The following is a 228,662-nucleotide window of genomic DNA, read 5'->3' as shown; positions in this document are numbered from 1 at the left end:
GCCCGCGGCCGTGGCGGCGCTCACCAATCCCCCGATCGGCGCCACGGAGGCCAACACCGCCGCGTGGCGGGCCGCCGAGATACCGGCGGCGAACGGACACGGCACCGCGCGGGCGGTGGCCGCGCTGTACGGGATCCTCGCGGGCCTCGGCTCGCACGACGGCCACCGCGTACTGTCCCGGGAAGCCGCCGAGCGGGTGCGTGAGGGACAGGGTGCCTGCCGCGACCTCGTCCTCGGCGCCGGCTTCGCGCACGAGACCGAAGTCGGGCTGGGGCTGTGGCTCAGCGGTCCCAATGGCTCCTACGGTCCCAATCCGCGGGCTTTCGGACACGACGGCTTCGGTGGCTCCTGCGGTCTGGCGGACCCGGACGCCGGGGTCTCGCTGGGCTACGTCATGAACCGCATGGGACCGCGCATCGCCGACGACCCGCGGAAGACGGCACTGGTGGATGCCCTGTACGGCGCCTTGTGAAGGGGTGACGGACGGTCGACGCGCGGGTGAGGTTTCGGCCGAACCGGCGGACAGCTCTTCCCGGTTGGTTTAGACCAATGATAGTTCTGGTGGCGCACCGAGCCCGCATGGCTACCGCACGTCACCAAACAGGAGGCGCGGCATGGTCCGCACCACCCCGCACGACCCCGCGTTCACCGACGCACAGCCCCTCTACCGGCGGGTGGCCGTACAGCTGCTCGGCGAGCTGCGCGACGGGACCGTCCCACCGGGCGCACGACTGCCGGGCGAGCGCCGGCTGGCCGAGCACTTCGAGGTGAGCCGGGAGACCGTGCGGCAGGCCCTGGAGGTGCTGCGCCGGGACGGTCTGCTCGCCACCGACCGGCGGGGCAGCCACGCCGCCCTGCCCGGCCCACCGGCGCAGAGCCCGGCCTCCCTCACCTTCCCGGTCGGCGCCCGCACCGCGGAGCCGTCCACCGGCGACCGGGCGACCGTCGCCTGGGAGGTGCCCTCGCCGGAGCACGCCGCGGCACTGGGGCTGGCGCCGGGCCGGCCGACCCTGGTGCACCGCTACCTGTCCGCGACCGCCGACGGAACCGGCCGGCGGACCGCGGTGACCTCGTTCTCCGCCGTGGCGCTCGCCGAGGTCGAGGAGTTGGCCCGGTACCGCGACCGCGCCGACGGCACCGCGTCGGCGCAACTGCGGCGGGCCTACGACTGGATGCGCCGGGCGGGCCTGACCCTGCATCACCGCGACACGATCAGCCGCCTCGCGGACACGCCGTCGGTGCGGGTCGTGCGGCGGGTGCACGACCAGTACGCACGGCCCCTGGAGATCACGGACCTCCTCGTGGACGCCCGACAGGACGCGCTGGTCTACGAGTTCACCCTGCCGGCGGCCGGCTGACCCCGCCCGCGCCCGCCGTCAGGGCAGGCGCCGGGCCACGACCATCCGGACCCGCGGACTGCCGTCGGGCCGGCGCCCGAACTCCGGCAGGGCGTGCAGGTCCGTCCGGAAACCGGCGCGCGCCAGTTCCCGGCCCACGTCCCCGAGCCGGAACGTCCGGTAGTACATGACGAACGGCGGCCGCCACAGCGCGTTGCGCGCCCGCATCACGGCGTCGAAGCCGAGCAGCGTCCAGTAGCCGCGGGAGCCGGGGCGGGGCGGCGCGACCACGGGGAAGGCGAAGCAGCCGCCCGGGCGCAGTACGGAGCGCACCTGGGTGAACAGGCCCGGCAGTTCACGGGGCAGGAAGTGTCCGAACGCACCGAAACTGACCACGAGGTCGAACTCGGGACCGAACGGCAGGGCGCGGGCGTCCGCGCGCACCCAGGAGACCGCCGGCCCCTCGGGCACGACGCGCCCCCGCGCGACCTCCAGCATGCCCGCGCTGAAGTCGACCCCCGTCACGCGCTCCCGGCACACCCGGGCCAGTACGTCCACTCCCGCACCGGTACCGCAACACAGGTCGAGTCCGGCGCCGAACGGCCCCATCGGCGCCAGTGCCGAGGCCACGGCGTCGAGCACCCGGTCCGGCGTCCGGTACGGAGTGTGCTCGAACTTCGGGGCGAGCAGGTCGTAGCCGCGCTCGACCGACGACAGTGCCTGGACGGCGAGTTCACGCAGGGTGGGGCCTTCGGGGCTGAACATCCGGTCAGCCTAGAGGCTGCCCGGCGGGCCCGGTGGGGGCGCGCCGCTCCCGCAGCACCGTGAGGACGCGCTCGCACCAGCGGGCGTTCTCGCGCTCGAAGGCGATCCCGGCCAGCAGGGTGAGGTAGGGCCCGACGCGGTCGGAGTCGCGCAGGTGCTCCTCCTCCCCGCGGCCGTCCAGGAGGCGCTCACGGACGCGCTCGTAGCGGGCGAGTTTCCCCAGGGCCCAGGACCTGCGCTCCTCCACCAGCTCGCGGACCCGGTCCGGGTCCACGCCGTCCATGGCCTGCATCTTGATCAGGAACTCGTCCCGGATGGCGGTGGGGCGCCGGGTCGGCTCGGCGGCGAAGGCGCTCAGCTGCTCCCGGCCGGCCTCCGTGAGCGAGAACAGCCGCTTGGTGGGCCTGCGTTCCTGCGGCACCGTCCGCGCCTCGATGAGCCCGTCGCCCGCGAGGCGCTCCAGCTCCCGGTAGAGCTGCTGCGGCGTGGCGGGCCAGAAGTTGGCGAGCGAGACGTCGAACACCTTGGACAGCTCGTAGCCCGAGGCCTCGCCCTCCAGCAGGGCGGCCAGGACGGCGTACTTGAGAGACATGTCGACACGCTAGCAAGCGGAGGCTAATCTACTCCGCACCTATTCAAATAGTTCAGTACTTCTCACCGAGGAGATACGATGCAGGCATTCCGCGCGGCGGTCGAGGCCCACGACCTCGACGCCGCCGAGGCACTGCTGGCCGAGGACGTCGTCTTCACCAGCCCCGTCGTGTTCAAGCCCTACCACGGCAAGGCGATCACGGCCGCGATCCTGCGCGGCGTCACCCGCGTCTTCGAGGACTTCCGCTACGAACGCGTCATCGGCGAGGCCGACGGCCCCGACCACGCGCTGGTCTTCACGGCGCGGATCGGCGACCGCGAGATCAGCGGCTGCGACCTCCTGCACCTCGACGAGTCCGGCCGCATCGACGAACTCACGGTGATGGTGCGCCCGCTGTCGGGCGCTCAGGCGCTCCAGGCCGCGATGGGCGCGCAGTTCGACCGGATCGCCCAAGAGGCGCGGGAGGCTCAGGGGCGTTCGGGCGTCTGAGTCCGGCCCGGCACATGCGGAAGACGGAACAGAACACCGCTCCGGCCTCGTTGAACGGGGGTGGGACGCAGGGAACGTCCCACCCCACCGCCGCTCGACCACTTGCCGTGGTAGGCTGCGTTCAGCACTTGTGTACGCCCCTATGGGCGCCAGTGCCAGTTTCCCTTCGGTTCGCCGACCCGCCCGTCCTTGTGCGACCGGCGCGTCCGCTTCTCAGCACAACCTCGTGAGCAGGGCCTTTCCCCGCCGTACCCGAGGTGCTGTTCCCGCCGTCCGGAGGCGTGTCGTCCGACCCCTCGCACGGCTTCTCCCCCTCCCTTCCGCATGACCCATGCCCGTGTCCTCGAAAGGACCGAACACCATGACCACCACACTCGAACGCCCCCCTGTACAGCAGTCCCCGGCCGAGATCGCGAACGGTGTCCTCGACATCGACGCGGGCGGGAAGGGACACCTGCGGGGCAGCGGCCTCCAGCCCGAGCCGTCCGACCTCTCCCTCTCCCCCGCGCTGATCCGCCGCCACGGCCTGCGCAAGGGCGACCTGGTCGAGGGCGTGCACGGCGACCGGCGCACCCTGACCGACGTCGTCCGCGTCAACGGCCGCACGCCCGACCGGCAGGGCGGCCGACGGCACTTCCACGACCTGACACCACTGCACCCGCACCAGCGGCTGCGCCTCGAACACCCGGCGGCCGGCCTGACCGGGCGGGTCGCCGATCTGATCGCCCCGGTCGGCAAGGGCCAGCGCGGCCTGATCGTGGCCCCGCCGAAGACCGGCAAGACCGTCCTCCTCCAGCAGATCGCCGCCGCCGTCGCCGGCAACCACCCCGACTCCCACCTGATGGTGGTGCTGCTCGACGAGCGGCCCGAGGAGGTCACCGACATGCGGCGCTCCGTACAAGGCGAGGTGTACTCCTCGACCTTCGACCGGAGCGCCAAGGAGCACATCGCGCTCGCCGAGCTCGTGATCGAGCGGGCCAAGCGCCTGGTCGAGGCCGGTGAGGACGTCGTCATCCTGCTCGACTCCCTCACCCGGCTGTGCCGCGCGCACAACAACGCCGCCTCCTCCGGCGGCCGCACGCTCAGCGGCGGTGTCGACGCCGGGGCGCTGCTCGGGCCGAAGCGGTTCTTCGGCGCCGCCCGGACGGCCGAGGAGGGTGGTTCGCTCACCATCCTCGCCACCGTCCTGGTGGAGACCGGCTCGCGCGCCGACGACTTCTACTTCGAGGAGCTCAAGAGCACCGGGAACATGGAGCTGCGGCTGAGCCGGGAGCTCGCCTCCCGCCGGGTCTTCCCGGCCGTGGAGATGACCGGCTCCGGCACCCGCCGCGAGGAGCTCCTGCTGTCCGCCGCCGAGTCGACCGCCGTACGCGGGCTGCGGCGGGCCCTGGGGGGCCGGGACGAGCAGTCCGGCCTGGAGACGCTGCTGGAGCGGATGCGCCGGACGCCGGACAACGCCACGTTCCTGCGACGCGTCCAGCCGACGCTGCCCGCGGACTGACGCCGCGCGTGGGCCGGTGGGCCCCGGCCGGCTCACCTCCCTACGGCATCCGGGTGCTTGCGGGCGCGACTCGGCCCGGGCAGCGTGGCGGTCCGGGGGCCCGTTCCTACGTTTGCGGTATGACTATCGGATTCTCATCCCGGGCGGCTCGATCCACCTGCGTGCTCTGTGTGGCAGGACTGCTGACGCTCATGCCCGCCGCCGCGGCCGCCCGTGCGGTGCTGCCGGACCCGGGTCCGCCCGGCGGGCCACGCGCGGCGGCGGCGCAGGCGTCGCCGCTGTACCGCTCCGGGACACAGGTCCGGCCCCGCCCCGGCGCACCCGGGATCCCCGATGTCTCCGCGCTGTCCTGGGTGGTCGCCGACGCCGGCACCGGCGACGTGCTGGCGGCACACGACGCGCATCGCAAGCTGCCGCCGGCCAGCACCCTCAAGGCCCTGTTCGCCCTCACGGTGCTGCCGGTCCTGCCGGGCGGCATCCGCCACGAGGTGAGCGCCGACGAGCTGACCGGCATCGGCCCCGGCAGCAGCCTGGTCGGTGTCGTCGAGGGCCACACGTACCGGGTCTCCGACCTGTGGAACGGCGTCTTCCTCAACTCCGGCAACGACGCAGTCCACGTCCTCGCCTCGCTCACCGGCGGCTGGAGCGCCACGGCCGCCCGGATGCAGGCCGAGGCCCGCGCCCTCGGCGCCCACGACACCCACGTGCGCTCACCCGACGGCTACGACGCGCCGGGCCAGGTGTCGTCGGCGTACGACCTGGCGGTCTTCGGCCGGGCGGGGCTGCGCAACCCGGACTTCGCGCGGTACTGCGCCAAGGTCGACGCGATGTTCCCCGGCCGGAACGGGGACTCGTACGGGATCATCAACACCAACCGGCTGCTCACCGGGACGGACGGCGTGGAGCCGTACCCGGGGCTGATCGGCATCAAGAACGGCTACACCAGCAACGCCGGCAACACACTGATCGCGGCCGCCCGCCGCGACGGGCGGACCCTGGTGGTGACGGTGATGAACCCGCAGGAGGGCGGCGGCCACGCCGTGTACGAGGAGGCCCGCTCGCTGCTCGACTGGGGCTTCGAGGCGGCCGGGCACGTCGACCCGGTGGGATCGCTGGAATCCGGGAGGGCCAGGCCACTGCCGGGCCCGCAGGCCGTACCCGCGGCGGTCGTGGCGGCGCGGCCCTCGCAGGACGATGCGGGCTGGCCGGAGACCGGTGCGATCGTGGGCGTCGCCGGGCTGGGCGCGGGGGCCATGGCACTGGCACTGCGGCTCAAGCTCGTGCGGGTCGAGAAGAGTTGACGGTGCCCGGGCCGTCCGGTCAGAACACCGACAGGCCCGTGAGCGTCGTGAAGCGGTCCAGCGCCGCCACGCCGGCCACCGAGTTGCCCCGCTCGTCCAGGCCGGGGCTCCACACGCACAGCGTGCAGTGGCCCGGCACCACCGCGATGATGCCGCCGCCGACCCCGCTCTTGCCCGGCAGACCCACCCGGTAGGCGAACTCGCCGGCCGCGTCGTACGTCCCGCAGGTCAGCATCACCGCGTTGACCTGCTTGGCCTGACTGCGGCTCAGCAGCCGGGTGCCGTCCGCGCGGATGCCGTGCCGGGCCAGGAACCCGGTCGCCAGGGCGAGGTCCGCGCAGGAGGCGGCGACGGAGCACTGGCGGAAGTACTGCTCCAGCAGGACGGGCACGGGGTTGTCGATGTTGCCGTACGACGCCATGAAGTGGCCGAGGGCGGCGTTCCGGTCGCCGTGCGCGGTCTCGGAGGCGGCGACCTCCTCGTCGTAGGTCAGGTCCGGGTTGCCGCTCTCCGCGCGCAGGAAGGCGAGCAGTTCACCCGCCGCGTCCCCGGTACGGGTGTGCAGGCGGTCGGTGACGACGAGGGCGCCCGCGTTGATGAAGGGGTTGCGCGGGATGCCGTTCTCGTACTCCAGCTGCACCAGGGAGTTGAACGGGTTGCCGGACGGTTCGCGGCCCACGTGTTCCCAGAGCGCGTCGCCCTCGCGGGACAGGTCGAGGGCGAGGGTGAAGACCTTGGTGATGGACTGCGCGGAGAAGGGCTCGCGCCAGTCCCCCACCCCGTACAGCGTGCCGTCCGGCTCGGCGACGGCCATGCCGAAGCGGCGTGGATCGCAGGCGGCGAGCGCCGGGATGTAGTCGGCGGGCCGGCCACTGCCGGGGGTCCGCTCGATCTCCTCGGCGATGCGCTCCAGGACCGGCTGGAAGGTCGTCCGCGTACTCATGCTCGCCATTCTTCCTCCGGGCCGCTCCCGGCGCGCAGTCGGGCGGGAGCGGTGCCGCCGCCCGCCAGGATCTCTGGCCGCGGCAGGGCGGTGCGCCGCTCGGCCGAGTGGCGCCCTATCCGTGCGAGGCGGGCGGAACGGTGTCCAGCGCGGGTACCGGACGTACGCGCCCCACCGGCTCCCCGCCGCCGAGCAGCGGTTCCCCCGCGAACTCCGTGAGCAGCCGCGGGGCGACACCGGCCCGCGCGAGGGCCGCCGCCGCGACCGGGACGCGGGCCCGGTCGGCGCCGTCGGCTATCTTCACGGCGATCGCACTGCCGTCGGGCCGGGCGGCGACCTGGACTCCCTCGAAGCCGTCCTTGGCGAGCAGCCCGGGCACGGCCCGCATCAACGCGGCGACGTCCCGGCCCGACCCGGAGGCCATCTCGGCGTGCTCGCGCATCGCGTCCGCCACGCGGGCCTCGGGGGTGCCTGGGACGGCGGTGGTGATGCGGGCGGCGGCGCGGGCGAGACCGTGCAGGGAGATCGCGAACAGGGGCGCGCCGCAGCCGTCGACGGTCACCCGGGCGACGCGCTGCCCGGTGAGGTCCTCGACGATCTCGGCGATCGCCTGCTGGAGCGGGTGGCCCGGGTCGAGGTAGTCGTCCAGGGACCAGCCGTTGAGCACGCAGGTGTACAGCATGGCGGCGTGCTTGCCGGAGCAGTTCTGGGCGAGCCGGGACGGCAGGCGGCCCTGTCCGACCCAGGAGTCCCGGACGACCGGGTCGAAGGGCAGGTCGGGGACGTTGCGCAGGTCGCGCTCGGTGAGTCCGGCGAGTTCGAGGACGCGCCGGGCGCCGGCGAGGTGGCGTTCCTCGCCGGAGTGGCTGGCGGCGGCGAGCGAGAGCAGTTCGCCGTCCAGCGGAAGGCCGGCGCGGAGCATGGCGACGGCCTGGACCGGCTTGAGCGCGGAGCGCGGGTAGCAGGCGGCCTCGATGTCCCCGAGCTGGAGGCGTATCCCTCCGTCCGGGTCGAGGACGACGACGGAGCCGTGGTGGACGCCCTCGACGACGCCGCCGCGTACCAGGTGGGCGACGGGTGCGTGGCGGGGTTCGCGGATGGGGGGCGGATCCGCGGGGGAATCGCTGTACATCACTGCCTGGGGGTCGGGGGCCGGCGCGGTCGCCTGCGGCTGTCGGTGCTCGCTCACGCCTCGGGTGCGCCTTCCGTGGGGGTGTCCGTGCGGGTGGGGCGCACGATGTCGGTGAGGGTGGTCTCGACGCGGTCGAGATGGTGGGCCATGGCCTCTTCCGCGTCGTGGTCGCTGCCGTCGAGCAGTGCCTCGACGATGGCCCGGTGCTCCCGGTTGGACTGTTCGCGCCGGCCGCCCAGTTCGTTGAGGAAGGCGGACTGGCGGGCCAGCGCGTCGCGGATCTCCTCGATGACCCGGCGGAAGACCGGGTTCTGGGCGGCCTCGGCCACGGTGAGGTGGAAGAGGGTGTCCATCGCGACCCACGCGGTGGTGTCCGTCTCCCGTTCCATGCGGTCCAGGAGGTGGGCGAGGCGGTCGAGGTCGTCCGGGGTGCGGCGGCGGGCCGCGTAGCCGGCCACCGGGATCTCGACGTGGCGGCGCACCTCCAGCAGGTCGCCGGCCGTGTAGTCGCCGAAGGTGGGGTCCTCGACGGTACTGGCGACGACGAAGGTGCCCTTGCCGGTCCTGGAGACGGTCAGCCCCATGGTCTGCAGGGCGCGCAGGGCCTCGCGGAGTACCGGCCGGGAGACCTCCAGGGTGCGGCACAGCTCCGCCTCGGAGGGGAGCTTGTCGCCGATCGCGTACTCGCCGCGCTCGATCTCGCCGCGCAGGTGGCCGAGCACCGCTTCCATGGCACTGACGCGCCGCGGGACCGGAGCGGCTCTCCGGCTGCCCGCTGTCTGGCTGTCTGACAGGTTCACGGAGTGATCCTGCGGGTCAGGCGGGAGGGCTGTCAAGGGAGGACCGCAGGGGCGGGGGTGGTGCTAGCCACCCCCTGCTTCGGGTGGCAGCCGTCATTCTGCCCCCCGAGGAACCGCCCGCATACTGAGGCACATGGCCAACTCAACGGTGCTCATCGAGAGCCTGCCCATCCGCGAACAGGAAAAGCGACGCGAAAAAGGGAGCGACTTTTCCGAACTCTCACGGCGTATAGCCGACGCGGGGCTGCTCCGGCGCCGCCCGCTCTATTACACGGTCCGTTTCGGTGCCGTCGCCCTCGCGCTCGCGGGCGGTGTCGCCGCCTTCGTCACCCTGGGGAACAGCTGGAGCCAGCTGTTCGTCGCGGTGGCGCTGGCCGTCGTCTTCGGCCAGCTCGGGCTCGCCGCCCACGACCTCGCCCACCGGCAGGTCTTCTCGCGCCGGCGCCCCAGCGAGATCGGCGGTCTCCTGGTGGCGAACCTGCTGCTGGGCATGAGCTACGGCTGGTGGATGAACAAGCACACGCGCCACCACGCGAATCCCAACCACGAGGAGAAGGACCCGGACGTCGCCCCCGACATCCTGGTGTGGTCACGGCGCCAGGCGAGCAGGGCCAAGGGCCTTCCCCGCTTCGTCGGGAAACACCAGGCCGCCCTGTTCTTCCCGCTGCTGACGCTGGAAGGTCTCAATCTGAGTTTCAGCAGCTTCAAGGCCCTGCGCAGCCCGTCCATGAAGCGGCCGGTTCTGGAGGGCACGCTCCTCGTCGCCCATTTCGCCCTGTACTTCGGCGGCCTGTTCACGGTCCTCTCCCCCGGCAAGGCGCTCGCGTTCATCGCCGTGCACCAGGGGCTGTTCGGGGTCTACCTCGGATCGGTCTTCGCTCCCAACCACAAGGGCATGCCGATGATCGAGGAGGGCACGCGGCTCGACTTCCTGCGCCGCCAGGTCCTCACCTCCCGCAATGTGCGCGGCGGCGTGCTCGTCGACGCCTTCATGGGCGGCCTCAACTACCAGATCGAACACCACCTCTTCCCCAGCATGCCGACGCCCGCCCTCGGCCGGGCCCAGGACATCACCGAGCGGTACTGCGCCGAACTGGGCGTCCCGTACTACCAGACGGGCCTGCTCGCGTCGCACCGCGAGGCGCTGCGGCATCTGAGGGACGTCGGCGAACCGCTGCGCGACGCCCGCTGAGCAGCGGGGGCGGACCGGGTCCGGATCGCGGTCAGCTGTGCAGCACGCCCGTGCCGAGCAGCCCGAAGAGCAGGACGCCGACCGCGATCCGGTAGATGACGAAGGCGTTGAAGGAGTGCTTGGCGACGAACTTCAGCAGCCAGGCGATCGAGGCGTAGGCGACCACGAAGGAGACGAGGGTGCCGACCGCCAGCGGGGCGGCACCCGCCCCGGCGCCCAGAGCGTCCTTCAGCTCGTACAGTCCGGCGCCGGTCAGGGCCGGGATGCCGAGGAAGAAGGAGAGCCGCGTGGCGGCCACCCGGTCGAGGTCGAGCATCAGGGCGGTGGACATGGTGGCACCGGAGCGGGAGAAGCCCGGGAAGAGCAGGGCGAGGATCTGGGAGCCGCCGACCAGCATCGCGTCCTTGAACGAGGTGTCGTCCTCACCCCGCTTGTGCCGTCCCTTGCGGTCCGCCACCCACATCACGCCGCTGCCGACGATCAGCGAACCGGCGACCACCCACAGCGAGGCGAGCGGCCCCTTGATCAGCGGCTTGGCGGCCAGGCCGACGAGCACGATCGGGATCGTCGCGAAGATGACCCACCAGGCGAACTTGTAGTCGTGGTGGTAGCGCTCCTCCCGGTCGGTCAGCCCGCGCACCCAGGCGGAGAGGATCCGCACGATGTCCTTGAAGAAGTAGACCAGCACCGCGGCGATCGCACCGACCTGGATGACCGCCGAGAACCCGATGACGGCGTCGTCGTCGACGGGGATGCCCATCAGCCCCTCGACGATCTTCAGGTGGCCGGTGGAGGAGACCGGAAGGAACTCGGTGACCCCCTCGACGGCTCCGAGGACGACGGCCTGGCCGATGCTGATGACGCTCATGAAGTCCTGTCCTACTACACGCGGGGCGGTGCCTCGCGTCAGGCCCAGAGCGCGTCGGCCAGTGTCACCCCGGCGCACGCCGCCCCCAGGCCGGCCGCCACACTCGCCGCCACGTTCACGGCGGCCAGGAGGCGTGCGCCCGTCTCGGTCAGCCGGAGCGTCTCGTAGGAGAAGGTCGAGTACGTCGTGAGGGCACCGCACAGCCCGGTCCCGAGCAGGAGCCGCAGGTCGGAGCCCGCGGCTCCCGCTAGTGCCGCGCCGGTCAGCAGGCCCAGCACCAGGCAGCCGACGACGTTCACCGTGAAGGTGCCCCAGGGGAGGACCGAGTCGTGCCGCGCCTGCACCGCGCGGTCGGTGAGGTAGCGGAGCGGGGCACCGACCATGCCGCCCGCGACGACCAGCAGCCAGTTCACGACGATCCCTCACCCTTCGCGTCGGTGTCCCCGCCTCTTCCGGGCGGCGACGCGCGGCGGGTCGCCCAGGTGGCGAGCCCCACCGCCGCGAGCGCCGCGAGCGGGGTGGCGGCGAGGTAGAGGAGACCCGTACGGACCTGGTCGGCGGCGAACAGCTGACGGAGGTCGACGGCGTAGGTGGAGAAGGTGGTGAAGCCGCCGAGGACTCCGGTGCCCAGGAAGGGCCGGACGAGGCGGTGGGCGTCCCGCACCTCGGTGACGACCACCATCAGCACGCCGATCAGGGCGCAGCCGGCGACGTTGACCCAGAAGGTCGTCCAGGGGAAGCCACCGGTCTGCGTCGGCCACCACAGGGAGGCCGCGTAGCGGGCGGCGGCGCCCGTGCCGCCGCCCAGGGAGACGGCCACGACGACCGGCGCCTGGCCGCGCCGGGCGGGCCGGACGGCGGCGCTCTCGGTGTTCGGGGCTGTCATGGTCGTACGTCTCCTACTCGCCGGGCAGGGGGATGCCCCCGTTCGCAAGTAGGGACCGTCGGCGGCAGCGGTGCCGCGGTTCGGGTACGGCGGGCCCCACCGCCGCGCCGCGCGCACCGGGGCCGCGGCTGGGGTCAGCCTAACGCCGGCGCGGCCCCGGGTCACTCGTCGGCGCCGCGCGGCCGCCGGTCTACCAGCCCTTCTCGAACATCCGCGCCACCTCGGCGATCCGCACCTCGTCGCGCCGGTAGTACGTCCGGCCGCGGATTCCGCCGGTGCGGAGCAGACCGATGCCCGCGAGCAGGTCGAGGTGGGTCCCGGCCGCCCGGCGGGACACGCCGAGCTTCGCGGCGACGAGCTCGACGCGGACGCCGTGCGCGACGACGTCCGCGTGGTGCTCGGGCGGGAAGTGGGCGGCCGGATCCTTGAGCCACTCCAGGATGTCGAGACGCGTGCCGTGCACGGGGGTCCTCAGCATCTCGTCCTCCCTCCGTCCGGGCCCGCCCGTACCGTGTCCTTCCACTGTCCCGCAGCCGGGGCCCCGCTGTCCGGGACTCCGGCGCCTTGTCCGGTACCGGGCCGTCCCGTCCGGCACGGGAGGTGTGCCGGACGGTGCGGAAGGTGTCAGCGGTGACGGACCCACGCCATGGCCGGCAGCGCCCTGTCGTCGTAGCCGAACAGGGCCTGGTTCTCCCAGCCGTTGCCGGAGGACGGGTCGGTGGGGTCCCAGCCGTTGCCGTCGACGGCGGTCCAGGTCGCCTCCCAGTAGAAGACGCCGAGGCCGCGGCCGTTCGGGACGGCCGCCACGATGTCCGCCACGGTGTTCATCCACGCCGTCTGCCCGGCCGGGGTCGCCGGGTAGCCGGGAACCAGCTCGCCGGCGACGTCGATGATGTTCTCGTGCGCGTCCTCGCTGTCCAGCCGGAACGGGTAGGCCGTCTCTGCGACGAAGACCGGCTTGCCGTAGCGGGCGGCCGCGTCGTCCAGGGTGGTCTGGAAGTCGGACAGCGGGCCGTGCCAGTAGCCGTAGTACGACAGGCCGATGGCGTCGAACCGGACGCCGTGCGCGACGGCGTTGTCGAACCACCAGCGGGTGCCCGCCAGGTCGCCGCCCTTGGCCAGGTGCAGCGCGACGGGGGTGGCCGCGTCGACGCTCTTGACCGCGTCGTATCCACTGTTGATCAACCCGGCGAGCTGCGTCCAGTTGTCCGTGGAGCCCTCGTTCCACAGCATGCCGCCGTTGATCTCGTTGCCGACCTGCACCATGTCGGCGCCGGTGCCCTGCACCTTGAGTGCGTCGAGTACGTCGTGGGTGTGGTCGTACACGTCCCTTTTCAGCCGGCCGTACGAGTGGCCGGCCCAGGCGGCGGGCTTGCTCTGGGCGCCCGGGTCGGCCCAGGTGTCCGAGTAGTGGAAGTCGACCAGCAGCTTCATGCCCCGGTCCTTGACGCGCTTGGCGGTCGCCAGGACGCGCGCCTTGTCGTTGTAGCCGTCGGCCGGGTTCACCCAGACCTTGAGGCGGGCGTAGTTCATGCCGGCGGACTTCAGGATGCCGAGCGCGTCGCCCGCCGATCCCGAACTCGTCCGGTAGGTCCCGCCCTTGGCCTCGCTCTTGGCGAGGGAGGAGACGTCGGCCCCCTTGACCGGCAGTCCGGAGGTCGTGCCCGGCGTGAAGGTCAGGTCGTCGACATTGATCCAGTTGCCGGCGTTCGCGTCACTATTGATGCTGATGGTGCACTGGTTGGCAGTCACACTGACCGGCACGACGATCCGGATCCACCCAGCGGTGGATACCGGAAGGTCGGTGCGCTGCTCGGCACCGCCGCAGTTCTTCAGGGCTATCCAGGCGGCGTTCTGGCCGCCTCCCGAGCGGACCCAGGCGGTCAGCCGGTAGCTGCCGTCGGCCAGCCCGGAGAGGTACTGGTACGTCTCGACCTTGTACGCGGACGAGGACCAGTGGCTCAGTCGGTTGCCGCCGCCGTGGCCGCCGGCCTCGGTGTACGAGGCGCCGGTCGAGCCGTACTCGGACCAGCCGGCGGGCGTGGCCGCGCCGCCGGCGTCGGTCTCGAAGCCGCCGTTGGTGAGGGTGCTCGCCGCCTGGGCGGTCTGGGCCGGCAGGGCGGTGAGGGCGAGCCCGGCCACGAGGGGCGGCAGCAGGGCCTTGAGAGTGCGTCGGGGCTTGAGAGCGCGTCTGGGATGGAACATCGTCGTCCGTGGTCCCTTCGACTTGGGGATGGGGCGGAAAGCAGCGAGAACCGGGGCTAGGGGGTGTCGAGTCGTACGATCCGCACGGCGCCGGCCGGGACCGCGAGGCGGCCCGCGGCGCGCTCCCCAGTGAGCAGTTCGGTGCCGTGCGCGTCCAGCGGCACCTTGGCGTCCGAGGCGGTGTGGTTGATCGCGAACAGGTAGGTGCCCGACTCGCCGGTGCGGCGCACCACTTCGACGTCTCGGGGCAGGTCGGCGCGGGGGCTGATGCGCGCGTCCTCGGCCGCCCGGCCGAGGACGGCGTCCAGGCCTTCGGGGCCGAGGCGGGTGGAGACGTACCAGGCGGTGCCCTCGCCGAGGCGGTGGCGGGTGACGGCCGGGTGGCCCGCGGTGAGGCCGTCGGTGTACGTCCACACCGGCTCGGCGCCGCGCGGCACGACGAACTCCGTCCACACGTCGCCGCTCCGCCCGGAGCCGTCCGGGCCGGTGAGCCCGACCCGCTCGCCCGCGAGCAGGGGTGAGAACTCCTCCACGGTGAGGCCCAGCACGTCCCTGAGCGCGCCCGGGTAGGGGCCCTCGTGGACGGCGTCGTGCTCGTCGACGATGCCGGAGAAGTACGAGACGACGAGGGTGCCGCCGTTCTCGACGTACTCGCGCAGGTTGTTCCCGGCCGCCTCGGTCGCGAGGTACAGCGCGGGGACGACGACAAGTGGATAGGCCGACAAGTCGGCTTCCGGGTGGGCGAAGTCGACGGTCAGGTGACGGTCGTAGAGGGCTTCGTAGAAGGCGTCGGCGCGTTCGCGGGGGTCGTGGTCCTCGCTGGGACGCCACTGGAGGTTCTGCGCCCACCAGGACTGCCAGTCCCAGACCATGGCCGCGTCGGCTTCGGTGCGGGTGCCGCGGACGGGGGCCAGTGAGTCGATCGAGGCGCCCAGTTCGGTCACCTCGCGCCAGACGCGTGTCCCGGTTCCGCCGTGCGGCAGCATCGCCGAGTGGAACTTCTCGGCGCCGCGCCTCGACTGCCGCCACTGGAAGAACATGGCGCCCTCGGAGCCGCGGGCCACGTGGCCGAGGGAGTTGCGGGCCATCTGGCCGGGGGCCTTGGCGGGGTTGCGGGGCTGCCAGTTGACGCCCGAGGTGGAGTGTTCGAGCAGCAGCCAGGGTGCGCCGCCCGCGACGGAGCGGGTGAGGTCGGCGGCCATGGCGAGGTTGACGTGGGTGCGGCGGCCGTCGGTGATCAGGTAGTGGTCGTTGGTGACGAGGTCGACCTCGCGGCCCCAGGCCCAGTAGTCGACGGAGTCGCACTGGCTGAGCGCGGTCATGAAGTTGGTGGTGACGGGGACGCCGGGTGAGAGGCGGTGCAGGACGTCCCGCTCGGCGCGGAAGTTCTCGCGCATGGTGGCGTCGGCGAAGCGCTTGTAGTCCAGCGCCTGGGCCGGGTTGCCCACCGTCGGGGTCGTGCGCGGCGGGTTGATCTGGTCGAGGCCCGCGTAGCGCTGACCCCAGAAGGCGGTGCCCCAGGCCTCGTTGACGGCGTCGACGGTGCCGTACGTCGTCGCCAGCCAGCGGCGGAAGTGCGCGGCGCAGGAGTCGCAGTAGCAGGCGGAGACGGGGACGCCGTACTCGTTGTGGACGTGCCAGAGCGCGAGGGCCGGGTGGGTGCCGTAGCGCTCGGCAAGCCTGGTGGTGATGTTCGCGGCGGCGGCGCGGTAGTCGGTGTTGCTGTGGCAGATGGCGCCCCGGGAGCCGAACTCGTACCGCACTCCCTCGGCGGTCACGGGCAGCGCCTCGGGGTGGGCCCGGTAGAACCAGGCGGGCGGGGCGACGGTGGGCGTGCCGAGGTCGGCGCGGATGCCGTTGTCGTGCAGCAGGTCGAGGAGGCGGTCCAGCCAGCCGAAGTCGTAGGTGCCGGGGGCGGGTTCCAGCAGCGCCCAGGAGAAGATCCCGGCGCTCACCATCGTCACGCCGGCCTCGCGCATCAGCCGGACGTCCTCCTGCCAGGTCTCCTCCGGCCACTGCTCGGGGTTGTAGTCCCCGCCGAAGGCGAGCCCGGCCAGGCCCCTGGGGGTGGTCTCCGGCATGGATGGTCTCCCGATGTGATCGATCAATTGGGAACGTACACACACGCTGTCGGCGGTGTGAGTCCAACATAACCGCACAGCAACAACCATTGACAAGTGTCCGGGATGTTTCTCTACTGTGAACGCTCACAGAAGCATGGCAGGTCTTCGCAGCAGGCGGAGACCGCAGGTCAGGGGAGAGTTCCATGCCGTACACGAAGCGCCGCCGCCTGGTGACCTCGGCCGTCGCCGTCGCCCTCGGGGCCACCGCCCTCGCCGCCTGCGGCTCGTCCGACGACGACAGCGACGCCCGGTCGGGCCCGGTCTCGCTGACGTACTGGACCTGGACGCCCGGCATGGACAAGGTCGTCGACCTGTGGAACAAGGGGCCGGGCAAGAAGGAGCAGATCACGGTCGCGGTGAAGAAGCAGGCGTCCGGCGACACGCTGGTCACCAAGATCCTCACCGCCCACAAGGCCGGCCAGGGGCCCGACCTGGTGCAGGCCGAGTACCAGGCGCTGCCGACTCTGGTCAGCAACGACGCGCTCGCCGACATATCGGGCGAGGTCGGTGACGTGAAGGGCAAGTTCGCCGAGGGAGTGTGGCAGCAGACCACCCTGGGCACGGACGCCGTCTACGCCGTCCCGCAGGACATCGGGCCGATGATGTTCTACTACCGCGAGGACCTGTTCAAGAAGTACGACCTCAAGGTCCCGGCCACCTGGGACGAGTTCGCCGAGACCGCGCGCGAGCTGAAGAAGGCGGCGCCCGACAAGGACCTCACCACCTTCTCCGCCAACGACTCCGGCCTCTTCGCGGGCCTGGCCCAGCAGGCGGGCGCCCAGTGGTGGACGACCGAGGGCGACAAGTGGAAGGTCGGCATCGACGACGCGGCGACGAAGAAGGTCGCCGACTTCTGGGGCGGCCTCGTCGAGGAGGGCGCCGTCGACAACCAGCCGATGTACACCCCGGCCTGGAACAAGGCGCTCAACACCGGCAAGCAGATCGCCTGGGTCAGCGCCGTGTGGGCGCCCGGCACGCTGACCACGGCCGCGCCCGACACCAAGGGCAAGTGGGCCATGGCCCCGCTCCCCCAGTGGTCCGACAGCGAGAACCGCACCGGCAGCTGGGGCGGCTCCTCCACCGGCGTCACCACCGACTCCGAGCACAAGGACGCCGCCGCCAGGTTCGCCGAGTGGCTGAACACCGACGGCGACGCGCTCAGCGCCCTGGCCACGGAGGGAGGCATCTACCCGGCCTCCACCTCCGCCCAGCTCAGCGGTGCCTTCGCCAACCCGCCGGCGTTCTTCGCCAACCAGCCGGACTTCTACACCAAGGCCGCCGCCATCGCGAAGACGACGGCGCCTTCGGCCTGGGGCCCCAACGTCAACGTCGCCTACACGGCCTTCAAGGACGCGTTCGGCGCCGCCGCGAAGAACAAGTCGGACTTCACCGCCGCCCTGGGCACCATGCAGGAGGAGACGGTCGCCGACCTGAAGAAGCAGGGCTTCGAGGTCGCCCGGTGACCAGTACGACGGCACGCCGGAGGCCGTACGGGGTCAAGGGCGCCCCGTATGCCTTCCTGATCCCCGCGATCGCCCTGTTCCTGCTCTTCTTCGCGCTGCCCATCGGCTACGCCGTCTACCTCAGCTTCCGCAAGGTCGAGGTCTCCGGGCTCGGACTGGGCGCCGGGGCGCGCGAGGAGGTGTGGGCCGGTCTCCAGAACTACACCGACGCCCTCACCGACAGCGAGCTGCTGGACGGGGCGCTGCGCGTCCTCGGCTACGGCTGCGTCGTGGTGCCGGTGATGCTGGGCCTCGCCCTGCTGTTCGCCCTGATGCTCGACTCCGAGAAGGTGCGGTTCACCCCGGTCACCCGGCTCGCGATCTTCCTGCCGTACGCCATTCCCGGCGTGGTGGCGGCGCTGCTGTGGGGCTTCCTTTACCTGCCGGACGTCAGCCCCTTCTACTTCGTGCTCGACCGGCTCGGTCTGCCGCAGCCGGACCTGCTGGACGGCGGTCCGCTCTACCTCGCGCTGGCGAACATCGCGGTCTGGGGCGGCACCGGCTTCAACATGATCGTCATCTACACCTCGCTGCGGGCCATCCCGGCCGAGGTGTACGAGGCGGCGAAGCTGGACGGCGCCTCCCCGCTGCAGATCGCGCTGCGGATCAAGATCCCGATGGTGGCGCCGTCGCTGGTGCTGACGTTCTTCTTCTCGATCATCGCCACGCTCCAGGTGTTCAACGAGCCGACCACCCTCAAGCCGCTCACCAACTCCGTGTCCACCACCTGGAGTCCGCTGATGAAGGTGTACCAGGACGCCTTCGGCAAGGGTGACATCCACGCCGCTGCCGCCCAGGCGGCGATCATCGCGCTCGTCACCCTGGTGCTGTCCTTCGGCTTTCTGCGGGCAGCGAACCGTCGCAACAAGCAGGAGGCAGCACGATGAGTTCTCTTGCCGTACGCAAGGCGCGGCCGGCGGCGGGCACCACGCCCGGCACGGCGCAGGGCCCGCCGCGGCGCCGCCGCATCGCGCCGGTCCCGACGCTCACACTGCTGCTCGGCGCGGTCTACTGCCTGCTGCCGGTGGCCTGGGTGGTCATCGCGGCCACCAAGTCGGGCAGCGAACTGTTCTCCACCTTCACCTTCCTGCCGGGCACGGGCTTCGCCGACAACGTGAGCGACCTGAGCGCCTACCGCGACGGCGTCTACTGGCAGTGGATGGCCAACTCGGCCCTCTACGCCGGTCTCGGCGCCCTGCTGTCCACGGTCGTGTCGGCGTTCAGCGGCTACGCGCTGGCGACGTACCGCTTCCGCGGCCGGGAGACGCTGTTCAACGTGCTGCTGGCGGGGGTGCTGATGCCGCCGGTGATCCTCGCCGTGCCGCAGTACCTGCTGCTGGCCGAGGCGAACCTGACGGACTCGTACCTGGCCGTGCTGCTCCCCCAGATCCTCTCCCCCTACGGCGTCTACCTGGCACGCATCTACGCCGCGGCGGCCGTGCCCGCCGACGTGGTGGAGGCCGGGCGGATGGACGGGGCGAGCGAGTGGCGGATCTTCACCCGGGTCGCGCTGCCGATGATGGTGCCGGGACTGGTGACGGTGTTCCTGTTCCAGTTCGTGGCCGTGTGGAACAACTTCCTGCTGCCCTACATCATGCTCAGCGACGACGAGAAGTTCCCGATCACGCTCGGTCTGTACACGCTGCTGGAGCAGGGCGCGAACACGCCCGCGCTCTACACACTGGTCATCACCGGCGCCTTCCTCGCGGTGCTTCCGCTCGTCGCCCTCTTCCTGGTCGTCCAGCGGTTCTGGAGCCTCGACCTGCTCTCCGGGGCCGTAAAGTCATGACCATGAGCAACACGGGGGGCCGGCGCCGACCGCCCACGATCCACGACGTGGCGCGCGAGGCGGGAGTGTCGCGGGGCACGGTGTCACGGGTGCTCAACGGCGGGCACTACGTCAGCCCGGCCGCGCAGGAGTCCGTCAACGCGGCCATCCGCAAGACCGGTTACGTCGTCAACCGGCACGCCAGGTCGCTGATCACCGGGCGGTCCGACTCGGTGGGCTTCCTGCTCACCGAGCCGCAGGAGCGGTTCTTCGAGGACCCCAACTTCAACGTCCTGCTGCGCGGCTGCACCCAGGCGCTGGCCGCGCACGACGTTCCGCTGCTGCTGATGCTGGCCGGTACGGAGGACGAGCGGCGGCGCATAACGCGGTACATCACGGCGGGGCACGTCGACGGCGTGCTGCTGGTCTCCAGTCGCTCCGGGGACCCGGTCGCCGAGGAGCTGCGCGCGGCGGGTGTGCCGCTGGTGGCGTGCGGCAAGCCGATCGGGCTGGGTTCGAAGGTGAGTTACGTGGCCGCCGACGACCGGGACGGCGCCCGGGACATGGTCCGCCATCTGCTGTCGCTGGGGCGGCGGCGGGTGGGTGTGGTCACCGGCCCGCTCGACACCCCCGGCGGTGTGGAGCGCCTGGCCGGGTACCGGGAGGTGCTCGGCGAGGCGGGTGTCGGCGTCGACGAACGGCTCGTCGTCTCCGGCGACTACAGCCGGGCCAGCGGTGAGGCGGGGGCGGAGCGGCTGCTGGCGCAGGCGCCGGACGTGGACGCCGTGTTCGTGGCGTCCGACCTGATGGCGCAGGGGGTGCTGGCGGCGCTGCAACGGGCGGGGCGGCGGGTGCCCGAGGACGTGGCGGTGGGGGGTTTCGACGACTCCCCCGCGGCGGTCGCCGCCAGTCCCGAACTGACCACCATCCGGCAGCCCTGGGACCGGATCAGCGCGGAGATGGTCCGGGTGCTGCTGGCCCAGATCGGCGGGGACGACCCGGCGGCGGTGATCCTGCCGACGGAGCTGGTGAAGCGCGACTCGGCCTGAACGAGCCCGTTGCCCCTCCGCGCCCCTCGCCGGTCCTTGCACGCACACTAGTTGCACGGACAAGGAACAGTCGCTTCGGTGTTACCGTGCAGGTATGGCAGTCAAGACGGCCGGTGGGCGGCTCGAGGAGCGGTGGCGGGAGATCCTCTCGGTGCACGCGCGCACGATGTGCGAGATCGACCGCGTACTGCACCCGCACGGTCTGGGCGCGAGCGACTTCGAGGTGCTCGACCTCCTGGTGACCGAGGCGCCCGAGGAGGGCGCCCAGTGCCGGGTGCAGAACCTGGTCGGCCGGGTCCACCTGAGCCAGAGCGCGCTGTCCCGGCTCATCGCCCGGCTGGAGAAGGACGGGCTGGTGGAGCGCTCGATGTGCGCGGAGGACCGCCGCGGTGTGTACGTCACTCTGACGCGCCGCGGCCGGGACCTGCACACCGAGGTACTGCCGCTGCAGCGGGCCGCACTGGCCCGCATGCTCGGCGACGTGGAGGACGCCCGCCCCTAGGGACGGGCCGGCCCTCTAAGGACGGGCCAGCAGGGTGCGCACGCCGTCCGACGTGAGCGTGAGGCGGTGCTCCGAGCCCGCGTCGATGGACAGGGACAGGTCGTCGGCCGGCCACTGCGCGGCGAGGGCGCCCAGCGGCACCATGCGGTAGCGGGAGACGTACGGCAGCAGGTCGGCCATCTCCAGCTCCGAGGTGAACACGGGCACCACCTGGCGGCCGCCCTGCTGTTCCAGCACCGGCAGTGCCAGCATCCCGGGGTCGGCGGCGTCCTGGTCGTTCGCGTCGTCGGGTACCGGGACGAGGACGTCGCTGCTCGCGAGCGTGTCGAGCGCCGTCGTGTCCTCGGTGTTCTCGGCAAGTGCGTCCAGCGCCCGCTGGGCGGGCGAGACGGAGTTGTCGTTCGCGGGTGTTTCCATGGCAGATCCCTGGTAGCGACGGTGGTGGACCCGCCCGATGATCGGCACGGGGCGGTCCAGGCTCGCGTACCCGATCGCCCAGGGCGCAATCATGTTCGACGCCGGGCGCCGGGCCGACCGAGTTCGATCGGGCCCGTCGCCCCCTCGTCCCCCGTGGCGTTCCCGACGGCCCCGCCGACAGTGCAACCTTCCGGTCAATTCGCTCGTCCCACCCAATACCGGAACATCCATACCCCGGGGGGACACAATGCGACGAAGCAGATCAGCATGGATGGCGGTCCTGCTCGCGGGCGCCGCCTTGGGAACGGCCACGGTCGCGGCCGACGCGGCCCCGGCCACCGACGCGCGGAGCACCGTACGGCACACCGCGCACACCACGGCGTGCCCCACCGGGTGGGGCAGCCGGGACAAGACCCGCGTCGCGGGCACGACGACGCCCGTGCGGGACGTCAGGACCGGGCGCCACGCGTGCTTCGACCGCATGGTCGTCGACGTGCCCGGGGCGGACGCCGGCCGCCTCGGTTACTTCGTCCGGTACGTCGACCGGCTGCACCAGGACGGTTCGGGCCGCCCGATCGCGGTCGGCGGCGGAGCCGTCCTCGAGGTCCGGGTCGCCGCGCCCGGATACCGCCCCGAGACCGGCGCCCCCACGTATCCGGGGCGGGCCGGCCGGCCCCTGCCGGGTGTCGACCTCACCGGGTACCGCACCTTCAGGGACGCCCGGTTCGCCGGCAGCTTCGAGGGCGAGACACAGATCGGGCTCGGCGTCCGGGCCCGGCTGCCCTTCCGGGTGCTGGCACTGGACGGCCGTGTCGTCGTGGACGTCGCCCACTCCTGGAGCGACGCACGCTGAGGCGGGTCGGGCCGGCGGGCGTTCGGGGTCGGCGCCCGTCGGCCTCCACCGGCACTCATCTGATCGGCAGGGGGCCCACTTGATCGATCAGAAGGGCGGTCGGGTTAGCATATGAGCGCCGCCTAGCTCGAAAGATAGAGACGTGACTGCCAACGACGACTCGTTCACCAACTGGAAGAACCGCGAAGAGATCGCGGAATCGATGATCCCGATGATCGGGAAGCTGCACCGGGAGCAGGACGTCACGATCCTGCTGCACAGCCGTTCCCTGGTGAACAAGTCTGTGGTCAGCATCCTCAAGACCCACCGCTTCGCCCGCCAGATCGCCGGTGCCGAGCTGTCGGTCACCGAGACGATGCCCTTCCTGCGGGCCCTCACCACGCTCGACCTCGGTCCCTCGCAGATCGACATCGGCATGCTCGCCGCCACCTACAAGAGCGACGACCGCGGGCTGACGGTGGAGGAGTTCACCGCCGACGCCGTCGCCGGGGCCACGGGCGCCAACAAGATCGACCGGCGCGAGGGGCGCGACGTCGTCCTGTACGGCTTCGGCCGCATCGGCCGGCTCGTCGCCCGCCTGCTCATCGAGAAGGCCGGCTCGGGCAACGGCCTGCGGCTGCGCGCCATCGTGGTCCGGGGCGGCGGGGAGCAGGATCTCGTCAAGCGCGCCTCGCTGCTGCGCCGCGACTCCGTGCACGGCCAGTTCCAGGGCACGATCACCGTCGACGAGGACAACAGCACGATCCTCGCCAACGGCAACGCCATCAAGGTGATCTACGCCGACGACCCGACGCAGGTCGACTACACGGCGTACGGCATCAAGAACGCCATCCTCATCGACAACACCGGCAAGTGGCGCGACCGCGAGGGCCTGTCGAAGCACCTGCGCCCCGGCATCGACAAGGTCGTCCTGACCGCGCCGGGCAAGGGCGACGTCCCCAACATCGTGCACGGCGTCAACCACGACACCATCAAGCCGGACGAGCGGATCCTGTCCTGCGCGTCCTGCACCACCAACGCGATCGTCCCGCCGCTGAAGGCGATGGCCGACGAGTACGGCGTGCTGCGCGGCCACGTGGAGACGGTCCACTCGTTCACCAACGACCAGAACCTGCTGGACAACTACCACAAGTCGGACCGCCGCGGCCGCAGCGCGCCGCTGAACATGGTCATCACCGAGACGGGTGCCGCCTCCGCCGTGGCGAAGGCCCTCCCGGACCTCAAGGCGAAGATCACCGGCAGCTCGATCCGCGTCCCGGTGCCGGACGTGTCGATCGCGATCCTCAACCTGCAGCTCGCCCGTGAGGCGAGCCGCGAGGAGGTCCTCGACCACCTGCGCGACGTGTCGCTGACCTCGCCGCTCAAGCGCCAGATCGACTTCATCAGCGCCCCCGACGCAGTCTCCAGCGACTTCATCGGCTCGCGCCACGCCTCGATCGTGGACGCCGGCGCGCTGAAGGTCGAGGGCGACAACGCGATCCTCTACCTCTGGTACGACAACGAGTTCGGCTACTCCTGCCAGGTCGTGCGCGTCGTGCAGCACGTCTCCGGGGTGGAGTACCCGACGTACCCGGCGCCGGCGGTCTGATCCTCGGACGCAGGGGTGTGTGTAAGGGGCGGTGGGGCATGGCTCCCACCGCCCCTCGCGCGTGCCGGATCAGGACGCGAGACCGTCCACGAAGAGCTTGGTCAGCGCGGTCGGTGCCGTGATGGCGGTGCCCACGACGACGCTCGACGCGCCCGCGGCCAGCGCCTCGGCGGCCTGGGCCGGGGTCGCGATCCGGCCCTCGGCGATCACCGGAACCCGGACGGCGGCGGCGAGTTCGGCGACGAGCCGCAGGTCGGGCGCGGCCTGCCGCGGGGAGCCCGGGACGTAGCCGGACAGGGTCGTCGACACCAGGTCGGCGCCCTGTGCGGCGGCCTCCCGGCCCTCCTGAAGGGTCGAGACGTCGGCCATGACCTGGGCACCGGCCGCGTGGACCGCCGCGACGAGGTCGGCGAAGGTGCTGCCGTCGGGGCGGGGCCGGGCGGTGGCGTCGGCCGCGACCACGGCGGCGCCCGCCTCCACGAGGGCGAGGGCGTGGCGCACGCTCGGCGTGATGTAGACGCCCGTGTCGCCGTCCTTCCACAGTCCGATCACCGGCAGCTCCACGGCGGCGACGGTGGCCGCGACGACCTCGGGTTCGTTGACGCGGACGGCCGCGGCGCCGCCGGCCCGCGCGGCCCGGGCCATGCGGACCAGTGTGTCGGTGTGGCGCATGGGGTCGCCGGGAGGTGCCTGGCAGGAAACGATCAGGCGGCCTTCGAGTGCGTCGGCCAGGGGCGGGGGCGGGGTCATGACGGTGCTCCGGTGGTGTGGGGCTGGTGCAGGGGCAGGGTGCGGGGCAGCACGGCCGCCCCGAGGACCGCGGCGTCGGCGCCTGAGCGCGGCGACTGCGGGCGCAACGCGCGCAGCGGGGGCATGAGTTCGGCGGCGAAGGCCGTGCACAGCGCGTCCCAGTACAGGGGGCCGATACGGGGCACGCCGCCGGCGACGACGACGCGGTGCGGGCCGAGCGTGTTGGCGAGGCCGCCGAGGGCGCGGCCGGTCGCCCGGGCGCCGAGCGTGATGGCCGAGGTGGCGTGCGGGTCGCCGTGGGCCGCGCGTTCGGCGACGGTTTCCAGGCGGTCGGCCGGCTTCCCGCCGAGCCGTGCGCAGTGGGCGGTGATGGCGGGTCCGGCCGCGATCGCCTCCAGGTGGCCGGTGGCCCCGCAGGTGCAGGGCAGCCCGTCCGCCTCGGGGCTCGGCAGGTGTCCGAGGTGTCCGGCGATTCCGGCGGTGCCGTGCAGCACGCGTCCCGAGGTGGCGACGGCGCCGCCGACGCCGGTGCCGACGGCGGCGTAGATCAGGGTGCCGTCGTCGCCCAGGTCCGCCAGTTCCGTCGCGGCGGCGGCGCGTACGTCGTTGTCGCAGGCCACCGGGTATCCCGTACGGGCGGCGAGGCCGGCGGCCAGGGCGGTGCCGGCCCAGCCGCGGATCGTGTCGGTGGCGCTGGTGACGGTTCCGGCGGCGGGGTCGATCACACCGGCCGCGGCGACGCCGATCGCGGCGACGCCCGGAGCCCGCACCGCGCGGACGCCCTCGGCCAGCGCGTCGAGCACCGCCCGGGCACCGCTCGTTGCCGGGGTGGGCAGGGTGTGCCGGGCCAGGACGGTGCCGTCGGCCCCGACCAGGGCGGCGGCGATCTTCGTACCGCCCAGGTCGAGGCCGATCACCGGCGCGTCGAAGTGCGGTCCGGTCATCGGACCGGCAGCAGCCCGGCACCGCGCAGGTGCCGCTCGACGTGGGCGACCGGGGCGTCGCCCAGCTGGATCTGCGGGGCGGCGGTGGTGCCGTGGGTGATGACTCCGAGCAGCCGCAGCGCGTGCTTGAAGGCGCCGATGGCGGAGGAGTTGCGGCCCATCTCGTCCTCCGGGCCGGCGTCGACCAGGCCGAACAGCTCGACGAGCCGCTCCTGTTCCTTGACGGCGCCGTCCAGGTCGCCGCCGCGTACGGCGTCGTAGAGGCGGACGTAACCGGCGGGGTCCACGTTGCCGAGGCCGGGGACGACGCCGTCGGCGCCGGCCAGCAGGGCGGCGTCCACGGTCAGTTCGGAGCCGGTGAGGACGCTGAAGGAGGGGGCGGGGCCGTCGGCGCGGCCGTGGCGTCCGCCGAGTTCGACGAGGAGCCGGCGCAACCCGCCCTCGTCTCCGCTGCTGTCCTTGAGGCCGGCCAGCGTGCCGTCCTCGGCGAGTTCGCGCACCAGGGCGGCGGAGAGCTTGCTGTGCACGGAGACGGGGAGGTCGTAGGCGTACAGGGGCAGGTCGACGGCGGAGCGGACCGTGCGGAAGTGCCGGGCGATCTCGCGCGGGTGGGTGCGGGCGTAGAAGGGGGCGGTGGCCACCAGGGCGTCGGCGCCCGCCTTCCGGGCGGCCTCGGCGTGGACGAGCGTCCGCGGGGTGGTCATGTCGATGGCGCCGGCGAGCACGGGCGCGCGTCCCGCGGCGGCCTCGACGACCGTCTCCAGGGCCACCGCCCGCTGCCGGTCGGTGAGGAAGGCGACCTCGCTGCTGGAGCCCAGGGCGAACAGCCCGTGCACTCCCCCGCTGACGAGGTGCTCGACGAGCCGGGCGAGCGAGGCGGTGTCGACCTCGCCCGTCGCATCCAGGGGAGTGCAGACGGGCGGCACGACGCCGCTCAGGGGCTGGGACGAGGACATGGTGTCTCCTGGGCTGTGCGAGTGGTGGTACGGGGTGGAACGGGCCGCCCGCCGCCGTGTCGCGGGGCGGGCGTGCGGGCGGCCCGGGCCGGGCTACGGCGCGGTGACGTTGAGCGTCGTGTCGCCGTAGGAGTGCTGGGAGCCGCGGACCCGGTAGGTCGCGGTGCTCGCCACGCCGCCCGCGGTGGCGTTCGCGGGCACGGTGACGGGGATCTGGACGTTGGCGCCCTGGCCGGGCTGGAGCGCCGGCATGGTGACGCTCGGGGCGCTCCAGCCCTGCGGGAGCTTGAGGGAGACCGTGCCGGCGGGCAGACCCACGTCGTTCTGGCTGACGACGCGGACGGCCACGTCGGTGGTCTGCCCGGCGGGCAGGGCGGTGGGCGGGGTGACGGTGACGGGCGCGCAGACTCCGCCGAGCCACTTGAGGTCGAAGGAGGAGTAGGTGATGTGCCGGTAGTCGGCGCGCTCCCACAGCAGGCCCACGCGGGAGTTGGCGCCGGTGCCGTCGTCGAGCGGGGTGAGCGTGGAGTAGGCGGCGGAACCGGCCTCGACGGTCTTGCGGATGGGCCAGTTCTGCCCGTTGTCGCAGGAGAGGCGGACGGTGAGGTTGCTGCGGCTGCCGGTGGTCGCGGTGTTGCTGAACAGCAGCCAGGAGGACCGCGGGTGGGAGGCGGCGACGTCCGGTGCGAAGCGCGCGATGGAGCCGTTGTTGGCGGGGTCCGGCAGTTCCCCGTCCTGCTGGAAGGGGGTGTAGGTGACGCCGCCGTCGGTGGAGTACGCGACCGTGCGGTACGGCTTGGAGCGGTTGTTGAGCATGACGCGGCCGTCGGACAGCTCGACGGTCTTGTTCTCGTCGCCGCCGGGTCCCACCGGGGTGCCCGTCTTCCAGGTGGCGCCGTGGTCGTCGCTGTAGGCGCTGACCGCGTAGTTGGCGCCGTTGTGGCGGATGGCGTACTGCTGGACCAGGCGGCCCTTGTAGGTTCCGTGCCGCAGTTGGATGCCCTCTCCGGAGGCGGCGAACATGCCGGCCCAGGCCGGGTTCTTGATCTCGGCGGTGATCCGCTCGTGTTTCCAGGTCAGGCCGTCGTCGTCGGAGTAGCTGTAGTCGGCCTGGAGGACGTCGGGGTCGCTCTCGTCGTTGCCGGTCGCCGAGCCGAAGAAGCCCTGGTTCACGGAGGCCGCGTAGAAGACGAAGATCCGTCCGGTCTCCCGGTCGACGAGGAGGCTGGGGTCGCCGAAGCCCTTCGGCGCGGCTTCCCTGCGCACCACCTGCTGGGGCTGCCAGGTGGTGCCGCCGTCGGTGCTGCGCCGCAGGACGACGCCGAGGTTGCCCGGCAGGTCGCCGAGGGTGGGGCGGGCGTCGTAGGCGGCGATCAGGGTGCCCTTGGTGGTTCTGGTGAGGGCGGGGATGCGGTAGTAGGGGGAGCCGGTGCCCGCGGTGGCGATGTCCTGCGAGGTGAGGGTGCCGGCGGTGGCGGCGGGCGTCGCCTCGGGGGCGCCGTGCGCGGCGGGGACGGTGGCACCCAGGACGACCAGGGAGACGGTGCCGACGGCCAGGGAGACTCTTCGCTGCATGAACAGGCCTCTTCTCGGGTGAGGGGTCAGGCGAGCCGGGGGTCGTACAGGGCGGAGAGATCGGTGGGAGCCGCGGAGCGGGGCGCGGAGAGCGACTCCCGTACCCAGGCGAGTTGTTCGCGCCGGTGGTGGCCGCCGCCGCCCTCGTGGCCGTTGAACTCGTAGACGCGCAGGTCCTTGCGGCCGCCGTAGCGGTGGTAGGCCGCGAAGCACGTGGAGGGCGGGCAGACCTCGTCCATCATGGCGATGGAGAAGAGGGCCGGAGCAGTGGCCCGGGCGGCCAGCAGGGCCGCGTCGACGTAGGACAGGGTGGTGAAGACGGTCTCGGTGCGATCGCGGTGCAGGCGCAGGTATTCGGCGATCTCCGTGTACGGCGGCCGGGCGGCGATGCTCGCCCCGCGCCGGATGTCGCACAGGAACGGGACGTCGGGCATCACGCCCGCCAGGCCCGGCACGAGTCCGGCGACGGCGAGCGCGACGCCGCCGCCCTGGCTGACGCCGGTGACGACGATCCTGTCCCGATCGACCGCCGGGTGTTCGCGGACGGCCTCCACACAGCGCACGGCGTCGGTGAACAACCGCCGGTAGTAGTGGTCGTGGGGGCTCTCGACGCCGCGGGTCAGGAAGCCGGGCACGGTGCCGTTCAGGGCGGCGGTGTCGGGGGTGTCCCCGCCGGCGGTGGACCAGCCCTGGCCGCGCGTGTCCATGATGAAGTGCGCGTAGCCCGCGTCGGCCCAGAGCACCTGCTCGTGCGGCAGGCCGCGCCCGCGCCCGTAGCCGAGGAACTCCACGACGCAGCCGAGCGGACCGCTCACGCCGGCGGGCAGGTGGAGCCAGCCCCGGACGGGCTCGCCGGCGAACCCGGACACGGTCGCGTCGTAGGTCGTCACCTGGGTCAGGCCCGTCTCCACGGGCGTGAAGACGGGGGCCGTCGCGTGGGAGTCGGCCTCCCGCAGTGTCCGGTCCCAGAAGGCGACGAGGTCGGCGGGCTCGTCGAGGTCGGGCCGCAGTGCGAGGCACTGGGCGAGCGGGAGGTCCGTCAGTGGCATGAAGGGGCCCCGGTCGGTGAGGCGTGCGCGCGGCGCAGCGCGGAGAGGGGGAAGGGAAGCGGACGAGCCGACTCCCGGACGTCAAGAGCAGACGTCTGATGTCTGTTGTCCTGGGACACTAGAGATCCTGACGACGGCCGTCAAGTGGGCGCCCGCGTCACCCCGATGGGGTGCCGGCCTCCCCGCGCGCGACACAGGCGCCCCGCGGTGGAGGCGCCTGTGCGGTCGTCGGGAAGCCGGTCAGCGGCGGGCGCGGGCCTCCGCGATCCGCTGCCGCACCGGTGCGTAGTGCTCGGCCAGTGCCGCCGCGAACTCGACCGGGTCCCGGTCCCGTACGGCGTCCACGATGCGCTGGTGATTGGCGATGGTGGCCGCCTCGTGCTCGTGCGTGAAGACGTCGAGGTGCGGCGCGACGATGACGTAGACGTCCCAGAACGCCGTGGAGAGCTGACCGATGAGGTCGTTGCCGAGCGGGGCGAGGAGCAGGGTGTGGAAGGCGCGGTCGGCCTCGACGAAGCCGTGACCTTCCCCGGCACCGGCTCTGCGCATCTCGTCGACGAGCGCTCCGAGGCGGCCGATCTGCTCCTCGTCGAGGGACGAGACGAGCCGGTCGGCCATGCCGCGCTCGAACAGCTCGCGCACCTCGATGAGGTCGGACAGCACCTGGAAGTCGTCGTCGGGGCTGAGCAGACCGCGGAAGGTCAGGCTCTCCACCAGGGCCGACAGGCTCAGCCGCCCGACATAGGTGCCGTGTCCGTGCCGCACCTCGACGATGTCGAGCGCGGTGAGGATTCTGATCGCCTCCCGCACACTGGAGCGGCTCGCGCCGAGCGCCTCGCACAGGGCGGGCTCGGTCGGCAAGGGGTCTCCAGGGCGCAGTTCGTTGCGCAGGATGTAGGCCTTGATTCCGTCCACGACCTCCTGCCGCAACGGTTGTCGTGCCGCTTTGGGCTCCGGCACCGTATGCCGAACCGCCCTTTGCCCCACCGCCACCTCTTGACCCCTCTCATTTGCCCAGCTACGTTCCCACGTTATCAAGCATCAGACATCAGACGTCTGATGCGCCGTCGGTGAGGCGCCGACCACACTCGCCTCCCCCACCGCTCGACCATCTCATCTCCCGCCTGGAGGACTCCTTGTCCGCGCGCAGTGCAGCCGGCGTCGATCGCCGCACCTTCATGAGATACACCAGTGCCATCGGTGTGGCGACCGCGATCACCGCCGGCCTGTCGGCCTGCGGGGGCCCGGCCTCCAGCGGAGACGGTACCGGCGACTCGGGCAGTGGCGGCGACACCATCGAGGCCGGGCTCTCCTACCCGCTCTCCACGGGCTTCGACCCGATGATCACCTCGGGCGCCACCCCGTACGCGGCGAACATGCACATCTTCGAGGGCTTGGTGGACCTCGACCCGGCCACGCTCGTGGCGCGGCCGACGCTGGCCACCGAGATGCCCAAGAAGATCAACGCGACCACCTACCGGGCCACCCTGCGCGAGGGGGCGACGTTCCACGACGGCTCGGCGGTCACCGCGGACGACGTGGTGTTCAGCTTCGAGCGTGTCCTGGACGAGAAGAACGCCTCGCTGATGGCGCAGTTCGTCCCGTTCATCGACAAGGTCACCGCGGTCGACGCGTCGACCGTCGAGTTCCAGCTGAAGCACGCCTTCGCGCTCTTCCCGTCCCGCATATCGGTGGTACGGATCGTGCCGAAGAAGATCGCCGGCGCCGACGCCAAGGCCTTCGACGCCAAGCCCGTCGGCTCGGGCCCGTACCGGTTCGTGTCGGCGGTCCGCGAGGACAAGATCGTCATGGAGGCGTACGACAAGTACAACGGCCCGCACCCGGCCAAGGCCAGGAAGATGATCTGGCGTCTCATGTCCGACCCGTCCGCGCGGGTCAGCGCGCTCAAGTCCGGCCGGGTCCAGGCCATCGAGGACGTGCCCTACATCGACGTCGAGGGCATCGGCGGCAAGGACAAGGTGGAGTCCGTCCAGTCCTTCGGGCTGCTCTTCCTCATGTTCAACTGCGCCGACAAGCGTTTCGAGGACAAGCGGGTGCGGCAGGCCCTGCGCTACGCGCTCGACACCGAGAAGATCATCTCCACGGCGCTGCTGGGCAACGCCGAGGCCGCCACCGGATACGTGCCGGCCACGCACCCCGACTACCAGAAGGCCGCCACCGTCTACGAGCACGACGTGGCCAAGGCCAGGGAGCTGCTCGCCGAGGCGGGCGCGGGCAAGCTCTCCTTCACGCTGCTGCTCACCGACAACGGCTGGGTCAAGGACATCGCGCCCCTGATCAAGGAGAGCTGGGCGGCGATCGGGGTCGACGCCGAGCTCGACATCGCCCAGTCCCCCGCCCAGTACGCCAAGATCGACGAGGGCCGCTTCGACGCCCTCGTCGCGCCGGGCGACCCGTCCGTCTTCGGCAACGACGCCGACCTGCTGCTGCGCTGGTTCTACTACGGCTTCTGGCCGGAGAACCGCTACGGCTGGAAGGGCTCCGCGGCCTACAAGCAGACCAGGTCGCTGCTCGACAGGGCCGCCGCGGAGGCCGACGCGACGAAGCGCAAGGACCTGTGGAGCCAGGTCACCGACCTCGTCGCCGACGAGGCCGCCCTGTATCCGGTGCTGCACCGCAAGCTGCCCACCGCATGGCGGGACGGGACACTGACGGGCTTCAAGCCGCTGCCCACCACCGGGCTGTCCTTCATCGACGTCGGCCGGGCCTAGGGGGTGTCGTTCGGATCCCGCCGGAGCCGGCCCGGTCCGAACGGCACACCCCGACCCGCACGCCCGGGCCGCCCGTGCCGCCGCCGCGCCACCACGGGCGGCGGCGGCCCCGCCCCAATCTCTAGGAACCTCACGATGGTTGCATTCCTCCGGCTCGCGCTGCGCCGCGTCGCGATGATGCCGGTGATGGTCCTCGGCATCGCGCTGCTGGTCTTCGTCGTCCTGCAGTTCTCGCCGACCGACCCCGCGTACAACGCGCTCGGCGACTCGGCGAGCCCCGAGGCGCGAGCCGCGTTCGCCGAGGCCAACGGGCTCGACGACCCCCTGCCCGTGCGCTACTTCGCCTTCCTGGGCGATCTGCTGCGAGGGGACCTGGGTGTCACGATGTCGCCCAGCCAGCCCGTCACCGACCGGATCGCCACCGCGTTCCCGCTCACGCTGCAGCTGACCCTGCTCGGCCTCGCGCTGGCCGTCGTGCTGGCCCTGCTCTTCGGCGTCCTCAGCGCCGTCTACCGGGACCGCTGGCCGGACCAGATCTTCCGGGTGCTGTCGATGGCCGGGATCGCCCTGCCGTCGTTCTGGGTCGGCGTGCTGCTCATCCAGCAGTTCTCGCTCAACATGCCGCTCTTCCCGACCGGCGGCTACGTCAACCCGGCCGACTCCTTCTCCGGCTGGCTCGAGAGCATGACGCTGCCCGCGCTGTCCCTCGCCCTGCCCGTCGCCTCCTCGCTGGCCCGCCTGATCCGCACCTCGATGGTCACCGAACTCGACCGCGACTACGTGCGCACCGCCCGCGGCAGCGGCCTGCCGCCGTCCCTGATCATCCGGTCGGTGCTGCGCAACGCCCTGGTCACCCCGCTGACCGTGCTCGGCGTCAAGGTCGGCTACATGCTCAGCGGCGCCGTCGTCATCGAGGCGATCTTCGACCTGCCCGGCATGGGCAAGCTGATCCTCGAAGGCGTCAACGGCGGCGACGTCGGGCTCGTCCAGGGCACCGTACTCACCATCGCGATCGCCTTCCTCGTGGTCAACGTCGTCGTCGACCTGCTCTACCTGCTCGTCAACCCGCGCATCAGGACGGTGTGATGTTCGCCCCAAGCTCCCTCGCCGCGCGGCTGTCCCAGCCCGGCGCCCGCCTGCGCCGCCTGCCGGTGCCCTCCCGGATCGCCCTGGGAATCCTGCTGGTGGTCGTGCTGGGCGCGGTGTTCGCCCCGCTGCTCACCCAGGACCCCCTGGCCACCGGCATACCCGCCCAGGCGCCGGGCGCCGACCACTGGTTCGGCACCGACCGGGCCGGCCGCGACGTGTTCGCGCGGGTCGTGCACGGCGCCCGCTACTCCCTGGTCATCGGTCTCGGCGCGACCCTCCTCGCCCTCGTCCTCGGTTCGGCCCTGGGCGCGCTGGCGGCCACCTCGCGCAGGCTCGCCGACGAGTCGGTGATGCGCACGCTCGACATCGTGATGTCGTTCCCGCCGATCGCGCTGGCCGCCGTGCTCGTCGCCGTCTTCGGGCCCAGCGTCCCGGTCATCATCTTCACCATCGCCTTCGTCTACTCGCCCTCGCTCGCCCGGGTCGTACGGGCCAACGTGCTGGAGCAGTACGGCGAGGACTACGTCGCCGCGGAGCGGGTCATCGGCGCCCGCCGCGGTTACATCGTGGCCCGGCACGTCGCCATCAACTGCGCGGCCCCGGTCCTGGTGTTCGCGACCGTCATGGTCGCCGACTCCATCATCTTCGAGGCGAGCCTGTCCTTCATCGGCGCCGGTGTGCAGGACCCCGACCCCAGCTGGGGCAGCGTCCTGGCCTACGGCCGGCAGATCCTGCTCTCGGGCGGCTGGTGGGCGACCCTCTTCCCCGGCCTGTGCGTGCTGATCACGGTGCTCGCGCTGAACGTCCTGTCCGAGGGCATGACGGACGCCGCCGCCTCTCCGGACAGGTCCCGTGCCGGTGGCACCGACTCCGAATCCGACGAGCAGGCCGTCGCCGCACCCGACGCCGACACCGCCGACGTGGACGCCGCGCTCGCCCGGCTCGCCGCACGGCTCGCGGCCACGGAGCCCGCCGTGCCGCCGCTGCGGAAGGACGCCGCCGAACTGCTCGTCGTGCGCGACCTGTCCATCCGGTTCCCCGACCGCTACGGCGACACCCGCGTCGTCGACGGCATCTCCTTCACCGTCCGCGAGGGCGAGACCCTCGGTCTGGTCGGCGAGTCGGGCTGCGGCAAGTCGATCACCAGTCTGGCGGTCATGGGCCTGCTGGCCCGCAACGCCGAGGCCGAGGGCGAGATCCGCTACCGGGGCCGCGACCTCCTGACGATGTCGCCGAAGGAGCGCCGGGCGCTGATGGGCCCGGAGATCGCCATGGTCTACCAGGACGCCATGTCGTCCCTCAACCCGTCCGTGCTGATCGGCACCCAGCTGACCTGGCTCACCTCCCGCGGCGGCACCCGGACCCCCGCCGAACTGCTCGAACTGGTCGGCCTGTCCCCCGAACGCACCCTGCGCAGCTACCCGCACGAGCTGTCCGGCGGCCAGCGCCAGCGGGTGCTGATCGCCATGGCGCTCTCCCGCAGCCCGCGGCTGCTCATCGCCGACGAGCCGACGACGGCGCTCGACGTCACCGTGCAGGCCCAGGTCGTCGAACTACTGGTCCAACTGCGCGACGAACTCGGCTTCGCGATGGTCCTCGTCTCCCACGACCTGGCCCTGGTCGGCGACCTCGCCCACCGGGTCGCGGTGATGTACGCCGGTCAGGTCGCCGAGGCCGGCGCCACCCGCGCGCTGCTGACCGACCCGGCGCACCACTACAGCCGCGGGCTGCTCGGCTCGGTGGTCTCGCTGGAGTCTGGTGCCGAGCGGCTGCACCAGATCCGCGGCGTCGTGCCGGCGCCCAGGGCGTTCGGTCCCGGCTGCCGGTTCGCGTCCCGCTGTGCCGCCGCCACCGAGCTGTGCGCCACGACCCCGCCGCCCGCCACCGACCGCGACGCCGGGCAGGACCACCTCTTCGCCTGCCACCACCCGGCGCCCGAGAAGCGGTCGGCCAAGTCGCTGGAGAGCGCCCGATGACCGCGCAGAAGGACACCGCCATGGACCCCCTCGTCCGGCTCGACCACATCCACGTACGGCACAGGGCCCGCAGCGGCGGGATCCTGCGCCGGGACGCGGTGCACGCCCTCACCGACGCCTCCCTGGAGGTCCGGCGCGGGGAGATCCTCGGCCTGGTCGGTGAGTCGGGCTGCGGCAAGTCGACGCTGGCCCGCGTGGTCACCGGACTCCAGCGCCCCACCGAGGGACAGGTGCGCTTCCGGGGCCGGGACCTGTGGCGGATGAGCGCCGCCGAGCGCCGTACCGAGTTCGGTTCCGCCGTCGGCGTGATCTTCCAGGACGCCTCCACCGCGCTGAACCCCCGGCTGTCCGTCCGCCAGATCCTGCGCGACCCGCTGGACGTGCACCGCCGCGGCACCCGCGCCGAGCGGGAGCGGCGCGTCGAGGAACTCCTCGACCTGGTCGGCCTCCCCGGCCACACCATGGAGGCGCTGCCCGGGCAGTTGTCGGGCGGTCAGCGCCAGCGCGTGGCCATCGCCCGCGCCCTCGCCCTGGAACCGGAGCTGATCGTCGCCGACGAACCGACCAGCGCGCTGGACGTGTCGGTGCGCGCCCAGATCCTCAACCTGCTGGTGGACCTGCGCGCCCGCCTCGGTCTGGGCATGGTGTTCATCTCCCACGACGTGCAGACGGTGCGCTATCTGGCGGACCGTATCGCGGTGCTGTACCTGGGCCGCGTCGTCGAGGAGGGCGGGGCCGCCGAGGTCTCCGGCGCCTCGCGCCACCCGTACACCGAGGCGCTGCTCTCCGCCACGCCGAGCCTGCTGGAACGCCCCGAGCGGATCGTCCTGCACGGGCCGGTGCCGTCGGCCACCAACCCGCCCTCCGGCTGCCCGTTCCGCACCCGCTGCTGGAAGGCGGACGACGCGTGCGCCGCCGCCTTCCCGGCGGCGACGGACGGTCCCGGCGGACATCGCTGGCACTGCGTACACCCCCAGCCGAGCGTCGCCGTGGCGGAAGCCCTGAGCGGGGGCTGACCGGCATCGGCCGACCGGGCCGGGGCATGAGTGTGATGGCGTTCGCCACTCGGACGCCGTGTCGCACGACGGTCGGCCGAAACGAGAATGGGGCCATGAACGCACTGGTTCGGCGCTCGCCCTGGGTCGAGGTGCTGGTCTGGTGCGTCGCGGTGCTGAGCCTGACCGTCCTGGCCGCGGCCGCCGTCGTACGCAGCACCGTGCTCGATCCGAAGTTCTACGGCCAGGTGCTGGAGGACGAGCGGGCCTACCAGCGGTTCTACGACGAGGTGCTGGTCGACCCGGGCAGTACGCCACTGGCCCGGGAACTGCTGGACCGACTGCCCGTTCCGCAGTCGACCATCACCTCGAACCTCAAGGTCGTGATTCCTCCGGAGACCCTTCGGGCCATGGGTGACCGGCAGATCGCCGAGGTGATCCAGTACCTGGAGGGGAACCGCGACCGGCTTCGCGTCACGGTGGACCTGGAGCCCGTCGTCGCGAACGTCGAACGGCTCAGCCGGGCCTACTTCGGTGACGCCGTCGCCGCCCTGCAGCAACGGTCCGAACCGGACTTCCAGGCCTTCGTGCAGCGCCTGTCCGAACTGGCGGCGCAGGTGGTGGCCGGTGAGGCGCCGCTGGAGGGCCTGCCGTCGCTGCCGCTCTCCCACGGCCAGGCGGTCGCGGCCACGGACGCGCTGATGCGACTGGTGCCGTCGGACGCGCGCGCCGTCACCAGACCCACGGTGCAGACGGCACTGGAACGGGGTGACGTGGCGGCGGCACTGGCCGCGGTCGCGCCGGTCGCGCTGACGGACCAGGTCCGGGCAGCCGCCGCGGAGCTGCTGCGGGACGCGGGCAGGGGCGCCTGGGTCATCAGCGTCGACCTCGATCCCTCGCACGAGGCGCTGGCCCCGGTGGACCGCGCACGTTCCATCACCCGTCTCTTCCAGGAGGTGGTGGAACCGGCGGCGGCCGTGCTCTGCGCCGCCGCGCTCACCCTGCTGTGGTTCCTCACGCCGTCCCCCACCAAGCGCCGGCTGATGCCACTCGGCTGGGTGCCGGCCGCCGCCGCCTCAGTGATGGCGCTGTCGGTGCTCCTGCTGCGTCTCACACCGGGGGACGCGCTGTTCGACACGCCCGAGGCGTGGCCCCCGTCGGCTGCGGATCTCCTCGGCGACATCCAGGCCACCGCCGTCGACCAGCTCCTGACCAGCGCGACCGTAGTCGCGGTGATCCTGCTCGCCGCCGGCGCCCTGCTGATCACCGTCGGCTGGGTCTGGCAGACCAGGCCCGGCGTGCCGGTGCTCACCGATCCGCGACACGGCCCCACCCTGACCTTCGCCGTCACGGCGTGCGCGCTCGTGGGCACGATGCTGGCGCCGGTGGCGATCACCGGCTCCTCACCGCGCATCTGCCAGGGCAGCGCCGAGCTGTGCGACGCCCGCTACGACGAGATCGCCCAGCTCGCGTCGCACAACGCGATGGCCACGACGGCGGACCGGTTCATCGGCCCCCTCCAGGACCCGGACATCGTCGGTCAGCTCAACGCCGGGGTACGGGTCCTGCTCCTCGACACCCACCGCTGGGAGCGGCCCGAGGAGGTCGCGGAACGGCTGAGCACCTCGGACTTCTCCCCGGCCCTGCGCCGCCGGCTCACCTCGATCCTGGAGCGGGTGAACCCGCCCCACCCCGGGATGTGGCTGTGCCACTCGGTGTGCGGCGCCGGGGCTCTCGAACTGACACCCACACTGCGCCAGATCGGCGACTGGCTGCGCGCGAACCCCACGGAGGTCGTCACCCTGATCCTCCAGGACGGCGTCGACTCCGTGGCGACCCAGAGCGCCTTCCGGCAGGCCGGCCTGTCCGACCTGCTGTTCGAGCCGGACGCGGACCCGGACCGGCCGTGGCCGAAGCTGGGCGACATGATCGACAGCGGCCGGCGCCTGGTCGTCTTCGCGGAGAAGGCCGACGGGCCCGCGCCGTGGTACCGGAACCTCTACCGGTACGGCATGGAGACGCCGTTCGCGTTCCGCAGCCCGGACGAGATGTCCTGCCTGCCGAACCGGGGCGGCGCCGACAAGCGGCTGTTCCTGCTCAACCACTTCGTCACGGCCGGCGGCGGGCTGCGGCTGGACGCCGGGCTCGTCAACTCCCGGCAGCGGGTGCTGGAGCGGGCGCACACCTGTGAGCGGCAGCGCGGCAGACCGGTCAACTTCATCGCGGTGGACTACGCGACGATCGGCGACGCGCTCGGCGCGGTCGCGGAACTCAACGCCGAACGCCTTGCGGACGATTCGCGCTTCCCCGTCGGACGATCACCGGATAGGCTCCGCGACGCGCAAGGAACGCGCACGTCAGACGGGGGGCAAGGGACATGACGGACGATTCCGCGAGACCCGAGAAGGGCATGAGCGCGGCGGCCCAGGCGATCACCGCGGTGGTACTGGTCGGTGCGCTGGCGGGCGGCATGTGGACCATCGCCCGGGCCGACGCGCAGAGCTCCGGGAAACGGGGGCCGGCCACCTGCTCGGCCACGGACGACGCCCCGCCGTCGAAGCGCGTGTCCGGAATGCGGCTGTGCACGGCGCTGAACCGTCCGGACCTGCCGGCGCTTCTGGGAACGCCCGAGGAGCCGGCGCAGAACGCCTACGGCAACGACGAGCCGACCGAACTCGCCGACGGCAGGAAGATCCCGACACCCGAGGCGACCGTCAGGTTCGAGACCTACACGGTGAAGCTGTCGGCGTCCTACGACGATGTCTCGGTGGCCGGGACGGCCGAACTCCTGGGAGAGACCGCGCAGGCGAAGAAGGTCCTGGGACGCGCGGCGGCCCTCTACTCGAACCGGACCATCCCCATCTCCTTCGGCGGCGACGGGGCGGACGCCGGCCCGGGCGGCATCGCCCGCAGCCTGTTGGTGGCCCGGGACGCGAAGGACAGCGGCGGCTCCTACGAGCTCTCCGTCTGGCGCGAGGACGGCATGCCGCCCGACGACGCGATGGTGCTCCGCGTCGCCGAGCGGGTGCTGCCGACGGTCCCGGGCTGGACCGCCGGCTGATCTCACCGGTTGATCTTGAACTGGGATCCCGGTTCGATCGTCACGTCCTCCTCGGCCGAGTTGGTGATCGTGACGTCGGTCAGGGTGGCGCTGCCTCGGGCGCCGCCCATCGCGAGGATGCCCGATCCGTTGTTGGACTTGTCGATGCGGACGTTCTGGATCTTCACGTCCGGCATCGCACCGCCTCCCGTCTTGAACTGGATGCCGTCATAGGTCGAGTCGAGGATGTCGGTGTCCCGGATGGTCACGCCGGGGATGTCCTGCCCCTGCGCGAAGAGGGTGATGGCCCCGAACTCCTGGTCCTCGTTCCAGAACGCGCCGCCCGTCCGGTGCAGGGCGTTGCCCGCGATGAGGGTCTGCCCGGAGAAGGGCAGGGGGTCGTGGTCGGTGGCGAGCATGATGCCGGGGTAGTTCATCGTGTCGGAGATGACGTTGTTCTCGATGGTGTTGCCGTAACCGCCGTAGACCGCGATGCCGTTGGCCCGCCACGGGAGCTGGATCGTGTTGTTGCGGAAGTGGTTGTCGTGGCCGACGTCCACGGAGGTGTCCTTCACGTACTTGCTGGCCCACACCGCGAGCGAGTCGTCGCCGGTGTTGCGGAAGGAGGAGTTGTAGACCGTGGAGTTGCGGGTGCCGTTGGCGAAGTTGATGCCGTCGGCGTAGGTGTTGCGGATGCGCATGCCGGTGAACTCCAGGCCGTCACCGGGCCCCCACAGCTCGGGGATGTTCGCGTAGTCGCGGCCGGCCCAGACGCCGACGTTGGCGTGCTCGATCCAGACGTTGCTGATCTTGGTGTCCTCGCCGAAGCGGCCGTTGAGGCCGACGCCGCCCTCGTGGTTGCCGTCACCGCCGCGGATGGTGCCGGAGCCGAAGATGGCGATGTCGGAGATCTGGGTGTTGTCGTCGATGTCGAAGCCGAAGTTGCCCTCGTGCGGGTGGTTGATGCCGCCGGCCTCGTGCGGCGGGGTCAGGGTGTGGAGCTGGGAGTGCCACATGCCCGCGCCGCGGATGGTGACGTCGCGGATGCCGACCTGGTTGTGCTGGCCGCGGTTCTGCGGGTCGTCGGTGAGGATCTTCTGCTCCTGGCGCCACTGCCCGGCCGGGATCCACACGCAGGGGATCACGCCCTCCTGGTCGGCGGTGACGGCGCGCTGGATGGCGTCGGTGTCGTCGAGTCCGTCGCCGGGGACGGCCCCGTACTCGGTGATCGAGGTGCAGTTCGCCGGCTTGGGCGCCGGGGGCGCGACCTGCTCCAGGTCGATCAGGTCGATGACGTGGAAGGCGGCCGAGTCGCCGGCGTCGCGCTGGAGGCGGAACTCGGTGCCCTGCGGGAAGGTCCGGTCCAGCAGCGCGTGGGACTCGTCGAACAGCCGCCGCGCGTCGCCGCCGGGCCGGTTGGTGAGGCCCTCGGGGTCGTCGGTGTTGCCGTACAACCAGCTGTGCTTGGACGACAAGGTCAGCTTCTGCACGAAGTCGCCGTCGGCGTAGAGGCTGATCGTGGCCTCCGCTCCCCCGCCGCCGGGGGCGTCGGGGACGGAATTGCGCACCACGATGGAGTTGGTGGGTGTGGTGGAGGTGAACTCGACGTACTCACCGGTCGAGTCGAGCCGGACGGACTTGCGGCCGGACGACTCGGTGCCGAAGTTGGTGTGCCCGAAGGTGCGCTTGGCGTCGGTGGTGAGCAGGGTGCCGTTGTGACGGCCGTCCTCCGCCTCGTACTCGGTGTACGGCACGGCGGCGCCGCGTCCGACGACGAGGGACTTGGCGAGCACGTTGTTGTTCTCGTTGGTCTCGGTGACGACGCCGGTCGCGTCGGCGGTCGCGCTGAGGGTGACGCCACCACTTGCCGCCGTCCAGGTGCCGCTGATCGGCACGTTCACCGTGGCACCGGCGGCCACCTCGCCGGTCGTCCCGTTCAGGGTGGTGGTGCCGGCCTGGAGCCGGGTTACCGAGCCGGCCTCGACGGCGCTCGTGCCGCGGTTGTGCACGGCGACGGTGAAGGAGACCTTCGCGCCCACGGCCGGGTTGGCCGGGTTGGTGGTGATGGAGCGCACCTCCAGGTCGGGTCCGGGGGCGCGGTCGACGACCAGCCGGTCGGAGGCGGTGCGGCTGTTGTTGGAGTCGTCCAGTTCGGCGACCGTGTCGCGCGGGTCGGCCACCGCGGCGACCGCGTAGTCGCCGGCCGCGTGGGTGCCGGTGGCGACGGCGACCTCGGCGGACTCACCGGGGTCGAGCGCGGGTATCTCCGCGCTGCCGGCGGCCGTTCCCTCCACGGTGACGTCCGCGGTCGTCGCGGCCGAACGCGCGGTGCCGGCGTTGCGGACCGTGGCGTTCACGGTGACCTCGTCCCGCTCGGAGGGGTCCGCGGGTGACCAGTCGAGGCCGGTGACGGTCAGGTCGGGCGCGGGCGCGGCGGTGCCGACGACCTGGAACTCGGCGACCTGGCCGCCGGGCGCGCCGGTGTTGGAGAAGAACCTGAGCCGTACGTCGGACACGCGGCCGGTGACCGGGACGGTCACCGTGTTGTCCTTGCCCGGACTGAAGGAGTAGTCGGCGCGGGCGCGCAGCGAGGTGAAGTCGCTCTGGCCCTGCGCACGGCCGAGCACCTGGATGCTCTGGGTCCGGGCGGCCCAGACGGGGTCCGGGTCGAGCTTGGCGACCACGGCGCTGATGTCCGCGTCGGCGCCGAGCCGCACGGTGAGGTCGGCGGGGTGGCCGGCCGCTTCCCAGTAGGTGGAGGTGGAGTCGTCGGTGGCGTTGGCCGCGACGTAGGAGTGCACCGACGAGGTGGCCTCGACCGGCTTGTTGCGGGCCAGGTTGGTGCCGGTGGGGGGCGGCTCGGTGACCACTTCCTCGCCGTACACCTCCAGTTCGGCCAGCTGTGCGGCGTTCCAGCCGGTGTTGCCGGTGACGTGGACGCGGACGTAGCGGGCGTCGGAGGGGGAGGTGAGGTCGACGGCGACGGTGTTGGTCCGGTCCGGGCTGAACGCCCGTGCGGCGGAGCCGGCGAGGGCGCTGAAGGTGGAGCCGTCGGTGCTGCCCTGGAGGGAGAGGGTCTGGCTGCGGCTCTCCCAGCCGGCGGGCAGTTTCAGGACCACCCGTTCGACGTCGCGGGCCTCGCCGAGGTCGACCTGCACCCACTGGGGGAAGGAGCCGGCCGGGCCCTCCCAGTAGGACGCCTGGGTGCCGTCGGTGGTGTTGCCGGCCGGGTACGCGCCGTGCGAGCCGCCCGCCGTGGCCGGACGGCCGAGGGCGAGGTTGACGTCGGCGGCGGCCGTCGCGGCGTGCGCGCCGGCCGCGAAGGGCAGCGGGAGCAGCCCGACCGTCATCAGCCCGGCCACGACGGTGCCCGTCAGCGACCGTCGGCCGAGGGATCTCCATCTCATGGGGGTCCTCTGTTCCGTGGGGAGTCGGGGAGTGCGACAGGTCGACGGGGAGGGGAAGCACCGACCATGCGCGCCAATTGAGCAGGACAGTCGATTCTTTGCGGAAAGTGCGCCATTAGATTTCTATCGCGTCACCTGTTTGTCAACGGTCCTCACTGTGACGTGATTTGGCACGTAAACAGCTTGCGCCGCTTGCAGATCCCTTGCGTTTACCTTGAACTGGGAAGTAGTGGCCGTCGGGGCAAGAAGGGGCCGTTCGAACCTCATCGCGCACGCAAGTCATGCACCGGGACGAGAAACAGAAGGGCCGGCTCGACACCCGTAGGTGTCGAGCCGGCCCTTGCCGGTGAGGGGTCCCCGGGGGGACGGATCAGTCCGTGCCGAACTCCATGGCGGCGCGGTCCAGCAGCTCGTCGTCGCCGGAGACCTCGCCGCGGGAGGCGATGGCCTGCGCGCCGCCCTCCGGCATGGCGCCGATCAGCCCGGTCGAGGCGGCCTGGGCGGCACCGATGGCGGGGTTGGCGGTGCCGATGAGGCCCAGCCCGGCGTACTGCTCCAGCTTGGCGCGGGAGTCGGCGATGTCGAGGTTGCGCATGGTGAGCTGGCCGATCCGGTCCACCGGGCCGAACGCGGAGTCCTCGGTGCGCTCCATCGACAGCTTGTCCGGGTGGTAGCTGAACGCCGGGCCCGTGGTGTCGAGGATCGAGTAGTCCTCACCGCGCCGCAGCCGCAGCGTGACCTCGCCGGTGACGGCCGAGCCGACCCAGCGCTGGAGCGACTCCCGGATCATCAGCGACTGCGGGTCCAGCCAGCGGCCCTCGTACATCAGCCGGCCCAGCCGCCGCCCCTCGGTGTGGTACTGGGCGAGGGTGTCCTCGTTGTGGATCGCGTTGACGAGGCGCTCGTAGGCCGCGTGCAGCAGGGCCATGCCGGGCGCCTCGTAGATGCCGCGGCTCTTGGCCTCGATGATCCGGTTCTCGATCTGGTCGGACATGCCCATGCCGTGGCGGCCGCCGATGGCGTTGGCCTCCATCACCAGGTCGACGGGGGAGGCGAACTCCTTGCCGTTGACCGTCACCGGGCGGCCCTGGTCGAAGCCGATCGTGACGTCCTCGGCGGCGATCTCGACCGACGGGTCCCAGAACCGCACGCCCATGATGGGCTCCACGGTCTCCACGCCGGTGTCGAGGTGCTCCAGCGTCTTGGCCTCGTGGGTGGCGCCCCAGATGTTGGCGTCGGTGGAGTACGCCTTCTCCGTGGAGTCCCGGTAGGGGAGGTCGTGGGCGAGGAGCCACTCCGACATCTCCTTGCGGCCGCCCAGCTCGGTCACGAAGTCGGCGTCCAGCCAGGGCTTGTAGATCCGCAGCTGGGGGTTGGCGAGCAGGCCGTACCGGTAGAACCGCTCGATGTCGTTGCCCTTGAACGTGGAGCCGTCGCCCCAGATCTGGACGTCGTCCTCGAGCATCGCCCGGACGAGGAGCGTGCCGGTGACGGCACGCCCCAGCGGCGTGGTGTTGAAGTAGGCCCGCCCGCCCGAGCGGATGTGGAACGCCCCGCAGGTGAGCGCGGCCAGGCCCTCCTCGACCAGCGCCGCCCGGCAGTCGACCAGGCGCGCGATCTCGGCGCCGTAGGTCTTGGCGCGGTCGGGCACCGAGGCGATGTCGGGCTCGTCGTACTGGCCGATGTCGGCGGTGTACGTGCAGGGGACGGCGCCCTTGTCACGCATCCACGCGACCGCGACCGAGGTGTCGAGGCCGCCCGAGAAGGCGATACCGACGCGCTCGCCGGTGGGAAGGGAGGTGAGGACCTTGGACATAGGAAGAGTATGCATGACAACGCATGGCCATGCAAAGCCCGGATGGTCACCGTGCCGTCGGCATCGCGATGTACTGGTACTCCAGGAACTCCTCGATCCCCACCGTGCCGCCCTCCCGGCCGAGCCCGGACTGCTTGACGCCGCCGAAGGGCGCGGCCGGATTGGAGACGAGCCCGGTATTGAGGCCGACCATGCCGACCTCGAGGCGCTCGCTGACGCGCAGGGCGCGGTCGAGGCCCTCGGTGAAGACGTAGCCGACGAGTCCCCAGGGGGTGTCGTTGGCGCGGCGTACCACCTCGTCCTCGTCGTCGAAGGTGAGGATCGCCGCCACGGGGCCGAAGATCTCCGTACCCATCAGGCGGCTGTCCGGGCTGACGTCGGTGAGCACCGTGGGCGGGTAGAAGCAGCCGGGCCCTTCGGGCGTACGGCCGCCGCAGAGGACCCGCGCGCCGCGCTCCACCGCGTCGGACACCAGGTCCTCGACCTTGGCGCGCCCGGCGGCGTCGATGAGCGGGCCGACGTCGACCCCGTCCCGGGTGCCGGGGCCCACCACCAGCGCCTCCATCCGCCGGGCGAGGCGCCGCGCGAACTCCCCGGCCACCGAGCGGTGGACGAAGAACCGGTTGGCGGCGGTGCACGCCTCGCCCATGTTGCGCATCTTGGCGATCATCGCGCCGTCCACGGCCACGTCCAGGTCGGCGTCGTCGAGGACGATGAAGGGCGCGTTGCCGCCCAGCTCCATCGAGGCCCGTACGACCGTGTCGGCGCACTGGGCGAGCAGGAGCCGGCCGACCTGCGTGGAGCCGGTGAAGGACAGCTTGCGGATCCGCCCGCCGCGCAGAAGCGGTTCGCACACCTCCCCCGCCCGGGAGGTGGTGATCACGTTCAGTACGCCGTCCGGCAGTCCCGCCTCCTTGAGGATGGCGGCCAGGGCCAGACTGGAGAGCGGGGTCTGCGGGGCGGGCTTGAGCACCATCGTGCAGCCGGCCGCGATCGCCGGGCCGATCTTGCGGGTGCCCATGGCCAGCGGGAAGTTCCACGGTGTGATCAGCAGACAGGGCCCGACCGGGCGCCGGGAGAGCAGCATGCGGTTGCGTCCGTCGGGGAGGACGCCGTGGCCGCCGTCGACGCGGACGGCCTCCTCGGAGAACCAGCGGAAGAACTCCGCCGCGTACGCCACCTCTCCCCTGGCCTCGGTCAGCGGCTTGCCCATCTCGGCCGTCATCAGGTGGGCCAGCTCGTCGGTGCGGTCGAGGATGATCTCGTAGGCGCGGCGCAGGATCTCGCTGCGCTCCCGCGGTGCCGTACGGGCCCACTCCTCCTGCGCCTGGAGCGCCGCGTCCTGGGCAAGGCGGGCATCCTTGGGGCCCGCGTCGGCGACCTGGCAGAGGATCTCGCCGGTCGCGGGGTCGTCCACGGGCATGACGGCCCCGTCCGCGGCGTCCGTCCAGGCGCCGCCGACGAACAGCTGGGTCGGTGTGCCGGTCATGGGGTCCTTCCTCGCCGTGTTCATCGGTCCGCCGCTCCCGACGTGCCCGCCTCGACGGCGGCCGTCCACGCCCGGAGCCCCTCGTCGACGTCCGACTCGCCGATCACCAGTGCCGGGATCATCCGGACCACCTGGTTCCAGGCCCCGCAGAGCAGCAACAGCAGACCCTCGTCGACGGCGGCCCGCTGGACCCGGGCGGCGGTCTCGGGGTCCGGGTCGCCGTCCTCGGTGACGAACTCGCTGCCCAGCATCAGCCCCAGCCCGCGCACGTCCCCGACGGCCGGGGTCCGGGCCGCCACCGCCTCCAGCCCGTGGCGCAGCCGCGCCCCCATGGCCTCGGCGTTCTCCACGAGCTTCTCGTCGCGTACGACGTCGAGCGTGGCGCAGGCCGCCGCGCACGCCACCGCGTTGGCACCGTACGTGCCGCCCTGCGAGCCCGCCCACGCCTTGCGCATCAACTCCTCGGACGCGGCGATCCCGGACAGCGGGAATCCGCTGGCCAGGCCCTTGGCGGTGACGAGGATGTCCGGGGTGACACCGAAGTGCTCGTGGCCCCAGAAGCGGCCGGTGCGGCCCACGCCGGTCTGCACCTCGTCCAGGATCAGCAGGAAACCGTGCCGGTCCGCGCGTTCCCGCAGGCCCTCCATGAAGGCGCGGGTCGCGGGGACGTACCCGCCCTCGCCGAGTACCGGCTCGACGATGACGGCGGCGGTGTCGGCCGGCGAGGAGATGGTCTGGAGGGTGTAGTCGAGCTCCCGGAGGGCGAAGCGGGTGGCGGTCTCCTCGTCCCAGCCGTAGCGGTAGGCCGTCGGGAAGGGGGTGACGACCACGCCGCTCATCAGCGGTGAGAAGCCGGACCGGAAGCGGGTGCCGGAGGTGGTCATGGAGGCGGCGGCGACGGTACGGCCGTGGAATCCGCCGTGGCACACCAGGACGTTGGGCCGGCCGGTGGCCTGGCGGGCCAGGCGCAGCGCCGCCTCCACCGCCTCGCTGCCGGAATTGGTGAAGAACAGACTGTCCAGACCGGCCGGCAGCACCTCGCCGAGCTTGTCGACGAGGTGCCGCAGCGGCGGGTGCATGACGGTCGTGTACTGACCGTGGACCAGCGTGGCCACCTGCTCCTGGGCGGCGGCCACGACCCTGGGGTGGCAGTGCCCGGTGCTGGTGACTCCGATGCCGGCGGTGAAGTCCAGATAGCGGCGGCCGTCCTCGCCATGGATGTGGACGCCCTCGCCCCGGACGGCCACCACGGGCGTGGCCTGGCGAAGGTGCGGCGACAGTGCGGTCATGCTCGTCTCCCGGCCTGGTCGTCGGTTGTACTGCGGTTCCCCGAGCATGCCCGCGGTCCACGGCCGGACAACGCGTGATCTGTCCGGCCGGGGCCCGGCATCCGGACGATGTGTCAACCGACGCGGCCCCACCGCGTCCGTCGCCGGTGCCACGGACGCCGGATCGGCGCCCTTGCGCAGGTCAGCACGGCTTGTCAGAGTGGCGGGTGCAGGGAGGCACCGTGAGCGAGAACCAGCGCAGAGCCCCGGTACCGGAAGGCCGTCCGCTCACCGTGGCCGACGTGCTGGCGCTGCCCGTCCTGGCCGGTGGAGATCCGCGGGTGGTCACCGGCCGGGACCACACCGACCGTCCGGTCCGCTGGGTGCACATCACCGAACTGACGGACCCGGCCTCCTTCCTCAAGGGCGGCGAACTCGTCCTCACCACCGGCATGCCGCTGCCCGACGACCCCGCCGGTGTACGCCGCTACGTGGACGAACTGGCCGACGTCGGTGCCGCGGCCCTCGTCATCGAACTCGTCCGCCGCTACCACCGGCCGCCCGACGCCCTGGTCCACGCCTGCCGGTCACGCGGCCTGCCTCTCGTCACCCTCGCCAAGGACGTCAACTTCCTGGAGGTGACCCAGGTCGTCCACACGCTGATCCTCGGCAGCCAGGCGGACGCGATGCGCAGGACCCAGCGCGTCCACGAGGCGTTCACCGCCCTCACCCTGCGCGGCGCCGGCCCCGAAGACGTGCTGCGCGCCGCGGCGGAGATGAGCGGGCACACGGTCGTGCTGGAGAACCTGGTCCACCGGGCGATGGTCTGCGAACCCTCCGGCAGTACGACGGAGGCCGCGCTCACCGACTGGGAACGGCGTTCCCGGGCCACCCCGCCCGCCGACCACACCGCTCTGCGCGGCCCCGAGGGCTGGCTCGTGGCCCCGGTGGAGTACCAGGGCGAGGGCTGGGGGCGGGTGGCCATGCTCCCCGGCCCGTCCGACTCGGCCGCGTCCCCGGTCTTCGGGCCCGAGGACGTCACCGTGCTGGAGCGGACCGCGATGGCCCTCACCATCGCCCGTCTCACCCACCCCACGCCCTGGGAACGCACCGCGCACCGCAACGCCCTGCGCGACCTGGTCGAGCAGCGCCACCGCTCCCCCGCGGACGCGTGCGCCCGGGTCGCGGCGCTGGGGCTGCCCACGGAGCACACCCGCTTCGTCGCCGTACTCGTGGACGTCCCGGCGGCAGCGGACACCGCCAGGATCGAGGTCCACCTCGCCGAGGAACTGAGCGCCACGGGGGCCCCGGCGCTCGTCGGCCTCCTCGGTCCCTCCCGGCTCGGCGTTCTGCTGGCGCTGCGCCCGTCCCGGCCCTGGCGGCAGGCCGTCGAGCGGCTGAGCCGCACCGCACTGGGCCCGGCCCCGGGCGCGACCGTGTGCGCCGGCTCCCCGGCCACGGACCTCGCCGACGTCGCCCGCTCGTTCCGCGAGGCGGCCCGGGTGGCCGAGGCGACCGGGCCGGAACAGCCCCTCCCCCCGGACCGCTCCTTCCACGAACGGTCCGACATCGGTCTGCGCCGCCTGCTGTTCGCGCTCCGCGACGACACCCGGGTGCAGGAGTACGCGGAGCGGCAGCTGGGCCGGCTCCTCGACCACGACGCCCGCCACGGCACCGGCCTCCTGACGACCCTGCGCGGATACCTGGACGCCGCCGGCAACAAGACCGTCGCCGCCCGCGCCATCGGTGTGTCCCGGGAGACCGTCTACCAACGGCTGCGCACGATCGAGCGGTTGCTCGGCCGCGATCTCGAATCCGGCGAGCAGCGCACCGAACTCCACGTGGCGCTGCAGGCACTTGACGCCCTGCGAGGCCGCTGACCCGCTCACCGCGCCCGGCGCGCGTTCACCCAGCCGAGCAGGACCACCGAGCACACCGCCGCGAACGCGCACCAGGTCGAGACGAACTCCGTCCGCCACAGGACCCAGCAGACCAGCGCGCCCGCGCCGGCCAGGATTCCCAGCACGCGCAGGCCCCGGTCGCCGGACAGCAGCAGCGAGCCGACCGTGGCGACGAGGTAGCCCGCGGTCAGCACCGGGGCGTGGGGCAGGTCCACCACGTAACCGACGGTGTGGCCGCGGATCTCCGCCCGCACCGGGCGCGTGGCGAGTACGTACGCGAGCACCGCCGCGGTCGCGACTCCGACGGCGAGCGGCACGGTCAGCCCGCGCCGCGCGGACCGTGGCGCGGCGCACAGCACGCCGGCCGGTACCCAGAGCGCCAGCAGTGGCAGGGCCATGACCGTCCAGGCGAGGGTGGCCGGGCCGCTCCCTCCGTCCGAGGCCCAGACCGCCGCCTCGACCATCTGGTGCACTCCGAGCAGCAGGGGCAGCGCGGCAAGCGGAAGGTCACGGCCCCGTCGTGCCCGCGTCACGCAGGCCGCACCGACGGCGGCGATCCCGACACCCGCGACGAGGTCGGCCTCCGCGCTCCAGCACATGACTGCGTCCTCGGGTCGGCCGACGGGCCCTTCATCCTCACCGATCCGATACGGCACGAGCACGCCGACACGGCCGCCCCGTCGGTGAAGACCGGTGGCGACGACCGGTGGCGAAGACCGGTGGTGCGGGAACGGAAGTACGGGTAGGGACGTCCCAGAGAACGTAGGCGAGGATCTTCGTCGCCGACGCCCGGCCCCACCCGGACACCGGAGGAACGGACACATGGAAGCCCCCACGGAAACCCCCACCACCCTGGGCGAGCAGCTCCTGCTCATCTCGCTGGACGACGAGTCCGGCACCGCCAAGGAGTCGGCCAAGGTGGCCCCGGCGATCGCCGCGGCCTCGCTGGTGGAACTCGCGCTGGCCGGCCGGATCGACGTGACGGACGACAAGGTCACCGTCGTGGACGCCACTCCACTGGGCGAGCCCGCCCTGGACGCCGCGCTCGAAGCGGTCGCCGGCAAGGACCGGCCGGGCAGCACCAAGGACTGGATCAACCGGCTCAAGACCGACGCCGTGGCCCGGGCGAACACGGGCCTGATCGAGAAGGGGCTGGTCCGGGAGGAGAAGAAGAAGGTGCTCGGCCTCTTCCCCGTGCGCCGCTACCCGGAGGCCGACGGCTCGGTGGAGGCGGCGGTGCGGCAGCGCCTTGAGGAGGTCGTCCTGTCGGGCGCGGCACCGGACGAGCGTACGGCGAGCCTGGTCGCCCTCCTGCACGGAGCGAAGCTGCACCGTCTCGCCTTCCCCGGCGCCGACGCGCGCCGGGTCGAGGCGGCCATGGAGTCGGTCTCGCGGGGCCGGTGGTCGGCGACGGCGGTGCGCCACGTCGTGAAGGCCGCGGAGGACGCGCTGACGGCGATCATCGCGGTGACCGTGACGACGACGGTCGTCACGAACGGCTGACTTCAGTCGTCACGAACGGCTGACTTCAGTCGTCACGAACGGCTGACGCCCCACTGAAGGGCGGGGGCGCCGTCCTCGGTGAGCGTCTCCGCCAGCAGGTCGCAGTAGCGGTGCAGGTCCTCGTGCCAGCCGACGAACGAGGCGAAGTCCCGCATGTGGACGGCCAGCCGGAGGGTCGCCGCGCGCGCGGTGCCGGGCGGGAGGGCGGACGCACCGGCGGTGCCGGCACCGTCGGTGTACCCGGCGAGCAGGGCATGGGCCGCGGCCGGGTAGTCGACCGGCGGGCCCTGTCCGGCGGCGCCGAGGCCCCGGGCGGCGGCGGTGCGCAGTTCGTGCAGTTCCCCGAGGATCCAGCCGAGGTCGAGGGCCGGGTCGCCCCCGGTGACCTCCTCGCCGGTGAGCAGGGCGGCGTGGCCGCCGGCCGGCGAGGGGACCAGCCAGCCGGTGCTGGGCGCACCGTGCAGCAGGACCGCGTCTGCCCCGCCGGACGGTTCGTTCGCGGCCGCGGACCAGTCCGTCAGCCGCGCCCACAGCGAGGGACCGAGCCGGGTGCGGGCCTGCGCGCGCAGCCGGGTGGCATCGGGGCCGGTCTCCTCCCCCAGGATCCAGGCACGGAGCCGTCGCATGCCGGGGTGCGGCGGCCGCTCCGGGAACGCCCACGGCTCCCGGTGCAGTCGCCGCAGGGTCCTGCCCGCGTCCGCGAGCGCGCTCACCGAGAGCCGGAAGGCGGTGTCGTCGCCGGAGGGCAGCAGCCGGGCCACCGAGACCGCGCCCGGCACCCGGTACCGCACGCCCGGCCGCGCGGCACGGTCCGGCGCCGGGCCGGCGGCCCACTCCCCCAGAGCGAGCCGGGCACCGCGCCGGCCTTCCACCGTGTCACCGACGGCGGTGTCGACGCGCCGCAGTGCCGCGCCGACCGCCACGGAGGGAAGGCGCTGCGGGCGGGTGTGGGCCGGCCCGGGCGTGCGCAGCCAGCTGAATCCCGCGTCCCCGTGGTAGCGCACGGTGATCCGCAGGTAGCGGGTGCCGTACTCGCGCACGGTCACGGGCTCGGCTTCCGGGGCAACGGACGGCTCAGCCACCGTGCCGCCGCCGGACCGCCTCGATGATCTCCCCGACGTCCCGGAAGGCCGCGTCCCGGCCCTCGGTGAAGAGCACCCCGCCGCAGTTGAGGACCACCTCGTCCACCCCGGCGTCCCGGTACTCGTCGAGCCGGGCGGCGATGTGGTCCGCCGAGCCGAACACGTAGGTGCCGCTGTCCACCAGGGAGACGGCACCGGCCCTCGGGTCGGCGGGATCGGCCGGTACACCGGCCCGGCGCAGCATGTCCGTGTAGTGGTCGGCGGCCAGGTGTCCGGCGGCGGCCGTGTGCGCGAGGACGTACGGGTCCCGCCCGCCGCGTTCCACCGCGACATGGACGACGGTCGCGACGCGGCAGCGGGCGTCCCGGTCCTTGGCGCCTTCCTCCAGGGCGGGCAGCAGGGTGTCGGCGACGTATCCGGGCGGGGTCATCCAGGTGATGGCGACGTCCGCGACGCCGCCCGCGGTCCGGGCCATGTTGGGGCGCAGCACGCCCACGCCGACCTCCACCCCGGGGTGGTCCATGGGGATCAGCCGCCCGCGCAGCGCGTGGTAGTCGCCCGCGTGGTCGACGATCTCCCCGTCGAGCAGGGAGCGGACCGTGCGCAGGTAGTCCGCGGCCATCGTGCGCGGGCTGGCATAGGGGCGTCCGTTGAGGCTGCGTACGAACGCCGGTGCGCCGACCCCGTATCCGGCCACCACCGTCCGGCCGGTCATCAGGGCCAGGGAGCGGGCCTGGAGGGCGGCCTCGTACGGATGGCGCAGCGGCATCAGGGTCACGCCGGTGCCGACGGGGACGCGTATCCCGGCGCCCGCGAGATGGGCGAACGCCTGGTGGGTCTCGACCTTGAGCGACTGGCCCGTCCACAACCGGCGCGCGCCGGTGTCCCGCACCAGTTCGGCGTAGGGCCGCAGGGCGTCCGGGGTGTCGGGCATGTTCGGCACGAGCATGCTCGGGAGCACGGCGGTCACAGGTAAGCACACCCTTCTGTAGCGGTTTCTTGACGACCTGTTGTGTTACTACTACATTTCTCGCATGAGCCCAGTGAGTCATCGCGAGGGAATGCCGATCTACAACCAGCTGAGAGTGCTGCGCGCGGAGCGCGGTCTCAGCAGGGTCGCGCTGGCGGAACTGGTGGAAGTGCATCCGCAGACCATCGGCGCCATCGAGCGGGGCGACTACTTCCCGAGTCTCGATCTGGCGTTCCGCTTCAGCGACGTGTTCGAACTTCCGGTCGAAGCGATCTTCAGTCGTAAGCCCTTCGTCCCGCTCTCCGCCCAGCTGTACAAGAAGGAGGAACGCCCGTGAGTGGGGAAGGTTCTGACGTGACGACGGGCCCGGTCCGCAGCCCCATGCGCCCCGTGGCACTCTCACTGTGCGCGCTGAGCGCCGCCATGGTGGTGCTGTCACTCGTCTCGGACGGCAACGCGTTCTCCGACTCGTGGTGGCTCGTGGGCTTCGTTCTCTGGCTGCTGCTGTGGGGCGTGCTGCGTTCGATGACGCGCGGCGTGGCCGAGCGGCCGGTGGCGGGACTGGACGAACGCGAGCGCGGACTGCGCGACCGGGTCTCCTTCATCGGATACCAGTGCGCGGTCGCCTCCGGCATGGCCGTCGTCCTGCTCATGGTCGTCTTCCAGAACGAGCCCGGGATGATCGAGCGGATGCCCGGGCTGCTGACCACGCTGATGCTGACGTCATCGGCGCTGCCCTCCATCATCCTGGGGTTCTCCGACACCGGCGTCGAGGACGCCGAGGCCGGTGCCGACGAGTGATCCGACCGCCGGAAACCGGCGACCCGCTATCGTGCGACAGGGCGGGTGCCCACCGATTGCGGCGGTGGGCACCCGCCCTGTTCTCAGCGGGTCACGCGGTTCAGCAGGAGTGGTCGAAGGTGTTGTCGATCGACACCGCCGAGACGGCGGACGCGGCGGAGATGCACGCCTGCGACGAGGTGGTGATGGTGATGGTGGCGCCCGGGGCCTCGACCGCCGGAACGATCTCGTCGGCGGCGGCGTAGGTGGAGTAACCGCTGATGAGGGACTGGGTGTTCATGATGACTCCCGTTGGGTGATAGCGGAATCGAATGGCGGCCGGATCGGCGATTTCCGCAATCGCGTTCTCCGGCCGTGGCTGAACCATTTCCCGGCCGGCGCCGCGATGGCAATGGAGTTGGCCGCATGCGGACAGTGGCCGCAATCGGTCAACGTCTCGCGTTGAGTGGGCACTTGACCCGGCCTATGCTCGCCCGGATGATCCGAACTCAGCTGCGCCGCCTGGTATTGGACAATGGTCTGCGGATACTGCTGGCACCGAATCCCGTGGGTGCCTCGGTCGGCGTCGCGGTGCACTACGGCGTCGGTTTCCGGACCGAACCCGAGGGGCGTACGGGCCTCGCGCACCTCTTCGAGCACCTGGTGTTCCAGGGCGGCCGCGATGCCGCACCCGAGGGGTACCTGCCCCGGGTGCAGCGCGCCGGCGGTTTCGGCGACGCCAGAACCCGCCAGGACGTGACCGTCTACTACGCCGCCGCCCCGGCCTCCGCGCTGGAAATGCTGCTCGCGCTCGAAGCGGACCGAATGCGCTCCCCCGGTATTTCCGAGCGAACCCTGCGCACACAGACCGCGGTGATCGACGAGGAGATACGCCTCATGGTCCGCAACCGTCCGTACGGCGCATTCCCCTGGGTGCTGCCGCGCGTCCTGCACTCCCGGGCGGAGAACACCAGGGACGGGTACGGCGAAACCGTCGACCTGGCGGCCTTCGACGTCCCGCTGTGCGAGCGGTTCTTCGCCGACCACTACGGTCCCGGCAATGCCGTGCTGACACTGACCGGCGCGTTCGACCCGGCGGCGGCGGAGCGTCTGGTGCGCGGGCACTTCGAGGCCCTGCCGGCGCGTCCGCCGGTGGCCGCGCCCGACACCCACGAGCCGTTGCCGGACCGGGAGCGGCGGCTGACGGTCACCGACCCGCACGCCGGTCCGCCCGCCGTTGCGGTGGGCTACCGGATGCCGGACCCGGTGACCGAGCGCGCCGATTACCTCGCCCACCTGGTCCTGGCCGCACTGCTCGGGCAGGGCAGGCAGGCACTGCTGCGTCGCGGGCCGGCCGCTGCGGCGGAGGTGTCGAGCCTCTCGGTGGGCTGCGGTCTGTTCGGGCTGCCGCTGGACACGACGGGGCCCGATCTGCTGACCCTGTTCGCGGTGCACGAGAGCCAGCACGGCGCGGAGAACGTCCTGGCCTCGCTGGACGGCACGCTGGAGGCGCTGGCCAGGGACGAGGTCGACGCCGGTCTGCTTCGGGCCACGACCGCCCGCTGGGCCGCCGGGGCACTGCGCGAGCTCGGTGACCCGGGCACCCGGGCCCAGCTGCTCGGCCTGCGCGAAGCGCTGTTCGGCGAGGCCGAGCTGACGCCGGCGCTGCCGGAGCTGGTACGCACCGGGGTGACCGGGGCACAGGTGAGCCGCGCGGCCGCCCGACTCGCCTCCTCGCACCGGGCGGTGGTGCGCTTCGCGCCCGCGGAGGCCGCGCCGCGAGGCACCGCACGTGCCGCGCGCGAGAAGGCGGCGGCATGACCGGGGGCGCGGCGCACAGCCCCCTTCGTGACGCCCCGGACGCGCGGCTGCCGCTGCCCGACGCCGACATCGTCCTCGGCAACGGGCTGCGGGTGGTGGTCTGTTCGGCTCCCGTCGTTCCCCTCGTCGAGGTCCGGCTCACCGTCCCGTACGCCGCGACGGAACCCGGTGAGGTGACCCGGTGCCAACTGCTGGCCGCCGTCCTGCTGCGAGGCACCGCGCACCGGGACGCGGACGGCTACGACGCGGCACTCGCCGCGCACGGCGCCACCCTGAACGCCGCCGCGGACGCGGACAAGCTCACCGTCGCCGGGCACACCATGGCCGACGCCCTGCCCGCCGTACTCGCCCTGCTGGCCGAGACCGTCCGCGAACCGCGGTTGACCCGGGACGTCGTCCTCCCCGAACGCGAGGCGCTGGCACGCCGAGTACGGCTGGCCACCCACCAGCCGGCGGCCCTCGCGCAGCACGCGCTGCTGCGGAGGCGGTACGGCGAGGAGGCCGCCGCCCGCCGGCAGCCGGCGCCCGAACAGGCCGCCGCCTGCACACCGGACGACCTGGCCGAGTTGCACGCGCGGCACCTGGGCGCCCGGGGCGCGGTGCTCGTGCTGGTCGGAGACTTGCGGCCGGAGGAAGCCGTCGCCGCGGTCACCGACACGTTCGGGTCGTGGGCGGCCGGAGCGACCGCCGGGGCGCCCGAGGTGCCGTCGTGGTTTCCCGGCGGGCCGCTGCGCGGGGTGGAGCGTCCGGGCGCCGTCCAGAGCGTGATCCGGCTGGCCGCCCCCGCGCTGCCCCGCACGGACCCGGGTTACCCGGCCCTGCATCTGGCGCAGTTGGTCTTCGGTGGGTCCTTCGCCTCCCGGCTGGTCACGCGCCTGCGGGAGGAGAAGGGGTACGCCTACCAGCTCGGGTCCGGCGTGGAGTCGGTGCCGGGCGCCTCCACGCTGATGGTCGAGGCCGACACGGCCGCCGAGCACACGGTGCCGGCCCTCGCGGTGATCAAGGCCGAGCTGGAGCGCATGGCGGCCGAGCCGCCGTCGGTGCGGGAGGTCGACGCCGCCCGGAGTTACGCGGCCGGCTCCACGGCGACCGCGATGTCGTCCCCGGGCGCGCTGGCGTCCGGCCTGGCGAACCTGCTGCACGCCGGAGTCGGTTCCGACTGGCTGCACGACTGGGGGCCGCTGCTGGCGGGCGTGCCCCACGACGCGGTCGTCGAGGCGGCTCGCCGGTTCTTCCGGCCCGCGCGTTTCACGGGTGTGGTCGTCGCCGACGAAGCGGCGGTGGCGCCGCTGCGCCTGGGCGCCACCGGGGAACTCGCCTTCTGACGGCTGGAGGGGGCGGTGCCGCCGAGTGGTTCGACTCGGCGGCACCGCCCGCTCCGCGTCGTGAGCGGATCGGGCGGGTCAGCCCCGGCTCTTCCTGATCCCCGCGATGACGGCGACCAGAAGGGCGATGCCGATGGCGATCCAGAGGGCGGTGCTCATGAGGGACTCCTCGTTTGTCGGGCGGCCCGGCGGGCCAGGTGGTGGTGTTCCGGACAGGGATGGAGGGCTGGCGGAGGGGGACGGATGACGGGGGACGACTGACAGGGGGCGGCTTCCTAACGCAGCCGCAGCGCTTCGGCGAGCGGAACCCTGGAGCCGCTGCGCAACACGCTGTTGGCGTACATCCGTCCGGCGACCCGGGTCATCCCGGCCAGCGCGGCGACCGCCAGCACCAGGGAAAGGGCGATCTGCCAGACGGCAGCGGTGCCGAGCAGTATGCGGGCCGGCATCAATATCGGGCTGAGCGGCGGCAGCAGCGACAGCCACTCGATCAGCGGGTCGTGGGCGTCCTTGCTCAGCAGGGCTATGCCCAGCACGAACGGCGTGGTGATGAGCAGCATCACCGGTTGGGCCACACCCTGGAGGTCCTCCTGCCGGGAGACCCGCGCGGCCGCCGCGGCCAGCATGGCGGCGAAGAGGAAGAAGCCGAGGAGGAACCAGACGCCCAGCGTCACCAGCGTCCCGCCCACGGCGGTCGGCAGGGTGACGGCGCCGGTGCCCTGGGCGAGCGCCACCGCCGCGCCGCCGAGCAGCACGAGCTGGGTCAGGCCGACCACGGCCACGCCGATCAGTTTCCCGGCGAGGAGTTGCCAGGGGCGGATGGTGGACAGGAGCAGCTCCACGACGCGGCTGGTCTTCTCCTCCACCACGCCCTGCGCCAGCATGATCCCGTAGAAGACGAAGAAGAAGTACAGCAGGCCGGTGGAGGCGAGGATCAGCGCGAACTGCTCGGCGGCGCTGTTCTCCGAGGGCTCCAGCGCGGCCACCCGCACGGTGGACGATGCCACGCGTTCCCGGAACTCGGCGGGATCCAGGCCCGCGCGTTCCAGTTCCCTGGAGGTGCGCTCCTCGGCGGCCGCGGCCCGCACCACGGCGAGCAGCTCCTCGTCCGCCTCGTGCTCCACGGACAGCGTGAGCCGCCCGTCGGCGCTGCCGATCACGGCGGAGAGTTCCCCGTCGCGCAGGAGCCGGTCGGTGCGGTCGCCGTCGACGGTGACGAAGTCGAAGTCGCCCGTCTTCTCGGCCACCGCGGCGAGCGCCGGGCGCAGTGCCGAGGCCTCCCGCTCGACGCCGATCCTGGCCGGGCCGTCCTTGGAGACGATGATGATCAGGGCGTAGGCGCCGAGTCCGAGCAGCAGCCCCAGGGTGCTCAGGACGAACGACTTCGTCCGCATCCTGCTGCTGATCTCCCGCCGGGCGACCAGGCCGACCGCTCGGCGGGCCGACAGCGCGCCGGGGCCGGGCCGCGGTCCCGCGGTGTCCCGGTCGGGGGCGCCGGCCCGTTCGCCGTCCGGTGCGTGCTGGCCGTTGGCCCCGCCCGGCGCTCGTGCCACCGTGCTCATCGCTCTCCGCCCCCGGCCCCGTCGCCCGCCGTCCGTCCGACGGCCGCCGTCGCGCCCGCGCCGGCCGTCCCCTCGGCGTCCTCCTCGGGCTCGCCCGTCCTGGTGACCAGGTCGCGGTACAGCTCGGTCAGCGGCGGGTGCTCGGACACGAAGGCGGAGACCGGCCCGGTGGCCAGCGCGGCGTGCAGCACCCGCTGGTCGTCCGCGCCCTTGGCCAGGCGGAGCCGCGTACGGGTGCCCTCGCGGCTGACGACCTCCACGCCGGCCAGCCCCTCGGTCCAGTTCTCGCCCGCCTGCGGGGCGTCGACCAGCAGCCGTCGGTCGGCGTTCTCGCTCAGCTCCCGGACCGTCCCGCAGGCGATGAGCCGGCCGCCGCCGACGATGCCCACCCGGTCGCAGACGCGCTCGACGAGCGACAGCTGATGGCTGGAGAACATGACGGGCACCCCGTCGGCCGCCCGCTCCGCGAGCACGTCGCGCATGACGTCCACCGCCACCGGATCGAGGCCGGAGAACGGTTCGTCGAGTACCAGCGCCTTCGGCCCGTGGACCAGCGCCGCGGCCAGCTGGACTCGCTGCTGGTTGCCGAGGCTGAGGTTCTGGACCTCCTCCGAGGCGTAGGAGGACAACTCCAGCCGCTCGATCCACCGGCCCGCGGCCGTCCGCGCGGCGCCCGGCGACAGGCCGTGCAGCTCGCCCAGGTACCGCAGTTGTTCAGCGACTTTCATACGCGGATAGAGGCCGCGCTCCTCGGGCATGTAACCGAACCGCCTGCGGTCGGCGAAGCCGACCGGACGGCCGAGCCACCGGACCTCGCCCGCGTCGGGCGTGAGGACTCCGAGGACGATCCGCATCGTGGTGGTCTTCCCGGCCCCGTTGCTGCCCACGAAGCCGAACAACTCACCGGCGCGGATGTCGAAGGTCATGTCGTCCACGGCCCGGCGTCTGCCGTAACTCTTCCGTACGCCATCGACCTCCAGCGCCGGCACGGCCATGTCACACACCTCCCGATGCAATGTGTTAACTGAGTGGAGTATTGCGTTAACACAACAGTCCGTCAAGTTGGTCAGACGGTTTGGCGCTCCACCACATAGACGTGCTTCTCCGCCTGGTCCGTGACGGGGCTGCGGTCCCAGTCGGCCCAGCGGCCGATCACGCGCAGTCCCGCGAGCCGGGCCATCACGTCGAACTCGGCGGGCCAGGCGTACCGGCTGACCTCGGGCACCTTCCGCAGCCGGCCGGAGCCCATGACCGTGTGGACGACCAGTACGGACTGGAGCGCCTGGTTCACCTGGATCGTGTCGAGCAGCAGCGCGTCCGGCGCCAGGTGTCCGACCCTGGTCGTCGCCTCGGTGAGCCGGTGGTAGACCTGCGGGTTGTACGTCTCGAAGACCGCGGCCCCGCCGTCCGCGAGCGCGTCGTGGATGCCGCGCAGGCAGTCGATCTGCTGCTCCTGGGTGGGCAGCATGAAGAAGGTGTTGAGCGCGGTGAGGACGAGGTCGTACCGCTCCTCGACGGCCAGCGCGGCGAAGTCGCCCACGGCGGTGGTGACTTCGCCCGTGGTGTCGTTCTCGTGGAGTTTCGCCAGCATCGCGGGGGACGCGTCCACGCCGTGCACCCGGTAGCCGTGTGCGGCCAGCGGGATCGCCAGCCGGCCGGTGCCGACGCCCAGTTCGAGCAGCGAGGCGGGGGCGGGGCGCAGCTCCTGGAGGAAGGCGACCATGGACTCGACGGCGGGTCCGGAGGTGGGATAGAGCGAGTCGTAGATGTCCGCGAGCGACTCCCCGTAGGCGCTGCTGGCGCTGCTGTCGTCGGAGTGCGGCCGCTGCCGGGTCTGCCGGGGTGTTTCCGTGGTCATGGTTGCCTCCGTGAGGTGTCAGGCGGGTGCGTGTTCCTGGTCGGGCCCGGGGTGGCCGCCGAGGTCGGCCGCCTCCAGTTCCGCCCGCAGGCCGTCGGCCGCGGCCAGCACTTCGGGGAAGGACGCGGGCGCCCACGCCTCGCGCTTCCCACTGGTCGTACTGCGGCCGGGATGCGGTGGTACGACGACCACGTTCCGGCGCGCGCGGAGTCTGGCGGTGTGTTCCGCGTACGCCACGCTCTCCGCGCCACCGGGTGGCAGCGCGGGTGCCAGCGCGATCGCGGCCCGGGTGCACTGGAGTGCGAGGACGGAGGGCGAGTCGCCCAGTCCGGTGGCCAGCCTGGCCAGGTAGTTCAGCGTCGCCGGCAGCACCACGACCGCGTCGGGCCACTGGGCGAGGTCGACGTGCCGGGCCCTGGGCTCCGGCTCGTCGGGCCACCGGTCGGTCAGTACGTCGCAGCCGCCGATGGCGGTCAGCGCCTCCCGGGTGACGAACCTGGTGGCCGCCCCGGTCAGTACGTAGCGGACCTCCGTCCCGGGGTGGCCGGCCTTCAGCCAGCTCGCCCAGAACGGGAGATGCGCGGCGGTCACCGAGCCCGTCCCGATCACCAGCAGGCGGCGCGCGCCCACCGGTTCGACACCGGTCACCGGGCCACCGCCCCGGCCACCGGTGCGGACGCGGCCGGCCCGCCGGACGGAGTGGCGGCGGGACCGGCCGGGCCGGTACCGGCCGCGCGCCGCGCCGGGCCGCGCAGCGACTGTCCGTGCACCAGCTCCTGGTAGAGGGTGGAGCGCGTCAGCAACTCCTCGTGCGTACCCCGGTCGACGATGCGGCCCTCGTCCACGACCACGATCAGATCGGCGTCCTGCACCGTGGAGATGCGGTGCGCGACCACGATCACGGCGCGCTCGGCCGCGAGCGTGCGCATCAGCGCCCGCAGCCTCTCCTCGTTCTCGCTGTCGAGCTGCGAGGTCGGTTCGTCGAAGATGACGATGCGCGTGTCCCGCAGCAGGACGCGGGCGGCCGCGAGCCGCTGCCGCTGGCCTCCCGACAGGTCCTCGGCCCGGCCCAGCTCGGTGTCCAGGCCGTCCGGCAGCGCCTCAACGGCGCCGCGCAGCGCCAGCGCCTCCAGCGCCCGCCACAGCTCCGCGTCCGGGAGGGCACCCCGCTCGTCGTCCCGCCCGAGCTGGAGGTTCTGCCGCACCGTGCCTTCCACCAGGGTGAAGCTCTGGTCGACGTAACTGATCTCGCCGCGCAGCTGGTGCAGGGGCCACTGCTCGACCGGGCGCCCGCAGACGGAGATACGGCCCGACTCCGGCAGGAGGAAGCGCTCGGTGAGTGCGAGCAGCGTCGTCTTGCCCGCCCCGGACGGCCCGACGATGGCGGTGAGCCCCCGTGCGGGGGCCGCGAAGGCCGCCTCGTGGATGATGGTGCGCCCGCCGTCCGTGTAGGTGACCGCGTCGAACTCCACCGCGGGCGCCGTCGGTGACGGCTCGACCGGGGAGGTGGCCCCGGAGCTCTCGGGGGCGACGGTGAGCACGCTGTTGAGCCGGCCGCGCGCGGCCAGGCCGCTCTGCATCCGCGCCACACCCGAGACCAGCATGGTCAACGGCGCGACGAGTTGCAGCAGATAGACGATGAAGGCGGCGAACTCGCCGATGCCCAGGTCCCCGGAGGCGAGCCGGGCTCCGCTGGTGACCATCACCGCGATGATCGAGAGCTGCTGGCCGAACTGCATGGTGGGTCCGACCAGGGCGGTCACCCGCGCGACCGATACGGCGGCCCGGCGCGCGTCCTCGACGCTGTGGCCCAGCGTGGACGCCACCTGGCGTTCGGCGAGGAACGCCTTGACGGTGGGCAGGGACAGCACGGCCGCCGTCATCTGCTGCGACATCGTCCCGATGGCGTTCTGCTGGCGTTCCACACCGCTGCGGATCGACCGCACGCACAGGAAGATGCCGGCACCGGCGAACGTGAAGGTCGCGAGCACGACGAGCAGCAGGACCCAGTCCAGCACGCCCATGGCGATCAGGGTGCCCACCGCCAGGAAGAGCGAGGACGGTATCTGCGCCACGCCGACGTCCACCACGGAACGCAGCTGTGTGCTGTCGGAGTTGGCGCGGGCGACCAGATTGCCGGCCCCCTCGCGCCGCACCCTGCGCAGCGGCAGGGTCAGGATGTGCGAAATGACGCGGAACCGGGCCTCGGAGACCAGGCCCTCACCGGCACGGGCGAGCAGGTAGGAGGAGAGCGCCGACGCCAGCCCCGCGCCCACCGCGAGGCCCGCCATCATGAGCAGCGGGCCGACGGGGCGTTCGTCCTCCGCGAGCGCCATCACCAGGTCGCGGACCTGGAGCGGGAGGACGAGGGTGGCGGCGGCGGACAGCAGACTCAGCACCACCGCGGCGGCGACGGTGGCCTTGCGGCCCTTCAGCAGCTGTGTGAAGACCCGTAGTTCGTCGGTGCCGTCCGGGCTTGGTTCTCTGGCCATGGTGAGGGCCTTCCTGCAGTGTGCGGTCGGGTCGGGCCACCGTCGTTCGCACGGCCGACGGTTCAGGTAGCGGCGCCCTGCGCGGCCGGTGACGCGTCGCCGGGGGCCGGGGCGGGGGTGGCCGGTGCCGGGGTGGCCGGTACGGGGGTGGCCGGGTCGTCGGCCGGCGTGGTCCCGGGGGCCGTGTGCCAGGGCCAGGGGCCCGAGTCGAGGTTCCGGGCGGGGTCGGCGGGGTCGACGTTCGCCGCGACGCACGCCGCCGCCAGTTCGGCGGCCGTCGGACGCTCGCGGTGCTGCCGCGCCGCGGCCACGAAGGCCCGCGCGACGACATGCGCCCGGTGTTCGCCGAAGCTCAGTCCGCGCATGCCCGTACGGTCGTCCTTCGGCTCCCACGCGGCCGTCACACCGGGTGCGACCACGTGGGCGAACGCGGGGGCGGGCCCCTCCGGCAGGCCGGTGGCCAGGGCGCTTTCGGTCACCGCGTCGACGGCGTCCCAGGAGCCGGAGCCCAGGTAGACCACCATGCCGTCGTTGCGCGGCAGGCTCGACGGATTGGAGATGATCTTCGCGCGGTACGTCACGGAGCGGCTCTCCAGGGCGCTCAGTACGCCGTGCCACAGCTCGGGCGCCGCGTCGGCGTCCGCGACCCGCAGATAGAGCCGCAGCAGGTCGCCGCCGCCTCCTGTGCGGCCGGTGCCGCTGTCCACGAGGAAGAAGCCGGGCGAGACGAGCGGACGGGCCGCCGGAAGGTTCATCAGCACGACCGGACGTCCGGCATCGCCCGCCGTGCGCCCGGTCTCCCGGAGCGTCACCGAGTCCGGTACGCCCACGCGCAGGCCGTCGATCTCCACGACCCGCCGGCCGGCGGCCGACCGACGCCCGGTGAGGAGCGCCGCGGCGACCGTCTCCGGATGCGGGGTGGCCTGCGCCAGCCGGGCCTCGTAGTCCGGCGCGCGCAGCGTTCCGGGCGCCTCGCGGTCCTTGACCCCGCGCCCGGTGTGCAGCACTTCGTAGAGGGTGCGGGCGAGCGTGAAGCGCATCGCCGACGCGGATTCGGCGGTCACCTCGTCGCCCCGAACCCAGGCCGTTCTGCCGTCCGGCGCGATCCGCACGTCCGCCAGCGCGAGACGCAGCCCGGCCGCGAGCACGGTCTCTTCGGTACGCGTGGTCATGAAGCCTCCCCGAGTCCGACCGTGGAGACAAAGCTCCGCGGGTCGAGCAGCGCCGTCCTGCCGATGCCCGCCGCCGCCCGGACGATGGCCGACAGCCGGCCGCTCTCCCTGGTCGAGGCGATCAGTCGGTCGATCAGATGCCATCCGGCGTAGGACGTGGCCCGCACCACGAGCCCGTCGTCGTCGGGGCCGCCGCCCTCGCGGTAGCCGCGGTGGAACGCGGAGACCAGCGGCAGCACCCGGGTCAGCTCCTCGCTGCCGCGCGCCACGACCTCCTCATGGGTGAGGACGGCCGAGAACGCGTCGTCCGTCTCCTGCGCGGGAATCCTCAGCACCGCACGGTGCAGCCACTCGCCGACGTAGGCCCCGACGTCGCGGGCCGGGTCGCCGAGCCGGAACTCCTCCCAGTCGTTGACGTAGAACGCGGTGTCCGTGAGCAGGAACTGATCCAGCCGCAGGTCACCGTGGACGGGGACACGGGCGACTTCGGCCTCGGTCGCCCGCAGCCGCTCCAGTCCCTCCAGCAGCGCGGAGTCGCGCTGCAGCAGTCCCCATGCCTGGACGAACGCGCCGGTGGCGTGGACGTACATCTCCAGCGGCAGCGACCGCAGGTCGTCGACCGGCGGGAACGGATGGGGGTCCGGCCCGGGGAAGTCCTCGTCCCGGAAGGGGAGTCGGTGCAGTGCGGCCAGGGTCCGGCCGGCCTGCGCCGACATGGACTCGGTGAACTCCTTCTCCGCGGCGAGTTCGCTGCCGGACCTGATGTCGTCCAGCATCCGGAAAACCAAGAGCCGCCGCTCCTCGTCTCCCCCGAGGAATTCGGGGCGGGGGAAGGGCCGGACGCCGCCCTTCGCGAGGCGCTCGAACGCCACGATCCTCCGGTAACGCTTCAGGGATTCCTCGGGACTCCCTTTGAGCCGTTTCACGAATACCGAATCGCCGGTGTCCGTGATGCCGGACCAGTTCTCGTTCCGACCGGGATAGGAATAGACCTCCGAGGCACTCAGCGAACCCAACCGGAGCTGCCCCAGTAGCTGTTCGACCGATGCACCCACGGGACTGTCGACAGCCGACGCGGAAGGCCGGCCCTGCGGGTATTTGATCTTTTCGCCTGCCACAGACGCTTTGTATCGTGGGGCGACGCCGCCGGACAACGAAGTGACCGGCATCGGCCATCTCCGGCGAGGGCGCGCCGGACGCCGTGCAGGACGACCGCCGAAGGTGCGGCGGGCGGCGGCGTGTGACGGTCTCCTCCGCGAACCGTCACCCGCCGCCTTGTCCGCCCTTTCCGGCGTCCTCGCTCAGATGATTCTTCGGCGCACGGCCCACACCACTGCTTCTATGGGTGTTTCCACGTCCACACGGTCGCATATCGACCGTATTTTGCGCCGCAGCGTGCGGTCGCTCATCTCCATTCTGCGGGCGACCTGCGACATGGTGCAGCCCTGGGAGACGAGTTGCAGGATTCTCAAGTGATCGTTTCCTAGTCTGAGGTGGGGGTCTCTTAAGGAAGTACTACGATTCACCTATCAACCTCATGGTCGTCCGACGGTGGGGCGTCGAATTCCGATGTACCCAAACAGTTGAGGGAAGAGGCTGTTCGCGGCCGATTCAGAGATAATCCGGGTTCCCGACACCGGCCTGGCCGGCGGCGGCAGCAGAGAGAGCCGGAGGGGTCATGACGTTCTGATCCACCCTGCCCAGCATGAACTTCCCCCTTGACTGAGACCTCGTGAACTGCGCGGGGCCCGCGGCGGCCACACCTGGCGGGTGAGCGATGAAGCGGCGGTCAATCCGCGGCACCGGGCGCGCCGTCAGTATATGAACCATCAGATCCGCTTGATCAAGTATTTACCCATGTGATCGGCGTCACATCGCGATTGTTTGGGCGGAATTTGAGGTTCCGAATGTGTCGGCGCCGTTCCCCGAGACCTGCTATTCAGCGCCGCGCTCCTCACCATTAACGAGCGGAACACCCGGCTTTCCCGCCAGCCATTCATCCGCGGAACAAGGCGAATGCCAACCGTAAAGCAGCGAGCGGTGCTCCCGGCACTGTCGCCGGGTGCACCGCTCGTGGTATTGCGGGCGGATCAGGCGTCGGCAGCGTTTTCCTGACCGAATACGGCGTGCAGGCGCCGCGTGTGGTCGACATGGCGTACCGGGCCGGTGAGGGTGACCGTCGCCGTCAGGAGCGGGGTGGTGCTGGACGCCGCGAGCCGCAGTTCCAGGTCGCCCGGCTCGACGAGGCGGCGGCCGTCGCGGCCGGTGAAGGAGGCGAGGTCGGCCGGGACCGTGACGCGTACCCTGCGGGCCTCGCCGGGGGCCAACGGCACCCGTGTGTAGCCGATGAGGCGCTGAACCGGCTGGACCACGGAGGCGACCGGGTCGTGCAGATAGAGCTGGACGACCTCGGTGCCGTGCCGTTCGCCGGTGTTGCGGACGGTGAGCGCCAACGAGAACTCGCCGTCGGTGGCCGCTTCCCCGGTGTACGTCACGAGGTCGCTCCAGGCGAACGTGGTGTACGTGAGGCCGTGCCCGAACCCGAAGGCGGGCGTCGGGTCGATGTTGGACACCTCGCTGGCGTGGGCGAGCCGCGCTCCGAGATAGGTGGTCGGCTGCGCACCCGCTCCGCGCGGCACGCTGACCGGAAGCCTGCCGGAGGGACCGGTCCGTCCGCTGAGCACCCCGGCGATGGCGGCGGTGCCCTCCGCGCCGGGGAAGAACGACTGCACGATGGCGGCGGCCTCCTCCACCGCCCGGCCGAGCGCGTAGGGGCGTCCCGCGAGCAGCACCGTCACGACCGGTGAGCGGGTGTCGATCAGCGCGTCGAGGAGTCGCTGCTGGGCGCCGGGCAGGGCCAGCGACTCGGCGTCGCAGCCCTCCCCGCTGGTGCCGCGGCCGAACAGGCCGGCACGGTCGCCCAGGACGGCGACGACGACATCGGCGTCCCGGGCCGCCCGGACGGCCTCGGGGATCCCGGAGGTGTCGCCGTCGTCGACGCCCGTGCCGCGTACGACCGTGAACTCGGCCTCGGGGAACTCGGCGGCCAGGGTGTCGCGCAGGGTGGGCAGTTCGATGCCGACCGGGGTCTGGGGATGGTGCACGCCGATGTGCTGGGGAAAGGAGTAGCAGCCCAGTACGGCGGTGGCCTCGTCGGCGTTGGGTCCGACCAGGGCGATGCGGCGCGGCCGGTCCAGCGGCAGGGTGCCGTCGTTGCTCAGCAGCACGACCGCTTCCTCGGCCACCGTGCGGGCCAGCTCGCGATTGGCGGGCCCGTCCAGGTCGATCCTGCCGCGCAGGGCCTCCGGGTCGTCCAGGTCGGCGCCGTCGAGCGCGGGCGGCACGGGGTCCCAGTCCGGGTCGAGCAGCCCGAGCATCGCCTTCTGGGTGAGTACCCGGCGCAGGGCGCGGTCGATCACCCTCTCCGGTACACGCCCGGCGGCGACGGCCTCCGCCAGGGGCGCGCCGAACGTCTTGACGGTGGGCAGTTCGACGTCGACGCCCGCCCCCAGCGCGGCGCCGGCGGCACCGGCCCAGTCGGCGGCCACCCCGTGCAGCGTCTTGAGGAAGGCGATGCCGAAGTAGTCGGCGACGACGGTGCCCTCGAAGCCCCACGTGTCGCGCAGCAGCCCGGTCAGCAGGTCCTCGTCGGCCGCGGCGGGCACACCGTCGATGTCCGTGTAGGCGTGCATCACCGACCGCGCGCCGCCCTCGCGGATCGCCATCTCGAAGGGCGGCAGCAGGACGTCGGCGCGTTCCCGCGGGCCCACGGAGGAGGGGGCGAGGTTGCGTCCGGCGCGGGAGGCCGAGTAGCCGACGAAGTGCTTGAGGGTGGCGACGATCCCCGCGCCCTCCAGCCCGCGCACATAGGCGGTGCCGATGGTGCCCACGAGGTACGGGTCCTCGCCGATGGTCTCCTCGACCCGGCCCCAGCGGGCGTCGCGCACCACGTCCAGGACGGGCGCGAGGCCCTGGTGGACACCGACGGACCGCATGTCGCGGCCGATGGCGGCGGCCATACGGTGGATCAGGTCCGGGTCGAAGGTGGCGCCCCAGGACAGCGGGACGGGGTAGGCGGTCGCGCCCCAGGCGGCGAAGCCGGCCAGGCATTCCTCGTGCGCGACGGCGGGAATGCCGAAGCGGTTCCGGGAGGCGATGCGGGCCTGGGTGCGCGACAGGGAGAGCGCACCGAGTGCCGGGTCGACGGGAACGGTGCCGAACGACCGGGTCAGTTGACCCAGTCCGGTGGGCAGGAGTGCGTCGAGGTCGACGGCCTCCTCCATGTCGTGCTGATGGGGGGCCACGTCACCGCCCTCGTCGGACGCGCCGACCCAGACGCCGTACAGCTGGGCGATCTTCTCCTCCAGGGTCATCGCCTTGATCAGCGCGGACACCCTGGTGGTGACGGAGTGGGCGGGGTCGTTCCAGAGGGGGACTTCGGGGGTGGTCTCAACGGCCACGTCGGCGATCACTTTCCTCCGACGCCCATCAGGCCCTGGACCAGGGCGCGACGGGCGAACAGGTAGACGAGCAGGATGGGCACCATGGACAGCACCACGGCTCCCAGCAGACCGGGGATGTCGATGCCGTGCGCGGTCTGGAAGTTGTACAGACCCAGGGTGACCACCTTGGTGGAGTCGGACTGGGTCAGGACGAGCGGGAACAGGAAGCCGTTCCACGCCTGGAGCGCCGAGAACACCACGATCGTGGACACTCCGCCGCGGGACAGCGGCATGACGAGCTGGAAGAACATGCGCCGCGGGCTCGCGCCGTCCATCGCCATGGCCTCGTACAGCTCCGGGGAGATGTCACGCATCGCGCCGCTGAGGATCAGCGCCGACATCGGCAGGCAGAACGCGGCCGTGGGCAGGATGACGCCGAGCAGGTTGTCGTACAGTCCGGCCTCGCTGATCAGGTAGAACATCGGCACGATCACCGCCTGGGCCGGGATGGCGAGGCCGAGCAGGAACAGCCGGAAGATCGCCGACGTGGCTCTGCCGCGGCTGCGGACGATCGCGTAGGCGAGCGGTGGGACGAGCAGCAGCACGATGCCGATCACGCTGGCGGTGACGACCAGTGTGTTGAAGAAGTACTGGCCGAAGCCCGAGTCGAAGGCGCCGGTGTAGTTGTCCAGCGTGAAGCTGTCCGGGATGGAGACCGGGCCGTTCTCGGCGTAGTCCTGACGGGTGCGCAGGGTCGCGGCGAGCATCACGTACAGCGGCAGGCCGACCAGGACCAGCCAGACGAGCGAGCCCGCGCCGGCCACGTAGTTCGGTCGGCGCCTCATGACACACCCTCCGCGGAACTGCGCATCTTGTCGTAGCCGGAGACCCGGACGATGATCAGCGAGATGATCGTGGCCGCGACGACCAGGGCCAGGGCGATCGCGGAGCCGGTGCCGTAGTCGAAGCTCTTGAACGCCTTGTCGTACATGTAGTAGGCGCTGATGGTGGTGTCGGTGCCGGGACCGCCCTGGGTCAGGATGAGGATCGTCTCGAACGTGGTCAGACCACCGACGATCATCAGGATCATCGAGGTGACCATGGAGGTGCGCAGCTGCGGCAGGGTGATGTGGAAGAACTGCCGGTAGCGGCCCGCCCCGTCGATCTCCGCCGCCTGGTACAGCACCTGCGGGACCGCGCGGGCGGCGCCCTGGTAGATCAGCGTGTGGAACGGGGTGAACTGCCAGGTGCTGACGAACGCCAGCACCCCGATGGCGGTGGCCTGTTCACCGAACAGGTTGCCGTCGCCGAACAGCCAGGCGGCGTCGGCGGGGATGCCGAAGTTCGGGTCGAGCAGCGCCCGCCACAACACCGAGACGGCCGTCGCGGACAGCAGCAGCGGGATGAAGTAGATGACCGACAGGACGGCCCGGTTGCGCTGGTGACCGGCGGCCCAGACGCCGAGCAGGATGCTCAGCGGGGTCTGGAGGACCACGCCGAGCGCGGTCAGCAGCAGGGTCAGCCAGATGCTCTTGAGCATGACCGGGTCGTCGATGAGGCGCGACCAGTTGTCCGTGCCGACGAACTCGGGCGGGCTGATCCCGTCCCAGCTCATGAAGGACAGCACCGCCACCATGATCAGCGGGACGATCGCGAAGAGGGCGAAGAACACCGCGGCGGGCAGCGCCCAGGCGAAGCCCGGGCGGCCTACCTTCGTTGCGGACGAGGCGGGCGGCCGCCGCCGGGACTCCTTGCGGGGTCCGGCGGCCGGCCGGGCGCTCGTGATCTGTGTGGTCATGAGCCGTTCGTCACTCGGTCGGGAGGGCCTGCATGGCCTTGATGAAGCCGTCCGTGTCGAGCTGTCCGTTGAAGAACTGCTGGACGGCCTTGTGCATGTCCGAGCTCGCCTTCTGCGGGTACGCCTGGTCCCAGGACAGCTGGAACGACGGGGCGTCGGCGACGAGGTCGTACTGGAAGCGCGAGTACTCGGGGGTGGCCGAGGTCCCGATGAACTCGTCGGTGTTGGTCGTGGTCGGCAGGTTGCCGATGTCCAACTGCGCCTTGACGAAGTCGTCGGAGTACATGAGCTTCAGGAACTCGGCGACGGCCTCCGGGTGCTCGGTCTTCTTCATCACCGAGTAGTAGTTGTTGGTGTTGCCGGCGACGTTGGCCGGGTCGCCCTTGCCTCCCTGGACGGCCGGGAAGGCGGTGTAGCCGAGGTCCTTCTCGGCGAACTCCTGGTGGTCCGTCAGCTGCTGGGAGTAGTACCAGGAGCCCATCAGCTCGAAGCCGGCCTTGCCCGAGGCCACCAGCTGGACCGAACCGCCGTTGGTGTACTTGACGGAGTCGTAGTTCTTGCCGAAAGCGCCGGTGTCGACCAGCTCCTTGATCATGTCCAGGGCCTTCTTGCTGTCCGCGCTCTCCCAGGCGCTCTTGTCGCCCCCGACGGCCTTAGCGAACAGCTCCGGGCCGGCGATGCGGTCGTAGAGGTACTGGAACCACATCTGGGTGGGCCAGACGTCGCCGCCGCCGAGCGCGATCGGCGTGACGCCCTCGTCCTTGAGCTTCTCCACCGCGTCGAGCAGCTCGTCCCAGGTCTTCGGGGGCTCGACGCCCGCCTCGTCGAGGACCTGCTTGTTGTGGAAGAGCAGGACCGGCTGGGTGCCGCGCATCGGGATGCCGTACGGCTTGCCGTCGACGACGGCGCTGTCGAAGACGGACGGCAGGAACTTCTGCTTCAGGTCCGGGTTCTTCTTGATGAAGTCGTCGAGCGGCAGCAGCAGGTCGGCCTTGACGAACGGCTTGATGCTGCCGCCGCCCCAGTTGAAGAAGACGTCCGGAGCCTGGGGGGTGTTGATGATCGTCTGGAGCTTCTTCTGGTAGTCGGCACCGGGGATGGTGTCGAGCACCGCCTTGACGTCGGACGTCTTGTTGAAGGTGTCGACGATCCGCTGTTCGACCTTGTTGGTGGCGTCCCCGTAGACCAGGACATGGATCTTGCCGTCGTCCGACGACGCCCCGCCGTTCCCGTCGCCGCAGGCCGACAGGCTCAGCGCCAGGGCGAGCGTCGCGCCGGTGGCGACCAGTCTGGGCAAGCGCGCACGTGTCTTCATCGTTCGCCTTTCGAAAGTTTCGGCACCATCACCGAAAGTCCATGCTGTCGGACAGTAAAGTCAGTCGGGATTTCCGGTCAATGGCCGTGCGGGTGCCGACTCAAAACGTTATCGATCGCATGACCTACCCTGCCTGTATGCACGGTGGAATTGAGGTGGGCGCCAGGGTGACGCTGGCCGAGGTGGCGAAAGAAGCGGGGGTCTCCCTTCCGACAGTTTCGAAGGTCCTCAACGGTCGTTCGGATGTCTCCAGCCTCACCCGGGCCAGGGTGGAGCGGCTCCTGGAGGTCCACGGCTACCGCCGCCGGACCTCCGGCCCACCGCGCTCCCCGCTCGTCGAACTCGTCTTCCACGAGTTGGACAGCGTCTGGGCGATGGAACTCGTCCGGGGCGTGGAGAACGTCGCCAAGGCCAACCGGGCGACCGTGGTGCTCACCAGGAGCGGCACCCGGCACGCACCCGCCCCCGGCTGGGTCGAGGGCGTGCTCCGACGCAGGCCGCTGGGTGTCGTGCTGGTCTTCTCGTCGCTCCCCGCGGAGGTGAAGCACCGGCTCGGATCGCGGGGCATCCCCTTCGTCATCGTCGACCCGGCCGGCGACCCCGACCCCGACGTACCGTCCGTGGGCTCCGCCAACTGGGCCGGAGGGCTCGCGGCGACGCGCCATCTCACCGACCACGGACACGAGCGCGTCGCGGTCATCACCGGGCCCGAGGACATGCTGTGCTCACTGGCCCGTCTCGACGGGTACCGCTCGGCCATGACCATGGCGGGCCTGGCGGTCGACCCGCGTCTCGTCCGCTGCGGCGACTTCCGGGTGCGGAGCGGCTTCGAGCACGCCATGGACCTGCTGGGCGGCCCCCACCGGCCGACGGCCGTCTTCGCGGGCAGCGACCTCCAGGCGCTCGGTGTCCTGGAGGCGGCCCGGCTCAGGGGGTTGAGCGTGCCGGAGGACCTCTCGGTGGTCGGCTACGACGACGTACCGCCGGCCCAGTGGTCGAGCCCGCCGCTGACCACGGTCCACCAGCCGCTGCGGCACATGGCCGAGGAGGCGACCCGCATGCTCTTCCGCCCGGACGACCCCCGCGGAGCCGCCCAGCGCATGGAACTGGCGACACGTCTCGTCGTACGGCAGAGCACGGCGCGACGGGGGCAGCGCGGGGTCGCGACGGAGACGGTCGGCGCGGACGCGTGAGGGGGCCTGCCGGTCGCGGGCGGTGCCGGCGTGCGGGCGGTGCCGGCGTGTGGGCGGTGCGGGCGGTGCGGGCGGTGCGGGCGGTGCCGGCGTGCCGCCGACGCCGCCTGTGCCGCCTGTGCCGCCTGTGCCGCCTGTGCCGCCTGTGCCGCCTGTGCCGCCTGTGCCACCCCTGCGGCCGGTGCAACCCGATGCGCCACGTGGCGACCCGTGCGGCCGGTGCCGCCGACGCCGCCCGTGCCGCCGATGCGACCCGTGCGACCCGTGCGACCCGTGCGACCCAGTGCGACCTGTGGCGACCCGTGCGGCCGGTGCCGCCGACGCCACCCGTGCCGCCGGTGCGCCGATGCCACCCGTGCGGCCGATGCGACCCGTGGCGACCCGTGGCGACCCGTGGCGACCCGTGCGGCCGGTGCCGCCGACGCCGCCCGTGCCGCCGATGCCACCCGTGCGGCCGATGCGGCCCGTGCCGCCAGTGCGGCCCGTGGCGGCCCGGTGCCGCCGGTGCCGCCGGTGCCGCCGGTGCCGCCGGTGCCGAGACAACGTGCCGCCCGCCCACCGCCGGTGGCGAACCGCAGACATCCGCTACCGTGCGTCGCGCAGCTTGAGCACGTACGCCGCGGTGAGCGCCACGGCACGGTCCTCGTCGTGCGACAGCTCCGCGAGGGCACGTGACGCCGTCGTGCCCGGGATGTCCGCGAGCGCCTGTGTCAGCCGCCGACGTGCGGATGATCCGGCGGTGCCCGGCGTGAGGCGGTCGACGAGCCCGGTGGCGATCCGGTCCGCCAGCGCCGGGTCGAGCGCCAGCGCGCCCAGCGCGTCGGCCGCGTCGACGTCGTTCGCCTCGTCGACGACCATGTCGACGAGCGTCGGCACCGCGTCGGCCACCCCGCGTGCCCCGAGCGCCACGGCCGCGTACCCGCGGACCACGACCTCGGAGTCGGCGAGGGCCTCCTTGAGCAGTGTGGTCGCCGCATCGTCCGGGATCTCGGCGATGGACCGGACGGCACGTTCGCGCACCTCGGCGTCCGGTGCGGCGAGTCCCGACGCCAGCAGCGCGAGTCCCGCACCGCCCGAGCGCGCCAGAGCCCAGCGGAGGGCCCCGGCGACGTTCGGGTCCGTCTCGGTCAGCGCCGCCTCGACCAGTGCCTCCACCGGCACCGGAGCCTCTTCGGCCGAGGACAGGGCCGCGCGCTGGCGCGTCGCGGCGCTCTTCGACCCCAGTGCCTGCAGGAGAGCCACGGTCTGGAGGACGTCCTCCCAGCCGGCGGGTTCCGCGGCTCCGATCCGGTCCAGTCGCGTGAGCAGCTCCGTCTCGGCCGCGATGCGTTCCCGCGTCTGCCGGACGAGGTCGCCGACGAGCTGCGCGGGCGTGAAACCGGGATCGTCCAGCGCGCGCCCGACTTCGCGCAGTGACAGGCCCAGTGACCGCAGGATCTCGACATGGAAGATCCGCCGGATGTCCTCGTCGGAGTAGTCGCGATAGCCGGCGTCGGTACGACCCGTCGGCCGCACCAGGCCGAGCGAGTCGTAATGCCTGAGCATGCGGGCGCTGACCCCGGACCGCCGCGCCACATCACTGATCAACACTGCCTGTCACTCCTGACCTGTCACCCCTGGCTCGTCCTGCCCGAAACCACGATGCGCTTCGCCTCCTCGATCGCGAACTCGAACCCGGCATCCGGGTCGCGCAACAGCCGTTCCGTGGCGATCGCGTGCCGGCGCACCAGGGGGTCGAGATCCGTCGTCGCGGCACGCAGGGGCGGCACGATCACCTCTCCGAGCGCGATCAGCGCCCTGCTGAGGCTCAGCTGCGTCTCCCGTTCGCCGCGCCCGAGCTGTGTGGCCAACACCGCGGCCAGCCCGGGCTCTTCACCCTCGGGCACGAGCACGACCGCTGCCCGCCAGGCGCTCCGCGCCACCTCGTCGTCGGCGTCGGACAGCAGCGCCCGTGTGATCGCCGGCCACGCCTGCCGGTCCCCGATCTTGGACAGCGTGTGCAGGGCCTGGCTTCGTGCCTGCGCGTGCTCCGCGCGGACTTCGTGCAGCAGCGCCGGGAGCGTCACGGAGGACGGGTGCCGCGTGAGTGCCCAGGTGAGCATGTCGCGCACGTAGAACTCCGGCTCGACCGCGCATCGTTCGACGAGCTTGTCGACGAACCGCGGGTCGGGAGCCGTTCCGACTCCCAGCGCTGCCCGCAGCCGCACTGACGGGCTGATGTCCTCCAGCCTCCGAAGGGCCTGCTCGGTATCCCTGTCCTGTTTCGACATGTCGTCGGGACCACCTCCTGGCCACAGTGAAGACCTTGTCACTGTGTGAAGGTCAAACGGCCCCGCCCGCACCGTCACCGCTGCTCCGCGCCTCGGCGATCAGTGTTGGCCAGAGTAAAGGGAAGCGGCAAAGAGGTCTAGACCCCATACGTCTTACCTCCGGCGGCGCTCTTCCTTCATCATCGGTCGAGACAAGGCAAGTTGATGGTCCAGACCAAGCCTGGAGGTCTCATGGGAAGACGCGTGAACGCCATCGCGATGGTCGGCGTGTCCTTCGCACTCGCAAGCACCCTGGCATTCGAGTCTCTGCCGGCCGCCGCCGCGGATGCCGATCCGCACGCCGCGTCCGCCGTTCCGCCCCTCTCGCCGACCCCGCGGTCCCTCACCCGCGCAGGTGACGACGTCGTGGTGACGGGCAGGGTGCTCGTGGTGGCGGACGAGGACACCGACGCGGCCGCCCGCGCCCGCCTCGGCCGGGAGTTGAAGGCGCACGGTGCGAGCCGGGTGGACGTCGTCGCCCCCGGGAACATCCCCAGGGCCGCCGCCGGACTGCTCACCGTACGGCTCGGCCCGGCCGCCCGTCCCGACATCGCGGCGGCGCTCGGCGACACGGCGGTGCCGGACCACGCGGAGGGCTACGCCCTGCGCGTCGCGCGGTCCGGGCAGGGCTCGCGGATCACCCTCGGCGGCAAGGACGGGGCCGGCCAGTTCTACGCCGTGCAGACCCTGCGCCAGTTGTTCGTCCGTGCGGACGGCGAGTCCTGGAAGGTGCCCGGCGTGCGGGTCGGCGACTACCCGTCGATGCCGCTGCGAGGCACCATCGAGGGCTTCTACGGACAGCCGTGGACGCACGCCGAACGCCTCGACCAGATGGACTTCTACGGGGACGTCAAGGCGAACACCTACGTCTACGCGCCCAAGGACGACCCCTATCACCGGGGCAAGTGGCGCGACCCCTACCCGGCGGACAAGCTGGCGGAGCTGGGCGAGCTGGTGGACCGGGCCACGGCGAACCATGTGCGCTTCACCTTCGCCGTCTCCCCCGGGGAGTCGATCTGCTACTCCGACCCCGCCGACCGCAAGGCGCTCAAGGACAAGCTCCAGGCCCTGTACGACCTGGGGACCCGCGCCTTCTCCATCCCGCTCGACGACATCGACTACACCAGCTGGAACTGCGAGGCGGACCGGGCGGCCTACGGCGACCCGAGTGCCGGAGCCGCCGGAAAGGCGCAGGTCGACCTGCTCAACGACGTACAGCGCGACTTCATCGCCACCCACGAGGGCGCGTGGCCGCTGCAGATGGTGCCCACCGAGTACTACAACCACACCGACTCGGCCTACAAGCAGGCCCTGCGGAACACCCTGGACCCCGTGGTCGAGGTGATGTGGACCGGTGTGGGCGTCGTGCCGGCACAGATCACCGACGAGGACGCCGAACAGGCGGCGAAGGTCTTCGGCCGCAAGGTCTTCGTGTGGGACAACTACCCGGTCAACGACTTCGGCAACACCAGCGGGCGGCTGCTGCTCGCGCCGTACGACAAGCGCGAGGCGGGCCTGTCCGAGCACCTGTCCGGCATCGTGGCCAACCCGATGAACCAGCCGTACGCCAGCAAGGTCGCCGTCTTCGGCGCCGCCGACTTCGGCTGGAACGACCGCGCCTACGACGCGAGGAAGAACTGGCGGAACGCGATGTCCTACCTCGCGGGTGGCGATCGCGAGGCCACCGACGCCCTGCTCGTCTTCGGCGACCTGGAACACATGGCCCCGACCTTCGGCACCACGCCCTGGCAGCCGCAGGCGCCCGAACTCGCCCGGCGCACGGCGGAGTTCTGGGAGACGTGGGACGCGGGTGACCGCACCGGGGCCGTCGAAGCCCTGCGCGCGTACGCGACCGCCGTCGAAGAGGCCCCGGCCACGATCCGCGGCGGATCCGTGGACGAGGGATTCACCGTCGACGCGGCGCCCTGGCTGGACGCCACCGAGCTGTGGGGCAGGGCGATGGTGACGATGCTCGACGCGCTCGACGCCCGGCAGGCCGGCGACAAGGAGACCTCGGACCGGCTGCTGGCCGAATCGAACGAGCTGCAGCGGCGGGCTCGCGCCGTGCGGGTCGATCCGCCGCGCAACTCCTGGGGGAAGGTGCAGCCCAAGGTCGGTGACGGAGTACTCGACACCTTCCTGGTCCAGGCCGACGTCCGGCTGCGGCTGTGGGACTCCGCGGGAGGCGGGGAGAACCTCGCCCTGACGGGCACGGCGTCCGCGTCCAGCGTGGAGCAGGACCTCGACCGGCTGGCGCCCAGGTACGTCAACGACGGGCTGATCGGCACCCGTTGGGCCTCCGGTTACTCGGACGACGAGTGGGTGCGGATCGAGCTGGCCGCGCCGACGAAGGTCGCGGCGGTGACCCTCGCCTGGGAGAACGCCTGCGCCACGGAGTACGCCGTCCAGACCTCCCAGGACGGGGCGGAGTGGACGACCGTGTCCACACAGCGCCCCGACGACTGCGGCAACGACGCCGTGCGGTACGTCCGCGTGCAGGGCGTCGAGCGGAAGACCACCTGGGGCTACTCGATCCACGAGATGGGCGTCTACGGGACACCCGCCTCCTGACGTTCGGCGTCCCGCGGGACGGGTGCTGCCCGGCGACACGGCCGGGCAGCATCCGTCGCAGCGGGAAGGATCTGCCGAACGTACTTAATGAAAGCCAAAAGAAAAGCCGTGCGAGGAACCTTGACCGCGACCGGCAGGGCGGGCAAGGTGCCGGAGAGCGCTCTCCCACCCCTCCCGTGTCAAGGAGTCTCTCCATGCCCACTGTCGGCATATCCCCGGCGGTGCCGGTGCCGCGCAGACCCGGTCGCCGCGGTCTCGTCGGCGTCCTGGTCACCGCCCTGGCCGCCACCCTGCTCGCCGTCCTGCCCGCCGCGCAGGCCCAGGCCGCGCCCGTGCTGCTGTCCCAGGGCAAGCCGGTCACCGCCTCCAGCCAGGAGCACTACGGCACCCCGGCGACCGCGGCCGTCGACGGCGACAACGGCACCCGCTGGTCCAGCGCCGCCGCCGACCCGCAGTGGCTCCGCGTCGACCTCGGCACCCCCGCCTCCCTCAGCCGGGTCGAGCTGCGCTGGGAGGCCGCCTACGCCAAGTCGTACCGCATCGAGACCTCCCAGAACGGCACGGACTGGTCGACGGCCTACTCCACCACCACCGGCGCCGGTGGCACGGAGACCGTGAACGTGTCCGGCACGGCCCGGTACGTCCGTATGCTCGGCACCACCCGCGCCACCGGATACGGCTACTCCCTGTGGGAGTTCAAGGTGTTCGGCACCACCGGCGACGACCCGGGCCCGGTCATCCCGGGCGGCGGCGACCTCGGCCCGAACGTGCACGTCTTCGACCCGTCCACGCCCGGCATCCAGGCCAAGCTGGACCAGGTCTTCCAGGAGCAGGAGTCGGCGCAGTTCGGCTCCGGCCGGCACGCCTTCCTCTTCAAGCCGGGCACCTACGAGAACCTCAACGCCCAGATCGGCTTCTACACCCAGGTCCTCGGCCTCGGCCTGCGCCCCGACGACACGACGATCAACGGTGACATCACCGTCGACGCCGGCTGGTTCAACGGCAACGCCACCCAGAACTTCTGGCGCGGCGCGGAGAACCTCGCCGTGAAGCCGGTCAACGGCACCAACCGGTGGGCGGTCTCGCAGGCGGCCTCGTTCCGCCGGATGCACGTCAAGGGCGGCCTCAACCTCGCGCCCAACGGCTACGGCTGGGCCAGCGGCGGCTACATCGCCGACAGCAAGATCGACGGCCAGGTCGGCAACTACTCGCAGCAGCAGTGGTACACCCGCGACAGCTCCATCGGCGGCTGGTCCAACAGCGTCTGGAACCAGGTCTTCTCAGGTGTCGAGGGCGCTCCCGCCAACAGCTTCCCCGAGCCCCGCTACACCACGCTCGACACGACGCCGATCTCCCGCGAGAAGCCCTTCCTCTACCTGGACGGCGACGAGTACAAGGTCTTCGCCCCCGCCAAGCGCACCAACGCCCGCGGCACCACCTGGGCGAGCGGCACCCCGCAGGGCGAGTCGATCCCGCTGGACAGGTTCTACGTCGTCAAGCCCGGCGCCACCGCCGCCACCATCAACGCCGCCCTCGCCCAGGGCCTGCACCTGCTCTTCACCCCCGGCGTCTACCACGTCGACCAGACGATCAACGTCAACCGGGAGAACACCATCGTGCTGGGCCTCGGCCTCGCCACGATCATCCCGGACAACGGGGTGACCGCCATGAAGGTCGCCGACGTGGACGGCGTGAAGCTCGCCGGCTTCCTCATCGACGCCGGGCCGGTCAACTCCCCCACGCTCCTGGAGATCGGCCACCAGGGCGCCACCACCGACCACGCCGCGAACCCGACCACCGTGCAGGACGTCTACATCCGCATCGGCGGCGCGGGCGCGGGCAAGGCGACCACCAGCATGGTGGTCAACAGCCACGACACGATCATCGACCACACCTGGGTGTGGCGGGCCGACCACGGCGAGGGAGTCGGCTGGGAGACCAACCGGGCCGACTACGGCGTCCGCGTCAACGGCGACGACGTACTGGCCACCGGACTGTTCGTCGAGCACTTCAACAAGTACGACGTCGAGTGGTACGGCGAACGCGGCCGGACGATCTTCTACCAGAACGAGAAGGCGTACGACGCCCCCAACCAGGCCGCCATCCAGAACGGTTCGACCCAGGGGTACGCCGCCTACCGGGTCGACGACTCGGTCGACACCCATGAGGCATGGGGTCTGGGCAGCTACTGCAACTACAACGTCGACCCGACCATCCGCCAGGACCGCGGCTTCAAGGCGCCCGTCAAACCGGGGGTGAGGTTCCACAGCCTCCTCGTGGTCTCCCTCGGCGGCATGGGCCACTACAACCACGTCATCAACGACACCGGCGCCTCCACGGTGCCCGCCGGCACCACGACCGTGCCGTCCACCGTCGTGTCCTTCCCTTGACCGGTCCGCCCGCCGGCCACAACTCCCCTCCGGGCCGGGTGACATCCACGCCCCACGCCCCCGGCCCGGAGGGCCGTCAAGCGGTGCTCCCGCATCCCCCGCCCCCTCGGCTCTCCCCAACCCGCCAGGAGCAGATGTGACCCCAGCCCTCTCGTACCGCGGACCGGCCGCCCGCCGCGCCGTCCCCCTGCTCGCCCTCGGCGCACTGGTGGCGTCGTCGCTCGCCCTCACCGCCCCGCCCGCCCAGGCCGCGGAGACCCTGCTCTCCCAGGGAAAACCCGCCACCGCCTCGTCCCAGGAAGGCGACGGATACGCCCCCTCGGCGGCCGTCGACGGCAATCTCACCGGCACCCGCTGGGCCAGCCAGTGGAGCGACTCGCAATGGTTCCAGGTCGACCTCGGACAACGAGCCGACCTCAGCCGGACCGTGCTGACCTGGGAGGGCGCGTACGGCAAGGGCTATCAGATCCAGGCGTCCGACAACGGCACGGACTGGCGGACCCTCAAGACCGTGACCGGCGGTGACGGCGGCACGGACGAGGTCGCCGTCTCCGGCTCCGGCCGTTACGTGCGCATGCTGGGCACCGAGCGGTCCGGCGGCTACGGCTACTCCCTGTGGGAGTTCCAGGTGTACGGCACCACGGACGGCACACCGCCCGCCACCGGAGCGGTCGAGGTCACCGGCTCCCAGGGCGACTGGCAACTGACCGTCGGCGGCCAGCCGTACACGGTCAAGGGCCTGACCTGGGGCCCCGCCATCGCGGACGCCCCGAAGTACATGCCCGACGTGAAGTCCATGGGCGTCAACACGATCCGCACCTGGGGCACCGACGGCGGCACCGAGCCGCTGCTCGACAGCGCCGCCGCCAACGGCATCCGGGTCGTCAACGGCTTCTGGCTGCAACCGGGCGGCGGCCCCGGCTCCGGTGGCTGCGTCGACTACGTCACCGACACCACGTACAAGAACAACATGCTCACCGAGTTCGCCAAGTGGGTGGAGGAATACAAGAGCCATCCGGCGACCCTCATGTGGAACGTCGGCAACGAGTCGGTCCTCGGGCTGCAGAACTGCTACAGCGGGGCGGAGCTGGAGGCGCAGCGCAACGCCTACACCGGCTTCGTCAACGACGTCGCCAAGAAGATCCACAGCATCGACCCCGACCACCCCGTCACCTCCACCGACGCCTGGACCGGGGCCTGGCCGTACTACAAGCGCAACGCGCCCGACCTCGACCTGTACTCGATGAACTCCTACGGCGACATCTGCGGCGTCCAGGAGGACTGGGAGGAGGGCGGCTACACCAAGCCGTACATCATCACCGAGGGCGGCCCGGCCGGTGAGTGGGAAGTGCCCGACGACGCCAACGGCGTCCCCGACGAGCCGACCGACGTGCAGAAGGCCGAGGGGTACACCAAGGCCTGGGACTGCGTCACCGGTCACGAGGGCGTCGCGCTGGGCGCCACCCTCTTCCACTACGGCGTCGAGCACGACTTCGGCGGCATCTGGTTCAACCTCGTGCCCGACGGGCTGAAGCGGCTCTCCTACTACGCCGTCAAGCAGGCGTACAGCGGATCGACCAGCGGTGACAACACGCCACCCGTCATCACGAACATGGCCGTCTCCCCCGCCTCGTCGGCCGCGGCGGGCGAGGAGTTCACCGTCCGCGCGGACGTGCGCGACCCCGACGGCGACCCGATCACGTACAAGGTCTTCCTCAGCGGCAACTACGCGAACGGCGACAAGCGTCTGGTGGAGGCCGAGTGGCGGTCCACCAACAACGGCACCTTCGCCGTGACGGCACCCGAGAAGCTCGGCGTGTGGAAGGTGTACATCCAGGCCGAGGACGGCCGCGGCAACGCCGGCATCGAGACCAAGTCGGTCAAGGTCGTCGCCCCGCCGGCCACCGGCACGAACGTGGCGCTGAACAAGCCCACCACCGCCTCCTCCTTCCAGCCGTCGTACGGCGACTGCCCGTGCGAGCCCACCAAGGCGACGGACGGCAGGGCCGACACGCGCTGGGCCAGTGACTGGAGCGATCCCCAGTGGATCCAGGTCGACCTCGGCGCCGCCACCCCCATCCGCAAGCTCCAGCTCGTCTGGGACCCCGCCTACGCCAAGTCCTACGAGGTCCAGGTCTCGGACAACGGCACCACCTGGCGCACGGTCCACACCACGACCGCCGGCAACGGTGACATCGACACCATCGACGTCGCCGCGACCGCGCGGCACGTGCGACTGCACCTGACGGCGCGTGGCACCGGCTGGGGCTACTCGCTGCACGAGTTCGGCATCTACAGCTGACGGCACACACAGCTGACGGCGGAGGGCGTCCGGCGGCGCCCTCCGCACCACCCCCACTCGGCACATCGGCGGGCAGGAGGCCCCATGAGACCACGTTCGAAACTCCCCGCGCTGTTACTCGGCACCGCACTCATCGCGAGCCTGCTCGGTGTCGGCACCGTCGCCACGGCGGCCGGTCCCGGCGGCGCCCCGACCGCCTCGGCCGGCGCTCACACCGGGCACACCATGGCGGTGTCGACCCGGGCGTCCACCGACGACCCCGACGGCGACGGGTACATACCCGCCGTTCCCCCGGTCACCGGCGTGGTCCCGTCCGAGGCCACCCCGCCGCCGCGCTACCACAAGGAGTTCCAGGCCAACTGCGCCGTCACGCACACCGCGCCGGACGACCCGATCGTGTACCCGGGGCAGCCGGGCAAGTCCCACGACCACACCTTCATGGGCAACACGTCGACGAACGCCGGCAGCACCACGGCGAGCCTCTACGGCGGCGACACCACCTGTCTCGCGCCGGCCGACGCTTCCGCGTACTGGATGCCGTCCCTGTACAAGGGGGACAGGAAGATCCTCCCCGTCGGCCCGCAGGTCATCTACTACAAGGCCGGTGTCACCGACTACACCAGCGTGCGGCCCTTCCCCAAGGGGCTGCGGTACGTCGTCGGCGACCCCATGCAGAGCGCCCAGGAGTTCCGCGGCCACAAGGGCTTCGTCGAGGGCTGGGAATGCGGTGACAGCTTCTTCAACGTCGACTTCCCGGCGAGCTGCCCGAGCCGACCCGACGTCCAGCTCAACCTCCGTATGCAGGCACCCAGTTGCTGGGACGGCAAGTACCTCGACACCCCCGACCACAAGAGCCACATGGCCTACCCGGTCGTCAAGCCCGGCACCAACGACAACATGTGCCCGGCCTCCCACCCGGTCGCCCTGCCGATGATCGAGATCAAGATGGCCTTCCCGGTCAACGGCGACATGAGCGACGTCCGTCTGGCCAGTGGACGTGGCTACTCCTTCCACTACGACTTCTTCAACGCGTGGGAGGAGCGGACCCTCAAGGCGCTGGTCGACCACTGCATCGTGGGCGGTCTCCAGTGCGACACGCGCGGCTACGACCAGAACCACCCGGAACGCGGCGCGGTGCTGAACGCGGATCACCGGCTGCCCTGACGGTCGGTCTCCAGGGGCCCGGTCACCCGCTCGGCGCGGGTGACCGGGCCCTTCGACGGTGAAGGAAATGGGGCGGGAATGAACGACGAGACACTCGATCGACTCATCGGCGAACTGAGCCTGGAGCAGAAGGTGCGCCTGCTCACCGGCTCGACGACCTGGCGCACCGCCGGTGAGCCCGGGATCGGGCTGCGGGAGATGGTGACCTCGGACGGGCCCGCCGGGGTGCGCGGCGAGGCATGGGACGAGCGGCGCACCTCGGTCCTGCTGCCCTCCGCCTCCGCCCTGGGGGCGATGTGGGACGAGGAACTGGTCGAGCGGCTCGGCGGGCTGCTCGCCACCGAGGCCGTCCGCAAGGGCGTCGACGTGGTACTGGCCCCCACGCTCAACCTCCACCGGAGTCCACTGGCCGGCCGGCACTTCGAGTGCTTCTCGGAGGACCCGGCACTGACCGGCCGTACCGGGGCCGCGCTGATCCGGGGCATCCAGGCCCTCGGGGTGGCGGCCACCGCCAAGCACTACGTCGGCAACGACTCCGAGACCGACCGGCTGACCGTCGACGTCCGGGCCTCGGAACGCACTCTGCGAGAGGTGTACCTCGCGCCCTTCGAGGCAGCCGTCGAGGCCGGCGTGTGGCTGGTCATGGCGGGCTACAACGCCGTCGGCGGCACGACCATGACGGCCAGCCCGCTCCTTACGGAACCTCTCAAGGGGGAATGGGGGTTCGACGGGGTCGCCGTCTCCGACTGGGCGGCCGTGCGCTCCACCGAGGAGACGGGCCGCGCCGCCCTCGACCTGGCGATGCCGGGCCCGGACAGTCCCTGGGGCGCGTCCCTGGTACGGGCGGTGAAGGACGGCCGGGTCGACGAGGAGGCGGTCGACGAGAAGGTGCGCCGGCTGCTCCGGCTCGCCGACCGCGTGGGCGCGCTGGAGCCGCGTCGCTCACGCCGGGTACCGGCGACGGCGTCCCGCGACACCCGGGCGTTGCTGCGCCGCGCCGTCAGTGCCGGTTCGGTCCTGCTGCGCAACAACGACGTCCTGCCGCTCGACCCCGCCGGGCTGTCGAGCGTCGCGGTCGTCGGCGGGCACGCCGCGTCCCCGCGCGTCCAGGGCGGCGGCAGCGCGGGGGTCTTCTGCTCCGACGTGGTCACCCCGTTGGCGGGCATCCGAGCCCGGCTGCGGGGCCGGGCCAGGGTCGTGTACGAGCCCGGCCCGGCGTCGGGGGCCCCGCCCGCTCCGCTCGGCACCGATCGGTGCAGCGACCCGCGCTCGGGCGCCCCCGGCGTGCTCCTGCGGGTGCTGGACGCGGCGGGGCGCGAACTGTGCTCGGAGCACCGGCTGTCGGGCCGGCAACTGGAGCCGGACCTGCCCGCGGGCGCCCACACGGTGGAGATCGCCGCCGTGCTGCGCCCCCGTCGGGCGGGAGAGTGGACGTTCGGCGTCGGGGGCTTCGGACGCATGACGCTCACCGTCGACGGCCACCTGCTCCTGGACGGGGAGTTCCCCGGTGACACGGACGACCCGGCCGTCGTCCACGTCAACCCGCCCGTGCACACGGCGCGGACGGTACTGACCGCCGAACGGCCCGTGCACGTGGTGGCACGGCGGGAACTGGTGCCCGGCCGAGGACGCGCCACCGTCGTCACCGCCGCGCCGCCGGAACCGGACCCGGCGACCGCGCTGGAGGACGCGGTGCGGGCGGCCCGCGACGCCGACGCCGTGATCGTGGTCGTCGGCACCACCGAGCACGGCGAGACCGAGGGCTACGACCGCGCCGGGCTGTCGCTCGGCGGGCGCCAGGACGAACTGGTCCGCGCGGTCGCCGCCGCGAATCCGCGCACGGTCGTGGTCGTCAACAGCGGCGGACCGGTCGAGCTGCCCTGGCGCGAAGAGGCGGGCGCCGTACTGCTCACCTGGTTTCCGGGCCAGGAGGCCGGCGCGGGGCTGGCCGACGTCCTGTTCGGCCGCACCGAGCCCGGCGGCCGGCTCCCCACCACCTGGGCAGCGACGTCGGCGGACGCACCTGTCACGCGCACCCGGCCGGTCGAGGGCCGGCTCGACTACGCCGAGGGCCTGCACATCGGCCACCGGGCGTGGCTGCGAGCCGGACGCGAGCCCGCGTACTGGTTCGGCCACGGACTCGGCTACACGACGTGGGCGTACGCGGAAGTGGCGGCCCCCGCGCAGGTCGTGGCGGGCGAGCCGTTCACCGTCCGGGTGACAGTGCGCAACACCGGTGCCCGCGCCGGGCGCGAGGTCGTACAGGTCTACCTGGCCCGCCCCGGTTCGGCGGTGGAGCGTCCCGTCCGCTGGCTCGCCGGCTACGCGGCCGTGCGGGCGGCGGCGGGCCGGACGGCGAGCGCCGAGGTGGTGGTGCGCCCGAGCGCGCTGCGGCACTGGTCGGAGGCGGACCACGGCTGGACCACGGAGCCCGGCCCCTACCGGCTCATGGTGGGCAGGTCGGCGGGGGACCTGCGGTGGGAGGGGACGGTCACGGTCAGTGGCTCGTAACGGGGGCCCGGGCGGCGGCCTGTCGACCGGTCCGGCTGTCCCTGGAGCACGCCGCCGGTAGGCGGCCGGCCGGCGCCGCTCACCGCACCGAGCGCTCCCGCAGGGCCGTCCGCCACGCCGGATCCGGGTCCACCGGTTCGGCCTCCTCCGGCCGGCCGCCGCGAGCGAAGAAGTCGGCGAGCGGCAGGATCGCGGCCCCCACGGTGACGGCGTCCGGTCCCAGCGTGCCGAGGTCGATGCGGACGTGGGCGGCCGGGTAGGTCAGGGCGTAGGAGGTGGCGTGGGCCGTCACCGAGTCCAGGAAGCGCCGGCCGAGCTGCAGTCCGGCCCAGCCGCCGACCAGGATGCGTTCGGGCTGGAAGAGGTTGATCAGGTCGGAGAACCCCGCGCCGAGGTACTCGGCGGTCTCCTCCAGAACGGCCAGCGCCGTGGCGTCGGGTTCCGGACCGGCCCCCGACGCGTCCGGATCGGGGTAGGCGGCCGCGAGCATCGCGGTGAGCGCGGTCTCCTCGTCCGCGCCCTCGGGTGGTCGCCCGCCCGCCTCCGCCCAGCGCTGGAGCAGGGCCTCCGCGCCCGCGTACGCCTCCAGGCAGCCCCGCGCGCCGCAGCGGCACCGGCGCCCGCGCACCCGTACCGTCAGGTGCCCCCACTCCACGGCCCGGCCCGGTCGCATGTCGTCCCCGACGACGCAGGCGCCGACACCGGAGCCGAAGAGCACCACCGCCGCGCTCTGCGCACCCCGGCCGGCGCCGAACCACATCTCCGCCTGGCCCAGCGTCTTGGCCCCGTTGTCGATGTAGTAGGGCACCGTCTCGGGCAGGATCCGGGACTCGCGCAGCAACCGCTCCAGCGGAACGGCGTCCCAGCCGATCGTCTGGCCGTGCACGACCGCGCCGTCCTCGGCGGTCCTGGCGACGATGCCCGGCACGCCGATCCCGACCCCGAGCAGCCGCTCCGCCGCGATGCCGGCCTCGTCCAGCACCTCGGGGATGCCCTCGCGCAGATGCGTCATGACGACTCCGACGTCGTAGCGGTCGACGCGGCGCGGCCCCTCCGTCTCCAGCGGTCTCTCGACCCGGGCCAGCTCGGTGAGGGCGAGGTCGAAGAGTTCGATCCGCACCCGGGTCTCGCCGATGTCGACGCCGATCATGTAAGCGCTCCGCGCGCTGACGCGCAGCAGCGTGCGGGGACGGCCGCCGGCGGAGTCGACGCTTCCGGCCTCCTCCACCAGTCCTTCGGCGACCAGTTCGGAGACCACGTTGCTGACCGAGCCGGAACTCAACCCGGTGACCGGCCCCAGCGAGAACCTGCTGAGCGGCCCGTCGAAATACAACCGTTGCAATACCGCGGTGCGGTTCTGCCGCCGCAGGTCACGCACCGTACGCCCGTTGCGCACCTTCACCCTCGCCCCCTCGTTCCGAAATCCTTACCGCAACTTACATGTGGCCGGGCCCTTGACGCGACCTTCACTTGAGGTTTAACTCACATCCTAAATTAAGCCGTGGGGGGCTTCAGGGAACGCGGGGCGCTGCTCCGCCCCCCTCCGCGGGCGACCCCGTCACTTCCCGGAAGGCCTCTGGAGTCATGCGCAGAATCAGAGCCGCAGCCGTCGGCGCCGTCACCCTCTCCTTCGCCCTCACCGTGGCCGCCTGCGGCGGGGGATCGTCCGGCACGGAGGGCTCCAACGAGCAGCCGAAGACCCTCACCTACTGGGCCTCCAACCAGGGCGCGAACCTGGAGGTCGACAAGAAGGTCCTCCAGCCGGAACTCGACAAGTTCGAGAAGGAGACCGGCATCGAGGTGAAGCTGGAGGTCGTGCCCTGGGCGGACCTCCTCAACCGCATCCTCACCGCCACCACCTCCGGCCAGGGTCCCGACGTCCTGAACATCGGCAACACCTGGAGCGCGTCGCTGCAGTCCAGCGGCGCCCTCCTGCCCTGGGACGCGAAGAACTTCGAGGCCATCGGCGGCAAGGACCGCTTCGTGGAGTCCGCGCTCGGCTCCACCGGCGTACCGGGCCAGGACCCGGCCGCCGTACCGCTGTACTCCATGGCCTACGCGCTCTACTACAACAAGAAGATGTTCGCCGACGCCGGCATCGAGAAGCCGCCGGCGACCTGGGACGAGCTGGCCGAGACCGGCAAGAAGCTCTCCAAGAACGGCAAGTGGGGGCTCGGCGCGGAGGGTTCGAACCTCTCCAACAACATCCACCAGGTCTTCGTCCTCGCCAAGCAGCACGGCGCGGACTTCTTCACCCCCGAGGGCAAGGCCGACTTCACCTCGGACGGCGCCGTCGCGGCGGTGAAGCAGTACGTCGATCTGATGGCCAAGGACAAGATCGTCGCGCCCGGCAACGCCGAGTACGCGCAGAACCAGTCCCTGAGCGACTTCGCCAAGGACAAGACGGCCATGGTGCTGTGGCAGACCGCGTCGGCCACCTTCGAGTCGCAGGGCATGAGCGAGGACGAGTGGGGCGTCGCGCCCGCCCCCGTGCAGTCCGGCGAGCCCGGCCCGGGCAAGGCCACCAACTCCATGGTCGCCGGCATCAACATGGCCGTCTTCAAGAACACCAAGAACATCGACGGCGCCAAGAAGTTCGTGAAGTTCATGACCAGCGACGAGGAGCAGGTCGTCCTCAACAAGGCCTACGGCTCCATCCCGCCGGTCAAGGCCGCCCAGCAGGACCCGGCCTTCAACACCCCGTCCCTCACCGTGCTCCGGGAGACCCTCGCGACCAGTGCCACCGCGCTGCCGCAGGTGCCCGAGGAGTCGCAGTTCGAGACCGTCGTCGGCACCGCCGTCAAGGAACTCTTCGCCGACGCCGCAGCCGGCCGTGCGGTGACCGACGAGTCGGTGCGGGCGGGGCTCGAGAAGGCCCAGCAGCAGATGCCCAACAAGTGAGCACGGACACCGCCATGACTACCACCGCTGCCCTCGACGCAGGCGAGCGGACGGCGCGGAAGAACGACCCCGGAGCGGCGCCGCGCAAGCGTCGCTCCGGGCGGCTGCGCCGCATCGCCCTGCCGTACCTGCTGCTGTTCCCCGCGATCCTCCTCGAACTACTGGTCCACCTGGTGCCGATGGTGATCGGCATCGTCGTCAGCTTCAAGGAGCTGACCCAGTTCTACATCCGCGACTGGGGTACCGCCCCCTGGGCCGGCTTCGACAACTACGCGATGTCGCTCGACTTCGACGCCCCCGTGGGCGAGGCGCTGCTGAAGTCGTTCTTCACCACCTGCCTGTTCACCGTGCTCTCCGTCGGCCTGTGCTGGGTGCTGGGCGTGGCCGCCGCGGTCTTCATGCAGGAGTCGTTCCGCGGCCGGGGCATCCTGCGCACGCTCTTCCTCGTCCCGTACGCACTGCCCGTCTACGCCGCCGTCATCACCTGGTCGTTCATGTTCCAGCGGGACAACGGCCTGGTGAACCACGTGCTGCACGACCAACTGGGCCTCACCGGCAGTCCCCCGTTCTGGCTGATCGGCGACAACAGCTTCATCGCCCTGCTCGTCGTCTCGGTGTGGAAGGGCTGGCCCTTCGCCTTCCTCATCATCATGGCCGGGCTCCAGAACATCCCGAAGGACATCTACGAGGCCGCCGCCCTGGACGGCGCCGGCGTCTGGCAGCAGGTCCGCCGCATCACCCTGCCGGCGCTGCGCCCCGTCAACCAGGTCCTCGTCCTGGTGCTGTTCCTGTGGACGTTCAACGACTTCAACACGCCCTTCGTCCTGTTCGGCAAGGCGGCGCCGGAGGCCGCGGACCTGATCTCCATCCACATCTACCAGTCCTCGTTCCAGACCTGGAACTTCGGGACCGGCTCCGCGATGTCGGTCCTGCTGCTCCTGTTCCTGCTCGTGGTGACGGGCGTCTACCTCTGGCTCACCTCCCGAGGAAGGAAGGCCACCGATGCCTAGCCCAGCCGTCCGGCGACCCCGCTCCCCGATGGCCGCCCCGCGGTCCTTCCTGTGGAGCCGTCGCGTCTTCCTGACCCTCCTCACCGTCTTCGTCCTGCTGCCGGTCTACGTGATGATCTCCAGCTCGCTGAAGCCGCTGGAGGACGTGTCGGGCAAGTTCGAGTGGATCCCCTCGGGTCTCACCGTCCGCCCGTACTTCGACATCTGGGAAACGGTCCCACTCGCCGACTACTTCGTGAACTCGCTGATCGTGGCGGGCGCGGCGACCCTCTGCTCCGTCACCATCGCCGTGTTCGCGGCCTACGCGGTCAGCCGCTACTCCTTCCGCGGCAAGCGCGTCTTCACGGTGACCGTGCTCTCGACCCAGATGTTCCCCGGCATCCTGTTCCTGCTGCCGCTGTTCCTCATCTACGTCAACATCGGCAACGCCACCGGGATCGCCCTGTTCGGCTCCCGCGGCGGCCTGATCCTCACCTACCTCACCTTCTCGCTGCCGTTCTCCATCTGGATGCTGATCGGCTACTTCGACTCCGTGCCCAGGGACCTCGACGAGGCCGCCAAGGTGGACGGCTGCGGACCGCTCGGCGCCCTCTTCCGGGTGATCGTGCCCGCCGCGATCCCCGGCATCGTCGCCGTCGCCGTCTACGCGTTCATGACCGCCTGGGGCGAGGTGCTCTTCGCCTCGGTCATGACCAACGAGACCACCCGCACCCTCGCCGTCGGCCTCCAGGGCTACGCCACCCAGAACGACGTGTACTGGAACCAGGTCATGGCCGCCTCACTCGTCGTCAGCCTCCCCGTCGTCGCCGGCTTCCTGCTGCTCCAGCGCTACCTCGTCACCGGCCTCACCGCCGGCGCCGTCAAGTAGCCGCCCGGGCCCCGGCCCCCGCCCCGCTCCACCCGACCAACCCAGAGAGGCCCTCTGTGTCCGAATCGCTCGACCTCGCCGCCTTCCCCGCCGACTTCACCTGGGGCACGGCCACCTCCGCCTACCAGATCGAGGGCGCCGTCGCCGAGGACGGCCGGGCACCGTCGATCTGGGACACCTTCTCCCACACCCCCGGGAGGATCGACAACGACGACCACGGCGACGTGGCCTGCGACCACTACCACCGGTGGCCCGAGGACATCGCCCTGATGAAGCGGCTCGGCGCCGACGCCTACCGCCTGTCCATCGCCTGGCCCCGTGTCGTGCCCGGCGGCGACGGGCCGGTCAACGCGGCCGGACTCGACTTCTACGACCGGCTCGTCGACGGCCTCCTCGACGCGGGGATCACCCCCAACGTCACCCTCTACCACTGGGACCTTCCCCAGGCGCTCCAGGACCGCGGCGGCTGGACCGTGCGCGAGACCGCGGAGCACCTCGCCGACTACGCCTCGGTCGTGGCCGGCCGCCTCGGCGACCGCGTCACCCAGTGGGCCACCCTGAACGAACCCCTGTGCTCCGGCTGGATCGGCCACCTGGAGGGCCGGATGGCACCCGGCCTGACCGACCTGACCGCCGCCGTACGCGCCTCGTACCACCTTCTCCTCGCGCACGGCCTCGCCACCCGGGCGGTCCGCGCGGCGGTGCCGGGCGCGCAGGTCGGCCTCGTCACCAACCACTCCACCGTCGAGGCCGCCTCGACCCGCCCGGAGGACATCGCGGCGGCCACCCGCATGGACGGCCACACCAACCGCTGGTGGCTCGACCCGGTCTACGGCCGCGGCTTCCCCACCGACATGCGCGAGCTGTACGGCGTGGACCTGCCCGAGCGCCCGGGCGACCTGGACACGATCGCCGCGCCCCTCGACTGGCACGGCCTCAACTACTACTTCCCGGCGACCGTCACCGACGACCCCCGGGGCCCCGTCCCGTACGCCCGTGAGGTCCGGCTGCCCGACGTACCCCGCACCGGCATGGACTGGCAGATCGACGCCGGCGGCCTGGAGGCCCTGCTGCTGCGCCTGACCGACGAGTACGGAGTCCGCAGGCTGTACGTCACCGAGAACGGCTCCGCGTTCGCGGACACGGTCTCGCCCGACGGCGCCGTCCACGACCCCGACCGGGCCCGCTACCTGGCGGAGCACGTGAGCGCCTGCGCCCGGGCGGTCCGCAAGGGCGCACCGCTGGCCGGCTACTACGCCTGGTCCCTGCTCGACAACTTCGAGTGGGCCTACGGCTACGACAAGCGCTTCGGCCTCGTCCACGTCGACTACGCGACGCAGGTCCGGACCGTCAAGACGAGCGGCCTGCGGTACGCGGAGATCATCCGCGCCCACCGGGAGTCCCGTGCCTGATCGCGCCTGACCACGCCTGCTCGCGCCTGACCAGGCCGATGGCCGGCGCCCTGCCCCGTCGCCTGGTCAGGCGGACTCGCGTACGACCAGTTCCGGTTCGAAGACGAGGGTGCGGGGTTCGGTGCGGGTGCCCTGGACCTGCTCGTCCAGCATCCTGGCCATGGCCGCCGCCATCTCCTCCACCGGCTGGCGCACGGTGGTCAGCGGTGGCCGGCACGTCACGGCGATGCTCGAGTCGTCGAACCCGACGACGGCGACGTCCTCCGGGATGCGCCTGCCCAGTTCCCGCACGACTTGGCAGGCGCCCTGGGCCATCAGATCGTTGGCCGCGAACACGCCGTCCACAGCGGGGTGGTCCCGCAGCAGCGCGGCCATGGCCACCGCCCCGCTGTCCAGCGTGAACACGCCCTCGGCCACGGGAGGGCTGTCATGTCCCGCGCGAGCCAGGGCGTCGCGGAATCCGGCGAGGCGTTCCCGGCCGGCCCGCAGATCCGTCGGCGCGCCGATCACCGCGATACGGCGGCAGCCGCGGCCCAGGAGGTGTTCCCCGGCCAGGCGTCCGCCCGCACGGTGGTCCAGATCGACGCAACTGACCGGTGTCTCCCGGGTGGGACGTGCGAACAGCACCGTGGGGACGCGGGCGGTCAGGAGCATGTCCGGCAGAGGGTCGTCCGGTTGCACGGAGACCACCAGCGCGCCGTCCGCACTGCCCTGCCGCAAGTAGTCGACCACCTGCGTCCTGGCCGCCGCCGACTCGGCGAACAGCAGCACCGGTTGCGTCATGCGCGCACGGAGATACCCCACGACGCCGTTGACGACACGGCCGAAGAACGGGTCCGCGAACACGCGGCCCGCGAAGGCGTCGCCCGCGCCGGAGACGATGAGGGCCACCGCCCCGGTACGTCGGGTGACCAACGCCCTCGCTGCGCGGTTCGGCGTGTAGCCCGTCCGCTCGATCGCGCTGCGGACCAGGTCCTGGATGCTGGGATCGACGTTGCGCACGCCGTTCACGACCCGCGACACGGTGGCACGGGAGACCCCCGCCTCCCGCGCGACATCCTCCAGCGTCGGGGCCTGCCTGTTCATGGGGGGAACTCTAACGCCGGGCAGGTCGGCGCCGGCGCGCAGGAGCCGGGACGGTGCGCCCCGCGAACGGCGCGAGCTTGACCGGCGTACGGGAACTCTATTTACTACCCCAGCACATCTGAAGATCACGTGAACATGGGTGGGGAAAGTGCTTATACGCAGGCACAATGCGTTCATCAGGCGAAGACGCCGCGGACCGGGGGGAGCCGCCACGATCACGGCGCTGGCCTTGCTCACCTCGCTGCCCGCATTCGGGGGAACGGCGGCGGCCACGGCTCAGACGGCCCCGCGGTCCGCCCAGGGCCCGGCGATGACGCACGAGGCGGCGACGGCCCGCGCGACGGCGACGGGCGAGCCGGTGGAGGTGACCGGCGAGCGCACCGAGTACTCCACGACCATGGCCAATCCGGACGGGACGTACAGCTTCACGCAGTCCGCGGTGCCTCAGCGTGTCAAGGGGGAGGACGGCAGCTGGCACCCGGTGGACGCTACGCTCGAGAAGCGCGGCGACGGGACGGTCGGCCCCAGGTCGGCCGTGGTCGACCTGTCGTTCTCCGGCGGCGGTGACGGGGCGAGGCTGATCGAACTCGGCAACGAGCAGGGCACCATGCGGCTCGGCTGGCCGGGCAGACTGCCCGAGCCAAGGCTGGACGGCGCGAAAGCGGTCTACCCCGAGGTCTTCGAGGGGGTCGACCTGGAGCTGACGGCGACGGCCGAGGGCTACCGCGAGGTGCTGGTCGTCAAGTCCGGCGAAGCCGCGGCCAATACCGCACTGGAGCGCATCGAGCTCACGGCCTCGTCGACCGGCCTGGAGATCGTGAACGGCGCGGGCGGCGGCCTGCGCGCGGTCGACGAGAACGGCAACACCGTCTTCAAGGGCCCGGCCGGACAGATGTGGGACTCGGCCGGCCAGGCCGCGGCGCCGCAGGCGACAAGCCGTATCGCCCTGACCGCTGTGGAGGAGCCGGACCCGGTCGAGGAGGGCACCCAGCCCCGCGCCGGTGACGCCAGTGCCGTCATGCCGGTGCACGTGGACGGCGACTCCGTTTCCGTGAAACCGGACCTGGAGCTGCTGCGCGGCGACGAGACGGTCTATCCCGTCCGAATCGACCCGTCGGTGGGGCTCGGGGTGTCCGAGCGGACCGTGCTGTCCTCCGACGGCGACAAGTTCTGGCAGTTCAACGGCGATTACGGAGTCGGGCGCTGCAGCGTCTCCGGCCCGTACTACTGCGGCAGCAACTACACCAACCGCATGTACTTCGAGTTCTCGCCGTCGAAGCTCGCCGGCAAGTACGTCCTCGACGCCACCTTCCGCGCGTACAACACCTGGTCGTTCTCGTGCAACGCGAAGTGGGTCGACCTGGAGCGCACCAACAACATCTCCGAGGGCACCCGCTGGCCGGGCCCGACGCAGCTCGACCAGATGGGCGACCGCTACGTCTCCAACGGCCGCGGCACCAACTGCAGCCCCGATCAGCCGGACGCCTGGGTGGAGTTCAACGACAACCCGGAGGAGGGCGACGAGAACCTCGCCTCCACGGTGCGGAAGTTCGCCGACGGCAAGATCTCGCGGCTGACCCTGATGCTGCGCGCCAAGGACGAGAGCGACCCGGAGGCCTGGAAGCGGTTCGACGACAACGCCGAGCTCAAGGTCAACTACGCGTACAAGCCGGGCGTGCCCACCGGCGTGGGCGTGATCCCGGGCGACGGCACCACCGCGTACTGCAACAAGTCGTCCTCGGACCCGTTGATCGTCACCCGGGTGGATCCGATGGTGCAGGCGGCCGTGCAGACCCTGGTGGAGCACCACGCGGGTGACGAAGAGGGTTCGCTCCAGGCCGAGTTCGTCGTGGAGAGGGGTGACGACGCGGCCTGGCACCAGGTGTGGACGGGCTATCGGCCGGGCACCGGCTGGGACCCGGACGGCACCGTCGAGCGGATGCGCACCTCCAACCGTGCGGACGGTGGCCTGTACCGGCTCAAGTCTCGTACGCAGTCGCACTGGTCGTACAGCGGGAAGAGCGGCGATCTGTTCTCGTCGTATTCCTCGTGGTGCTACTTCAAGATCGACTCGACGGCGCCCAAGGCCCCGGTGATCACCACGGGTTCGCCGTACACCCAGTGCACCGCGACGCTGTGTGACGGCAAGGGCGGTCCGGGCGTGCCGGGCAGCTTCACCTTCAAGCCGAACGCGCTCGACAAGGACATCGCCGGCTACCGCTGGCGGCTGCTGACCACCTCGGCCAAGGAGACCAGGACGGTCACGGGATCCACGGTCACGGTGCCGAACGTGACGCCTTCCCTGGCCGGCACACAGGTGCTGTCCGTGGAGGCCAGGGACGTACGCAACCGCTGGGGCACGCCGGCCGAGTTCAGCTTCAAGGTCTCCCCCGCGACCGGCCCCGTCGGGACGTGGCACTTCGACGACGGGACCCCCGGATCGGACGTGACCGTCGCCAAGGACACCGCCACGGAGGGCACCCGTCATGACGCCACGCTTCGGGAGGTGAGTACCCGAGTGGGCTGGTCCACGCTTGCCCGACGCGGTGACGCGGACCACTCCCTGTGGCTCAACGACGGCGCCGACCAGACACGCGTCGGTTACGCCTCCACGGCGTCCCCGGCGGTGAACACCAAGGACTCGTTCACCATCTCGGCCTGGGCCTACCTGACGGACACCTCGTCCACCAAGGTGGTGCTCGCGGCGCCCGGCACCAACGCCTCCGCGTTCACGCTGTACTACTCGGCGTCGTACAAGAAGTGGGTGTTCAACCGCACCGCCACCGACACGAAGACCGGACCGGTGTATCTGCGCTCGCTGTCCGAGACCGGTGAGCCGCCACTGAAGGTGTGGACGCATCTGGCCGGCGTCTTCGACACGAAGGGCGACACGGACAAGACGAACGACACCATCCAGCTGTTCGTCAACGGCCGCCCGCAAGGCCAGCCGGTGGTGCTCAACTCGTTGTCGAGCGCGTACACGCCGTGGGTTTCCTCGGGTGGTCTGCAGTTCGGTCGCTCGCTGGTCGGCGGCGTCTGGGGCGAGAACTTCCGCGGCCGGCTCGACGAGGTCTCCGTCTGGCAGCGCCCCCTGACCCGCGACGAGGTCGCCCAGGAGGCACAGCTGCTGGAGAACAGCGTCCCGGGCAATGAGCTGGTCGCCCACTGGGACGCCGCGTCGTCCACGGGTACGGAACTCAAGGAGCTCTCGTCGTATCCCGCGCCGTCGCTGAAGCTGTCGGCGGCGGGTGCCGTGCTCGACACGCAGAACGGTCTCGTTGTGGACGGCACGGCTGGATACGCCTCCGCGACCGGTCCGGTGACCGACGAGTCGGGCTCGTTCACGGCCACGGCCCGGGTGCAACTGGACTCGGCGAAGCTCGCGGCGAAGCCGGTGGGGTACGAGGCGCAGGTCGCCGGCCAGCAGGCGTCGGCCGGTGAGTCGTCGTGGGCGCTGTCGGTGGTCAAGCCGGCCGACGGCGTCTACCAGTGGAAATTCACCCGCACCGCCGTCGGCGCCGACGGCAAGGTCACGCAGAGCGCCCAGGTGCCCGGCGGCGACATCGCCGAGACCGACACCTGGGTCCAGGTCACCGGCGTCTTCGACGCGCAGGAGGCCTGGGAGTGGTCCGACCCGGACGACCCTGCCAAGTCGGAGACGCGCTACGGCAAACTCCACCTGTACGTGGGCCAGTTCGACCAGCCCGCCGAGGGGGACGCCGGGTTCACCGCCGCCCAGCAGGGGGTCGGTGCGCTGGCCGTGGGCCGCGGTTCCAAGGGCGGCAACACCGCGCGCTATCTGCCCGGCGCCCTGGAAGAGCTGCGGATCTGGACGGGCGCGATGAGCGCCGACCAGATCGCCTCGCAGGTGATCGGCACCGACACCCCCTAGCGACATCGGCGTGCCGGGCCGGGGCAATGACGCCCCGGCCCGGCACGGCGCTCCCCGCACGCGGGCCCCCACGACCAATGCCTGCCGCGGGCCGACCTCCCCCACACCACCTTGACCTCCGCCGTGCACGGCGGGGTCGCAGCATGCCCGGCCGACGGTCCGGGCGCAGAAGGAACACCTTCATGAATCCCTTGGGGAAATACCGGCTGCCCAGAAGCAGCCGGCCCGATGAGCCCGGGAGCGGCCGCTGGGTGCGGCGGATCTCTCTGGGCGTGGGCCTGGCCATGCTCCCGGGCCTGCTGTCACCGACCGCGTTCGCGGCGGACAAGCCCGATCCGCTGGGCCGTCCCGATCTGAAGGACGCACGCTCGGCCGAGGTCTCGCCGCTGACTGCGGAGGCCAACGCGAAGGCCGCGCGCGCCGTGTCGGACGGTGCGAAGGCCGACGCGGCCGCTGCGAAGCGGGCCCGCGCCGATCAGGACCGGTCGGTCACCTGGCCCGACAAGGGCACGGCGAAGCTGAGTCAGGACGATCCCGCTGCCGAGCCCGGCAAGCTGCCGGTCAGACTGGGCCGGCCCGCCGACCGGAAGCGCGCGGCCTCCGAGGTGGAGGTCAACGTCCTCGACCAGAAGGCCGCATCCTCCCTCGGCGTCAAGGGCGTCGCCCTGGCCGTCACCGGACCGAAGGACGGCGGCGCGGCGGAACTCGCCCTGGACTACTCGGCGTTCGCGTCCGCCTACGGCGCCGACTGGGCCGGCCGACTCCAGCTCCAGGAACTGCCGGACTGCGCGCTCGACGACCCGTCGAAGGCCAAGTGCCGTACGCGTACGCCTCTGGAGTCCACGAACAAGCGGGCCGCGAACGAGCTGAGCGCACCGCTCAGCTTCGCGCCGGCCAGGAGCACCAGCGACAGGACCATGGTCCTCGCGCTGGCCGCAGGCTCGCAGTCCGGCGCGGGCGACCTCGGTGCCACGCCCCTCACGGCCTCCTCCACGTGGGAGGCCGGGGGTTCCTCCGGCACTTTCACCTGGACGTATCCGCTGCGTACGCCGCCGGCCGCGGCGGGCCCGCAGCCGGAGCTGGAGATCTCCTACGACTCCGGCAGCGTCGACGGCCGCACCGCGACGACCAACAACCAGGGCACGGCGCTCGGCGAGGGCTTCGACATCACCTCGTCGTACATCGAGCGGCAGTACGGCTCGTGCGACGAGGACGGCCAGGACGAGAAGTACGACCTGTGCTGGAAGTACGAGAACGCCTCCATCGTCCTGAACGGCCAGTCCACCGAGCTGGTCAAGGACGACACCAGCGGCCAGTGGCGCCTGAAGAACGACGACGCCTCCACGGTCGTACGGCACACGGGCGCCGACAACGGTGACGACAACGGAGAGTACTGGACCGTCACCACCGGCGACGGCACCGTCTACACCTTCGGCCTGAACAAGCTCGCCGGGGCGGGCGCCGACGACCGCACCAAGTCGGTGTGGACCGTGCCGGTCTTCGGTGACGACGAGGGGGAGCCGGGCTACGCGGACGGCACCGGCTTCTCGGGCCGCGCCAAGAAGCAGGCCTGGCGCTGGAACCTCGACCTGGTCGAGGACACCCACGGCAACGCGTCCACGTACTGGTACGAGGACGAGGTCAATCACTACGACAAGCTCGGCGACGACAACACCGGCACCGCGTACACGCGCGGCGGCTACCTCGAGGAGATCCGCTACGGCCAGCGCGCCGGCGCCCTGTTCTCCGCCACCCCCGCCGCCTCCGACAAGGTGGTGTTCGCCTACGCCGAGCGCTGTCTGGCCACCGGCACCGGCTGTGACGCGCTGACCGAGGACAAGCGGGACAACTGGCCCGATGTGCCCTACGACGCCCTGTGCAAGGAAGGCGACAAGTGCACCGGCAACGTGGGCCCCTCGTTCTTCACGCGCAAGCGGATGACGGGCGTCACCACATATGCGTGGGACGCGGCGGCCGCCACACCCGCGTACGCGACGATCGACAACTGGTCGTTCAAGCAGCTGTATCTCGACCCGGGCGACACGGGTGACTCCACCGACCAGTCGCTGTGGCTGGATGAGATCAAGCACACCGGCAAGCGCGGCGCCGATCTCTCCATGGATCCGGTGAAGTTCACGCATGTCTTCCTGCCGAACCGGGTCGACGGCGCGTCCGACGACATTCTCTCCTTCGAGCGGCCCCGCCTGAAGACCATCACCTCCGAAGCGGGCGCGCAGACGATCGTCTCCTACCTGGCGGCCGACTGCGTCAGCGGGCAGACCATGCCCAAGGTCGACGAGAACACCAAGCGCTGCTACCCGGTGAAGTGGTCGCCCAACGGCGAGCAGGAGCCGATCCTCGACTGGTTCCAGAAGTACCCGGTCAGCGCGGTCTCCACGACCGACCCGTTCGGCGGCGCCGAGGCCGTCCAGCACAGCTACCAGTACGCGGGCGGCGGCGCCTGGCACTACAACGACGACCCGCTGACCCCGGCCAAGGAGCGCACCTGGTCGCTCTGGCGTGGCTTCGGGAAGGTCACGCACCTGACGGGCGCGAGCAACACCACGCAGAACAAGACCGTCACCGTCTACATGCGCGGTATGAACGGCGACCGCGTCCTGGGCACCGACGGCAAGACGCCCGACCCGGACAAGCGCAAGACCGCCAAGGTGACCGGCATCAAGGCCGGGGAGATCACCGACTCCGACCAGTACGCGGGTTTCGTGCGCGAGACCGTCACGTACAACGGCACGGCGGAGGTATCCGGTTCGATCGCCGACCCGTGGTCGAAGCGGACAGCGACCCAGCACAAGTCGTACGCGGACATCGAGGCGTACTACGTGCGCACCGGTGCCACGCACGAGCGCACCAACGTCACCTCCGGCGGCACGGCCAAGGACCGGGTCCGCACCACCGTCACCACGCACGACGACTTCGGCATGCCCGAGACGGTCGAGGACCGCGGCGACGACGCGGTCGGCGGAGACGAGACCTGCACCCGCACGTGGTACGCGCGCAACGCGGACGAGGGCATCAGCTCCCTCGTCTCGCGCACCCGCAAGGTCGCGAAGCCGTGCTCGGTGGGCGATGCCTCGCTCGTCCTGCCGACGGATTCCACCCGCTCCGGTGATGTCGTCGAGGACACCGCGATCGTCTACGACAACGACGCGGCGACCGGATGGAGCGCGACGCAGAAACCCACGAAGGGCAATCCGTCGTGGACGGGCCGCGCGAAGGCGTACGCCGGTGGCGTTCCGGCCTGGCAGAAGGTCGGCAGCACAACCTTCGACGCACTCGGGCGCGCTCTCACCGTCAAGAACACCAGCGGCACCGTCACCAGCTCCGTGACGTACACCCCGGCGGCGAGCGGCCCCCTGACCGCCACCGCCGCCGAAGACGCCAAGAAGTTCAGGACCACCACGACGGTGGACATCGGAACCGGCTCGGCCGTGAAGGTCACCGACCCCAACGGGAAGGTCACCGAATCCGAGACCGACAGCCTCGGCCGGCTCACGAAGGTGTGGCTGCCCAACCGCTCCAAGGCGCTGGGCAAGACACCCAATCGCACCTACGCGTACAAGGTCACCAACTCGGCGCTGCCCTGGGTGGCCACGAGCACCCTCAAGGGCGACGGCTCCGGCTACAACACCTCGTACGAGATCTACGACTCGCTGCTGCGTCCGCGGCAGACCCAGTCGCCCACGCCGGTGGGCGGACGGTTGATCGGCCAGACCCTGTACGACTCGCGGGGCCTCGCGGTCACCCAGCAGGCGGACATCTGGGACGAGAGCGCCGCTCCTTCCGGGACCGCCGTGCAGATCGACGGCGGGCAGGCACCCAAGCAGATCGACACCGAGTTCGACGGTGCGGGCAGGCCCACCAAGGAGACGACCAAGACCCACGGCACGGTCCGCTGGTCCACGCAGACCACTTACACCGGCGACACGGCAGCCGCCACCGCGCCCAGCGGCGGACAGGCCACGGCCGTGGTGACGGACGCGCTGGGCCGGACGACCGAGCGCCGCGAGTACGGCGGCACGAAGCCGGAGGGCACCGGATTCACCAGCACCCGGTACACGTACACACCGGCCGGCCAGCAGAAGACCATCACCGGGCCGGACCAAGCCAAGTGGTCCTACGAGTACGACCTGTTCGGACGCCTCACCAAGGCCACCGACCCGGACGCAGGCACCACCCTGACCGGGTACGACTCCCTCGACCGGCTGACCAGCTCCACGGACGCCGAGGGCAGGAAGCTGCTCACCGACTACGACGTGCTGGACCGCCGTACCGGCATGTGGAAGACAGACCGGACCGATGCCAACAAGCTGGCCGCCTGGACCTTCGACGCACTCGCCAAGGGCCAGCAGGACACGGCGACCCGCTACGACGGCGGTCTGACCGGCAAGGCGTACACGGCGAAGGTCACCAGGTATTCGGCACAGTACGCGGTCGAGAGCAGCCAGATGCTGCTCCCGGCCGATGACGAGTTGGTGCAGGCGGGCGTCCCCCAGGTACTCTCCTTCACCACCGGCTACCGCCTGGACGGCACCGTCTCGCAGGCCTCTCAGCCCGCGGTCGGCGGCCTCCCGGCCGAGACCGTCTCGTACACCTACAACGCGACCGGACAGCAGCTCACTTCGAAGGGTACGACCGGCTACCTCCAGGGTGCGGCGTTCTCCCCGCAGGGTGATCTTCGCCAGCTCACGCTCGGCACCAACGGTGCGAGTTCCGCGAAGAAGGCGTATCTCAACTACGACTATGAAGCGGGCACCCGGCGCCTGGTGCGCTCCTACGTCACCGACGACGTGCACGGCTATATGCCGCAGGAGCTGAAGTTCACCCAGGACGACGCCGGTAACGTCACGTCGATCTTCGATGGCACCACGCAGGGCGGCACCACCAAGCCCGACTATCAGTGCTTCACCTACGACGGTCACAGCAGGCTGACCGAGGCCTGGACGCCGCGGACGGCGGACTGCTCGGCCGCCGGCCGTACCCAGGCCAACGTCGACGGCGCCGCGCCGTACTGGACCTCGTACACCTACAACGAGGCGGGCCAGCGCAAGACCGAGACCGATCACAAGGCCTCGGGCGCCATCACCACCGACTACTCGTACGGCAACACAACCGGTCAGCCCCATCCGCTGACCAAGACCACCACCGGGAGCGTGAGCAGCAGCTACGAGTACGACAAGACCGGCAACACGACCAGGCGTCCCGGCCCGAAGGCTCAGCAGACCCTGGACTGGAACGCCGAGGGCAAGCTGCTGAAAACGACCGAGGGCACCGCGGAGACAAGCTATCTCTACGACGCCGACGGCGAGCTGCTCATCCGGCGGGCCAAGGGTGACGGCGACACGGTCCTCTACCTCGGCGGCACCGAGGTGCGCCTGACGGTCAAGGGAACGACCAAGACCCTCTCGGGTACGCGCTCCTACACCGCCAACGGCCAGAACATCGCGGTGCGCACCGCGGTGAGCGGCACCTCCGGCAGCAAGCTCAGCTTCCTCGCCGCCGACCACCACGGCACGTCCAGCGTCGCGCTCGACGCCACCACCTATGCGGTCACCAAGCGCTTCACCTCGCCCTTCGGCGAGAGCCGGGGTGCCGCGGTGACATCCTGGCCGGACGACAAGGGCTTCCTCGGCAAACCGGCCGACAAGGACACCGGACTGACCCACGTGGGGGCGCGTGAATACGACCCCGGCATCGGCCAGTTCCTGAGCGTCGACCCGGTCCTCAGCCTGGACGCGCATCAGTCCATGAACGGATACGCCTACGCGGACAACTCGCCCGTCACCTTCAGCGACCCCACGGGCCTCAAGAAGAACGGCGGCCTCGGCGGCCTGCTCGGCCTCATCGGTGCCGCCATCGGCGGTGTGGTGGGGGCCGTGATCGCCACGGTCGGCGCCGTCCTCGGCAGCGGCATCCTGGGCGGCGGTGGAGGCGGCTGGGGCGGCTGGGGCGGCGGTGGCAGCGGCAACAGTGGCGGTGGCGGCACCGTCCAAGCCAGCAGCACCGGCACCACCAAGTGCTACTACGCGATGGGCATGAACCAGTGCACCACCACCGGCGCACCGGCCATGACCGACAACTCGGTGAACACCGGCAACAGCTGCAACGGCACAGGCTCCGGCTACCCCGTCTGCCCGGGCATGATGGGCGAACAGGGCAACCCGGAGCTGATCAAGGAGTTGCTGCTCATCGGCTGCGGCTGGATCCCGATCCTCGGAGCGGGCTGCGACGCGTACGACGTGAAGCGCTCGGCCGACGAGAAGGACGTGGCGGGCGCATCGCTCGGCATGGCGGGTTTCGTCCCGTTCTTCGGCGACCTCGCGAAGTTCCCGAAGCAGCTGGAGCGGCTCGACGACGCCGTCAAGGCGGGCGAGAAGGCCAAGGACGCCTCCAAGATCACCCGTAGTCTGGACGATCCCGAGTCGTTGCGGGGCGCCACGGCGGATGAGCTCGACAAGCTGCTCAAGGGCAAGGACCGCAAGCCCTCGCACTCGGCGACCGGCGGCGGATTCATGATTAGGATCGACGGCGGCGCCATGGTCTTCGAGGCAGGCAACAACGCCAAGAAGGCAGACGGATCCTACGAGATGCACGACCCGCTCCATCGGGGTCCGTATGTCAAGATCCAGCAGGGCAAGAAGAAGCCCATCCGCATTCCGCTGGCCGGCAACCCGACCCTGGACTGAGTGTGGAGGGACCCAACCCATGAAGGACCTGCAAGACGACGAGTACTGCCTCTTCATCAACGGAGGAGAGGGATCCGACCTGTGGGCCCTGCTGGCCGACTGGTCCGACAGTGAGGACGAGGAGGAGTGGAAGAAGCACATCCCGCGCTTCTCCCGCCTCATCCGCTGCTGGCAGCGCCTCGGCTTCATCAAGGTGTTCCAGTCCGACGAATGGCCCGCGCACCTCACCAGCGAAGCGGTGACCGGTCAGGCCCTGGACGACCTCCTCGCCGATCCCGCCAGCTGGGAGTACCAGGATCCCGACCGCTGGACCTGTGTCGGCTCCGGCGACCGGGACATCCACGAGCTGGAGGAAGGTATGTGCGACCAGGAGCGGTGAGCGCCGCGTCCTGAAGCCGCGGGCCCCGGCCGACCTCTGTCGGCCGGGGCCCGCGTCCCTCAGCGGCGATGCACGCTGACCGCGTAGCCGCCGCCGTCGTACGGATCGGCGTCCCACGTGGCGAAGCGATCGGTCAGGGTGAGGCCCGCGGCGCCGCAATACGCGTCGTACTCCCCCAGGGTCAGGCTGGGCGGCACGGGTAGATGCTCCCGGTCCAAGCCGAAGCCCGCGACGAGGAGCCCGCCGGGGCGCAGGGCATGGGCCAGCCGGGCGGCGACGGCGGCCTCGGTTCCCGGGGCGAGGAGGGGGAAGATGTTGCCGGCAGCAACGACGAGGTCGAAGCCGGTGGTGACGCCCGCGGTCGCCGGGTCGAAGTCCGACAGGTCAGCCTGCAGCCAGGTCAGTTCTGGCGCGTTGCGGCGTGCCACGGCCAGCATGGAAGCGTCGCGGTCCACGCCCACGCCGTCGTACCCGAGCTGGGCGAGCCGGATCAGAACCCGACCGGTGCCGCACCCGGCGTCCAGCACCCGCGCCCCGGGGGACACCAGCGTGGCGCACAGTCGCGCCTCGCCGTGTACGTCCTCACCCTGCTCGGCGAGTTGGGCGAACCGAGCCGCGTACTGCTCGCCGGACGCACCACCAGTCAGCTTCTCCCATCGACTCATGGCCGCAAGCATAGGCACTGGGTGAACGCCCGGGTGCAGGCGTCCATCCTGGCCGTGCACCTGGCTCCCGTCATCGGCATGGGGGTCGCACGCACACATCGGCCCAGAACTATGTTGTCCCGCCACATGTGCCCCTGACCTGCGGCTTCCTACCGTGTGCCATCACGTACCCGTCCCCACCGCACACGAGGAAGTGGCGCACATGGCCTCCGCAGCATCCGCTCCCCCGACACCCGGCAAGCTCAAGCGCATCGTCGCCGCGTCCCTCATCGGCACCACCATCGAGTGGTACGACTTCTTCCTCTACGGCTCCGCCGCCGCGCTCGTCTTCAACAAGCTGTTCTTCCCGGACTCCGACCCCCTGGTCGGCACGCTGCTGTCGTTCCTGACGTACGCCGTCGGGTTCGCCGCGCGTCCGCTGGGGGCGCTGGTGTTCGGGCACTACGGTGACCGGCTCGGGCGCAAGAAGCTGCTGGTGCTCAGCCTGCTGCTGATGGGCGGGGCGACCTTCGCGATCGGGCTGCTGCCCACGCACGCGACGATCGGTACGGCCGCTCCCGTGCTGCTGACCGTGCTGCGACTCGTCCAGGGCTTCGCGCTCGGCGGTGAGTGGGGCGGCGCCGTGCTGCTGGTCTCGGAGCACGGGGACGCTCGGCGGCGCGGGTTCTGGGCGTCGTGGCCGCAGACCGGCGCGCCGGCGGGGCAGTTGCTGGCGACCGGCGTGCTGTCGCTGCTGACGGCCGTGCTGTCGGACTCCGCGTTCAACAGCTGGGGCTGGCGGATACCGTTCCTGCTCTCCGGAGTGCTGGTCATGGTCGGTTTGTGGATTCGTCTGTCCGTCGACGAATCACCCGTCTTCAAGCAGGCGTTGGCGCAGGCCGAGACGCGCAAGGTGAAGGCCGAGCCGCTTCCGATCGTCGCCGTGCTGCGGCACCACTGGCGCGACGTGCTGATCGCGATGGGCGCGCGGATGGCGGAGAACATCAGCTACTACGTCATCACGGCCTTCATCCTCGTCTACGCCACCACCGCCGCCGACGTCTCCAAGCAGAGCGCGCTCAACACGGTACTGATCGCCTCGGCCGTGCACTTCGCGGTCATCCCGGCCTGGGGCGCGCTGTCGGACCGGATCGGCCGGCGTCCGGTGTATCTGCTGGGCGCGGCCGGTGTCGGGCTGTGGATGTTCCCCTTCTTCATGCTGATCGACACCGGTGACTTCGGCAGTCTGCTCCTCGCGGTGACCGTCGGCCTGGTGCTGCACGGCGCGATGTACGCGCCCCAGGCGGCGTTCTTCTCCGAGATGTTCGCGACCCGGATGCGCTACTCGGGTGCGTCCATCGGCGCGCAGTTCGCCTCCGTCGCGGCCGGCGCCCCCGCGCCGCTGATCGCCACCGCACTGCTGGACAAGTACGACAGCTCCACCCCGATCTCCCTCTACGTCATCGCCGCGGTCGTCCTGACGCTGATCGCCGTGGGCGTGGCGAAGGAGACCCGCCACCGGGACCTCAACGAGGTCATGTCCTCTCCCGAGGACGCGGACAGGGGCGGGGACATGAAGGAGGCGGAGGGGAGCACCTCCGCGGCGCCGGGAGCGCGCACCCTCTGAGCTGTCCGGTGACCGGCCCCCGTACGCGCCATGCGTACGGGGGTCAGTGCTGTGCCGGTATCGACAGCCGGTGCAGTCTCAGGGCCAGTTGTATCTCCAGCGCGCGGTCGGGGCTCTGCCAGTCGTCGCCCAGGAGGCGGCCGACGCGTTCGAGGCGCTGGGCGACCGTGTTCACGTGGACGTGCAGGGCGTCCTTGGTGCGGGCGGGGCTCATGCCGCAGGCGAAGTACGCGTCGAGCGTGCGCAGGAGTTCGGTGCCGCGCCGCTCGTCGTAGGCCACGACCTGGCCGATGGTGCGCTCGACGAAGCCGGAGACGTTCTGGTCCCCGGCCAGCAGCAGCCCCAGGAACCCGAAGTCCTCGGCGGCCGCGCCGTCCCCGGAGCGGCCCAGCAGGCGCAGGGCGTCGAGACAGCGCCGGGCCTCGGTGTAGGCGGTGGCCACGGCGTCGGGGTGGGCGGCGAGATCCTCCACGGGGGCGGAGGCGCCGACGGTGACGGCCTCGTGGACGGCCGTGCCCAGCTGGCGGGCGGTGCGGCGGGCCAGGTCCGTGGCACCGTCCCCCGCGGTCAGGGGCAGCAGCAGTACGGTGCCGCCGTCACGGGCGGCGGCCAGGCCGTGCCGGGTGGCGGCGAGGTGGGAGGCGGCGGCCCACAGGCGTCTGCGCGCGTCCGCCTCCTGATCGGCGTCGGCTGCGGTGGCGTCGAGGCGGGCGGCGAGTACGACGTGGGTGGCGTCCAGGTCGGCGCGCAGCCGTCGGGCGCGGTCGCCCAGCAGGCGCGGGTCGCGATCGCGGGCGTCGAGCAGGTCGTCCAGCAGCTCGCCGCGCACGCGCTGTTCGGCCTCGGCGGCGGAGCGCCGGGCGAGCAGGAGGAGGGAGGTGACCATCGCGGCGCGTTCCAGGGTGAGCTGGTCGACTGGGTCGAGTCCGGGGTGGCCGCGCAGGACGAGGGCGCCGAGCAGCTCGTCGCCGGCGGCGACGGCGGCGATCCAGTCGTCCTCGTGCCGCACCGCGTGCCCCTCGGCGCGGGATGTCTCCAGGGCGCGGGGTGGCGCCGAGGCGGCCTCGGTGAACTCGACGGTGCCGGCCAGGACCTGGGAGACGGCGGCGGCCACGTCGTGGACACCACCGCCGCGCAGGACGAGCTCGGCGAGCCGGTCGTGGACGTCGGAGGCGCGCTCGATGACGCCGCTGCGGTCCCGGATGATCTCGTTGGCCCGCTCCAGGCCGGCGAGGGCCGAACGGGTCTCGGCGAGCAGGTTCGCGGTGTCGATGGCGGCTGCCGCGAGGGCGGCGAAGGAGCCGAGCAGGGCGATCTGCTCGCGTTCGAAGACGCGGGCGCGCCGGTCCGCGGCGAAGAGCACGCCGATGACGTGGTGGCCGAGCATGAGGGGCACGCCGAGGATGGCGACCAGGCCCTCGTCGCGTACGCCCGCGTCGATGGTGCGGGTGTGCTGGAAGCGGGCGTCCTTGAAGTAGTCGTCGGTGACGTAGGGGCGGGCGGTCTGGGCGACGAGGCCGCCGAGCCCCTCCCCCATGCCGAGCCGCAGCTGCTGGAAGCGGGCCGCGACCGAGCCCTCGGTGACGCGCATGTAGGTGTCGCCGCGGGCCGTGTCGTTGAGGCTGAGGTAGGCCACGTCGGTGCCGAGCAGCGAGCGGGCCCGTTGCACGATCGCGCGCAGGACCGCGTCCAGGTCGCGCAGACCGGCGAGGTCGTGGGCCGTCTCGAACAGTGCGGACAGCTCGGCCTCACGCCTGCGCCGGCCCTCCAGTTCGGAGCGCACGCGCAGGGCGAGGTTCCTCGCCTGTTCGAGCGCGGTGATCCGCTCGGCCGGTCCCCGCTCGGCGCGGGCGAGCAGCACCGGCTGCTCGTAGGCGTCGGCGGACGCGCCCCGGGCCAGCAGCTCCAGGAACGGCGTCTCGACGGCGGCGGCCGGGCTCTCGGCATCGCCGGCGTCGCCGACCGGCGCTCCGGCGTCGTGGGCGGAGCGCTCGGCGGACTGGACGTGATCGCGGGACATGCTCACAGGATTCCCCATCGCACGGTCGTCCCGGCAGCCCTGTGGAAAACCCTGGCCGCCGAGGGCACCACCCGGCTCGGTGGGCGGGTCGGCCGCCACCCTGATCAGTGCGCGGTCCAGCCGCCGTCCAGGACGAGTGAGGTGCCGGTGACGAAGGACGCCTGCGGGCCGCACAGGTAGGCGACGGCGTCGGCGACCTCCTCCGGTTCGATGAGCCGGCGCACGGCGCTGTCCCGCAGCATGACGTCGGTCAGCACCTGCTCCTCGGGGATGCCGTGGGCCCGGGCCTGGTCGGTGATCTGCTTCTCGACGAGCGGGGTGCGTACGTAGGAGGGGTTCACGCAGTTGGAGGTGACGCCGTGGGCGGCGCCTTCCAGGGCGGCGGTCTTGGACAGTCCCTCCAGCCCGTGCTTGGCGGAGACGTAGGCCGCCTTGTAGGCCGAGGCACGCAGGCCGTGGACGGAGGAGATGTTGACGATACGGCCCCAGCCCTGCCCGTACATGTGGGGCAGGGCGCCGCGGATGAGGCGGAAGGGGGCCTCCAGCATCACGGTGAGCACGGTGTGGAAGACGTCCGGCGGGAACTCCTCGATGGGCCGCACCAACTGCAGCCCGGCGTTGTTGACGAGGACGTCGGTGCCGGCGGCGGCGAGCTCGGCGGCGTCCAGGTCGGTCAGGTCCAGGACGTGGGGTTCGACGCTGCCCGCGAGGCCCCCGCAGCTCTCGGCGAGCGCGTCCAGCCCGGCGGCGTCCCGGTCGACCGCTCTGACCTTGGCCCCGGCGGCGGCCAGCCGCTGCGCGCAGGCACGGCCGATGCCGCCGGCGGCGCCGGTGACGAGGGCGGTACGGCCGCCGAGGTCGAGCGGGGAGGCGTGGGGGGCCGGGAGGACACTGGGCGAGGTCATATCTCCGACCCTAGGCAGCGTCCACCGCACCCCCCATGTGGGCACGCCCCATACTTCAGATGCAACCAGTGGGGTCGAACCATGTGGGGGCGTCGGACAGCGCCTGCTTGACCCGGGTCTGCCCGAACTCCTTGAGGTCCGGCAGGGCGTCCACCGCGAACCAGCCCACGTCCAGCGACTCGTCGTCGTTGACCCGGGCGTCGCCCCCGACGGCCCGGCAGCGGAAGGTGATGTCCATGTACTGGCAGACGTCACCGTTGTCGTACGTGACCGGGTTCAGCGCCTGGACGAGGACCACCCGCTCGACGACGCACCGTACGGCCGTCTCCTCCTCGACCTCGCGCACCGCGCAGGCGGCGGGCTGCTCCCCCGGTTCCGGGATGCCGCCGATCAGTGACCAGCGCCGGTTGTCGGCACGCCGGTTCAGCAGCACCCGGCCCTCGTCGTCGAAGACGACGGCGGTGACCCCGGGGAGCCACAGCAGCTGGTGTCCGGCCGAGACGCGCAGGTCGCGGATGAAGTCGGGAGTAGCCATGCGCACGACCCTAACGGGCCGGTCGGACCACTCCGGGCGGGGCCGCGGGGCGTGCGGCGGGCGTACGGCTACACGCCACGGGCGCGTCGCCCGCGCACACCGGCGCCGACGGCCCAGCCGAGCCCGCCGGCCGCGGCCAGCACCAGGGCGATCTCGGGCACCACGCCCAGCCGGGTGGCGGGCGTCTCGGAGGAGCGCAGGGGCACCTCCTGGACCAGGGAGTCCGCCACGAACATGCCGGTCCTCTGCGTGATCCTCCCGTCCGGCATGATGATCGCGCTGACGCCGCTGGTCACCGGCACGGTGACGGTCCGGCTGTGCTCGACCGCGCGGATGCGGGACATGGCGAGCTGCTGGTAGGTCATCTCGCTGCGGTCGAACGTCGCGTTGTTGCTGGGCACGGAGATCATCTGGGCGCCGTCGGTGACCTCGGAGCGCACCGCCCAGTCGAAGGCGGCCTCGTAGCAGGTGACGAGCCCGACCTTGGTGCCGGCCATGGTGAACACGCCCGGTTCGGTGCCCCGGCTGAAGTCCTGGCTGACCATGGAGGTCCAGTCGTCGTTGATCGCCCCGATGAGTGAGCGCAGCGGGAGGTACTCGCCGAAGGGCTGGATCTGCCGCTTGTCGTAGGTGTCGACCGGGCCCTTGTCGGGGTCCCACAGGATCTGTTCGTTCAGCAGCTTGCCGTCGCGTTCCACGACGCCGCCGACCGAGATGGGCGCGCCGATCGCCTTGGCGGCCCGGTCGATGACCAGCCGCGCGTCGGCGTTGGCGAACGGGTCGATGTCCGAGGAGTTCTCCGGCCAGAGCACGAAGTCGGGCCGGTCCACCTTGCCGGCCTCGACCTCGGCGGCAAGGCGTCGCGTCTCGCGCGCGTGGTAGTCGAGTACGGCCCGCCGCTGGGCGTTGAAGTCGAGGCCCGCGCGCGGCACGTTGCCCTGGACCACGGCGACGGTCGCGGTGCCGTCCTCCGCCTTGTCGCTGACCAGCGGCCGGGCGGCCACGGCGCCCACGACGGGTACGGCCACGCCGAGGAGGGCCACCGCCGCCGCGCTCCGCCGTACCTCTCCGGTGCGGCGCGCCAGGGAGGCCAGGCGCACGGCCTCGTAGAGGCCGAAGCCGCACAGGACGACCGCGAACCCGAGTACCGGTGTGCCGCCGACCGCGGCGAGCGGCAGGAACACGCCGTCCGCCTGCCCGAACGCGATCTTGCCCCAGGGGAAGCCCTCGAAGGGCACGCGCGCGCGTGCGGCCTCTCCCGCGACCCACAGCGCCGCCGCCCACATGGGCCAGGCCGGCAGTTTCGACACGGCGGCGACGCCCACGCCGACCAGCGCGACGAAGAGTGCCTCGATCGCGACCAGGGCGAGCCAGGGGCCGGGGCCGACCTCCACGCCGGTCCACACCAGCAGCGGCAGCAGGAAGCCGAGGCCGAAGAGGTAGCCGAGGCCGAGACCCGCCTTCCAGCCGCGGCCGCGCAGCACCCAGCCGAAGACGGCGAAGGCGGGCAGGGCCAGCCACCACAGGGTGCGCGGCGGGAAGCTGACGTAGAGCAGCACTCCGGAGAGCGCGGCGGCGGCGGCCGGGAGGAGGCGCAGGAGCCGCGCGGCGACGCGCGAGGCGCGCGTGGTCTGCGGCTGCGTCCGGTCCGACTCGCCGACGGAGGTTGCGGTGGCTGTCACCCCCCGGAGTGTACGGCGGGTGACCGCGCCGCCGACAGCGCGGTCGGAGGGCGCCGCGGGGGTCCTGGCGGCCGGTGCCGCATCGTTTCGGCACATCCGGGTGCCGAGCTGTCCACAATCCACCGACCAGCCGTTACGGTGTGCCGGAGCCTCAGTCGTCGGCCCGAGCCGGCCGGGTGGCCGGGGCCCGTCAGGTCGGGGGCGACGCGGGCGGGGGACGCGGTGGGTTCGAGGGGGACGACGTCTGCGGCGGGTCCGGACGCGGACGGCGACAGACGAAGCGGTGCGGACACGGCGGGCGTGGTGATCCTCGGGGCCTGCGCCTCCTGGTCGCTGATCACGGCCGCCGCGCGGGACGGGCGCCCGGAGGGCGTGCTGCTCGCGGTGCTGGCCGTGGCCGCCGGTTACGCCGCGGGGCGGGTCTGCGGGGCGCTCCTTCCGGTCGCGGCTCCTGGTGCCGCGGCGCTGGCCGGGGTCGCCCTGACGGTGGCCGTCCCGCACCTCGCGCCCGAGCCCCGGATCACCGCGCCGCTCGGACACGCCGGCGCGACCGCCGCCCTGCTGGCGCTGTCGGCCGGCGCCGCGTGCTGCGGGGCCTGGGCCAGTCCGGTACCGGCCGTGCGGGTCGCGCTGCGGCTGCTGGCCGCCGGCACGGCCGTGACCGCGGCTGTCCTGGGCTCGGCCGTCGGCTGCGCCGTCTGCGCGGTGGTGCTGCTGTGCTCGCTCGCCGCGGGCCGCGTGCGCCGCCGTGGTGCGGGGATCGCGGGGCTGGGTCTGGCCGCGGGCCTGGTGACCGGCCTGACCTGGGCGGTCCTCGGAAGCTTCGTGCCGGTCGGCCTGGCCGCCTCCCTGGAGGGCCAGCTGACCGCTCATCGTGTGCGGCTGTGGGGCGACGCGCTGGACCTGCTGCGCGGGGACCTCGCGCTCGGTGTGGGCCCGGGGCGTTTCGGGTCGCTGAGTCCGACCGCGGCACAGTCCTCGGTGACCGACGGCAGACCCCACTCGGCGGTGTGGCAGCAGGCGGCCGAACAGGGCGTCGTCGGCGTGGTCCTGCTGGGCGCGGCCTTCGGCTGGATGCTGTACGCCCTGTGGCGCTCGTCGCGCCCCACGCCGGTCGTCCTCACCGCGGGCCTGGCCCTCACCGGACTCGCGGCGATCGCCGCCGTCGGCAACGCGCTGAGCTTCACCGCGGTGTCGGTGGGCGCGGGGCTCCTCGCGGGACTTGCCACGGCCCGCCCCGTCGCCGACGATTCGCCGGCGCCGGCGAGCGGCGCACGACCTCGGGGCGACCGGATGTCCCGGTGAGGGCCCGGTGCTTCGGTGCCGGGGAAGCCGGGTACTTCGGTGCCGGTGAAGCCGGCCGGGTGCTTCAGTGCCGGTGAAGCCGGCCGCGTCGATGCCGGTAAGCGGAGAAGCCGGGCCGGCGCGGAGCGCCACCGGGCTGCGCGCGGTGACCGCGTCCGGGCGCGTGCCTTGTGTGGCCTGCCCGGGCATGACGGTCCGGGCGGCCTCGCCGCGCTCAGTGCGCCGCGCCGGGAGCCTTCGGGCGCAGGCGGTCCTTGATGACCTGGACGGCCGCTTCGGCGTCGTCCACGGTGATCGTGAAGGTGTGGCCGTCCCACAGGCGCAGGACCACGCCCTCCCCGCGTCGTACGACGACCGCGGTGCCCTTCTCCGGCCGCCAGCGGTAGCCCCAGCCGCCCCAGTGGCGCGGGGTGACGCACGGGGCGAACTCGGCGCCCGCGACGTGCGAGAGGGGGATGCGGCGACGGGGCACGCCGATGTGGCCGCAGCGTACTTCGAGGCATTCCTCGTCGACTCTCAGGGCGACGTGCACGAACGCCAGCGTGCCGAAGAGGACCAGCAGTCCCGCCGCGATGCAGCCGACGACCGCCATGGCCAGCGGGGCGACGCCGGACTCCCAGGCCGATTCGACGGCCAGCGCGATGCCGAGCGCCATGCAGGCGGCGCCGATGAGCGCCAGGAACCACTGGACCCGGTTGGTGGCACGTCCGGTCCAGACGTCCGGCTGGGGGGCGGTCTCGCCGTGGCGATGCCTCATGGACAAGAGGTTACTGCCGTTTCGCTGTGCGGGTACCTCGTCGCACAGCGTGACTGGGCCGACCGGGCGTGCCCGCCGGTCAGCGCGCGGGTGTGACCGCTCGCAGGAGCCGGCCCTCGTCGTAGGCCAGCGCGGGCGCGGGCAGCGTGCCCTCGCGACCGCTCAGCAGCACGGTGAGGGTGCCCTCGGCCGGGGCCCCGGGGTCGGGGGCGGCGCCGATCCGGCGCAGCGCCTGGGCGGCGACGGCACCGGCGGAGCCGTGCAGGACGAGGCGCGGGGCGCCGGGACGCTGAACGGCGGCGCGGATGCGTTCGGCGACCAGCTCGTAATGGGTACAGCCCAGGACGACGGTCGTTACCGCATCGGGTGTCAGGGCGGCCGCGGCGGCGATCGCCGCGGTGATCGCGGCCTCGTCCGCGTGCTCGACGGCGTCGGCGAGCCCCGGGCACGGCACCTCGGTGACCGTCGCGTCGCCGGCGAACTCCTCGATGAGGCCGCGCTGGTAGGGGCTGCCGGTGGTGGCGGGCGTGGCCCAGATCGCCACGGGGCCGCCGCCGGCCGCGGCGGGCTTGATCGCCGGGACGGTGCCGATGACCGGCAGCGTGGGCTCCAGTCGGGCACGCAGTGCGGGCAGCGCGTGCACGGTGGCGGTGTTGCAGCCCACGATCAGGACGTCGGGACGGTGCGCGGCGGCGGCCTCGGCGACGGCGAGGGCCCGCTCGGTCAGGTCCTCGGTGGTGCGCGGTCCCCACGGCATGCCGTCGGGGTCCAGGGAGAGGATGAGATCGGCGTCCGGTCGCAGGCGCCGTACCGCGGCGGTGGCCGCCAGCAGACCGATTCCGGAGTCCATGAGAGCGATCTTCACCGGGCCACCATAGACGATGGGCCGCTGCGGGCCGCGGCCGTGGGGCAGACTGCGCACGTGAGCGCCGATGCGTGGACTTCCGTCGTGACCGCCGTATCCGCCCTGTCCCTCGCCGCCTGGCTGTGGCTGCTGCTCGCCCGGGGCTTCTTCTGGCGTACGGACGTCAGGCTGCCGGCCCGGGAGGAACCGGACGTCTGGCCCTCCGTGTGCGTCGTCGTCCCGGCGCGCGACGAGGCGGCGGTCCTGCCGGCGAGCCTGCCGTCGCTGCTGGCCCAGGACTATCCGGGGCGGGCGGAGGTCTTCCTGATCGACGACGGCAGCACGGACGGCACGGGTGAGCTGGCCTGCGAGCTGGCCCGGCGGCACGAGGGTCTGCCGCTCACCGTGGCCTCGCCCGGGGAGCCGCCCGCCGGCTGGACGGGCAAGCTGTGGGCGGTGCGGCACGGCGTCGACCTGGCACGCGCGCGTGAGCCCGAGTACCTGCTGCTGACGGACGCCGACATCGCCCACGCGCCGGACAGTCTGCGCCGGCTGGTGGCTGCCGCCCGCACGGGCGGTTTCGACGTCGTCTCGCAGATGGCCCGGTTGCGGGTGGAGAGCGTGTGGGAGCGGCTCGTGGTGCCGGCCTTCGTCTACTTCTTCGCGCAGCTGTACCCGTTCCGGTGGATCGGCGGAGAAGGGGGAACGGCGGCGGCCGCGGGTGGCTGCGTGCTGCTGCGCGCCGAGGCCGCCGAACGGGCGCGGATCCCGGACGCCATCCGGCACGCCGTCATCGACGACGTGGCCCTCGCCCGGGCGGTCAAGGGCGACGGCGGCCGGATCTGGCTGGGCCTGGCCGACCGGGTGGACAGTGTGCGTCCGTATCCGCGGTTGCACGACCTGTGGCGCATGGTCTCGCGCAGCGCGTACGCGCAACTGCGGCACAACCCGCTCGTGCTCGCCGGAACGGTCGCCGGCCTGGCGCTGGTGTACCTGGTGCCGCCGGCGTCGGTGGTCGCGGGCACGGCGACGGGGAGTGCGGCGGCGGCCGTGCTCGGTGCCGCCTCCTGGCTGGTGATGGCGGGGACGTACGTGCCGATGCTGCGGTACTACCGGCAGGGGCTGTGGCTCGCTCCGCTGCTGCCGTTCACCGCGTTCCTGTACCTCCTGATGACGGTCGACTCGGCGGTGCAGCACTACAGGGGGCGCGGTGCGGCCTGGAAGGGCCGCACCTACACCCGTCCGGGCGCCGTGCCCGAGGAGGGCTGAGCGCCCGCCCCGGCCGCGGGGTTCACTTCCGGCCGGGGGTCCAGTTCATGCCCCACCCGTAGGCGTAGTCGACCGTTCGCTGGGGGCTCACGCCGCGCTCGGGCACCAGGTAGCGGGCCTCGCGCTGGACGACCAGGTCGCTGCCGGTGTTGGTGATCAGCGCGAGGGCGCACACCGTGGAGGGAACCGTGCACTCGTCGAGCGAGAAGTCGATCGGGGCGCCGTACTGCGGCTGGAGGGTGACCGTGGCGTGCAGGTCGGCGAAGGAGCGCGCTCCCTCGTAGATGGTGACGAAGACGAGGACGCGCCGGAAGTACTGCTTGTGGTCGAGGTTGACGGTGAGGTTCTCGCCGCTCGTCACGGCGCCGGTGCGGTCGTCGCCGTCGAGGTGGATGAACGGCGGCTGGTGCAGGGATCCGAAGGCGTTGCCGAGGGCCTGGACGACTCCCTTGCTGCCGTCGGTGAGTTCGTACAGGCAGCACAGGTCGAGGTCGAGGTCGTCGTGCATGGCGACCGGGCGGCCGAGCTTGCGGGCCCAGCCCGAGAACTGCTTGCGCACCTGCCAGTTGAGGTTGACGCGCATGGCGCCCGAGGTGCCGCCCTGCTTGGTCAGCGAGACGGAGGGTGCCGCCTTGGTGAGCGTGACCTTGGTCAGGCGGACCGGCTCCGCGGCGGGCGCCGACGGAACGGCGGCCGGCTGTTGCGTCGCGGGAGGCGGGGCGGCGGCCGGTCGCGTCGCGGGAGGGGGCGGCTGCGTCACGGGAGGGGCCGCGGGTGCCGGGGGCGGCGCGGTGACCGCGGGGGCGGGCGGCGCCGGCGGAGCGGCCGGGGCCGCCTGCTGCGGCTCGTCCACCGAGATGCCGTAGTCCGTGGCCAGGCCCTCCAGCCCGCTGTCGTAACCCTGGCCGACGGCACGGAACTTCCAGGCGCCCTGGCGGCGATAGAATTCGCCGAGCACGAAGGCCGTCTCCACGGTCGCGCCCGGGTTGTCGAAACGCGCCGCCACCGTGTTCCGTACGGCGTCGCGGACCTCGATGTACAGATCGGGGACCTTCCCGAACGATCCACCGTCCGAGGAGGCCGCGAGGATGACGGTCTCGATCGCGGGCTCCACGCGCGCGAGGTCGACGAGCAGACTGTCGGTCACCCGGCCGCCGGCCTCCCGCTTGCCCTCGTGGCGGACCGCGCCGGAGGAGTGCGCGGACTGGTTGTAGAAGACGAAGTCCGCGTCGGAACGTACCTTCCCGCCCACCAGGAGCAGGGCCGAGGCGTCCGCGTCGGGCACGCCGGGGCCCGATCGCCAGCCCAGTTCGACCCGCAGCGCCGTCGTCGGCACCGGGGTGTTCGATCCTTTCGACATTGGCATGTCCGCCCCCATCACGTGTCACCGAACCGGGCTGCGTCCCGGCGGTTCGCCAAGTTTCCCGCGCCCAACCTATTCCCCCCGCCGCCCGCTCCCGACGAGGAGTGCGGCAAGACGTCCGGCCAACCGCCGGTAACCCGCCCGGAACTCGGCCTTTACCGCAAAATCACGTCTCGTGATGCCCTATTTTGCCAAGTTCGCTCGCATTGGGGATCCCAGGTCACTGCGGACACGGAAAACAACCCTCTTATCGGTCTCCCCAACCAGCACATCGTGGGCTTAACTTATGTGCCATGACCTCCCCCCGCTCCACTTATGGCGGCGGCTACTACTCCGCCTCCTTCCCGGACACTCCGATCTACGACTCGCTCGTGGCCGAGCGGGGCACCCCGCAGATCGCCCCGATCCGGGTCCCCGCCGCGTACGACGCGCCGGGCAGCCACCTGCCCGCGCTCCCGTCGGCTCTGCCCGCCCTCCCGGCGGGCCCGTCCCAGTCCTCCTACGGCTACCCGCAGCAGGTGCCGCAGCCCGCCCCGCTGCAGCAGGCCCCCGCCGCTTACATCCCGCACCAGGCGACCGCACCGCGCGGTTACCCCGGCCCCCAGCAGCCGCAGCAGCACCGCCCGGCCGCGCCCGGCCCCGCGGGATACGAGGCGATGCGCCCCGCGGCCCCCCGGCCGGCTCCGGCGCCGTATCAGGACCCGTACAACCAGCAGCAGTACCGCGGCTACTGAGCCGCTCCCGGCGTTGTCGGTGCCACCTGGCACGATGACCTCATGGGAACCGCACGGCTGCAGTCGATCCACGTCCATCCGGTCAAGGCGTTTCGGAGCCTGGCGCTCCGGGAGGCCGTCGTGGAGCCCTGGGGGCTGACCGGAGACCGCCGCTGGATGCTGATCGACGACGGGGGAAAGGTCGTCACACAACGCCGGCAGCCGCGCCTCGCCCTGGCCGCCGCCGAGCTTCTGCCCGGCGGCGGTGTCCGGCTGTCCGCGCCCGGCCGGGAGCCGCTCACGGTGCCGGTCCCCCGCGCGGAGGGCACGGTCGTGGTGCAGATCTTCCGCGACAAGGTCGAGGCGCTCCCCGCGGAGGGGGAGGCCGTGCACGCTTGGTGCAGCGCCTTCCTCGGTGCGGACGTACGACTGGTGTACCTGGACGATCCGGCCACGCGCCGGCCCGTGGACCCGAGGTACGCGCTCCCGGGCGAGACCGTCACCTTCGCCGACGGCTTTCCGCTGCTGCTCGCGGCCACGGCCTCCCTCGACGCCCTCAACTCCCTGATCGCCGAGGGCGAGCACGCCGACGAGGGCCCGCTGCCCATGAACCGCTTCCGGCCGAACGTGGTCGTCTCCGGCACCGACGCGTGGGCCGAGGACGGCTGGTCACGCGTCGCCGTCGGCGAGGTCGACTTCCGGGTCGCCAAACCGTGCGGGCGGTGCGTCGTGACGACGACCGACCAGGGCACCGCCGAGCGTGGCCGGGAGCCCCTGCACAGCCTCGGGCGGCACCGCCGCGTCGACGGCAAGCTGGTCTTCGGACAGAACCTGATCCCGGTCGGCCACGGCACGATCCGGGTCGGTGACCCGGTGCGGATCATCGAGTGAGGTGCCGCTTCCCCGGGCGGGGACGGGTTCCGGACACCGGCGGGGGCCCGGGAACCGGGTCCGCGGCCCGCGCGTTGGGCTTCGTGGGACGTTCATGAGAAACCCTGCCGCGAGCCCCGTCGAGAGGGAAGGGGGTGCGGATCGTGCGGGCGATCAGCGGGCTCTGGCGCTGGCGGCACAATCCGCTGTGCCGCGCGACCGACCTGGCCGAGGCGTGGGTGGCGCTGGCGGGACTGCTGCTGATCGTGTCCGTGGCGCCCCTGGTCGGCGCGCGCGTGGGCGGCGCCGCGCAGGACGCCATGCAGCGGTCGGTGCGCGACCAGCACGAGTCCCGGCACCGGGTGACGGCCACCGTCGTCCGCGCGCTGGAGCGTCCACCGGTGGCCGTCGACCCCGACGGCGTGTCCGCCGGGGGGCTGCGCAGCCGTGTCCTCGCCGACTGGACCGCGCCGGACGGCTCAAGACACGAGGCTCCCGTCATGGCGAGCATCGACGACCCGGAGACCGGCGACCGCTTCGCCATCTGGACGGACGGACAGGGCCGGACGGTGGCCCGTCCACTGGACTCCGCGACCGCGACGACGCACGCCGTGCTCGCCGGGTTCGGCGCCGCCGTCGTGGCCGCGGCCCTGATCGAGGCCGGCCGGCGGATCGTCGTGTGGCGCATGGTCCGCCGCCGGTACGCCCGTTGGGAGCGGGAGTGGGACCGGGCGGGCCCGGACTGGGGCAGGACCGGCGCGGGCAGTTGACGGGCTTCCGCCTCCGGTCAACTCACCACCTGTGCGCACGCTACGGTGGACCGGCCGAACCGAATCGGCGACGACCCGCGTACGACGAGGTGGGGGCACAGCAACGCCATGGCACAGGGCACGGTCCAGGTGACGCACACCGGTACCTCGCGGTGGCGGCGCCGCACAGGTGAGTACGCATCGCTCGCCGCCGCCCTGGAGGCCGCGGCCGACGGTGACGTCCTCACCGTCGCCCCCGGGACCTACCGGGAGAACCTCGTCGTCCAGCGGTCGGTGACCCTGCGCGGGCCCGAGGGCGCCCAGGGTTCGGTACGGATCGCGCCGGTCGACGGCGTTCCGCTGACCGTGCGCGCCTCGGCGGTGATCCAGGACCTGCACGTGGAGGGCCAGGACGCGGCGGCGCCCGCGGTGCTCGTGGAGGAGGGCACGCCGGAGCTGCTGGACCTGCGGGTGGTCACGCGTTCCGCGTCCGGGATAGAGGTGCGCGGCAGCGCGCGGCCGACGGTGCGGCGTTGCACCGTCGACAACCCGGCCGGTGTCGGCATCGCCGTTCTCGACGGCGGGGGCGGCGTGTTCGAGGAGTGCGAGGTCGTCTCGGCCGGTCAGGCGGGTGTCGCGGTGCGCTCCGGCGCGCACCCCCGGCTGGAGCGCTGCCAGGTCCACCACGCCGCCGGTTCCGGCCTGACGGCCATGGGTGAGGGGTCCTCGCTGGAGGCCGTGGGCTGCGAGGTCTACGAGGTGCGGGGCAGCGGCGTGCAGGTCACCGGCCGGGCCACCGCGCACCTGACCGACTGCGACGTGCACCGCACCACCGGCGACGGCGTCACGCTCGACACGGACGCGGTGCTCACGCTCGCCGACTGCCGTATCCACGACATCCCGGAGAACGCGGTCGACCTGCGGTCCCGCTCCGTCCTCACCCTGACCCGCACCACCGTGCGGCAGTTCGGCCGCAACGGCCTGTCGGTGTGGGACCCGGGTACGCGGGTGGACGCCAACCAGTGCGAGATCTTCGACAGTACCGGCGACTATCCGGCGGTCTGGATCAGTGACGGCGCCACCGCGGTGCTCGACTCCTGCCGGGTGCACGACGTGCCGGACGCGCTGTTCGTCCTGGACCGCGGTTCGCGCGCGGACGTCGTCGACAGCGACCTGTCCCAGGTGCGCAACACGGCGGTCTCGGTGAGCGACGGTGCCACCGCGCAGCTCGACGACTGCCGCATCCGGGACGCGGCCACGGGCGCCTGGTTCCGCGACCACGGCAGCGGCGGCACCCTGAACAACTGCACCCTGGTCGGCAACCGCACCGGCGTGATCGTCACCAAGGGCGCCGACCCCACCATCGAGCGCTGCACGGTCGACTCCCCCTCGGAGGCGGGCGTCTACGTGTCGGCCGGCGGCCGCGGCAGCTTCCTCGGCTGCCGGGTGACCGGCAGCGCCGGCTACGGCTTCCACGTGATCGACGGCTGCCGTACGACGCTGCGGAAGTGCCGTACGGAGCGGTGCGCGCGCGGCGGGTACGAGTTCGCGGACGGTGGCCCGGACACGGCGTACGACTCCGGTCCGCTCGTCGAGGACTGCACCAGCGACGAGAGCGGCGGTCTGACGCCGCCCTCCGCTCCGGAGCCCGTCGTGCAGACGGTGAGCCAGTCCCCCGGCCTGCTGGGCTCGATCCCCGGGCAGCGCAGCACCGAGCAGGAGCCCCTGATCGCGGGCGCCGCGCCGCAGGAACCGGCCCGCACGTCCAAGGCCGTACTCGGCGAACTCGACGCGCTGGTGGGCCTGGACAGCGTCAAGCGCGAGGTCCGGGCCCTGACCGACATGATCGAGGTGGGCCGGCGCCGGCAGCAGGCGGGCCTGAAGGCCGCGTCGGTCAAACGCCATCTGGTCTTCACCGGCTCCCCCGGCACCGGCAAGACGACGGTCGCCCGGCTGTACGGCGAGATCCTCGCCTCCCTCGGCGTACTGGACAAGGGGCACCTGGTCGAGGTGTCCCGGGTCGACCTGGTCGGCGAGCACATCGGCTCCACGGCGATCCGCACCCAGGAGGCGTTCCAGCGGGCGCACGGCGGCGTGCTGTTCATCGACGAGGCGTACGCGCTCTCCCCCGAGGACGCGGGCCGCGACTTCGGCAAGGAGGCCATCGACACGCTGGTGAAGCTGATGGAGGACCAGCGGGACTCGGTCGTGGTGATCGTCGCGGGGTACACGGCGGAGATGGAGCGCTTCCTGTCCGTCAACCCCGGGGTCGCCTCCCGCTTCTCACGGACCATCACCTTCGGCGACTACGCGCCCGAAGAACTGCTGCGGATCGTGGAGCAGCAGGCCGACGAGCACGAGTACTGGCTCGCGCCGGGCGCGGCCGAGGCGCTGACGAAGTACTTCACGGCGATCCCCAAGGGCCCGGCCTTCGGCAACGGCCGTACCGCCCGTCAGACGTTCGAGGCGATGGTGGAACGGCACGCGAGCCGGGTCGCCCAGGTCTCCGACCCCAGCACGGACGACCTGACCCTGCTGTACGCCGAGGATCTGCCGGAACTGCCGTAGAGGCACCCACCAGGGCTGCGCGGACGCCCCGGCGGGTACGGCCCCGGATCCCCTAGGTCCTGTCGTCAAACTCCCGTCGTCCGCCCGGAGGGCGGGCCTCGCGGCGTCAGGTGCGTGCTCTCGGCGCGCGGGGCCCTGATCCTCGTACTGGATGTACTTGGGTCAGGGCCCCGTGCGGCGAGAGTGCGTGCATGGCGTCGCGAGGCAGACGGGAGTTTGACGACAGGGCCTAGCAGTCCGCGGGTCCGCCGTCCGCCGCCGGGACGGGCGCCGGTGGGACGGGTGCCGGTGGGTCGGTGTGGCGCGGCGCCGGTACCTCCGGGCGCAGCCGGGCCAGCAGACGCTGCCGTTCCTCGGCGAAGGCGGGGTCGGCCTGGTAGTCGGAGTGGCCGAGGAGCGGCGCGGGCAGCGGGTGGAGTTCGGTGCGGCCGTAGGTGAGCGGGTCCTTGAGGGGCGCGCGGTCGACCGCCGGGCCCGAGTCGCCGGGCAGCCGCATCGGACCGCCGATGGGGTCGGTGCGCCGGTAGAGGTTGCGCCAGCAGTCAACCTCCTCGTGCAGCGAGCCGAGCTCGTCCGGTCCGAAGTGGGCCGGGAACCAGCGGCCGTACAGCCGCTCCAGCGGGGAGCCGTAGGTGAGCAGGGCGACCCGTTTGCGGGCCGACGGCTCCAGCTGCCAGGCCGCCGCCGCGGCGAGGACGCTGCCCTGCGAGTGCCCGGAGATGACCAGCCGCCCGCCGGTGGCCCGGGTCCAGGTCGCCATGCGCCAGGTCAGGTCGGGCACCGCGCGCTCGGCGTAGCAGGGCGGTGCGAACGGGTGGGCGGCGCGCGGCCAGAAGGTGCCGACGTCCCACAGGATGCCGATGGTGCGCCGCGCGGAGGCGTCCTTGTAGGCGCGCCTGCCCCAGGTGACGAACAGTATGAAGCCGAGGCCGATGAGCCAGGAACCCAGCGCCTGCGCGGTCTGCGCGGCGCCGTGCACGACGGCGTACGTCCCGCGCGCGGCGTCGCCGGGCACCTGGTCGGTGGTCAGGGCGCCCACCAGGGCTCCGGCGCCCAGCAGGAGGGTGGCGGCGGAGGTGATGGCGACGAGGAGGGGCGCCCGGTCGGTGAGGGTGGCCAGGGCGCGGGTGAGCGCGATGCGCCGGGTGCGTCCCGGGTCCCCGGCCTCCCCGGGGTGGTCGGCCTCCACGGCGTCCCGTTCGGCGCGGGCGAGGCGCCAGGTGTGCCGGGCGAGCGCGGCGCAGAGCAGCAGGACCACGACGAGCAGCGGCGGGATGACGGACGCCTGCCAGGTCAGCAGGACGGGCGGGCCGTCGATGGAGGTGCCGGTGCCGTCCAGCCAGTCCGACACCCGCTGGGAGACACCGCCGGACATGACGCCGCCCAGCGCGCAGGCCAGCATGGCGACGGCGGGACCGCCGAGGCCCCGGATCGCGGCGCGGGCGTCGGGGAGGCCGCGGTGGAGGCTGTGGGCGACCACGGCGAGGGCGATGACCAGCAGGCCCTGGACCAGGGCGATGCCGCCGAAGGTCATGTCTCCCGGCAGCCGGCCGGCCGACGTCCACTGCGGGCGTGCCCAGCCGCCGTACAGCAGGGCGAGGACGAACAGGACGAGGGCGGCGAGCGGCAGGCGACGTACGAGGTGTTCGTCGAGTGTCCGGTCGAGGCGGTTCTCGCTGCGGCCCCGGCGGCAGACCACCGCGACCACGGCGACCGCCCCGGCGACCAGCGCCGCCTCCAGGGCCCAGCCCAGCGCGTCGAGCGGCGCCGGTCCGCCCGGCCTGCGGTCGAAGCGGGCCGCCGGTGCGCCGACCGCCGCGGCGACCGTCAGCAGCGCGGCGGCGGTGTGCGCGGCGCGCAGCCGGGCCACCAGGCGGCGCCCGTACCAGAACCCGGGCCGGCCGAGGGCGGTGCGGGCGGGGTCCTCCTCGGGGTCGGTCTCGCGGTCCATCGGCTGCTGGGACTCGTACGCCCGCCAGGTGCGCAGCGACAGGTACCACAGCAGGCCGGTGAGCGCGGCGGGCACCGCGGCCGCGAGGGCGAGCCTGCGGCCGGGCGTGCTCCACCAGCCGCCGTCCGACATCACCGGCGACAGGAAGCCCAGCCAGGAGTGCCGCTCGGCGCACGCGCGCGTGCCCGCGCACTGCCAGGCGACGAGGTCGAGGGCGACCTCGCAGGCCCCGGCGATCAGCAGCACCGTCAGGGTCAGCCCCGCCAGCCGCACCAGCAGCCCGTACAGGCGGACCGTCCGGGTCCGGCCGTGCGCGGTGGGCCGCATCCAGTGGGCGAGGTTGACCACCATGAACGGCAGGAGCAGCAGCCACAGGGCGCGGGTGCCGTTGCCGGAGGTGAGGTTGCACCAGACGTAGGCCTCGGGCACCGGCCGGCCCCGGTAGTCCTCGGGCCGGGACTCGGCGTCGGCGTCCTCGGTGCGCCGGAAGACGGCCGCGATGTGGTCGCCGGTGATCCGCACGGTCCGCGGGTCGTCCAGCATCTCGGCGGGTGTCGTGCCGCCCACTCCGTGGACCAGGAGTTCCAGAGCGGTGCCGGACCTCCCGTCCGTCCCGTCTGTCGCGTCGCGTGGTCCGGGGGCGTCCTGTCCGCCCCTCCCGGTCCGTTCCTGCGCCTGTTCCACTGTCCCGCACTCCCCCGTGACGCGCCGTCGGCTCTGTCCGTGCGGGCACAAGGATCTCCGCTGAGCGGGCGGCGCACACCCCTCGGCACGGAATCTCCCCGAACCGTGTGACAGGTGACACCGGGACGGGGCGGAAGTGACATGTGCGCGACGGGCGGGCGGTGGCGCGGCCCGCGTCGGGGCGTGCGAGGATGGGACGTCCACGCACCGGAGCGGGAGAACTCCTCGTCGTAGCAGGTGCGCCGGGCGTGTCGGGCGGTTTCGCGGCGAAAGGACCGAAGCGTACGTGAGTGAGAATCCGAACCTCCTCGCGGAGCAGCGGCGCGCCCTGATCCTCGACGAGGTGCGCCGCCGGGGCGGGGTCCGGGTCAACGAGCTGACCCGCAAGCTCGGCGTGTCGGACATGACGGTCCGCCGCGACCTCGACGCGCTGGCCCGGCAGGGCGTGCTGGAGAAGGTGCACGGCGGCGCGGTCCCGGTGGTCGAGGCGAGCACGCACGAGCCGGGGTTCGAGGCGAAGTCGGGGCTGGAGCCGACCGCCAAGGAGGACATCGCACGGGCCGCGGCGGAACTGGTCGCTCCGGGTGCGGCGATCGCCCTGTCGGGCGGTACGACCACGTACGCGCTGGCGCACCGGCTGCTGGACGTGCCGGACCTGACGGTGGTCACCAACTCGGTGCGGGTGGCCGACGTGTTCCATGTGGCGCAGCGAACCTCGGGCGCGCGGCAGGGTGCGGCCACGGTGGTGCTCACGGGTGGTGTGCGCACTCCCTCCGACTCGCTGGTGGGCCCGGTCGCCGACCAGGCGATCGCGACGCTCCACTTCGACGTGCTGTTCCTCGGCGTGCACGGGATATCGGCCGAGGCCGGTCTGTCGACGCCGAACCTCGCGGAGGCCGAGACCAACCGGCGGCTGGTGCAGTCGGCGCGGCGTGTCGTGGTGGTCGCCGACCACACCAAGTGGGGTGTGGTGGGGTTGAGTTCGTTCGCGGCACTGGAACAGGTGGACACGCTGGTGACCGACGCCGGCCTGCCGGCGGACGCCCGAGCGGAGATCTCGGAGCACCTGGGGCTGGTCGTGGCGGGCGAGCCGGAGACGGCCGACTGACCTCGGCGGACGCCGGCGCGCGTCCCCGGCCCCGCTGACACCCGGCGTACCTCCGGCTATCGTGGCGCCTCCTGGCCGATCGTCCGCATCCGCGGCTGCGCCCAAGGGGGTCGCGACCATGGCTCGCCGTCTGCGTCCGGTGGGACTCGACTTCGTCGAGACGGCTCCGGTACGCCTGGTCTTCGCGCGGGAGATCTCCGCCGCCCCGGACGTGGTCTTCCGCGCGCTGGCCGAGGACGTTCCGGGCTGGACCGCTTGGTTCTCCGCGGTGACGTTCGCCCGGCCCATCGGTGCGGGCGCGGGTCGCGAGATCCGGCTCAAGGGCGGTACGCGCTTCGTGGAGACGGTGCTGGCCGCCGAGCCGCCCGAGGTGTACGCCTATCGCGTCGACGTCACCAACGCGCCCGGCGCCCGGGCCATGGTCGAGGAGTGGCGGCTGGCGCCGGCCGGGACGGGCACGCGCGTGCGGTGGACGTTCGCCGCGGACGGTACGGCGCCGTTCCGGTTCGTGCTGAACCGCGCGCGTCCGGGTCTGGGGCGGGCCTTCCGGGACGCGGTCACCTCGCTGGACCGGCGGCTCACCCGCCCGTAGCGCGCGGCCGAACCGCCCACCGCTTCCGGCCGTACCGCCCACGGCGTGCGGCCTGCGCCTCGTCGCCCCTGGTCAGCAGGGCCAGGTGCCCGTGTGCAGCAGGGACTCGATCGCCGCCGTGTACGGGCCGATGTCGAGGCCCTGTTCGGCGAGCCAGGTGTCCGAGTAGTACTTGTCGAGGTACCGGTCCCCCGGGTCGCACAGCAGCGTCACCACGCTGCCCCGGCGTCCCTCGGCCACCATCTCGGCGACGATCTTCAGCGCGCTCCACAGTCCGGTGCCCGTCGAGCCGCCCGCCTTGCGGCCGATGGCGTGTTCCAGGGCGCGGACGGCGGCCACGCTCGCCGCGTCCGGCACCTTCATCATGCGGTCGATGGCGCCGGGCACGAAGCTGGGCTCCATCCGGGGCCTGCCGATGCCCTCGATCCGGGAGCCGCGGTCGCAGGCGACGTCCGGATCGCCGGTGGTCCAGCCCTCGAAGAAGCAGGAGTTCTCCGGGTCGGCGACGCAGACGCGGGTGTCGTGCTGCATGTAGTGGACGTAGCGCGCGAGGGTCGCCGAGGTGCCGCCGGTGCCGGCCGTGGCGACGATCCACGCCGGTTCGGGGAACCGCTCCAGCCGCAGCTGACGGAAGATCGACTCGGCGATGTTGTTGTTGCCGCGCCAGTCCGTGGCACGTTCGGCGTAGGTGAACTGGTCCATGTAGTGGCCGCCGGTCTCGGCCGCGAGGCGTGCGGACTCCTCGTACATCCGGCGGGAGTCGTCCACGAAGTGGCAGCGTCCGCCGTGGAACTCGATCAGGCGGATCTTCTCGGCGCTGGTCGTGCGCGGCATGACGGCGATGAACGGGACGCCGACCAGCTTCGCGAAGTACGCCTCGGACACGGCCGTCGAGCCGCTGGACGCCTCGATCACCGGGCGGTCCGGCCGGATCCAGCCGTTGCACAGGCCGTAGAGGAAGAGCGAGCGGGCGAGGCGGTGTTTGAGGCTGCCGGTGGGGTGGGTGGACTCGTCCTTCAGATACAGGTCGATGCCCCACCGCTCGGGCAGCGGGAAGAGGAGCAGGTGGGTGTCGGCCGAGCGGTTGGCGTCGGCCTGGACCTTGCGCACGGCTTCTTTCAGCCAAGCGCGGTAGGCGGTGTCGCTGTGGTCGACGTCGAGAGTGGCGCCGGTGCGGGTCTGCTGGGGGGTGCTCACGACGGGGCTCCTTAAGGCTGCGCGCCGACGGCGCGTCGCGCGGCCGACGCCTCGATCATAAGCACCTTCCACACGCTTCTCACCTGCATAAACACACCTTTGGTAGGCCCAAAGACTCCCCTGGGGCCTGATCCCCGGCCCGGTGGGGGCGCATTCGCGCGAGTGCTCCGGTCGCCACCGGAAAGGGGTGGTGCGTACTGGTGCTCGGCGCGTGGTGCGGGCAGACTGCCAGCGGGCGGGACCGGGTTCCCGCCGCGGGCGCACACTGGAGCACGACACGAGCCGGCCGGTACCGGGCCCAGCGAGGTGCACGGTCCGGCAACCGACGCGCACGAGGGGGCGACGGCATGGCGGAGCCGGAGTTCAGGGCCACGGGGGTGCGGATCGGCAAGCGGCTGCGGTCACTCACCCGGGCCGGAACGGTCCGGATCAGCGGTGGCCGGGTGGAGTTGCTCACCAGCTACGGCAGTGAGATCGACAGCGCTCCGGTGCAGGCGGTACGCGCCTCCAGGCCCTGGTTCGCCCCGGAGGACCGGGCCCTCGCCGACCTCAACGGCAAGCGGTACCTGCTGACGCTCGGCGAGCGCGACCCCGCGCCGGGCGAGCCGGGTCCGGCCGCGGCTCGCCGTTTCATCGAGGCGGTGCGCAGGGCGGCCGGGCACCCCGGTTGAGATGTCCGTAAGTTGCGGTGCCTCACCCCTTGCGTCACGCTGGTCTCACGTCACTCTGGGTTTACCGGCGATAACGCTGCGAACCAGCCCGCCGGCCATGACAGCAGGCGGCGATGCGCCGCGTGCGCCCTGCTGGATCCGAACTCCGTGTTCTTCCGGACCTCTATGTCGGGGAGTCGCAGCCGTGATCAGTCACCCAAGCAGACACTGCACGGTGGAGCTCCAAGCCCTGCCGTCGCGGATCGGCCAGGTCCGCAGAATCGTATCTGCGCAATTGCGCTACTGGCATATGGATTCCCTGATCGACCGGGCCGCGCTCGGCGTGACGGAGCTGTTGACCAACGTCCACCTGCATGCCCGGCCCGACAAGACGTGCACCGTGGAGATAGAGCTGCTCCTTGACCGGCTCACGGTCTCCGTGCGCGACCACGACCCGCGTCTGCCCGTGGTGGACGACGCCGAGCCGCTCGCGACCTGCGGACGCGGGCTCTCGATGGTGGCCGCGATGAGCGAGAGCTGGGGCGCCCGGCCGGACGGCGAGTCCGGCAAGGTCGTCTGGTTCACGCTCCCGACGGCCGTCACCGCCGCGCCGGTCACCGCGTCACCCGTCTCCGCGCGCCCGCCGCGACGCCTGGTCGAGGAGGTGCCGGCCGCCGCGTTCGCGGAGGTCGAGCACGCGGTCGACCTGGGCAGACCCCAACCCGCTCCCGCCCGGTCGGCCGTTGCCGGCTGACCGGGCGGTGACCCCTCGATGCCGCGGGCCGTGCGGCCGGGTCGATCCCGCGGGCCGTGCGGCCAGTTACCGGCCTCGCCGCCGGCGAGCGGGCCGGCGCCGGTTGCCGGTCGGTGCCGGCCGGGCCCGGCGACGCCTACCGGCCATCCCCTCCCGCCAGTTGGGCGGTTGACGGTCGTCGCCGCCCGACGGACGCGCCCGGCGCCGGGTACGGCTGTCGGCCGGTTTCCGGTCGGCGCCCGCCGGACCTGGCGACGCCTACCGGCCGTCCTCGCTCGCCAATTGGGCGGTCGACGGTTGTCGCCGCCCGACGGACGGGCCCTGCCCGGGTACGGCTGTCGCCATCCGGTCAGCTGACGCGCGGCACCCGGCCGGGGGTCCGCGTCCGTCGCCGGCCGGCCGCCGGCAGACGGCCGGGCGGGGACGCGGCATGGAAAGCGCTGGGCTCTCACTCCGTGGCGACGGCGCGCAGTACGTCCAGGCGGGCCGCGCGCCGGGCCGGGCGGAGGCCCGCGACGGCACCGGCCGTCAGGCCGACCCCGGCGACCACCGCGAGCTGCACGGGCGGCATCGCGAAGGCGAAGGCGCTGTCCGAGGCGCCGTCGGAGGCTGCCACGAGGACCCAGCCGAGGAAGGCGCCGAGGACGAGACCGCCGACCGTGCCGAAGGCGGCAACCAGGACCGACTCCCAGTGGATCATGGCCCGCACCTGGGACCGGGTCTGTCCGACGGCCCGGAGCAGGCCGAGTTCGCGGGTGCGCTCGTGGACCGCCAGGGTGAGGGTGTTGGCGATGCCGAGCAGGGCGATGAGTACCGCGAGGGCGAGCAGCGCGTAGACGAGGGTCAGCATCATGTCGATGCCGCCCGCCGAGGACCGCGCGTACTCGTCGCGGGTCTGCACCTCCGGGTTGCCGTACCGGTCGGCGACCTTCTCGACCGCGGCCGTGCCCGCGTCCGTGCTCACGCCGTCCGCGAAGGCGACGGCGACCAGGGTGTCGGCGTCCTGGGTGCGGTGCGGGGCCCAGGCGGCGCGGGTGATGACGTAGTCGCCGGCGAGTTCGGACCGCCCGTAGACCGCGCGGACCGTGAAGGTCTCGCTGCGGCCGTCGGTGAAGGTGAGGCGGGTCGTGTCGCCGGTGGTCAGCCCCGCCCTCTCCGCCTCGCTCCCGGTGACCGCTATGCCGTCCGTGCCCAGCGCGTCGAGCGAGCCGTGGACGGTGCCCAGGTCGAAGGTGCGCTCCAGCGCGACCGGGTCGGTGACGGTCAACGCCCGTCCCTCGCCGTCGACTTCCGCCACTCCCCGGCCGAGTCCGACGGCGGTCTCCACCTCGGGCAGCCGCTGGACCGCGTCGGCCAGCCGCGGACTGAGCCCGCTGCCGCCCGCGCCGAAGGACGGCGCGCTGACGGCGACGTCGCCCGCGAAGGACCGGGAGACGGTCTGGTCCATGGTCGCCTTGAGGGAGGCGCCGAACACCGTGAACAGCGACACGACCGCCACGCCGATCATCAGCGCTCCGGCCGTGGCGGCGGTGCGCTTGGGGCTGCGCAGGGCGTTGCGCCGGGCGAGGACGCCGGTGACGCCGCGCAGCCGGTCCAGCGGGGCGCCGAGGACGCGTACGGCGGTGGCGGAGGCGACCGGACCGAGTACGACGAAGGCGGCCAGGGCCAGTACGGCGCCCAGTCCCGCCAGCCACACCGACGGGGAGAGCAGCACTCCGGTCAGTGTCACCGCGAGGGCGAGGGCGATGAGCGCCGTGCCGGTGACCGCCCGCGCGCGGGAGGCGCCGGAGGTGTCCACGGCCGTTTCGCGCAGCGCGGCCAGTGGTGCGGTGCGGCCGGCCCGGGCGGCGGGCAGCAGGGCGGAGCCGAGGCAGACGACGACGCCGACGGCGAGCGGGAGCAGCATCGACAGGGCGCTGATCACCAGGGCGCCTTCGGGGAAGGGGAAGCCGATCGCCGGGAACAGCGCCTGGAGTCCGGCCGCGATGCCGACGCCGCCCGCGAGTCCCGCGGCGGAGGCGGTCACGGCCACGACGGCCGCCTCGGCCAGGGTGGCGGCGGTGACCTGGCGGCGGGAGGCGCCGAGCGCCCGCAGCAGGGCGTTCTCGCGGGTGCGCTGGGCGACGACGATGGCGAAGGTGTTGTGGATGGAGAAGGTGGCGACCAGGAGGGCCACGCCGGAGAAGACGAGGAGGAAGGTGGTGAACAGGGTCAGGAACTGGCTGGAGATCATGTCGGTGTTCTCGGCGGCCGACTCCTCGCCGGTGATGGCCTCGACGCCCTTGGGCAGTACGGAGGTCAGCCGGTCGACGAGCTCCTGCTGGCCGACCCCGGGTCCGGCCCGCACCTGGATGCTCGCGGCCTCGCCCGGCCGCGCGGTGAGGTACTTCTCGGCGTCGGCCCGCGTCATGCCGGTGTAGGTCACCTGGGCCATGCCGTCCTCGCCGCCGAAGGTCGCGAGGCCGACGACGGTGACCTCGACCGGGTCGGGGGTGCGCAGAGTGGTCGTGTCACCGATCGTGAGCCCGCCCTGCTCGGCCGCGCCCCGGTTGACGACGACCTCTCCGGACTGCTGCGGGGCGCGGCCCTCGGCGACGCGGTACGGGTTCAGCTCGGGGTCGGTGAGCCAGTTGCCGGCCAGGGTGGGCGGGCCCTGGCCGCCGATCGGGTCGCCGTTCGCGCCGACGAGCTGGCCGGCGCCCTGGATGCTGGGGGCGGCGGCCGCGACGCCCGGCACCCGCTCGACCGTCCGCACCAGGTCGGTGCCGACCGGCTGCCGTACGCCCTGGCTCTCGCCCGGCGTGGTGATGGCGTCGGCGCTGCGCACCACGGCGTCCGTGCCGCTGCCGGCGTTGCCGAACATGGTGTCGAAGCTCGCGCGGAGCGTGTCGCCCATGACCAGGGTGCCGGCCAGGAAGGCGACGCCGAGGACCACGGCGAGGAACGTTCCGGCGAAGCGCCGCTTGTGGGCCCTGAGCGAGGAGACGCTCAGGCGGACGGAGGCGTTCACGACGGCACCTCGAAGGCTTTCATCCGGTCCAGGACCTTGTCGGCGGTCGGGGACTCCATGCGGTCCACGAGGCGTCCGTCCGCGAGGAAGACGGCCTCGTCCGCGTGGGCGGCGGCGACGGGGTCGTGGGTGACCATGACGACCGTGCGGCCCGTCTCCCGCACGGTGCGGCCGAGGAGCCCCAGCACCTCGCCGCCGGAGCGGGAGTCGAGGTTGCCGGTGGGCTCGTCGGCGAAGACGACGTCCGGCCGCCCGGCGAAGGCGCGGGCCACGGCGACACGCTGCTGCTGCCCGCCGGAGAGTTCGGCGGGCCGGTGGTGGAGGCGGTCGCGCAGGCCCACGACGTCGATCAGGGACTCGACCCACTCGGTGTCGCCCCGGCGGCCCGCGAGGTCCAGGGGCAGGGTGATGTTCTCGGCGACGGTCAGCGTCGGCACCAGGTTGAACGCCTGGAACACGAAGCCCACTCGGTCACGGCGCAGCAGGGTGAGGCGGCGGTCGTCGAGAGTGCTCAGGTCGGTGTCGCCGATGCGGGCGGTACCCGAGGTGAGGGTGTCCAGTCCGGCGGCGCAGTGCATCAGGGTGGACTTGCCGGAGCCCGAGGGTCCCATGACGGCGGTGAAGCGGCCGGCCGGGAAGTCCACGCTGACCCCGTCCAGGGCGCGTACGGCGGTGTCGCCACCGCCGTACACCTTGACGGCGTCGACGACCCGAGCGGCAGCGGCCCGGACGGCGGTCGTCGTGGTCATGCCGCACCGCCCTTGCCCGGACGCCCGAACTGCTCGTCCAGCACGGACAGCCGGCGCCAGTACTCGTCCTCGTCGATCTCGCCGGAGGCGAAGCGGTGGCCGAGGACGCTGATGGGTGAGTTGTCGTCGAACGTGGCCGGGCGGCCGGGGCCGCGGCGTCCGCGCCGGACGGTACGGCGCAGCAGGGTGATCCCGCCGGCGATGGCCAGTGCCCAGATCAGCGGGAAGAACAGGATCCACGGGCCGGGCCCGCCGTCGCCGAAGTGTGCCAGGGTCTCCATGTCGTCCAACTCCTCGGTAGCGATGTCCTTGGTGACGTCCTCGGTGACGACCTCGGTGATGTCCTCGGTGACGTCCTGACGTCCTTGTTCGTCGCTTTCGAGCGTCCTCCCCGGGTGGGTCCGGGTCGTCGTACGGCCAGCGGCAGTGTGCGTACCTCGCGGGGAGTACGCGCGCGTTCCGCTCCTGCTTCCGGGGGCCGAGGGCATGGGTAGGCTCGGGGCCATGCTGAGACTCGGTATCCCTGTCATCGGCGTCACGGACGTGCCCCGCGCGGTGGCGTTCTGGACGGCTGCTCTGAACCTGGTCGCCACCGAGGAGTGGAAGAGCGAGACATGGCGCACGCTCGGACACGCCGACGGCTCCGGGCCGGCCCTCGGCCTGTTGCGCAGCGAGTCACCGGCCGAGCCGCGCCCCCGTCTCCACCTCGACCTGTTCACGGACACGGCGGAGGAACAGCGGGCGGAGGTGCGGCGGCTGACCGGTCTCGGCGCGCGGACCGTCGACTGGGACCTCTATCCGCCCGAGCCCGACTTCGTCGTCCTCGCCGACCCGGACGGCAACATCTTCTGCGTCGTCGACCTCAGCCACGCGCCGAGCGGCGGCAACCGGCCGACGTCCTGACCCGGTCGGCCCGGGCCGGGGCCTCACTCAGGCCAACGCCCCCAGCGGGTCGTCCAGGACCGGCTGCCAGGCCAACTCGGCCGCGCCGACCAGGCTGTTGTGGTCCAGGCTGCACGGCAGGATCGGCACGCCTCCGCTCTGGCCCCACAGGCTGCGGTCGGCGACGACCGCGCGCAGGCGCTCGGGGTCGGCGTCCAGGAGCGCGCGGTGGAGTCCGCCGAGGATGATGCGGTCCGGGTTGAGGATGTTGACCAGGCCGGCGAGGCCCAGGCCCAGCCGGTCGATGAGGGTCCGGGTCGCGGCGCGGACGGCCGGGTCGGTGCAGTGGCCGCGGATCAGGTCGATGGACTGCTGGAGCAGGGACACCTCGGGTCCGGGTTCGCGGCCGGCCGCGGTGAGGAAGGCCAGCGGGTCGGTCTCCACGTCCAGGCAGCCGTGGCCGCCGCAGTAGCAGGGGCGGCCCTCGGGGTTGACGGTGAGGTGGCCGACCTCCAGGGCGAGACCCGAACTGCCCATGTGCAGGCGGCCGTCGAGGACCAGGGCGCCGCCGACCCCGCGGTGGCCGGTGGCCACGCACAGCAGGTCGCGGGCTCCGCGCCCGGCCCCGTGGCGGTGTTCGGCGAGGGCGGCGAGGTTGACGTCGTTCGCGGCGAACGCGGGCCCTTCGATACCGGCGGCGCGCACCTGCTCCGCGAAGATCCGCCGCACGGGCGCACCCGCGGGCCAGGCCAGGTGGAGCGGGTTCAGCGCCAGGCCCTCCGGTTCCGCCACGGCGGACGGTACGGCGAGTCCCGCGCCGACGCAGCGGCGCCCGGTCTCCCGGAGGAGTTCCGCGCCCGCCTCGACGACGGAGCCGAGCACCTTCGCCGGGTCGGCGTCGACGACCTCGCAGCCGGGCGCGGTGGCGACGATCCGGCCGCCGAGGCCGACCAGGGCGGCACGGAATCCGTCGGCGTGGACCTGGGCGGCCAGCGCGACGGGCCCGTCCTCGGCGACCGCGAGGCGGTGCGAGGGGCGGCCCTGCGAACCGGCCGCGGCGCCGGGGCGGGCGTCCACCCGGATCAGGCCGAGCGCCTCCAGTTCGGCGGCGACCGCGCCGGCCGTGGCGCGGGTCACGCCGAGTTCCGCGGTGAGGACGGCCCTGGTGGGGGCGCGTCCGGTGTGCACGAGCTCCAACGCGGGGCCGAGCGCACCGCGCCCCCGGTCCAGCCGCGTCCTCGAGGTGGTCCCTTCCCCCGCCGCCCGGGGGTCCGCCTTGCCGCTCATGAGGGGGAGTCTCCCATGATCCGCGGGGCCGGGGGGCCTAGAGGCCGCTGACCCTCAGCGTGATGTTCAGCCGCCCGGTGAGCCCCAACTCGGGCGGTGCGGTGCCCGCGTGCACCCGGGGCACCCCGTGGTAGGAGAGCCGGGACGGCCCGCCGAAGACGAACAGGTCGCCGCTGCGCAGCTCGACGTCGGTGTAGGGACGGGCCCGGGTCCGGGGATTGCCGAAGCGGAAGACGCAGGTGTCGCCGAGGCTCAGGGACACCACGGGCGCGTCGGACTTCTCGTCGGCGTCGCGGTGCATGCCCATCCGGGCGTCGGAGTCGTAGAAGTTGATCAGTGCGATGTCGTACGGCGTCTCCGCCACCGCGTCGGCACCGAGCGCGTCGGTCACCGCCCGGCGGGCCAGGTCGCCGAGCCAGTCCGGGAAGGGCTTCACCGGCGCGCCGTCGCCGTCGACGACGGTGCGGGCGTAGGCGTACGGGTACCAGTGCCACCCGAGGCAGACCTGTCTCGCGGTCATGGTGCCGCCGCCGGGAGTGCGGACCGTGCGCAGTCCGGCCGGTGGGCGGGCCCACTCGCGGCAGGCGTGCAGCAGCTCACGCTGCCGCCCGGTGTCCAGCCAGTCCGGCACGTGGACGGCGCCGGGCGCGATCTCGGTGAGGGCCCTGGGGAACAGCTCGGCGTCCATGTCTCCATCCTGCCCGCAGCCACCCTCACTCCGCCCGGCACGGCCTGAGCTGCGGCTCGGCTAGCCTGGACGCACGATGAACGACCGCAGCGACCGTATGACGACTCCATGGGGCGAGCATGTGCCGGCCCGCTTCCCCGAGGACCCGCGCGACCGGCTCCGGGCCTGGGACGCCTCCGACGAGTATCTGCTCGGGCACCTCGCGGAGCAGGACGTCCCGCTGTCCGGCACGGTCGTCGTCGGCGACCGCTGGGGAGCGCTCGTGACGGCGCTGGCGGCGCACCGGCCGGTGCAGATCACCGACTCGTACCTCACGCGGGAGGCGACGCGCGCCAACCTGGAGCGGTCCGGCGTCGAGCCGGGTTCCGTGCGCCTGCTGACCACGCAGGACCCGCCGCCGGACCGTGTCGACGTGCTGCTGGTGCGGGTGCCGAAGAGCCTGGCGCTGCTGGAGGACCAGTTGCTGCGGCTGGCGCCCGCCCTGCACGAGGGCACGGTCGTCGTCGGCACCGGAATGGTCAAGGAGATCCACACCTCGACGCTGAGGCTGTTCGAGCGCATCGTCGGGCCGACCCGGACCTCGCTGGCCGAGAAGAAGGCACGGCTCGTCTTCGCCACGCCCGACCCCTCGCTGAAGCGGCCCGCCAATCCCTGGCCCCTCACCTACCGGCTCCCCGACGACGTCGGGCCGCTGTCCGGCCGGCCCGTCGTCAACCACGCCGGTGTCTTCTGCGCCGACCGGCTCGACATCGGCACCCGGTTCTTCCTCCAGCACCTGCCGGACGCCGGCGGCGCCCGTCGGGTGGTGGACCTGGGCTGCGGCAACGGTGTGGTCGGCACGGCGGTGGCGCTGGCCGACCCGGCGGCGGAGGTGCTGTTCACCGACGAGTCCTTCCAGGCCGTGGCCTCGGCGGAGGCGACGTACCAGGCGAACGGGGCGGCGGGACAGGCCGAGTTCCGGGTCGGGGACGGGCTGGCCGGGGTGCCGGACGACAGCGTCGACCTGGTGCTCAACAACCCGCCCTTCCACTCCCACCAGGCCACGACCGACGCCACCGCGTGGCGGATGTTCACCGGGGCGCGGCGGGTGCTGCGCCCCGGCGGTGAGTTGTGGGTGGTCGGCAACCGGCACCTGGGCTACCACGTCAAGCTGCGGCGCCTGTTCGGCAACAGCCACCTGGTGGCGAGCGACCGGAAGTTCGTGGTGCTGAAGGCCGTCAGGAAGTAGCCCCGTGACGGTCAGGGAGTAGTCCGGGCGACCACCTGGATGATCGTCGCCACCGTCCGCGCCATGGCTTCCCTTCCCACCGTGAGGTAGCCGCGCGAGTCGACCGCTTCGGGGCGGGCGGCGAGGTACTCCCTGATCGCGCCGGTCATGGCGATGTTGAGCGCGGTGCCGACGTTGACCTTGGCGATGCCGCCCGCGACCGCCGCGGCGAGTTCCCCGTCCGGGACTCCGGAGGAGCCGTGCAGGACGAGCGGCACGTCCAGCGCGCCCGAGAGTTCCTTGAGCAGGTCGTGGTCGAGGGCGGCGGTGCGTGTGGTCATGGCGTGGGAGCTGCCGACGGCGACGGCCAGGGCGTCCACGCCGGAGTCGGCGACGAAGGCGCGTGCCTCGGCGGGGTCGGTGCGGGCGCCGGGCGTGTGGGCGTCGAGCGGCGGTGCGCCGTTCTTGCCGCCGACCTCGCCCAGTTCCGCCTCGATCCAGAGCCCCTGGGCGTGCGCCCAGTCGGCGGCGGCCCGGGTCGCCGCGAGGTTCTCCGCGTACGGCAGCCGGGAGGCGTCGTACATCACCGAACTGAACCCGGCGCCCGGGGCCTGGCGCAGCAGGCTGTCGTTCTGGACGTGGTCGAGGTGCAGGGCGACGGGCACGGCGGCGCCCTCGGCGGCGGCGACGGCCGCGCGGGCCAGCGGCAGCAGGCGGCCGTAGCGGTACTTCACGGCGTTCTCGCTGATCTGGAGGACGACGGGCATGTGCACGGCCTCGGCGCCCGCGACGACTGCCTCGATGTGTTCCAGGGTGATGACGTTGAAGGCGGCGACGGCGGAGCGCGCGGGCGCGGCGCGGCCGACCAGGTCGCCGGTGGTGGCGAGGGGCACGGTCTCTCCCTTCCCGCGCGTCGGAGCGCGGGTGTCGGGGGTCGGTGTCGGAGGTCGGTGTCGGGGCGGGGGTGAGGAGGAGGGCGTCTGGGGGTGGGCGTCAGGGGGGTGGGCGTCAGGGGGCGAGGATCACCGAGCGGGTGAGGTGGCGGGGCCGGTCCGGGTCGAGGCCGCGGGCGGCTGCGACGGCGACGGCGAGTCGCTGGGCGCGGACCAGTTCGGCGAGCGGGTCGAGGTCTCCGGGCACCCACAGGGCACCGGTGTCGCGGACCTGGTCGGCCAGTCCCTCCGGGGCCTCGCCGAACATCCAGGTCGCCGTGGAGGCGGTGCTGATGCTGATGGGGCCGTGTCGGTACTCCATGGCCGGGTATGCCTCGGTCCAGGACAGGGAGGCCTCACGCATCTTCAGGCCCGCCTCGTTGGCCAGTCCGACGGTCCAGCCCCGGCCCAGGAAGGTGAACTGGTTGCACTCGACGAGCCCTTCGGGCAGTTCGGCCGCGAGTGCGGTGCGCGCGTCGGCGACGACCGCGTCCGTGTGCAGGCCCAGGTGGGCGCGGAGCAGGGTGAGGGCGGTCGTCGCGAACCGGGTCTGCACGACCGACCGTTCGTCGGCGAAGTCGAGGACCACCACGTCGTCGGCGGCCGCCATGACCGGTGTCTCCGGGTCGGCGGTGAGCGCGACGGTGCGGGTGCGGCCCTTCAACTCCGTGAGCAGTTCCAGTACTTCGGTGGTGGTGCCGGAACGGGTGAGGGCGACGACACGGTCGTACGCCCGGCCCCGCGGGAACTCGGAGGCGGCGAACGCGTCCGTCTCGCCCTGGCCCGCGCCCTCGCGCAGCGCCGCCGCCGACTGGGCCATGAAGTACGAGGTGCCGCATCCGACGATCGCCACCCGCTCCCCCGGCGCCGGAAGCGCCGCCGTGTGCCGTGCCGCCTGCGCGGCGGCGCGCGTCCAGCACTCGGGCTGGCTGTTGAGCTCGTCCTCGACATACGTCATGCCGCACACTCCCCGATCGCTCCATTACTCCTGCGCTCTGATTGTTCCTGCAAGATATAGCTAGCTTTCGAGCACAATCAAGCAATCTGAGGAAGAGCACGGTGCGCTAGGGTCGGCGGGAGATCGAGGAACGGAGGCGCGGATGTCGCGCGACGCCCGCTGGAAGGCGCTGCTGGAGCTGCTCGTCGAGCGCGGCCGGCTGGACGTCGAGGAGGCGGCGACCGAGCTGGAGGTCTCGGCCGCGACGATCCGCCGTGACTTCGACCGGCTCGCCGAGCAGCAGATGCTGGTGCGCACGCGCGGTGGCGCGGTCGTCCACGGGGTGTCGTACGAACTGCCGTTGCGCTACAAGACGGCCCGCCGGGCCTCGGAGAAGCAGCGCGTCGCGCAGGCGGTCGCCGCCCTGGTGGCACCCGGCGAGGCGGTCGGACTGACCGGGGGCACGACCACCACCGAGGTGGCGCGCGCCCTGGCCGTGCGCGCCGACCTGGCCTCCGGCACCCCCGCGCTGACCGTGGTCACCAACGCGCTCAACATCGCGAACGAGCTGGCCGTCCGGCCGCAGTTCAAGATCGTGGTGACCGGCGGCGTGGCCCGGGCGCAGTCGTACGAGCTGATCGGTCCCCTCGCGGACGGGGTGCTGGGTCAGGTGACCCTCGACGTGGCGGTGCTGGGCGTCGTCGCCTTCGACGTCGCGCACGGCGCCGCGGCCCACGACGAGGCGGAGGCCGCGATCAACCGGCTGCTGTGCGAGCGCGCCGAGCGCGTGGTGGTGGCCGCCGACTCCAGCAAGCTGGGCAGGCGGGCGTTCGCCCGGATCTGCGCGGCCGAGTCCGTGGACACGCTGGTCACGGACGGTGCGGCCGACCCGGACCTGGTACGGCAGTTCGAGGAGGCGGGGGTCCGGGTCGTCACGGCCTAGGCGGAACACGGCCAACGGCAACGACCGCCGTCCGCGACCGCGGCCGTGGCCGTCAACGCCCGGGACCGTCAGTGGCCGTGGCCGTCAGTCCCCTGGCCATCGGTGTGCTGGGTCGGAGCCGAGTCCTGCGCCGCGGGTGCCGATCCGGCCCGTACGGTGAACGCCGCGGTGCGGACCTCGCCCTGGTGCTGGAAGTCCAGGAAGAGACGGTAGGTGCCCTCGCTGGGCGCGGTGGCCGTGAAGGAGATCTCCGGGCCGGGCTTCGTGGTGCCGTCGCCGGGTTCGCCGTTCGGGTGGACGTGGAGGTAGGCGAGGTCGCCCGAGCGCAGGGCGACCAGGTGGCCGTAGGCACCGAGGTAGGGCTGGAGGTCGTTGACGGGCTCTCCGTCCCGGGAGACCTTCAGCTTCAGCTCGCTCGCCTTGCCGGGGCGCAGGGATCCGGCCAGTTCGATCTGGTACCCGTCGGCCCGGGCGGTGTCGTCCGGGGCCGGCAGATTCGCGGGCTCGTAGCGGCCGGAGGCGGCGAGGTCGGCGCCGAGGGTGAGGTTCTCCGCGTTCTTCTTCGCCGGGGTGAAGTCGGCGAAGACGCGGTAGCCGCCCGCGCGAGGCAGGTCGACGGGGGTGCTCCAGGTGCCGTCGGCGGCGCGCGTGGGGTGCAGGTGGCGGTAGGTGACCAGGTCGCGTGAGGCCAGGATGAGGTGGAGTTCCTTGTCGTGCTCGCGCTGGTACGCGGTGACGGCCTCGCCACTGCCGTCCCGGACGGTGAAGCGCAGCTCGGCGCGCTGACCGGCGGTGACGCGTGGGGTGGCGAGGTCGAGGGAGTAGCCGTTCTCGGAGATCTGCAGCCCGCCGGGCGTGGGGTTCTCGTGCCCCCCGTGGCCGCCGCCCTCCATCGGTTCCGGTGTTGGACCGCTGTGGTCGTCGTGGGTCGCGGGCGCCTGCTCCGCGACGACCGGGTCCACTCCCCGGCCGACTCCGTAGGCGGTGCCGAATGTGGCGGCCAGTGCGGCGGCGAACGCTGTGATCCTCAGTCCGGTGTGCATGGCGGTCGTCTCCTCGGATTCCGGGTCTCCGGCTCGTGCGGAGGCCTCTCCATGCACTTCACCATACCCCTGGGGGGTACCAAGTCAAGGCGAGGGAGAGAGTTGCCTTTACTACCCCCCAGGGGTATACATGGACTCGGAGCGAGGATACCCCCGCCCCGTATGACAACGACATTCCGGAGGAACCCCATGGCTTCGACCGTCACCACCCCCGTCACCCCGCCCGTCAGCACCACCTACGCCGTCGCCGGGATGAGCTGCGGCCACTGCAAGGCGACGCTCACCCGGGTGATCGGCGAGCTGGACGGTGTCACCGGTGTCGACGTCGAGCTCGACACGGGCCGGGTCACCGTCACCGCGACCGCCGAGCCGGACGACGCCGCGCTCGCCGAGGTCGTCGACGAGGCCGGCTACGAGCTGACCGGCCGCGTCTGACCGACCCGCACTCCCCCGCCGCACCGCCGGGACCCGCACGCCGGGTCCCGGCCGACGACCCCGCATCAGGAGCAGCCATGACCACGAGTACGACCAGCGCACCGGCCGAGGTGGAACTCACCATCGGCGGCATGACCTGCGCCTCGTGCGCCGCCCGGATCGAGAAGAAGCTCAACCGGATGGACGGGGTCACCGCCACCGTCAACTACGCGACGGAGAAGGCGAAGGTGCACTACGCCGGTGACGTGTCCGTCCCGGAGCTGATCGCCACGGTCGAGGCGACCGGGTACACCGCCCGCGAGCCGGAACCGGCGCGTGCCGAGCCCGCGCCCGGCACGGAGAGCGCCGAGCCCGCCGACGAACTGCGGCCCTTGCGGGAGCGGCTGGTCACCGCGGTGGTGCTGGCCGTCCCGGTCATCGCGATGGCGATGGTGCCGGCGTTGCAGTTCGAGTACTGGCAGTGGCTGTCGCTGACCCTGGCGGCGCCCGTGGTGACCTACGCCGCCTGGCCCTTCCACAAGGCCGCCTTCACCAACGCCCGGCATGGCGCGGCCACCATGGACACGCTGATCTCGGTCGGCACGTCGGCGGCGTTCCTGTGGTCGCTGTGGGCGCTGTTCTTCGGCACCGCGGGCACTCCCGGCATGACCCACCCGTTCGAGCTGACCATCGCCCGCACCGACGGCGCCGGGAACATCTATCTGGAGGCCGCCGCCGGGGTGACCGCCTTCATCCTCGCCGGCCGCTACTTCGAGGCCCGCTCCAAGCGCAAGGCCGGCGCCGCGCTGAAGGCCCTGCTGGAACTGGGCGCCAAGGACGTCGCCGTACTGGACCCGGACGGCGGTGAACGGACGATTCCCACGGCGGAGCTGGCGGTGGGCGACCGCTTCCTGGTCCGCCCCGGCGAGAAGATCGCCACCGACGGCACGGTCGTGGAAGGCACCTCCGCGGTCGACGCCTCCATGCTCACCGGCGAGTCGGTGCCCGTCGAGGTCGGCGTGGGCGACCCGGTCACCGGCGCCACCCTGAACGCGGGCGGCCGTCTGGTGGTCGAGGCGACGCGGGTCGGCGCGGACACCCAGCTGGCCCGGATGGCGAAGCTGGTCGAGGACGCGCAGAACGGCAAGGCCCAGGCGCAGCGGCTCGCCGACCGCATCTCCGGGGTCTTCGTCCCGGTCGTCATCGCGCTGGCGCTGGCCACCCTCGGTTTCTGGGTCGGCAACGGCTCCGGACTGACCGCCGCGTTCACGGCCGCCGTCGCCGTACTGATCATCGCCTGCCCCTGCGCCCTGGGCCTCGCCACCCCGACCGCGCTGATGGTCGGCACCGGGCGCGGCGCCCAGCTCGGCATCCTCATCAAGGGCCCCGAGGTCCTGGAGTCCACCCGCAAGGTCGACACCATCGTCCTGGACAAGACCGGCACCGTCACCACCGGCCGCATGACCCTGCTCGCCATCCACACCGGCGACGGCGCGCGGGAGGACGAAGTGCTCCGGCTGGCCGGTGCGTTGGAGCACGCGTCGGAGCACCCGATCGCCCGGGCCGTCGCGGACGGGGCCCTGGCGAAGCTGGGCGCGCTGCCCGCCCCCGAGGACTTCGCAGGCGTCCCGGGGCTCGGCGTGCAGGGCATCGTCGACGGCCATGCCGTCCTCGTCGGCCGGGAGCAGCTGCTCGCCGAGTGGGCCATGGCCCTTCCGGAGGACCTGGCCCGGGCCAAGGCCGAGGCGGAGACGGCCGGCCGGACCGCGATCGCCGTCGCCTGGGACGGCGAGGCGCGGGCGGTCCTGGAGGTCGCCGACGCGGTGAAGGAGACGAGCCCCGAGGCGATCGCCCGGCTGCGCGCCCTGGGTCTGACCCCGGTGCTGCTGACCGGTGACAACCGGGCCGTGGCCGCCTCCGTCGCCCGCGAGGTCGGCATCGACCCCGAGCACGTCATCGCCGAGGTCATGCCCGAGGACAAGGTCGACGTGGTCAAGCGCCTCCAGGGCGAGGGCCGTTCGGTGGCGATGGTCGGTGACGGCGTCAACGACGCCGCGGCGCTCGCCCAGGCCGACCTGGGGCTGGCCATGGGCACCGGCACCGACGCCGCCATCGAGGCCGGCGACCTCACCCTCGTCCGCGGCGATCTGCGCGCCGCCGCCGATGCCATCCGGCTGGCCCGCAAGACGCTGGGCACCATCAAGTCCAACCTGTTCTGGGCCTTCGCCTACAACATCGCCGCCCTGCCGCTCGCCGCCGCCGGACTGCTCAACCCGATGATCGCCGGCGCGGCCATGGCCTTCTCCTCGGTCTTCGTCGTCGGCAACTCCCTGCGCCTGCGGTCCTTCCGCGCCGCGGGCTGACCCACCGCGACGCCGCCGAGCCGCCGGCCGACCCCTCACGGGCCGGCCGGCGGCTCACGCGCGTGTCTGACGGCTAACGCGCGTGTCCGACGGCTCACTGGTCACACCCTCGCGGGCAGGACGGGCCGGGCGGCGCCCTCCGGACGAGTGGCCGTGAGGCGTCCGCGCGAGTGGCCGGGGGCGCCGCGCGAATGGCCGGGGGCCCGTCCGGGGGGCGCCCGCGCCGTCCCCCGGACGGGCCCCACCGGCGCGCGGTGGCCCCGGCGGCGGTCCAGGCTGGTGCGGCGACGGATCACGCGCGGTGCGCCGACGGGCTCACGGCGTTCCCCGCGCCCCGGGCGTCACCCCGGCCTCATCGCCCCGCGGAGCAGGAGCCCATGACCGAACCGACCAACGCCGACGGGGACACCAGCGGGCCGCTCGCGCCGGATCCGGGCCCGGCGCGTCCGCGCAGGCGGGCCCTCACCGCCGTACTCGGTGATCTCCGTGCCGTGGACGGCGCCCTGTACGCGGCGGTGGCCGCCACGTCCACGCCCGCGCTCGACCGGGCGCTGCGCCGGCTGTCCCACGCCGCCGACCACTCGAAGGTCTCCCTCGGGATCGCCGCCGTGCTCGCCATGGGCGGTGCGCGGCCGCGCCGGGCGGCCCTCGTCGGGGTGGGGGCGGTCGCCGTGGCCTCGGCCTCGGCGAACGTGCTGGGCAAGCGGCTGGTGCGCAGGGCGCGGCCCGACCGGGAGGCGGCGCGGGTCACGGTGGACCGGCATGTGCCGATGCCCGCGTCGGCGTCGTTCCCGTCCGGTCACACGGCCTCGGCGGTCGCGTTCGCCACGGCGGTCGGCGTGCTCCTGCCCGCGGCCGCCGTCCCGCTCGGCGCGCTGGCGAGCGCCGTCGGCTACGCCCGGGTCCACGTCGGCGTGCACTATCCCGGCGACGTGGCCGCGGGCGCCGTCCTGGGCATCGCCAGCGCGGCCGCCGCCCTCGCGGCAGCGGCGGCCACTCCGGTACCGGGCGTGCGGTCGGTCTGCTCGGCGGCGCCGGTGTCGTCCTCCGCGCCCGGGTAGGGGGCCGCCGAGCGGGCCGTCAACCGAAGGCCCTCACGGCCTGGTAGTACGTCCACGCCGTGCTGTTGCAGGCGGTCTTGGTGGCACCGCTGTAGCGGGCGCAGACTCGCTTGAGGTCCTCGTAGAAGGCGCTGTCGAGGCGGGACTTGTTGGCGCTGAAGGACCCGGCGTCCTTGTAGTTGCGGTAGCCGAAGTCGTGGCGTGCGCAGGAGGTGCTGAACGGGAAGCCGAACGGGTTGTCCGGCGAGGAGGAGCAGTAGTCGGTGGTCCAGTCGAACCCGTAGGCGGCCCAGGCGGACTGGTTCGCCCGCGCGGCGGTCCAGGCGTTGTAGCTCGACGCGCTGGTCTGGGTCCAGCTCGCGAGTACCCGCGGTTTGTCGGCGGGAGCGGCTTCGGCGGTCGCGGCGGTGCCGAGGACGGCGGTCACGGCCAGGGCCGAGGTGGTGAGTCCGGTGGCGAGTCTGCGGTGCATTCCACACCTCCATGAGGCTGCGACCCGCCCCTCGGGCCGCAGGTTCATGTCAAGATGATGCGCATTTCGACCATCCCTTCACACATCCATCGCCCTAATGACCCATTAACTCTTCTGCCCGGCGGGAGATCGGGACGTGAACGTCCGCCACTCCGGCCTCCCTGCCGCTCAACTCCCCTGTGCGCACCGCACGTCCACGGCCGTGAGCGCCAACGCCAGTGGCCCCGGAGCCAGGAACTCCAGCGGCAGCAGCATCCAGGCACACAGTTAGACCTGAAGCTGAAGAACGCCGAGGGCGCCGCACTGTATTGCCTGGAGCGACTGGAGTCAGCAACGGCGGGGAATGCCTTCAGGCGTACGCACGAAAGGGCGGTGACGGCAAGCGGCGCCTGTACGACGATGAGCGTCCGCCCTACGGCGGCACCCCGACCTCCTGCCGGGCGGGGCATCTGCGCGGTGACGCGTGCGTACCGATGCTGCGTCGGTGGAGCAGTGCCTCGATGCCTGCCTGCCCCGCCTGCGCGAACTGGGCTTCACTTTTCCCGAGTGACGAGGCATTCCAGCGTGAGTGGCGCGACAACTCACCGTGTGCGGACCCGCTATGACGCCCGGGGGCCTCGCCAACGCGGCAGGCGGCCGGCCCCCGGGTCCGCCGGGATTCAGCGGCAGAATCAGTGGATGAGTGTCCAGTGGGGCAACGCTTCGTCCAGCAGCGGCGCCTCGTAGTTCTCCCATATCAGGCAACCCCACACCACGCCTGGCACATTCGGGCCCATAGCATCGGCCGGACCATCGGTCAGCGTGCGGTACACCGCCTCCAGGTAGGCGGCGATCGACGGGTACGCGGCCTTCTGCCCGACGCCGATCAAGCTGTCCAAGGACCACCGGCCCACGCCGATGTCTCCCGCCCAGTGCCCGGACTCGGGCCCTGCCTCATCGCCGGTCAGCCACGGCACCACCGGGGCACCACCCCACCAGTCGGTGCCGGTATGGTCGGGCAACCGGGGCCGCAGCGCGTCCAACGGGGAAGCGATGCGTATGAGACCGGCGCGTTCACCTTCAGCCAGGCAGTGAGGCACCTCCAAGCCGCCCCTACGTTCCGTTGATCGCTCATCCCACCAACCTAGCGCCGGCGATCGGGCGTCATCGCGGCTCGGACGCCCAGGGAGCCGCCGCGTCCGCCCGGGCCGCCTGCCCAACTGGTCCCCAGGTGCCGCAGAACTCAGAATGGCGGGGGCAGCTGGGGGCCCGTGTGCCGCTACTCCCCCCGGTACGGCAGCGTCGTCCCCGGCAGGGCGTACTCGTCGCGCCGGCCGCACATGCCGTAGCCGCCGTGCCGGGTGGGCGTGGCCTCGTACGCGGTGGCGTCGGCGAGGTAGGCCGGGCCGCCGTCGAGGAGCGCGTCGAGTTGGGCGCCGGTGCGTTCGGCGGTGGCCAGCGCGCCGGCCCGCCACAGCTCCCGCCAGCCGGGCACCTTGTCGCGCACCAGGTGGGCGGCGGCCCGCTGGAACTCCCGGTACGGACCGGCGTCGCCGGCGACGAGGGCCTCGCGCAGGACGAGGTAGCCCTCGACGGCGAGGTCCCTGCGGCGCCGCGCCGCGGCCTCGGTCGCCGGCCCGGTGCCGGGCGGCAGCGTGGCCGCGGCGGCGTATGCGCCGGGGTCGGCCAGTACCTCGGGCGGGAAGGTGAAGACGGCGTCCCCGGCCTCGGGCAGGCCGCTGTTCTGCATCAGCACCGTGATGCGCAGGTCGCCGCCCTGCACCATGCGGTGCACGGTGCCCGGCGTGAACCAGGCGAGGGAGCCGGGCTCCAGCGGGATGTCCCGGTAGCCGTCGGGACTCAGCGTCTGCACCGCGCCGTGCCCGCCGGTGACGACGTACGCCTCCGTGCACACCAGGTGCAGATGCGGACTGCCGCCGCACACGCCGTCGGCGGCCGCCCAGTCGTAGGCGCTCAGGTGGGACAGGCCCACCGCGCCGGGCAGGGGGTGCGGAAGTACGGGCTCGGCGTCGCTCACCACGGCAGCACCTTCAGGTACGTCCCGACGCGGTCGCCGTCCCAGGCGCCGTCGGCGACCACGATGCGGTAGCGGTAGGCGAAGGACTCGCCCGGAGGCAGCTCGAACTCCTCGAAGAACGCCCAGGAGAACGCCACCGACGGGATCGGCTCGGCGCGCACGAACCAGTGGGAGGGGTGGATCGCGGCCTTCTCGTCGAGGTTCTCGGGCGCGTGCGCGAAGACGAGCGTCGAGTGGGCGTCGACGTCGTCGTGCTCGGTGGTGAAGGCGAGCCACGGGCCCCGGGTGCCCATCAGCCCGGCGGCGTCGGCGTCGGTGTCCGGCGCGAAGGCCGTGCCGCCGGTGAAGTCGCGGGGGCCGCGCCACTGGAGGCCGGTGTAGCCGGCCATCTCGCGGCCGGCGGTGGTCGGCGAGCCGAACGCCAGCGGCTCGGCGCGGGTGTTGGTGAGGCGGATCGACCAGTCCAGGACCCAGGCACCCGCCGCCTCGTCGACCGAGTGGACGGTCAGTCCGCGCTCCTCGCGGGCCCACTCGGCGCCGCCGTTCTCGATCCAGGTGAGGTTCTCGGTGATCGCGAGCCGATCGTCCTCGACCCCGAAGCCGGCGAAGCCGTCGTGCCGCATCGAGCCGATGCGCTCGGGCAGGGGCAGGTAGCCCTCGCCGTGGACGTAGCAGTTGCCGCCCCAGAAGTTCTGGCCGGAGAGGTGACTCGCCGTCATCTGCAGGCCCTTGTGCCAGCGGTGGTCGCTGGGGCGGTACCCGGTCACCGCGCGTCCGGCGAGGGTGCGCACCGGGTGGGCGTAGGGCTTGCGGGACTCGAAGGCCTCGGGATCGGGACGGTAGACGTAGCGGAGGATCTCGGTGCCGTTCGCCGCGGTGACCGCGACGTGGTCGCCATGGGTGTGGCTGACGCTCAGGGTGCTCACGCGCGCTCCTTGGGTGCCCAGTCGGGGTGGTCGCCGTGCATGGCCGAGTGGAAGGGGTCGCCGGGTGCGATCTCGCCCGCGCGGACCGGCTGTCCGGTGAACGCCGCCTTGTACAGGGCGGCGGCGAACTCCAGCGTGGCGCGCGCGTCCGGACCGCTGCCGGGAGGCCGCTCGCCCGCGTCCCAGGCGTCCAGCACCGCGCCAAGCTGCGCGGTGTGGGAACTGGGCACGTCCGCCGCCGGGGTGCGCCAGGCGGTGGCCCGTTCCGGGGCGACGTGCCGGGCCGGGGTGTAGGTCCAGTCGTCGTTGCGGTGCCCGTAGAGGTGGGTCAGCTCCACGGTCGCGTCGGCGCAGTCGACGCGGACGCGGCTCACCTCGTCCGGGGAGAGCACGCTGTTGACGACGGTGGCGAGGGCGCCGTTCTCGAACCGCACCAGGGCGGTGGAGACGTCCTCGCTCTCGGTGTCGTGGACCAGGCGCGACGCCATGGCCCGTACCTCCGCCCAGGGGCCGAGCAGGTGCAGCAGCAGGTCGTACTGGTGGATGCCGTGGCCCATGGTCGGGCCGCCGCCCTCGGTGGACCAGCGTCCGCGCCACGGCACCGCGTAGTAGGCGGCGTCGCGGTGCCAGGTGGTCTGGCAGTGGGCGACCAGCGGGGTGCCCAGCTCGCCGCTCGCGATCAGGTCGCGGGCGTGCGCGGCGCCGGAGCCGTGCCGGTGCTGGAAGACCACGGACGCGTACGCGCCGGACGCCTCCTCGGCGGCGGCGATGTCGTCGTACTCGGCGAGCGAGAGGCACAGCGGCTTCTCGCACAGCACCCAGGCGCCGGCCTTGAGCGCGGCGACCGTCTGCTCCCGGTGCAGGGCCGGCGGCGTACCGATGAGCACCAGGTCGGGGCGTACGGCGTCCAGCATGGCGCCCGTCGACGGGTAGCCGGCGACGTCACCGCCCGCCTCGGCCCGGAAGGCGTCGAGCCGGGCCGGGTCCACGTCCACGGCGGCCACCAGTTCCACGCGGTCGGCGTGGGCTTCGAGGGCGGGCAGGTGGCTGCCGGTGACGATGGCACCGGTACCGACCACGGCGACCCGGCGGCGGGCGGGGCGTGGGGACATGCGGTCCTCCTCGGACGCCGGCGCACGGACAGGCACGCGCGCCGCTAGAAAGCGCTTGCACTGCGGCAGACCCTAAGTGGAAGGCGAATGTCCGGACAACCCCCCAGCGTTTGCGGGCTCGGCACACGGCTGGTCGACTGTCGCCGGGGGGACGGAGCCGGTCGCACCGCGCCGGCGCGGTCTTCAGTCCTCTCCCGAAGGAGTTCAGGCGTGAGCAACCCGAAGTCGTCGTCCGTGGAGCACCGGTCCGACGGCAGCCAGCCCTGGCTGCACCAGAAGGGCCGCACCATCCAGGAGTTCGGCACCGTCAAGCAGTTCCCCGTGGCGCTGACCATGGAGACCCGCCTCTACTCCTGTCAGCGGCTCAACAAGGTTCTGGCGGACACCCGTATCCTGCACGACCTGTACAAGAAGTACCACTGGCTGATGCGCGGGGCGACGTTCTACCAACTGCACCTGCTGCTGGACAAGCACGCGGGTGAGCAGCTGGAGCTGATCGACACCATCGCCGAGCGCGTCCAGACGCTCGGCGGCGTCGCGATCGGCGACCCCCGGCACGTCGCCGAGATCACCACCGTGCCGCGTCCGCCGGACGGGGTGGAGGAGGTGCCGTCGATGCTCTCCCGGCTCCTGGAGGCGCACGAGCTGATCCTGGCCGACTGCCACGACGCGGCCGGCCGCACTCAGGAACTCGGCGACGACGGCACCAACGACCTCCTCGTCTCCGAAGTCGTACGCACCAACGAACTGCAGGCGTGGTTCGTGGCGGAGCATCTGGTGGACACCCCGCTGGTGCACGCCTGATCCCGTTCCACGCGACCTCCGCGGCCCCGCAAAGGGTCGCCGTCACGCTCCGTGCACCCCCGGGCGACGGCGCTCTTGGTGCCCTTTCGCCCCGGCTGTGGAAGCGTCCGGGACATGGCCCACATGTCCCACGGCGCCCATGCCCAGCCTCCGACGCGCGGTCAGCGGTGGTCCACGTTCCGGCAGTCGCCGTTCTGGCCGGCCACCGTACTGGTACTGATCCTCGCCGCGGCGGCGGGCCTCTTCGCGGGTTCGTACACCTACTCGATGGCGGACCCGACACCGCACTCGATCCCCACGGCCGTGATCGGCTCGTACGAGGAGGCCCGCGGCCAGGCCTTTCTGGACGGCCTGGAGAAGGCGCTGAACGCCTCGGTCAAGGTGCGCCCCTACGGCAGCGAGGCCGAGGCCCGGGAGGCGATGCAGGACCAGGAGGTCTTCGCGATCTTCGAGCTGCGCGACGACGGACGCACCGCCGTGCTCGACCTCTCCAGCGCGTCGGGCGCCTCCGTCGCGCAGGTGCTGGCCGACACCGCACCGGTCGTGGGGCAGAAGACCGGCGTCGAGGTCACCGTCCGGGACATCAACCCCCTCCAGGAGGGCGACCCGCGGGGACTGGCGATCTTCTACATCTCCCTGGCCGCGGTCATCATCGGCTTCGTCGGAGCGATCCAGCTGAGCGTGCACGCGCGCTCACTGACTCCCTTCGAACGCATCCTCTTCACGGCCGCCTACGCGCTGCTGGGCGGGTTCGCCATCGCCGCGACGGTGGACTGGCTGCTGGACGCGCTCGACCTGCCGTTCGTCGAGTCGTGGCTGATCCTCGCGCTCACGATGTTCGCGTCCGGCATGGTGTTCACCATGTTCAACACCCTGTTCGGACGTTGGGCGATGCTGCCGACCTGGGGCCTGATGGTGCTCCTCGGCAATCCCTCCTCCGGCGGCGCGGTGTCCTGGCCGCTGCTGCCGTCCCCGCTGGGTGCGATCGGCCAGTGGCTGCCACCGGGGGCCTCGGTCAACGCCCAGCACACGGCGGTGTACTTCCAGGACCACCAGCACGCGTTCCCGTTCCTGGTGCTGGGCGGGTGGGCGCTGCTGTCCTGTGCGGTCTTCTGGATCTGGCGGCACCGTCATCCCGGCGGCCGTGAGAAGCGGCCGGCGCACGCCGCGGACTCCTGAGCCGCCCGTACTGGCCCGTACCGGCCCGTACCCCCCGTGCCCGTACTTGTATCCCCGTACCCGTCCCCGCCCCCGCCTCCGCGCCCGTCCGTCACGCGCGCCTGTTCCGATCGGCGACCTGATGCGATCATGAGGCGGAGTTTCCGCCTTCGGTTGGAGTGCACATGGCCCTCGACGTCGACGCGATCCGCGCGCAGATACCCGCCCTGAAGTCCGGCTCCGCCCGCTTCGACGCGCCGGGCGGCACCCAGACCCCGCAGCCCGTCATCGACGCCATCGGCGAGGCGCTGGCCAACCCGCTGGCCAACCGGGGCCGGACGACCGAGGGCGAGCGCAACGCGGACGGCATCGTCGCGGACGCCCGGAGCGCGCTGGCCGACCTGCTGGGCACCGAGCCGCGGGGCGTCGTCCTCGGCCGCAGCGCCACACAGCTCGCCTACGACCTGTCCCGGACGCTCGCCAAGACGTGGGGGCCGGGCGACGAGGTGGTCGTCACCCGCCTCGACCACGACTCCAACATCCGGCCCTGGACGCAGGCGGCCGAGGCGGCCGGCGCGAGCGTGCGCTGGGCGGACTTCGACCCGGCCACCGGGGAACTGCTTCCCGAGCACATCGAGGCGGTGCTCTCCCCGCGCACCCGGCTGGTCGCGGTGACGGCCGCGTCCAACCTCATCGGCACCATGCCCGACCTGCCGGCCGTCGCCCGCCTCGTGCACGGCGTCGGCGCGCTGCTCCACGTCGACGCGGTGCACTACGCCTCGCACGCCGTCGTCGATCCGGCGGCGCTCGGCGCGGACACGCTGGTGTGCTCGCCGTACAAGTTCCTGGGCCCGCACCTGGGGGTGCTGGCGGCCCGGCCCGAGTTCCTGGAGACGCTGCGCCCGGACAAGCTGCTGCCCTCCAGCGACGCCGTCCCCGAGCGCTTCGAGCTGGGGACGCTGCCGTACGAGCTGCTGGCCGGCGCCCGTGCCGCGGTGGACTTCCTCGCGGGCCTGGAGCCGGACGCGCGGGGCAGCCGCCGGGACCGGCTGGTCGCCTCCTTCGCGGCACTGGAGGCCCACGAGGACGCGCTGCGCGAGCGCATCGAGCGCGGACTGGCGGACGTCGGCGGGGTCACCGTGTACTCGCGGGCCGCGCGGCGCACGCCGACCCTGCTGTTCACCGTGGCGGGCCTGCGCCCGGCCGATGTCTACCGGCAGTTGGCCGAGCGGATGGTGGACGCGCCGGCCGGCTCCTTCTACGCGGTGGAGGCCTCACGCCGGCTGGGGCTGGGCGACGAGGGCGGCGTACGGGTCGGGCTCGCGCCGTACAGCAGCGCGGACGACGTGGACCGGCTGCTGACGGCGCTGGCCGGCCTCGACCGCTGACGGCGCGGGCCGGCGGGCCTCACCCCAGCGGAACGCTCACCTCCCCGGCGCCCTCCGCGCTCGCCCCGCCGGCGACGCGCACGGTGAACGGGCGGTCGGTGCCGCTCGCGGTGACCCGCAGTACGTCCCCGTCGCGCCGCACGCGGAACGTCGCGGCGGGCGTGCCCAGCAGGTCGGGCACGGTGGCCTCGGCCGCGTAGTCGGGCCCGGCGGGCGGGTGGACCAGCAGGGTCGGGGTGTCGAGCCAGTCCCCGTCGGGGCGTTGATCGTCGGAGGCCAGCGGCAGGACGGCGCCCTCGCGGACGTACAGCGGCAGGCTGTCGTAGTCGTGCCGTTCGGTGCGCCAGGCGGGGCCGGTGACGCGCTCGCCGCTCAGGAGGTGGGTCCAGGTGCCCTCGGGGAGGTACACCTCGACCTCGCCGTCCTCGGTGAAGACCGGGGCGACCAGGAGGTCGGGGCCGAGCATGTACTGGCGGTCCAGCGGGCGGCAGCCCGGGTCGTGCGGGTACTCCAGGACCATCGGCCGCATCATCGGCACGCCGGTGCGGTGGGCCTCGGCGGCGACGCCGTACAGGTAGGGCATCAGGCGGTGCTTGAGGAGGGTGAAGCTCCGGGCGACGTCGACCGCCTCCTCGCCGAACTCCCACGGCACCCGGTACGACGAGGAGCCGTGCAGCCGGCTGTGCGAGGAGAGCAGGCCGAAGGCCAGCCAGCGCTTGAAGACCGCCGGGTCGGGGGTGCCCTCGAAGCCGCCGATGTCGTGGCTCCAGAAGCCGAAGCCGCTCAGGGACAGGGACAGGCCGCCCCGGAGCGACTCGGCCATCGCCTCGAAGGACGACCAGCAGTCGCCGCCCCAGTGGACGGGGTACTGCTGGCCGCCGGCGGTCGCGGAGCGGGCGAAGAGGACGGCCTCGCCCTGTCCGCGCTCCTTCTCGAGGAGTTCGAAGACGGTCCGGTTGAACAGGTGCGTGTAGTAGTTGTGCATCCGTTCCGGGTCGGAGCCGTCGTGCCAGACGACGTCGGTGGGGACGCGCTCGCCGAAGTCGGTCTTGAAGCAGTCCACGCCCTGGTCGAGCAGCGGCTTGAGCTTTCCGGCGTACCAGTCGCGGGCGGCGGGGCTGGTGAAGTCGACCAGCCCCATGCCCGCCTGCCACAGGTCCCACTGCCAGACGTCGCCGTCCGGCCGGCGCACCAGGTGGCCGAGGGCGGCGGCCTCGTCGAAGAGGGGGGACTTCTGGGCGATGTAGGGGTTGATCCAGGCGCTGACCTTCAGCCCCTTGGCCTTGAGCCGGGCGAGCATGCCGTCCGGGTCGGGGAAGACGTCCGGGTCCCACTGGAAGTCGCACCACTGGTACTCGCGCATCCAGAAGCAGTCGAAGTGGAAGACGGACAGCGGAATGCCGCGCTCGGCCATGCCGTCGACGAACTTCGTCACCGTCTCCTCGTCGTAGGAGGTGGTGAAGGACGTGGTGAGCCACAGGCCGAAGGACCAGGCGGGCGGCAGGGCGGGGCGGCCGGTGAGCGCGGTGTAGCGGGTGAGGACGTCCTTCGGGGTGGGGCCGGCGACGACGTAGTACTCCAGCGTCTGGTCCTCGACGCTGAACTGCACCTGGCCGACGGACTCGGAGCCGACCTCGAAGGAGACGGCGCCGGGGTGGTTGACGAAGACGCCGTAGCCGCGTGAGGAGAGGTAGAACGGGACGTTCTTGTAGGCCTGTTCGCTGCTGGTGCCGCCGTCGGCCTGCCACATGTCGACCACCTGGCCGTTCTTCACGAACGGGGTGAAGCGCTCGCCGAGGCCGTAGATCTGCTCACCGACGCCGAGCGCGAGCCGGCTCAGCATGTGGTGCGCGCCGTCGCCCGTGGTGGCGAACGCGGTGCTCTTGGCGTCGGCACGGGTCAGCTCGCGTCCGTCCGCGTCGTGGAAGGTGAGACCCCAGGGGCCCTCGCGGTCCAGGCGCAGGGACAACGGGCCGCTGGTCAGCTCGGTGACCGTGCCGTCCTGGCGTACCGCGCCGGCGCCGTCCGCAGCGCCCGTGAGGGCGAAGTCGGGGCCCGGCCGGCGCTTTCCGGCGTGGTGGGTGACGCGGACGCCGATGACGCCCTCGGCGGGAGAGAAGCACTCGACCGTGAGGAGCGGCGCGTTGAGCGTGTCCCCCCTCCGCGTCACCTTCTTCACGGCGGCATGGGCGGTGAAGCGCTTCGATTCGGGACGCACATCGCGCACTTCAGTGGCGTACGAGAGATGCACGCCCTCGCGGATGAGCCAGAAGCCGTCGGTGAACTTCATGATCTTCCTCGGGTGGGACGGGAGCTGTCGGATGGGAGCACGGGGGCCGTCTCACAGCATTTTGATCGTACACAAAACAAACCCTCGCGCAGAGTCCCCAGAACTGGCTTCACCGTGTTGAACAGCCATGATTACCCACCAGAACAGTCCACTCACCCCATGAAGTGGCGAGACGGAGGCCACTTTGCTCTAGCGCGACGGCGCACCCTTGACGTATTAGTCATCACATCAAACAAAACGGTCCGGCAAGGAAGCCGGACGGTACGACAGCAAGGGCCGCACCATGTCGAAGCGCTTCACCTCGCTCGCCTTGACAGCACACCCTCCGGCTGCCACGCGCCGCGGGCGAGGACGCTCACACCGAGCCGTCGCCCCGTTCGCCGCCGTCTCCGTACTGGTCGCCGGGGCGGCGCTCACGGGCTGCGGACAGCAGCGCGACGCCGACGTGTACACCGTGATGAACTCCTCGACCGACGAGTCGTACCACCGCTGGGACGCGGAGGCGATGGCCCGCTGCGGCAAGCGGCTGGGCATCACCATCGAGCAGCAGAGCGTCCCGGCGTCGCAGGTGATGACGAAGGCACTGCGCATGGCATCGTCCAAGTCGCTGCCGGACATCGTGCAGTTCGACGCGTCCGAGATGCCGACCTTCGCCGACGCCGGCGGACTGGTCGACCTGCGGACCCTCGGACTGAGCACCGAGGACATCCCCAAGGGCATCGTCGACTTCGGCTCGTACGAGGGGACGTACTACGGCGCGGCCCGGTCCGTGAACACGCTCGCGCTCTTCTACAACAAGGACGTCCTCGACAAGGCGGGCATCGAGGTGCCCACCACCTGGGCGCAGTTGCGCGAGAGCGCGGAGAAGCTCACCGAGGGCAAGCAGTACGGGCTGGCGCTCAGCGCGGGCGGCGCGGAGGACGGCGTCTTCCAGTTCATGCCGTTCATGTGGTCCAACGGCGGTGACGAGACCGAGCTGGACAGCCCGCGGGTCGTCGAGGCCCTCGACTACTGGAAGGGCCTGCTGAAGGACGGTTCGCTGTCGAAGTCGACGGTCAACTGGACGCAGGCGGACGTCAACGACCAGTTCATGGCCGGCAACGCGGCGATGATGATCAACGGGCCGTGGCAGGTGGAGACCCTCAACACCGACAAGTCGCTGCACTGGGGCATCGCGCCGATCCCCGTGCCCGAGGCCGGCGACGACTCGGTGGGCCCGCTCGGCGGTGCGGTGCTCACCGTGCCCAACACCGGTGACGAGGCACGGGAGAGGACGGCCGGGAAGATCGTCGCGTGCTTGGCGAGCGAGAAGGAGCAGCTGACCTACGCGCTCAACAGCTGGATGGTCCCGGCCAACGCGAAGGCCGCCGCCGTCTGGCGCGAACGGGTGCCCGAGCTGGACTCCCTCGCCGACCAGGTGGCCGTCGCCCGGTCCCGCACCGCGAAGCTCGGCGCCGGCTGGTCGAGCGTGTCGCTCGCCCTGCAGAGCGCCTTCCAGTCCGCCCTGACCGGCCAGTCCAGTGAGACCGCCCTGAAGCGCGCCCAGCAGCGGGCCACGAGCGGGAACTGAGGTACGCGCCCATGACCACGTCCACCGTCACCGACCGGACGCCAGCCGAGGCGTCCACGACGGCCGCCGCACCGGACCCGGCCCGGCTCAGGCGCCGGCGCCGGCTCGCCCAGTGGGGGTTCGTCGCCCCCGCCGTCGTCTTCATGCTGCTGTTCTTCGGCTACCCGCTCGTCCGCAACGTCGTGATGAGCTTCCAGCACTACACACCGAAGACCTTCTTCACCGGTGCGGCGCCCTTCAACGGCACCGACAACTGGTCCAACGTGTTCCAGGACGCCCTGTTCGGCAAGGCGCTGTGGCACACCCTCGTCTTCACCGCGGGCTCGCTGCTCGGGCAGTTCTGCATCGGCCTGGCGCTCGCGGTGTTCTTCAGCCGCCGCTTCCCGCTGAACGGGGTGCTGCGCTCGCTGATCCTGCTGCCCTGGCTGGTGCCCATGGTGGTGTCCGGCATCGTCTGGCGCCGCATCCTCGACCAGGACACGGGCGTGCTGAACTCGTTCCTGGAAACCGTCGGGATCGGCGGCAGCACGCCTTGGCTGACCAGCCCGGAGATGGCCCTGGTGTCGGTCGTCCTGGTCAACATCTGGATCGGCATCCCGTTCAACATGGTCATCCTGTACGGCGGTCTCCAGGAGATCCCGAGGGAACTGCACGAGGCGGCCGCGCTGGACGGCGCCTCGGCCTGGCGGACCTTCCGCTCCGTCACCCTGCCGTTGCTCAAGCCCGTCGTCACCGTCGTGCTCGTCCTCGGCTTCATGTCGACGGTCAAGATCCTCGACCTGATCCTCGCCCTCACCGACGGCGGGCCCGCCGACGCCACCCAGACGCTCGGCACGCTGACGTACCAGAACTCCTTCGTGCAGCTGGACTTCGGCGCGGGAGCCGTCGTCGGCAACGTACTCATCCTGATCTCCGCCGTGTTCGCGGTGTTCTACCTGCGGGCCAACCGCACCGAGGGGAAGTGACCGACGATGGCAACCCACACGCCCACCGCGTCCCGGCGCCGCTGGGGCTCCACCGTCGCCGGTGTGCTCGTCCTCGCCGTGATGCTGTTCCCGCTGTACTGGATGCTCAACACCGCGCTCCAGCCCGAGTCGGGGCTGCTCCAGGTCGACCCGGTGCCGGGCGGCCTGGACCTGTCCGGCTTCTCCAAGGCCATCAGCGACCAGGGCGGGCACCTGCTGACCTCGCTCGCCGTCTCGCTCGGCGCGGTCGCCATCTGCCTGGCGATCTCGGCACCGGCGGCGTACGGGCTGGCCCGGTTCGGGCTGCGCGGCTCGCGCACCATCGTGTTCGGCACGCTGATCACCCAGATGGTGCCGGGCATCGTCATCGCCAACGCGCTCTACAACTCGTACGTCGACCTGGGCCTGGTCAACTCCTACTTCGGCCTGATGCTGGCGGACGCCTCGCTGGGCATCCCGTTCTCCATCGTGCTGATGCGCTCCTTCATGGTGTCGATCCCGGGCGAGGTGATCGAGGCCGCGCAGATCGACGGTGCCGGGCCGGTGCGGACGTTCGTGCGGGTGGTGCTGCCGATGAGCCGCAACTCACTGATCACGTCGGGGCTGTTCGCGTTCCTGTTCTCGTGGAGCGACTTCATGTTCGCGCTGACCCTGAACACGACCGACGACGTCAAGCCCATCACCCTGGGTATCTACCAGTACATCGGCGCGCACGTCGGCGACTGGGGCTCGGTGATGGCCGCTTCCGTGCTCTCCGCGGTGCCGGCGGCGATCCTACTCGTCCTCGCCCAGAAGTACATCGCCGCCGGAATCACCGGCGGATCCGTCAAGTGACCCGCGTATACATGGAGATGAGCTGCACAGCATGAGCGACTACCCCAGCTTCCCGCCCGGCTTCGTCCTGGGCGCCGCGACCGCCTCGTACCAGATCGAGGGCGCGGCACGGGAGGACGGCCGCGGTCCGTCGATCTGGGACACGTACAGCCACACCCCCGGCCTGGTGGTGAACGGCGACACCGGTGACGTGGCCTGCGACCACTACCACCGCTACCCGGAGGACGTGGCGCTCCTGCGCGACCTGGGCGTGGACTCGTACCGCTTCTCGATCGCCTGGCCGCGCATCGTGCCGGAGGGTTCGGGCGCGGTGAACCCGAAGGGTCTGGACTTCTACTCCCGCCTGGTCGACGAACTGCTCGCGGCGGGCATCGAGCCGGCCGCCACCCTCTACCACTGGGACCTGCCGCAGGCCCTGGAGGACCGAGGTGGCTGGCGGGTGCGGGAGACGGCGGAGCGGTTCGCCGAGTACACGGCCGTGGTCGCGGAGCACCTGGTCGACCGGGTGCCGCGCTGGATCACGCTCAACGAGCCGTGGTGCAGCTCCTTCCTCGGCTACTCCATCGGCCGGCACGCGCCCGGCGCCAAGGAGGGCCGGGGCGCCCTGGCCGCCGCCCACCACCTGTTGGTCGGCCACGGTCTGGCGCTGTCGGCGCTGCGGGCGGCCGGGGTGCGCGAGGCGGGCATCACGCTCAATCTGGACCGCAACCTGCCGGCCACCGACTCCCCCGCCGACCTGGCGGCCGTGGTCCGCGCGGACACCCAGCACAACCTGGTGTGGACCGAGCCGATCCTCGCGGGCCGCTACCCGGCCACCGAGGAGGAGACCTGGGGCGAGCTGATCACCGGGGAGGACTTCCGGCGGGACGGCGACCTGGAACTGATCTCCCAGCCGCTGGACTTCCTCGGCGTCAACTACTACCGGCCGATCGTGGTCGCCGACGCCCCGCACCGCGAGAGCGACCCGGCGCGGCGCGTGGCGACCGACAACCGCTACGAGGAGGTCCGGCACCCGGGCGTCCGGCACACCGCGATGAACTGGCCGGTCGTCCCGGACTCCCTCACCGACCTGCTGGTCCGGCTGAAGAAGCAGTACGGTGACGCGCTGCCGCCGGTCCACATCACGGAGAACGGCTCGGCGGAGGACGACGCGCCCGCCGCCGACGGCACGGTGCACGACGCCGACCGCGTCGCCTACCTGCGCGACCACCTCACCGCGCTGCGGGCGGCGATGGACGCGGGTGTGGACGTACGCGGGTACTACGTGTGGTCGCTGCTGGACAACTTCGAGTGGGCGTACGGCTACGACAAGCGGTTCGGCATCGTCCGGGTCGACTACGACACGCAGGAGCGCACACCGAAGGACAGCTATCGCTGGTACCGGGAGATGATCGCCGCGAACCGCGCCTGACGTGGGCCGCGGGGGGCCCCGGCCGGGCGGCCCCCCGCGTCAGCCCTGCTCGCGCTCGGCGTACGCCGCCGGGTCGGCCAGCACCTCGCGGACGATCACGCCGGCCGCGCCCCGGGCCGCGTCGCCGAGGGAGGACGAGGCGCGCAGCCGCTTCCCGTCCTCGCTCCACAGCCCCGAGACGACGCGGAGCGCGAGTTCGCGGTCGACGGCGGGGGCCAGCCAGTCCATGAGCTCGCGGTAGACACCGCCGAGCATCACCGCGTCGGGGTCGAAGAGGTTCACCGCGCCCGACACCACGACGCCCAGCTGCCGTCCGGCACGCCCGATCGCCGACAGGGCGGCCGGGTCGCCCCGCCGGGCACGGCGTTCGAGCTCGGCGACGCCCTGCACGCCCGCGTCCGCGTCGATGCCCGCGGCGCCCAGCAGCGCGGCCTGACCGGCGTACTGCTCCAGGCAGCCGCGCGCCCCGCACCGGCACAGCGGGCCGCTCGGATCGACGACCATGTGCCCGATCTCCCCGGCGAAACCGTGCGCGCCGCGCAGCAGTTCGCCCCCCAGCACCAGGGCGCCGCCGATGCCGATCTCACCGGTCAGGTACAGGAAGCTGCGCACGCCCTCGGTGCCCGCGCCGTACCACAGTTCGGCGAGGGCGGCGGTGTTGGCCTCGTTGTCGGAGCTGACCGGCAGGGGGCGGCGGGCGGGGCGCAGGGCGAGGAGTGCCTGGGCGAACAGCCCTTCGACCGCGACCCGTTGCCACCCCAGGTTGGGGGCCTGGCGCACGGTGCCGCCGGTCACCAGGCCCGGCAGCGCGACGTGGACGCCGGCCGGTGCGAGGTCCTGTTCGGCCGCCGAACCGATGGCGCGGGCCGCCAGCCGGGCCGCGCGGGCCAGTACCTCGGAGGGCTGGACCCCGCGGTTGTCGAAGTGCTCCACGAGCCGGACCCGGTCGGTGCCGGCGAGGTCGACGACGCACACGGTGACGTAGTCGATGTTGATCTCGACGCCGAGGCCCGCCGGGCCGGACCGGGACACCTTCAGGACGGTGCCGGGCCGCCCCGCCTGACCGCTGCTGGTCTTGCCCCACTCGGAGACGAAGCCGTACTCCAGCAACTGCTCGACCAGGGACGACACCGCCGCACGCGTCAGTCCGACATGTGTGGCGATACCGGCCCGGGTCGACTCCCCCGCGTCGTGCACGGCTCTCAGGACCAGGCTGAGGTTGTGCCGTCTGACGGTGGCCTTGTCGGCCTTCGGCTCCAGGGGGGTGAGGTTGTTCTTCATGGTGGTGTCGAGCGTATGCGACGCCGGGGGCGCCGCCCCGCGCCCCCGACGCCCGGCCGGTACGCCCTTGCCCCGCCCTCGCTCCACCTCTAGCCTGACTTTGTGCCGCAAATAAACAAAGCCCGTTCGCACAACGCCGTGCCGGGCCCCAGCGACAACCTCACCCGCCTCCGCATCGCCCTGACCGCCTTCTTCGCGCTCGACGGCTTCATGTTCGCCGGCTGGGTCGTGCGGATCCCCGCCATCAAGGAGCAGACCGGCGCCTCCGCCAGCGCCCTGGGGATGGCGCTGCTCGGTGTCTCGGCGGGTGCCGTCGTCACCATGACGCTCACCGGACGGCTGGTCCGCCGCTACGGCAGCCACCCCGTCACCGTCGCCTGCGCGGTCCTGCTCTGCCTCAGCATCGCCCTGCCCCCGCTCACCCACTCCGCGCTCGCGCTCGGCGCCGTACTGCTGGTGTTCGGCAGCGCGTACGGCGGGATCAACGTCGCCTTCAACAGCGCCGCCGTCGACCTGGTGGCCGTGCTGCGGCGCCCGATCATGCCCAGTTTCCACGCGGCGTTCAGCCTGGGCGGCATGATCGGCGCCGGGCTCGGCGGGCTCGTCGCCGGGTCCCTGTCGCCGGTGCGGCACCTGCTCGGTCTCACCGTGGTCGGCCTGCTCGTCACCCTGGTCGCGGGCCGCGCCCTGCTGCGCTGCGAACCCGCCGTGCCGCCCGACCGTACCGACCGGGCCGAGCGCGCCCCGCGCCGGCTCGACCGCCGCACGCGCCGCCTCGTCATCACCTTCGGCCTGATCGCCCTGTGCACGGCGTACGGTGAGGGCGCCATGGCCGACTGGGGCGCCCTGCACCTGGAGCAGGACCTCGACGCGTCGCCGGGCATGGCGGCGGCGGGCTACTCCTGCTTCGCGCTCGCCATGACCCTCGGCCGGCTCACCGGCACGACGCTGCTGGAGCGCCTCGGCCGGACGACCACGGTGGTGGCCGGCGGCACGACCGCCGTGGCCGGCATGCTGCTCGGCTCCCTCGCCCCCTCCGTGTGGGCGGCGCTGTTCGGCTTCGCGATCACCGGACTCGGGCTCGCCAACATCTTCCCGGTCGCGGTCGAACGGGCCGGCGCGCTGGGCGGCCCCAGTGGTGTCGCGACCGCGTCCACGCTGGGCTACGGCGGCATGCTGCTCGGGCCGCCCGCCATCGGCTTCATGGCCGACTGGTTCTCCCTGCCGGCCGCGCTCACCAGCGTGGCGGCGCTGGCGGCGGTGGCGGTGCTGGTCACGATCGCCACCCGGCGCGCGGCGGCATCGACTTAACTGGGCTGGACTGGACTGGAGGACTTGTACATGACCAGTAAGTTCACCGAGCTGGCGATCGACTGTGCCGACCCGGGCGGTCTCGCCCATTTCTGGTGCTCGGTACTCGGCTACGAGGTGCAGGACGAAGAGGATGGAGAGGACGGGGTGGATGAAGTCGTCACGATCGGCTCCCCCGCGGTGCCCGAGGGCAAGAACCGCCTCGGCCCCGTGCCACCGACGCTGACATTCGCCCGCGTACCCGAAGGCAAGACCGTCAAGAACCGGCTCCACATCGACGTCAACCCCACCGACAGGGAGCAGGACGAAGAGGTCCGTCGCCTGCTCGGCCTGGGCGCTCGGCACGTCGACGTCGGCCAGACGGGCGACGAGAGCTGGGTCACGCTCGCCGACCCCGAGGGGAACGAGTTCTGCGTCCTGGCGGGCCGCCGGCCCTGACCGACGCTTCGGGCCTTGCCCTAGAGCCCACTCCATCCGGCACACTCCCTGCCATGGAGACTGCCACGTTCGTCGAAATACTGGACCGCGAGGGTGTGTTGCTCGCCTCGGCCGCCGAGGCGGCGGGCGTGGACGCCAAGGTGCCGACCTGCCCCGGCTGGCAGGTGCGAGACCTGCTGCGACACACGGGGATGGTGCACCGCTGGGCCGCGGAGATCGTCGCCGAGGGGCACGCCGGTCCCGTCCCCGACGGCGGCCTGCCCGACCACGACGGCTCCGCGCTGCTGACCTGGTTCCGGGAGGGCCACGGGCGACTCGTCGACACCCTCGCCGGCGCCTCGCCCGACGTGCGCTGCTGGCACTTCCTGCCCGCGCCGTCGCCCCTGGCCTTCTGGGCCCGGCGGCAGGCGCACGAGACGACCGTGCACCGGATCGACGCCGAGTCGGCCAGGGACGGCGTCCCCACCGGCATCGGCGTGGACTTCGCGGTGGACGGCATCGACGAGTTGCTGTGTGCCTTCCACGCCCGCCCGAAGAGCGCGGTTCGCACCGAGGAGCCCCGCACACTGCGGGTGCGGGCGACGGACGTGCCCGGCGCCGTGTGGACCGTACGGCTGTCGGCAGGGCCACCGGTAACCGAGCGCGGCGACGCCGGGGACACCGACTGCGAGCTGTCCGGACCCGCCGCGCGGCTGTACCCGGCGCTGTGGAACCGCCTCCCGTTCCCGGAGGTGACCGGCGACGCCTCCCTGGCCGCGTTGTGGCGTGAGAAGTCGGGCGTCACCTGGAGCTGAGCCGGACCGCGCGCGCGGCGACGTCGGCCGGGCGGCCCTCGGTGCGGCAACGGTCGAGTCGGCACCGGGTGCGGGTGCGGCGGTTGTGGTCGGCGTCGCGGTGCCGAGTCGGCGCGCGTCTGGGAGGCTTGCCCGCATGGATACCTACGGGGGACGGCGTACGCAGGGCGAGCGGGACGCGATCACGGTCGAGATCGGGTACGCGCTGTGCAGCGCGGCGTTCGCGGCGGCCGTGCTGTTCGGGGCCGTGGCGGGGCCGGCGTACCTCTTCGGCCTGCCGTCGGGCATGCGGGGCGTGCTCGTCGGTTCGGGTGCGGTGCTGGCCGTGGTGGTGTTCTTCGTCCGTGTGGTGAGCGTGCTGGTCCGGTTCGCGCGCGGCGGTCAGCCCAGCCAGCCCGGCCGCACCAACCCCGACTCGTAGGCCAGCACGACGAGTTGGGCCCGGTCGCGGGCGCCCAGCTTCACCATCGTGCGGCTGACGTGGGTCTTGGCGGTGAGCGGGCTGACGACCAGACGGCGGGCGATCTCCTCGTTGGACAGGCCGATGCCGACCAGGGCCATCACCTCCCGTTCGCGCTCGGTCAGCCTGGCCAGTTCGCCGGCCGCGGTGGGCTCCTTGGAGCGGGCCGCGAACTCGGCGATCAGGCGGCGCGTGACCCCCGGCGACAGCAGCGCGTCACCGTCGACCACCGCCCGTACGGCGCGCAGGAGTTCCTCGGGTTCGGTGTCCTTGACCAGGAAGCCGGAGGCACCGGAACGGATCGCCTCGAAGACGTACTCGTCGAGTTCGAAGGTGGTCAGCATGACGACCTTCACGTCCCGCAGGGCGGCGTCCCCGGTGATGCGGCGGGTCGCGGCCAGGCCGTCGAGGCGGGGCATGCGGATGTCCATCAGGACGACGTCGGGGCGCAGTTCGCGGATCGCGCGCACCGCCTCCTCGCCGTCGGCGGCCTCCGCGGCCACCTCGATGTCCGGCTGCGCGTCCAGCAGCGCCCGGAAGCCGGCCCGTACCAGTGACTGGTCGTCGGCAAGCAGTACGCGGATCACCGGTCCTCCTCCTTGACGTCCTTGGCGCTCTTGTGGCTCTTGTGGCTCTTGTCGTCCTCGGTGATTCTCACGTCGATCGGCAGGACCGCGAGCACCCGGAAGCCGCCGTCGGGGCGCGGGCCCGCCTCGATGGTGCCACCCAGCGCCGCCGCCCGCTCCCGCATCCCGGCCAGCCCGTTGCCGCTGCCGCCCGCCTCGGCGCCGGTCGCGGGACCGTCGTCGTCGACGCGCAGCCGCAGCGTGCCGCCGTCCCGGCCGAGGTGCAGGCGCGCGTGCCGCGAACCCGAGTGCCGTACGACGTTGGTGAGGGCCTCCTGGACGATGCGGAACGCGGCCAGGTCGGCACCGGGCGACAGCCGCGGCGGCTCGCCTTCGACCTCGACGGTGAGACCGGCGCTCGCCGCCTGCTCGACCAGTTCGGGAAGCCGGTCCAGCCCGGGGGCCGGCGCGCGGGGCGCGTCTCCGGGGGTGCGGAGCGTGTCGAGGACCTGGCGTACCTCGCCGAGCGCCTCCTTGCTCTTGGCCTTGATGGTGGTGAGCGCGGTGCGGGCCTGCTCGGGATCGGTGTCGAGGAGGGCGAGACCGACGCCGGCCTGCACATTGATGACGGAGATGCTGTGAGCGAGGACGTCGTGCAGTTCGCGCGCGATCCGCAGCCGCTCCTCGTCCGCGCGCCGCCTGGCCGCCTGGGCCCGTTCGGCCCGCTCCCGCGCCCACTGCTCGCGCCGGGTCCGGGTCAGCTCCGACAGGGCCACGATGGCCACCACCCAGGTGGCGATCACGATCTCCTGGCCCCAGGACGCGGCCGAGTCCCCGGAGGGTGGCAGCCACCGGTAGAGCCAGTGCGTCAGCAGGGCCAGCCCGGCCCACATCGTCCCCATCGCCGCCCACGCGGCCCTGCGGTGCCCGGCGACGACGGCACTGAAGCAGGCCACCGCGACGGCCACGAACACCGGCCCGTACGGGTATCCGACGAAGAGGTAGACGAGGGTGGTGACCGCCGTGCCGAACACCACGGGCACCGGGTACCGCCGACGCCACAGCAGCGCCGCTCCCGTCAGGAAGAGCAGCACGCGCGCGAAGGGGTCCAGCGGGACCCGCTCGCTCTCCTGGGCGTGGGCGGCGAAGTTGGAGCCGACCAGCACGAACGCCGTGATCAGCGCCGTGGAGCGCCAGGGCCACCGGGCGGAGTGCTCCTCCTCGCCCCGGTGGTTCCACCACGGGGGCCCGTGCCGCCACCACTGCGGCGGCCCGCTCCCGTGCTCGCGCTGTCCGTCCATGACCGCCACGCTAGACGCCGTGTGCCGCGGGCGGCGTCACCCGCGCGTGGTGATCACACGTACTCCCGGCGAAGTACGTCCTCCCCGCCCGGGCCGTCCTCTCCGCCCGGCCCGTCCGCGCTGTTCTCAGGGGCCCGCGCCGGCGCCTCCTTCACCCGGAAGCGGCGCAGCGGTCGCGGCGCCCACCAGTTCGCGCCCCCCGCGAGCCGCATCGTCACCGGCAGCAGCACCACCCGGATGAGGGTGGCGTCGACGAGGATCGTCAGGGCGGTGCCGATCCCCAGCTCCTTGAGGAAGACGACGCCGCTGGTGGCGTAGGACAGGAAGGACAGCGCGAGGATGCCGGCCGCGGCGGTGATCAGCGGGGCGCTGCGCCGGATGCCCTCGCCGACCGCGCGTACGGTGTCCCCGGTGCGCTGGTGCTCCTCCGTGACGCGGGCCAGCAGGAAGACCTCGTAGTCCATGGACAGGCCGTACGCCACGCAGAACATCAGCACCGGGATGCTGGGCTCGATGGAACCGGTCGGGGTGAAGCCGAGCGGCCCGGACAGGTGCCCGTCCTGGAAGACCCACACCAGGCAGCCGAACATCACGGACAGACTGAGCAGGTTCAGCACGGTCGCCTTGGCGGGCAGCAGCACACTGCCCGTCATGAGGAAGAGGATCACGTACGTGGCCACCAGCACGATCCCGACGGCGTACGGCAGCCGGTCGAGAAGCGTGGCGCGGAAGTCGGTGGTCTCGCCGGGGTAGCCGCCGACCAGGGCGGACGCCGGGGCCGGGGTGTCCCGGACGCGCTCGACGAAGGCGGGGACGTCGCCGTACATCGCCTCCTGCGTGGGTACGACAGCCAGCCGCACCCGCCCGTCCGGTGCCGTCAGCCGGTCCTGGCCGGGCGCGCCGGTGCGCTCGCCCTGGCGGTAGGTGCCCTCCGGCGCGTCGACCTGGAACACGCCGGGGAGCAGGGAGAGCGCGGCGGCGTACGCGCTCGTGCCGGCGCCCCGGCCCGGGGCGGCTCCTTCCAGGACGACCTGGACCGTGTCCGTGGGTTCGGCGGGGAACTCGCGGTGCACGATCTCGGAGGTGGTGCGCGAGGAGGTGCCCTCGGGCAGGGTGCGTTCGTCGGGCAGCCCGAAGCGCAGGCCCAGCAGCGGAGAGGCGGCCACCAGCAGGACGGCGAGGACCCCGGCGCCGGCCAGGAACGGGCGGCGCATCGCCGCGAGCGCGGTGCGGTGCCAGAAGCCGGAGGCGGGCGCGGTGGGCCGTTCGACACGGTGGCCCCAGCGGGCGAGCGCGGCGGGCAGGAACAACACGGCCCCGGCGACCGCGGTGAGCACGACGAAGACGCCCGCGTACGCGAACGAACTGAGGAAGAAGAACGGGAACACCAGCAGCGCGCACAGCGACACCGCGACCGTGACGCCGCTGAAGACGACCGTCCGCCCGGCGGCGCGGGTCGCCCCGACGACGGCCTCCGGCTGGGCGTGCCCGGCGGCGCGCTCCTCGCGGTAGCGGTTGATCACGAACAGGCCGTAGTCGACGCCCAGTCCCAGACCGAGGACCAGTGCGAGGTTCGCGGCGAACGTCGACACCTCCGTGACCTGCGCGACCGCCCGCAGTCCGGCGAGCGTGCCGACCACGGAGAACAGGCCCACCGCCACGGTCAGCAGCGCGGCGACGGTGCGCCGGTAGACCAGGATCAGCAGGAGCAGCACGGCCGGCAGGGCGAACAGCTCGGCGCGCAGGAAGTCGGCACGGGCCTGCTCGCCGACCTGCCGGGAGATCTCCTCCTGGCCGCCCACCCGGACGTCGAGTTCGGGGGTCGTGCGCGTCAACTCCGCCGACAGAGTGGCGAGTTCCTCGCGTGTCTCGGTGGCCGTGCCTTCCAGGCGGGCGAGGATCAGGGCCCGGCGGCCGTCCTCCCCGCGCAGGGCCGCGCTCCCGGCGTCCCAGTAGGCGGTGACGTCGGTGACGAGCGGCAGTTTCCCTACCTCGGCGGTCAGTTCACGGGCGGCCCGTTCGGTGCGCGGGCTGTCCACGTCACCGTCCCGGGCCGTGACCAGGAGGGCGAGGTTGGGGTTTCCGGTGCGGAAGTGCTCGCGCAGCCGGTCACCGGCGTGCACGGACTCCGTGCCGGGAGCGTCCCAGCGGGAGAGGTCGAGGTCGCTCTGCGCGCCGGCGCCGTACGCGCCGAGACCGAGGAGGGCGAGCAGGAAGCCGAGCAGCACCGCGCGGCTGCGCCGCACGGCCAGGCGGCCGAGCCGGGTGAGCATGGTGGGGCCTTTCTCCCGGGGGGTGGTCCGCACACCGTCGCCCCGGCCGCTGGAAGGACCACTGGAAGGACCGCTGGAAGATCCACCCGAATGCGGAGCCCGGGATACTCTCGACGCATGGGTGAGGGGACATCGGGGGCATTGGCGGCATCGGTGACGACGGGATCGACCGGCGCGACGAGCGCCCTGCGCTGCGAACTGCTCGGCCCGCTGCGCGCGTTGCGCGACGGCGTGGAGATTCCGCTCGGCCCGCCGAAGCAGCGTGCGGTGCTCGCGGTCCTGCTCCTGCAGGAGGGCCGTCCGATCTCGTACGACGGTCTGGTCGAAGCCCTGTGGGGCGGGGCGCCGCCGGTGCACGTGCGCAATCTCGTGCAGAAGTACGTCTCCGGGCTGCGCCGCGCACTCGGCGACGGTGCGGAGCTGGCGTGGACCGGGAGCGGCTACCGTCTCACCGGAGTCCAGGCCGACGACCTGCGCCGGCGTCGGGAACTGGTGGCAGAGGCACTGACCGCCCGCGACGCCGGCGAGCTGCACCGGGCCACTGAACTGGCCGGGCGGGCGGAGGAGTTGTGGCGCGGCGAGTTCGCCGAGGGCCTCCATGCGCCCTACCTCGCGGCGGAAAGGCTGCGCTGGGCCGAGAAACGGCTCACCGTCCTGGAGGCCCGGCTGGCCGGCCAGATCGAGCTCGGGCACTCCTTCGAGTACGTCCACGAACTCGTCCGGCTCGTGGCCGCGCACCCCTTGCGGGAGCGCCTCAGCGAACTGCTCATGCTCGCCCTGTACCGCGCGGGCCGTCCGGCCGACGCGCTCACCGCGTACGAGGCGGTACGGCAACGCCTCGCCGAGGCGATGGGCGCCGACCCGGGACCCGGACTACGGTCCCTGCACGCGCGCGTCCTGCGGCAGGACCCGGCGCCGGTGCCCGGAGATGCGACCGGGGTTGCCGTCGGGAACGCGGTCCGGGTCGGGGGCGCGGTCGGGGTAGAGGTCGGGGTCGCGGTCTCGGTCGAATGAGGGACGCCGAGGTCGCCTGAATCACGGGGCCCGGAACCCCGGGCCCCCAGAGCCCCCGCCTCTCGCCCCCGCCCCGCCCCGCTAAGGGAAGACCAGGCCCACCCCGTGGGCGAGCCGCTCCGCCGCGTGGCGGAAGAACGTGTCCCGGTCCTCCACGACCCGGTTGAACTGTCCGAACAGCTCGAACCCGACCAGCCCGAACAACTCGGCCCAGGCGGCCACGAACGCCGCCACCGTCTCCGGTGGCAGGTCGGGGGCGAAATCCGCCGCCATCCGATGGGCCTCGGGTCGCAGTTCGGCGGGCAACGGCGGCTTGGCGAGGCCCGGACCCTGGTGCGCGTCGCGCACGATGCCCGTGAAGACGTAGGCCACCCGGGCGGCGGCCGGGATGGTGTCGTCGGGCGCGGTGTAGCCGGGCACCGGCGAACCGTAGATCAGCGCGTACTCGTGGGGATGCGCCAGCGCCCACGCGCGCACCGCCTCGCACACCACGGTCCAGCGGCGGACGTGTCCGGCGTCGGCCGCCGCGTCGCGCGCCGCCTCGGCGGCCTCGCCGAGCGAGTTGTAGGCGTCGATGATGAGGGCGGTCAGGAGGTCGTCACGGCTGGGGAAGTAGCGGTAGAGGGCGGAGGACGCCATGCCCAGCTCGCGGGCCACGGCCCGCAGCGAGAGCTTGGCGGCACCTTCCGCCGCGAGCTGTCCGCGCGCCTCGTCCTTGATGGCGGCGGTGACCTCGATCCGGGCGCGGGCGCGGGCTCCCTTGGCGCCTTGTGCGGTGCTCATGCGAGCAGTGTGCCAAAAGGAGAGCAGTGCACGCAATGCAGAGCAGTGCACTCAATAACGATCAGCGCTCTCGATGGAGAGCGGCGCTCTCACTTAAGAGCGCCGCTCGCAAATCGGAGCGCTGCTCTTGCTCCGGAGCACCACTCTCGTGCAGACTCACCCCCACGCGAGAGCACTGCTCACAAAAGCGAGCGGCGCTCTCCCTCACTTCTTCGAGCGACCCTGGGGGCCCCATGTCCACGCACGTCCAGAAGCCCGGCTGGCTCACCGTCAACGTCCTCAACCGCACCCTGGCCTGGCTGACCCGCCGCGGCCTCAGCGTCTGGGGTTCACGCGTCCTCGCGGTGCGCGGCCGCAAGAGCGGCCAGTGGCGCACCACCCCCGTGAACCTGCTGACCGTCGACGGGCGGCAGTACCTGGTGGCCCCGCGCGGCCACGTCCAGTGGACCCACAACATGCGCGCGGCCGGCGGCGGCGAACTGCACCTCGGCAAGCACGTGGAAACGTTCACCGCCACCGAGGTCGGCGACGACGACAAGCCGCCGCTCCTGCGCGCCTACCTCAAGCGCTGGAAGGCGGAGGTAGGGGTCTTCTTCAACGGCGTCGGCCCCGACTCCTCCGAGACGGAGCTGCGCCGCATCGCACCCGACCACCCGGTGTTCCGGATCGAGATCAGGAAGTGACCTCGTCACCGGCGGGGTTCGCGGTGCCCGTGGTGCCCGGCGCTCCCGCCGAGCCCTCCGCGCCCGCGGGCCGGCGGTCGATCGCCGCGAGTGCCCGCTGCGCCAGCGGATGGCCGCGGACCAGCTCGCCCAGCGAGGTCGAGCCCTGCGTGATGTCCTTGAACGCCTTCCAGGCCGGACGGAAACCGGTCAGCGCCGCGTGGAAGAGCCCCGGCCGGCGCTCGAACACGGCCAGCATCCGCTTGCCGACGCTCATCTCGACGCCGAGCCCGGCCTTGATGGCGAAGGCGTAGTTCAGGGCCTGCTTGCGCGCGTCCACGGCGTCGTGCGCCTCGGAGATCCGCACCGCCCACTCCCCCGCGAGCCTGCCCGAGCGCAGCGCGAAGGAGATCCCCTCGCGCGTCCACGGCTCCAGGAGCCCCGCCGCGTCCCCACAGACCAGGACCCGGCCGCGCGACAGCGGTGAGTCGTCGGCACGGCAGCGCGTCAGATGGCCGGAGGAGATGCTCGGTTCGAAGCCGGCGAGGCCCAGCCGGCCGACGAAGTCCTCCAGGTACCGCTTGGTCGCCGCGCCCTCGCCGCGCGCCGAGATCACACCCACGGTCAGCGTGTCACCCTTGGGGAAGACCCAGCCGTAACTGCCGGGCATCGGCCCCCAGTCGATGAGGACCCGCCCCTTCCAGTCCTCGGCGACCGTCTCCGGCACCGGGATCTCCGCCTCCAGGCCGAGGTCGACCTGGTCGAGCTTGACCCCGACGTGCGCCCCTATCCGGCTGGCGCTGCCGTCCGCGCCGACGACGGCCCGCGCGAGCACCGTCTCTCCGCCCTGGAGGACGACGGCGACCGTGCGCCGGTCCGGCACCGCCGACCCGTGCTGCTCCACCCGTGCCACCGTGGCCCCGGTGCGCAGTTCGGCGCCCGCCTTCTGGGCGTGCTCGACGAGTTGCTGGTCGAACTCGGGCCGGTTGATCAGCCCGAACAGCATCTGCCGGGAGCGCCTGGTCCGGGTGAACCGCCCGTTGTTCGAGAACGTCACCGCGTGCACACGGTCCCGGAAGGGCAGTTCGAAGCCGGGCGGGAGGGTGTCGCGCGAGGGACCGATGATGCCGCCGCCGCACGTTTTGTAGCGGGGCAGGTCCGCCTTCTCCAGCAACAGCACGCGCCGCCCCGCGACCGCCGCCGCATAGGCGGCCGAGGCCCCCGCGGGTCCCGCGCCCACCACGACCACGTCCCAGACCTGACGCGCGTCGTCCGCCGAAGAGTTCTCGCTGCTCACGATGGTCTACTGCTCCCAACAAACCGCATGCCGCACCTGACCCCCGCATCCTACGGCGGGCATCGCCGCAGGCCACTGTGGGAGGATCGGGCCTACCAATCCGAGTACTCGCCGCACTCGTCGTACCCCTGTACTCCTCGTACTCCTCGGTACAACGTCGCACCCACAAGGAGCGTGCCCATGTCGTCGAATCCGGTCGCCGAGACCGTCTCCTCCCTGATGCCCAGGGCCAAGGAGGAACTCACCGCGCTGGTGGCCTTCAAATCGGTGGCGGACTTCGACCAGTTCCCGCGCAGCGAGAGCGTGGGCGCGGCCAACTGGATAGCGGCCGCACTGCGCGCCGAGGGCTTCCAGGACGTGGACCTGCTCGACACACCGGACGGCACCCAGTCGGTGTACGGGTACCTGCCCGGGCCCGAGGGCGCCAAGACGGTGCTGCTCTACGCCCACTACGACGTGCAGCCGCCGCTGGACGAGGCCGGCTGGGTCACCCCGCCGTTCGAGCTCACCGAGCGCGACGGCCGCTGGTACGGGCGCGGCGCGGCCGACTGCAAGGGCGGCGTGCTCATGCACCTGCTCGCCCTGCGCGCGCTGAAGGCGAACGGTGGCGTCCCGGTGCACGTCAAGGTGATCGCCGAGGGTTCGGAGGAGCAGGGCACGGGCGGCCTGGAGCGGTACGCCGAGCAGCACCCCGACCTGCTCGCCGCGGACACCATCGTCATCGGCGACGCGGGCAACTTCCGGGTCGGGCTGCCGACGGTCACCTCGACGCTGCGCGGCATGACCCTCGTCCGCGTCCGGGTCGACACGCTCGAGGGCAACCTGCACTCGGGCCAGTTCGGCGGCGCGGCCCCCGACGCGCTGGCCGCCCTGATCCGCGTACTGGACTCGCTGCGCGCAGAGGACGGTTCGACGACCGTCGACGGGCTGGCGGCGGACAATCGGTGGGAGGGTCTGGCGTACGACGAGGAGCAGTTCCGCCGGGACGCCCGGGTGCTGGACGGCGTGGAGCTGATCGGTTCCGGCTCGGTCGCCGACCGGATCTGGGCGCGCCCGGCCGTCACGGTGCTCGGCATCGACTGCCCGCCGGTCGTCGGCGCGACCCCGTCGGTGCAGGCGGGCGCCCGCGCGCTGGTCAGTCTGCGGGTGCCGCCGGGCGTGGACGCCGCCGAGGCCACCAAGCTGCTCCAGGCCCACCTGGAGGCGCGTACGCCGTGGGGTGCCCGGGTCGGCGTGGAGCAGATCGGTCAGGGCCAGGCGTTCCGTGCCGACACCACCAGTCCGGCGTACCAGGCCATGGCGGACGCGATGGCGGTGGCGTATCCCGGCGAGGAGATGCAGTACGCCGGTCAGGGCGGCTCCATCCCGCTGTGCAACACCCTGGCCGCGCTGTACCCGCGGGCGGAGATCCTGCTGATCGGCCTGAGCGAGCCGGAGGCGCAGATCCACGCCGTGAACGAGAGCGTGTCCCCCGAGGAACTGGAGCGGCTGTCGGTCGCGGAGGCGCTGTTCCTGCGCAACTACGCGGCGAGCTGACCCGACGCGCTCCGGTTCTGCCGTCGGCAGAGGGCTCTCGCCACCCGGCGGGGCCCTGCCTACGGTCGTTCCATGGACGTCATCGAGCTCCTCCCCCGCCTGCACCTGCTGCGCTTCCCGGTCGGCCAGGCCTACCTCTGGCGCGACGGCGACGACCTGACGCTGATCGACGCCGGGCCGGCCGGGTCGGGCCAGCGCATCGCCGCCTCGGCCGGGGCTCTCGGACGCGTACGCCGCGTCGTCCTCACCCACTTCCACGAGGATCACGCGGGCGGGGCCCAGGAGGTCGCCGCGTTCACCGGGGCCGAGGTGGTGGCACACTCCCTGGAAGCGCCGGTCGTGCGGGGTGAGGTGCCGGGCCCGGCGCCCACGTTCGAGGACTGGGAGCGCCCGCTGCACGCGGACGCCGTACGGCGGCTTCCGCAAGGCGGATACGACCGGCCGGCACGGGTGACCGAGGTGTCCGACGGCGATGTCCTGGACTTCGGCGGCGGGGCGCGCGTCGTCCACGCCCCGGGCCACACGGACGGCAGCATCGGGCTCCATCTCCCGCGGCACGGCGTGCTGTTCACGGGGGACGCCGTCGCCGCGTCGCCGGTCGACGGCAGCGTCATGCTCGGTGTGTTCAACGTCGACCGGGACCGGGCCGTCGGCTCCTTCGGGCGGTTGGCCGCCCTCGACACGGACGTGGCCTGCTTCGGTCACGGCGATCCGGTGACCGGTGGGGCCGCGGAGGCGCTCCGGGCATCGGCGCGGACCTACGGGGCGGTCGGCTGACGTCAGCCGACGGGGGTGCCCGCCTCCAGGTACAGTGCCGCGCCGCGCTCCCGGGCCCGCAGGGCCCAGCGCAGCCGCTCGTAGCGGACCGGGGGCAGCAGGCCGGCGGCCTCGTCCTCGCTGACGAAGCGCCAGTCGCGCAGTTCGGGGCCGGGCAGCAGCACGCGGGCGGCGTCCGCGGAGTCGAGCCGGCCGCCGTCGAAGAGCAGCCGCAGTCCGCCGTAGCCGGGCGGCACGGGCGATTCCCAGTCGACGACCAGCAGGGCGGGTACGTCCGCGAGACGAATCCCGGTCTCCTCGGCGACCTCGCGCATCCCGGCACGGGCGGGGGCCTCGCCGGGTTCGACGACGCCGCCGGGGAACTCCCAACCGGGCTTGTAGGTGGGGTCGACGAGCAGCACCCGGTCCTGCTCGTCGAAGAGCAGGACGCCGGCGGCGAGGGTCTCGGCGGTGGGCTCGGGCGTCTGCACGATGTCGCAGGCCGGTACGGCGCCGGTGTCGACGGCCTCCGCGATCCGGGCGGCGGCCTCGTACGGGGAGAGCGCGCCGGTGTCGATCGGGTGGGCGTCGGCGGTCAGCCAGGCGGCCAGGGCGGCGCGGTACGGCTCGATGTGGTCGTAGGACCACTGGCGTACGCGTATCTCGCCGTCGGGCAGGTCCTCCGGTATCTCACGGCCGGCTATACGCTCCCGCAGGATCGTTTCCGCCGGAGCGAGCAGGACGTGCCGGACCGCGATCCGGCGGGCGGCGAGGCCGCCGAAGATCTCGTCGCGGTACTCCTGCCGCAGCAGGGTCATGGGGACCACGAGGGTCCCACCGAGCTCGGCGAGCATCGCGGCCGCCGTGTCGGTCACCAGACGGCGCCAGATCGGCAGGTCCTGGAAGTCACCGACCTCGGCGAGGCGTTTGGGCGGCAGCAGGTGTGCGAGTGCGCCGCCGATGACCTCGGGGTCGAAGAGTGTGCTGTTCGGGATCAGTTCGATCAGTTCCCGGGCGGTGGTGGTCTTCCCCGCACCGAACGCGCCGTTGATCCAGACGACGGTCACAGGTCCCCCTCTTCTGTTGGCCCCCTGTGGCTTGCCCGCTCCACCCTGCCACGGAAACCAGGCCCAGTTGAGGGCGCACGACAGCGGCGCCAGCGTCCCCGGGGGAGGGGCGCCGGCGCCGTGTGGGCCGGGTGGTGCGTGCCGGGCGGTGTGCGTCAGCCCAGCTGCCCGAGGGCGTCGTCGTCCACGTCCAGGCTGTCGACGGCGACGGTGTCCTGGACGGTGCTGACGGTGTCCTCCACGTCGAGGTTGAGAGGGAGGTCGCCCGGGGCGGCGTGGGAGGGGCTGACGGCCGCGACGACGAAACCGGTGGCGAGGGACGCGATGGCGAGCATGCTGCGCTTCTTCATGCCTGCTTCAACTGCGCGACGGCGTCGGGGTCACGGGTGCGGTCCCGGGAGCGGCGGAATCGACCCGGGCTCCCCGCTCAGCGTTCCGGGCCCGGCCGACTCACGCCTGCCGGACTTCCGCCCGCCGGACTTCCGCCTGCCGGGCCGGGGTGTCCCGTGCTTCTGCTCCCGCCCTCGTGCTCAGGTATCCGTACCCCGTGTCCGTACTCCCGCGCTCGGGCCGAAGGCCACGTATCGACGCACCCCGCGCGCACCCCGCGCGCAGCCGCCCGCGGTTCAGACCCGCGCCGGCGTGGCCCCCGCCGTCCTCGTGAGTGCCGCCGCGGCCGCCCCCACCAGCCCCGCGTCAGTTCCCATCTGGGCGGGCACGACGGCCAGGCGCTGTACGAAGGACAGGGTCGCGTAGTCGGTCAGGGCCTTGCGCAGGGGGGCGAAGAGCACGTCGCCCGCCTTGCCGACGCCCCCGCCGACCACGGCGATGTCGATCTCGACGAGGGTCGCGGTGGCGGCGATGCCGGCGGCCAGTGCCTGCGCGGCCCGTTCGAAGGACGCCACGGCGACGGGGTCGCCCAGGCGGGCTGCGGCGGCGACCGCGGCGGCGGAGGTGTCGCCGTCCGGGCCGGGGCGCCAGCCGGCGTCGAGGGCGCGCCGCGCGATGTTGGGGCCGCTCGCTATGCGCTCCACGCAGCCGCGCGCCCCGCACGGGCAGGGATCGCCGTCCAGGTCCACGCTGATGTGACCGATGTGGCCCGCGTTGCCGGTCGGGCCGGGGTGCAGGCGGCCGCCCAGGACCAGACCGCCGCCGACGCCCGTCGAGACCACCATGCACAGCGCGTTGTCGTGGCCGCGGGCGGCGCCCTGCCAGTGTTCGGCCGCCGTGATGGCCACGCCGTCGCCGATCAGCTCGACGGGCAGGTCACCGGCGGCGGCGCGGACCCGCCGGACGAGCGGGTAGTCACGCCAGCCGGGCACGTTCACCGGGCTGACCGTGCCGGCGGAGGCGTCCACCGGTCCGGCGCTGCCGATGCCGACGGCCGTCACCCGCCCCCACAGCGGTGACGCGGCCAGCTCCCCGAGCACCGCCTCGACGGCCCGCATCACGGTGTCGCCGTGCTCCCGGGCGGGCGTGGCACGCTGCGCGCGCGCCTGGATGCGGCCGTGGCCGTCCACCAGCGCCCCGGCGATCTTGGTGCCGCCGATGTCCAGCGCTGCCACGAGGTCGGTGTGCATCAGAGTCGGATCTCCCCGTCGGACCGAAAAAAGCAAAAAATGACGAACACAAGAGCGCGCAGCGGACCGGCCCCACGGTGGGGGCGAGGGCCGGAGAGTGCGATGGACAGTGTCTCCCGCATCTGACAACGTTGTCCAGGCTCTATGCTCGACGCCACATCCTCATACAAACGCATGACCGACACATCCCCCGTGGACGACAGGAGCCGACGCACTCCCGTGGACGACAGGACAGGACACCGCATCGTGCCCGACACGCCCCGCCGCGCAGACCGCCTCCCCGGGAACCGTTACGGCAATCGCCCGACCATGAAGGACGTCGCCGCCCGGGCCGGGGTCGGTCTCAAGACCGTCTCCCGGGTGGTCAACGGGGAGCCGGGCGTCACCCCGGAGACCGAGCGCCGCGTCCAGGAGGCCATCGACGCGCTCGGCTTCCGCCGCAACGACAGCGCGCGGGTGCTCCGCAAGGGCCGCACCGCCAGCATCGGCCTCGTTCTGGAGGACCTCGCCGACCCCTTCTACGGGCCGCTCAGCCGTGCCGTGGAGGAGGTGGCCCGCGCCCACGGCGCCCTGCTGATCAACGGGTCCAGCGCGGAGGACCCGGACCGTGAGCAGGAGCTGGTGCTGGCGCTGTGCGCGCGACGCGTGGACGGGCTGGTGGTGATTCCCGCCGGGGACGACCACCGGTACCTGGAGCCGGAGCTGAAGGCGGGCGTCGCCACGGTGTTCGTGGACCGTCCGGCGGGGCAGATCGACGCCGACGTGGTGGTGTCCGACAACTTCGGCGGCGCCCGCGACGGCGTCGCGCACCTCATCGCGCACGGACACCGCAGGATCGGCTTCATCGGCGACATGCCCCGCATCCACACCGCCGCCGAGCGGCTGCGCGGCTACCGGGCCGCCATGGAGGACGCCGGCATACCGGTGAAGGACTCCTGGATGTCCCTGGGCGTCACCGACCCCGTGCGGGTACGCCGGGCGGCCGAGGAGATGCTCACCGACCCGCACCCGGTCACCGCGATCTTCACCGGCAACAACCGGGTGACGGTCACCGTGATCCGGGTCCTGGCCGAGCACGCGCGCGGCGTCGCGCTGGTCGGCTTCGACGACATCGAGCTGGCCGACCTGCTCCAGCCGGGCGTCACCGTGGTCGCCCAGGACGCGGCGGCCCTCGGCCGCACCGCCGCCGAGCGGCTCTTCAGGCAGCTGGACGGCACCCTGATCGCGCCGGACCGCATCGAACTGCCGACCAGGCTGGTCACCCGGGGCTCGGGCGAGCTGCCACCGGCGGACTGAGGGGCCCGTGTCGAAGCCACTGAGCGGGGGCCCCGCCCGGCCGTCCCGGCCCCCGGAGAGCGGCCGCGCGCCGGCGCGCCCGGCCGGCGAGGACCGGACGTTGCGGGCGCTCGGGCTAGCGGGGGTGCCGCGGGAGGAGCCGCTGCTGTACCCGGGCGCGTGGCCCCGGGAGTCGGGGCTGCTGGACGGGGACCGGCTGCTGCCGCTGGACGGGCCGGTCCACGAGGATGGGGACGGCCGGGTTCCCGTGCTCGCGATCGGCTCCAACGCCAGCCCGGGCCAGCCGCGGCACAAGATGGCCGAGTTCGGGATCGACTCGCCGATCCCGATGGTCAGGACGCGGGTCACCGGCGTCGACATCGGTGTGTCCGCCCATGTGAGCCGCATGGGCTACGTGTCCGCCTCGCCGGTGGGCGCCCCGGGCGTCGTACGGGAGCTGTTCGTCCTCTGGCTCGACGCCGAGCAGCTGGCCGTGATCGACGCGAGCGAGGGCGTGCCGATGGCGTCCGGCAACTTCGACCGCGTCTGGCTCCCGGCACCCGACGTGCGTGTCGAGCCGGCGGACCGGGACGGCACGGTGCTGCGCGGCGCGTACGCCTACGTCAACCGCCACGGCGTCCTGCACGACGGCACCGGGGCACCGCGCCGGCACCCGGGCGACCAGCGCGTCCTGATCACGGAGCTGCTCCAGGGGTCGGCCCGGCTGCGGGAGCTGTTCGGGGCGACGCCCGAGGAGTTCTGCGCGCGGGCGCGGGCCGACCGGCGGCTGTGCGCGCGGGGGACGCGGCTGTTCGCCGAGGAGACGTGGGTGACCGCGTCCGGCCTGGAGCGGTACGTGCGCTCCGGCCGGACCGGCGAGCCCCTCCCCCGCACCTAGGGGGTGTCGTTTGGATCTTGCCGGGGTCGCGGGGTCTGGCACGCACTCCCCCACTGCCTTAAAGGCGTGGGAGGTGCCCCCAGCGGCGTTGTCGTCGGTTGCCAGGGCTCCGCCCTGTCGCCCTCCTCCGCCTTGCAGCTGCACGCACCAGACCCCACTCGGCTCCGCTGCAAGGCGCCGTCCCTTGGAGCCGACCTGATCCAAACGACACCCCCTAGCCGCCGCCTACTGCGCCGATGCCGTGAGGTCGCCGCGCCGCGGGGACGAGAAGCCCTCCAGGTCGGCGCGGGTCAGGCCGGTCAGCCGGGCGACCTCGCCGATGTCGAGGGCGCCGCAGTCCAGGCCGCGCAGCAGGTAGCCGCTGAGGGCCTTCGCGGTGGCGGGCTCGTCCATGACGTCGCCGCCGGTGTGGTTGGCGTAGCGGGCGAGGCGGGCGGCGGCCTGCTCGAAGCCCTCGCGGTAGAAGGCGAAGACTGCCGCGTACCGGGTGGGGATGTGGCCGGGGTGCATGTCCCAGCCCTGGTAGTAGGCGCGGGCCAGCGCGCGGCGGGTGAGGCCGAAGTGCAGGCGCCAGGCGTCGTGGACCTTGGCGGTGGGGCCGACCGGCAGGACGTTGGTGGAGCCGTCGGAGACGCGTACGCCGGTGCCGGCGGCGGCGACCTGCATGATCGCCTTGGCGTGGTCGGCGGCCGGGTGGTCGCTGGCCTGGTACGCGGCGGAGACGCCGAGGCAGGCGCTGTAGTCGAAGGTGCCGTAGTGCAGTCCGGTGGCGCGGCCCTCGGCGGCCTGGATCATGCGGGCGACGGAGGCGGTGCCGTCGGCCGCCAGGATGGACTGGCTGGTCTCGATCTGGATCTCGAAGCCGATCCGGCCGGGCTCCAGGCCGCGCGCCTTCTCGAACGCCTCCAGGAGCCGCACCATGGCGGTGACCTGCTCGGGATAGGTCACCTTCGGCAGGGTGAGGACCAGCCCCTCGGGCAGGCCGCCGGCCTCCATCAGGCCGCTGAGGAAGACGTCGAGCGTGCGGATGCCACGGGCGCGTACCGGGGCCTCCATGCACTTCATGCGGATGCCCATGTACGGGGCGGCCGTGCCCTGCTGGTACGCCTCGGCGATCAGCCGGGCCGCGCGGGCGGCGGACTCGTCCTCCTCGGCGTCCGTGCGGTTGCCGTAGCCGTCCTCGAAGTCGACGCGGAGGTCCTCGATCGGCTCGCGCTCCAGCTTGGCGCGCACACGGGTGTACACGGGTTCGGCGAGGTCGTCGGTGAGGCCGAGGGCGGCGGCGAAGGAGGCGGCGTCGGGGGCGTGTTCGTCGAGGGCGGCGAGCGCCTGGTCGCCCCACGAGCGGATCGTGTCGGCGGCGAAGACGTCACCGGGGACGTAGACGGTGTGGACGGGCTGCCGGGTACCCGGGTCTCCGGGGTAGAGGCGCTCCAGCTCCGCGTCGACCGGCGCGAGGGAGGCACTGATCTCCTCGCCGACGCCGCCCGCGAGACTCGTCGCCACCTTCTCCTGCTGACCCATCCCACACCCTCCTGTTTTCCGCTGAACGGAATCAATAATCCGTAGAGCGAAGTTATCTGCCGGTCTCTCGCCGGTCAACACCATCCTGCGCAGACGCCGAGGCCCCCGCGACCAGGAAGGACGGTCGCGGGGGCCTCGGCGGGTGCTGCGAGCGGATGTCAGCCCTTGCGGGTCTTGACTTCCTCGGTGAGCTGCGGGACGACGTCGAAGAGGTCGCCGACGACGCCGTAGTCGACCAGGTCGAAGATCGGGGCCTCGGCGTCCTTGTTGATCGCCACGATCGTCTTCGAGGTCTGCATGCCGGCGCGGTGCTGGATCGCGCCCGAGATGCCGGAGGCGATGTACAGCTGCGGCGACACGGACTTGCCGGTCTGGCCGACCTGGTTGGTGTGCGGGTACCAGCCGGCGTCCACCGCGGCACGCGAGGCGCCGACGGCCGCGCCGAGCGAGTCGGCGAGCGCCTCGATGATCGCGAAGTTCTCCGCGCCGTTGACGCCACGGCCGCCGGAGACGACGATCGCGGCCTCGGTCAGCTCCGGACGGCCGGTCGACTCACGCGGCGTGCGCGCGGTGACCTTGGTGCCGGTCGCCTGGGCGGAGAAGGACACCGACAGGGCCTCGACCGCACCGGCGGCCGGGGCCGGCTCGACGGCGGCGCTGTTCGGCTTGACCGTGATGACCGGGGTGCCCTTGGCGACGCGGGACTTGGTGGTGAAGGCGGCGGCGAACACCGACTGGGTGGCCACCGGGCCCTCGTCGCCGGCCTCCAGGTCGACGGCGTCGGTGATGATGCCGGAGCCCAGGCGCAGCGCCAGACGGGCGGCGATCTCCTTGCCCTCGGCGGAGGACGGGACCAGCACGGCGGCCAGGGAGCCCCCGGCGGACACCACCTCGTGGGCGGCCTGGAGGGCGTCGACCTTCGGTACGACCAGGTAGTCGGCGTACTCGGCGGCCTCGTGGGTGAGGACCTTGACCGCGCCGTGCTCGGCGAGGGTGGCGGCGGTGTCGGCGGCGCCGTTGCCGAGGGCCACGGCGACCGGCTCGCCGACGCGGCGGGCGAGGGTCAGCAGCTCCAGGGTGGGCTTGCGGACGGCACCGTCCACGTGATCGACGTAGACGAGAACTTCAGCCATGGGACTTCTTCTCTCCTGCTTGCGAGATGTGCGGGGCGGTCGGCGAATCCGGGGCTCAGATGAACTTCTGGCCCGCGAGGAACTCGGCGAGCTGCTTGCCGCCCTCGCCCTCGTCCTTGACGATCGTGCCCGCGGTGCGCGCCGGGCGCTCGGCCGCGGAGTCGACCTTGGTGTAGGCGTTCTCGAGACCGACCTCGTCCTCGTCGATGTCGAGGTCGGACAGGTCCCAGGACTCCACCGGCTTCTTCTTGGCCGCCATGATGCCCTTGAAGGAGGGGTAACGTGCCTCACCCGACTGGTCGGTGACCGACACGACGGCCGGCAGCGACGCCTCCAGCTGCTCCGTGGCGGAGTCGCCGTCACGGCGGCCCTTCACGGTGCCGTCCTCGACGGAGACCTCGGACAGCAGCGTCACCTGCGGCACGCCCAGGCGCTCCGCGAGCAGCGCCGGTACGACGCCCATGGTGCCGTCGGTGGAGGCCATGCCGGAGATGACCAGGTCGTAGCCGGCCTTCTCGACGGCCTTGGCCAGGACCAGGGAGGTGCCGATGGCGTCGGTGCCGTGCAGGTCGTCGTCCTCGACGTGGATCGCCTTGTCCGCGCCCATGGACAGCGCCTTGCGCAGCGCGTCCTTCGCGTCCTCCGGACCCACCGTCAGGACGGTGATCTCCACGTCGTCGTCGGAGTTCTCCGAGATCTGCAGCGCCTGCTCGACCGCGTACTCGTCCAGCTCGGAGAGCAGACCGTCCACGTCGTCCCGGTCGACGGTCAGGTCATCGGCGAAGTGCCGGTCGCCAGTGGCGTCGGGCACGTACTTCACAGTGACAACGATCCTCAAGCTCACGCCGGCTCTCCTACTGCGTCGACATTTCAGTGCTGCCTCTTGCAGGCAGCATAGGCGCCCCAAGCGGCCGATCCCGGTCGGGGCGACCCGCGCTCCGCCCGGAATATTACTCGTCAGTACATCCAGTTCTTTCCCGCTAAGCAAGCGCTTTGAACTGTGACCTTCGCAACGCAGCGTAACCGGAACCCGACGGCTTCACGGAAGCGCCCCCGGTGACCGGTCAGTCGCGCAGACCGTTGTAACGCCCCTGGTGGTACAGCAGTGGACTGCCGGCACCCGTGGGGTCGCCGAGGAGAACCTCCGCCAGCACGATGCGATGGTCCCCCGCGGGTACGCGGCCGGCGACGCGGCACACGAGCCAGGAGAGGACGCCGTCCAGCACGGGCACGCCCTCGGGCCCCTCGCACCAGGCGGTCGGTGCCGCGAAACGGTCGGCGCCGCTGCGGGCGAAGGTGGCCGCCAGGTCCTCCTGGTGGTCACCGAGCAGGTGAACGCCGACGTACTCGGCCTCGGACACCGCGGGCCAGCTGGACGAGCCGGTGCCGATGCCGAACGACAGCAGCGGCGGCTCGGCGGAGACGGAGGTGAGGGAGGTGGCCGTGAAACCGACCGGGCCGGCGTCACCGCGGGCGGTGATCACGGCGACTCCCGCCGCGTGCCGCCGGAAGGCGGACCGCAGCAGGTCGGCGGTGGCGAGCCGCGGCGCGGCGACGTCGGGGGTGACCGTCATACGGGGTGTCCTTCTGCGTTGCGCCTCGGTCCGGGGAGCGGGGAGCGAGGGCCTACGGGCAGGCTGACGACGGGTGGCACACACAGTCAAATACGTCCCGGGATGTGGGGCTGTGGAGAACGCCTCACCGGTGACGTGGCGGTGGTCACACCGCCTCGCCCAGTGCGGCGATCACGTCCGCCTTGCGCGGCTGCCCGACGGCGCGCCGCACGACGCGGCCGCCGGCGTCGAGGACCAGCACGGTCGGGGTCTTGAGTACGTCGAGTGCGCGGACGAGCTCCAGCCGGGCCTCGGCGTCGATCTCGACGTGGGCGACGCCGGGGACCAGGTCGGCCACGTCCCCGAGGACCCGCCGGGTGGCCCGGCAGGGAGCGCAGAAGGCGCTGGAGAACTGCACGAGCGTGGCGCGCGCGCCGAGCTCCGCGCCCAGATCGGCCGCGTCGAGCCGCGGGCCGGATGTGTCGAGCCGCGGACCGGAGGCGCCGAGCCGGGGGCCGGAGACCTCGGGCCGCGGACCGGCGGTATCGAGTCGCCGGCCGTCGTCCTGCTCGCGCACCCGTTCGCTCCTGTTCCGCCGCCGTCGCGGCACTCCCGGGCGCGCGTGATCCGCGCGCCGCCAGTCCGGTCGTCCCCAGGTGCAGCGTTCGCGGGACGCCTGAGATTCCCGGCTCACCGTCGTGTTTCGGCCACGAAACGGCCGGCGAAGTGATGAGGATCTCGCCGCGGGCGGGCACCAAGGCTGGTACACCGGCCGTTCTTGGGGCACGATCTGCGACAAGCCGTAAACCTACGGCTGCGTAACTTTCGACTGGGAGTCCCCTTCCCAGGCTGACAAGGAAGGGTCCGACCCGCCCATGGCAGAACTCGCCTACCGCCCGGCCATCGGTCTCGCCCGCACCCTGTTCAAGGTGTGGGACCTCAAGATCGACTGCCAGGGTTCGGAGAACATCCCGCGCTCGGGCGGCGCCGTGCTGGTGAGCAACCACATCAGCTACCTGGACTTCATCTTCGACGGCCTGGCGGCGCTGCCCCAGAAGCGGCTGGTGCGTTTCATGGCGAAGGAGTCGGTCTTCCGGCACCGGGTCTCCGGTCCGCTGATGCGCAACATGAAGCACATCCCGGTGGACCGCAAGCAGGGCGAGGCCGCGTACGCGCACGCCTTGGACTCGCTGCGGTCCGGCGAGATCGTCGGAGTCTTCCCGGAGGCCACGATCTCCGAGTCGTTCACGCTGAAGAGCTTCAAGTCGGGCGCCGCCCGTCTGGCGCAGGAGGCGGGCGTCCCGCTGGTCCCGATGGCGCTGTGGGGCACCCAGCGGCTGTGGACCAAGGGACACCCGCGCAACTTCAAGCGCAGCCACACCCCGATCACGATCCGGGTCGGCGAGGCGATGGAGGCCTCCCGCGAGCAGTACGCGGGCGCCATCACCCGCCGGCTGCGCGGGCGGGTGCAGGAGCTGCTGGAGGCCGCGCAGCGCGCCTACCCGGTGCGTCCCAAGGGGGCGGACGACACCTGGTGGATGCCGGCCCATCTCGGCGGCACCGCCCCGACGCAGGAGCAACTGCGCACGGCCCAGGCGCGCTGAACCGAGCGCGTCACAGGGCGGGCGGCAGCGTCGCCCACAGGTGGGGCCGGTCGGTGGCCGCCTTCAGCACGTCCACCACGGCCGGATGCGGCGCGGCGTACAGGTCCGGGTAGTCCGCCTCGCCGGCCGCGGTGTCCGGCGTGAAGGCCAGCTGTTCCCGCCCCAGGGAGAACTGCGCGTTCACGCCGGGTTTGTTGCCGCGCGGGTCCTGCCGGTGCCAGGCACCGTTGAACCGCACGGCGACCAGCCCGTGCACCACGTCGAACCGCTGGTAGCACAGGGCGGTCGGGATGTCCTCGGCCCGCAGCAGCGCGGTCAGCGCGTGCGCCTTGGCGTAGCAGATGCCGGTGCGCTGCTCCAGGACGTCGGAGGCGCGCCAGGTGACGCGGGGGTCGCCGGAGTCCTGTGAGTGCGGGATGGTGTCGCGCACGAACTCGAAGGCCAGTCGCGCATAGGCATACGAGTCCTCCGCCTCCTTGGCGAGCCGCCCGGCCACCTCCCGTACGCGCGGATGGTCGTGGTCGATGACCTCGTCGACGGCCAGGTAGGCGGACAGGTCAGGGGTTTTCTGGATCAGCTCCATGCCCGCAGAGCATAGGAAAGCGATCACCCGTCAGTCAATGACTTTTCAGGTGACCGCATACCTATGCATAGCTCGAGGTGGCGCCGTCAGCGCGCCATCTCCTCCTTGAGGGCGGCGACGAACGCGTCGACGTCGTCCTCGGTGGTGTCGAAGGCGCACATCCAGCGCACGTCGCCGGCGGCCTCGTCCCAGAAGTAGAAGCGGAACCGCTTCTGCAGGCGCTCGCTCACCTCGTGCGGCAGGCGGGCGAAGACCGCGTTGGCCTGCACCGGGTAGAGGATCTCCACGCCGTGCACGGCGCGCACACCCTCGGCCAGGCGCTGGGCCATCTCGTTGCCGTGCCGGGCGTTGCGCAGCCACAGGTCCTTGGCGAGCAGTGCCTCCAGCTGCACCGACACGAAGCGCATCTTGGACGCGAGCTGCATCGACAGCTTGCGCAGGTGCTTCATGTGGCGCACGGCGTCCTGGTTGAGGACCACGACCGCCTCGCCGAACAGCGCGCCGTTCTTGGTGCCGCCGAGGGAGAGGAGGTCGACGCCGACCGCGTTGGTGAACGTCCGCATGGGCACGTCCAGGGAAGCGGCGGCGTTGGCTATCCGGGAGCCGTCCAGGTGCACCTTCATGCCGTGCGCGTGGGCGTGCTCGCAGATGGCGCGGATCTCGTCGGGCGTGTAGAGCGTGCCCAGCTCGGTGCTCTGGGTGATCGAGACGACCTGCGGCATCGCGCGGTGCTCGTCGTCCCAGCCGTACGCCTGCCGGTCGATCAGGTCGGGCGTGAGCTTGCCGTCGGGGGTGGGGACGGTGAGCAGCTTCAGGCCGCCCATGCGCTCGGGGGCGCCGCCCTCGTCGACGTTGATGTGCGCGCTCTCGGCGCAGATCACCGCGCCCCAGCGGTCGGTGACCGCCTGGAGCGCGACGACGTTGGCGCCGGTGCCGTTGAAGACCGGGAACGCCTCGGCGCCGGAGCCGAAGTGGCCGCGGATCACGCGCTGGAGGTTCTCGGTGTACTCGTCCTCGCCGTACGCGATCTGGTGCCCGCCGTTGGCCAGCGCCAGGGCGGCGAGCACCTCGGGGTGCGCGCCGGCGTAGTTGTCACTGGCGAAACCGCGGACCTCGGGGTCGTGGTGGCGACGCGCGTCGGTCTTCGGGGGGTTCACGGCTTGTCGGTCAGCCACAGACGGTTTCCGTTCACTTCCGCGGCGGGCTTCTCCCAGACTCCGGCGACGGCCTCGGCGAGGTCACGCACGTCCGTGAAGCCCGCGAACTTCGCGTTGGGGCGCTCGGCGCGCATCGCGTCGTGCACCAACGCCTTGACCACCAGGATCGCAGCCGCGGACGTCGGGCCCTGCTCGCCCCCCGCCTTGCGGAAGAAGTCCGCCATGGCCAGCGTCCACGCCTCGGCGGCGGCCTTCGCGGCCGAGTAGGCGGCGTTGCCCGCGGTGGGGTTGCTCGCGCCCGCGGCGCTGATCAGGACGTAGCGGCCGCGGTCGCTGCGCTGGAGCGCCTCGTGGAAGGCGAGGGAGGTGTGCTGGACGGTGCGGATCAGCAGCTTCTCCAGGAGGTCCCAGTCGCCGAGGTCGGTCTTGGTGAAGGTCTGGCTGCCGCGCCAGCCGCCGACGAGGTGGACGACGCCGTCGACCCGGCCGAACTCCTGCTCGATGCGGTCCGCCCAGGCCCGGGTGGAGTCCAGGTCGAGCAGGTCGACCGTCTCGCCGGTGACGGTGGCGCCGCCGTGCGCGTAGCGCGCCGCGTCCACCGCCTCCGCCAGCCGCTCCGGGTCGTTGTCGGAGCCGACGACCGTCGCGCCCGCCTCGGCGAGCCGCAGCAGCGCGGCCCGTCCGGCGGGTCCGCCCGCTCCGGCCACCGCGATCACCGCGCCGTCGAGCGTCCCGTTCCCCATGGTCCTCGCCTCCCGAGCCTGCCGTGTCTGCCTGTCCGTGCCGTCGCTCACGCGGCGGCCCGCTCGGCGCCGTCCGCCGTCGCCGTGATGCCCCGGGTCGAGGCGATCACGTTCTTGAGCTTCTTGGACAGTGCCTCGTAGAACATGCTCAGCGGAAACTCGTCCGGAAGCACGTCATCGACGAGCTTGCGCGGCGGCAGCGTCAGGTCCAGGGCGTCGGGGCCCTTGGCCCACTTCGAGCCCGGGTGCGGGGCGAGGTAGGTGGAGACCAGCTCGTAGCCGGCGAACCAGTGCACGATCTTCGGGCGGTCGATGCCGTCCCGGTAGAGCTTCTCGATCTCGGCGCACAGCTGGTTGGTGACCTGCGGGGCGCGCTGCCAGTCGATGAAGAGCTTGTTGTCGGTCCAGCGCACGACGTCGTGCTTGTGGAGGTAGGCGAAGAGGAGCTGGCCGCCCAGACCGTCGTAGTTGCGCTGGCGCTCGCCGGTGACCGGGAAGCGGAACATGCGGTCGAAGAGGACGGCGTACTGCACGTCACGGGCCTGCGGGACACCTTCGTCCGCGAGCTTCACGGCCTCCTTGAAGGCGGTGAGGTCGCAGCGCAGCTCCTCCAGGCCGTACATCCAGAACGGCTGGCGCTGCTTGATCATGAAGGGGTCGAAGGGCAGGTCGCCGTGGCTGTGGGTGCGGTCGTGGACCATGTCCCACAGGACGAAGGCCTCCTCGCAGCGCTTCTGGTCGTGCACCATCGCGGCGACGTCCTCGGGCAGTTCCAGGCCCAGGATGCCGACGGCGGCCTCGGTGACGCGGCGGAAGCGCGCGGCCTCGCGGTCGCAGAAGATGCCGCCCCAGGAGAAGCGCTCGGGCGCCTCGCGCACGGCGATGGTCTCCGGGAAGAGGACGGCGGAGTTGGTGTCGTAGCCGGCCGTGAAGTCCTCGAAGGTGATGCCGCAGAAGAGCGGGTTGTCGTAGCGGGTGCGCTCCAGTTCGGCCAGCCAGTCGGGCCAGACCATGCGCAGCACGACCGCTTCGAGGTTGCGGTCCGGGTTGCCGTTCTGCGTGTACATCGGGAAGACGACCAGGTGCTGAAGGCCGTCCGCGCGGCTCGCGGCGGGCTGGAAGGCCAGCAGCGAGTCGAGGAAGTCGGGCACCTGGAATCCGCCGTCGGCCCAGCGGCCGAGGTCCGTCACCAGGGCCTCGTGGTAGGCGCGGTCGTGCGGAAGCAGCGGGGACAGCTCCTCGACGGCGCCGGCGACACGGCGTACGACGTCCTCGGCGGCGGCCCGGTCGGGCGCGCCCTCGGCGTCGAAGTCGATCGACCCGTCCTTGGACTGCCATGGCCGGATCCGCTCCACGGCATCCTTGAGCACGGGCCACGCCGGGTGCTCCACCACCCTGCTCGCCGGAGGAATGTTCTCCTCCACACCCACCTGCACAAGAATTTCCGTCATGTCCCATCCTCCACGGGAGAAGCTCACGTCAGGACACCGTATGCATACGAGGTTTCTCCCAGCAAGAGGGGCCTCCGTAAATTATCCTGCCCGACCCTGCCCTTCACCGCATTTTTTCCTGTGGGATGCCTGAGTCCGGATACCAGGCGCGGCAGAGGGGAAACGGTCCCGCAGGGCCGTTAGGCTGCCGCCCTGCCATCGCCGACGTCGACGGAAGCGAGTCGAGCCTTGAACTTCCTCACCATCGGTCACCGTGGAGTGATGGGTGTCGAACCCGAGAACACCCTGCGTTCCTTCGTCGCCGCCGAGCAGGCCGGCCTCGACGTCGTCGAACTGGACCTGCACCTGAGCAAGGACGGCGCGCTCGTCGTCATGCACGACGCGGACGTGGACCGCACCACCGACGGCACGGGCGCGATCGCCGAGCAGACCCTCGAGGAGCTGCGGGCGCTGGACGCGGGCCGCGGGGAGCGGGTCCCGGTCTTCGAGGAGGTGCTGGACGCCGTGTCGGTGCCGTTGCAGGCCGAGATCAAGGACGCGGCGGCGGCGCGCACACTCGCGGAGGTGATGCACCGGCGGGACCTGGTGGACCGGGTGGAGGTGATCTCGTTCCACGACGAGGCCATCGTGGAGATCGCCCGGCTGGTGCCCGGGGTGCGGACCGCTCTGGTCGCGCAGTACTACGGCCCCGAGGTCGTGGACCGCGCCGTGGAGGCCGGTGCCGGCACGCTGTGCCTGGACATCAACCGGATCACGCTGGAGATCGTGGAGCGGGCCCGCAAGGCGGGTCTGCGCGTCTTCTGCTGGACCGTGAACACCCAGGACCACCTGCGGCTGGTGCGCGCCCTCGGCCTGGACGGCGCGACGACCGACTACCCGGAGATCAAACGCACCGGCCGCTTCACCGCGTGAGCGTCACGGCGCACGCGGACCACGCTGGTCACCTGGTCACGCCAGCGGCTTGACCAGCAGCTCGAACTGGAGGTCGTCGCGCTGCGGAATGCCGAAGCGCTCGTCGCCGTACGGGAAGGGGGTCATCTCTCCCGTACGGCGGTAGCCGCGGCGCTCGTACCAGGCGATGAGATCCTCGCGCACGGAGATCACGGTCATGTGCATCTCCGTCACGCCCCACGCCTCGCGGGCCCACCGCTCGGCCGCCGCGATGATCGTCTTGCCCAGGCCCTCGCCCTGGAGCGCCGGGCTCACGGCGAACATCCCGAAGTAGGCGTGCGCCCCGCGGTGCTCCAGCTGGCAGCAGGCCACGATCCGGCCGTCCCGCTCGACCGTCAGCAGCCGGCTGTCCGGCGACTTGACGACCTCCAGCACGCCCTCCGGGTCCGTGCGCCGGCCCTGGAGGATGTCCGCCTCGGTGGTCCACCCGGCGCGGCTGGAATCCCCTCGGTACGCGGACTCTATGAGCGCGACGATGTCGTCCACGTCGGCGGCGGTGGCGTCGCGGTAGGTCAGTGGGCTGGCGGCGGTGTCCATGGGGAGCGTCTCCGGTTCGTTCTCGACGGTCGTCAGCGGGCGCGGGTTCGTTCTCGGGCGCGGGTTCGTTCTCGGGCGCGGCGGGGGCACCGATGAGAGTAACGCCGCCAGTAGTCTCGGGACGCATGGTGCATGTACTCAGCAGCCGAATCCTGCTCCGCCCCACCGACCCCGACCGCTCCCGCGCCTTCTACGGCGAACAGCTCGGCCTCGCCGTGCACCGGGAGTTCGGCACCGGACCCGAGCGGGGCACCGTCTACTTCCTCGGCGGCGGCTTCCTGGAGGTCTCCGGCCGTTCCGAGACGCCCCTCTCACCCGCGCTGAAGCTGTGGCTCCAGGTCGAGGACGCTGCCGCGACCCACGACGAGCTGCGCGCGAAGGGTGTCGAGATCGTCCGGCCGCCGGTCCAGGAGCCGTGGGGGCTGGTGGAGATGTGGATCGAGGACCCGGACGGCACGCGGATCGTGCTGGTGGAGGTGCCCGCGGACCATCCGCTGCGCTACCGGCCCGGGATCTGAGCCACCGGGCGGTACGTGCCGGATGGCCGCGGTCCGGGCCCGGCCTTAGCGTGCTGGAGGGGGACGGACGGTCCCCGGCTCTGCGGAAGGACGCCCCACGCGATGAAGCTCCACGAACCGGTGACCGGCGGGCCCTGCTGGGCCGAACTGGGGACCAGCGATCTGGCAGCGGCCAAGCGGTTCTACACGAAGCTGTTCGGCTGGCGCCCCGAGACGGACTCCCGGCAGCAGGCGGGCGGCTATACGATCGCGCGCCTCGGCGACACGGCGGTCGCCGCCCTGACCCCGCTGTACCAGCCGGCGCAGCCGGTCGCCTGGAACGTGTCGTTCGCCGTACGCGACGCGGACGACGCCGTACGGCAGGTGACGGCGGCCGGCGGGGCGGTCCCGCAGGGCCCCACGGACGTCTTCGACTCGGGCCGGTTCGTGGTGGCCGCCGATCCGACCGGGGCGGTGTTCCAGCTGTGGGAGGCACGCTCCTTCCCGGGGGCCGGGCTGTTCAACGCGCCCGGCTCGCTGGGCTGGGTGGAGCTGCTGACCCGGGAGCCCGACCGGGCCGCCGACTTCTACACCACGGTGTTCGGCTGGACCGTCACCACCTCGGACCGCTACCCGCAGTGGGGGATCGGCGGGGCGGACTTCGGCGGCATGGTGACGATGGACGAGAAGTTCCCGCACGAGGTGCCGGCGCACTGGCTGCCGTACTTCGCGGTGGCGGACGTGAACTCCGCCGCGGTCGACACGACCGACAGCGGCGGCACCGTGCTCATGGAACCCACCTCGCCCCCCGACGGACCACGCATCGCGGTCCTGCGCGACCCGCAGGGCGCGATGTTCGGCGTGTACCGGGCGGGCGACGAGCGCTGAGACGGTTTCCGTCCCCGGGGCCGCGGTGCCGCCGGGCCGGCCGAGCGTCAGACCCGCAGCGCGCCCAGGCGGCCCTCCAGCTGGCCCAGCAGAGCGCCGAGGAGCGCCGCCAGTTCGCCTTGCTCCGGGCCGTCGACGCCGGAGAGGACGGCGGACTCGTAGGCGAGTTGTTCGGGCAGGATGCCGTCGACGAGGTCGCGTCCGGTGTCCGTGAGGCGGACGTGGGCGACCCGGCGGTCGCGGGTGTCGCCGCGTCGCTCCACCAGGCCGCGCTCGGTGAGCTGCTTGAGGCGCTTGGTGACGGCGGCGCCGGAGGAGAAGGTCTCGCGGGCCAGGTCGCCGGGGGTCAGCTCGTGCCCGGTGCGGCGCAGCGCGCCGAGCAGGTCGAACTCGGCGCGACTGAGGCCCGCCCGGCGCAGCGGGGCGTCCTCGGCCTGCTGGAGGAGGGCGGCGCAGCGGTTGATGCGGCCGATGATCTCCATCGGGCCGGTGTCGAGGTCGGGATGGACGGCCCGCCACTGCCGTACGACCGCGGCGACGGTGTCGCCGCCCGGTCCGCCTCTCTCGTCGCCCCCGGTCGCCGAGCCCCCGTCGGTTGCGGTCATGGCCGTACGTCCTCCGTTCTCGTGCCCGTTTCACGGTTCGCACGCGCTGCCTGGCGTCGGACCGTTGCGGCGAGCGTACGGTGTCCGGACTGCTCGGCGAGCACGACCCTCTCCTGGGGCAGGGCGCGCCCCCACCATTCGCCGGCCGCGGCGTCGACGGTGGCCCGCAGGTCGGTCAGCGCGGCGGCCAGCCCGCGGCGGGCGGTCTCCAGCGCGCCGGGGTGCGGGTCGGGCTCAGCCAGGAGGCGGGCGGCGCGTTCGCGGGCGCGGTCGGCGGCGGTCACCGCCTGTGCGACGCGGCCGCCGGCGCGCCGGTTGGTGACGGCGACGGCGGCCAGGAAGCCGACCAGGGCGCCTACGAGGGTGTCCACCACTCGCTCGGTGATCAGCTCACCGGGCGCCTGGTAGCCGGCGAACTCCGTGATGAGCAGCGCCATCGGGGTCACGCAGACACTGCCGAGCCAGTAGTTGCGGGTGATCAGCGCCTCGGCGCCGAAGTTGAGGGCGAGGCAGAGGACGACCAGGAGTGCCTGCCCGAGGTGGGCGAGCGGTGCGATGGCCGCGAAGAGCAGCACCCCGGCGATGTTGCCGACCACACGCTGCACGGCGCGGCTCCAGGTCAGGGTCATGTTGGCCTGGTAGAGCGCGGCGGCGGTGACCAGGGCCCAGTAGGGGCGGCCGATACCGAGGGCGAGGGAGGCGTAGCCGGCCAGGGCGCAGCCGAGGGCGGTGCGGGCGGCGATCGGGGTCAGCGGGCCGAGCCGCTGCCACAAGGGCGCGGGAGGGGTGGCGAGTTCGGCGTCCACGCCGAGGAGTTCGGCGGTGGCGCCCGGGGTGTCGCCGGTGCGGGGGATCCGGCCGGTGCCGCGCAGGGCGCGGGCCCAGCCGCGCAGCCGCTCCGGGTCCGTGTCGGCGGGCGCGGCGAGGGCGACCTCGGCGCGGACGACGAGGTGCTCCAGGGCGTGCCGAGTGGTGGCGCGGGTGCCCGTCGCCGGGAGGGACAGCAGCGTCTGCCAGGCGGCCTGCACGGCGGCGTACCCGGCGGCGCGGGCGGTGACGTGGCCGTCACCGGTGCCGCCGGTGTCGGCGTACGAGGCGGCGGCGTTCAGGGCCGCGGCGGTCGCCCGGCGCTCGGGGCCGTGCGGGCGGACCAGGGCGGGTGCCATGCCGACGAGCCAGGCCCAGGCGCCCGCGGCGGCGGCCAGCGCCAGATGACCGGGGATCTGGCCGAAGGTCTGCGGGACGAACAGGGCGGCGGAGCTGATGAAGGTCAGGACCACGTTGCCCGGCGGGCCGACTCGGGTGACGTCGCACAGGGCCTTCTGCACGGCCGCCAGCAGGGCTCCGACGGTGACGAGGACGACGGCGTGGCGCGTGAGCGAGGCGGTGACCAGGGCGACGGCGACGCCGCCGAGCATGCCGAGCACCACCCAGGCCAGGGTGCGGGCCCGGGCGGCGTAGGGGCGGTTGTGGGCGTAGAGCGCACACAGCGACCCGGCCATGGTGTACATCGCCAGGTCGAGCCGGCCGAGGGCCAGCAGGACCAGGTTGGGCGGGGCGACGGCGGCGACCGAGCTCAGGGCGGGCTTGAACCAGATCTCGGAGGGCCGACGCAGACGCAGCACACCTGTCAGGGACAGACGTCGGCCGAGTGAGGTACCGGAGGTGGGGGTCGCACTGCTCATGGAGTTGAGCTTAACAGGTGTTTTACCTGTAAATAATTACCTCGCGTGTGACATCGATCCCCTCCCTCACCTGCGGCGATGGGCCGCGCTCCCCCGAATACCCCCCGTGTACACCCTTGCGCTCGCGTGCGCGCCGCACGGCCCGGGCAGTTCTTGACCGACTGTCGAGCAACGACCGTCGAGCGTCGAGCGGGGAGGCACCTGTGCACGGACCGGCGTCGTCCGGCTGGCTGCTGGTCGCGCTCTGCGCGGCGACCGGCGCCTACTGCCTGCTGCGGATGCGCAGCAGCGTCGAGGAACAGCGCCGCGCCGCGGGCGGCGAAGCCCTCATGGGGTTCGGCATGGCCGCCATGGCCGTGCCCGCGGCGGTGTTCACGCCGCCGGAATGGGCCTGGCCCGGCTACGCGGTCGTGTTCGGTGCCGCGGGGCTGCGCGCCCTGTGGGCGGCCCGGTCCGGACGTCACCATCTGCACCACCTGGTCGGGGCCGCGGCCATGGTCTACATGGCGGTGGTGATGGCCGGCTCCCCCGCCCACGCCCACGGCACCTCCGGGATACCCGTGCTGACCGGGGCGCTGCTGCTCTACTTCACCGGATACGTCCTGCTGACCGGCGTACGTCTGATGCCGGTCGTCGCCGTGGCCGGGGGCGGTCCGGCGACCGGATGGGGCGACCGGCCGGAGCTGGCGCGAGCCTGCCGGCTCTCCATGGGGATCGCGATGGTGGCCATGCTGCTGACCATGTGACACCCGGCCGTCTGAGCGCCTGGCCGCCGCGCACCGCATACCCGGCATACCTCGTACGCAATCGTTGCCTGCGTCACTTCGCGCGGCGGGCCGCACCGCCGACGGCGCGACGCTCATAGGCTGCCCCCATGACTCTCCCCGCGGCACTGTTGCTGCTCGGCGCCCTGACCGCCGTGCTCGCCCCCAGGCTGCTCGCCCGGGCCGACTGGCCGGACCGGGAACCGGTGGTCGCGCTGTGGGTCTGGCAGTGCGTGGTGGCGGCCGTGCTCGTGTGCTGCGCGCTGTCGATGACGTTCAGCGCGGCCGCGGCCTGGCACGCGGTGGGCGGGCACGTGTTCGCGACGGCGCCGGGCCCGGTGGTCGAGGCCTACGCGCTCGGCACCTCCGGCCTCTGGGCGGACACGACCGCAGTCGCGCTGGCCTGCGGCGGGCTGTGGAGCGCCGCGATGCTGACCCGGGAGGTCGTACGGGCCCGTGCCCGGCGTCGGCGGCGCCGGGCCGAACTCCTGCTGCGCGCTCCGGTGTTGCCCGGCGAGGTGCCCGGTTCCGACCCGCTCGTCGTTCTGGAGGGTGAGCGGCCCGACGCCTGGTGGCTGCCCGGCACTCCCCCGCAGCTGGTCGTCACCACCGCCGCGCTGCGCCGCCTCAAGGGCCGGCAGTTGGACGCGGTCCTGGCCCACGAGAAGGGGCACGCGCAGGCGCGGCACGACTGGCTGCTGCACTGCTCGTCCGCGTTGGCGGACGGATTCCCGCAGGTTCCGGTGTTCGCGGCGTTCCGCGACGAGATGCACCGCCTGGTCGAACTGGCCGCCGACGACGTGGCCTCGCGCCGCTTCGGCCGGCTGACGACCGCCCTGGCGCTGGTCGAACTCAACGAGGACCGTGGCGTGTTCGGCCCGTGCCCGACCGCCGAGGCCCATGTCCCGCAGCGTGTGCACCGGTTGCTCACGCCGCCGAACCGGCTGTCGGCGGCCCGGCGGCTGCGGCTGACGGCGGCGGCCGCCCTGGTACCGGTGGTGCCGGTACTGGTGGCTTTCGTGCCGGGACTTCGGGCGCTGGGGTAGTCACTCGCCACGCTCCCGCCCCGGAAATTGGCCCCGGACCCCCCGCGTCGGCGAGTATCGCAGCATGCAGACGCCGCCCGTCGACTCCCCGCCCAGTCCACCGCAGCCCCGCACCGCCCTCCGCGTCACCTGGGTGCTGGCCGTGTGCTCCGCGCTGCTGCTCACCCTGGTGGCCGTGGAATGGCGCCCGTTGATCGGCCTGGACGACGACATCGCCGGCACGACCCACCGCTGGGCGGTCGACGAACCGGGCGTCACGCACGCCATGCGGATCCTCACCGACTGGGTGTGGGACACGTGGACGATGCGACTGCTGTGCGCGGTGGTGGTGTTGTGGCTGTGGTTCCGGCGCGAGGACCGGTGGACGGCCGTGTGGCTCGGGATGACGTGTCTGCTGGGCAGCCTGTTGCAGCAGGCTCTGAAGGCGGCGGTGAACCGTTCCCGCCCGGTATGGCCCGACCCCGTGGACTCCGCGCACTACGCGGCCTTCCCCTCGGGCCACGCCATGACCGCCACGTTCGTGTGCGGCCTGCTGGTCTGGCTCCTCCACCACTACGGCGCCGCCCACTCGCTGCGCCTGACCGCCCTGACCGTGGCGGTGGTCTCCGTGGCCGGAGTCGGCGTGACGCGGGTGTGGCTCGGCGTCCACTGGACCACGGACGTCGTCGGCGGCTGGCTCCTGGGCGCCCTGGTCGTGGCCGTCGCGGTACTGATCCACCGGCGCCGGCACCCGTGACCACCCCCGCGCACGGCCCCCGGCACGCCTACCGCCACGCGGAACCGCCCGAGCCGCGGGCGGCCGTCCGGCCCGGCGCCGAGGCACACGCGATCCGCTCCCCCGCCGATCTCGACGCCTGGGTGACGGAGCGGGGCCCGGCCGGGGGCCGCTGAGCCGTTCACCTGCGTCGTCGGCCACGACGGTCTGCCGCGACTGGCTCCGCGCCGCGGCGAGCACGTGACGTGCGCGGGCGACCGGGTCGCGCTGGGCGCGGGCGAGATCACCGTCGGCGACACCACCATCGGCGACATCACCTCGTAGGATCCGGCCATGGCTGCCGTCCTGTTCGACTTCTCCGGGACCCTTTTCCGCGTCGAGTCCACCGACGCCTGGCTGCGCGCGGCACTCGCCGACACCGGAGTGACGCTTTCCGCACCGGAGTTGGCCGAGACGGCTCGAGCACTGGAGGCGTCGGGCGCGCTGCCCGGCGGCGCGCCTCCGCTGCGGGTGCCGGAGGAACTCGCCGATGCCTGGGAGGCCCGGGACCTGGGTTCCGAGCAGCACCGGGCCGCGTACACCGGGCTCTCCCGGCAGGTGCCGCTGCCGGACCCGGGGCTGCACGAGGCGCTGTACGACCGGCACATGAAGCCGGGGGCGTGGCGCCCGTACCCCGACGCCGCCGAGGTGCTGAGCGCGCTGCGCGGGGAGGGAATCGCCGTGGGCGTGGTCAGCAACATCGGCTGGGACCCGCGTCCGGTCTTCCGCGCGCACGGCCTGGACCGGTACGTGGACACGTACGTCCTGTCGTACGAGCACGGCGTCCGCAAACCCGACCCTCGGCTGTTCGCCGCCGCCTGCGCGGCGCTCGGGGCCGAACCGGGGCGGACGCTGATGGTCGGGGACAGCCGGCCGGCGGACGGCGGTGCGGCGGCCCTGGGGTGCCGGGTGTACTTCGTGGACCATCTCCCGGTGACCGAGCGGCCGTCCGGGCTGCTGCCCGTACTCGATCTGGTGCGCCGACCGGGCCTGCGCGGTGAACGCCCACTCCGGCCGGGCTCATAGCCCGGGGCAACCAGCCGGGCGTCCGCCCGCCTCGGACGATCCCCCGTGTCGCCCGAGGCAGACGGTAGCCGGGCCTGGCCCACTGGGGCCCGCCCGTCTGCGCTGAGTATAGTTGGCTGCCAGCCAGTCAACGCAGGAGTACAGCATGTCCCCGCGCAGCGCCTCGGTCAATGAAGAGTTGCGGAGGCGTTCGAAGGAGCGGCTCCTGCAGGCCGCGGTGGAGCTGGTGGGCGAGCACGGGTACGACACGACCACGCTGGGCGACATCGCCGACCGGGCGGGCTCGGCGCGCGGCCTGGTCTCGTACTACTTCCCCGGCAAGCGCCAGCTGGTGCAGTCCGCCGTGCACCGGCTGATGCACCGCACCCTGGAGGAGGCGCTGGAGCGGGAACCGCGCACCGCCGAGGGGCCGGAGCGGATGGCGCGGGCCATCGACGCGATCCTGGGCCTCGCCCGGGACCGGCCGGTGCTCATGCGCCAGCACATGGCGGGCCTGCTCCAGGCCGAGGTGGGTTTCGTGCCCTGTCCGGAGCAGCGGCGGCTGGCGGAGCTGCTGCGCGACACCGTGGCCCGGCACGGCTCACCGGACGTCGACCGCGACTACCCGATGCTGCGCGCGCTGCTGATGGGCGCCGTCTTCGCCGCCCTGGTGCCGGGGGTGCCGATGCCCGTGCCGGTGCTGCGCGCCGAGTTGTTCAAGCGCTACCGGCTGGAGTGGGAGATGGGTGTCCCGCCGGACGCCGAGGCGCCCGACGGGACGACGTGCGACACGGATCTGTCGCGGTTCTTCTCGACCGGAGTGCCCGGTCAGCCGATCGGGACCGACCGGACCGACCGTTCCGACCGTACGACTCAGTCGAAGTAGTCCGGCTGGGTCTGCGTGTTGAGCTCGCGCAGATGGACCCGCTTGGCCGGGTCGGTGCGCCGGTCGCTGAGCTTCAGGACGTCGAAGCCCTTGGCGATGTCGTTCGAGTAGATGTAGCCGTTGTAGTAGTACGCGGACCAGGAACCGCCGGTGGTGATGCCGTCCGTGGTCAGCGGGCCACGCTCGAAGTAGGCGATCTCCTTCGGACGCTTGGAGTCGGTGAACTCCCAGACGGAGACGCCACCCTGGTACCAGGCCTGGACCATGATGTCGCGGCCCTTGACCGGGATCAGCGAGCCGTTGTGGGCCACGCAGTTCTCGGTGTCCGCCTGGTGACGGGGGATCTTGAAGTAGCTGCGGAAGACCAGCTCGCGGTGGTCGCCCCGGCCGACGATGTCGTAGATGCCGTCGGCGCCGCGGTTCGGGCCGATCTCCGCGTTGCAGGTGGCGGCTCCGCCGCCGCCCAGCTCGTCGGTGAACACGACCTTGTTCGCCTTCTGGTTGAAGGTCGCCGAGTGCCAGAACGCGAAGTTGACGTTGTCCTGGACCCGGTCGATGACCTTCGGGCGCTCGGGGTCCTCGATGGAGAACAGGATGCCGTCGCCCATGCAGGCGCCCGCCGCGAGGTCCTTCGAGGGCAGGACGGTGATGTCGTGGCAGCCGGTGGTCTTGGAGACACCCGGGTTGGTGGGCCCGCCCGGGTTGCCGCCGCCGTCGGGGCCCTCACCGGGGAACAGCACCGGGAAGTCAACGACGGCCGCCCGCTCGGGAGCCTTGCGCGGCACCTTGATGACGGAGATGCCGTCGTGCGGCGGCCGGCAGTCGGGGTAGGCGGCGTTCGGCGAGTACGAGGAGACGTAGACGTAGACGTTCTTGCGCTCGGGCACCAGCGTGTGGGTGTGCGAGCCGCAGGCGGTCTCGACGGCGGCGACGTACTTCGGGTTCCGCTTGTCGCTGATGTCGAAGACCTTCATGCCCTCCCAGGAGGACTTCTCGGTCGCGGGCTGCGTGGTGCTGTTGCAACTGCTGTCGCTGCGCGATGAGTCGGTCGACAGGAACAGCAGGTCGCCGGAGACGGAGATGTCGTTCTGCGAGCCGGGACACAGCACCTGGGCCACGGTCTTCGGCTTCTTCGGGTTCTTGATGTCGAAGATGCGGAAGCCGTCGTAGTTGCCGGCGAAGGCGTACCGGCCCTGGAAGGCCAGGTCCGAATTGGTGCCGGACAGCGCGTCCTTGGGGATGTTGGCCAGGTGCTCGATGTTGTCCGAGTGGACTATCTCGTCCTGGCCGGGTATCTCGCCGCTCTCGATGGCGTCGCGCACCTCGGCGCGCGCGCTCTTGGACACCTCCTTCGACGCGTCCGGGCTGTCCCCGGGGTCGGGGGTCGCCACGGCCGGGCCGGCGGTCAGCAGCGCGGACAGGAGTCCGGCGGCGGCGGCCGCGACTCCCAGGCGTCTGCGCCGCGTTCGCGGGTCGTTGAACAGGGTCACTGTTTCCTCCCTACGTCCGTTCCCTTCGGAACGGTTCTCGCACCCCCGCAGTATCGTCTTCACCATGCACATATCAACAGGGGGCAACAAACTCGCAATGAAGTTTTTTGATCAGTGACGCGCGGAAGCGTGCTAGGACGGTCATCGCACCCACAAGGTGCCTCCCATCCCGCCTGCCACAGGAGGTCGTTGTGCCCTCTCGTCCCACCTTGTCCCGAGCGTCGCTCGTCACGGCCTCGCTGACCTCACTGGCCGTGCTCGGGCTCGGGGCCTGCGACTCCGGTTCGGACACCGGGTCGGCGGCCGCGGCCGGGCCTTCGGTGATCGCTCCGGGCGAGCCGGGTGAGGGCAACCGCACGCTGTCCGCCGAAGAGGCCGAGAAGCAGCGCGCCGACGACGACTCCCCCAACTCGGCGGACGTCTCCTACGCGCGGATGATGATCCAGCACCACGCCCAGGCACTGGAGATGACCGAGCTCGTGCCGGAACAGGCCGAGTCCGGCCAGGTCGAGAAGCTCGCCGAGCGGATCTCCGCCGCGCAGGGACCGGAGATCACGGCGATGAAGGGCTGGCTGAAGAACCACGGCGAGAAGGAGTCCGGCGGCGGGCACGACCACGCCGCGATGCCGGGGATGGCGACCGAGGCCCAGTTGGAGAAGTTGCGCGCGGCGAAGGGCAAGGCGTTCGACCAGCTCTTCCTGAAGCTGATGATCACTCACCACGAGGGTGCGATCACCATGGCCACGGACGTGAAGTCGCAGGGCAACAACGTGCAGGTCGAGGAGATGGCCGACGACGTGGTCGCCCAGCAGACGAGCGAGATCTCCCGGATGCGCGGGATGCTGTGACGGACCGTCGGCGGCGCTTCAGCGCCGTGCGCGGCGCGGGGCCAGAAAGCCCTCGTCGCGCGCCTGGCCGATCAGCCTGAGTGACTTACGCCGGCTGTACCCGGTCGCGCGCATCACCGCGAGGACCGGGTCGCCGCCCAGGTCCCGGGCCGCCCGGTACTCCTGTGCGGCGAGCCGGCACCCCTCCCTGCCGCGCGGCCACGCGGGCCGGGCCCGTCGGGGCGCGGCCGGTGCGGCGTCGGCGGAGGCCGGCACGCAGGCCTCGAAGAGCGGGTTCTCCAACCACTCGGCGAGCACGGCCAGGTCGTCGAGGGAGAGCGGCGGCTCGGCCCGCACGTCCTCGACCCGCACGCCCTGACCGGACAACACGGCGAGTGCCTCCACCCGGGCGCCGTCGGGGAACGTCAGCCGGACGTCGAACCACGAGGTGACGGCGGCACCCTCGCGCACCACCCAGGTGTGCCGCACGGACATCTCACCGTCGCCCGGACAGCGGTCGGAAAGCTGAAGAGAACGATCAACCAAGGACGCCTCAAGCACACACGCAACGTAACCGCATGATCACATTCCATACGAACGGAACACGCACGAACATACGCCGTTCACCGGGCGCAGCACCCTGTCAGCGGAGCGGAAGCGGTGGGATGCTTGAAGCACCAGCGACCCCCTCCGACTTCCGGTCCATCCGCCTCCCGGACAAGGAGTTCCGCCGTGCTGCGTGTCGCCGTCGTCGGCTCGGGACCGAGCGGGTGCTACACCGCGCAGAGCCTCGTCCAGCTCGGCCGCGATGTGCACGTGGACGTCCTGGACCGTCTGCCGTGCCCGTACGGACTGGTGCGGTACGGCGTGGCGCCGGACCACGAGAAGATCAAGTCGCTGCAGAACACCCTGCGCACGGTCCTGGAGCACGAGCGGGTGCGGTTCCTCGGCGGCGTCCCGGTCGGCCCCGGGGGTGTGCCGACCGCGCGGCTGCGCGAGCTGTACCACGCGGTGGTGTACTGCGTGGGCGCCGCCACCGACCGGCGCCTCGGCATCCCCGGCGAGGAGCTGCCGGGCAGCTGGTCGGCGACCGAGTTCGTGTCCTGGTACAGCGCCCATCCGGACGCCGTGGACGACGGCTTCCTGCGCGGTGTGCGGTCGGCGGTCGTGATCGGGGTGGGCAACGTCGCCGTCGACGTGGCGCGGATGCTGGTACGCGGCCTCGCCGAGCTGAGCGGCACCGACATGCCGCAGGCGGCGCTCGACACACTCGCCGCCGGGGAGGTGGCCGAGGTGCACATGGTGGGCCGGCGGGGCCCCTCGCAGGGCCGCTTCACCACCAAGGAGCTGCGTGAGCTGGGCGCCCTTCCGGACACGGCCGTCCTGGTCGACCCGGCGGAGCTCGCGCTGGACCCGGCGTACCGGGACCCCTCCGGACTGCCCGGTCCGCAGCGCCGCAACGTGGAGGTGCTGCGCGGCTGGGCCGGGCAGCCCGCGCCGGACGCCGCACGTCGGATCCGGCCGCGCTTCTTCCTGCGCCCGGTGGAACTGACGGCGGACGGCGACGGCCACGTCCGCGCCGTGCGCTTCGAGCGGACGGCACCGGACGGGCGCGGCGGCGTGACGGGCACCGGGCGGTACGAGGAGATCGAGGCCCAGCTGGTGCTGCGGTCGGTGGGCTATCGCGGAGTGCCGCTGGAGGGGCTGCCGTTCGACGCGGCGAGCGGCACGGTGCCGCATCGGGCGGGGCGCGTCCTGCGGGAGGGCGCCGTCGCCCCCGGGGAGTACGTGGCCGGCTGGATCAAACGGGGCCCCACCGGTGTCATCGGCACCAACCGCCCGTGCGCGAAGGAGACGGTGACGTCCCTGCTGGCGGACGCCGCCGCGCTCGCGGGACGGGACCTTTCCGCGGACCCTCTCGCGCTCCTGCGCGCCGAGGGGATCGAGCCGGTCGAGTGGGCCGGGTGGCGGGCCATCGAGCGAGCCGAGGCGGAACTCGGCGCCTCGCTGGGGCGGCACGTGGTCAAGCTGCCCGACTGGGAGTCGCTGCTGACGGCGGCACGGACGACCGCGGCCCGGGAGCGCGAACGGCGACGGCCTCAGTAGCGGGCCCCTGCCGCGGTCAGTCGGTGCCGAGGCAGGCGGCCTGGCGGGCCGCGGCGGCCAGGAGGGCGTCGAGCAGCCCCGGGAAGAGGGCGTCCAGGTCGTCCCTGCGCAGGCCGTTCATCTTGGCCGTCCCCCGGTAGGTCTGGCGGACCAGCCCGCTCTCCCGCAGCACCCGGAAGTGATGCGTGGTGGTGGACTTGGTGACCGGCAGGTCGAAGTGCGAGCAGGAGAGGAGCTCGTCGCTGTCTGCGGCGAGCTCCCGCACGATGCGCAGCCGCACCGGGTCGGAGAGCGCGTGCAGCACCGACTCCAGCCGGATCTCCTCGCGCGCCGGGTGCGGCAGGTCGCGGGTGCCGGCGGCGGTGGCGGCGGGGGTCACGGCGGCTCCAGTTGGTCCGGGAGGGTCCCACCGTCGAGGAGGGGCCCTCATTGTACGAGCAACACCGTAGTTTGACATGTGCCGTACTACGAGGGCTATCGTACGAGCCGTTCCTCCTGCCCCTCCTGCCGCGACCAAGGGAGTACCCGCCCATGAGCGCCCTCTTCCAGCCCCTCCAGCTGCGTGACACCACGATCCCGAACCGGGTCTGGATGCCGCCGATGTGCCAGTACTCCGCAGCACCGCAGGGCCCGCTTGCGGGCGTCCCCGGCGACTGGCACTTCGCGCACTACGGCGCCCGCGCCGTGGGCGGCACCGGCCTGATCGTCGTCGAGGCCACCGGCGTGTCCCCGGAGGGCCGCATCTCCCCGCAGGACCTCGGCCTGTGGAACGACACCCAGGTCGAGGCGTTCCGCCGGATCACGGACTTCCTGCGGTCCCAGGGCACGGTCCCGGCGATCCAGTTGGCCCACGCGGGCCGCAAGGCGTCGACCGCGCAGCCCTGGAAGGGCGGGGCACCGGTGGGCCCGGACGCGCACGGCTGGCAGCCGGTGGCCCCGAGCGCGCTCGCGTTCGACGAGCGGCACCCGGTGCCGACCGAGCTGACGACCGCGCGGATCCAGGAGATCGTCGGCCAGTTCGCGGACGCCGCGCGCCGGGCCCTCGCGGCCGGTTTCGAGATCGTCGAGATCCACGGCGCCCACGGCTACCTGATCCACGAGTTCCTGTCGCCCCACTCCAATCACCGCACCGACGCCTACGGCGGCTCGTACGGGAACCGCACCCGGTTCGCCCTGGAGGTCGTCGACGCCGTGCGCGAGGTGTGGCCCGACGACAAGCCGCTGTTCTTCCGCGTCTCCGCGACCGACTGGCTGGAGGAGGGCGGCTGGACGCCGGACGACACCGTTCGCTTCGCCCACGACCTCCGGGCGCACGGCATCGACCTCCTCGACGTCTCCACCGGCGGCAACGTCCCGCGCGTCCGGATCCCGACCGGGCCCGGCTACCAGGTCCCCTTCGCCGCGCGCCTGAAGGCGGACGCCCCGCTGCGGGTCGCCGCCGTGGGCCTGATCACCGATGTCGAGCAGGCCGAGAAGATCCTGGCCAACGGCGAGGCCGACGCGGTGCTGCTGGGACGCGAGCTGCTGCGCGACCCGTCCTGGGCCCAGCACGCGGCGCGCGAGCTGGGCGAGGACGTCCGCATGCCGGACCAGTACGGCTGGGGCATGTGAGGCGGCCCATCCGCGCGCGAAGCGTTGACTAGAAAGCGCTTGCCCTCTACCGTCCGTTCATCAGCATGACCGTCGTGAACGCGCGAGGCCGCCAAAGGCCCCACCCGTGCGCCCTCCGTGTTCGCGACGGCTTCAGCCTGACGCACATCGTTCACGTACATGTTCCGTTCCACCCCCACCCCTTACGGAAGGGACCAGAACATGACTGCTGCGACACGGCCCCGCGCGCGGCGACGCGCCGCGACCGGCGCGCTGGCCGCATTCGGCCTCTCGGTTGGCATGCTCATGACCTCCGGAGCCTCTCCGGCGCAGGCCGCCACCTGGCCGACCCCGAACGGCAGCGAGGGAGTCTCGTCGACCATCCCGGTCTCCGGCACCAAGGACTACGGGATGAAGCGCCTCTACGGCACCGGCGACCTCGGTTCCGGCGGCCAGGACGAGGACCAGGGCCCGATCCTGGAACTGGCCCCCGGCGCCGTCCTCAAGAACGTGATCATCGGCGCCCCCGCCGCGGACGGCATCCACTGCAAGGGCAGTTGCACCCTGCAGAACGTCTGGTGGGAGGACGTCGGCGAGGACGCGGCCACCTTCCGGGGCTCCTCGTCGTCGAACGTCTACACCGTCTCGGGCGGCGGCGCCAAAGAAGCCAGCGACAAGGTGTTCCAGTTCAACGGCGCCGGATCGCTGAACGTGTCGAACTTCGCGGTCAAGAACTTCGGCACCTTCATCCGCTCCTGCGGCAACTGTTCGACGCAGTACAAGCGGACGATCAACCTCAACACCATCGAGGTGAGCTGGAAGGGCAGCCGGATCGCCGGCATCAACACCAACTACGGCGACAGCGCGACCCTGCGCAACATCACGATCGTCGGGGACAGCGACAAGAAGATCGTCCCGTGCCAGAAGTACATCGGCAACGACGACGGCGACGAGCCGGACTCGAACGGTTCGGGCCCCGACGGCACGCACTGCAAGTACTCGTCGTCCGACATCACCTACAGGTGACGCGGCGAACGAGGGTGGTTTGATCCCGCCGCTTCAGGTCCGGGTGTTCCGCACCCGGACCTGTCCGGCCTGCTCCCGCTGGTAGTCCGTGTAGGCGTCGCGCAGGGCCGTGCCCGGCCAGTGCGCCGGGAGGAGCTCCGGGGGCAGGACCGGGTCGGCCAGCAGGTGGCGCACGACGGCCGCGAAGGCGGTGAGCCGGTCGGCCGGCCGCCGGGCCCGGTCGACCTCGGCGAGCAGCGCCCGGGCCGTGGCGGACCAGGCGTCCAGCGGCCACAGACCCGCGGCCAGTTCGGAGGCCGGACGGCCGGGGCGCGAGACCCAGCGCTCGGCCACCGGGTCGAGTCCGGCGGGCAGTGGGCGGCGCAGGTTGGCGGGGCGCAGCCAGACTCCCTCGCGGAGTTCGGCGAGGCGCAGGCCGGTCAGCCGGGCGCGCAGGTCGGCGCGTTCGGCGGGAGCGCGTCCCGTCGCGGTGATCAGGACCATCTCCCAGTCGCCCTCCCACGCGCGCGTGTGCGGGCGGACGGCCTCGTCCTGGCGCCGTTGGCGCTCCAGCAGCCGCTCGCTGAGGCGGTAGCCGGTGTCCGTGCGCCGCAGGTCACCGGCGGCGACCATCCGGCTCAGCGCCGCGCGCACGGTGGACCCGCCGACGTCGAAGCCCTCGACGAGCCGCACCAGCTCCCGCACCGGCAGTTCGGGGCGATGGGTGCCGAGCAGCAGACTCAGGACGACCGACCGCGCGGACAGCGGGCGCAGCGTGAGCTCGCCGGGGGGCACGGAGTCGTTCATCCGCGCGGGCACGCGTCGTCCATCCACATGAGCACGTACTGTACGTGCGCCTTGCGTGTTGCACTATTGCTGCGGCCGTAGAAGTAGTGCAACATCCCTGTCATGACGACACTCGCGCAGGAGCCGTACGACGAGTCCGCGGGCCATCACGAGGGGTACGCCACGCACGACGTCACCAATCAGCCCCCTCCCCTGGCCCCTTACGACGCTTCCGACGACACGGCCCTGCTGGAGGGGTTGCGGCGGGAGGACGCCGGGTGGGCCGAGGAGGACGTGCGGCGGCTCGGCAGGCGGGCGGGGAGCGCGCAGGCGCAGGAGTGGGGCGACCTGGCCAACCGCCACGAGCCGGTGCTGCGCACGCACGACCGGTACGGCAACCGGGTCGACGAGGTCGAGTACCACCCGAGCTGGCACCACCTGATGCGCGTGGCGGTCGGCGAGGGGCTGGCGGGCGCGCCCTGGGCCGACGACCGGCCGGGCGCCCATGTCGCGCGGACCGCCGGCGGGCTGGTGTGGGGGCACACCGAAGCCGGCCACGGGTGCCCGACCTCGATGACCTACGCGGCCGTCCCCGCGCTGCGTGCGCAGCCCGAGCTGGCGAAGGTCTACGAGCCGCTGCTCGCCGGCCGGGAGTACGAGCCGGGGCTGCGCACGCCCACGGAGAAGCGGGGCCTGCTGGCCGGCATGGGGATGACCGAGAAGCAGGGCGGCTCCGACGTCCGTACGAACACCACGGCGGCCACCCCGACCGCCGAGCCCGGCGTCTACACGCTGCGCGGCCACAAGTGGTTCACGTCGGCGCCGATGTGCGACGTGTTCCTGGTGCTGGCGCAGGCTCCGGGAGGCCTGTCCTGCTTCCTGGTGCCGCGCGTACTGCCCGACGGCAGCCGCAACACCTTCCGCGTCCAGCGCCTGAAGGACAAGCTCGGCAACCGGTCCAACGCCTCCTCCGAGCCCGAGTTCGACGGCACGGTCGCCTGGCTGGTCGGGCCCGAGGGACAGGGCGTCAAGACGATCATCGAGATGGTCAACTGCACGCGGCTGGACTGTGTGATGGGCTCGGCGACGCTGATGCGCAAGACGCTCGTCGAGGCCGGGCACCACGTACGGCACCGCAGCGCGTTCGGCGCCCGGCTGGTCGACCAGCCGCTGATGCGCAACGTCCTGGCCGACCTGGCGCTGGAGTCGGAGGCCGCGACGACGCTCACCCTGCGGCTGGCGGGTGCGGCGGACCGGGCGGTGCGCGGGGACGCCGGGGAGGCCGCGTTCCGGCGGATCGCCACCGCCGTCGGCAAGTACTGGGTGACCAAGCGGGGCCCGGCGTTCACCGCGGAGGCCCTGGAGTGCCTGGGCGGCAACGGCTACGTGGAGGAGTCGGGCATGCCCCGGCACTACCGCGAGGCGCCGCTGCTGTCGATCTGGGAGGGCTCGGGGAACGTCAACGCCCTCGACGTGCTGCGGGCGCTCGGCCGCTCCCCCGCCGCCGGGCACGCCCTCTTCGACGAACTCGCCCTCGCGCGCGGGGCGGACGCCCGGCTGGACGCCGCCGTGGCCCGGCTGGAGTCGGGGCTGACGGAGGCGTCCGAGACGGGCGCCCGTCGCCTGGTGGAGCTGATGGCCCTCACCCTCCAGGCCTCCCTCCTGGTCCGGCACGCCCCGCCCGCCGTCGCGGACGCGTTCTGCGCGAGTCGGCTCGGCGGCGACTGGGGGCACGCCTTCGGCACGCTGCCGGCCGGGGCCGACCTGGGCGGCATCCTGGCGCGGGCGCTGCCCGGCGAGGGCTGACCGGCCGGCGCGGGGGGCCTCTCGCCGGACCCGACGCCACCGCTCTGACCTGCGGCGACAGCCTTTCCAGAGGTGACTGTCAGTGCCGGGGTGCAGACTGGCCCGTGTCCGAGACAAAGGCGTCGAAGACGACGCCGCGGAGGTGATCGGCATGACCGAGGTACTGCTCGCCGTGGGCACCCGCAAAGGCCTGTTCATCGGGCGCCGGCGGGGTGGCAACTGGGAGTTCGACGAGAGTCCCTACTTCAACGCACAGGCCGTCTACTCGGTCGCCCTCGACACCCGCGGCGACACCCCGCGGCTGCTGGCCGGCGGCGACAGCGCGCACTGGGGTCCGTCGGTGTTCCACTCCGACGACCTGGGCCGGACCTGGACGGAACCGGCGCAGCCGGCCGTCAAGTTCCCCAAGGAGACCGGCGCTTCGCTGGAGCGGGTGTGGCAGCTGCACCCGGCCGCCGCGGAACCGGACGTGGTCTACGCGGGCACGGAACCGGCCGCGCTGTACCGCTCGGAGGACCGCGGCGAGAGCTTCGAGCTGGTCCGGCCCCTGTGGGAGCACCCCACGCGGTCCCAGTGGGTGCCGGGTGGCGGCGGCGAGGGGCTGCACACCGTGCTCACCGACCAGCGGGACCCGAAGTCGGTGACGGTGGCCGTCTCGACCGCCGGCGTGTTCCGCACCGCGGACGGCGGCGCGAGCTGGGCGCCGTCCAACTCCGGTGTCTCCGCGGTCTTCCTGCCGGACCCGAACCCGGAGTTCGGCCAGTGCGTGCACAAGGTCGCGCGGGACGCGGCGGCCCCGGACCGGCTGTATCTGCAGAACCACTGGGGCGTGTACCGCAGCGACGACGCCGGCGCGCACTGGACGGACATCGGCGAGGGGCTGCCCTCCACGTTCGGTTTCGCCGTGGCGGCCCACCCGCACCGCGGCGACACGGCGTACGTCTTCCCGATCAACGCCGACGCGGACCGGGTACCGGCCGACCACCGCTGCCGGGTCTTCCGGACGGCGGACGCGGGCAGGAGCTGGGAACCGCTCACGGCCGGCCTGCCCCAGGAGGACCACTACGGCACGGTGCTGCGCGACGCGCTGTGCACCGACGACGAGGAACAGGCGGGCGTGTACTTCGGCAACCGCAACGGCGAGGTGTTCGCGTCGGCAGACGACGGCGACAGCTGGCGGCAGTTGGCCTCGCACCTGCCGGACGTGCTCTGCGTGCGGGCCGCGGTCGTCGGATGAACCCGACCGGGGGGACGGGCCTTGGCCACCGGTTGATCGGCGTCACCCGTACGGCAGTAGGGTGACGCCCGTGGCACCACGACCCTTGCATGAAATCGTCGAAGCGGGCTGGGCGCAGGCCCTGGAACCCGTCGCCGGGCGGATCACCTCGATGGGTGAGTTCCTGCGCGCGGAGATCGCCGCCGGACGCACCTATCTCCCGTCCGGACCGAATGTCCTACGGGCCTTCCAGCAGCCCTTCGACGACGTCCGGGTCCTGATCGTCGGACAGGACCCGTATCCGACCCCGGGGCACGCGGTGGGGCTGTCGTTCTCGGTCGCGCCCGAGGTGCGTCCGCTGCCCGGCAGCCTCGTCAACATCTTCCGGGAGCTGGACACCGACCTCGGTCTGCCGCAGCCCTCCAACGGGGACCTGACCCCGTGGACCAGGCAGGGGGTGCTGCTGCTCAACAGGGCGCTCACCACGGCCCCGCGCAAGCCGGCCGCCCACCGCGGCAAGGGCTGGGAGGAGGTCACCGAGCAGGCGATCCGTGCCCTGGCGGCGCGCGGCAAGCCGATGGTGTCCATCCTGTGGGGCCGCGACGCCCGCAACCTGAGACCGCTGCTCGGCGACCTGCCGTCCGTGGAGTCCGCGCACCCGTCCCCGATGTCCGCCGACCGGGGTTTCTTCGGCTCCCGTCCGTTCAGCCGGGCCAACGACCAGCTGGTCCGACTCGGAGGTCAGCCGGTCGACTGGCGCCTGCCGTGAGCGGCGGCTTCCTGGCCGTGGACTCCGGCGGCTCGGGTCTGCGTGTCGTCGTGGGTACGGCCGGGGAGGGCGCGGGGGGTGACGGAGGCGGTCCGGGCGGGCTCGGGCGGCGTACGTCGCGGGAGCCCGTCCGCACCGGTGCGCGCGGCATCGACCCCGGGCATCTGATGGCGCAACTCGTCCCCATGGCCAGGGCGCTGACCGCCGAGACCGGTGTGACCGGGCTCGGCACCGTGGTCGTCGGGGCCGCCGGCCTGGCCACCCTGGGCGACGCCCTGCGCGCCGAACTGCCGGGCGCGCTGGCCCGGGAGCTGGGTGCGCGGACGGTCGCGCTGGTCGCCGACGCCGTCACCGCGTACGTCGGTGCCATCGGCCCCCGGGCGGGAGCGGTGGTCGCCGCCGGCACCGGCCTGATCGCCACCGGCACGGACCTGACCCGCTGGCGCCGGGCGGACGGCTGGGGCCATCTGCTGGGCGACTGCGGGGGCGGCGCCTGGATCGGGCGGGCAGGGCTGGAGGCCGCGCTGCGCGCCCACGACGGGCGCGAGGGTGGCTCCGCGCTGCTGCTGGCCCGGGCCGAGGAACGGTTCGGGCCGGTGGCGGGGCTGCCCGGTCAGCTGTACCCGCGTACGGACCGTCCCGCCGTCCTCGCCTCCTTCGCGCCCGACGTCGCCGCCTGCGCCGCCGGCGACCCCGTGGCCGCGGACATCCTCCGGGCCGCCGCCCGGCACCTGACCGACTCGGCCGCCGCGGTCTGCCCGTCCGGGGGCGAGCCCCGCGTCGCGGTCACCGGTGGCCTGCTGAAGATGGGCGACCCCCTCGTCGTACCGCTGGAGGAGGAGCTGGCGAAGCGGCTGCCGCATGCGCGGCGGACCGCCGCCGAGGGTGATCCGCTGCACGGTTCGGCGCGGATCGCGGCCGCCCTGGCGACCGGGTCACTCACCCTCCCGAGTGACGACAGGATGCTGTGGGTGACTACGGTGCCGGACGGCCGATAATCGGTGCGCCGGTGAGGTGAATCGTGCCGATGTCGGCCGATCCGTACATCACTCATCAGACAAAACCGGACGGATACCGCTCACCTGCACCCTCCCCGAACAGGGAAACCCAGGAAACCAGTAACATGCGGCGCCATGAGCTCCCCCACTGGGCCCGCGTCCGGCCTGCCAGTACGAATGCCGCGCCCCCGCCAGCCCGGACGGCACCGCCGTCCCGAACCCCTGGTGGCTCCCGAGGGCGCGCCGGCGCTCGTCCTCGCGGTGCCGGGGACGCCCAGCAGCGCCACCCGAGGCCTCGCCGACGAGGTCATCAGCATCGCCCGCTCCGAGCTGCCCGGCCTCGACGCCCGGATCGGCCACCTCGACGGGGACGACGAGGAGTTCCTCTCCCTGTCGACCGTCCTCGTGCGCGCCGCCGAGGAGCGCACCGCCCGCTATGAGCAGGCGCGCGCCGCCGGCATGGAGGTGAAGGAGCCCGACGGCCCCGTAGCCGTCGTCGTGCCGCTGCTCGCCGGCCCCGATAACGCGCTGCTGCGCCGGATCCGGCAGGCCGTCATGGACAGCCGGATCGCGGCCGAGCTGACCGACGTGCTCGGCCCGCACCCGCTGCTGGCCGAGGCGCTGCACGTGCGGCTCTCCGAGGCCGGTCTGGCCCGCGCCGACCGTGCCCGCCTGTTCACCGTGGCCACCGCCGCGGACGGCATCATCCTGGCCTCCGTGGGCGGTGACGAGGCCGTCCAGGCGGCCGGGATCACCGGGATGCTGCTCGCCGCGCGCCTCGCCGTGCCGGTGATGGCGGCGGCCCTGGACGAGGAGGGCTCGATCGCCTCCGTGGCCGAGCAGCTGCGTTCCTCGGGTTCGCAGCAGCTGGCGCTCGCGCCGTACCTGATCGGCCCGGAGATCGAGGCGTCCCTGCTGGAGGGGGCGGCCACGGAGGTGGGCTGCTCCACCGCCGAGCCGCTCGGCCCCTACCCCGCGATCGGCAAGCTGGCGCTGGCCAAGTACACGACGGCGCTGGGCATCTCGCCGCAGCAGCCGCAGGGCACGCCGGTCCGCTGACGCGCGCGGGCGCGGGCGCGCGGCGGCCGCGCGAGCACGTACGACTGAAAGGGCCCGCTCCGGTGGAGGAGCGGGCCCTTCGTCATGTCTTACTCGCCCTGCGCTCGTCTGCGCGCCCGTCCGGTGCTTCGTCCGGTCTTCCTCCGGTCTTCGTCTGCACTCGTCCTGCGCGGCGCACGTGCGCGGGTCGCCGCCGCCGGGTCAGCCGAAGACGACGCAGGACGCCGCCGGTACCGCGAGCGAGCCGGTGCGCCGTGGCACGCCGGTCTCCGCGTCGAGGGCGAACCAGGTCACGTCTCCGGAGCGCTCGTTGGCCGCGTACAGGAAGCCGTCCGACTCGGCGATCTCCCGCGGCCAGTGCCCGCCGCAGGGGACGGTGCCGAACAGCCGGAGCCCGTCCGGCTCCACGACGAACACGGACAGGACGTCCTCGCCGCGGGTCGCGGTCCACACGAAGCGGCCGTCGGGCGAGACCACGATGCCGGACGGGAAGGCGTCGCCGGACGGTGCCCCGGCCAGCACCGGCACCTCGGTGAGGGGCCGAAGCACGCCGTCGGCGGCGTCCCAGCGGCAGACGGTGACGGTGGGCGCCAGTTCGTTGACCACGTAGGCGCGGGTGCCGTCCGGATGGAAGGCCAGGTGGCGCGGGCCGGAGCCGGGGCGCAGCGCGATCTCCCGGTGCACGGCGAGGGCGCCGTCCGTCAGGGTGCAGACCCGCACCGAGTCGGTGCCGAGGTCCACGCTGACGGCCCACCGCCCGCTCGGGTCGGGCCGCACCTGGTGGGCGTGCGGTCCCTGCTGGCGCTGGGCGTGCGGGCCCGAGCCGGTGTGCTGGAGGACGCCGGACGCGGCCCGGGCGAGGGCGCCGTCGGGGCGGACCGGCACGGCGGTGACGCTGCCGGAGCCGTAGTTGGCGGTCAGGACGTGCCCGTCGTACAGGCTGAGGTGGGTGGGTCCGTCACCTCCCACCGGTACCGGCCGCCCGGCGGGCTCGGGCTTGTCCCCGGCCACGCGGTAGGCGGCCACCGCGCCCTCGGCCGTCTCGCTGACGGCGTAGAGCGTGTCCCCGTCGGGTGCCAGGGCCAGGTAGGAGGGGTCGGGCACGCGGTCCGTGCCGCTCAGGACCGTGAGCGCGCCACTGTCGGGGGCGACGGCAGCCGTCAGGATGCCGGGGCCGCCGGCCGCCGTGAACGACCCGATGTATGCCCGCCGCTGCCGCCTGCCCACGTCCGCCACCGTTGCTCCCTCTCGTCCCGCGTCGTCCCGTGTCGTCCCGCGCCTCGGCGTGTGCCGACTGATCGTCTGCCCCGGGGCGACGGTAGCAGTCGATCGTCTGCGGTCTAGACCAAACGGGTGGCGCGGCGCCGGGCGGCTCAGGCGCCGACGAGCGGCGAGCCGGAGGGGGCCCGCAGGGGTGCGGCGAGTTCGGCCAGGGCGCGTTCCAGGCCGTGGAGATGGGCCAACGCGGGCTCGGTGGCGCGCGGGCCGTCCGCGTGGGTGGGAACGGCCCGCCCGCCGGTGAGCGCCTCGACCGCGGTCTCGACACGCCAGCAGGCGGCGGCCAGCCGGGCGTCGTGCGAGGCCTCGGGGTCGGCGGCGACGGCGACCAGGCCGCGGATCTCCCGGGCGCAGTCGTCGAGCAGGGCGAGTACGCGGCGGGCGCGCCGCTTGCGGCCGTACATCGGGTTCAGCGGGTGCACGAGCGGGGCGACCGACATCCGTACCCGGCCGAGCAGCTGCTCCAGTTCGGCCACGCGCGGCGCCGGGTCGGCGCCCTCGGTGCCGGCGAGCCGGGCGGCGGCCTCGGCGGTGCAGGCGTGCACGCAGCGCAGGGCGCGCTGGATCCAGGCGTCGGTGACGGCGTGCGTGGTGACGGGCAGGACGAGGAGCACCGCGAGGACGGCGCCGAGCGCGCCCACTCCGGTCTCGACGAGCCGCAGGGCGAGCAGGCCGGGGCTGAGGAAGTCCAGGAGGCCGTAGAGCAGCTCGGCGAGCAGGGTCACGCAGAGCATCATCCAGGTGTAGGAGACCGCGGCGGTGTAGAAGATGCCGAAGACGCAGGCGGCGACGAGCACGGCCGTGGGCACCGCGGATCCGGCCAGCGGGACGGCGATCAGGAAGCCGAGGCCGATGCCGACGACGGTGCCGAGGACCCGGCGGAAGCCGCGGACCAGGGTCTCGCCGCGCGAGGTGGTGTTGACGAACACCCACCAGGTGGCGCCGACGGCCCAGTACCAGCGCTCGTCGGACACCAGTTGACCCACGACCAGGGCGAAGCCGGCACCCACGGTGGCCTGGACGGCCTGGCGGGTGGTGATCCGGGCGAGTCCGGTGCCGGCCGGCGGTGCGGGGACCGCGGGCGGGGGCAGGCGGCGCTCGTAGCACCACAGGCCGAAGCGCACCGCCGCGGCGGCGGCCACGGACAGCAGGACGGCGGCGAACATCTCGGGCAGCCGGTCCGTGGTCGCGTGCAGGAACTGGGCGATGAAGAAGGTCATGAAGGCGAACACGCCGAGGCTGTGCCCGCGCGGGCCCCAGCGCCGGGCGTACACGCCCGCGCCGACGACGGCGAGGAAGGTGAGGTCCCTGGCCACCGGGAGGTCGTGCAGGGCGGCCGCGGCGGTCAGCACGGGCAGTCCGACGACCGGCAGCAGCACGGTGGTGACCGCCTGCCCGCGCACGGTGGCGTCGGTGACGGTGAACAGCGCGAGCAGTGCGGCGAGCCCGCCGATGACGGCGCCCACCAGAGAGGTACCGGCCAGGCCGCAGACGACGACGGCCAGCCCGATGCCGAGGACGGCCCGCGCGGCGAACCGCAGCCGGGACCGTCCCGGGTCCGGGCTCACGAACACCCTCTTCAGCACTGATTACCGCCCCCTCGCACACTGGCGCACACTGGCCCGAAGTCACCGGCAGGTCGCCGACGTGCCACGGGTCATGTCACTGGTCATGTCACTGGCATGAAAAAGGCGCCGCGGGATCCCGCAGCGCCATCGACCCTCCTATAGGAGCATCTCTGCCACCAGTGGCTCAACAGGCTGGTTCCGGAGTGGTCCATTGGTACAGTGATCACGGCATTTCCACGGCCACCAAAGAGCCAATGGCCGACGAGGGGACCCGGGCGCATGGCCGTCGACGAACTCGACACCCGCATCCTGCGGCTGCTGCTGGAGCAGCCGCGCACCAGCGTGCGCGAGTACGCCCGTCTTCTCGGCGTCGCCCGCGGCACGCTCCAGGCGCGGCTCGACCGCCTGGAGCGGGACGGCGTGATCACCGGCACGGCACCGTCCCTCTCCCCCGCCGCACTGGGCCACCCGGTGCTCGCCTTCGTGCACATCGAGGTGACCCAGGGCCACCTGGACGAGGTGGGCGAGGCGCTGGCGGCCGTCCCGGAGATCGTCGAGGCCTTCTCCATCACGGGCGGCGGGGACCTGCTGACCCGGGTCGTGGCCCGTGACAACGCGCACTTGGAAGACGTGGTCCAGAAGCTGATCAGCCTGCCGGGGGTGGTCCGCACCCGCAGCGAGGTGGCGCTGCGCGAGCGCGTCCCGCACCGGCTGCTGCCCCTGGTGGAGTCGATCGGGCGCACGGCGCGAAAGTGATCGCCGGGGCCTTGGCATCCTGGACCCCATGAGCACTCTCGGCGGCATCTCGGTCATCTTCGATCTCGACGGCACGCTCGTGGACAGCGAGCCGAACTACTACGAGGCGGGCCGGCAGACCCTCGCCGAGCACGGCGTACCGGACTTCACCTGGACGGACCACGAGGGGTACGTGGGCATCAGCACCCAGGAGACGGTCGCCGACTGGAAGCGGCGGTACGGGCTGCGCGCCCCGGTGGAGGAACTGCTCGCCGTCAAGAACCGCCACTATCTGGAGCTGGCCCGCACCTCCGCCCGCGCGTACCCGGAGATGCGGAAGTTCGTCGAACTGCTGGCGGGCGAGGGCGTGCCGCTGGCGGTGGCGTCGGGTTCCTCACCGGAGGCCATCGAGGCGATCCTGACCCGCACCGGCCTGGACGCGCACCTGCGCACGGTCGTCTCGGCCGACGAGGTCGCGCGGGGCAAGCCCGCACCCGACGTCTTCCTGGAGGCGGCGCGCCGGCTCGGTGCGGACCCGGCCGACTGCGTGGTGCTGGAGGACGCCGCCCCCGGGGCCGCCGCGGCGCACGCGGCCGGGATGCGCTGCATCGCGATCCCGTACGTCGCGGCACAGGCCGACGCCCCGGAGTTCGCCACCGCCGGGCTGCTGCTGCGCGGCGGGCAGGGCGAGTTCACCGCGCGGGCGGCGTACACCTGGCTCGTGCGCACGGTGCGGCCCGCCCAGCCGGACGCCCGTGACCATACTCGCCGGTAACGTTGACGCTCCCCTACCCGCTGCCTATCTTCTGGACGATCTTCCGAACGCCGTTCGATATATCGAATAGAATCGAGGAGCACATGGCAGCGCCCCTCTCCCGGCGGACCCTTCTGCTGGCCACGGCGATCGCCGCGGGCACGCCCGCGCTCCCGTACGCGGCGAGCGCGGCGAGCGGTCGGCCCGGCGCCGCGCCCCAGGCACCGGCCGCGCTCGCGGGCCCCACCGCACCGGCGGCCTGGTCCGTACGACCGTTCGGGCTGGAAGAGGTGACGCTCGGCCGGGGCGTCTTCGCCGACAAGCGGCGGCTGATGCTGGACCACGCCCGCGGCTACGACGTGAACCGGCTGCTCCAGGTCTTCCGCGCCAACGCCGGCCTGTCCACCCTCGGCGCCGTCGCTCCCGGCGGCTGGGAGGGCCTGGACGGCGAGGCCAACGGCAACCTGCGCGGTCACTACACCGGCCACTTCCTGACCATGCTGTCCCAGGCGTACCGCGGCACCGGGGAACGGATCTTCGCCGAGCGGATCGGCACCATGGTCGGCGCGCTGACCGAGGTGCGCGAGGACCTGCGCCACGACCCCGCCGTGCTGAGCACGCAGGGCCGCTTCGGCACCGCCGCCGAGAACGTGCGCGGCTCCCACCAGTACGTCGACCTGCCCGCCGGTGTCCTCGGCGACACCCCGGCGATCACGCTGGCCGCCTGGGTCAAACCCACCCACGACGGCGCCTGGGCCCGCGTCCTCGACTTCGGCGACGACACACACCGCTACCTCTACCTCGCCGCCCGCAACGCCGACGGCGTACCGCGCTTCGCCCTCACCGTCAGCGGTGCCGCGGGCGAGCAGGGCCTCGACGGCACGGCCGCGCTGCCCCTGGACGAGTGGAGTCACCTGGCCGTGACCCTCGCGGACGGCACCGGCACCCTCTACATCGACGGCACCGCCGTGGCCCGGAACACGGCCATGACCCTGACCCCGGCGGCCCTCGGCCCGCTCGCCCACCACTGGCTGGGCCGCTCGCACTACCCCGCGGACCCCGTCTTCGCGGGCGCCTTCGACGAGTTCGACATCTGGTCCCGCGCCCTGAGCGCCGCCGAGATCGGCGCGTTGCGGGAGCGCCGCGCGGTCGAGACACCGGCGGGCCGGGGCGACCTGGCGTCGTACGCCTTCGAGGAGACCGCCGGCGGTACGTTCGCCGACGCCTCCGGCCGGGGGCTGACGGCCACACTGCGCCGCACCTGGGGCGCGCCCAGCCACCAGGGGTTCCTGGCGGCCTACCCGGAGACGCAGTTCATCGACCTGGAGTCGATGACCGGCAGCGACTACACCAAGGTCTGGGCGCCGTACTACACGGCGCACAAGATCCTCCGCGGGCTGCTGGACGCCCACCTCGCCACCGGCGACGAACGGGCACTGGACCTCGCGTCCGGCATGTGCGACTGGATGTACTCCCGGCTGTCGAAGCTGCCCGCGGCCACGCTGCAGCGGATGTGGGGCATCTTCTCCAGCGGGGAGTTCGGCGGCATCGTCGAGGCGATCTGCGATCTGCACGCCGTCACCGGCGAGGCGGAGCACCTCGCGCTGGCCCGCCTGTTCGACCTCGACCGGCTGATCGACGCCTGCGCCGCGAACACCGACCTCCTCGACGGCCTGCACGCCAACCAGCACATACCGATCTTCACCGGACTGGTGCGGCTGTACGACGAGACGGGCGAGGAGCGCTACCTCACCGCGGCGAGGAACTTCTGGGGCATGGTCGTGCCGCACCGCATGTACGCCATCGGCGGCACCAGCACCGGCGAGTTCTGGAAGGGCCGGGACGTGATCGCGGGCACGATCGGGGCCACCACGGCCGAGAGCTGCTGCGCGTACAACATGCTCAAGCTGAGCCGGACGCTGTTCTTCCACGACCAGGATCCGGCGTACATGGACTACTACGAGCGGGCCCTGTACAACCAGGTCCTCGGCTCCAAGCAGGACCGGCCGGACGCGGAGAAGCCGCTCGTCACCTACTTCGTCGGGCTGACGCCCGGCCATGTGCGCGACTACACCCCCAAGCAGGGCACGACCTGCTGCGAGGGCACCGGGATGGAGAGCGCCACCAAGTACCAGGACTCGGTGTACTTCGCCGCGGCCGACGGCAGCGCCCTGTACGTCAACCTCTACACCCGCTCCACCCTGACCTGGGCCGAGCGGGGGGTCACCGTCGCCCAGACCACGGACTACCCCCGGGAGCAGGGCAGCACGCTCGTCATCGGCGGCGGCGGTGCGTCGTTCGCGCTACGGCTGCGGGTGCCGTCGTGGGCCACGGCGGGTTTCCGCGTCACCGTCAACGGGCGCGCCGTGCCGGGGACTCCGACGCCGGGGAGCTACTTCACCGTGTCCCGGACCTGGCGCCGGGGCGACACCGTGCGTATCCGGGTGCCCTTCCGGCTGCGGGTGGAGAAGGCCCTCGACGACCCGTCACTGCAGGCCCTGTTCTACGGTCCGGTCAACCTGGTCGGCCGCGACCCGAACACCGATCACCTGGAGTGCGGCCTGTACGGCAACGCGGGTCTCTCCGGCGACCTGCTGCCCACGCTGACCCCCGTGTCCGGCGAACCGCTCCACTACACGCTGGACGGAACCGAGTGGGCGCCGTTCGCCGAGGGGACGGAGGATCCGACGCACGCCTACTTCCGGCGCTCGGAACCCCGGGTGGTCCTCGGCGGCACCGACTCCGGCGTCGCCAACCCGGCGAAGGACGACGGCACCTCGCTGCTGGACGAGATCTGGGCAAAGGCTCCGTTCCGCGACAAGGGCGCGCTGGTGACGCACGTGCGGTCCACGGTGGACGCGTGGGTGGAGGCAGGGCTGCTCGGGGGCGACGAGGGCGAGCGGGTGGTACGGACCGCGCGGAGGGCGTCGTACGCGGACTAGTCGTGCGCGGGCTGTCGGCCTGAAGGGACCGACGGACTGAAGGGTCCGACGGGGGCAAGTTTTTACCCGCGGAAGTGATCGGTCGGGCGTCCGCATCCGTACCACCTGGTGTCCGAGCCTGTCTTGCCCCAGGAGGCACGATGCGCATCACGCGCACCACGGCAGGGACCGCCTTCGTGGCCGGTGCCCTGGTCCTCACCCTCACCGCCCTCGCCTACCCGACCATGCTCGGGGTGCGGAACACGGCCAGTACCCAGGACCGTGTCATCACCAACACGGTGTACGGGCCGCTCACCGAGGCCGACCGGGACTTCGTGGTGAAGGTCCGGGCCGCCGGGCTGTGGGAGCACCCCCTGGGGCTGATGGCGATGGAGCGGGGCTCGACACCGGAGATGGTGGAGGCCGGCGAGCACCTGGTCGTCGGGCATGCCCGGCTCGACGCGACCTGCCGCAAGATCGCGCCCGAGCTGGGCATCACCCTGCCCAACCTGGCCTCACCGCAGCAGCAGCAGTTCGTTTCGACCGTGGACGGGACCACGGGCAAGCAGTTCGACACCACCGCGGTCAACATCATGCGCATCACGCACGGCCAGATCTTCCCGGCCATCGCCAAGATCCGCGCCAACACCAAGAACAGCCTGGTGAGGCAGCTGGCCGATCAGGCCAACGACACCGTGCTGGACCACATCACCGTGCTGGAGAAGACCGGCCTGGTCAACTTCGACCAGGTGAACTTCCAGCAGTCGGCCCCACCGAGCCTGCCCAAGGTGCAGCTCACGCCGCCGGCGCCACAGCCGGGCGAGCCGGTGCTGTCCCTCACCGCGCCGCCGGGGCTGGAGGTCAACACCTCGGCGCCGACGCCCAGTCCGACGGTCCGCTGACGGTTCGCCGACGCCCGGGGGCGCCGGCCGCGTCAACCGCGGCGGGGTTTGCCGCGCCTGCCGCTCTTGGTACCGGCGCTCTTGGCCCCGCCGCCCCTGCCGCCGCCCCTGCCACCGCCCTTGCCGCCGGTCCTGGTGCTGCCGCCGGCGTCGCGCCGGGCGCCGCCGGTCTGCTTTCCGGCCGGCGGTTTGCGCCGCGCGGGGGCCGTTTCGGTGCTCCCGCCCTTCGCCGGGGCCGGCTGTCGGCCGCGGGTGCTGTTGACCGTCCGGCCCCGGACGATTCCGATGAAGGCCTCCACCCGGTCCGTGTGCGCGTCCTCGGGCCAGGACAGCGCCACGCTCGACTCGGGGGCGTCCGTGACCGTCCGGTAGGTGAGGTCCTTGCGGTGGTGCAGGCGGGCCAGCGACAGGGGCATCAGCAGCACACCGATCCCGGCCGCCACCAGCTCGACGGCGTCCGCCGTGGTGGCCGGACGCTCCAGGGCGGGCCGGCCCGGCAGCCGCTCCCAGCCGAGGACGTCGTCCATGGGGTGCAGCACGATCTCGTCGGCCAGGTCCTCCACGGCCACCTCGTCGGCCGCGGTGACGAGGTGGTCCTTGGGGATCACCACCACCGTCGTCTCGGTGTAGAGGGGGATCGCGCTGAGGACGGCCCGGTCGACGGGCAGCCGCACCAGCCCGGCGTCGGCGTCGCCGCCCAGCAGCACGCCGCCCGCCTCGGCGGGGGCGACCTGGGTCAGGGACAGCGGGACGTCGGGCAGCCGCTCGTTCCAGATGCGCACCCACTTGTCGGGCGTCACCCCCGGGACGTACGCGAGCCGGAACGAGGGGGGTTCTTCCGAGCCTGTCACCCGGCCAGGTTACCGGGCGTGGTCGGGTCCGAGGCCACCCGGCGTGGTCGGCGGTCGCGCAGACGCTCGATACCCTTGACACCATGACGTCGCACCAGAACACCCAGACCATGAAGCCCGCGACCGCGGCGAAGAAGCTGGGTGTGTACCTCGAGGCCACACCCACCGAGTTCCAAGAGGGCGTCGTCACGCGCGCCGAGCTCAACGCGCTCCAGACCGACCCGCCGGAGTGGCTGCGGGATCTGCGGCGCGACGGTCCGCACCCGCGGCCGGTGGTCGCGGCCAAGCTGGGTGTCTCCATCGCGGGTCTGCACCGGGGCGGGGTCGCGGAGCCGCTCACCACGGAGCAGATCGAGGCGCTGAAGCAGGAGCGCCCTCAGTGGCTGGAGCGGGAGCAGACCGTCCAGGCCGACGTCCGCAAGGAGGCGGCCCGCGTGAAGCAGCTGCACGCCGAGCGGGCGGAGCGGGCCGAACAGGCGGAGCGCGACTGACCGTCCCGGCGGGCGCGGTCGCGTGTCCGCGCTCCCCACTGCCTGTCCACCTCTGTCATCCCTCGGTCATTCCTCGGCCTTCTGTTCCGTCACGCTCCACGCGTACTGCAGCCAGTCCGACACGGCGACGGCGCTCAGGCCCGCGCACAGCAGCCGGGCGGCCCGCGGTGCGACGGCGTAGGTGCCGACGAGCCCGCCGGCCACCCAGGCGGAGGTGCAGAACGGGCAGGACACCAGGTCGCCGACGGCGCGGCGCAGCCCCGTCCCGCGCGGCGCGTCCATCACCTCGTTGGCGTTGCTCTCGCGCTCGCGGTGGGTGAACGGTGCCCGCAGGAAGCTGGTGACCTTGTCCTTGGTCAGCAGCCGGGACGCCTTGAACGTCGCCGCGCCCAGCAGCGCCACGTCCCAGGCCGGGACGGTCTCGGGCAGTCGCAGCCCACGGCGCCACGCGGTCACGGCGAACACTCCGGCGCCCGCCGCGAAGGTCGTCGCGAGCGCCGCGTATCCCCCGAGGGGTGTGTTGTCCTCGGCGTCGTAACGGACGTCGGGGCGTCCGTCGCGTTGTTCGTCGGGGTGTCCGTCGTGTCGCTGCTCGCCGTCCGTCATGCATGCCTCCTGTACGGGTACCGCCTCTTCGGCCGGGACCGGGTGCCCGCTTCCGGCCGTCTGCAACGCGTGCGCGCGGGCCGCTCTCAGTACGGCGCCGGCCCGCCGAAGAGGTCGGCGCAGTCCGCGGGCAGGTGGGCCAGGAGACGGTCGACGCGTTCGCCGGGTACCGCTTCGGTGAGGGTGGAGAGCACCGCGCCCGCGTCCCATTCCGCGGTGCGCGGCCGGGCGCCGGTCTGCTGCGCCACCCGCCGCAGGAACTCCTCCCGGCCGAAGGACTCGGGGCGCCCGCGCTCCAGGCGCAGCGCGTCGTCCAAGGGCGCGGGCAGGTCGGCGGCCAGGCCCGCGGCCTCCTCCGGGTCGACACAGGACGCGATCACCCACAGGACGGCCGTACTGACCTGCTCGGCCTCCTCCTCGCTGTGGTACTCGCCGCGGTCGCGGACCAGGGTCAGGAATTCGTCGAGCCGCACGGCGTCGCCTCCTTCGGCCGGTTCACGATTCGGGCCGGGTGACCACCGGCCGGGCCGGGGAAACGGGCGCGGACTCACCGGCGTGCGCGGTCTCACCGGCGTGCGCGCCCGGCGTCGGCGAGGGCGCACGCCCGGGCCACCGCGTCGTCCGTGAACAACGCGCGTCCGGCGGCGATCCGCTCCCGCCGGGCCGGCCCCGGGGCGGTGAGCCGCCGCAGCGCGTCGAGCAGCCCGGTCCCGTCCTCGGCGACGTCCGACACGCCCAGCGCGGCCATCCGCCGGACACCGTCCGCGCCGTGTCCCGGTATCGGGCGGTATCCCACGACCGGCAGTCCGGCGGCCAGCGCCTGTACGGCGGTCTGGCCGGCGGCGTTGTCGACCAGGGCGCGGGCGGCGCGCAGCAGGCCGGGCATGTCCGTCACCCAGCCCAGCGCGACCACACCCGGTGTGCCGGACAGGTCACGGCGCAGCCGTTCGTTGTCCCCGCAGAGCACGACCGGCAGGAAGCCGTGGTCCGTCAGGAGCCGGACGGTGACGTCCAGGTGGGAGCCCACTCCCCAGGCACCCGCGGACAGCACCACGGCGGGCCGCCCGGGACCGAGACGGTCGAACAGCCCCCGCCACCCGGCCGCTCCAGGGGCGTCGGGCGCGTCGGGCGCGTCGGGCGCGTCGGGCGCGTCGGCGAAGAACTCCGGTGCCACGACCGGACCGCACGTCCACGCGGGCGCGCCGGTGCTCGCCCGCACCTCGCGCGCCGCTTGCTCCGTGAGACACAGGTGGTGGTCGTTGCCGGGGTGGAGCCACTGCCGGTGAACGGCGAAGTCGATCACGAGGACGACGCTGGGCACCGGCAGCAGCCCCCGTGCGCGGAGATGGCCGGTCAGCTGGGCGCCGAGATGGAAGACGGGGACGACCACGTCCGCGCCCGAGCTCTCGGCCAGCTCGCGTAGCCGGCCCCCGGCGAGCCGGGCCAGGGGCGTGCCGCCGGGGCGGCGACCGGCGCCGGGGCGCAGGAACAGGCGGTACAGGGCGGCGTACGCCCACGGGAAGTGGCGTACCGAGCCGCGGTAGAAGTGCCGCAGCGCACTGCCCAGCCCGAGCGGCAGCAGCGCGAGAACGTCGACGACGAGGGCGTCGTCACCGCGCTCCCGCGCTCGGCGGACGAGTTCGGCGGCAACCGTGTCGTGCCCGGCGCCCATGCTCGCGCTGACCACCAGCAGACGTCTGCCGTCCCCGGGAGTGGACCTGGTCACGGGCCGGCGGGGCGTTGCTGAGCTGCGAGGATGCACGGCGCTCCAAGTTGCCCGTCCGGCATCCCCCAAACCACAACACAAGCGGGCGTTTCGGGCGTTCCGCCAGGGATACTCCGTGACCGCCCGTCCGGTCGAACGCCGGAGCCCGACCGTCCGGTCGGTCTCTCCCCGGTGTCCGCCCCGAGCCAAGGTGGTCTCCATGGTCCATGCGTTCTCCCGCCCCCGGTCCGCCCCCGGACCGCAGGTCGTCGCGCCCGACGCGGACCACGCCAGGACCCGGCGTGAGCCCGTCGGTGCCCGGAGCACGCGGACGCGCACGGCACTCGTGACGGGCGCGTCCTCGGGCATCGGCGCGGCCCTGGCCCGACGGCTGAGTGACGAGGGCGGCTGGCGGCTGGTGCTCAACGGACGCGATCCGTCCCGGCTGCGCGAGGTCGCCGAGGACACCGCGGCCACCGCCTTCGCCGCGGACCTCACCATGCCGGGCGCCGACCGGCAGCTCGCCGACTTCACGCTGGCCACCGTGGGTCCGGTGGACCTCCTGGTGGCAGGTGCCGGGATCGGCTGGGCCGGGGAGTTCCTGGACATGCCCCCGCACACCATCGACGAGGTGCTCGACATCAACGTGCTGGCCACACTGCGGCTGGTGCGACTGGTACTGCCGGGCATGGTGGCGGCCGGAGCGGGGCGGGTGGTCCTCGTCGGGTCTCTGGCGGGGAGCGTGGCGGTGCGCGACGAGGCCGTGTACTCGGCCGCCAAGGCCGCGGTCGGCGCCTTCGCGGACGCCCTGCGCTACGAGCTGCGGGGAACCGGCGTGGGGGTCACGCACGTGGTGCCCGGTGTCGTCGACACACCGTTCTTCGAGCGCCGGGGCACTCCCTACCTCCGGTCCAGGCCGCGTCCGGTGCCCGCCGAGCGCGTGGCCGACGCGGTACGGACGGCGGTGGTGCGGGGCCGGGACGAGGTCTACGTGCCCGGCTGGCTGCGGCTGCCGTGCCGGGTGCGGGGCGCGGCTCCAGGGCTGTACCGACGACTGGCCGCCCGGTTCGGATGAGATCGGGATGAGCGGGAGCGCGCGGCGGTGAGTGTCCTCACCGTCGTCCTGGCCCTGTGCGCGGCGCTGTCCAACGCGGCGGCGTCGGTACTGCAGCGCCGGGCCGCGGCGCAGGACGAGGAGCGGGCGGGCGCCGTCCACACGGTGGTGCGCTCGCTGCTGCGGCTGGTGCGCGACCCGTACTGGGTGGGCGGCGCGGCGCTGCTCGCCCTGACGACGGTGCTGCAGGGGGCGGCGCTGGCGGTGGGGAGCCTGGCCGTGGTCCAGCCGCTGATGGCCACCGAACTGCTGTTCACCCTGATGGTCGGGAGCGTGGTCTTCCACCGGCGTCCCGACCTGCGGACCTGGCTGGCCTTCGTGGCCCTGGCGGTGGGGCTCGCGCTGTTCCTGGGCGCCGCCGCGCCGTCGGCCGGCCATGACACCGCGACTCCCGGCCGGTGGGGCTGGGCCGGTCTGGCGCTGTTCGTCGTGGTGACGGCCCTCGCCTCGATCGCCGGCCTGGTCCGGGGCGCGCCCCGTGCCGCCCTGTTCGGGTCGGCGTCCGCGGTGGCGTTCGGCGGTACGGCGGGGCTGCTGAAGGAGGTCACCGGGCGGCTCCCCCAGGGGGTGGGCGCCGTCCTGACCCAGTGGCCGCCGTACGCCACGGCGGTGGTCGGGGTGATCAGCTTCCTGCTGTTGCAGAGCGCGTTGCGGGCGGGGACGCTCGCGGCGTCGCAACCGGCACTGACCCTCGGCGACGCGCTGACCAGCGTCGCCCTGGGCTGGGCACTGTTCGGCGAACAGATCGCCCTCGGGGTGAGGGTGCTGCCGGAGCTGATCGGCGTGGCGCTGATCGGGCTCGGCAGTGTCGGGCTGGCCCGCGCGCCGTCGGTCCACGGCGCGTGGGACACGGCGCCCGCGGCACGGGACGGGCCGGAGTCGGGCAGGCGGGAGCAGGAACAGCAGGGGCCATGACCGAGCCGCGCGGAACCGCGGAACGGGGCGGGAGACACGGGAGTACGGGAGACACACGGATGCGTGCAGGGTTCCATGCAGGACCGGCGGCGTCCGCCGTCGCGCCGGTCGTCGTCGCCGCCGCGCTGGCCCACATCGGTCCGGCCGCGACCTGGCTGCCGGAGCTGCGCCGACGCCGGTTCCCGGGCCTGGCCGGACAGGGCCGCCCCGACCACATCGCCCTCACCTTCGACGACGGCCCGGATCCGGCGTCCACACCGCACTTCCTCGACGTACTGGACGCGCTCGGCGTACGCGCCACGTTCTTCGTCCTGGGCGAGAACGTCGTACGCCACCCGGAGACGGCCCTGGAACTGGCCCGGCGGGGGCACGAACTCGCCGTCCACGGCTGGTCGCACGACCGCCCCTGGCTGCCGTCGCCGGCGCGGGACGCGCGCGGGCTGACGCGTGCCGTCCACGCGGTGGGCGAGGTCGCCGGACGCGTCCCACGCTGGTACCGCCCGCCCTACGGCATCCTCACCTCCGGGCGCTGGGCCGCCGCCCGCCGGGCCGGGACGCGGCCGGTGCTGTGGACGGCGTGGGGCAAGGACTGGCGGCAGGACGCCACGCCCGCCTCGGTACGGGCGACCGTCGCGGCGGACCTGCGTGGGGGCGGCACGATCCTGCTCCACGACACCGACCACGTCTCCGCCCCGGGCAGCTGGCGGGCCGCCCTCGGTGCCCTGCCCGACATCGTGCGCGACTGCCGCGAGGCGGGGTGGGCGGTGGGGCCGCTGGGCGAGCACGGGGTGATCGGGGCGGAGGAGCGGGGCGGTGGGAGGAGCGAGCGCGGGGTCGGGCACGAGCGCGGGGGTCGGGCTCGGGCGCGAGCGCGAGCGCGGTGAACGGGCGGGGCGGGGGCCGGGTGCGGTGCGGTGAGCGGGCCGGGGCAACGGGCCCGGTGAACGGGCGGTCGGCGTGCGTTCCGGTGACGTCGGGAGCGTCACCGTTTCGGTCACTGGCGCCGGGATAGCCGTAGCGTCATGAAGGACGGCGACGATCAGCGCACGGCGGCGCCGGACCCGTCGTGTCCTCCCTGGGCCCTGCGCGAGTACGCGGTGCTCGCCGACGGCGAGCGCGGGGCGGTCCTGGACCCCCGGGGCCGGATCGTCTGGCTGTGCGCCCCGCGGTGGCACGACGACGCGGTGTTCGCGGCGCTCATCGGCGGGGCCGGGCACTTCAACGTGGAGCCGGCCGACCCCTGGCACGTCTGGGGCGGCTCCTACGAGGAGGGCACGCTGATCCGGACCAGCCGGTGGGTGACCTCCGAGTGCGTGATCGAGTGCCGTGAGGCGCTCGCCCTGCCGGCCCGCACCGACCGGCTCGTCCTGTTGCGCCGGATGCGGGTGAAGCGGGGCGAGGCACGGCTGTGCCTGGATCTGGACCCGAGGCCCGGCTTCGGGAACGGCCGGCTGCGCGACCCCCGGCAGGAGCACGGAGTGTGGACCGCCGAGGCGGAAGGGCTGCGGATGCGGCTCGCCGGGGCGCCGGAGGCGGTCTGGCGGACCGGCGGTGGGCTGTGCGGCGAGTTCCGGCTGCGCGAGGGCGAGACCCACGACCTGGTGCTGGAGCTGGCCGCGGGGCGGGAGACCGGACCGCTCGACGCCGACGCGCTGTGGCGGTCCACGGAACGCGAGTGGCAGCGGGCCGTCCCGGACTGCTCGCGGCTGGTCGCGCCGCGCGACGCCCGGCACGCGTACGCCGTACTGCGCGGGCTGACCAGCGTCTCCGGCGGCATGGTCGCCGCCGCCACCACGTCCTTGCCGGAACGGGCCAACAGCGGACGCAACTACGACTACCGCTACGCGTGGCTCCGCGACCAGTGCTACGCCGGTCTCGCGGTCGCCGCGCACGGCCCGCACCCCTTGGTCGACGACGCCGTGCGCTTCGTCGCCGAGCGCATTCTCGAGGACGGTGACAAGGTCCGCCCCGCCTACACGGTCGACGGGCTGCCGGTCGGCGGGGAACGCTCGCTGCGGCTGCCCGGCTATCCCGGCGGCACCGACCACGTCGGCAACGACGCGGGCACCCAGTTTCAGCTGGACACCTTCGGCGAGGCGCTGCAGCTCTTCGCCGCGGCCGCCGCGCACGACCGGCTGACCGAGGACGCGGAACGTGCCGCCGCCGTCGCGGTGGACGTCGTGGAGCGGCAGTGGCTGAAGCCGGACGCCGGGCTGTGGGAGCTGGAGGACCGGTGGTGGACCCACTCGCGGCTGAGCGTGGTGTGCGGTCTGCGGCGGATGGCGGAGGTGCTGCCCGGGGCGGCGGGGCAACGTTGCACCGCGCTCGCCGACACCGTGCTGCGGGAGACCCGGCGCCGGTGCCTGGGCGCCCACGGCCGCTGGCGGCGGGCCGCCGACGACGACGGGCCCGAGGCCGCGCTGCTCGTGCCGATGGCCCGCGGCTGCGCGTTCGGGGACGACGACGGTGCGGCCACCCGCGCGTACATCGAGTCCCGGCTGGCCGAGGACGGGTACCTGTACCGCTTCGAACACCCCGGGGAGCCGCTCGGTGACGCCGAGGGGGCCTTCCTGCTCTGCGGCTTCACGATGGCGCTCGCCACGCACCGGGTCGGCGACCGGACCAACGCGTTCCGCTGGTTCGAGCGCACCCGGGCGGCCTGCGGACCGCCCGGGCTGTTCGCCGAGGAGTACGACGTACGCCAGCGGCAGCTGCGCGGCAATCTCCCGCAGGCCTTCGTGCACGCGATGATGCTGGAGTGCGCCGTCCGCCTGGCCGGCGAGTCGGCGCTGCCCTGACCCTCCGGGCGCCCGCCCCGGCCGATCCGTGCGGGGCGATCGCCCCGAGGAACCCGCGTCGGGCCGGGGCCCGGCCGGGCTCCGGCGGGCCCCCGGCAGGCAGCCCGGAGGCAGCCGGCCGAGCCGAACCCGTCGCCTCCGGCTCCTGCCACGCGCGCGGGGCACGGCAGCCGACCGCCGGCCCACCTCCACAGCCGCCCCCAGCCACGCCCCTGCCCAGGCAGTCGCCCCGGCCGGGTCCGTCAGGCAGCCGCTCCAGCCGGGCCCGTCACGCAGCCGCCCCCAGCCAGGCCCGTCAGGTCGCCGCCCCAAGCCAGGCCCGTCACGCAGCCGCCCTCAGCCAGCCCATCAGGTCGCCGCACCCAGCCAAGCCCGTCAGGCGGCCGCCCCAGCCAGGCTCGTCACGCAGCCGCCCCCAGCCAGGCCCGTCAGGTCGCCGCCCCAAGCCGGACCCGTCAAGCAGCCGCCCTCAGCCAGCCCGTCAGGCAGCCGCCCCCGGCCAAGCCCGTCAGGCGGCCGCCCCAGCCAGATCCCGGTGGATCGGCGCCGCCCCGCCCGTCAGTGGCACGCCCGTTCCGCCGCGTCGGGAGGCGACGATCTCCGCGGCGATGGAGAGCGCGGTCTCCTCGGGCGTCCGGGCGCCGAGGTCCAGGCCGATCGGTGAGCGGAGCCGGGACAGCTCGCGCTCGGTCAGGCCCGCCTCGCGCAGCCGCCGGTCGCGGTCCTCGTGGGTGCGGCGCGAGCCCATCGCGCCGACGAACGCGACCGGCATCCGCAGGGCCTCCGTCAGCAGCGGTACGTCGAACCTGGCGTCGTGGGTGAGTACGCACAGCACCGTGCGCCCGTCGGTCG

General features: G+C 72.5%; 197 protein-coding genes (2 of these 197 running past the window's edge). 100 read left to right on the top strand and 97 right to left on the bottom strand.

Annotation, left to right across the window (positions count from 1 at the left end):
• Together RI578_RS34975 and RI578_RS34970 are read left to right on the top strand one after the other, a co-directional pair.
• A protein-coding gene (locus RI578_RS34975; protein WP_310874805.1) for a serine hydrolase domain-containing protein crosses the window boundary here: on the top strand, window positions 1-472 show its end. The gene continues 560 nt to the left of window position 1, outside the view; 472 of the gene's 1,032 nt are visible here — the last part of the coding sequence; the start codon falls outside the window, past its left edge; the stop codon is at window positions 470-472.
• A gap of 142 nt (window positions 473-614) precedes the next feature.
• Window positions 615-1,358 carry a GntR family transcriptional regulator gene (locus RI578_RS34970; RefSeq protein ID WP_310874804.1) on the top strand — a complete coding sequence of 248 codons (744 nt, stop codon included), beginning with the start codon at window positions 615-617 and terminating at the stop codon, window positions 1,356-1,358.
• A gap of 18 nt (window positions 1,359-1,376) precedes the next feature.
• On the opposite strand, the gene RI578_RS34965 is transcribed toward RI578_RS34970, so the two are convergent.
• Together RI578_RS34965 and RI578_RS34960 are read right to left on the bottom strand one after the other, a co-directional pair.
• The gene (locus RI578_RS34965; RefSeq protein ID WP_310874803.1) at window positions 1,377-2,102 is read right to left on the bottom strand and encodes a class I SAM-dependent methyltransferase; all 726 of its coding nucleotides are present in this window, start codon (window positions 2,100-2,102) and stop codon (window positions 1,377-1,379) included.
• Between the two features lie 4 nt (window positions 2,103-2,106).
• Window positions 2,107-2,694, bottom strand: a complete 588-nt coding sequence (locus RI578_RS34960; protein ID WP_310874802.1) for a PadR family transcriptional regulator — start codon at window positions 2,692-2,694, stop codon at window positions 2,107-2,109.
• A 78-nt stretch (window positions 2,695-2,772) separates the two neighbouring features.
• On the opposite strand from RI578_RS34960, the gene RI578_RS34955 reads away from it, so the two are divergent.
• The 3 genes from RI578_RS34955 (at window position 2,773) to RI578_RS34945 (ending at window position 5,985) form a co-directional block, all read left to right on the top strand.
• Window positions 2,773-3,183 carry a nuclear transport factor 2 family protein gene (locus RI578_RS34955; protein WP_310874801.1) on the top strand — a complete coding sequence of 137 codons (411 nt, stop codon included), beginning with the start codon at window positions 2,773-2,775 and terminating at the stop codon, window positions 3,181-3,183.
• A gap of 361 nt (window positions 3,184-3,544) precedes the next feature.
• A complete protein-coding gene (gene rho / locus RI578_RS34950; RefSeq protein ID WP_310874800.1) occupies window positions 3,545-4,684 on the top strand; it encodes a transcription termination factor Rho in 1,140 nt (379 codons plus the stop codon).
• A gap of 119 nt (window positions 4,685-4,803) precedes the next feature.
• Window positions 4,804-5,985, top strand: a complete 1,182-nt coding sequence (locus RI578_RS34945; protein ID WP_310874799.1) for a serine hydrolase — start codon at window positions 4,804-4,806, stop codon at window positions 5,983-5,985.
• A 19-nt stretch (window positions 5,986-6,004) separates the two neighbouring features.
• Here RI578_RS34945 and RI578_RS34940 read toward each other — a convergent pair whose 3' ends face one another.
• The 3 genes from RI578_RS34940 to RI578_RS34930 all read right to left on the bottom strand — a co-directional run bounded on the left by RI578_RS34940 (window position 6,005) and on the right by RI578_RS34930 (window position 8,791).
• Window positions 6,005-6,928, bottom strand: a complete 924-nt coding sequence (locus tag RI578_RS34940; RefSeq protein ID WP_374196411.1) for a glutaminase — start codon at window positions 6,926-6,928, stop codon at window positions 6,005-6,007.
• Between the two features lie 115 nt (window positions 6,929-7,043).
• A complete protein-coding gene (locus tag RI578_RS34935) occupies window positions 7,044-8,060 on the bottom strand; it encodes an asparaginase (protein WP_310875939.1) in 1,017 nt (338 codons plus the stop codon).
• A gap of 53 nt (window positions 8,061-8,113) precedes the next feature.
• A complete protein-coding gene (locus tag RI578_RS34930) occupies window positions 8,114-8,791 on the bottom strand; it encodes a FadR/GntR family transcriptional regulator (protein WP_310875938.1) in 678 nt (225 codons plus the stop codon).
• Window positions 8,792-8,993: 202 nt separating this feature from the next.
• Between RI578_RS34930 and RI578_RS34925 the strand changes: the two genes are divergently transcribed.
• Window positions 8,994-10,052, top strand: a complete 1,059-nt coding sequence (locus tag RI578_RS34925; protein WP_310874797.1) for an acyl-CoA desaturase — start codon at window positions 8,994-8,996, stop codon at window positions 10,050-10,052.
• 31 nt (window positions 10,053-10,083) lie between these two features.
• Here the strand turns inward: RI578_RS34925 and RI578_RS34920 are convergent, their stop codons facing one another.
• The 6 genes from RI578_RS34920 to RI578_RS34895 form a co-directional block, all read right to left on the bottom strand.
• Entirely contained in the window at window positions 10,084-10,920 is an 837-nt protein-coding gene (locus RI578_RS34920; protein WP_310874796.1) for an undecaprenyl-diphosphate phosphatase, read from the bottom strand.
• Between the two features lie 38 nt (window positions 10,921-10,958).
• Window positions 10,959-11,333, bottom strand: a complete 375-nt coding sequence (gene crcB / locus RI578_RS34915) for a fluoride efflux transporter CrcB (RefSeq protein ID WP_310874795.1) — start codon at window positions 11,331-11,333, stop codon at window positions 10,959-10,961.
• Window positions 11,330-11,806, bottom strand: coding sequence for a fluoride efflux transporter CrcB (crcB, locus tag RI578_RS34910; protein WP_310874794.1), 477 nt, complete (start codon window positions 11,804-11,806; stop codon window positions 11,330-11,332). Before crcB (RI578_RS34910) ends, crcB (RI578_RS34915) begins: the two co-directional genes overlap by 4 nt.
• Window positions 11,807-11,996: 190 nt before the next feature.
• On the bottom strand, window positions 11,997-12,284 hold the full coding sequence (locus RI578_RS34905) for an ArsR family transcriptional regulator (protein ID WP_310874793.1): 288 nt from the start codon (window positions 12,282-12,284) through the stop codon (window positions 11,997-11,999).
• 146 nt (window positions 12,285-12,430) lie between these two features.
• Window positions 12,431-14,011 (bottom strand): arabinogalactan endo-1,4-beta-galactosidase, encoded by a 1,581-nt coding sequence (locus RI578_RS34900; protein ID WP_310874792.1) that lies wholly within the window; start codon window positions 14,009-14,011, stop codon window positions 12,431-12,433.
• A 56-nt stretch (window positions 14,012-14,067) separates the two neighbouring features.
• The gene (locus RI578_RS34895; protein ID WP_310874791.1) at window positions 14,068-16,092 is read right to left on the bottom strand and encodes a beta-galactosidase; all 2,025 of its coding nucleotides are present in this window, start codon (window positions 16,090-16,092) and stop codon (window positions 14,068-14,070) included.
• A 185-nt stretch (window positions 16,093-16,277) separates the two neighbouring features.
• Between RI578_RS34895 and RI578_RS34890 the strand changes: the two genes are divergently transcribed.
• The 5 genes from RI578_RS34890 (at window position 16,278) to RI578_RS34870 (ending at window position 20,955) form a co-directional block, all read left to right on the top strand.
• The gene (locus RI578_RS34890) at window positions 16,278-17,597 is read left to right on the top strand and encodes an extracellular solute-binding protein (protein ID WP_310874790.1); all 1,320 of its coding nucleotides are present in this window, start codon (window positions 16,278-16,280) and stop codon (window positions 17,595-17,597) included.
• The gene (locus RI578_RS34885; RefSeq protein ID WP_310874789.1) at window positions 17,594-18,523 is read left to right on the top strand and encodes a sugar ABC transporter permease; all 930 of its coding nucleotides are present in this window, start codon (window positions 17,594-17,596) and stop codon (window positions 18,521-18,523) included. Before RI578_RS34890 ends, RI578_RS34885 begins: the two co-directional genes overlap by 4 nt.
• The gene (locus RI578_RS34880; protein WP_310874788.1) at window positions 18,520-19,425 is read left to right on the top strand and encodes a carbohydrate ABC transporter permease; all 906 of its coding nucleotides are present in this window, start codon (window positions 18,520-18,522) and stop codon (window positions 19,423-19,425) included. The genes RI578_RS34885 and RI578_RS34880 overlap by 4 nt, the downstream gene beginning before the upstream one ends.
• A complete protein-coding gene (locus tag RI578_RS34875) occupies window positions 19,422-20,453 on the top strand; it encodes a LacI family DNA-binding transcriptional regulator (protein ID WP_310874787.1) in 1,032 nt (343 codons plus the stop codon). The genes RI578_RS34880 and RI578_RS34875 overlap by 4 nt, the downstream gene beginning before the upstream one ends.
• A gap of 94 nt (window positions 20,454-20,547) precedes the next feature.
• Entirely contained in the window at window positions 20,548-20,955 is a 408-nt protein-coding gene (locus RI578_RS34870) for a MarR family transcriptional regulator (protein WP_310874786.1), read from the top strand.
• Window positions 20,956-20,970: 15 nt separating this feature from the next.
• Here RI578_RS34870 and RI578_RS34865 read toward each other — a convergent pair whose 3' ends face one another.
• A complete protein-coding gene (locus RI578_RS34865; RefSeq protein WP_121750554.1) occupies window positions 20,971-21,372 on the bottom strand; it encodes an SseB family protein in 402 nt (133 codons plus the stop codon).
• A gap of 247 nt (window positions 21,373-21,619) precedes the next feature.
• Between RI578_RS34865 and RI578_RS34860 the strand changes: the two genes are divergently transcribed.
• Complete coding sequence (locus RI578_RS34860; RefSeq protein ID WP_399062417.1) at window positions 21,620-22,225, top strand: hypothetical protein; 606 nt, start codon at window positions 21,620-21,622, stop codon at window positions 22,223-22,225.
• 142 nt (window positions 22,226-22,367) lie between these two features.
• Window positions 22,368-23,813, top strand: coding sequence for a glyceraldehyde-3-phosphate dehydrogenase (locus RI578_RS34855; protein WP_210959259.1), 1,446 nt, complete (start codon window positions 22,368-22,370; stop codon window positions 23,811-23,813).
• Between the two features lie 69 nt (window positions 23,814-23,882).
• Here the strand turns inward: RI578_RS34855 and RI578_RS34850 are convergent, their stop codons facing one another.
• The 6 genes from RI578_RS34850 to RI578_RS34825 form a co-directional block, all read right to left on the bottom strand.
• The gene (locus RI578_RS34850) at window positions 23,883-24,563 is read right to left on the bottom strand and encodes a putative N-acetylmannosamine-6-phosphate 2-epimerase (RefSeq protein WP_310874784.1); all 681 of its coding nucleotides are present in this window, start codon (window positions 24,561-24,563) and stop codon (window positions 23,883-23,885) included.
• The gene (locus RI578_RS34845) at window positions 24,560-25,507 is read right to left on the bottom strand and encodes an ROK family protein (RefSeq protein ID WP_310874783.1); all 948 of its coding nucleotides are present in this window, start codon (window positions 25,505-25,507) and stop codon (window positions 24,560-24,562) included. Before RI578_RS34845 ends, RI578_RS34850 begins: the two co-directional genes overlap by 4 nt.
• Window positions 25,504-26,463 carry a dihydrodipicolinate synthase family protein gene (locus RI578_RS34840; protein WP_310874782.1) on the bottom strand — a complete coding sequence of 320 codons (960 nt, stop codon included), beginning with the start codon at window positions 26,461-26,463 and terminating at the stop codon, window positions 25,504-25,506. The genes RI578_RS34845 and RI578_RS34840 overlap by 4 nt, the downstream gene beginning before the upstream one ends.
• A gap of 93 nt (window positions 26,464-26,556) precedes the next feature.
• Complete coding sequence (locus RI578_RS34835) at window positions 26,557-28,038, bottom strand: exo-alpha-sialidase (protein ID WP_310874781.1); 1,482 nt, start codon at window positions 28,036-28,038, stop codon at window positions 26,557-26,559.
• A gap of 26 nt (window positions 28,039-28,064) precedes the next feature.
• Window positions 28,065-29,087: an acetylxylan esterase gene (locus RI578_RS34830; RefSeq protein WP_310874780.1), complete on the bottom strand. Its 1,023-nt coding sequence runs from the start codon at window positions 29,085-29,087 to the stop codon at window positions 28,065-28,067.
• 240 nt (window positions 29,088-29,327) lie between these two features.
• The gene (locus RI578_RS34825) at window positions 29,328-30,080 is read right to left on the bottom strand and encodes a FadR/GntR family transcriptional regulator (protein ID WP_383554078.1); all 753 of its coding nucleotides are present in this window, start codon (window positions 30,078-30,080) and stop codon (window positions 29,328-29,330) included.
• A 185-nt stretch (window positions 30,081-30,265) separates the two neighbouring features.
• Between RI578_RS34825 and RI578_RS34820 the strand changes: the two genes are divergently transcribed.
• From RI578_RS34820 to RI578_RS34795, 6 genes are all read left to right on the top strand, one after another.
• Entirely contained in the window at window positions 30,266-31,819 is a 1,554-nt protein-coding gene (locus RI578_RS34820) for an ABC transporter substrate-binding protein (RefSeq protein ID WP_310874778.1), read from the top strand.
• Window positions 31,820-31,954: 135 nt separating this feature from the next.
• Window positions 31,955-32,905, top strand: a complete 951-nt coding sequence (locus RI578_RS34815) for an ABC transporter permease (protein ID WP_310874777.1) — start codon at window positions 31,955-31,957, stop codon at window positions 32,903-32,905.
• Window positions 32,905-34,884, top strand: a complete 1,980-nt coding sequence (locus RI578_RS34810; protein ID WP_310874776.1) for a dipeptide/oligopeptide/nickel ABC transporter permease/ATP-binding protein — start codon at window positions 32,905-32,907, stop codon at window positions 34,882-34,884. Before RI578_RS34815 ends, RI578_RS34810 begins: the two co-directional genes overlap by 1 nt.
• Window positions 34,881-35,900, top strand: coding sequence for an ABC transporter ATP-binding protein (locus tag RI578_RS34805; protein ID WP_310874775.1), 1,020 nt, complete (start codon window positions 34,881-34,883; stop codon window positions 35,898-35,900). Before RI578_RS34810 ends, RI578_RS34805 begins: the two co-directional genes overlap by 4 nt.
• Window positions 35,901-35,995: 95 nt before the next feature.
• On the top strand, window positions 35,996-38,260 hold the full coding sequence (locus tag RI578_RS34800) for a PI-PLC domain-containing protein (RefSeq protein WP_310874774.1): 2,265 nt from the start codon (window positions 35,996-35,998) through the stop codon (window positions 38,258-38,260).
• Complete coding sequence (locus RI578_RS34795; RefSeq protein WP_310874773.1) at window positions 38,257-38,940, top strand: DUF6215 domain-containing protein; 684 nt, start codon at window positions 38,257-38,259, stop codon at window positions 38,938-38,940. Before RI578_RS34800 ends, RI578_RS34795 begins: the two co-directional genes overlap by 4 nt.
• Window positions 38,941-38,942: 2 nt before the next feature.
• On the opposite strand, the gene RI578_RS34790 is transcribed toward RI578_RS34795, so the two are convergent.
• The 4 genes from RI578_RS34790 to RI578_RS34775 form a co-directional block, all read right to left on the bottom strand.
• A complete protein-coding gene (locus tag RI578_RS34790; RefSeq protein WP_310874772.1) occupies window positions 38,943-42,326 on the bottom strand; it encodes a CARDB domain-containing protein in 3,384 nt (1,127 codons plus the stop codon).
• Between the two features lie 370 nt (window positions 42,327-42,696).
• Complete coding sequence (argG, locus tag RI578_RS34785) at window positions 42,697-44,142, bottom strand: argininosuccinate synthase (RefSeq protein ID WP_121750549.1); 1,446 nt, start codon at window positions 44,140-44,142, stop codon at window positions 42,697-42,699.
• A gap of 46 nt (window positions 44,143-44,188) precedes the next feature.
• The gene (locus RI578_RS34780; RefSeq protein WP_310874771.1) at window positions 44,189-45,631 is read right to left on the bottom strand and encodes an NAD-dependent succinate-semialdehyde dehydrogenase; all 1,443 of its coding nucleotides are present in this window, start codon (window positions 45,629-45,631) and stop codon (window positions 44,189-44,191) included.
• Window positions 45,632-45,651: 20 nt separating this feature from the next.
• The gene (locus tag RI578_RS34775) at window positions 45,652-46,920 is read right to left on the bottom strand and encodes an aminotransferase class III-fold pyridoxal phosphate-dependent enzyme (protein WP_310874770.1); all 1,269 of its coding nucleotides are present in this window, start codon (window positions 46,918-46,920) and stop codon (window positions 45,652-45,654) included.
• Between the two features lie 221 nt (window positions 46,921-47,141).
• On the opposite strand from RI578_RS34775, the gene RI578_RS34770 reads away from it, so the two are divergent.
• Window positions 47,142-48,779: a PucR family transcriptional regulator ligand-binding domain-containing protein gene (locus RI578_RS34770; protein ID WP_310874769.1), complete on the top strand. Its 1,638-nt coding sequence runs from the start codon at window positions 47,142-47,144 to the stop codon at window positions 48,777-48,779.
• A 5-nt stretch (window positions 48,780-48,784) separates the two neighbouring features.
• On the opposite strand, the gene RI578_RS34765 is transcribed toward RI578_RS34770, so the two are convergent.
• Complete coding sequence (locus RI578_RS34765) at window positions 48,785-49,399, bottom strand: DUF6629 family protein (protein WP_310874768.1); 615 nt, start codon at window positions 49,397-49,399, stop codon at window positions 48,785-48,787.
• 223 nt (window positions 49,400-49,622) lie between these two features.
• Between RI578_RS34765 and RI578_RS34760 the strand changes: the two genes are divergently transcribed.
• Entirely contained in the window at window positions 49,623-50,303 is a 681-nt protein-coding gene (locus RI578_RS34760) for a GPP34 family phosphoprotein (protein ID WP_310874767.1), read from the top strand.
• 32 nt (window positions 50,304-50,335) lie between these two features.
• On the opposite strand, the gene RI578_RS34755 is transcribed toward RI578_RS34760, so the two are convergent.
• Window positions 50,336-51,349 carry a hypothetical protein gene (locus RI578_RS34755; protein WP_310874766.1) on the bottom strand — a complete coding sequence of 338 codons (1,014 nt, stop codon included), beginning with the start codon at window positions 51,347-51,349 and terminating at the stop codon, window positions 50,336-50,338.
• 28 nt (window positions 51,350-51,377) lie between these two features.
• Window positions 51,378-52,355 carry an LLM class flavin-dependent oxidoreductase gene (locus tag RI578_RS34750; protein ID WP_310874765.1) on the bottom strand — a complete coding sequence of 326 codons (978 nt, stop codon included), beginning with the start codon at window positions 52,353-52,355 and terminating at the stop codon, window positions 51,378-51,380.
• Window positions 52,356-52,419: 64 nt separating this feature from the next.
• On the opposite strand from RI578_RS34750, the gene RI578_RS34745 reads away from it, so the two are divergent.
• Window positions 52,420-52,692, top strand: a complete 273-nt coding sequence (locus RI578_RS34745) for a helix-turn-helix transcriptional regulator (protein WP_310874764.1) — start codon at window positions 52,420-52,422, stop codon at window positions 52,690-52,692.
• A 53-nt stretch (window positions 52,693-52,745) separates the two neighbouring features.
• Window positions 52,746-53,156 (top strand): hypothetical protein, encoded by a 411-nt coding sequence (locus RI578_RS34740; protein WP_310874763.1) that lies wholly within the window; start codon window positions 52,746-52,748, stop codon window positions 53,154-53,156.
• 100 nt (window positions 53,157-53,256) lie between these two features.
• Here RI578_RS34740 and RI578_RS34735 read toward each other — a convergent pair whose 3' ends face one another.
• On the bottom strand, window positions 53,257-53,436 hold the full coding sequence (locus tag RI578_RS34735; RefSeq protein ID WP_210959286.1) for a hypothetical protein: 180 nt from the start codon (window positions 53,434-53,436) through the stop codon (window positions 53,257-53,259).
• 197 nt (window positions 53,437-53,633) lie between these two features.
• On the opposite strand from RI578_RS34735, the gene RI578_RS34730 reads away from it, so the two are divergent.
• Together RI578_RS34730 and RI578_RS34725 are read left to right on the top strand one after the other, a co-directional pair.
• Window positions 53,634-54,956, top strand: a complete 1,323-nt coding sequence (locus tag RI578_RS34730) for a pitrilysin family protein (RefSeq protein WP_310874762.1) — start codon at window positions 53,634-53,636, stop codon at window positions 54,954-54,956.
• Window positions 54,953-56,281, top strand: a complete 1,329-nt coding sequence (locus RI578_RS34725; RefSeq protein ID WP_310874761.1) for a pitrilysin family protein — start codon at window positions 54,953-54,955, stop codon at window positions 56,279-56,281. The genes RI578_RS34730 and RI578_RS34725 overlap by 4 nt, the downstream gene beginning before the upstream one ends.
• 275 nt (window positions 56,282-56,556) lie before the next feature.
• Here RI578_RS34725 and RI578_RS34720 read toward each other — a convergent pair whose 3' ends face one another.
• The 11 genes from RI578_RS34720 to RI578_RS34665 all read right to left on the bottom strand — a co-directional run bounded on the left by RI578_RS34720 (window position 56,557) and on the right by RI578_RS34665 (window position 70,920).
• Window positions 56,557-57,843, bottom strand: a complete 1,287-nt coding sequence (locus tag RI578_RS34720) for an ABC transporter permease (RefSeq protein ID WP_310874760.1) — start codon at window positions 57,841-57,843, stop codon at window positions 56,557-56,559.
• Entirely contained in the window at window positions 57,840-58,838 is a 999-nt protein-coding gene (locus RI578_RS34715) for an ATP-binding cassette domain-containing protein (protein WP_310874759.1), read from the bottom strand. The genes RI578_RS34720 and RI578_RS34715 overlap by 4 nt, the downstream gene beginning before the upstream one ends.
• Window positions 58,839-58,909: 71 nt before the next feature.
• On the bottom strand, window positions 58,910-59,701 hold the full coding sequence (locus tag RI578_RS34710) for a class I SAM-dependent methyltransferase (RefSeq protein WP_310874758.1): 792 nt from the start codon (window positions 59,699-59,701) through the stop codon (window positions 58,910-58,912).
• A gap of 18 nt (window positions 59,702-59,719) precedes the next feature.
• On the bottom strand, window positions 59,720-60,349 hold the full coding sequence (locus tag RI578_RS34705; RefSeq protein WP_310874757.1) for a flavoprotein: 630 nt from the start codon (window positions 60,347-60,349) through the stop codon (window positions 59,720-59,722).
• Window positions 60,346-62,193 carry an ABC transporter ATP-binding protein gene (locus RI578_RS34700; RefSeq protein WP_310874756.1) on the bottom strand — a complete coding sequence of 616 codons (1,848 nt, stop codon included), beginning with the start codon at window positions 62,191-62,193 and terminating at the stop codon, window positions 60,346-60,348. Before RI578_RS34700 ends, RI578_RS34705 begins: the two co-directional genes overlap by 4 nt.
• Window positions 62,194-62,255: 62 nt before the next feature.
• Window positions 62,256-63,365, bottom strand: coding sequence for a T3SS effector HopA1 family protein (locus tag RI578_RS34695; RefSeq protein ID WP_310874755.1), 1,110 nt, complete (start codon window positions 63,363-63,365; stop codon window positions 62,256-62,258).
• On the bottom strand, window positions 63,362-64,534 hold the full coding sequence (gene lxmK / locus RI578_RS34690; RefSeq protein ID WP_310874754.1) for a class V lanthionine synthetase subunit LxmK: 1,173 nt from the start codon (window positions 64,532-64,534) through the stop codon (window positions 63,362-63,364). The genes RI578_RS34695 and lxmK overlap by 4 nt, the downstream gene beginning before the upstream one ends.
• 921 nt (window positions 64,535-65,455) lie before the next feature.
• Window positions 65,456-67,837 carry a glycoside hydrolase family 3 N-terminal domain-containing protein gene (locus RI578_RS34680; protein ID WP_310874753.1) on the bottom strand — a complete coding sequence of 794 codons (2,382 nt, stop codon included), beginning with the start codon at window positions 67,835-67,837 and terminating at the stop codon, window positions 65,456-65,458.
• On the bottom strand, window positions 67,834-68,652 hold the full coding sequence (locus tag RI578_RS34675) for a carbohydrate ABC transporter permease (RefSeq protein ID WP_310874752.1): 819 nt from the start codon (window positions 68,650-68,652) through the stop codon (window positions 67,834-67,836). Before RI578_RS34675 ends, RI578_RS34680 begins: the two co-directional genes overlap by 4 nt.
• Entirely contained in the window at window positions 68,649-69,605 is a 957-nt protein-coding gene (locus RI578_RS34670; RefSeq protein WP_310874751.1) for a sugar ABC transporter permease, read from the bottom strand. The genes RI578_RS34675 and RI578_RS34670 overlap by 4 nt, the downstream gene beginning before the upstream one ends.
• 10 nt (window positions 69,606-69,615) lie before the next feature.
• The gene (locus tag RI578_RS34665; protein WP_310874750.1) at window positions 69,616-70,920 is read right to left on the bottom strand and encodes an extracellular solute-binding protein; all 1,305 of its coding nucleotides are present in this window, start codon (window positions 70,918-70,920) and stop codon (window positions 69,616-69,618) included.
• 137 nt (window positions 70,921-71,057) lie between these two features.
• Here RI578_RS34665 and RI578_RS34660 point away from each other — a divergent pair, with 137 nt between their 5' ends.
• Window positions 71,058-72,113 (top strand): LacI family DNA-binding transcriptional regulator, encoded by a 1,056-nt coding sequence (locus tag RI578_RS34660; RefSeq protein ID WP_310874749.1) that lies wholly within the window; start codon window positions 71,058-71,060, stop codon window positions 72,111-72,113.
• Window positions 72,114-72,698: 585 nt separating this feature from the next.
• On the opposite strand, the gene RI578_RS34655 is transcribed toward RI578_RS34660, so the two are convergent.
• Window positions 72,699-73,703, bottom strand: coding sequence for a HEAT repeat domain-containing protein (locus RI578_RS34655; protein WP_310874748.1), 1,005 nt, complete (start codon window positions 73,701-73,703; stop codon window positions 72,699-72,701).
• A gap of 20 nt (window positions 73,704-73,723) precedes the next feature.
• Entirely contained in the window at window positions 73,724-74,383 is a 660-nt protein-coding gene (locus RI578_RS34650; protein ID WP_310874747.1) for a HEAT repeat domain-containing protein, read from the bottom strand.
• 231 nt (window positions 74,384-74,614) lie between these two features.
• Here RI578_RS34650 and RI578_RS34645 point away from each other — a divergent pair, with 231 nt between their 5' ends.
• From RI578_RS34645 to RI578_RS34625, 5 genes are all read left to right on the top strand, one after another.
• Entirely contained in the window at window positions 74,615-76,993 is a 2,379-nt protein-coding gene (locus RI578_RS34645; protein ID WP_310874746.1) for a beta-N-acetylglucosaminidase domain-containing protein, read from the top strand.
• Between the two features lie 194 nt (window positions 76,994-77,187).
• Window positions 77,188-79,383 carry a discoidin domain-containing protein gene (locus tag RI578_RS34640; protein ID WP_310874745.1) on the top strand — a complete coding sequence of 732 codons (2,196 nt, stop codon included), beginning with the start codon at window positions 77,188-77,190 and terminating at the stop codon, window positions 79,381-79,383.
• A gap of 136 nt (window positions 79,384-79,519) precedes the next feature.
• A complete protein-coding gene (locus RI578_RS34635; protein WP_310874744.1) occupies window positions 79,520-81,685 on the top strand; it encodes a discoidin domain-containing protein in 2,166 nt (721 codons plus the stop codon).
• 84 nt (window positions 81,686-81,769) lie between these two features.
• On the top strand, window positions 81,770-82,849 hold the full coding sequence (locus RI578_RS34630; RefSeq protein WP_310874743.1) for a DUF1996 domain-containing protein: 1,080 nt from the start codon (window positions 81,770-81,772) through the stop codon (window positions 82,847-82,849).
• Window positions 82,850-82,927: 78 nt separating this feature from the next.
• The gene (locus RI578_RS34625; RefSeq protein ID WP_310874742.1) at window positions 82,928-85,360 is read left to right on the top strand and encodes a glycoside hydrolase family 3 C-terminal domain-containing protein; all 2,433 of its coding nucleotides are present in this window, start codon (window positions 82,928-82,930) and stop codon (window positions 85,358-85,360) included.
• Window positions 85,361-85,439: 79 nt separating this feature from the next.
• Here RI578_RS34625 and RI578_RS34620 read toward each other — a convergent pair whose 3' ends face one another.
• Window positions 85,440-86,762 carry an ROK family protein gene (locus RI578_RS34620; protein WP_310874741.1) on the bottom strand — a complete coding sequence of 441 codons (1,323 nt, stop codon included), beginning with the start codon at window positions 86,760-86,762 and terminating at the stop codon, window positions 85,440-85,442.
• Window positions 86,763-86,944: 182 nt separating this feature from the next.
• On the opposite strand from RI578_RS34620, the gene RI578_RS34615 reads away from it, so the two are divergent.
• Genes RI578_RS34615 through RI578_RS34600 form a run of 4 tightly spaced genes read left to right on the top strand, consistent with a single transcriptional unit; the run spans window position 86,945 to window position 91,551 of the window.
• Window positions 86,945-88,261 carry a sugar ABC transporter substrate-binding protein gene (locus tag RI578_RS34615; protein WP_310874740.1) on the top strand — a complete coding sequence of 439 codons (1,317 nt, stop codon included), beginning with the start codon at window positions 86,945-86,947 and terminating at the stop codon, window positions 88,259-88,261.
• Between the two features lie 14 nt (window positions 88,262-88,275).
• The gene (locus RI578_RS34610; RefSeq protein WP_310874739.1) at window positions 88,276-89,271 is read left to right on the top strand and encodes a sugar ABC transporter permease; all 996 of its coding nucleotides are present in this window, start codon (window positions 88,276-88,278) and stop codon (window positions 89,269-89,271) included.
• A 28-nt stretch (window positions 89,272-89,299) separates the two neighbouring features.
• The gene (locus RI578_RS34605; protein ID WP_310875937.1) at window positions 89,300-90,139 is read left to right on the top strand and encodes a carbohydrate ABC transporter permease; all 840 of its coding nucleotides are present in this window, start codon (window positions 89,300-89,302) and stop codon (window positions 90,137-90,139) included.
• A gap of 56 nt (window positions 90,140-90,195) precedes the next feature.
• Window positions 90,196-91,551, top strand: a complete 1,356-nt coding sequence (locus RI578_RS34600; protein WP_310874738.1) for a GH1 family beta-glucosidase — start codon at window positions 90,196-90,198, stop codon at window positions 91,549-91,551.
• A gap of 66 nt (window positions 91,552-91,617) precedes the next feature.
• Here RI578_RS34600 and RI578_RS34595 read toward each other — a convergent pair whose 3' ends face one another.
• Window positions 91,618-92,637: a LacI family DNA-binding transcriptional regulator gene (locus tag RI578_RS34595; protein ID WP_310874737.1), complete on the bottom strand. Its 1,020-nt coding sequence runs from the start codon at window positions 92,635-92,637 to the stop codon at window positions 91,618-91,620.
• Between the two features lie 310 nt (window positions 92,638-92,947).
• Between RI578_RS34595 and RI578_RS34590 the strand changes: the two genes are divergently transcribed.
• The 3 genes from RI578_RS34590 to RI578_RS34580 all read left to right on the top strand — a co-directional run bounded on the left by RI578_RS34590 (window position 92,948) and on the right by RI578_RS34580 (window position 103,612).
• Window positions 92,948-96,529, top strand: coding sequence for a LamG domain-containing protein (locus tag RI578_RS34590; protein ID WP_310874736.1), 3,582 nt, complete (start codon window positions 92,948-92,950; stop codon window positions 96,527-96,529).
• 182 nt (window positions 96,530-96,711) lie between these two features.
• A complete protein-coding gene (locus tag RI578_RS34585; RefSeq protein WP_310874735.1) occupies window positions 96,712-103,233 on the top strand; it encodes an RHS repeat-associated core domain-containing protein in 6,522 nt (2,173 codons plus the stop codon).
• 19 nt (window positions 103,234-103,252) lie between these two features.
• Window positions 103,253-103,612 carry a hypothetical protein gene (locus tag RI578_RS34580; protein WP_210959326.1) on the top strand — a complete coding sequence of 120 codons (360 nt, stop codon included), beginning with the start codon at window positions 103,253-103,255 and terminating at the stop codon, window positions 103,610-103,612.
• Between the two features lie 59 nt (window positions 103,613-103,671).
• On the opposite strand, the gene RI578_RS34575 is transcribed toward RI578_RS34580, so the two are convergent.
• Window positions 103,672-104,277: a class I SAM-dependent methyltransferase gene (locus RI578_RS34575; protein ID WP_310874734.1), complete on the bottom strand. Its 606-nt coding sequence runs from the start codon at window positions 104,275-104,277 to the stop codon at window positions 103,672-103,674.
• 202 nt (window positions 104,278-104,479) lie between these two features.
• Here RI578_RS34575 and RI578_RS34570 point away from each other — a divergent pair, with 202 nt between their 5' ends.
• Window positions 104,480-105,883, top strand: a complete 1,404-nt coding sequence (locus RI578_RS34570) for an MFS transporter (RefSeq protein WP_310874733.1) — start codon at window positions 104,480-104,482, stop codon at window positions 105,881-105,883.
• 43 nt (window positions 105,884-105,926) lie between these two features.
• Here RI578_RS34570 and RI578_RS34565 read toward each other — a convergent pair whose 3' ends face one another.
• The 4 genes from RI578_RS34565 to lnt all read right to left on the bottom strand — a co-directional run bounded on the left by RI578_RS34565 (window position 105,927) and on the right by lnt (window position 111,025).
• Window positions 105,927-107,903 carry a GAF domain-containing protein gene (locus tag RI578_RS34565; protein WP_310874732.1) on the bottom strand — a complete coding sequence of 659 codons (1,977 nt, stop codon included), beginning with the start codon at window positions 107,901-107,903 and terminating at the stop codon, window positions 105,927-105,929.
• Window positions 107,904-108,007: 104 nt separating this feature from the next.
• Complete coding sequence (locus RI578_RS34560) at window positions 108,008-108,808, bottom strand: 3-hydroxybutyrate dehydrogenase (RefSeq protein ID WP_310874731.1); 801 nt, start codon at window positions 108,806-108,808, stop codon at window positions 108,008-108,010.
• A gap of 55 nt (window positions 108,809-108,863) precedes the next feature.
• Window positions 108,864-109,343, bottom strand: a complete 480-nt coding sequence (locus RI578_RS34555) for an NUDIX domain-containing protein (protein ID WP_310874730.1) — start codon at window positions 109,341-109,343, stop codon at window positions 108,864-108,866.
• Window positions 109,344-109,411: 68 nt separating this feature from the next.
• On the bottom strand, window positions 109,412-111,025 hold the full coding sequence (gene lnt, locus RI578_RS34550; RefSeq protein ID WP_310874729.1) for an apolipoprotein N-acyltransferase: 1,614 nt from the start codon (window positions 111,023-111,025) through the stop codon (window positions 109,412-109,414).
• 303 nt (window positions 111,026-111,328) lie between these two features.
• Between lnt and RI578_RS34545 the strand changes: the two genes are divergently transcribed.
• The gene (locus RI578_RS34545) at window positions 111,329-112,330 is read left to right on the top strand and encodes an O-antigen ligase family protein (RefSeq protein ID WP_310875936.1); all 1,002 of its coding nucleotides are present in this window, start codon (window positions 111,329-111,331) and stop codon (window positions 112,328-112,330) included.
• 214 nt (window positions 112,331-112,544) lie between these two features.
• Here the strand turns inward: RI578_RS34545 and RI578_RS34540 are convergent, their stop codons facing one another.
• Together RI578_RS34540 and RI578_RS34535 are read right to left on the bottom strand one after the other, a co-directional pair.
• Entirely contained in the window at window positions 112,545-113,087 is a 543-nt protein-coding gene (locus RI578_RS34540; protein WP_310874728.1) for a hypothetical protein, read from the bottom strand.
• A 79-nt stretch (window positions 113,088-113,166) separates the two neighbouring features.
• Window positions 113,167-113,952, bottom strand: a complete 786-nt coding sequence (locus RI578_RS34535) for an aspartate/glutamate racemase family protein (RefSeq protein WP_310874727.1) — start codon at window positions 113,950-113,952, stop codon at window positions 113,167-113,169.
• A gap of 39 nt (window positions 113,953-113,991) precedes the next feature.
• Here RI578_RS34535 and RI578_RS34530 point away from each other — a divergent pair, with 39 nt between their 5' ends.
• On the top strand, window positions 113,992-115,200 hold the full coding sequence (locus RI578_RS34530; protein WP_310874726.1) for a glycosyltransferase: 1,209 nt from the start codon (window positions 113,992-113,994) through the stop codon (window positions 115,198-115,200).
• Window positions 115,201-115,222: 22 nt separating this feature from the next.
• Here RI578_RS34530 and RI578_RS34525 read toward each other — a convergent pair whose 3' ends face one another.
• Complete coding sequence (locus tag RI578_RS34525) at window positions 115,223-116,560, bottom strand: TerD family protein (RefSeq protein WP_310874725.1); 1,338 nt, start codon at window positions 116,558-116,560, stop codon at window positions 115,223-115,225.
• A gap of 296 nt (window positions 116,561-116,856) precedes the next feature.
• On the opposite strand from RI578_RS34525, the gene RI578_RS34520 reads away from it, so the two are divergent.
• The 4 genes from RI578_RS34520 to RI578_RS34505 all read left to right on the top strand — a co-directional run bounded on the left by RI578_RS34520 (window position 116,857) and on the right by RI578_RS34505 (window position 121,463).
• A complete protein-coding gene (locus RI578_RS34520; RefSeq protein ID WP_210959348.1) occupies window positions 116,857-117,297 on the top strand; it encodes a DUF6643 family protein in 441 nt (146 codons plus the stop codon).
• Window positions 117,298-117,339: 42 nt separating this feature from the next.
• Window positions 117,340-118,167 (top strand): MOSC N-terminal beta barrel domain-containing protein, encoded by an 828-nt coding sequence (locus RI578_RS34515; protein ID WP_310874724.1) that lies wholly within the window; start codon window positions 117,340-117,342, stop codon window positions 118,165-118,167.
• A 143-nt stretch (window positions 118,168-118,310) separates the two neighbouring features.
• Window positions 118,311-118,916: a hypothetical protein gene (locus tag RI578_RS34510; RefSeq protein ID WP_310874723.1), complete on the top strand. Its 606-nt coding sequence runs from the start codon at window positions 118,311-118,313 to the stop codon at window positions 118,914-118,916.
• A 108-nt stretch (window positions 118,917-119,024) separates the two neighbouring features.
• Window positions 119,025-121,463, top strand: a complete 2,439-nt coding sequence (locus tag RI578_RS34505) for a right-handed parallel beta-helix repeat-containing protein (protein WP_310874722.1) — start codon at window positions 119,025-119,027, stop codon at window positions 121,461-121,463.
• Window positions 121,464-121,692: 229 nt separating this feature from the next.
• On the opposite strand, the gene RI578_RS34500 is transcribed toward RI578_RS34505, so the two are convergent.
• On the bottom strand, window positions 121,693-124,098 hold the full coding sequence (locus RI578_RS34500; protein WP_310874721.1) for a hypothetical protein: 2,406 nt from the start codon (window positions 124,096-124,098) through the stop codon (window positions 121,693-121,695).
• 286 nt (window positions 124,099-124,384) lie between these two features.
• On the opposite strand from RI578_RS34500, the gene RI578_RS34495 reads away from it, so the two are divergent.
• Both RI578_RS34495 and RI578_RS34490 read left to right on the top strand, forming a co-directional pair.
• Complete coding sequence (locus tag RI578_RS34495; protein ID WP_210959353.1) at window positions 124,385-125,206, top strand: DeoR/GlpR family DNA-binding transcription regulator; 822 nt, start codon at window positions 124,385-124,387, stop codon at window positions 125,204-125,206.
• Between the two features lie 118 nt (window positions 125,207-125,324).
• Window positions 125,325-125,798 (top strand): SRPBCC family protein, encoded by a 474-nt coding sequence (locus RI578_RS34490; RefSeq protein ID WP_310874720.1) that lies wholly within the window; start codon window positions 125,325-125,327, stop codon window positions 125,796-125,798.
• 72 nt (window positions 125,799-125,870) lie between these two features.
• Here RI578_RS34490 and RI578_RS34485 read toward each other — a convergent pair whose 3' ends face one another.
• Window positions 125,871-126,995 (bottom strand): PLP-dependent cysteine synthase family protein, encoded by a 1,125-nt coding sequence (locus RI578_RS34485; protein ID WP_310874719.1) that lies wholly within the window; start codon window positions 126,993-126,995, stop codon window positions 125,871-125,873.
• Window positions 126,996-127,342: 347 nt separating this feature from the next.
• On the opposite strand from RI578_RS34485, the gene RI578_RS34480 reads away from it, so the two are divergent.
• Window positions 127,343-127,666 (top strand): hypothetical protein, encoded by a 324-nt coding sequence (locus RI578_RS34480; protein WP_310874718.1) that lies wholly within the window; start codon window positions 127,343-127,345, stop codon window positions 127,664-127,666.
• Between the two features lie 184 nt (window positions 127,667-127,850).
• On the top strand, window positions 127,851-128,399 hold the full coding sequence (locus RI578_RS34475; protein ID WP_310874717.1) for an ATP-binding protein: 549 nt from the start codon (window positions 127,851-127,853) through the stop codon (window positions 128,397-128,399).
• Window positions 128,400-128,847: 448 nt separating this feature from the next.
• Here RI578_RS34475 and RI578_RS34470 read toward each other — a convergent pair whose 3' ends face one another.
• The 3 genes from RI578_RS34470 to RI578_RS34460 are packed head-to-tail and all read right to left on the bottom strand — an operon-like array spanning window position 128,848 to window position 132,439.
• Window positions 128,848-131,409 (bottom strand): ABC transporter permease, encoded by a 2,562-nt coding sequence (locus RI578_RS34470; RefSeq protein WP_310874716.1) that lies wholly within the window; start codon window positions 131,407-131,409, stop codon window positions 128,848-128,850.
• Window positions 131,406-132,158, bottom strand: a complete 753-nt coding sequence (locus RI578_RS34465; protein ID WP_310874715.1) for an ABC transporter ATP-binding protein — start codon at window positions 132,156-132,158, stop codon at window positions 131,406-131,408. Before RI578_RS34465 ends, RI578_RS34470 begins: the two co-directional genes overlap by 4 nt.
• Window positions 132,155-132,439 (bottom strand): SHOCT domain-containing protein, encoded by a 285-nt coding sequence (locus tag RI578_RS34460; RefSeq protein ID WP_310875935.1) that lies wholly within the window; start codon window positions 132,437-132,439, stop codon window positions 132,155-132,157. The genes RI578_RS34465 and RI578_RS34460 overlap by 4 nt, the downstream gene beginning before the upstream one ends.
• A 223-nt stretch (window positions 132,440-132,662) precedes the next feature.
• Here RI578_RS34460 and RI578_RS34455 point away from each other — a divergent pair, with 223 nt between their 5' ends.
• Window positions 132,663-133,061, top strand: coding sequence for a VOC family protein (locus tag RI578_RS34455; RefSeq protein ID WP_121750510.1), 399 nt, complete (start codon window positions 132,663-132,665; stop codon window positions 133,059-133,061).
• A 27-nt stretch (window positions 133,062-133,088) separates the two neighbouring features.
• Here the strand turns inward: RI578_RS34455 and RI578_RS34450 are convergent, their stop codons facing one another.
• Together RI578_RS34450 and RI578_RS34445 are read right to left on the bottom strand one after the other, a co-directional pair.
• Entirely contained in the window at window positions 133,089-134,327 is a 1,239-nt protein-coding gene (locus RI578_RS34450; protein WP_310874714.1) for an ROK family protein, read from the bottom strand.
• 37 nt (window positions 134,328-134,364) lie between these two features.
• Window positions 134,365-135,015, bottom strand: coding sequence for an alpha-ketoglutarate-dependent dioxygenase AlkB (locus tag RI578_RS34445; RefSeq protein WP_310874713.1), 651 nt, complete (start codon window positions 135,013-135,015; stop codon window positions 134,365-134,367).
• A 97-nt stretch (window positions 135,016-135,112) separates the two neighbouring features.
• Here RI578_RS34445 and RI578_RS34440 point away from each other — a divergent pair, with 97 nt between their 5' ends.
• On the top strand, window positions 135,113-136,243 hold the full coding sequence (locus RI578_RS34440) for a methyltransferase (RefSeq protein WP_310875934.1): 1,131 nt from the start codon (window positions 135,113-135,115) through the stop codon (window positions 136,241-136,243).
• An 11-nt stretch (window positions 136,244-136,254) separates the two neighbouring features.
• Here the strand turns inward: RI578_RS34440 and RI578_RS34435 are convergent, their stop codons facing one another.
• Together RI578_RS34435 and RI578_RS34430 are read right to left on the bottom strand one after the other, a co-directional pair.
• Window positions 136,255-137,115, bottom strand: a complete 861-nt coding sequence (locus RI578_RS34435) for a class II fructose-bisphosphate aldolase (protein WP_310874712.1) — start codon at window positions 137,113-137,115, stop codon at window positions 136,255-136,257.
• Window positions 137,116-137,230: 115 nt separating this feature from the next.
• Window positions 137,231-138,112 carry an SIS domain-containing protein gene (locus RI578_RS34430; RefSeq protein WP_310874711.1) on the bottom strand — a complete coding sequence of 294 codons (882 nt, stop codon included), beginning with the start codon at window positions 138,110-138,112 and terminating at the stop codon, window positions 137,231-137,233.
• Window positions 138,113-138,254: 142 nt separating this feature from the next.
• On the opposite strand from RI578_RS34430, the gene RI578_RS34425 reads away from it, so the two are divergent.
• On the top strand, window positions 138,255-139,034 hold the full coding sequence (locus tag RI578_RS34425; RefSeq protein WP_210959367.1) for a DeoR/GlpR family DNA-binding transcription regulator: 780 nt from the start codon (window positions 138,255-138,257) through the stop codon (window positions 139,032-139,034).
• Window positions 139,035-139,102: 68 nt separating this feature from the next.
• Here RI578_RS34425 and RI578_RS34420 read toward each other — a convergent pair whose 3' ends face one another.
• Window positions 139,103-140,077, bottom strand: coding sequence for a hypothetical protein (locus RI578_RS34420; protein ID WP_310874710.1), 975 nt, complete (start codon window positions 140,075-140,077; stop codon window positions 139,103-139,105).
• A 189-nt stretch (window positions 140,078-140,266) separates the two neighbouring features.
• On the opposite strand from RI578_RS34420, the gene RI578_RS34415 reads away from it, so the two are divergent.
• From RI578_RS34415 to RI578_RS34405, 3 genes are all read left to right on the top strand, one after another.
• Window positions 140,267-140,512: a heavy-metal-associated domain-containing protein gene (locus tag RI578_RS34415; RefSeq protein ID WP_310874709.1), complete on the top strand. Its 246-nt coding sequence runs from the start codon at window positions 140,267-140,269 to the stop codon at window positions 140,510-140,512.
• A 77-nt stretch (window positions 140,513-140,589) separates the two neighbouring features.
• The gene (locus tag RI578_RS34410) at window positions 140,590-142,854 is read left to right on the top strand and encodes a heavy metal translocating P-type ATPase (RefSeq protein ID WP_310874708.1); all 2,265 of its coding nucleotides are present in this window, start codon (window positions 140,590-140,592) and stop codon (window positions 142,852-142,854) included.
• Window positions 142,855-143,231: 377 nt separating this feature from the next.
• A complete protein-coding gene (locus tag RI578_RS34405; protein ID WP_310874707.1) occupies window positions 143,232-143,915 on the top strand; it encodes a phosphatase PAP2 family protein in 684 nt (227 codons plus the stop codon).
• 19 nt (window positions 143,916-143,934) lie between these two features.
• On the opposite strand, the gene RI578_RS34400 is transcribed toward RI578_RS34405, so the two are convergent.
• The 5 genes from RI578_RS34400 to RI578_RS34380 all read right to left on the bottom strand — a co-directional run bounded on the left by RI578_RS34400 (window position 143,935) and on the right by RI578_RS34380 (window position 148,442).
• The gene (locus RI578_RS34400; RefSeq protein ID WP_310874706.1) at window positions 143,935-144,387 is read right to left on the bottom strand and encodes a phospholipase; all 453 of its coding nucleotides are present in this window, start codon (window positions 144,385-144,387) and stop codon (window positions 143,935-143,937) included.
• Between the two features lie 671 nt (window positions 144,388-145,058).
• Window positions 145,059-145,409: a hypothetical protein gene (locus tag RI578_RS34395; protein ID WP_310874705.1), complete on the bottom strand. Its 351-nt coding sequence runs from the start codon at window positions 145,407-145,409 to the stop codon at window positions 145,059-145,061.
• A gap of 236 nt (window positions 145,410-145,645) precedes the next feature.
• Entirely contained in the window at window positions 145,646-146,407 is a 762-nt protein-coding gene (locus RI578_RS34390; RefSeq protein WP_310874704.1) for a cupin, read from the bottom strand.
• Window positions 146,401-147,330: a PmoA family protein gene (locus RI578_RS34385; protein WP_310874703.1), complete on the bottom strand. Its 930-nt coding sequence runs from the start codon at window positions 147,328-147,330 to the stop codon at window positions 146,401-146,403. Before RI578_RS34385 ends, RI578_RS34390 begins: the two co-directional genes overlap by 7 nt.
• The gene (locus RI578_RS34380; RefSeq protein ID WP_310874702.1) at window positions 147,327-148,442 is read right to left on the bottom strand and encodes a Gfo/Idh/MocA family oxidoreductase; all 1,116 of its coding nucleotides are present in this window, start codon (window positions 148,440-148,442) and stop codon (window positions 147,327-147,329) included. Before RI578_RS34380 ends, RI578_RS34385 begins: the two co-directional genes overlap by 4 nt.
• A 210-nt stretch (window positions 148,443-148,652) precedes the next feature.
• On the opposite strand from RI578_RS34380, the gene RI578_RS34375 reads away from it, so the two are divergent.
• The 3 genes from RI578_RS34375 (at window position 148,653) to RI578_RS34365 (ending at window position 151,792) form a co-directional block, all read left to right on the top strand.
• Window positions 148,653-149,246 (top strand): Dps family protein, encoded by a 594-nt coding sequence (locus RI578_RS34375; protein WP_121750497.1) that lies wholly within the window; start codon window positions 148,653-148,655, stop codon window positions 149,244-149,246.
• Between the two features lie 114 nt (window positions 149,247-149,360).
• Window positions 149,361-150,425 carry an ABC transporter permease gene (locus RI578_RS34370; protein ID WP_310874701.1) on the top strand — a complete coding sequence of 355 codons (1,065 nt, stop codon included), beginning with the start codon at window positions 149,361-149,363 and terminating at the stop codon, window positions 150,423-150,425.
• 164 nt (window positions 150,426-150,589) lie between these two features.
• Window positions 150,590-151,792: a cysteine desulfurase-like protein gene (locus tag RI578_RS34365; RefSeq protein ID WP_310874700.1), complete on the top strand. Its 1,203-nt coding sequence runs from the start codon at window positions 150,590-150,592 to the stop codon at window positions 151,790-151,792.
• Window positions 151,793-151,811: 19 nt separating this feature from the next.
• Here the strand turns inward: RI578_RS34365 and yicI are convergent, their stop codons facing one another.
• The gene (gene yicI / locus RI578_RS34360) at window positions 151,812-154,082 is read right to left on the bottom strand and encodes an alpha-xylosidase (protein WP_310874699.1); all 2,271 of its coding nucleotides are present in this window, start codon (window positions 154,080-154,082) and stop codon (window positions 151,812-151,814) included.
• A 283-nt stretch (window positions 154,083-154,365) separates the two neighbouring features.
• On the opposite strand from yicI, the gene RI578_RS34355 reads away from it, so the two are divergent.
• The 4 genes from RI578_RS34355 to RI578_RS34340 are packed head-to-tail and all read left to right on the top strand — an operon-like array spanning window position 154,366 to window position 158,862.
• Complete coding sequence (locus tag RI578_RS34355) at window positions 154,366-155,652, top strand: sugar ABC transporter substrate-binding protein (protein ID WP_310874698.1); 1,287 nt, start codon at window positions 154,366-154,368, stop codon at window positions 155,650-155,652.
• Between the two features lie 11 nt (window positions 155,653-155,663).
• A complete protein-coding gene (locus tag RI578_RS34350; protein WP_310874697.1) occupies window positions 155,664-156,617 on the top strand; it encodes a sugar ABC transporter permease in 954 nt (317 codons plus the stop codon).
• A gap of 6 nt (window positions 156,618-156,623) precedes the next feature.
• Window positions 156,624-157,451: a carbohydrate ABC transporter permease gene (locus RI578_RS34345; RefSeq protein WP_310874696.1), complete on the top strand. Its 828-nt coding sequence runs from the start codon at window positions 156,624-156,626 to the stop codon at window positions 157,449-157,451.
• A 31-nt stretch (window positions 157,452-157,482) separates the two neighbouring features.
• Entirely contained in the window at window positions 157,483-158,862 is a 1,380-nt protein-coding gene (locus RI578_RS34340; protein ID WP_310874695.1) for a GH1 family beta-glucosidase, read from the top strand.
• A gap of 39 nt (window positions 158,863-158,901) precedes the next feature.
• On the opposite strand, the gene RI578_RS34335 is transcribed toward RI578_RS34340, so the two are convergent.
• On the bottom strand, window positions 158,902-160,143 hold the full coding sequence (locus RI578_RS34335; protein ID WP_310874694.1) for an ROK family protein: 1,242 nt from the start codon (window positions 160,141-160,143) through the stop codon (window positions 158,902-158,904).
• Between the two features lie 138 nt (window positions 160,144-160,281).
• Between RI578_RS34335 and RI578_RS34330 the strand changes: the two genes are divergently transcribed.
• The 4 genes from RI578_RS34330 to RI578_RS34315 all read left to right on the top strand — a co-directional run bounded on the left by RI578_RS34330 (window position 160,282) and on the right by RI578_RS34315 (window position 163,107).
• Window positions 160,282-161,454, top strand: coding sequence for an MFS transporter (locus tag RI578_RS34330; protein WP_310874693.1), 1,173 nt, complete (start codon window positions 160,282-160,284; stop codon window positions 161,452-161,454).
• 30 nt (window positions 161,455-161,484) lie between these two features.
• On the top strand, window positions 161,485-161,892 hold the full coding sequence (locus tag RI578_RS34325; RefSeq protein ID WP_310874692.1) for a VOC family protein: 408 nt from the start codon (window positions 161,485-161,487) through the stop codon (window positions 161,890-161,892).
• A gap of 53 nt (window positions 161,893-161,945) precedes the next feature.
• Window positions 161,946-162,686, top strand: a complete 741-nt coding sequence (locus RI578_RS34320; protein ID WP_310874691.1) for a maleylpyruvate isomerase family mycothiol-dependent enzyme — start codon at window positions 161,946-161,948, stop codon at window positions 162,684-162,686.
• 136 nt (window positions 162,687-162,822) lie between these two features.
• Window positions 162,823-163,107, top strand: coding sequence for a DUF6332 family protein (locus RI578_RS34315; protein WP_310874690.1), 285 nt, complete (start codon window positions 162,823-162,825; stop codon window positions 163,105-163,107).
• Here the strand turns inward: RI578_RS34315 and RI578_RS34310 are convergent.
• Genes RI578_RS34310 through RI578_RS34300 form a run of 3 tightly spaced genes read right to left on the bottom strand, consistent with a single transcriptional unit; the run spans window position 163,068 to window position 167,286 of the window.
• Window positions 163,068-163,733: a response regulator transcription factor gene (locus RI578_RS34310; protein WP_310874689.1), complete on the bottom strand. Its 666-nt coding sequence runs from the start codon at window positions 163,731-163,733 to the stop codon at window positions 163,068-163,070. The genes RI578_RS34315 and RI578_RS34310 overlap by 40 nt on opposite strands.
• Window positions 163,730-165,013 (bottom strand): sensor histidine kinase, encoded by a 1,284-nt coding sequence (locus tag RI578_RS34305; protein WP_310874688.1) that lies wholly within the window; start codon window positions 165,011-165,013, stop codon window positions 163,730-163,732. Before RI578_RS34305 ends, RI578_RS34310 begins: the two co-directional genes overlap by 4 nt.
• A gap of 53 nt (window positions 165,014-165,066) precedes the next feature.
• Window positions 165,067-167,286, bottom strand: coding sequence for an MMPL family transporter (locus RI578_RS34300; protein WP_310874687.1), 2,220 nt, complete (start codon window positions 167,284-167,286; stop codon window positions 165,067-165,069).
• Between the two features lie 117 nt (window positions 167,287-167,403).
• Here RI578_RS34300 and RI578_RS34295 point away from each other — a divergent pair, with 117 nt between their 5' ends.
• Entirely contained in the window at window positions 167,404-168,300 is an 897-nt protein-coding gene (locus RI578_RS34295) for an AfsR/SARP family transcriptional regulator (protein ID WP_310874686.1), read from the top strand.
• Window positions 168,301-168,381: 81 nt separating this feature from the next.
• On the opposite strand, the gene RI578_RS34290 is transcribed toward RI578_RS34295, so the two are convergent.
• Window positions 168,382-169,083 (bottom strand): TetR/AcrR family transcriptional regulator, encoded by a 702-nt coding sequence (locus RI578_RS34290; RefSeq protein WP_310874685.1) that lies wholly within the window; start codon window positions 169,081-169,083, stop codon window positions 168,382-168,384.
• A 233-nt stretch (window positions 169,084-169,316) separates the two neighbouring features.
• Between RI578_RS34290 and RI578_RS34285 the strand changes: the two genes are divergently transcribed.
• Window positions 169,317-169,766 carry a nitroreductase family deazaflavin-dependent oxidoreductase gene (locus RI578_RS34285; RefSeq protein WP_310874684.1) on the top strand — a complete coding sequence of 150 codons (450 nt, stop codon included), beginning with the start codon at window positions 169,317-169,319 and terminating at the stop codon, window positions 169,764-169,766.
• On the opposite strand, the gene RI578_RS34280 is transcribed toward RI578_RS34285, so the two are convergent.
• The gene (locus tag RI578_RS34280; RefSeq protein WP_310874683.1) at window positions 169,756-171,042 is read right to left on the bottom strand and encodes a geranylgeranyl reductase family protein; all 1,287 of its coding nucleotides are present in this window, start codon (window positions 171,040-171,042) and stop codon (window positions 169,756-169,758) included. The two genes, RI578_RS34285 and RI578_RS34280, sit on opposite strands and share 11 nt — an antisense overlap.
• Window positions 171,043-171,222: 180 nt before the next feature.
• Here RI578_RS34280 and RI578_RS34275 point away from each other — a divergent pair, with 180 nt between their 5' ends.
• Window positions 171,223-172,578 (top strand): dipeptidase, encoded by a 1,356-nt coding sequence (locus RI578_RS34275; protein ID WP_310874682.1) that lies wholly within the window; start codon window positions 171,223-171,225, stop codon window positions 172,576-172,578.
• Between the two features lie 72 nt (window positions 172,579-172,650).
• Window positions 172,651-173,355, top strand: coding sequence for an MBL fold metallo-hydrolase (locus RI578_RS34270; RefSeq protein WP_310874681.1), 705 nt, complete (start codon window positions 172,651-172,653; stop codon window positions 173,353-173,355).
• A gap of 2 nt (window positions 173,356-173,357) precedes the next feature.
• On the opposite strand, the gene RI578_RS34265 is transcribed toward RI578_RS34270, so the two are convergent.
• The 3 genes from RI578_RS34265 to RI578_RS34255 form a co-directional block, all read right to left on the bottom strand.
• The gene (locus tag RI578_RS34265; protein ID WP_310874680.1) at window positions 173,358-174,401 is read right to left on the bottom strand and encodes an NUDIX domain-containing protein; all 1,044 of its coding nucleotides are present in this window, start codon (window positions 174,399-174,401) and stop codon (window positions 173,358-173,360) included.
• Window positions 174,402-174,556: 155 nt separating this feature from the next.
• Window positions 174,557-174,751, bottom strand: a complete 195-nt coding sequence (locus RI578_RS34260; protein WP_310874679.1) for a hypothetical protein — start codon at window positions 174,749-174,751, stop codon at window positions 174,557-174,559.
• Window positions 174,752-175,027: 276 nt separating this feature from the next.
• A complete protein-coding gene (locus RI578_RS34255; RefSeq protein ID WP_310874678.1) occupies window positions 175,028-175,981 on the bottom strand; it encodes an ROK family protein in 954 nt (317 codons plus the stop codon).
• Window positions 175,982-176,200: 219 nt separating this feature from the next.
• Between RI578_RS34255 and RI578_RS34250 the strand changes: the two genes are divergently transcribed.
• Together RI578_RS34250 and RI578_RS34245 are read left to right on the top strand one after the other, a co-directional pair.
• Window positions 176,201-177,277: a LacI family DNA-binding transcriptional regulator gene (locus RI578_RS34250; protein ID WP_193776655.1), complete on the top strand. Its 1,077-nt coding sequence runs from the start codon at window positions 176,201-176,203 to the stop codon at window positions 177,275-177,277.
• Between the two features lie 100 nt (window positions 177,278-177,377).
• Entirely contained in the window at window positions 177,378-178,154 is a 777-nt protein-coding gene (locus tag RI578_RS34245) for a hypothetical protein (protein WP_310875933.1), read from the top strand.
• A gap of 225 nt (window positions 178,155-178,379) precedes the next feature.
• On the opposite strand, the gene RI578_RS34240 is transcribed toward RI578_RS34245, so the two are convergent.
• From RI578_RS34240 to RI578_RS34220, 5 genes are all read right to left on the bottom strand, one after another.
• Window positions 178,380-179,678: a DUF6986 family protein gene (locus tag RI578_RS34240; protein ID WP_310874677.1), complete on the bottom strand. Its 1,299-nt coding sequence runs from the start codon at window positions 179,676-179,678 to the stop codon at window positions 178,380-178,382.
• A 158-nt stretch (window positions 179,679-179,836) separates the two neighbouring features.
• On the bottom strand, window positions 179,837-180,811 hold the full coding sequence (locus RI578_RS34235; RefSeq protein WP_310874676.1) for an electron transfer flavoprotein subunit alpha/FixB family protein: 975 nt from the start codon (window positions 180,809-180,811) through the stop codon (window positions 179,837-179,839).
• Between the two features lie 55 nt (window positions 180,812-180,866).
• Window positions 180,867-181,655, bottom strand: a complete 789-nt coding sequence (locus tag RI578_RS34230) for an electron transfer flavoprotein subunit beta/FixA family protein (protein WP_121750475.1) — start codon at window positions 181,653-181,655, stop codon at window positions 180,867-180,869.
• A 220-nt stretch (window positions 181,656-181,875) separates the two neighbouring features.
• On the bottom strand, window positions 181,876-182,385 hold the full coding sequence (locus RI578_RS34225) for a flavin reductase family protein (protein WP_310874675.1): 510 nt from the start codon (window positions 182,383-182,385) through the stop codon (window positions 181,876-181,878).
• 145 nt (window positions 182,386-182,530) lie between these two features.
• Complete coding sequence (locus tag RI578_RS34220; protein ID WP_399062341.1) at window positions 182,531-182,941, bottom strand: thioredoxin family protein; 411 nt, start codon at window positions 182,939-182,941, stop codon at window positions 182,531-182,533.
• Between the two features lie 298 nt (window positions 182,942-183,239).
• Here RI578_RS34220 and RI578_RS34215 point away from each other — a divergent pair, with 298 nt between their 5' ends.
• Window positions 183,240-183,968 (top strand): lysophospholipid acyltransferase family protein, encoded by a 729-nt coding sequence (locus tag RI578_RS34215; RefSeq protein WP_310874674.1) that lies wholly within the window; start codon window positions 183,240-183,242, stop codon window positions 183,966-183,968.
• A 10-nt stretch (window positions 183,969-183,978) separates the two neighbouring features.
• On the opposite strand, the gene RI578_RS34210 is transcribed toward RI578_RS34215, so the two are convergent.
• From RI578_RS34210 to RI578_RS34195, 4 genes are all read right to left on the bottom strand, one after another.
• A complete protein-coding gene (locus RI578_RS34210) occupies window positions 183,979-184,551 on the bottom strand; it encodes a transglutaminase family protein (protein WP_310874673.1) in 573 nt (190 codons plus the stop codon).
• An 86-nt stretch (window positions 184,552-184,637) separates the two neighbouring features.
• Window positions 184,638-185,708 carry a low specificity L-threonine aldolase gene (locus tag RI578_RS34205; RefSeq protein WP_310874672.1) on the bottom strand — a complete coding sequence of 357 codons (1,071 nt, stop codon included), beginning with the start codon at window positions 185,706-185,708 and terminating at the stop codon, window positions 184,638-184,640.
• Window positions 185,705-186,451: an SDR family NAD(P)-dependent oxidoreductase gene (locus tag RI578_RS34200; protein WP_310874671.1), complete on the bottom strand. Its 747-nt coding sequence runs from the start codon at window positions 186,449-186,451 to the stop codon at window positions 185,705-185,707. Before RI578_RS34200 ends, RI578_RS34205 begins: the two co-directional genes overlap by 4 nt.
• A gap of 47 nt (window positions 186,452-186,498) precedes the next feature.
• Window positions 186,499-187,902, bottom strand: coding sequence for a DUF6421 family protein (locus RI578_RS34195; RefSeq protein ID WP_310874670.1), 1,404 nt, complete (start codon window positions 187,900-187,902; stop codon window positions 186,499-186,501).
• A 228-nt stretch (window positions 187,903-188,130) separates the two neighbouring features.
• Between RI578_RS34195 and RI578_RS34190 the strand changes: the two genes are divergently transcribed.
• Entirely contained in the window at window positions 188,131-188,814 is a 684-nt protein-coding gene (locus RI578_RS34190; protein WP_121750468.1) for a glycerophosphodiester phosphodiesterase family protein, read from the top strand.
• A 36-nt stretch (window positions 188,815-188,850) separates the two neighbouring features.
• Here RI578_RS34190 and RI578_RS34185 read toward each other — a convergent pair whose 3' ends face one another.
• Window positions 188,851-189,390, bottom strand: coding sequence for a GNAT family N-acetyltransferase (locus RI578_RS34185; protein WP_310874669.1), 540 nt, complete (start codon window positions 189,388-189,390; stop codon window positions 188,851-188,853).
• 125 nt (window positions 189,391-189,515) lie between these two features.
• Between RI578_RS34185 and RI578_RS34180 the strand changes: the two genes are divergently transcribed.
• Window positions 189,516-189,908 carry a VOC family protein gene (locus tag RI578_RS34180; RefSeq protein WP_310874668.1) on the top strand — a complete coding sequence of 131 codons (393 nt, stop codon included), beginning with the start codon at window positions 189,516-189,518 and terminating at the stop codon, window positions 189,906-189,908.
• 102 nt (window positions 189,909-190,010) lie between these two features.
• Entirely contained in the window at window positions 190,011-190,775 is a 765-nt protein-coding gene (locus tag RI578_RS34175) for a VOC family protein (protein WP_310874667.1), read from the top strand.
• 47 nt (window positions 190,776-190,822) lie between these two features.
• Here RI578_RS34175 and RI578_RS34170 read toward each other — a convergent pair whose 3' ends face one another.
• Complete coding sequence (locus RI578_RS34170; RefSeq protein WP_310874666.1) at window positions 190,823-191,380, bottom strand: MarR family transcriptional regulator; 558 nt, start codon at window positions 191,378-191,380, stop codon at window positions 190,823-190,825.
• Window positions 191,377-193,065, bottom strand: coding sequence for an FUSC family protein (locus tag RI578_RS34165; RefSeq protein ID WP_310874665.1), 1,689 nt, complete (start codon window positions 193,063-193,065; stop codon window positions 191,377-191,379). The genes RI578_RS34170 and RI578_RS34165 overlap by 4 nt, the downstream gene beginning before the upstream one ends.
• A gap of 203 nt (window positions 193,066-193,268) precedes the next feature.
• On the opposite strand from RI578_RS34165, the gene RI578_RS34160 reads away from it, so the two are divergent.
• The 6 genes from RI578_RS34160 to RI578_RS34135 all read left to right on the top strand — a co-directional run bounded on the left by RI578_RS34160 (window position 193,269) and on the right by RI578_RS34135 (window position 197,520).
• The gene (locus RI578_RS34160) at window positions 193,269-193,811 is read left to right on the top strand and encodes a DUF5134 domain-containing protein (protein WP_310874664.1); all 543 of its coding nucleotides are present in this window, start codon (window positions 193,269-193,271) and stop codon (window positions 193,809-193,811) included.
• Window positions 193,812-193,939: 128 nt separating this feature from the next.
• The gene (locus RI578_RS34155) at window positions 193,940-194,875 is read left to right on the top strand and encodes a M56 family metallopeptidase (protein ID WP_310874663.1); all 936 of its coding nucleotides are present in this window, start codon (window positions 193,940-193,942) and stop codon (window positions 194,873-194,875) included.
• 64 nt (window positions 194,876-194,939) lie between these two features.
• Window positions 194,940-195,611 carry a phosphatase PAP2 family protein gene (locus RI578_RS34150; protein ID WP_310874662.1) on the top strand — a complete coding sequence of 224 codons (672 nt, stop codon included), beginning with the start codon at window positions 194,940-194,942 and terminating at the stop codon, window positions 195,609-195,611.
• On the top strand, window positions 195,608-195,766 hold the full coding sequence (locus tag RI578_RS34145; RefSeq protein ID WP_310874661.1) for a hypothetical protein: 159 nt from the start codon (window positions 195,608-195,610) through the stop codon (window positions 195,764-195,766). The genes RI578_RS34150 and RI578_RS34145 overlap by 4 nt, the downstream gene beginning before the upstream one ends.
• Before the next feature lie 157 nt (window positions 195,767-195,923).
• Window positions 195,924-196,655 (top strand): HAD-IA family hydrolase, encoded by a 732-nt coding sequence (locus RI578_RS34140; RefSeq protein WP_310874660.1) that lies wholly within the window; start codon window positions 195,924-195,926, stop codon window positions 196,653-196,655.
• A gap of 145 nt (window positions 196,656-196,800) precedes the next feature.
• Complete coding sequence (locus tag RI578_RS34135; protein ID WP_310874659.1) at window positions 196,801-197,520, top strand: TetR/AcrR family transcriptional regulator; 720 nt, start codon at window positions 196,801-196,803, stop codon at window positions 197,518-197,520.
• Here RI578_RS34135 and RI578_RS34130 read toward each other — a convergent pair.
• Complete coding sequence (locus RI578_RS34130) at window positions 197,508-199,010, bottom strand: hypothetical protein (RefSeq protein WP_310874658.1); 1,503 nt, start codon at window positions 199,008-199,010, stop codon at window positions 197,508-197,510. The genes RI578_RS34135 and RI578_RS34130 overlap by 13 nt on opposite strands.
• Before the next feature lie 191 nt (window positions 199,011-199,201).
• On the opposite strand from RI578_RS34130, the gene RI578_RS34125 reads away from it, so the two are divergent.
• The gene (locus RI578_RS34125) at window positions 199,202-199,858 is read left to right on the top strand and encodes a DUF305 domain-containing protein (RefSeq protein WP_310874657.1); all 657 of its coding nucleotides are present in this window, start codon (window positions 199,202-199,204) and stop codon (window positions 199,856-199,858) included.
• Window positions 199,859-199,876: 18 nt separating this feature from the next.
• On the opposite strand, the gene RI578_RS34120 is transcribed toward RI578_RS34125, so the two are convergent.
• Window positions 199,877-200,332: a DUF6214 family protein gene (locus RI578_RS34120; RefSeq protein WP_310874656.1), complete on the bottom strand. Its 456-nt coding sequence runs from the start codon at window positions 200,330-200,332 to the stop codon at window positions 199,877-199,879.
• A gap of 237 nt (window positions 200,333-200,569) precedes the next feature.
• Here RI578_RS34120 and RI578_RS34115 point away from each other — a divergent pair, with 237 nt between their 5' ends.
• Window positions 200,570-201,943: an FAD-dependent oxidoreductase gene (locus tag RI578_RS34115; RefSeq protein ID WP_310874655.1), complete on the top strand. Its 1,374-nt coding sequence runs from the start codon at window positions 200,570-200,572 to the stop codon at window positions 201,941-201,943.
• Between the two features lie 16 nt (window positions 201,944-201,959).
• On the opposite strand, the gene RI578_RS34110 is transcribed toward RI578_RS34115, so the two are convergent.
• Window positions 201,960-202,322, bottom strand: a complete 363-nt coding sequence (locus tag RI578_RS34110; RefSeq protein ID WP_310874654.1) for a helix-turn-helix domain-containing protein — start codon at window positions 202,320-202,322, stop codon at window positions 201,960-201,962.
• Between the two features lie 152 nt (window positions 202,323-202,474).
• On the opposite strand from RI578_RS34110, the gene RI578_RS34105 reads away from it, so the two are divergent.
• Both RI578_RS34105 and RI578_RS34100 read left to right on the top strand, forming a co-directional pair.
• A complete protein-coding gene (locus RI578_RS34105) occupies window positions 202,475-203,554 on the top strand; it encodes an NADH:flavin oxidoreductase/NADH oxidase (RefSeq protein ID WP_310874653.1) in 1,080 nt (359 codons plus the stop codon).
• A gap of 201 nt (window positions 203,555-203,755) precedes the next feature.
• Window positions 203,756-204,559, top strand: coding sequence for a pectate lyase (locus RI578_RS34100; protein ID WP_310874652.1), 804 nt, complete (start codon window positions 203,756-203,758; stop codon window positions 204,557-204,559).
• A 33-nt stretch (window positions 204,560-204,592) separates the two neighbouring features.
• On the opposite strand, the gene RI578_RS34095 is transcribed toward RI578_RS34100, so the two are convergent.
• Entirely contained in the window at window positions 204,593-205,345 is a 753-nt protein-coding gene (locus RI578_RS34095; RefSeq protein ID WP_310875931.1) for a PaaX family transcriptional regulator C-terminal domain-containing protein, read from the bottom strand.
• A 102-nt stretch (window positions 205,346-205,447) separates the two neighbouring features.
• On the opposite strand from RI578_RS34095, the gene RI578_RS34090 reads away from it, so the two are divergent.
• The 5 genes from RI578_RS34090 to RI578_RS34070 all read left to right on the top strand — a co-directional run bounded on the left by RI578_RS34090 (window position 205,448) and on the right by RI578_RS34070 (window position 211,172).
• Window positions 205,448-207,130 (top strand): DNA alkylation response protein, encoded by a 1,683-nt coding sequence (locus RI578_RS34090; RefSeq protein ID WP_310874651.1) that lies wholly within the window; start codon window positions 205,448-205,450, stop codon window positions 207,128-207,130.
• Between the two features lie 82 nt (window positions 207,131-207,212).
• Window positions 207,213-208,367, top strand: coding sequence for an exo-alpha-sialidase (locus tag RI578_RS34085; protein ID WP_310874650.1), 1,155 nt, complete (start codon window positions 207,213-207,215; stop codon window positions 208,365-208,367).
• Between the two features lie 70 nt (window positions 208,368-208,437).
• A complete protein-coding gene (locus RI578_RS34080) occupies window positions 208,438-209,115 on the top strand; it encodes a uracil-DNA glycosylase (protein ID WP_310874649.1) in 678 nt (225 codons plus the stop codon).
• Window positions 209,112-210,113, top strand: coding sequence for a BadF/BadG/BcrA/BcrD ATPase family protein (locus RI578_RS34075; protein ID WP_310874648.1), 1,002 nt, complete (start codon window positions 209,112-209,114; stop codon window positions 210,111-210,113). The genes RI578_RS34080 and RI578_RS34075 overlap by 4 nt, the downstream gene beginning before the upstream one ends.
• Window positions 210,114-210,248: 135 nt before the next feature.
• The gene (locus tag RI578_RS34070) at window positions 210,249-211,172 is read left to right on the top strand and encodes a hypothetical protein (RefSeq protein WP_310874647.1); all 924 of its coding nucleotides are present in this window, start codon (window positions 210,249-210,251) and stop codon (window positions 211,170-211,172) included.
• A 201-nt stretch (window positions 211,173-211,373) separates the two neighbouring features.
• Here RI578_RS34070 and RI578_RS34065 read toward each other — a convergent pair whose 3' ends face one another.
• Both RI578_RS34065 and RI578_RS34060 read right to left on the bottom strand, forming a co-directional pair.
• A complete protein-coding gene (locus tag RI578_RS34065; RefSeq protein ID WP_310874646.1) occupies window positions 211,374-212,408 on the bottom strand; it encodes a lactonase family protein in 1,035 nt (344 codons plus the stop codon).
• A gap of 137 nt (window positions 212,409-212,545) precedes the next feature.
• Window positions 212,546-214,036 (bottom strand): FUSC family protein, encoded by a 1,491-nt coding sequence (locus tag RI578_RS34060; RefSeq protein ID WP_310874645.1) that lies wholly within the window; start codon window positions 214,034-214,036, stop codon window positions 212,546-212,548.
• 261 nt (window positions 214,037-214,297) lie between these two features.
• On the opposite strand from RI578_RS34060, the gene RI578_RS34055 reads away from it, so the two are divergent.
• The 4 genes from RI578_RS34055 (at window position 214,298) to RI578_RS34040 (ending at window position 219,330) form a co-directional block, all read left to right on the top strand.
• The gene (locus RI578_RS34055) at window positions 214,298-214,774 is read left to right on the top strand and encodes an Lrp/AsnC family transcriptional regulator (RefSeq protein ID WP_055420586.1); all 477 of its coding nucleotides are present in this window, start codon (window positions 214,298-214,300) and stop codon (window positions 214,772-214,774) included.
• 28 nt (window positions 214,775-214,802) lie between these two features.
• Window positions 214,803-215,528 carry an HAD family phosphatase gene (locus RI578_RS34050; RefSeq protein ID WP_310874644.1) on the top strand — a complete coding sequence of 242 codons (726 nt, stop codon included), beginning with the start codon at window positions 214,803-214,805 and terminating at the stop codon, window positions 215,526-215,528.
• A gap of 83 nt (window positions 215,529-215,611) precedes the next feature.
• Window positions 215,612-218,449 carry a beta-L-arabinofuranosidase domain-containing protein gene (locus RI578_RS34045; RefSeq protein ID WP_310874643.1) on the top strand — a complete coding sequence of 946 codons (2,838 nt, stop codon included), beginning with the start codon at window positions 215,612-215,614 and terminating at the stop codon, window positions 218,447-218,449.
• A gap of 140 nt (window positions 218,450-218,589) precedes the next feature.
• The gene (locus RI578_RS34040) at window positions 218,590-219,330 is read left to right on the top strand and encodes a DUF4142 domain-containing protein (protein WP_121750441.1); all 741 of its coding nucleotides are present in this window, start codon (window positions 218,590-218,592) and stop codon (window positions 219,328-219,330) included.
• A 32-nt stretch (window positions 219,331-219,362) separates the two neighbouring features.
• Here the strand turns inward: RI578_RS34040 and RI578_RS34035 are convergent, their stop codons facing one another.
• Window positions 219,363-220,181, bottom strand: coding sequence for a LysR family substrate-binding domain-containing protein (locus RI578_RS34035; RefSeq protein WP_310874642.1), 819 nt, complete (start codon window positions 220,179-220,181; stop codon window positions 219,363-219,365).
• 83 nt (window positions 220,182-220,264) lie between these two features.
• On the opposite strand from RI578_RS34035, the gene RI578_RS34030 reads away from it, so the two are divergent.
• On the top strand, window positions 220,265-220,672 hold the full coding sequence (locus RI578_RS34030; RefSeq protein ID WP_310874641.1) for a DUF5997 family protein: 408 nt from the start codon (window positions 220,265-220,267) through the stop codon (window positions 220,670-220,672).
• Between the two features lie 66 nt (window positions 220,673-220,738).
• Here RI578_RS34030 and RI578_RS34025 read toward each other — a convergent pair whose 3' ends face one another.
• The 3 genes from RI578_RS34025 to RI578_RS34015 form a co-directional block, all read right to left on the bottom strand.
• Window positions 220,739-221,278: a DUF1360 domain-containing protein gene (locus RI578_RS34025; protein WP_310874640.1), complete on the bottom strand. Its 540-nt coding sequence runs from the start codon at window positions 221,276-221,278 to the stop codon at window positions 220,739-220,741.
• 86 nt (window positions 221,279-221,364) lie between these two features.
• The gene (locus tag RI578_RS34020; RefSeq protein WP_310874639.1) at window positions 221,365-221,751 is read right to left on the bottom strand and encodes a DUF2267 domain-containing protein; all 387 of its coding nucleotides are present in this window, start codon (window positions 221,749-221,751) and stop codon (window positions 221,365-221,367) included.
• Window positions 221,752-221,843: 92 nt separating this feature from the next.
• Window positions 221,844-222,950 (bottom strand): MGDG synthase family glycosyltransferase, encoded by a 1,107-nt coding sequence (locus tag RI578_RS34015; protein ID WP_310875930.1) that lies wholly within the window; start codon window positions 222,948-222,950, stop codon window positions 221,844-221,846.
• A 253-nt stretch (window positions 222,951-223,203) separates the two neighbouring features.
• Here RI578_RS34015 and RI578_RS34010 point away from each other — a divergent pair, with 253 nt between their 5' ends.
• The 4 genes from RI578_RS34010 (at window position 223,204) to RI578_RS33995 (ending at window position 227,810) form a co-directional block, all read left to right on the top strand.
• On the top strand, window positions 223,204-224,058 hold the full coding sequence (locus RI578_RS34010) for an SDR family NAD(P)-dependent oxidoreductase (RefSeq protein WP_310874638.1): 855 nt from the start codon (window positions 223,204-223,206) through the stop codon (window positions 224,056-224,058).
• Window positions 224,059-224,085: 27 nt separating this feature from the next.
• Window positions 224,086-225,012: a DMT family transporter gene (locus tag RI578_RS34005; RefSeq protein ID WP_310874637.1), complete on the top strand. Its 927-nt coding sequence runs from the start codon at window positions 224,086-224,088 to the stop codon at window positions 225,010-225,012.
• 59 nt (window positions 225,013-225,071) lie between these two features.
• The gene (locus RI578_RS34000) at window positions 225,072-225,896 is read left to right on the top strand and encodes a polysaccharide deacetylase family protein (protein WP_310874636.1); all 825 of its coding nucleotides are present in this window, start codon (window positions 225,072-225,074) and stop codon (window positions 225,894-225,896) included.
• Window positions 225,897-226,034: 138 nt separating this feature from the next.
• On the top strand, window positions 226,035-227,810 hold the full coding sequence (locus tag RI578_RS33995) for a glycoside hydrolase family 15 protein (protein WP_310874635.1): 1,776 nt from the start codon (window positions 226,035-226,037) through the stop codon (window positions 227,808-227,810).
• Between the two features lie 508 nt (window positions 227,811-228,318).
• Here RI578_RS33995 and RI578_RS33990 read toward each other — a convergent pair.
• A protein-coding gene (locus tag RI578_RS33990; protein WP_310874634.1) for an XdhC family protein crosses the window boundary here: on the bottom strand, window positions 228,319-228,662 show its end. 787 nt of this gene lie beyond the right edge of the window; 344 of the gene's 1,131 nt are visible here — the last part of the coding sequence; its start codon lies beyond the right edge, outside the window; the stop codon is at window positions 228,319-228,321.

It is taken from the genome of Streptomyces sp. BB1-1-1 (assembly GCF_031597775.1).
In the GTDB taxonomy this organism is placed as follows: Bacteria; Actinomycetota; Actinomycetes; order Streptomycetales; family Streptomycetaceae; genus Streptomyces; species Streptomyces thinghirensis.
The sequence above is the reverse complement of the archived record's forward strand: the minus strand, read 5'-3'. Positions and strand labels throughout refer to the sequence as shown.

Coding starts and splice junctions, on each gene's coding strand:
- yicI (WP_310874699.1), bottom strand. CDS start 154,082: ATGAAGTTCACCGACGGCTTCTGGCTCATCCGCGAGGGCGTGCATCTC.
- RI578_RS34275 (WP_310874682.1), top strand. CDS start 171,223: ATGTCGTCGAATCCGGTCGCCGAGACCGTCTCCTCCCTGATGCCCAGG.
- RI578_RS34605 (WP_310875937.1), top strand. CDS start 89,300: ATGGCCGCCCCGCGGTCCTTCCTGTGGAGCCGTCGCGTCTTCCTGACC.
- RI578_RS34890 (WP_310874790.1), top strand. CDS start 16,278: ATGCCGTACACGAAGCGCCGCCGCCTGGTGACCTCGGCCGTCGCCGTC.
- RI578_RS34285 (WP_310874684.1), top strand. CDS start 169,317: ATGTCCACGCACGTCCAGAAGCCCGGCTGGCTCACCGTCAACGTCCTC.
- RI578_RS34675 (WP_310874752.1), bottom strand. CDS start 68,652: ATGAGGCGCCGACCGAACTACGTGGCCGGCGCGGGCTCGCTCGTCTGG.
- RI578_RS34570 (WP_310874733.1), top strand. CDS start 104,480: ATGGCCTCCGCAGCATCCGCTCCCCCGACACCCGGCAAGCTCAAGCGC.
- RI578_RS34515 (WP_310874724.1), top strand. CDS start 117,340: ATGGGAACCGCACGGCTGCAGTCGATCCACGTCCATCCGGTCAAGGCG.
- RI578_RS34365 (WP_310874700.1), top strand. CDS start 150,590: ATGGCCCTCGACGTCGACGCGATCCGCGCGCAGATACCCGCCCTGAAG.
- RI578_RS34295 (WP_310874686.1), top strand. CDS start 167,404: ATGGGTGAGGGGACATCGGGGGCATTGGCGGCATCGGTGACGACGGGA.
- RI578_RS34255 (WP_310874678.1), bottom strand. CDS start 175,981: ATGCACACCGACCTCGTGGCAGCGCTGGACATCGGCGGCACCAAGATC.
- RI578_RS34460 (WP_310875935.1), bottom strand. CDS start 132,439: ATGGAGACCCTGGCACACTTCGGCGACGGCGGGCCCGGCCCGTGGATC.
- RI578_RS34210 (WP_310874673.1), bottom strand. CDS start 184,551: ATGGAGCTGATCCAGAAAACCCCTGACCTGTCCGCCTACCTGGCCGTC.
- RI578_RS34665 (WP_310874750.1), bottom strand. CDS start 70,920: ATGAAGACACGTGCGCGCTTGCCCAGACTGGTCGCCACCGGCGCGACG.
- RI578_RS34725 (WP_310874761.1), top strand. CDS start 54,953: ATGACCGGGGGCGCGGCGCACAGCCCCCTTCGTGACGCCCCGGACGCG.
- RI578_RS34800 (WP_310874774.1), top strand. CDS start 35,996: ATGAACGCACTGGTTCGGCGCTCGCCCTGGGTCGAGGTGCTGGTCTGG.
- RI578_RS34810 (WP_310874776.1), top strand. CDS start 32,905: ATGTTCGCCCCAAGCTCCCTCGCCGCGCGGCTGTCCCAGCCCGGCGCC.
- RI578_RS34050 (WP_310874644.1), top strand. CDS start 214,803: ATGAGCACTCTCGGCGGCATCTCGGTCATCTTCGATCTCGACGGCACG.
- RI578_RS34450 (WP_310874714.1), bottom strand. CDS start 134,327: ATGAGCGGCAAGGCGGACCCCCGGGCGGCGGGGGAAGGGACCACCTCG.
- RI578_RS34165 (WP_310874665.1), bottom strand. CDS start 193,065: ATGAGCAGTGCGACCCCCACCTCCGGTACCTCACTCGGCCGACGTCTG.
- RI578_RS34465 (WP_310874715.1), bottom strand. CDS start 132,158: ATGACCACGACGACCGCCGTCCGGGCCGCTGCCGCTCGGGTCGTCGAC.
- RI578_RS34405 (WP_310874707.1), top strand. CDS start 143,232: ATGACCGAACCGACCAACGCCGACGGGGACACCAGCGGGCCGCTCGCG.
- RI578_RS34070 (WP_310874647.1), top strand. CDS start 210,249: ATGAGCTCCCCCACTGGGCCCGCGTCCGGCCTGCCAGTACGAATGCCG.
- RI578_RS34290 (WP_310874685.1), bottom strand. CDS start 169,083: ATGAGCACCGCACAAGGCGCCAAGGGAGCCCGCGCCCGCGCCCGGATC.
- RI578_RS34320 (WP_310874691.1), top strand. CDS start 161,946: ATGGAGACTGCCACGTTCGTCGAAATACTGGACCGCGAGGGTGTGTTG.
- RI578_RS34845 (WP_310874783.1), bottom strand. CDS start 25,507: ATGACCGGACCGCACTTCGACGCGCCGGTGATCGGCCTCGACCTGGGC.
- RI578_RS34315 (WP_310874690.1), top strand. CDS start 162,823: ATGGATACCTACGGGGGACGGCGTACGCAGGGCGAGCGGGACGCGATC.
- RI578_RS34270 (WP_310874681.1), top strand. CDS start 172,651: ATGGACGTCATCGAGCTCCTCCCCCGCCTGCACCTGCTGCGCTTCCCG.
- RI578_RS34175 (WP_310874667.1), top strand. CDS start 190,011: ATGAAGCTCCACGAACCGGTGACCGGCGGGCCCTGCTGGGCCGAACTG.
- RI578_RS34625 (WP_310874742.1), top strand. CDS start 82,928: ATGAACGACGAGACACTCGATCGACTCATCGGCGAACTGAGCCTGGAG.
- RI578_RS34940 (WP_374196411.1), bottom strand. CDS start 6,928: ATGAGTACGCGGACGACCTTCCAGCCGGTCCTGGAGCGCATCGCCGAG.
- argG (WP_121750549.1), bottom strand. CDS start 44,142: ATGTCCAAGGTCCTCACCTCCCTTCCCACCGGCGAGCGCGTCGGTATC.
- RI578_RS34760 (WP_310874767.1), top strand. CDS start 49,623: ATGGAAGCCCCCACGGAAACCCCCACCACCCTGGGCGAGCAGCTCCTG.
- RI578_RS34025 (WP_310874640.1), bottom strand. CDS start 221,278: ATGACGGACGGCGAGCAGCGACACGACGGACACCCCGACGAACAACGC.
- RI578_RS34410 (WP_310874708.1), top strand. CDS start 140,590: ATGACCACGAGTACGACCAGCGCACCGGCCGAGGTGGAACTCACCATC.
- RI578_RS34240 (WP_310874677.1), bottom strand. CDS start 179,678: ATGGGTCAGCAGGAGAAGGTGGCGACGAGTCTCGCGGGCGGCGTCGGC.
- RI578_RS34155 (WP_310874663.1), top strand. CDS start 193,940: ATGACTCTCCCCGCGGCACTGTTGCTGCTCGGCGCCCTGACCGCCGTG.
- RI578_RS34865 (WP_121750554.1), bottom strand. CDS start 21,372: ATGGAAACACCCGCGAACGACAACTCCGTCTCGCCCGCCCAGCGGGCG.
- RI578_RS34215 (WP_310874674.1), top strand. CDS start 183,240: ATGGCAGAACTCGCCTACCGCCCGGCCATCGGTCTCGCCCGCACCCTG.
- RI578_RS34805 (WP_310874775.1), top strand. CDS start 34,881: ATGACCGCGCAGAAGGACACCGCCATGGACCCCCTCGTCCGGCTCGAC.
- RI578_RS34920 (WP_310874796.1), bottom strand. CDS start 10,920: ATGAGCGTCATCAGCATCGGCCAGGCCGTCGTCCTCGGAGCCGTCGAG.
- RI578_RS34335 (WP_310874694.1), bottom strand. CDS start 160,143: ATGAAGAACAACCTCACCCCCCTGGAGCCGAAGGCCGACAAGGCCACC.
- RI578_RS34615 (WP_310874740.1), top strand. CDS start 86,945: ATGCGCAGAATCAGAGCCGCAGCCGTCGGCGCCGTCACCCTCTCCTTC.
- RI578_RS34960 (WP_310874802.1), bottom strand. CDS start 2,694: ATGTCTCTCAAGTACGCCGTCCTGGCCGCCCTGCTGGAGGGCGAGGCC.
- RI578_RS34630 (WP_310874743.1), top strand. CDS start 81,770: ATGAGACCACGTTCGAAACTCCCCGCGCTGTTACTCGGCACCGCACTC.
- RI578_RS34105 (WP_310874653.1), top strand. CDS start 202,475: ATGAGCGCCCTCTTCCAGCCCCTCCAGCTGCGTGACACCACGATCCCG.
- RI578_RS34585 (WP_310874735.1), top strand. CDS start 96,712: ATGAATCCCTTGGGGAAATACCGGCTGCCCAGAAGCAGCCGGCCCGAT.
- RI578_RS34735 (WP_210959286.1), bottom strand. CDS start 53,436: ATGAACACCCAGTCCCTCATCAGCGGTTACTCCACCTACGCCGCCGCC.
- RI578_RS34895 (WP_310874791.1), bottom strand. CDS start 16,092: ATGCCGGAGACCACCCCCAGGGGCCTGGCCGGGCTCGCCTTCGGCGGG.
- RI578_RS34700 (WP_310874756.1), bottom strand. CDS start 62,193: ATGGCCAGAGAACCAAGCCCGGACGGCACCGACGAACTACGGGTCTTC.
- RI578_RS34100 (WP_310874652.1), top strand. CDS start 203,756: ATGACTGCTGCGACACGGCCCCGCGCGCGGCGACGCGCCGCGACCGGC.
- RI578_RS34345 (WP_310874696.1), top strand. CDS start 156,624: ATGGCAACCCACACGCCCACCGCGTCCCGGCGCCGCTGGGGCTCCACC.
- RI578_RS34180 (WP_310874668.1), top strand. CDS start 189,516: ATGGTGCATGTACTCAGCAGCCGAATCCTGCTCCGCCCCACCGACCCC.
- RI578_RS34040 (WP_121750441.1), top strand. CDS start 218,590: ATGCGCATCACGCGCACCACGGCAGGGACCGCCTTCGTGGCCGGTGCC.
- lxmK (WP_310874754.1), bottom strand. CDS start 64,534: ATGCCGGTCACTTCGTTGTCCGGCGGCGTCGCCCCACGATACAAAGCG.
- RI578_RS34790 (WP_310874772.1), bottom strand. CDS start 42,326: ATGAGATGGAGATCCCTCGGCCGACGGTCGCTGACGGGCACCGTCGTG.
- RI578_RS34560 (WP_310874731.1), bottom strand. CDS start 108,808: ATGACCTCGCCCAGTGTCCTCCCGGCCCCCCACGCCTCCCCGCTCGAC.
- RI578_RS34765 (WP_310874768.1), bottom strand. CDS start 49,399: ATGTGCTGGAGCGCGGAGGCCGACCTCGTCGCGGGTGTCGGGATCGCC.
- RI578_RS34795 (WP_310874773.1), top strand. CDS start 38,257: ATGACGGACGATTCCGCGAGACCCGAGAAGGGCATGAGCGCGGCGGCC.
- RI578_RS34955 (WP_310874801.1), top strand. CDS start 2,773: ATGCAGGCATTCCGCGCGGCGGTCGAGGCCCACGACCTCGACGCCGCC.
- RI578_RS34010 (WP_310874638.1), top strand. CDS start 223,204: ATGGTCCATGCGTTCTCCCGCCCCCGGTCCGCCCCCGGACCGCAGGTC.
- RI578_RS34430 (WP_310874711.1), bottom strand. CDS start 138,112: ATGACGTATGTCGAGGACGAGCTCAACAGCCAGCCCGAGTGCTGGACG.
- RI578_RS34480 (WP_310874718.1), top strand. CDS start 127,343: ATGGCGGAGCCGGAGTTCAGGGCCACGGGGGTGCGGATCGGCAAGCGG.
- RI578_RS33995 (WP_310874635.1), top strand. CDS start 226,035: ATGAAGGACGGCGACGATCAGCGCACGGCGGCGCCGGACCCGTCGTGT.
- RI578_RS34945 (WP_310874799.1), top strand. CDS start 4,804: ATGACTATCGGATTCTCATCCCGGGCGGCTCGATCCACCTGCGTGCTC.
- RI578_RS34840 (WP_310874782.1), bottom strand. CDS start 26,463: ATGTCCTCGTCCCAGCCCCTGAGCGGCGTCGTGCCGCCCGTCTGCACT.
- RI578_RS34860 (WP_399062417.1), top strand. CDS start 21,620: ATGCGACGAAGCAGATCAGCATGGATGGCGGTCCTGCTCGCGGGCGCC.
- RI578_RS34590 (WP_310874736.1), top strand. CDS start 92,948: ATGACGCACGAGGCGGCGACGGCCCGCGCGACGGCGACGGGCGAGCCG.
- RI578_RS34965 (WP_310874803.1), bottom strand. CDS start 2,102: ATGTTCAGCCCCGAAGGCCCCACCCTGCGTGAACTCGCCGTCCAGGCA.
- RI578_RS34440 (WP_310875934.1), top strand. CDS start 135,113: ATGACGACTCCATGGGGCGAGCATGTGCCGGCCCGCTTCCCCGAGGAC.
- RI578_RS34425 (WP_210959367.1), top strand. CDS start 138,255: ATGTCGCGCGACGCCCGCTGGAAGGCGCTGCTGGAGCTGCTCGTCGAG.
- RI578_RS34640 (WP_310874745.1), top strand. CDS start 77,188: ATGCCCACTGTCGGCATATCCCCGGCGGTGCCGGTGCCGCGCAGACCC.
- RI578_RS34610 (WP_310874739.1), top strand. CDS start 88,276: ATGACTACCACCGCTGCCCTCGACGCAGGCGAGCGGACGGCGCGGAAG.
- RI578_RS34260 (WP_310874679.1), bottom strand. CDS start 174,751: ATGAAGAAGCGCAGCATGCTCGCCATCGCGTCCCTCGCCACCGGTTTC.
- RI578_RS34745 (WP_310874764.1), top strand. CDS start 52,420: ATGAGCCCAGTGAGTCATCGCGAGGGAATGCCGATCTACAACCAGCTG.
- RI578_RS34925 (WP_310874797.1), top strand. CDS start 8,994: ATGGCCAACTCAACGGTGCTCATCGAGAGCCTGCCCATCCGCGAACAG.
- RI578_RS34055 (WP_055420586.1), top strand. CDS start 214,298: ATGGCCGTCGACGAACTCGACACCCGCATCCTGCGGCTGCTGCTGGAG.
- RI578_RS34555 (WP_310874730.1), bottom strand. CDS start 109,343: ATGGCTACTCCCGACTTCATCCGCGACCTGCGCGTCTCGGCCGGACAC.
- RI578_RS34185 (WP_310874669.1), bottom strand. CDS start 189,390: ATGGACACCGCCGCCAGCCCACTGACCTACCGCGACGCCACCGCCGCC.
- RI578_RS34650 (WP_310874747.1), bottom strand. CDS start 74,383: ATGTCGAAACAGGACAGGGATACCGAGCAGGCCCTTCGGAGGCTGGAG.
- rho (WP_310874800.1), top strand. CDS start 3,545: ATGACCACCACACTCGAACGCCCCCCTGTACAGCAGTCCCCGGCCGAG.
- RI578_RS34200 (WP_310874671.1), bottom strand. CDS start 186,451: ATGGGGAACGGGACGCTCGACGGCGCGGTGATCGCGGTGGCCGGAGCG.
- RI578_RS34420 (WP_310874710.1), bottom strand. CDS start 140,077: ATGCACACCGGACTGAGGATCACAGCGTTCGCCGCCGCACTGGCCGCC.
- RI578_RS34930 (WP_310875938.1), bottom strand. CDS start 8,791: ATGGAAGCGGTGCTCGGCCACCTGCGCGGCGAGATCGAGCGCGGCGAG.
- RI578_RS34815 (WP_310874777.1), top strand. CDS start 31,955: ATGGTTGCATTCCTCCGGCTCGCGCTGCGCCGCGTCGCGATGATGCCG.
- RI578_RS34595 (WP_310874737.1), bottom strand. CDS start 92,637: ATGAACAGGCAGGCCCCGACGCTGGAGGATGTCGCGCGGGAGGCGGGG.
- RI578_RS34775 (WP_310874770.1), bottom strand. CDS start 46,920: ATGACCGCACTGTCGCCGCACCTTCGCCAGGCCACGCCCGTGGTGGCC.
- RI578_RS34150 (WP_310874662.1), top strand. CDS start 194,940: ATGCAGACGCCGCCCGTCGACTCCCCGCCCAGTCCACCGCAGCCCCGC.
- RI578_RS34135 (WP_310874659.1), top strand. CDS start 196,801: ATGTCCCCGCGCAGCGCCTCGGTCAATGAAGAGTTGCGGAGGCGTTCG.
- RI578_RS34095 (WP_310875931.1), bottom strand. CDS start 205,345: ATGAACGACTCCGTGCCCCCCGGCGAGCTCACGCTGCGCCCGCTGTCC.
- RI578_RS34875 (WP_310874787.1), top strand. CDS start 19,422: ATGACCATGAGCAACACGGGGGGCCGGCGCCGACCGCCCACGATCCAC.
- RI578_RS34710 (WP_310874758.1), bottom strand. CDS start 59,701: ATGACCACGGAAACACCCCGGCAGACCCGGCAGCGGCCGCACTCCGAC.
- RI578_RS34490 (WP_310874720.1), top strand. CDS start 125,325: ATGGCTCGCCGTCTGCGTCCGGTGGGACTCGACTTCGTCGAGACGGCT.
- RI578_RS34715 (WP_310874759.1), bottom strand. CDS start 58,838: ATGGCCGTGCCGGCGCTGGAGGTCGATGGCGTACGGAAGAGTTACGGC.
- RI578_RS34970 (WP_310874804.1), top strand. CDS start 615: ATGGTCCGCACCACCCCGCACGACCCCGCGTTCACCGACGCACAGCCC.
- RI578_RS34670 (WP_310874751.1), bottom strand. CDS start 69,605: ATGACCACACAGATCACGAGCGCCCGGCCGGCCGCCGGACCCCGCAAG.
- RI578_RS34030 (WP_310874641.1), top strand. CDS start 220,265: ATGACGTCGCACCAGAACACCCAGACCATGAAGCCCGCGACCGCGGCG.
- RI578_RS34045 (WP_310874643.1), top strand. CDS start 215,612: ATGGCAGCGCCCCTCTCCCGGCGGACCCTTCTGCTGGCCACGGCGATC.
- RI578_RS34575 (WP_310874734.1), bottom strand. CDS start 104,277: ATGAGTCGATGGGAGAAGCTGACTGGTGGTGCGTCCGGCGAGCAGTAC.
- RI578_RS34235 (WP_310874676.1), bottom strand. CDS start 180,811: ATGGCTGAAGTTCTCGTCTACGTCGATCACGTGGACGGTGCCGTCCGC.
- RI578_RS34380 (WP_310874702.1), bottom strand. CDS start 148,442: ATGTCCCCACGCCCCGCCCGCCGCCGGGTCGCCGTGGTCGGTACCGGT.
- RI578_RS34830 (WP_310874780.1), bottom strand. CDS start 29,087: ATGCCACTGACGGACCTCCCGCTCGCCCAGTGCCTCGCACTGCGGCCC.
- RI578_RS34370 (WP_310874701.1), top strand. CDS start 149,361: ATGGCCCACATGTCCCACGGCGCCCATGCCCAGCCTCCGACGCGCGGT.
- RI578_RS34120 (WP_310874656.1), bottom strand. CDS start 200,332: ATGTCCGTGCGGCACACCTGGGTGGTGCGCGAGGGTGCCGCCGTCACC.
- RI578_RS34340 (WP_310874695.1), top strand. CDS start 157,483: ATGAGCGACTACCCCAGCTTCCCGCCCGGCTTCGTCCTGGGCGCCGCG.
- RI578_RS34015 (WP_310875930.1), bottom strand. CDS start 222,950: ATGGGCGCCGGGCACGACACGGTTGCCGCCGAACTCGTCCGCCGAGCG.
- RI578_RS34695 (WP_310874755.1), bottom strand. CDS start 63,365: ATGACCACGCGTACCGAAGAGACCGTGCTCGCGGCCGGGCTGCGTCTC.
- RI578_RS34445 (WP_310874713.1), bottom strand. CDS start 135,015: ATGGACGCCGAGCTGTTCCCCAGGGCCCTCACCGAGATCGCGCCCGGC.
- RI578_RS34400 (WP_310874706.1), bottom strand. CDS start 144,387: ATGCACCGCAGACTCGCCACCGGACTCACCACCTCGGCCCTGGCCGTG.
- RI578_RS34090 (WP_310874651.1), top strand. CDS start 205,448: ATGACGACACTCGCGCAGGAGCCGTACGACGAGTCCGCGGGCCATCAC.
- RI578_RS34525 (WP_310874725.1), bottom strand. CDS start 116,560: ATGTCGAAAGGATCGAACACCCCGGTGCCGACGACGGCGCTGCGGGTC.
- RI578_RS34520 (WP_210959348.1), top strand. CDS start 116,857: ATGACCTCCCCCCGCTCCACTTATGGCGGCGGCTACTACTCCGCCTCC.
- RI578_RS34225 (WP_310874675.1), bottom strand. CDS start 182,385: ATGACGGTCACCCCCGACGTCGCCGCGCCGCGGCTCGCCACCGCCGAC.
- RI578_RS34170 (WP_310874666.1), bottom strand. CDS start 191,380: ATGACCGCAACCGACGGGGGCTCGGCGACCGGGGGCGACGAGAGAGGC.
- RI578_RS34720 (WP_310874760.1), bottom strand. CDS start 57,843: ATGAGCACGGTGGCACGAGCGCCGGGCGGGGCCAACGGCCAGCACGCA.
- RI578_RS34880 (WP_310874788.1), top strand. CDS start 18,520: ATGAGTTCTCTTGCCGTACGCAAGGCGCGGCCGGCGGCGGGCACCACG.
- RI578_RS34905 (WP_310874793.1), bottom strand. CDS start 12,284: ATGCTGAGGACCCCCGTGCACGGCACGCGTCTCGACATCCTGGAGTGG.
- crcB (WP_310874794.1), bottom strand. CDS start 11,806: ATGACAGCCCCGAACACCGAGAGCGCCGCCGTCCGGCCCGCCCGGCGC.
- RI578_RS34455 (WP_121750510.1), top strand. CDS start 132,663: ATGCTGAGACTCGGTATCCCTGTCATCGGCGTCACGGACGTGCCCCGC.
- RI578_RS34900 (WP_310874792.1), bottom strand. CDS start 14,011: ATGTTCCATCCCAGACGCGCTCTCAAGCCCCGACGCACTCTCAAGGCC.
- RI578_RS34325 (WP_310874692.1), top strand. CDS start 161,485: ATGACCAGTAAGTTCACCGAGCTGGCGATCGACTGTGCCGACCCGGGC.
- RI578_RS34935 (WP_310875939.1), bottom strand. CDS start 8,060: ATGTACAGCGATTCCCCCGCGGATCCGCCCCCCATCCGCGAACCCCGC.
- RI578_RS34565 (WP_310874732.1), bottom strand. CDS start 107,903: ATGTCCCGCGATCACGTCCAGTCCGCCGAGCGCTCCGCCCACGACGCC.
- RI578_RS34355 (WP_310874698.1), top strand. CDS start 154,366: ATGTCGAAGCGCTTCACCTCGCTCGCCTTGACAGCACACCCTCCGGCT.
- RI578_RS34140 (WP_310874660.1), top strand. CDS start 195,924: ATGGCTGCCGTCCTGTTCGACTTCTCCGGGACCCTTTTCCGCGTCGAG.
- RI578_RS34415 (WP_310874709.1), top strand. CDS start 140,267: ATGGCTTCGACCGTCACCACCCCCGTCACCCCGCCCGTCAGCACCACC.
- RI578_RS34195 (WP_310874670.1), bottom strand. CDS start 187,902: ATGACGGAAATTCTTGTGCAGGTGGGTGTGGAGGAGAACATTCCTCCG.
- RI578_RS34645 (WP_310874746.1), top strand. CDS start 74,615: ATGGGAAGACGCGTGAACGCCATCGCGATGGTCGGCGTGTCCTTCGCA.
- RI578_RS34300 (WP_310874687.1), bottom strand. CDS start 167,286: ATGCTCACCCGGCTCGGCCGCCTGGCCGTGCGGCGCAGCCGCGCGGTG.
- RI578_RS34835 (WP_310874781.1), bottom strand. CDS start 28,038: ATGCAGCGAAGAGTCTCCCTGGCCGTCGGCACCGTCTCCCTGGTCGTC.
- RI578_RS34505 (WP_310874722.1), top strand. CDS start 119,025: ATGGCACAGGGCACGGTCCAGGTGACGCACACCGGTACCTCGCGGTGG.
- RI578_RS34540 (WP_310874728.1), bottom strand. CDS start 113,087: ATGAGGCATCGCCACGGCGAGACCGCCCCCCAGCCGGACGTCTGGACC.
- RI578_RS34730 (WP_310874762.1), top strand. CDS start 53,634: ATGATCCGAACTCAGCTGCGCCGCCTGGTATTGGACAATGGTCTGCGG.
- RI578_RS34660 (WP_310874749.1), top strand. CDS start 71,058: ATGCACGGTGGAATTGAGGTGGGCGCCAGGGTGACGCTGGCCGAGGTG.
- RI578_RS34000 (WP_310874636.1), top strand. CDS start 225,072: ATGCGTGCAGGGTTCCATGCAGGACCGGCGGCGTCCGCCGTCGCGCCG.
- RI578_RS34580 (WP_210959326.1), top strand. CDS start 103,253: ATGAAGGACCTGCAAGACGACGAGTACTGCCTCTTCATCAACGGAGGA.
- RI578_RS34780 (WP_310874771.1), bottom strand. CDS start 45,631: ATGACCGGCACACCGACCCAGCTGTTCGTCGGCGGCGCCTGGACGGAC.
- RI578_RS34305 (WP_310874688.1), bottom strand. CDS start 165,013: ATGGACGGACAGCGCGAGCACGGGAGCGGGCCGCCGCAGTGGTGGCGG.
- RI578_RS34870 (WP_310874786.1), top strand. CDS start 20,548: ATGGCAGTCAAGACGGCCGGTGGGCGGCTCGAGGAGCGGTGGCGGGAG.
- RI578_RS34850 (WP_310874784.1), bottom strand. CDS start 24,563: ATGACCCCGCCCCCGCCCCTGGCCGACGCACTCGAAGGCCGCCTGATC.
- RI578_RS34350 (WP_310874697.1), top strand. CDS start 155,664: ATGACCACGTCCACCGTCACCGACCGGACGCCAGCCGAGGCGTCCACG.
- RI578_RS34820 (WP_310874778.1), top strand. CDS start 30,266: ATGAGATACACCAGTGCCATCGGTGTGGCGACCGCGATCACCGCCGGC.